We start from the raw sequence: 225,660 nt of genomic DNA, 5'->3' as shown, positions 1-225,660 counted from the left end.
GTTTTCGGAATTGCTCACCAACCCCAACCGCTTTAACTGGCTGCTGTTTGCAATTTGGGCGGGGCTAATTTTGCTGCCCAGCCTTTATTTTGAGCTGCAAGTAAACCGCTTTATCGCGCATGAACTGCAAGTAAACCGCTTTATCGCGCAATCGCTCGCCGCGATAAGGCAGCCTGAAAAATGGTCTGCGGGCAAAAAGCTGCTTTGGTTGCTGCACGGGCTTGTGCCCTTGGGCATGGCGGCGTTCTCTTTTTATAGCGCGTTTACTCTCCACGACCATTCGGTAATATGGCTAAAAGTGGGCTTTTTTACCTTGCTGCTGGGGATTTTTATCTATCGCTATTTGCTGCTGCACTTGGGGTTTGAGGCAGCCTGAAACGTTTAGGGAGAAATAGGATGACGATTGCGCGTTTGCAACAAATGTATTTGTACTATTCGTATGCAGTATTGGCGGTTTTGCTGTTTACGCTGTTGAAGCAAAATGGCTTTGCTTTATATTGTTTGCTTCCTTTCCCCTTGCTTTGCAATCATGCGATTTTTGACTTGGTGGATTGTTTAAAAAACCAGAAGCCTTTTTACGACAAATTGCTACGTGCTAACGAGCCTGCCGCGCCGTTTTATCTGTTTGCGGCAATCAGCTGCCTGCTGTTTTCAGAATCCAATGATAACGGCTTTAACTGGCTGCTGTTCACGATTGGATTGACATTGATAACGCTGCCCAATCTTTACTTTGCGCGGCAATTTAACCGCCTTGTCGCACAGTTGCCCAATGCCACAGGGCAGCCTGAAAACTGGTCGGCGGGCAGAAAATTGTTTTGGTTGATAACAGGTCTTGTGCCTTTGAGCATTTCTATCCTTGCCTTTTATACGGCGTTTACACGAGATAACCAAATGGCGCAGGGCATCAATATTGGCTTATTGACATTATTGACAAGCATTTTGATGTACCGCCATTTGCTGCTGCATTGGGGATTAGGGCAGCCTGAAAACACCCAAACCAACTGAAATGGTTATGCCCACCCATCACAACAGCCTTTTCAGGCTGCCTTATTCATTACACCATCCCAACCGTTTAACCCATTTTCAGGCTGCCTAATATTCAATACTCCAAAGGCAGCCTGAAAACCACACACAAAGGACACCCCATGAAAATCATCTTCGCAGGCACACCCGATTTTGCCGCCGCCGCGCTTAACGCCATCGCCGCCGCAGGCTTTGACATCCCGCTCGTTTTAACTCAACCCGATCGCCCGAAAGGACGCGGTATGCAGTTGCAAGCGTCGCCCGTTAAACAAGCCGCGCAGGCACTCGGCTTGCGCGTTGAGCAGCCTGAAAAACTGCGCGGCAACGCCGAAGCTCTTGCCCTGCTGCGCGAAATGGATGCCGACATTATGGTGGTTGCCGCTTACGGCTTGATTTTGCCGCAGGAAGTGTTGGACGCGCCCAAACACGGCTGCCTGAACATCCACGCTTCACTGCTGCCCCGTTGGCGCGGCGCGGCTCCGATTCAACGCGCGATTGAAGCGGGCGACGCGGAAACAGGCGTATGCATCATGCAAATGGACGCAGGGCTGGACACAGGCGCGGTGGTCAGCGAACACCGTTGCCCGATTTTGCCCAGCGACACCGCCAACGAAGTGCACGACAAACTGATGCAGCTTGGCGCAGCAGCCATCGTGGCGGATTTGCAGCAATTGCAGCTTTCAGGCTGCCTAAACGCCACACCGCAGCCTGAAAACGGCATCACCTACGCGCAAAAATTGAGCAAAGACGAAGCGCAAATCAACTGGCAGGAAGACGCGGCAACCGTGTCGCGCAAAATCCGCGCGTTTAACCCCGTGCCCGCCGCGTGGACGCAATGGCAAGGCAAGCCGATGAAAATCTGGGTGGCGGAAGCGATGGCAGGCAGCGGCGCAGCAGGCACGGTGTTGAGCGCAGACGCGGCGGGCATCATCATCGCTTGTGGCGCAGGCGCATTGCGGATTACCGAATTGCAGCCCGCAGGCAGCAAACGCATGACGGCGGCGGCGTTTTTGGCGGGGCGCGAGTTGGCGGCGGGCAAGGCGTTTGAATAAGCATCGCCAATCAGCACAAAGCCTCACTTAACTCGCCCTGCTGCCGCTATATTCCCTTTTTCACGCAGCCTGAAACCCATCCCCCAAAGGAACCCCATGTCGCTCTCCCAAGTCCAAACCCTCGCCGCGCAAACGCTCGCCGCCGTTGCCTCGGGCAAAAACCTATCCGACGAGCTTGCCTACATCATCGCGCAAACGCCCGAGCTCACCGCGCAAGACAAAGGCATGCTGCAAGACATCGCCTACGGCTGCCAACGCCATTTAGGCAGCCTGAAATTCATGCTCGGCAAAATGCTCAACAAACCCATCGACAACGAAGCGCTGCAAAGCTACCTGCTCGTTGCGCTTTATCAGCTGAACCACACGCAAAACGCGCCGCACGCCGTGGTCAACGAAGCCGTGAACCACATCGCGCAAATCGGGCATGGGCAATACCGCTCGTTTGCCAACGCCATCCTACGCCGCTTTTTGCGCGAAAAAGAAGGGCTGAACAAAGCCTGTCGCTATGACGATGTTGCTAAACACAATCTGCCCATTTGGCTACAAAAAACTCTGCAAAATCAACACCCCAAACATTGGCACAACATCGCCACCGCTTTCCTAGCCCATCCGCCGCTCACATTGCGCGTAAACCGTCGCCACGCCAATGCCGAGCAATATCTCGCCCTGCTGCACGAAGCGGGACTAAACGGCAAAATTTTGGATGATTACGCCATCCGCCTTGCCCAAGCCGTGCCCGTTGCCCAATTGCCGCGCTTTGCCGAAGGCTGGGCATCGGTGCAAGATTTTGGCGCACAGCAAGCCGCCTATCTGCTTAATCCGCAAAACGGCGAGCGCATTTTGGACGCTTGCGCCGCCCCAGGTGGCAAAACAGGGCATATTTTGGAACTGGCCGATTGCGATGTAACCGCGCTAGACATCGCCCCCCAACGCCTGCAACGCGTGCAAGACAATCTCGCCCGCTTGCATTTTCAGGCTGCCCTACATTGCGCCGATGCCCAAAATTTAAGCGATTGGTATAATGGCGAACCGTTTGACGCAATCTTGGCAGACATCCCCTGCACCGCATCAGGCACCATCAAGCGCAATCCCGACATCAAATGGCTGCGCCGCCCCGGCGATGCCTACAAAACCGCCCGCCAGCAAGAACCCCTGCTGGACGCGCTGTGGAGCACCCTCAAATCAGGCGGGCGCATGCTCTTGGCAACCTGCTCCGTGTTTGAAGAAGAAAACCAACAACAATGCCACCGCTTCCTCAACCGCCACGCCGATGCCCGTTTGCACACTGAACAAACTCTCATCCCAAGCGAAAAACAAGATGGCTTTTATTACGCACTTATTGAAAAACATTAACCGCGTTTTCAGGCTGCCTCAACCTGCAAACAACGGCAGCCTGAAAGCTGCAAGCTTCAACGAAGTTAAAACGAACCTAGCAAGTTTCGGCGAAGCCCAAACCCCATCCGCACCCGCCCCAAGGCAGCCTGAAAACCGCGCCACCCCGTTTTCAGGCTGCCTTGGCGCGCTCATGCTTACCGCCGCCCTGCTCACCGCCCCCGCCGCCCGCGCCGAAACCGTCGCCCCCACCCGCCTTGAAGCCAAAATCCAAAGCAACGGACAGCTCGCCATCAGCACCCGCTTCAAAACCGAGCTGCCCGAGCAACTGCAAAACGCCCTGCAACAAGGCGTGCCGCTGGATTTCTCCCTGTCCTACCGCCTGGAACGCCCCACCCTCGCCTCCTACCGCTTCAAAATCAACCAGCTCATCAACACCGCCAACAGCGTAAACTACCGCCTCAGCTTCCACCCGCTCACCAACCGCTACCGCGTTGCTGTGGGCACATTCTCCACCGAATACAACAGCCTAGCCACCGCACTCAAAGCTATCGGCGCGATTGCCAACTGGCCGGTGCTCAACGAAGGCGCGCTGTCCGACACCCCCGTTAGCGAAGTCAAAGCCCAAATCCGGCTCAACCTTACCACCACCAAGCTGCCCAAACCCTTCCAAATCAACGCCATCAACTCGCGCGATTGGGATTTGGATTCAGGCTGGCACGATTTGACCATTAAGCAATAGGCAGCCTGAAAACCATAAACGGAGCGGCGACGGCTCGTTGCCCAATGCCCAATAATCCCCATTCACTATTTTCAGGCTGCCTCTACCCATCCCCCCGCCCCCAAAGGCAGCCTGAAAACAAGCAAAACGAATTTCAGCGAAGCTAACACCACTTCCATCCCCACCATGCAAAAATTCCTCATCCTCTGCGGCATCCTCTCCTTCATCGCCCTCTACGCCCTCACCCAATCCACCGACAGCAACAGCCCCTACGCCCCCTATTTCTGGACCATCGCCGGCTTCACCGGCGCGCTCGCCGTCGCCATGCTCCTCGTAACCCTGCGCTACATCTGGCACATCGCCCGCGACAAACGCAACCACGTTTTCGGCTCGCAAATCGCCCGCCGCCTATCGGGCATGTTTGCCATCGTCGCCGCCCTGCCCGCGCTGTTCCTGCTCGGCGTCGCCGCCCAATTCATCGCCCACAGCATCAACTCATGGTTCGGCAATGACACCAAAGAAGCACTGGAACGCAGCCTGAAACTCAGCCAAACCGCGTTAGACAACGCCGCCGGCAACAGCGTTCAAGCCGCCCAACGCATCCGCGCCAACCTCGCCACCGCGCTCGTTCAAAACAAAGCCCCCAACGAAGCCTTCCAAACCCAATTAGCCCGCGAGTTCAGCCACCTCGCCATCTGGCAGCTAAACGGCCACAAACTCATCGCCGAGCGTAATCCGCAAAAACTCCCCGCTCCCGATTTTGACCCCGCCATCCTCAAATCCCTGCAACAGCAGCAAATCATCCGCAGCATTGAAAACGTAAATGGCACGTTATATGCTAGCGGCTGGATAATGCTGCCAAAATACGTCAGTCAGCAATACATCTTCTTTTTCAGGCAGCCGATTCCCGAAAGCGTCGCTAAAGATGCCGAGCTCATCGAATCCGCCCGCGCCAAATACGCCGAACTCGTCTTCGCCCAAAAAGGCCTGCAAACCTTCTTTCTCGCCACCCTGCTCATCGCCGCCTTGCTCGCCATCCTCTTATCGCTTGCCGCCGCCCTTTATTTCGCCCACCGCTTTGTAGAACCCATCCTCGCTCTGGCGGACGGCGCGCGCTCCGTTGCCCACAACGATTTCAGCCGCCGCATCCCCGTAAACAGCCAAGACGAGCTGGGCAAGCTCGCCGGCATGTTCAACTACATGACCCAACAGCTTGCCAACGCCCAATACGCCAACGAACGCCACCGCAAAGAACAAGAAGCCGCCCGCCATTATTTAGAACGCGTGTTAAGCAGCCTGAGCGCAGGCGTGATTACCCTCGGCTACTCCGGCAGCCTGAAAACCTACAACGCCAGCGCCGAAAACATGCTGGACATCAACCTCGCCCAACTCATCGGCGAACCAAGCAGCGCATGGCAAGATTTAAGCCCCCAGCACCACGCCGCCGCTAACCTAATCAACGCCCTGATTGCCAGCGAACACAGCCCCGACCCCGTTGAGCTTTCCTACACCGCCCAAGACAGCAGCCGCATCCTGCTGGGCAAAGCCATCCGCCTGCCCGCCGAAAACGGCAAAGGTCTCGTGCTCGTGTTCGACAACATCACCGAACTCGTCCGCGCCCAAAAAGAAGCCGCATGGGGCGAAGTCGCCAAACGCCTTGCCCACGAAATCCGCAACCCCCTCACCCCCATCCAGCTCTCCGCCGAACGGTTGGCATGGAAATTGCAAGACAAACTGGATACAAAAGACGCGCAGATTCTCACCAAATCCACCGATACCATCATCAAACAAGTCGCCGCGCTCAAAGAAATGGTAGAAGCCTTTCGCAACTACGCCCGCGCTCCAAGGCTAAAACTCACCGAAACCAATCTCAACGCCCTGGTTTCCGAAGTTTTAGTGCTCTACGAAAGCATCCCCTGCCAATTCATCGCCGATTTCAGCCCCAAACCCGCGTGGATAAAAGCCGACACCACCGCCATGCGCCAAGTGTTGCACAACCTGTTCAAAAACGCCGCCGAAGCAGCCGAAAGCGACCCGCAGCCTGAAACGCACATACAAATACTGGTGCACGAGACCACCATCAGTCTCACCGTAACCAACAACGGCAAAAGTTTCACCCCGCAGATGCTGCAAAACGCCTTTGAACCCTATGTTACCGACAAACCCGCAGGCACGGGGCTGGGCTTGCCCGTAGTCAAGAAAATCATAGAAGAACACGGCGGGCACATCAGCATCGCCAACCAAATACCGTCGGGTGCCAACATCAGCATCACACTACCTAAGATAACAACAACAGAAGCAGAAAACTCATGAGAAGTACAGACATCTTGATCGTCGATGACGAAATTGGAATTCGCGAAGTATTGCAGGAAACTCTTGAAGATGAAGGCTACACCGTTTCGTTGGCTGCCAACGCCGGCGAAGCGCGTGCCATGCGAAACAAAAACCGCCCCGCCCTTGTGCTGCTGGATATTTGGATGCCCGATAGCGACGGTATTACCCTGCTCAAAGAATGGGCGAAAAACGGACAGCTCACCATGCCCGTGATTATGATGAGCGGACACGGCAGCATCGATACCGCCGTAGAAGCCACCAAAATCGGCGCGCTGGATTTCTTAGAAAAGCCCATCCCCTTGCAAAAACTTTTGCAAACCGTTGAACGCGCGCTCAAACAAAGCGAAACCGCAGACAACAAAAGCGCCGTTATCGAAGGCTTGGGTAACAGCGCCGTAATTCAAAACTTCAATCAGCAAATCAAACAAGCGCAAACGCATAACAACGCCGTGCTGCTCATTGGCGAAACAGGCTCGCCCTTTGAAATCATCGCCCGCTTTTTCCACAAAGAAAACACCCCATGGGTGCAACCCACACGCCCCGAGCAAATCATCGACATCCCCAGCGAATTGCTCAACAAAGCTACCAACGGCGTGCTTTATTTGGGCGATATTTCGCAATCCAGCAAAAACATCCGCCAAGGCATCGCCTTTCTCACCAGCAAAGCCGACAAACACAACACCCGCATCGTGTTTACCAGCTCGCGCCCGCTTAACGAGCTTTTGGATAATTCCCAAAGCGACACCCGCCTGATGAGCGTTTTGTCCAGCGCCATCATCAACATTCCTGCTTTGCGGCAGCATTCCGAAGATATCCCTTTTATCGTCAACAAACTACTCAACGAAATTGCTCCCAACCGCCCCGTCAAATTTGCCGCAAGCGCGATGAACCGCCTGCGCCAATATGATTGGCCGGGTAATTTTGAACAATTGAAAAACGTGGTAAACAGCTTGGTGTTGAACTGCGAACAAAACGAAATCAGCGATGTTGCTGTTTCCCGCCTGCTCAATCAATTCAACACCGAAGAGATTTTTGCCGACATTCGCAGCGCATTCAATTTCAACCTTCCCCTGCGCGAACTGCGCGAAGAGTTGGAACGGCGCTATTTTGAATTTCACATCCGCCAAGAAAACCACAACATGAGCCGCGTCGCGCAAAAAGTGGGCTTAGAACGCACCCACTTATACCGCAAGCTCAAACAGCTTGGCATCACATTCTCCCGCCGCACGGCGAATAATGGCGAAAAAGAAAGCAGCAACGACTAAGCCGCATAATCATAAACCCGCATCATTGGATTGGATGCGGGTTTTGCTTTTTCAGGCTGCCTCTGTTTTCAGGCTGCCTCAATATAAAAGGCAGCCTGAAAAGCTGCCTTCTATTGTTTACTTCAACTCGTTATACAAATCGCGTATCCATTTATTGGCACGCGCATCGTTCAACGGTTTACCCGTTTGGTCCAGCAGCACAACACGCTGCCCATTCGGCTCTTGCACCAAGCCCACCAGCAACTGCACGGGCTGATTAGATGCGGCAACAGGCTGTTTGTCTTTCTTACCTTTGAACCAGCGGCTTAACAAACCGGCTTTGCGATTATCTGCCGCCGCTTGCGCCAGCTCTTCGCTTTGCGTTGGCGCAGGACGCACGATAAACATGCCCCGCTCGCTCACAAACTGCTGCACCGTCAAACCCACGCGGTCAAGCGCCGCCGCAATACGGTTTACATTGCGCTCTGCCGCGCCATATACAATCACGCTATCTTGTTCCAACTTGGCAAATTCCGTGCCTTGCGCTTGGTCTGCGCGAACCGCCGTTTGTTGTGTGGCAACCGCTTCATCCACGCCTAAATACTGCATGAAGCGCGACAAAAACGCTGCTTCCAAATTAGGGTCGTTGGCGCGGGGCTGCCAAATGGTGCTTTCTTCTTTTTTGCTGTCAAAGACTTCTTCCAAGCCTTTGTGGGTAAAGAAAATATCCAAATCGCCCGTGTGGCTGTTGCGCTCCATGCGAATCAAGAATTTATCCCGTTCGCTGGTGGTATACACGCCGCCCATGCCCACTTTGTCAAACAATTTACGCAAGCCTTGATTCGGCAATTTGGCACGGTTTTCTGCCCATTCGGTTTCCATCAAGCCCGCTTGTGGCTCTTCGGAATAAATGGTGAAGCCTGCTTCTTGCCAGAATGCGCGCAGCAAAGGCCACATTTCGGCTGCCGATTTGTTTTTCACCACCAACCAGCGTTGGTTACCTTGGCGTTCAATATATGCGTCTTTCACTTGATTCAAGACTTTTTTTCTGCCTTGCGATTTGGTTTCTTTCATCGCATCGGGGCTGGCGGTTGTGCCTCTGGGCAAGCTGTATAAATCGCCGTTGCGCGGGTCGTTCAAATCGGGAGGGACTTCCAAACTCACGATTTTATTGTTTGCCGATTGGTAATCCAGCTTCGGATTTTCTTTTTTGCTGCCTGAACAGGCAGCGAGACTGATAGCGGTTAAGGCTAAGACAAGGGGTTTGATGTGGTTCATGTACACCTTCCAAAAAAATCAAATCAAGTTGGTTGCTTTTAAAGCAGCACGAACTTTCTCTTGCGCGGCAGGGCTTAATGGCAAGATAGGCAAGCGCACGTGTTCCGCGCACACACCCAGTTGCGATGCTGCCCATTTGGGCGAAGCGGGGCTAGGCTCACAGAACATCACGTCATACAAAGGCACAAGTCGTTTATTAAGCTCGCGGGCTTGGGCAATATTGCCATCCAATGCGCTATGGCACATTTGCGAGAACAATTTAGGCGCAACGTTGCCTGCCACGTTAATCACGCCTTTGCCGCCGCACAGCATATTCGCCATGCCTGTGGGGTCGTCGCCCGAATAAACGGCAAAACCTTCGGGTACGTTGTTAATCAAAGAAACCACGCGCCCAATGTTGCCGCTGGCTTCTTTTACGCCCACGATGTTGGGGATTTGAGCCAAGCGGATAATGGTGTCGTTGCACATATCCACCACGGTGCGTCCTGGCACGTTATAAACAATCATGGGAATGGCAGCGGCTTCGGCAATGGTTTTGAAGTGTTGATACATGCCTTCTTGCGAAGGTTTGTTGTAGTAAGGGACAACAGACAGCGTGTAGTCTGCGCCCAGTTTTTCGGCTGCTTGGGCAAGCACAATTGCTTCGCGGGTGTTGTTTGCGCCTGCGCCTGCAACCACAGGAATGCGCTTGTTGGCGGTTTTGATTACGGTTTCAACCACTTTCAAATGCTCATCAACGGAAAGGGTGGCGGATTCGCCTGTTGTGCCCACGGCAACGATGGCATCGGTGCCATTGGCGATGTGCCATTCAACCAATGCTTGCAGTTGTTCGTAGTTCACGCTGCCATCGGCGTGCATGGGGGTAATGAGTGCAACAATGCTTCCTGTTAGCATAATATTCACCTTTTATTCGTGAAAAATTGAAAAACGTTGCAACGTGTGCAACGGCGCATAATTTTAGCCTATTTCCAAGCCTGCGCAAAATTAAAACACATATTCAGGCAGCCTGAAAGCTGTTTTTGTAAATAAACGTAAATATTCAGCAGGCAAAAATGGAGGGTTAATAACAATCGGCAATCATTTTCAAATTAGTTATTTGATGTTGCTATGAATTTTGCGGGATAAAAATGCTTATCATCTTAAATCCATAGGCAGGGCATTGTTGATAATTGTTTGTATTTTAATATGAAATTTGATTTTTACTGAAACATTGCTACAATGCGCTCCGCGTTGAGACGTGATGTCTCTCTCGTTTTTTAACATTCACATTACAAGGAAAATAAATATGCAAGGCGATAAAGAAGTTTTGGCTTATATGAACGAGTTGCTGGCCGGCGAACTGGCTGCCCGCGACCAATATTTTATTCATTCCCGCATGTATGCCGAATGGGGCTACACCAAATTGTTTGAGCGTTTGAACCATGAAATGGAAGAGGAAACGCAACACGCGGAAGATTTCATCCGCCGCATTTTGATGCTGGGCGGCACGCCTAAAATGATTCCCGAGGGCTTGAACATCGGCACAACGGTGAAAGAATGCTTGGAAGCGGATTTGGCAACGGAAATGCATGTTCGCGCGGCGTTGAAACAAGGCGTGAAATTGTGCGAAGAAAAACAAGATTATGTTACGCGCGAATTGATGGTGGGTCAGCTGAAAGACACGGAAGAAGACCACGCGCATTGGTTGGAACAACAGCTTCGCTTGATTACGATGATGGGCGAGCAAAATTACTTGCAAAGCCAAGTGTAAGGATTGGGCGATGCAAGGAGACCGTCAAGTTATCCAACAGCTGAACAAGAATTTGGGCTTGCTGCTGGTTACCATTAACCAATATTTTCTGCACGCGCGCATTTTAAAAAATTGGGGTTTAGAGGAATTGGGCTGCAATTTCTATAAACGCTCGATTAAAGAGATGAAATCGGCGGATGCGATTATCGAGCGCGTGTTGCTGCTCGAAGGCTTGCCCAATTTGCAAGAGCTGGGCAAATTGCTGATTGGGGAATCGCCTGCGGAAATTATTGATTGCGATTTGAAAAAAGAATATGAAAAACATGATGCGCTGATGGCGGCGATTGCGGTTTGCGAGGCGCATCAGGATTATGTTTCGCGTGATTTGTTGGAAGAACAGAAGTTTGAAAACGAGGAACGCATTGATTGGTTGGAAACTCAGCAGGAGTTGATTGCCAGCATGGGCATTGAAAACTATCTGCAACTCGGGGCGCAAGAGGACGATTAAAACAAACCACTACCAAAACTCTGGTAAGTCGAGTACACAAGAAAAACCACCTGCTTAGTTTAGCGGGTGGTTTTTATTTTTCAGGCTGCCTATTGCGGCTGTGTGAGGCAGCCTGAAAATGGGTAAAGCGTATTTCAATGAAGCAAACGTGTTTGCTGGTTTTTTGCTTTTCAGGCTGCCTTTGCGGTTGTGCAATAGGCAGCCTGAAAATGTATTTAATAGGCATGGGTGGCTTGCGGTTATTTGCCAACGTGTTGCCGTTCTATCCGCTGCGCTATTTGGCAACGAGTCATCGCCCCTCTATTAGCTTTCAGGCTGCCTTTTAGTGTGCTTAATTGAGGCAGCCTGAAACGGCTTAATAGGCTTTATTGTTTTAGCCCTGCTAAACCGCGCTTTACTCGTTTTCAGGCTGCCTAAAATTGTGTCATCACACGGGCAAGCTGGATAACCGCCCACGCGCTCACCAGCAAGCCTGCCATCAGCCGCAGCCCTTTCTTTTGCAACAGCGCGCGCAGTTGGCTGGCGAACAGCCCTGCGGCGATGAGATTAGGCAGCGTGCCCAGCCCAAATGCGAGTAAATACAAGCCGCCCCACAGCGCGGAGCTACTGCCCAACGCGTAAAGCGAGGCGTTGTACACCAAGCCGCAGGGCAGCCAGCCCCACAGCATCCCCGCGCCGAAGCAGGCGGGCAGGCTTTGGATGGGCAGCAGTTTGTTTAATAGCGGGTTGAGCCGTTGCCAGATGGGTCGCCCGATGTGTTCTATTTTGGCTGCCCATGCCAGGATGTTGGCGAGATACAGCCCTGTGAACAGCAGGAGCAGATTGGCGAGGGCGGCGAGGATAAGTTGCAGGGTGTGGGTGTGGGCGAGCGTGCTGCCGAGCTGCGAAAGCGCGCCCATCAACGTGCCGATTAGGGTGTAGCTGGTGAGCCTGCCGAGGTTGAGCAGGATGATGAGCCAATGGCGTTTAATGTGCGGCGGCAGTTGCAAGGCGAAGGCGGTGGACAAGCCGCCGCACATGGCGATGCAATGCGTGCCGCCGAAAAAGCCGAGTAGAAACAGGGTGAACAGGGTTACAGAGGGCATGGGATGGCGTGTGCGTGAAAAGGGTGGGATTTTACTGGTTTTGTGGTTTTCAGGCTGCCTTTCGGATGCAAAAAAGGCGGTTGGATGGATTGCCAACCGCCTTGGGTGTAGGCAATAGGCAGCCTGAAAAAGTGTAAACAACGCGATGTTTTCCAACACCGTTTATTAGGCTGGAAATTAGGTTCGTAGGGTGTGAGAACTGGTTCACGCAACGCTTGGCAGGGCTTAAACGGTGCGTGGCAGAGCCACATACCCTACTTGCTATACCAAGTAAGGCAACCTGAAAACGGTTGATGAAGCCCATCCCGTTTTCAGGCTGCCGATTAAATGCGCGGAATAAGGTCAAGCCGCTTCGCGGTGGTAATGCCGCAGGGCATGTTCTTTGCGCCGCCCGTGGCTGAACGCGGACACGCGCTTCAAGTAGCCAATCACGCGCGTGCCGTAGTCAATATCGGGCGAGCCGCACGCGCTGCACGCGCTGAGCGTGCGCTTGTCTATGTGTTCGCATTGGTTGCAAATGGTGATTTTCACATTGGTGCAGAAATAATTGCAGCCTGTTTTGGCGGCGATGTCTAGCAAGGCACGAAAGCCTGATTGCGGCAGGGCTTCGTCTAAATTCAAATGCAATGCCGAGCCGCCGTCTAGCCAGTCTATCAACTCGCGCCCATGCAGCAGGAATTTATCCAGCGCGTTGGTTTTATCGTCTTCCACCACATAGAAATAAGAGTTATAGCAATCGCGCGGCACAAAATAGCCGTCTGCCTTATCCCATTTGGCGTTTTTCACGCCCAAGTTTTCGGCGGGCACAAATTCGGTGTTGAATTTCACGCCGTATTTGGCGTTGGCGGCTTTGTTGGCTTCAAAGATAATTTTGAGCCGCGATTGCACAAAATCTACATATTCGGGCGTATAGGCAGCCTGAATGCCTTGGCTTTCGGCGGCTTCCACCATGCCGTTGATGCCGATGGTTAAAAATTGCTTATCCAGCGAGATAAAGCCCGCATCGTAAACAGGCAACAAGCCCGCCGCTTGGTATTCTTCCATCAGCTTGCGGTAGGCATATTGATAGCGGTGGATTTTGTCCACTTCAACCGCCAAATCGCGCCCATCTTGCACCAAGCGATTCATGTTGATGGTAATCACGTTAATTGACCCCGTTGCCACGCCACCCGCGCCCAGCGAATAGGAAAAGGTGCGGTCTTCAATTTGGTTGCGCAGTCGGCAGCAAGATGCCAGCGAATCGGGGTTGTCGGATTGGTACACAAAAAATGAATTGCCCTGGCTTAATTCATGCGCAAGCATATTGGCAAACTCATCATCCTTGCATTTGCCCTGCTCGGTGAGCATCGCCGCCGTTACCACGGGGAAGGTGAGCACCGCTTTGTTGCGCTCTTGGTTGAACCAATTTAGGAAAAATTTTTGCAAGCGCGACACGCTCGCCCACACGGGTTTGGTGAAATCGGGGAACACAAAATCGCCAAACATCGCGTCAAAATAATAGCGGTCATACAGCGAAATATTCCAAAACACGCTTTGGTAGCCCCGCGCGGCGGCGGGCTGATTGATGCTGTACACCACTTGCTGCAAGGCGTTTTCAATCTCGCTGCGGTGGGTGGTCAAATAATCCGCGCCAAAATCCTTGCGTGCGAAATAATCAAAATAAGTCAAAAATTCCACCGTTGCCACCGCGCCGGCAAACTGGGCGCTGATGGCAAACACAAAGTTGATAAACGAGCCGCAAAACGAGGCCAAATGCTGCGGCGCGCGCGATTCGCCGCCCAATTTGGTGAGACCATCGCGCAAAAACGGATACATGGTTACCGACACGCAATAGGGTTTCAGGCTGGTTTCATCGTGCACATAAATTTCATGCGCTTCAATTTGGCGCACATATTCGCGCGCCAAATCGTCGCCAAATAATTCGCCAATTTTGCGCGACACTTGGGCGCGGTTAATTTGCACGAAAACGTCTTTAAGCAACTCGCTTTCCAGCGTGGCGATGTTTTTATGGGTAACGTTGGCGTTGGCATCCATGGTTGAGCCGTCTGCCGCGTTGTGCGCCGCCATATAGTGTTGGATAAAGCTGAGTTTGGATTGGATTTGTTCGGGATGCAGCCGAAGCATGATGTTCTCCAATGTGTGAGTGGTTGAAAAAACACCGCAGCACGTTTCAGGCAGCCTGAAAAGAACTGCAGCAGGGAAAACTGTTTTTGTTGTGATGGTATGGCGGGCTTGTTTACCCGATTGAGGCAGCCTGAAAACGTTATTGTTGGCAGTTTGTTGTGCTGCGCGTTTGCCGTGCGCCCGTTTTCAGGCTGCCTCATGCCACATTTCGCGCCGTTGCAATCATCCCGCTAAGGCAGCCTGAAAACACCACCCAGCGCAGCAACATCTATTGCCGCCGCCAAAACGAAGACGTTAAATCCGCCCCCGTTTCCAAATCCACAAAACGCTGATTGGTATTCGGATTATCCAGCCCACCGCGCTCGGGCAGCCACCGCCCCGTTTTCAAAAACGACAGCTCAGGCAACAGCATCGGCGGCACTTCCCCCCATTCTAAGCCCGTGTATAAACACGTTTTCAAGCCAAATTCATCACGCGCCACCCGCAGCAGTGCCAACAAGTTTTCAGGCTGCCATTCGCCGCCCAAAAACAATACGCAAGTGAGCAAACCCGCATACCGCCGCAACCGCTCGCGCAAATAATCCACCGACAAATCCGCACCCAACCCCGCCTTCCAAGAATCCGCGCTGTGGCAGCCCACGCAGCGCAAAGGGCAGCCTGAAAACAAAAACGCCAGCGACACCTCATTGGGCACTTCCTGCCACACAATTTCTTCGCGCGTAAAACGCAGCGGCGGCGTTTTCGACGCGTTTTCATAGTGAAGCCAAATTGTATTCATAAAAATAACCAATAGAGCAAGGTAAAAAATTGCCCTAAAAGCCAATCGGTTTAGGGTGAAAACGGAACGAAGTTTATGCCTAATCGCGGTTACAAAAATTGACGCACATCAAATTTAAACATTCGTAAATTACGAATGTTTGCTAAGTTGCGGAAAATATGGAAAACAAATTTGCGTCGCGCATTTTCATTTTCAGACTGCCAAATGGCGGATGGCGGGTTCATTCTATTGTAGAGCAAGCAAGCACAATATATTGTTTATCAAGCGATTTATTTACAAACAATGCAAACGGGTTTTCAGGCTGCCTGCCCTGCGAAGTAGAGCCGCACAGCGAAAACGCTTTATAATGCCGTCTCTTTTGATGCAACCTGAAACGCCGCAACCTAAAACACCATCCCACGCTGCCCAAACCACAAGGATAACCCATGAACAGCCATCTCAATCAACTTCACCCCTATCCATTCGCCCGCCTGCGCGAAGCCATGCAAGGCATTGCGCCACCCGATGGCATCAGCGAAATCCCGCTTTATATCGGCGAGCCCAAACATCCCACGCCGCCCGTGCTCACCGATGCGCTGATTGCCGCGCTGCCCGAGCTGTCCAAATATCCCGCCGCGCTGGGCTTGCCCGAGCTGCGCCAAGCCTGCGCCAATTGGCTGCATCGCCGTTACGATGGCTTAACGTTGAACCCCGACACGCAAATTTTGCCGATATTGGGCAGCCGCGAGGCGTTGTTTTCCTTTGTGCAAGCCGCGCTTGACCCTGTTGCCAGCGAAAAGCCCGTTGTGGTGTCGCCCAATCCGTTTTACCAAATCTACGAAGGCGCGACGATTTTGGGCAACGGCGAAATTGTGTACGCCAACACCGTCGCGCCGCGTTTTTTGCCCGATTGGGGCAGCGTGCCCGCCGAAAAATGGGCGCGTTGCAAAATCGTATTCGTGTGCTCGCCCGATAACCCCACAGGCAGCGTACTAACGCGCGATGATTGGGCGCAATTATTTGAATTGCAAGATAAATACGGCTTTATCATTGCTTCCGATGAATGCTATGCCGAAATCTATTTTGACGGACACAAACCCATCGGCTGCCTGCAAGCCGCCGCCGAGTTGGGGCGCACGTTTGACAACATCATCATGTTTACCAGCCTATCCAAACGCTCCAACGCGCCCGGTTTGCGCTCGGGCTTTGTGGCAGGCGATGAAAAATTGCTCAAACCGTTTTTGCTCTATCGCACCTACCACGGCAGCGCGATGAGTTTGCCCGTGCAACGCGCCAGCATCGCCGCTTGGAACGATGAAGCCCATGTTGAAGCCAACCGCCGCGCCTATCAGCAAAAATTTGACCGCGTGGTGCCAATTTTGCGGCAAAAATTCAACGTAACCATGCCGCAAGCCTCGTTCTACATTTGGCTGCCCATCCCAGATGGCGACGATTTGCGCTTCACGCAGGAACTCTACCGCGCAACGGGTGTGCAAGTATTACCCGGCAGATTTTTCGCTCGCGACACGGAACACGGCAACCCCGGCAAGGGCTATGTTCGCATTGCCTTGGTGGACGAAATAGAAAAATGCGTGGAAGCAGCGCAGCGGATGGTGGCTTGTTATCAGGCGTAAAAGCGTTTTCAGGCTGCCTATCACGAATGAGACAGCCTGAAAATATAGTTATTAAACCTATTTAAATAAGCCGAGTAATTTATGAAAAAACAATCCATTTTATCTTTTGTTAAACTATTAACTGTGCTGAGCACTCTCATGCCGCTATCAGCTATGGCTCAATTTGATATTGAATCAGCTGATGCACTAGTACAAGAGACTGAGCGCATCAAAGAGCAATATCCAGGTGATCGTAATATTAGAAAAGTTTGCGAACTAAGTTTGTTAGCAACATTACGCACCATGAATGTTACAGAACAACACCCACATTTTCAGGATTTATACCAACCTGAAAGCTGTGTTCAATACGTAATACAATCGAGAATTACGGCGTTAATTATTTCAATCAATGAACGCACTCCTCAACAAAATCTTTCTGTTAATCCCGCTAAAATTAAGCTGGTTCTACCTGACGTAAAAGATTTTCCATTTTTACAAAGCGTAAAGCAGCATGGAAACAAAGTAGATTTTGTATTTAATGATGTTATTCCCGAATTAAATGGGCGTAAGCTAGAAATGTCTTTTACAGTAGAAAAAAGATATGATGAATTACATTTGGAATTCAAGAGTACACAACAAACAACCTTATCAAATGAATTTCTACCCGTAACGCTTCGTAGATTTTAAACATAATATAATTCAGATTTCCAAGTATATGCTATTAAATTATAAATAACATTGGATGTAATAACACTTTTTTCTAACTAAGGCAGCCTGAAAACCGCCCTACCCCATTTTCAGGCTGCCTATTCACCAAAGATCACACATCATGCAAGAAAATAAATACACCACCGAACAAATCCTGTGGATAAAACACCATAGCCCCACCCACATCACCTTCGCCACCACCCGCCCCGAAAGCTACCGCTTCGCCGCAGGGCAGTTCGCCCGCCTCGGCTTCACCCAAGGCGCAGGCTTCATTTGGCGCGCCTATTCCATCACATCCGCCGAATACGCCGATACGCTGGAATTTTTTGCCATTTTAATTCCCGATGGCGAAATGTCTGCCAAGCTCGCCGCCATGCAAGCGGGCGACAGCATCCTGTTAGACAAAACCGCGCAAGGCTTTTTCCTGCCCGAGCGTTTTCCCGATGGCGACGATTTAATCATGCTGTGCACAGGCTCGGGCATTGCGCCGTTTCTTTCCATTATTCAGCAGCCTGAAATCTGGCAACGCTTTGACACGCTCGCCCTTGCCCACAGCGTATCGCACAACAACGATTTGATTTTTAACGACCACATCGCCCAGCTTGCCGAGCATCCGCTGGTGGGCGAGTATCACCACAAACTGCGTTTTGTGCCCATCACCACGCGCGAAACCGACCGCGAACGGCTGCATTTCAGGCTGCCTGAAAGCCTGCGCAACGGCAGTTTAAGCCAAGCATTCCAACTCACGTTCAGCAAAGAACGCAGCCGCTTCATGCTCTGCGGCAACCCCGCCATGGTGCAAGACACATTCAAAGCCCTGCTAGACCAAGGCTTCGCCATGCACCGCAACAAAATCCCCGGGCAAATCATGATGGAAAACGGTTTTTAGAACCCCCGCCCGCCAGCGGCACGGCTGCCTAAAATTGACACGCATCAACCAATCCGAGCCCACCCATCGCCCATAAATAGCGTATAATGCGCCCCGTCATTTTCTTTCAGGCTGCCGCCTGAATCATTTTGTAAACACGATAAACCATGATAAGGAAGGTTTAGTATGAGTTTAGTTGAGCTGAAAGTGCCCGATATTGGCGGACACGAAAATGTGGACATCATCGCCGTGGAAATCAAAGCAGGCGACACCGTTGCCCTGGAACAAACTTTGATTACTTTGGAAACAGACAAAGCCACCATGGATGTGCCCGCCGAAACCGCAGGCGTAGTGAAAGAAGTTAAAGTTAAAGTGGGCGACAAAATTTCAGAAGGCGGCGTGATTGCTGTGGTGGAAGCCGCAGGCGCAGCCGAAGCGCCCAAAGCTGCTGCCCCCGCTGCCGAAGCACCCAAAGCCGCAGCACCTGCGCCCCAAGCCGCACAATTTGCAGGCTCTGCTGATGCCGAATACGATGTAGTGGTATTGGGTGGCGGTCCTGGCGGCTACTCTGCTGCCTTTGCCGCAGCCGATGAAGGCTTGAAAGTTGCCCTGATTGAGCAATACAGCACATTAGGCGGCGTATGCTTGAACGTGGGTTGCATTCCATCCAAAGCACTGTTGCACAACGCAGCCGTAATCGACGAAGTGAAACACCTTGCTGCCAACGGCATCAAATTCAACGAGCCTGAAATTGACATCAACGGCTTGCGTAGCTACAAAGAAAAAGTGATTGCCAAATTAACAGGCGGCTTGGCGGGCATGGCAAAAGCGCGCAAAGTGGACATCATTCGCGGTAATGGTCAATTTGTGGGCGCGAACCATATTGAAGTGGCTTTAACCGAATCAGCTCAATACGAACAAGCCACGCAAACAGGCGAGAAAAAAACCGTTGCCTTCAAAAATGCGATTATCGCCGTGGGCAGCCGTGTGGTGAAACTGCCGTTTATCCCCGAAGACCCACGCATTGTGGATTCAACTGGCGCTTTGGAATTGCGCCAAGTGCCTGAACGCATGCTGATTATCGGCGGCGGCATCATCGGCTTGGAAATGGGTACTGTTTACAGCACGCTGGGCGCGCGTTTAGACGTGGTAGAAATGATGGACGGCTTGATGCAAGGCGCGGATCGCGACTTGGAAAAAGTATGGGAAAAAATGAACGCCCATCGCTTTGACAACATCATGACTGGCACCAAAACCGTTGCCGTTGAAGCCAAAGAAGATGGCATCTACGTTACCTTTGAAGGCGAAAAAGCGCCCAAAGAGCCACAACGCTACGACTTGGTGTTGGTTGCCGCAGGTCGCGCACCCAACGGCAAACTTTGCTCCGCCGAAAAAGCAGGCGTGGCAGTAACCGAACGCGGCTTTATTGAAGTGGACAAACAACAACGCACCAACATGCCACACATCTACGCCATCGGCGACGTGGTGGGACAACCCATGTTGGCGCACAAAGCGGTTCACGAAGCACACGTTGCCGCCGAAAACTGCGCAGGGCACAAAGCCTACTTTGACGCGCGCGTGATTCCGGGCGTGGCGTACACCGACCCCGAAGTGGCTTGGGTGGGCGTTACCGAAGAAATCGCCAAACGCGACGGCATCAAAATCACCAAATCGGTGTTCCCTTGGGCGGCTTCGGGTCGCGCCATTGCCAACGGCCGCGACGAAGGCTTCACCAAACTGATTTTTGATGCGGAAACCGGCCTGATTATCGGCGGCGGCATTGTAGGCACGCACGCGGGCGATATGATTGGCGAAATCTGCCTGGCGATTGAAATGGGCTGCGATGCGGTGGATATTGGCAGCACCATCCACCCGCACCCAACCTTGGGTGAATCCATCGGCATGGCGGCCGAAGTGGCAAACGGTACTTGCACCGACTTGCCACCGCAAAAAAAGAAAAAATAAGCGTTTGAGTTGTTAAATGCGTAATGAGGCAGCCTGAAAACCGCAAACAGCGTTTTCAGGCTGCCTTTTTGTGCCGATTTTGCTGATGAATTGAACAAAAAGGAAACGCCATGCCGTGTGAGCTGTATTGCTTAGTAAGCTAAGCATGAAGCGGGCGCGAGATGCCTGATGTAGTGTTTCGCTTTAACCTCGCCTTGTGTGAAGCCACGTTGGAAATTAACGCGCATCCGATGCCCATAGAACATGATTTGCTGAACCTTTAGGCAGCCTGAAAACCCATTTTTCAGACTGCCTTATCCGTTCCTCCCGCAAAAGGCAGCCTGAAACGCCTTTATCAATCCCGCAAAACAACGTACCATTCCGCTTTTTTCATTCCCCCGCCATCATGCCTATCAACCAACACACCCTATGGCAAGCCATCTGCCAAGAAGTCGCCCAAGCCGCGCAATCCGAGCCCATGCTCGCCAGCTTTTTGCACCTCACCGTATTGCGCCACGACAGCTTCGCCCGCGTGCTCGCCTTCCATCTATCCAGCAAACTATCCAGCAGCACCATGGATGCGCGCGCCCTATACGAAACCTTTATGCGCGTGTTAGAAAGCAGCCCCGACATCGTAGAAGCCGCCGTTGCCGACGTTACCGCGTGCTACGACCGCGACCCCGCCTGCGACCAATATTGCCTGCCCCTGCTCTATTTCAAAGGCTACCACGCCATCCAATCGCACCGCATCAACCATTGGCTGTGGAACAACAACCGCCAAACCCTTGCCTATTTTCTGCAAAACCGCGCCAGCGAAGTATTTGGCGTGGACATCCACCCCGCTGCCGTGTTCGGGCATGGCATCATGTTTGACCACGGCACGGGCATCGTTATCGGCGAAACCGCCGTGTTGGGCAACGACATTTCCCTGCTGCACGGCGTAACGCTGGGCGGTTCGGGCAAACAAAGCGGCGACCGCCATCCCAAAGTGGGCGACGGCGTGATGATAGGCGCAAACGCATCCATACTCGGCAACATCCGTATCGGGCATTGCGCCAAAATCGGCGCGGGCAGCGTGGTCATCCGCGATGTGGACGCGCAAACTACCGTGGTCGGCGTGCCTGCCAAAACCGTGGGCGCATCGCACAATGTACCCGCCGAAGACATGGAACAATCGTTTAATACCGACGACTATACCTTCATCATATAGACATCATATAGGCAGCCTGAAAACGCCTTGGTGCGTTTGTTGTCACGCAAAGGCAGCCTGAAACCTGCCGTTTTCGCTTTTCAGGCTGCCCAAATGCTATAATCGCCGCCCTTTCAAGCCATACGAGAAAAACACAAACCATGTGGTTCAAACAACTCAATTTCTACCCCATCAATCTTGAAACCCTGCCCGATTTAGACACGCTCACCGCCAAACTCAGCGAAGCCGAATTCGCCCCGATTACAGGGCTGGATTGGTTTAGCGAAGGCTTTGCCGCGCCGCACGGTTTCAGCCCCGAGCTGGTATTCCCTGCCGATTTCACATGGTCTATCGCGCTGAAAAAAGCCGAAAAAGTGCTGCCCGCCAGCGTGATTCGCGAAATTTTGGACGACAAAGTCGCCGAAATCCAAAACGCCGAAGCCCGCAGCGTGGGGCGTAAAGAAAAACAGGAACTCAAAGAGCAAATCACCGACGACCTGCTCCCCCGCGCGTTCACCCGCAGCAGCCGCATCCAAGCCGTTTGCGACACCAAACACGGCTATTTGCTGATTAACAACGCCAATGCCAACAAAGCCGAAAACCTGCTCGCCAAGCTGCGCGAAGCACTCGGCGGCTTGGAAGCGCGCCTGCCGCAAACCCAACAATCCCCCGGCAGCCTGATGACCGAATGGCTGCTGCAAGGCGCGTGCCAAGGCGGCTTTGAGCTGGACGACAATTGCGAAATCAAAGGCAGCGGCGATGTCGCCCCCGTGATTAAAATCGCCAAGCAAGATTTAACCGCGCCCGAAGTGGTGCAGCATTTAAAAGACGGCAAAACCGTAACCCAGCTGGGCTTGGTGTGGCGCGAGCAAATCGCCTTTGTGCTGGATGCCAACTTTGCCCTTAAACGCATTCAATATTTGGATGTGTTGCAAGAAGAAGCCGAACAACACGGCGACGATGCCGCCAGCCTTGCTTTCGCCAGCCAAATCCTGATGGCAGAAAGCATTGGCAACATGATTAGCGAGCTGGCGGGCTATTTGGGCGGCTGGCAAAAACAAGGATAATTTTCAGGCTGCCTCATCCATTCCAAATGGCAAAGGCAGCCTGAAAACATTACAATCACGCTTGCTCAATCTTAACGGGATTTCACCGTGAAAACATGAAACAACAGGGCAAGCCAATCCGCATTCAATTTGATAACTGTATGTCTTAACCGCAAAGGATAAAAAATGTCCATCAAATCAGACAAATGGATACGCCGCATGGCAGAACAGCACGGCATGATAGACCCGTTTGAGCCGCGCCAAATCAAAGAAGCCGACGGCAAAAAAATCATCTCCTACGGCACGTCCAGCTACGGCTACGACATCCGCTGCGCCAACGAATTCAAAATCTTCACCAACATCAACAGCACCATCGTCGACCCGAAAAACTTTGACCCCAAGAATTTCGTAACCGTGGAAGACGACTGCTGCATCATCCCGCCCAACTCATTCGCCCTCGCGCGCACGGTGGAATATTTCCGCATCCCGCGCAATGTGCTCACCGTGTGCCTCGGCAAATCCACCTACGCCCGCTGCGGCATCATCGTGAACGTAACCCCATTCGAGCCGGAATGGGAAGGCTACGTTACGCTGGAATTTTCCAACACCACCCCGCTGCCCGCCAAAATCTACGCCGGCGAAGGCGTGGCACAGGTGCTGTTTTTTGAAAGCGACGAAATGTGCGAAACCTCGTACAAAGACCGCAACGGCAAATACATGGGGCAAACGGGCGTTACCTTGCCCAAGGCGTGATGCGCTTGCGTTGAGGCAGGCTGAAAACCATTTTTCGCTTCGTTCATCCGTTTTCAGGCTGCCTCAGCTTCGCCACCCCATCCACCTGTTAAAGGCAGCCTGAAACCATGCCACAGCCCAAAGACGCTTACACCGCCCTTATCCAAGCCCTGCGCATTTTCCCCAACGTGGGCGCGAAAACTGCGCAACGCATGGCGCACACCCTGTTGCAACAAAACCGCGACGGCGCAGCCGAACTGCTTGCCGCCTTAGAACGCGCCTTGCAACAAGTTGCCAACTGCCGCCAATGCAACACCTTTTGCGAGGGCGATGAATGCCCCATCTGCGCCGATGAAAAACGCGACCCCACGCGCCTAATGATTGTGCACATGCCCGCCGATGTTGCCGCGATGGAAGCCGCCCATTGCCACGACGGCTTGTATTTTGTGCTGATGGGCAGCGTGAACCCCACGCAAAATATGGATTTAAGCCATGTTGCGCTGGAAAAACTGATAGAACGCTTGGCAAACAGCCCCGTGCAAGAAATCATCATCGCCACCTCGTTCACCGCCGAAGGCGATGCCACCGCTTATGTGCTCACCGAGTTGCTCAAAGAACAACCCTATAAAATCAGCCGCTTGGCACGCGGTATGCCGCTGGGCAGCGAGCTGGAATATGTGGACGCAGGCACGCTCGCCCAAGCCGTGTACGAACGGCAACTGCTGCAAGAAAAAAAGGACACCCCATGCTAGCTTGGCTGCTCGCCCTCATCATCCCGTTTGTGCTGCCGCTGCTGGATACCCCCGTTGTCCACGCCCCAAGCAGCCGCCCCACCCTTTTTCAGGCTGCCTCCGCCTCCACGCCCGTTGTGCTGGAACAAGCACAAACGCAGCCTGAAACGCCGCAATGGATACTGCGCGACAAAGCCGTCCTGCGCGCCGCCCAGCAAGCGCTCACCCAACTGCCCGAGCTGCAAGGCACGCCCATCCAAATCTACGAACAAATCAACTTTTTTGACGGCACGCGCCCCCGCATAGAAATTGACCTGCAAGACCCCAAGCAGCCTGAAAACGTCTTGTACTACACCTATGAAAACGGCAAATGGACGCCCACCCCCGTCGGCACCGACCCCGAGCCCAATAAAAACCCCGCCGGCCATCTCGTACCCCTCGCCCAAACAGACTTCGCCCAAGCCGCCGACATCGCCCAAGCGTGGCAGCAAAAAGCCCAAAGCGTGAACGCCGTAGAAACCCAAGCCTACCACGTCGCCCTCGTCTGGCTGCCCAAACAGCAAAAGCTCATGTGGCACACCGCCCAAATCGATGCCGACGGTGCACGCTATTATCTAAGTTTCCATGCAGACGGCAGCGTGTGGGAATTTAAAAAATTCTAGCCCAGCCTTTTTTATTACCCCAAAGGCAGCCTGAAAACGAGCGAAGCCTGTTTTAGCGAAGCCAAAACAGGTAAACAAGTTCCGGCAAAGCCAAAACAAGTAAACAAGTTTCAGCGAAGCCAAAACCATTCCCCCTAATCGCCAGCCCCCCGTTTTCAGGCTGCCTCACCATCCACACCATCCATTACACCATGACCACCGCCTCCCCCCGCCAGCAACACCTTGCCCACCTGCAAAAGCAGCTCGGCTACACCTTCAAAAACCCCGCCCTGTTGCAACAAGCCCTCACCCACCGCAGCTACCACGCGCAAAACAACGAACGCTTGGAATTCATCGGCGACAGCATCCTAGACTACGCCATCGCCAAAATGCTCTACCACGCCTTCCCCAAGCTCCCCGAAGGCCGTCTCTCGCCCCTGCGCGCCCAGCTCGTCAAAGAAGCCACCCTCGCCGAAATCGCCCGCGAACTGCACATTGGCAACGCCCTATACCTCGGCACGGGCGAACTCAAAAGCGGCGGCAACGACCGCCCCTCCATCCTCGCCGATGCCGTAGAAGCCCTGCTCGCCGCCATCAGCTTTGATGCCGACTTCGCCACCGCCGAAGCCGCCGTGCAACGCCTGTTCGCCCACCGCATCCAACAACTCAACACCCACACCCAAGCCAAAGACCCCAAAACCCAACTGCAAGAAATGCTGCAAGCCAAACACCTCCCCCTGCCCAAATACCGCATAGAAAAACAAACAGGCGAAGGCAACACCGCCCTATTTGACGTATCCTGCGATCTCGGGCAACTCGGCAAAATCACCTACGCCCAAGCCCACAGCCGCCGCGCCGCCGAGCAAGATTGCGCCCAACAAGCCATCCAATGGCTCAACCAACAATCCCACTTTCGTAAGCCCAAAAAATGACCACACCCCTCCTACTCGGCGCAATCATCGGCGGCGCATTCGGCGGCAGCTTCTTCCTATTTTGCCTGTGGCTCAACGCCAAAGATGCCCAACGCCGCTACCCCGAACTGCGCATCCCCGTTCCCGCCAACGCCCAAAACGACCCCCTCTTTCACATCTGGTGCGATGCCGGCCACTATCAACAACAGCCCGACGGCAGCTACCAAAGCACGCGGCGCGGCATCCTCGCCAACACAGGCGAAATCCACTTTGAACACAACGAAATGCTGGTGTACGAAGTCATCGACATCGGCTTTGCCCGCCGCCGTTTCGCCCTCAACGCCCCCGTTGTGCTTGCACGCGCCATCCGCCAACGCAAAGTGCGCCAGCTCAACAAATTGCTTAAACATTGGCAAATTGCGCCGCTGGATGATACGTTTTGATGACAGATGTTAAATGGCAGCCACCCCGTATGCATATCAACACGAATACGGGGTTTTTGTTTTCAGGCTGCCTAAACATCACGCATAAAGGCAGCCTGAAAACATTGCAGAATCTGTTTTCAGGCTGCCTTATCTTTCTCCACAACCAAGGCAGCCTGAAAAACTCCACACCATCATCCCCCATTTTCAGGCTGCCTCCCTTCACTCAATCCACCCTGCTCCAAACAAATGTTTCCAAATCTTCACAAAATGCATGATTTAGCACAAAATTTGCTTACATCACTTAACAGAATCAAGGGAAATGGGATATAGTGCCATTTACAAGCCCAGCTCCGTTTTATTCGCCATAAAACATCCTACAACCCATCATGCCGTCGCGCATTTTTTGGCAGTTTGTGCAGCACCATCAGCCAAAAATAGACTTCCTGCGAAACAGGGAACATCATGTTTTCACAGAAAGCCCATCTCAACGGCATTCTTAAAGGAAGAAACTGTTATGCAGAAAAAAACGCTTACCACGCTGCTCATGCTCGCCCTGCTTACCGCGTGCAACAACGATGTCGCCGAGCGGCGCAAACCTGGCTATGGCGAAGCGTCCGCGCCCATTAGCCAAGAAGTCAAAATCACCGTCAATTCCGTGGATAAGCCCGATAGCTTGGAGTTCCAAAAGCTGATGAATGCAGGCGTGCTCGCCGCAGGCAAAGACTATCCCACCGTCAAACTCAAAATAGAACAAGCCCCCAACCAAGACGCGCAAATCCAACAAATTGGGCAATCGGCTGCCGATGCCAAAGCCATCGTGCTCAATATTGCCAACAACCAAGCCGTTATCCCGTTGATGAAAGACCTATGCGCCAAAAAAATCCCCGTGGTGTTTTTTGGTGCATCGCCCGACAAACGCGCCCTTGCCGATTGCCCGCTGGATTACGACTTGCGCGGCGATGATATGACCGCAGGCGTGGTGCAAGGCTTGCTGGTTGCCCAAGCGTTTAAAGACAACCCCGCCATGGATAAAAACGGCGATGGCACCATTCAATACGCCTTTATGAAAGCCACGCAAGGCACAGAATTTACTCGCGACCGCTCCGACTGGGCGGTTGCCACCATGTCTAGCTACCCCGAGTTAGCCCGCCCCGTGAGCGAAGTTATGGTTTCCTACGCCAACTTTGACCCCGCGCTGGGCTTGAAAAACTTAGAAGCATGGCTGGCAAATCCCAACTTTTCCAAAGTGGAAGTCATCTTAACCAACAACGACGACACCGCCATCGCCATCGCCAACGAACTCAAAAAACGTGGCATCAACATCCCTGTTTACGGCTCGGACGGCGGCGAAGTGGGTTTACGCGCCGTGAAATCAGGCTTGCTGGCAGGCACAGCACGCGGCGACTACCAACAATGGGCGCATGATGCCGTGCGCGTTGCCGCCAATTTGGGCTTAGGCAAACCGCCGCTGGAAGGCTTGCCTACATCGTATCGTATGGAAGAGCGCACCATTTATCCGCCGTTTGTGGGGATTAGCGCGAAAAACGTCGATGAATTCTTAAAATAAGGATAAAGCCATGAGTAATCCAAACAACGCCGCGCCCAGCACAGCAGCCAAAAAAGAAGCCAAAAAAGGCTTGCGCCGTTATACCTCTTTGATTGCCATGATTGTTTTGTTCTTGGTGTTCACTGTGGCGACATTGGCGTTTAGTGCTTGGGTAACGGTACAACAAACGCAAACAGGTAAAGAACTGGTGGTGGTTACCCGCCAAGGTCGGTTGGTGGCGCAATTTGCCCGCGCCGCGTTTAACTTTAAAACCTATGTGGACGACTACGAAAAAGAAAAAGGCTTGCAGCCTGTTGCTGCGCCCGCAGCCAGCGAGCCTGCTGTGGCGGTTGGCGAGCCTGCCGAAACCGTAGGCAAACCCCAAGCCGAAGCCAATACCGATTTTCAGGCTGCCTCAGCCCCTGCGGTGATTGAGCAACCCACCGTTACCACTTATGTGGACATCAACCAGTTGCCGCAAGAAGCCATCCAAGCGATTAAAGACTTGAAAACTTCGCGCGACCAGTTTGATGAGACACTAGAAGCGTTTGAAAAGGGCAAAACCATTCATTTGACTTATGAAGACGTAAATGTGCGCCCGCTTTCCACCAATGTGGAAAAGAAAACCTTGGCGGAAACCATTCGCGTGTGGACGCCATATAAAGGCTTGATTGATACCTTCCTTGCCGAAGTGGACAAAGGCAAGGTGCGTTATGAGTCAATTGACTTTTTGGTGCGCTACACCCGTTTGTATAACGCCACCATGGCATCCACCGAGTTGGACTTCGCGCAAGCCTACCGCGACGTGGCGGAGCTGCGCGGTAAACAATGGCAATATATGCAGTTGGCAGGGATTGTGATGGCGTTCTTGCTCTTCTTGGGCATTGTGTTTGGTGCGTTGCGTTCGCTGTTAGAACACGACAAAGAATTGGACATCGCCCACCAAGAGATGAGCGAAATCATGGCATCTGTAAACGAAGGCTTATTCTTAGTGGATAAAGACCTTAACATTGGTGGTCAATATTCTCGCCGCTTGGAAGAAATCATTGACCAAAAAGATGTGGGCAACCGTAACTTACTGGAAGTGCTCAGTAAAATCGTGCCGCAAGAAGATTTGGACATCACCCAAACCTTTATTGACCAGCTATACAGCGATTGGGTGGTGGAAGATTTGATTGAAGACTTGAACCCGCTCAACCGAATCAGCTATCAAGTGGAAGACACGGGCGCGCAACGCTTTGTGGATTTCAAATTCTTCCGCGTGTGGGTGGATGGGCAAATTGAACGCATTTTGGTCAGCGCCACCGACACCACCGAATCCGTGATGCTGCAAGCGAGCTTGGATGCGCAAAAAGAACAAGAAGGGCGCGAGCTAGAAATGTTGAACATCATTTTGAACACCAATCCAACCGTGCTCAACAGCTTCATTCAAGGCAGCATGGAGCGGTTGAACGAAATCAACCAAGTGCTCAAAACGCCCGAAACCAAACGCGAAGAGTTGCGCAGCAAGGCGCAATACATCGCCCGCTTGGTGCACTCTATCAAAGGCGAGGCTTCATCTTTGAAACTGACCCGCATGGTGGATATTTGTGAAAACTTTGAAGACGCGCTCAATATCATGAAATCTTCGCCCAACTTAACAGGGCAAGACTTCTTGGGCTTGGTGGTGATGCTAGAAGATTTGTATCGCTTGTTTGACGTGCTCAACACCTATAATGGGCGCATCGGCGGCACAGCCAACGTGCAAATGAGCAGTATGCAGCCTGAAAACACCCCCGAGCAAGAATCGCGTCATCAAGCCGCCGTGCAAACGGATTACCTCAAACAATTCGTTGCCGACATCGCCAAACGCACGCATAAACAAGCGCAGCTTATCGTAAGCGGCTTTGAAAGCAATCCGTTGAGCGATGCGCAATGGGCGAAACTCAAAGACATCGCCATCCAGCTTTTGCGCAATGCCGTGGTGCATGGCATTGAAACGCCCGAAATTCGCCGCCAACGCAACAAACCCGAAATGGGCACATTAAAGCTCACCCTCTCGCAACAAGCCGATGGCAAATTGCTGTTGGTTGCCGAGGATGATGGCAACGGCATCAACTTTGAAGCCATCCGCAACAAAGCCGTTGCGCTGGGCATCGCCAACGCCGAGCAAGCCGCCCAATTTGACCAACGCCAACTGATTAACCTGATGTTTAGCAACGGCTTCTCCACCGCCAGCGAAGAAACAGAAGACGCAGGACGCGGCGTTGGCATGGATATTATTAAAGACACCATCCAAAAAATGGGCGGACGTATAGGCGTATCCACCGCAGCCGAAGGCTACACCCGATTCAGCCTCTATTTCCCCAAAGTATCCTAAATACAAGGAAAAAGTATGTATAAACTGATGATTGTGGACGATTCCGTCATTATCCGAAACCGCATTGAACGCAGCCTAAGCAGCCTGCAACTGGAAATTGTTGCCACCGCATCCAATGGCGATGAAGCCGTGCGCCTGTTTAAAGAACACCAGCCCGACCTCATCACCATGGATTTAACCATGCCCCAAATGGACGGCTTGGAATGCATCAAACGCATCCGCGACATGAGCAAAGAAACCAGCATTTTGGTTATCTCCGCGCTATCCGACCGCCAAACAGGCTTAAAAGCCCTGCAATACGGCGCACGCGGCTTTATCTGCAAACCGTTTACCGATGAGCAACTGGTGCTGGCACTTAGCAAACTCATTGCCAACAAACAACGCGGATAACTTTGATTAACCATCACACAGCTCTTTGATGCGTTCAAAGAGCTGTTTCTTGTGTATTTTGCATTTAGAGACAGCCTGAAAACCCTTTTCCTATTTTCAGGCTGCCTTTTCAGGTAGCATCAAAGGCAGCCTGAAATATAGTCGTTCCAATTTGAAAATATACAAGGCGGCGAGCCGCAGATAGTACAAGTAGTACAGCAAGGCGAGCCAACGCCGTAGATTTTTAAATTGGGACGACTATACCAACGCAGTAGAGTGTGCAGCTTGGCTGTGCACGCAGTTTGAGGCAGCCGGAAATACCCATTCCCCCGTTTTCAGGCTGCCTCCCCCGCCCTTCTTTCGCCACAAGAAAAACTACCTTAACCCCACGCCGCTGGTTTCCTCGCCCGCCATCCCCTATCATGCAACCTTCATTTACCCCCCAACCAAAAGGAAAAACCATGTCCGTCCAAGCCCTGCAACAAGCCGCCGAAAGCCGCCGTTCTATTTATGTGTCAAACAAAGAGCTGCCCATCAGCCAGCAAGAAGTCGCCCAAATCGTTGAACACGCCATCAAGCACACCCCATCCGCGTTCAATTCACAATCCACCCGCATCGTCGTGCTCTTTGGCGCGGAACACGAAAAAGTATGGGACATCACCGCCGGCGAACTGCGCAAAATCGTTCCCGCCGACAAATTCGAACCCACCGCCAACAAGCTCAATATGTTCAAAGCCGCCGCGGGCACCGTGCTCTTCTTTGAAGACCAAACCGTTGTGCAAGGCTTGCAAGCGCAATTCCCCGCCTATGCCGCCAACTTCCCCATCTGGTCGGAACACACCAACGGCATGCACCAATACGCCATTTGGACGACTTTGGCAGCCGCCCGAATCGGCGCAAACCTGCAACACTACAACCCGATAATCGATGCCGAAATTGCCAAAACATGGAACATCCCCGCCGCGTGGACGCTGCGCGCCCAGCTCGTATTCGGCGGCATCGCAGCCCCTGCGGGCGAAAAAGAATTCCAGCCCGTTGAAGAGCGCCTAAAAGTATTCGGCTTATAATTCAAACCGCTACCATAAAACCAAGGCAGCCTGAAAATGCCCATCCCGTTTTCAGGCTGCCTTTTTGTGCTTGGGCTTATCCGTTGGCAATCTTTGCTTCACAACGGCAGTCTGAAAAGCCGTCAGGCAAATTGGGCGGCAAACCATCGCCGTGCCGTGAACCGCCGTTGCCCGCCCGCATTTTCAGGCTGCCTTTTATGCTAAAATCGCGCGTTTTCCATTTTCCCCAAAAATCATTTATTTAAGGACCAACCCATGAGCTTAAAATGCGGCATCGTCGGCCTGCCCAACGTCGGCAAATCCACCTTATTCAACGCCTTAACCCAATCGGGCATTGAAGCGGCCAACTATCCTTTCTGCACCATCGAGCCCAACGTCGGCATCGTGGAAGTACCCGACCCGCGCATGGACGCGCTGGCGAAAATCGTCAATCCGCAGCGGATGCAGCCGGCGATTGTGGAATTTGTGGACATCGCGGGCTTGGTGGCGGGCGCGAGCAAGGGCGAAGGCTTGGGCAACCAGTTTCTCGCCAATATCCGCGAAACCGACGCGATTGTGAACGTGGTGCGCTGTTTTGACGACGACAACATCGTGCACGTGGCGGGCAAGGTAGACCCGATTGCCGACATTGAAACCATCGGCACCGAGCTTGCGCTGGCGGATTTGGCGAGCGTGGAAAAAGCGATGCTGCGCGAGGGCAAAAAAGCCAAATCGGGCGACAAAGACGCGCAAAAACTGGTTGCCCTGTGCGAAAAACTGCTGCCGCATTTAAACGAAGGCAAGCCCGTGCGCTCGCTGGGCTTGGACGCGGAAAGCCTAGCCCTGCTTAAACCCTTGTTTTTATTAACCGCCAAGCCCGCGATGTATGTGGGCAACGTGGCGGAAGACGGCTTTGAAAACAACCCGCATCTTGACCGGCTGCGCGAACTCGCCGCCAAGGAAAACGCGCCCGTGGTTGCCGTGTGCGCCGCGCTGGAAAGCGAAATCGCCGAGTTGGCAGACGATGAAAAAGCCGAGTTTCTCGCCGAAATGGGCTTGGCAGAGCCGGGCTTAAACCGCTTGATTCGCGCGGGCTACGATTTGCTCGGCTTGCAAACTTACTTTACCGCTGGCGTAAAAGAAGTGCGCGCGTGGACAATCCACAAAGGCGACACCGCGCCGCAAGCCGCTGGCGTTATCCACACCGATTTTGAACGCGGCTTCATCCGCGCCCAAGTGATTGCGTATGACGACTTTATCGCGCTGGGCGGCGAAGCCAAAGCCAAAGAAGCGGGCAAAATGCGCGCCGAGGGCAAGGAATACATTGTGCAAGATGGCGATGTGATTCATTTCTTGTTTAATGTGTGATGGCTAAGGCAGCCTGAAAACGGCCAATCCCCGTTTCAGGCTGCCTTATTCGTTGCGCGGCGTTATCCAAGTGCAACCATCAAGCCAATGCTTAACCTGCATCAAACACCGTCAACACAGTTTCACAACCCTGAACCATATCAATTGTTGCGCAATGGGTTTATGTTAGTATTCAGCCCATTAAAAAAGCGGGCGCAATCCGCATTCCTCAATCACTTTCGCAAAGGACAATCATGCACGCTTCTATTCAAACCGCCAGCCCGCCGCGCGGCGGCAACAATCTTGCGCTGTCGGTGGTGGGTGCGCTGTTTTTCATGCTGGGCTTCATCACCTGCTTAAACGACATCCTTATCCCGCATCTGAAAGCAATTTTCAACCTGAACTACACCCAAGCCATGCTGGTGCAGTTTTGCTTCTTTACCGCCTATGCCGTGATGTCCGTCCCCATGAGCAAACTGGTGGAAAAAATGGGCTACAAAGCGGGCATCATCGGCGGTTTTTTAATTGCCGCCTTGGGCTGCATTCTGTTTTACCCCGCGGCGGCAAGCGCGTCTTATCCCATTTTCTTGGGCGCGCTGTTTATTTTGGCTTCGGGGATTGTGCTGCTGCAAGTGGCGGGCAACCCCTATGTAACGCTGCTTGCGCCCAAAGGCAAAGAATCGGTGATGCTCACGCTAATCCAAGCGTTTAACTCGTTGGCAACCACCGTTGCGCCGCCCATTGGCGCTGCCTTGATTTTTGTGGATGCCACCGCTAGCCAAGCCGAGCGCATTTCGTCCGTGCAAATGCCCTATCTGGGCTTGGCGGGATTTATGATTTTGCTCTCGGTGTTGATTGGCTTGATTAAATTGCCCGATGCGCGCCAAATCGCCGCCGAACAAACCGAATCCAGCCACGACGGCAAAAGCAGCGTGTGGCAATACAAACACATGGTGTTAGGCACAATTGGGATTTTCTGCTATGTGGGCGCGGAAGTTGCCATCGGCTCGCTGATGGTGAACGCGCTGGAACACACCGCAGGGTTAAGCCACGACAAAGCCGCAGGCTATTTGTCGGTTTACTGGGGCGGCGCAATGGTGGGGCGTTTTATCGGCGCAGGCTTGATGAACAAAATCGCGCCCAATAAATATTTGGCGTTCAACGCTTCTATGGCGGTGGGCTTGTTGCTACTGGCGATTGCGGCGGGCGGCGGCGCAGTAACCCAATGGGCGCTGCTGCTGATTGGATTTTTCAATTCCATTATGTTCCCAACTATTTTCTCGCTGGGCACCAAAGGCTTGGGCAAGTTTACGGGCGCGGCTTCGGGCATCATTTCCACCGCCATTGTGGGCGGCGCGCTGGTTCCCGTGTTGCAAGGCTTCGTAATTGACCATGTGGGCTTGATGATTTCGTATGTTATCCCTGCCGTTTGCTATGTTTACATCGTCTTTTTCGCCACCCGCGGCTATAAGGCGGACGAAAAACCGGCGTGATTCATCCAACTGCGTTTCTTATTGCGAGAAGCGCAGTTTTGTGTTTTCAGGCTGCCTGTGTGTAGCCGATATTGAGGCAGCCTGAAACGCCGCCCAAGCAACTGCCCAAAAATTAAGCAATTTAATTTTCCCCTTATTTTTTAACCCCCTACCCAACTTATCCCCAAGCTATAAACACATTTAGCCAGCATGCAAGTGGGTTATTCACACGGAAGAACACCATGCCCAAAATCACCGCGTTTGGCGAAATCTTATGGGACAACCTGCCCACCGGCAAAGTGCTCGGCGGCGCGCCCGTCAATCTGCTCACCCACCTTGCCGCGCTGGGCGCGGATTGCAGCGTCATCAGCCGCTGCGGCAACGATGCCGACGGCGCAGCCCTGCGCGAAGCCATCCGGTGCAAACACGTTGCCATCGATTTCATCCAAACCGACCCCCAACTCGCCACCAGCCAAGTGCTGGTGCAACTGAACGACGAAGGCTGTGCCCACTACGACATTGTTTACCCCTGCGCGTGGGACAAAATCCAAGCCAACGAAGCCGCCAAATCCCGCGTAGCGCAATCGGACGTGTTCATTTTCGGCAGCCTGTCCGTGCGCGATGCGGTATCACGCCAAGCCCTCGCCGAGCTGCTGCCGCACGCATCCTTCAAAATTTTTGACGTGAACCTGCGCCCGCCGCACTACCGGCTTGCCGACCTGCGCGACATGATGCGGCAAGCCGATTTCATCAAGCTCAACGACGACGAACTGCATGAAATCGCCACCGCGCTGGGCTCGCCCTACCGCAGCATAGAGCAAAACATCCGCTTCATCGCCGAGCATACACACACGCGCCAAATCTGCGTTACGCTGGGCAAGCACGGCGCATTGTATTTTTGCGACGGCGAACTGTTCGCCCACTACGGCTACCGCGTAACCGTTGCCGACACCGTGGGCGCGGGCGACAGCTTTTTGGCGGGCTTCATTCACCAATATTTGCAGCGCAAACCGCCGCAGGAAATCCTAGCCTTCGCTTGCGCGCTCGGTTCGCTGGTGGCTTCGCGGCACGGCGCAACGCCCGAGGTTTCGTTGGCCGAGATTGAAGCGATGATGAACCCGCAATAAACAAAAGGCAGCCTGAAAACGGGTGTTTCCCATTTTCAGGCTGCCTTTCCTATTATTCAAGCCACTTGCGTTTGATGCTCATCGCCTTGGCGCGTGCGGATGGCACCGATGCGGTACACCGTTTCCCCCTGCTCGCGCAACAGCTGCTCCGCCCGCTCCGCGTTTTCGGGCGACACAATCAGCACCATGCCGATGCCGCAGTTAAACGTGCGGTACATTTCATCGGCGGCGACATTGCCCGCCTGTTGCAGCCATTGGAACAACTTGGGCAGTTGCCATGCTTGCGCGTCGATTTGCGCCACGCAGTTTTCAGGCAGCACGCGCGGCACGTTTTCGGTGATGCCGCCGCCCGTGATGTGCGCCATGCCTTTAACCGGCAATTGTTCCAGCAGTGCCAGCACAGGCTTCACATACAGCCGCGTGGGCGCGATGACGGCTTGGCGCAGCGTGGTGTCGCCGTCAAAGGGCGCGTCCAAATCGGGGCGGGCGCGTTCGATGATTTTGCGGATGAGCGAATAGCCGTTGGAATGCGCGCCGTTGCTCGCCAAGCCGAGCACGATGTCGCCCGCGGCGATGCTGCGCCCGTTAATCACGCGCTCTTTTTCCACCACGCCCACGGCAAAGCCCGCCAAATCGTATTCGCCCTCGGGATACATGCCGGGCATTTCCGCCGTTTCGCCGCCGATGAGGGCGCAGCCTGATTGCTCGCAGCCGACCGCAATGCCTTTGATGACATCGGTGGCGCGGGCGACGTCTAGCTTGCCGCAGGCGAAATAGTCTAGGAAAAACAAGGGTTCTGCGCCTTGCACTAAGATGTCGTTCACGCTCATGGCAACCAAATCAATGCCCACGGTGTCGTGTTTGTCCCATTCAAACGCGAGTTTGAGTTTGGTGCCCACGCCGTCTGTGCCGCTCACCAGCACGGGGTTGCGGTATTTTTTGCCGATTTCCACCAACGCGCCGAAGCCGCCCAAGCCGCCCAACACTTCGGGGCGCATGGTGCGTTTGGCAAAGGGTTTGATGTTTTCTACAAGTTGGTCGCCTGCGTCAATATCTACGCCTGCATCGCGGTAGCTTAGGGAGGTTTGGGTCATGGTGGGGCTTTCGTGAGAAGGGTTGGGAAAAGGGTTTCAGGCTGCCTGAAACGGCTGCCGAAGCGGAATTTTACGCAAGTTTACAGGGGTTGTATATGCGGGGGGCGGATGAGGCAGCCTGAAAATAGCGTAATTCAAAATAGGAAGTAAGGTGTTATGGAATGGCTATGGTTTATCGCAAAAAATAGTGCATTGGGTGGGGCTTCGCGGATTGCCACGATGTCGGCGAGCCGCCGACGCTCCATTGCTATGATGGTGAATTTTGCTGTTTCAGGCTGCCTTTGGTGAGCACAAGCAAGCGGGATTGAGTGAAGTCCGCGCATCACCAAAGGCAACCTGAAAATGCGTTTACCCCTCCGCTGTAAACAAACTCCGCCCCATCAACCAACCCTCTCATCCCTCTTTCAAAAACATCCCCAACGCGCTGTTGCGGTGTTCGTTGTGGGCGCAGGCAGCCTGAAAACCGGCTTCGTCGCCCCAATACACAAATTGCTGTTTGGCGCGGGTGATGGCGGTGTAGAGCAAGGCGCGGCTGTATGGGGCTTGCGCGGGGGCGGCAAACCACACTTGCTCGTATTCCGAGCCTTGGCTTTTGTGGGTGGTGATGGCGTAGGCGGTTTCGTGTTCGGGCAGGCGGCTGAGCGGGATGCTGCGGTAGCCGCTGCCGTTTGCGCTTTCGCTGGGGAAGCAGGCGCGCAGGTCGTTGCCGTCGTTTTCAGGCTGCATGATGATGCCGATGTCGCCGTTGTAGAGCTGTTGGCTGGGGGCGTTGCGGGTAATCATGATGATTTGCCCCGCATACCACGGCGATTGGGGGCGGGTGTGCCCGTGTTGTTGCAGCAGGGTGCGGTAAAGGTTGTTGATGTGCTCGGCATCGTGGCGCAGCGCGGTGAGCACAATTAGGCGGCTTTGTTCGGCGAAGGCGGCGGCGAGATTGCCTGCGCGGATGGCTTGCCAATAGGCGGTATGGTGTTGATAAAGCTGGGCAACGAGCGCGGCGAGGTTGCGCGGCTGGGCGAAAAGTTCGTTGGGATGCTCGGCGATGGCGTGCCACGCGCTTGCGCTGCCTTGTTGCACGGCGCGGGCGAGGTTGCCGATGCCGCTTTGGGCGTGGAAACGGTGGCTGATGGTGAGCCGCGCGTGTTGTTCGGCAAGCGTGGGAAAGTGTTCCACATCGGGCAGCAGTTGGCGCAGCGCGGTGGTGGTTTCAGGCTGCATCTGGTGATTGTGGCTCAGCGCATCCAGCACCGCGCCCGCGCCAACAGATGGCAGTTGGTCGGCATCGCCCAGCAAAATCACGCGGCAATGGCTGGGCAGCGCGGCGAGCAGTTGATACAGCAGGTGGTTGTCCATCATCGAGGCTTCGTCAATCAACACGCAATCCAGCGGCAGCGGGTTGTGGGCGTGGTATTCAGGCTGCATTTGCGGCGGCTTTAAGCCCAGCAGGCGGTGCACGGTTTGCCCTGTGAGGCTGGCGAGGTAGCGTTGCGCCTCGGCATCCAAATCGGGGATGGCGGCGCTGGCGCGGTGCAGCGATTCGGTTAGGCGGGCAGCGGCTTTGCCCGTGGGCGCGACAAGGGCGGTGCGCGGCGCAGGCTGGCGGTGCAGCAGGGCGAGCAGCTTGGCAACGGTGGTGGTTTTGCCTGTACCCGGCCCGCCGCTAATCAGCACGAAATTTTTCAGCAGGGCAAGCGCGGCGGCGGCACGTTGGTCGCGGCTGGTGTCGTCGGCAAACCAGTTGGCAAGCAATTCGGCTAGGGGTTTTTCAGGCTGCCTTGGCGTGTGCGCGGAGAGGCGTTGGATTTCGGCGGCGAGCTGTTTTTCCAGATGCCAGTATTTGGCGATGAACAGCCGCCTGCCGTGCAACACAACGGGGCTGCTGGCATCACTGCCCACCAGCGGCGCGGCTTGGGCGAGCGCGTCGGCTTCCGCTTGGCTGATGTAGATAAACGTGTTGCCATGCAACAGCGCGGCAAACAGGCGCTCCACAAACGGCGCAACGGTTTCGGCGGCGGCAGGCGCGATGTGCGCGAACAGGCGGTTCACGGATTGGGCGGCGGGGATGGAATCAGTGTCGGGGATGTCGGTGATGTTCATAATTTTAGATAAGATAGGCAGCCTGAAAACGAAAGGGCGAAGTGCCGTTTTCAGGCTGCCTGATGCGCGGTGCTTGCCCTGCCAAGGCAGCCTGAAATGAAATTCAGCGTAGCGAAAACAAAAAACACCGCCATTTTAGCGGTGTTTTCGGAAAGGCTTATTTTTTCAACGAATCGCGGATTTCGCGCAGCAGCAACACTTCTTCGCTCGGCTCGGCGGGCGCTTCTTCAACCGCCTCGGGCGCTTTTTTCAGCGTGTTGATGGCTTTCACCACCACAAAAATCGCCGTTGCCACAATCAAAAAGCTGATGATGGTGTTGATAAACGAACCCACATTCATGGTCACCGCGCCATCGGCTTTGGCGGCGGCAAGCGTGGCGTATTCCATGCCTGCGGTTTTGCCGTGTTTGAGCGTGAGGAACAGGTTGGAAAAATCGATGCCGCCCAACACAATCCCAATCGGCGGCATAATCACGTCGTCCACCAGCGATTTCACAATCCCGGAAAACGCGGTGCCGACCACCATACCGACTGCCAAGTCGATAACGTTGCCGCGCATGATAAAGTCTTTGAATTCTTGTTTAATTGACATTTGAAATTTCCTCTCAGCAAGGTTGTAAAGCGCGGCATGATACTGATTTTCTTGAAAATGGGAATTTTTAAAATACTATTGCCGTGTATTTTTTTATTGCATTTGACTATTTAAAGGCAGCCTGAAAACGGATTTCCCGTTTCAGGCTGCCTTTAAAAGCGGCTGATTACTTAGCCAGTTTGCTGATGGCAAATCCCACCGCAAAGCCCACCAGCGCGGGCAACAACCAGCCCAAGCCAGAGCCATACAGCGGCAGATTTGCGTTGAAAAACGCATCCAAATTGCTCACAAAATCCGATTTCATCTCCATAAAACTTTCAAATGTTTTCCAGCCGTCAAACAGCGCCATCACGCCTGTTGCCAGCATGGTGGTGATGTAAACCACGCGCTTGCCACCAAAGAGCGGATGCAAAAACGCCAGAATAATAATCGCCATGGTGAGCGGATAAAGCAGCATCAACGCAGGAATGGATAATTTGATGATCTCTTTTAGCCCGAAGTTGGCAAAGCCAAACGACACCAGCGTAAAAATCACCACCCATTTGTGATACGAAAGCTGCGGCATCAGGCGGTTAAAGTATTCGCCGCAAGCGGTAATCAAGCCCACCGATGTGGACAAACACGCCAGCAACACAATCACCGCCAGCAAAACCTTGCCGCCCAAGCCAAAGTAAAACTCTGCGCTTTTAGACAACACGCTCGCGCCGTTTTCTTGCATGCCCAAGCCAGCCACGCTGGTTGCGCCCATGTAGGCGATGAAAATGTACACCAGCGCCAAGCAGCCCGCTGCCACCAAGCCTGCGCGCGTGGTCAGGCTTAAAACGTGCTTGGTATCGGTAACGCCCATGCTGCGAATCGCGTCAATCACAATGATGGCGAACACCAGCGAAGCCAGCGCATCCATGGTGCCGTAGCCCTCGATGATGCCTTTGGTGAACGCGCCCGCCTGATAGGCTTCGGCAGGCGTTTGCAACGCGCCCATCGGTTTCGCCGCGGCGGTCAGCACCAACACCGCAATCGCCAGCAGCAAAGCCGGGGTTAAGATTTTGCCAATCCGATCCACCAGTTTGCCGGGGGAAATCGAAAGCCAATACGACAAACCAAAAAACACCGCCGCAAAAACCGCCAAGCTGATTTGTTTGGCGCTTTCAGACACATCGCCCAAAAAGGGCACCACGCCGATTTCAAACGACACCGTTGCGGTGCGCGGGGTGGCAAAAAGCGGACCAATCGACAAATACAGCAACACCGAAAACGCCACGCCATACCACGGCGCAACACGCGAAGCCAAATCCTGCACATCGCGCGAGCCAGAATAGCCAATCGCAATCACGCCCAGCAGGGGCAAGCCCACGCCGGTAATCAAAAAACCGCTCAGCGCAGGAAACACCGCGCTGCCCGATTGCTGCCCCATCAGGGCAGGGAAAATCAAATTGCCCGCACCAAAAAACAGCGCGAACAGCATCAAACCAGTGGCAACAAATGCCGATTTTTGTGTATTACTCATTTTTATTCATTCTAAAAACAGGGTTATCAAAACAAGAAAAAAGAAAGGCCGCATCACACAGCCTTAACGCAATATAACAGGGTTTTAACAAAAGGCAAACATTTTCGTTTGGCGAAAACGGGTTTTCACCCTTTTCAGGCTGCCTCAGCGGCATGAAAACAACAAAGGCAGCCCGCATGCAAAGCGGCGCGCCAACGCTTAAACCGTTTTCAGGCTGCCGCAGCGCCTGTGCTTTGCACATCCCGCAACCCCGCATAACGCGCCCCGCCCTACCACGACCACGCTGCGGCAGCCTGAAAACAAGCCAAGCGAATTTCAGCAAAGCCCAAACCCAAACAACCGCCCGCCCCGCCCAAAAACAACAAACGCAGCCTGAAACTTGCCCGCACACCGCCCAAATCACTATAATCCACCCCCTAAAAATCCCCTGCCACCATCCCATGCACCACACCCTATTCCTCCCCGACGAAGCCGCCACCCTAGCCTTTGGCGAGCGTACCGCCAACCTGTTTCGCGCCCCCGTTGTCATCCACCTGCAAGGCAACCTTGGCGCAGGCAAAACCACCTTCACGCGCGGATTGCTGCGCGGCTTGGGGCACACAGGCGCAGTCAAAAGCCCCACCTACGCCATCGTAGAAAGCTACGCCCTGCCGCAAACCACCGTCCATCATTTTGACCTATACCGCTTCACCAGCCCCGAAGAATGGCTGGACGCAGGGCTGGACGACCTGATTCCCAACAGCATCGTGCTGATTGAATGGGCCAGGCAAGGCGGCGAATACGCCCCCGCCCCCGACTACATCATCCAACTGGAACCCCGCGACAACGGTCGGCAATGCACCCTGCAAGCCTGCACCCCCGCCGCCCAAAAGGAACTTGACCAATGGCAAAAATAAGCCGCCGCGCCCTGCTCGCCCTCCTCGCCAACACCTACATCGTCCGCAACGCATGGGCGGCGGCCGCCAACAGCTTCCTATCAGGCAAAATCACCCCGAGCGGCAAAAACACCCGCATCACCCTAGAAAGCGCGCAACGGCTCAAATACACCTATTTCCTGCTGGACAAGCCCAACCGCCTCGTTATCGATATGGCAGACATCGCCAACAACAACGCCCTAGCCGCCCTGCCCAAATCCATCAAAACCAACGACCCCTACATCAGCAGCGCACGCATCGGGCAAAAAAACGCCACCACCACGCGCATCGTCTTCGACCTCAAACAAACCACCGTCCCCAAATTCATCGCTCTTCCCCCCTCAGGCAGCCTGAAACACCGATTGCAAATCGATTTGGGCAACGAAGCCATAGCCGCCCCGCCCAGCCCCGGCAAAACCCCAACGCCCAAAGCCCCCGCACCACACACGCCCGCCAACGAAGCCCCCACATCCGCCATCGGCGACGACCCGCTGATGGACTTGCTCAACAGCAGACAGCAGCAAGCCCAAAGCGCGCAACCACCCGCCACGCCGCCGCAAACCGTTCAACCGACCGCCCCCGAAGCCCAACCAAGCGGCAACGCCAAAACCAACCGCAAACCCGTTATCGTGCTGGATGCCGGACACGGCGGCAAAGACCCTGGCACAACAGGCACCACAGGCATCCACGAAAAATCCGTAGTACTCGCCACCGCGCTGGAAACCAAACGCCAGCTTCAAGCCAAAGGCTACACTGTGCACATGACCCGCAGCGGCGACAACTTTATCAAGCTCGCCGAACGCCGCGCCGTTGCCCAGCGCACCAAAGCCGATTTATTCATCTCCATCCACGCCAACGCATCCGCATCTCCCGCCAGCCAAGGCGTAGATGTGTATGTGTGGGGCAAGGCAAACAGCGAACAAGCCCGCCAAATCGCCCTTGCCGAAAACGCCGCCGACAAAATCGACGGGCTGCCCGATGTAGGCAACAAAAACGTCAACGCCATCATCAGCGACATGATGCAAGCCCAAACCAGCACCGACAGCGCAAAATTCGGCAAACTGCTGCTCGCCCAATTTAGCAAGTTCACCAAGCTGCGCAAAGGCAGCGTGGAAACCGCCGATTTTGTGGTGCTGCGCTCGATTAACGTGCCGTCCGTGTTGATTGAACTGGGTTTCCTATCCAACGCCGACGAAGAAAAACAACTCAGCAACAGCAACCAGCGCCGCCGCTTCGCCATCGCCATCGCCGATGCCGTGCAGCAATATTGGAAAACCGCCGCGCGATAATGTAAGCAAAAAGATATACCGCCGCGCGGTGAGGTGAGGCAGCCTGAAAATGCAGAAAACACGTTTTCAGGCTGCCTTAAAGCAGATTTTCATCAACCAACCGTCCCAGAAAGAGTCCTCAAAAATGCTACATTTAGCAGATGCCGAAAAAGCAGAAATGCGCGAAGCCATCAAGCAAGTGGATGCCATATTCGCGCTTGAAGGATTTGAAAAAACAGAACAAAGCAGAAAGATAGATGAAGCGGTATTAGCAGGCAGGGTTTCTAATCACCAAGTAATAGATGAAATGATTGCCTATGTGAAAGAACACAAAACAACGGATGGCTTTATTGAGAGCCGAGAGTGGCAATAAAAGGCAGCCTGAAAACGCAAAAGCGCGTGGCATCGTTTGAACCGCCCGCCCCAATGCCTTATCGCCCTTTTCAGGCTGCCTCAATTTAATTTTCCCGCCATCATTCAACCCCTTCATTCCATACCCCCCTTATCCCGCCCAAAGGACATCCCATGCCCAAACTCCCTCTAGCCTTAACCCTGTTCGCCCTTTCCCTCGCCGCCTGCGGCTTCAAAGGCGACCTTTATCTGCCCAAAGAAAACGACAAAAACAAATTCGGCGCCATCCAAACAGGCATAGACTTCCGCCGCGACGCATCCGAGCCCGCCGCGCCCGCTGCCGACCCTAACGACTTTATCCGCACCCCAACTCAACCAGAAAGCACGCAACATGAACAACACTAATTACCCCCAACTCGCCACCCAATACGGCACCCCGCTTTACGTTTACCACCAAGCCGCGCTCACTGTCGCCTTTGCCGCCTACCAAACCGCGTTTTCAGGCTGCCAACCGCTGGTGTGCTACGCCGTTAAAGCCAACGGCAATTTAAGCGTAATCCGCCATTTCGCCCAGCTAGGCAGCGGCTTTGACACCGTGTCCGCAGGCGAAATTGCCCGCGTGTTAGCCGCAGGCGGCGATGCCAGCAAAATCATCTTTTCAGGCGTAGGCAAAACCGAAGCCGAAATGGAATACGCGCTGGGCGCGGGCATCAAATGCTTCAACGTGGAAAGCCTGCCCGAGCTAGAACGGCTTAACGATGTGGCGGGGAGACTGGGCAAAATCGCGCCCATTTCCTTCCGCATCAACCCCGATGTGGACGCAAAAACCCACCCCTACATCTCCACAGGGCTTAAAGCCAATAAATTTGGCATAGCCATGCGCGATGCCGAGCAAGCCTATCAACGCGCCGCCAGCCTGCCGCATATCCAAATTATCGGCGTGGATTGCCACATCGGCTCGCAGCTCACCGACCTCTCGCCGCTGATTGCCGCCTGCGAGCGGCTGATTGCGCTGATTGACCGTCTTGCCGCGCAAGGCATCGCGCTGCAACATTTAGACTTGGGCGGCGGCGTCGGCATTGTATATAAAGACGAGCAAACGCCCGATTTGCGCGCCTACGCCCAAGCCGTTGAGCCGTTGCTTCAAGCGCGAGGCTTATCGCTGGTGTTAGAACCTGGGCGCAGCTTGGTGGGCAATGCAGGCGTGCTACTCACACGCGTGGAATATGTGAAACACGGCGAAGAGAAAAATTTTGTGGTGGTGGACGCAGCGATGAACGATTTGATGCGCCCCGCGCTGTATCAGGCGTATCACGCGGTGGAAAACGTGTCCCGCCCCGATGCGCCACCCATCACTGCCGATATTGTCGGGCCGATTTGCGAAACGGGCGATTTCATCGGCAAGGAGCGGCAAATCGGCGCGGCGCAAGGCGATATTTTGGCGGTTCGCAGCGCGGGCGCATACGCTTCCAGCATGGCGAGCAATTACAACACGCGCTGCCGCGCCGCCGAAGTGCTGCTGGACGAACAGGGCAACAGCCGCCTGATTCGCCGCCGCGAAACGCTGGACGATTTGCTGGCAACAGAACGGGAATATTTGTAACCGCCCAAGGCAGCCTGAAAATGATATTTCAGGCTGCCTAAAATTTTGGGGAAACGGCTAGCAATGGTTGGCAATTACCGTTGAACAATCAAGCAGCCATCTCGCCAACGATGCAGCCTGAAACAGGGGGAACAGCGTTTCAGGCTGCCTTGATGATTGCCGCCGATGGTAACATGACACGGGGGTGCAGGGGCTTGCCCCTGCTCGCGGTAGGCGGCGAAACGCCTGCCCGGGCAAAAATAAGGCAATCGGCAGCCTGAAACGCGCTTTTTTATTTTTACTGAGGAGAACGAAGCATGGAAATCATCGTAGACAAAAGCATGGCGGCGCTGGGCATCACCGATGTCGTTATCGGCATCGCGCGCCATCTCAACCCCAATGCGCCGCTAGGAGAAGCCTTTGAGCAAAAGTTGTGCGAAAAAGAACAATGGGCATTGCAAGCCGATGCGGACGACATCGCACGCAACCCCGTTGTGGCGGGATACACGGAGATGCTGGGCAAGGTGGGCAGAAGCGCGAAGAAAAACCCGCCCACCATTTTGGCGTTGCTGAAAAACATCCAGCGGCGCGGCAATATTCCGCGCGTGAACAGCATTGTGGATATTTACAATTTGGCGGCGTTGCAGTCGCTGCTGGCGATTGGGGCGCATGATTTTCGCAAGGTTGCCTTTTCGCTGACCTTTGCCGTGTGCGGCAAGGAAGATACTTTTCTGCCGATTTCTTCTACCGCAAAACACGTTGCCGAAAGCGATTTTGTCTATCGCGACACGCAAGGCATTATGGCGTGGCTGGACGTGCGCGATTCCGAACACTACAAACTGGACGAACACACGCAAGATGTGTTGTTTGTGATTCAGGGCAATGCACAAACCAGCGTGGCAATGCGGCTGGACGCGCTTGCGTGTATTGAAGCGGATTTAAAAGCGTGTATGCCGCTGGCGACGTTTGAAACGCAGGTGGTTCATGTGGCGGGATAAGTTAAGCGGTTTTAAGGCAGCCTGAAAGCGGATTTATGAGGTTGTAGTTTTTTAGGTTTTGTAAAGATTTCAGGCTGCCTGAAACCGCGTGCGCAGCCAAGCTGCACACCCTACGGCTGGTTTTCAGGCTGCCTAAACCTTCGCCACCAATGCGCGAACCAAAATCAACCAACCAAAATCCACTATAATCCCACCCCATTCAAGGCAGCCTGAAACGGCAATCTCCGCTTTCAGGCTGCCTTAACCTTTATCGCAACAACAAGGAATAGCAATGTCTGCAACACAACATGGAATGGACGTGCCGCATATTGTCGCGCTGTTGGGCGCGGCGGTGGTGGCGGTGCCGCTGTTTAAACGGCTGGGGCTGGGCTCGGTGCTGGGCTATTTGGCGGCGGGGCTGGCGATTGGCAAATTTGGGCTGGGGCTGTTTTCGGACGGGCAAACGATTTTGCACGTTGCGGAGCTGGGGGTGGTGATTTTTCTGTTTGTGATTGGCTTGGAGATGAAGCCGTCGCATTTGTGGTATTTGCGGCGGCAGATTTTTGGGCTGGGTAGTTTGCAGGTGGTGATTGCGGCGGCGTTGCTCACGGCGGTGGGCATGGCGTTTGGCTTTTCGTGGCAGGTGTCGTTTGTGGGCGCGGCGGGCTTTGTGCTGACTTCTACGGCGATTGTGATGTCGGTGCTGGGCGAGCGCAACGAGCTGGGCACATCGTCTGGGCAGAAAATCGTGTCTATTTTGCTGTTTGAAGATTTGCTGATTGTGCCGCTCTTGGCGATTGTGGCGTTTTTGTCGCCCGTGCGCATTGAAAGCAGCACGCCGCTATGGCTGGACATTGGCAAGGCGTTGGGCAGCGTGGCGATTATTGTGGCGGCGGGACGTTGGCTGTTGAATCCGCTGTTTAGTGTGTTGGTGCGCAGCAAGGCGCGGGAAGTGATGACGGCGGCAGCGTTGCTGGTGGTATTGGGCGCGGGCGTGTTGATGGAAAAAGGCGGGCTGTCTATGGCGATGGGCGCGTTTTTGGCGGGCGTGATGCTGTCGGAATCGCATTTTCGCCACCAGCTTGAAGCCGATGTGGAGCCGTTTCGCGGGCTGCTGCTGGGGCTGTTTTTCCTTGCCGTGGGTATGTCGCTGGATTTGACGGTGGTGGCGCAAAATTGGACGTTGATTGCTTCGGGCGTGGTGGCGTTGATGGCGGGCAAAGCGGTGTGTATTTACGCGGTGGCGCGGTTGGCAAAAAGCAGCCACGATGAAGCGTTGGAACGCGCGTTGTTGATGGCGCAGGGCGGCGAATTTGCCTTTGTGTTGTTTGCCGATGCCCGCGCGCAAGGTGTGATTAGCGATGCCAACAACGCCAATATGACCGCGATTGTGGTGCTGTCTATGGTGCTCACGCCGCTGCTGTTGATTGTGCACAGCAAGTTGCCGAAAAAAGCCACCGCCGTGCGCCAAGCCGATGCCATTGATGAGCAACGCGCCGTGTTGCAAATTGGCTTTGGGCGATTTGGGCAGATTGTGTATTACGTTTTGGACGCGGCGGGCTTTGCCGTTACGCTGATTGATAAAGACGAAAACCTGATTGCAGGCATGGAAAAATACGGCGTGAAAACCTATTTTGGCGACGGCTCGCGCCCCGAATTGCTGCGCACGGCGGGCATTGAAAAAGCCACGGTGCTGGTGGTGGCGATTGATAACAAAGCCGAAGCGGTGCAGATTGTGCGCTTTGCCCGCGAAGCCAATCCGCAGATTAAAATCGTTGCCCGCGCGTACGATCGCATGCAAACATTTGAATTGCACCGCGCGGGCGCAGACGAAATTATCCGCGAAACGTTTGACTCGGGCGTGCGCGCGGGCAAGCGGGCGTTGGAATTTCTCGGCTTGCCGCGCGACAAGGCAGAATGCGCGGGCAATATTTTCTACCGCATGGATAGAAGCGGTATGCGCAAAATGGCGGTGCTGTACGACCCCGAGCAGGCAGGCGCGTTCTCCAACAAGGCGATGATGGACGAAGCCAGACGGCAAGATGCGCGGGTGAAAGAGGTGGTGCAGGCGATGTTGAATGGGGAGAAGGATTGGGACGAGCGGGTGTAGCAGGTGGGTTTTAGCTACGCTGAACTGCGTTTCAGGCTGCCTATATGGGCGGGATAAAAGGCAGCCTGAAAATGGGAAACATGATTTCAGGCTGCCTTGGCTTTATCAGCACAACCAAAGGCAGCCTGAAAACGGGATGAGGCGTTTTCAGGCTGCCTATTTATGTAATATCCGCCAACCAAGCGCAAAACAGCCGCAGCGGTGCAGATAATCTGCGTTGCTGCGGCTGTTTGGCTTGGCTTTATTTCTGCTCCGGCGGGAAAAACAAAGCCGTGCCTTCAAACGCGAGCCGCACGGTGTCACCGCTGCAAACGGGCGGCGCGTGCACGGTGTCGAGCGTGAAGCAGACACCGTTGATGTTGAGGGCAACGGCGGTATAGCGGCCTTTGAACTCGATGCTTTCCACTTTCGCGCCGAACACGGGCTGCGTGCTGTGCGGCGGCACGTTGGCTGTTTCCGTCAAAACAAACTGTTCGGGGCGGACGAGCAGTTTGCCTTCAATGGGATGTTCGGACGGCGTTTGCGGCGCGGCGGCCAGCGGAAATGTACCGAGGGCGCATTGCGCCTGCGTGCCATCGCTGCTGCGCTGTGCGTCCAGCACAATGCTGTCGCCGATAAACTGCGCGGCAGCGAGGCTGCTGGGCGACCAATAGAGGCGGCGCGGGGTGTCGGTTTGCAGGATGCGGCCGTCTGAAAGCACGGCGATGCGGTCGGCGTGGCTGAGGGCTTCGTCGCGGTCGTGGGTAACGAAGATGGCGGACGTGCCGCTTTGGCGCAGGGCGTGCAGCATTTCGCGGCGGATTTTCTGCCGCAGGTGTTCGTCGAGCGCGCTGAACGGTTCGTCAAACAGAATCAGCTCGGGTTCAGGCGCGAGGGCGCGGGCGAGGGCGACGCGCTGCTGCTGACCGCCCGAAAGCTGGTGGGGGAAGCGGTTGGCGAGTTCGCCGATGCCGGTGAGCGACATCACGGCTTCGATGCGCTGCCTGTCCTGCGGGCTGCTGCCTTTGCCGTTGCCCAAGCCGTAGGCGATGTTGCGGTAAACCGAAAGGTGCGGGAACAGCACGCCCTCTTGCACCACATAGCCGATGCGCCGCTGTTGTGTCGGCAGGGAAAAGCGGCTGTTGAAAATGCAGCGGTCTTTGAGCCAAATTTCGCCGCTGTCGGGCTGCTCGAAGCCGGCGATGGCGCGCAACAGGGTGGTTTTGCCGCAGCCTGAAGGGCCGAGCAGAAACAGCATTTCGCCCTGCCGCAGTTCCAGATTGATGTCGCGCAGCGCGGCGGTGGTGCCGAAGGTTTTGTTCAGGTTTCGGATGTGCAGAACGGGATTCATGTTATTGGAAGGCATATTTTTTCAGTAGAAACACGGGGATGCCCGAAAACAGGATGAGCATGGCGGCGTAGGGTGCGGCGGCGGCGTATTGCGCGTCGCTGGTGTACGACCACACGGCGGTGGACAGGGTTTTGATGTCGTTGGGCGTGAGCAGCAGGGTGGCGGTGAGTTCCTTCATCAGGTTGAGAAACACCAGCGCAAACGCGGCGGTAATGCCCGGCAGCATGGCGGGGACAACCAGCGTGCGGAAAATATAAATGTTGCCGCGCCCCAAGCTCTGCCCGACTTTTTCCATGTTTTCGGGAAGCAGCTCAATCGGGCTGCGCAAAGCCGTCTGCGCCACCGGCAGGTAGAGGATGAAATAGGCGGCGATGATGACGGCAAAGGTTTGGTAGAGCGGATAGGCGTAGTTGATGGTGAAATAAATCAGCGACAGCGCGATAACCAACCCGGGCACGGCGTGCAGCAGAAAAGGCAGGCGGTCGAGCCACAGGGTGAACCTGCTGCGGTAGCGTACCGCGCACCACACCAGCGGCAGGGCGGCGGCCACGGTTAGCAGCGCGCCGAGCGAAGACATCATCAGCGAGTTGCCGAAGGCTTCCGCGAAGTCGGACAGGCTGTCGAGGCTGTTTTTGGAATTGCCCTCAACCAGCCAATAAGCCAGCGTGCCGACCGGAACGCCGATGCTGACCGCAAACAACGCCGTTAAAAACAACACCGCGGCGGCCTGCTGCCAGCCTGTGAGCGTTTTCACGGGATAGGGGCGAATCACGCCTTTGCCGCTGTGAAACAGCTTGGCTTTGCCGCGAAACAGCATTTCGCCGCCCACCACGATAAAGCAGATAAGCATCAATACGGCCGAAAGCAACGCGGCGGTATTGTTGTCGAAAGACATATCGTATTCTTGGAAAATGGCGGTGGTGAAGGTTTGGTAGTTCAAAATTGCCACCGCGCCAAACTCCACCAGCATGTGCAGTGCAATCAGCAGAATGCTGCTGCCGATGGCGGGTTTGAGCTGGGGGAAAACGGCAAACCAAAATGTCTGCACAGGGCTTTTGCCCAGCGACAGGCTGACTTCCTGCAAGGAGCGGTCGAGCCGTTTGAGCGCGGCGGCAACGGGCAGATAGGCGAGCGGCGCGTAGCTGAGGCTCAAAATGGCAATCGTGCCGAACAGCCCTTCCATGCGAAAAGTCAGGCTAATCCAAGTAAAACAGCTCACAAAAGCGGGAATGCACAGCGGCAGGGCAACGGTCGTCTGAAAAAACGGTTTGCCCCAAAAACGGCAGCGTTCCAGCAGAAACGCACAAACCGTGCCGACGGTAACTGCCACGGCGGTTACGCCCACCATCAGGTAAAGCGTATTGAGCAGCAGCTCCGCCATGCGCGGCCGCCATAGCAATTCGATGCTGCGTTCCAGCCCGACTTCGTAACTGCGGAATATCAGATACAGGAAAGGCAGCAGCAGCGGCAGGCTGATGAAAACTGCGGCCAGCATCAGCCACAGAGGGGGGCGGGGGTGTTTCAAATCTGGCTTTCTTTCAAAACGGGTTTCAAGGGCGGATAACGGCTGCCGCAAAAAATGCCCTTTTGCGGCAAAGGGCATTTCGGCTTACCGGCGGCAGGCTTATTTCAAACCGGCGGCTTCGATGAGTTTTTTTGCCAAGGCTTCGTCTTCGGCGGTGGTAGCCGATACGACGGGGGCTTCCAGTTTGGCGTAAGGCTCCAAATCAAAGCCTGATTTCACGCCTGCGTGCAGCGGATATTCGGCGCGGGCGGCCGCCAAGACTTCCTGTCCTTTTTTGCCTGCCATAAAGGCGATGAATTTTTGCGCTTCGGCTTGGTTTTTAGAAGATTTCAACACCGCCGCGCCCGAATAGGAAACCAATGCGCCGGGGTCTTGGTGGCGGATAAAGTGCAGGCGAGAATTGAGGTTGGCCGCGCCTTTTTCTTTCGCCAGCGAGTACCAGTAGTAGTTGTTAATCAACGCGGCAGGCACTTCGCCGCGTTCTACCGCCTGCAATGCCACGCTGTTTTTGGCATACAGTTTGCCATAGGCTTTCAAGCCTTTCAGCCAGTCAAGCGCGGCTTTCTGCCCTTTCATTTTCACAATGGCGACCACCTGTTCCAAAAACGCGCCCGAAGTCGGCACATAGCCGATTTTGTCTTTCCAAGCGGGGGTGGCGAAATCCAATACCGATTTGGGGAAGTCTTTTTCGCTTAATTTGGTGCGGTCGTAAACCACCACGCGCGCACGACCGCTCAACGCAATCCAGTCTTTTTTAGCGGCGGTCGGCACGCCTTTTTGCGCGGTTTGCGCAATCACATTGGCAGGAATCTGCGCTAGCAAACCCGCTTTGGACAAATCGGCAAACGCGGCGGTCTGCTCGGTATAGAAAACATCGGCAGGGCTTTTCGCTCCTTCTTCTTTAAGCTGCCCCGCCAACTGCGCGCCTTTGCCGCTGTTGAGCGTTACTTTGATACCCGTGTCTTGGGTGAAGGCGGCAACGAGCGCTTTGGTGGCTTCGGGATGCTGGCCGTTGTAAACGGTGATGTCGGCGAAAGCGGGGGCAGAGCAGAGCAATGCGGCTGCGAGGGAAGCCAGTTTTAATTTGGTTTTCATGTTTTTTCCTTTGTTGGGTTTTGTAGGGAAATGTTAATCGGTGCAACAATTACGGGCTGAATTGTAAAACAATTGCACAAAAAATACAAATTATTATTATTTCTGCTAAGTTTGCAAGTGAATGTTAAGGCATCGGTTTGGAATGTTGCCGTTTGTTAAATATTTGTTTTTATGCGGAGTGCTCGGATGCAAAGCAAACTCGCACGCTTCGCAGGCTATCTAATCCGCCGTCAAGCAGAGCGAAGCCGCATGGCTCAGGATAATCTGCGCCAGCCGCCCAATCATCATACAGCGGAAAAATGACTGCTGAGGCAGCCTGAAAACGCACTTGCCGATAACCGCAGGCTCATGCACGGCTGATATAATGGCGGCGATACGCCCTACTCCGATTATTTTCAAACCGTTATTTTCAAACCGTTCAGTTAAAGGTTATGCCATGAAATTATTGATTGTTGCCGCGGTTGCCGCGCTCAGCCTTGCCGCATGCGGCGGCACACATACAGAACGAACTTGGGACAAATCGCAAGAACTTCGCGGCGCGGATTGGGGCAAAACCCAAGCCGATTTAAACGCTGCGGGCAAAGACAAAGTGCAAGCCAATTGGCAGCAAATGCGCGATAATTTGCGCAACGGCAATGCGGGGAAACCCAACGCAGCCATTAAATAAAATATAAAATCAATAGGTTACAAAATGCTTTTATTTATCGACAACTACGACAGCTTCACCTACAACATCGTTCAATATCTCGGCGAGCTGGGGCAAGACGTATCCGTGCGCTGCAACGATGCCGTCAGCTTAGACGAAATCGCCGCGCTGAACCCGCGCTATCTGGTGATTGGCCCGGGGCCTTGCACGCCCAAAGAAGCGGGGATTTCGGTGGCGGCGATGCGGCATTTCGCGGGCAAAATCCCCATTTTGGGCGTGTGCTTGGGGCATCAAACCATCGGCGAAGCGTTTGGCGGCAAGGTGGTTCGCGCCAACACCTTGATGCACGGCAAAACTTCGCCCGTGTTTCACGAAAATTCGGGCGTGTTCAAAGGCTTGCCCAACCCTGTGGTTTGCACGCGCTATCACAGCCTGGTGATTGACCGCGCCAGCCTGCCCGAGCATCTGCACATCACGGCGTGGACGGAAGACGGCACCATTATGGGCATCCGCCACCGCGATTACGCCATCGAAGGCGTGCAGTTCCACCCCGAGGGCTTGCTCACCGAACACGGGCATGAAATGTTGAAAAATTTTTTGGACGAATTTGCAGCGTAACGGGCGCGACAAAAAAGGACGTATGGATTACGTTCTTTTTGTTTTCTGGCGCGGTGTTTTATGTGCGAATTGGTTTCAACGGCATTTGCGTCATGCCAAACCTATTTTCAGGCTGCCTCAGACTATCAATACTGCTGCGCCGCTTGCCGAGGCAGCCTGAAAATCCATCATCGGCTTCCGCGCCTTTATCCGCTGCTTACGCTTCGTTTTCCAACCAGATAATGCTCGCCATGCGCCCTGTTGCGCCGTCGCGGCGATAGGAAAAAAAGGTTTCGCGTTCCAACACGGTGCAATGCTCGCCACCAAAAATCTGCGTTACGCCCTCGCGTTGCAAAATCAGCCGCGCCAAGCCGTAAATATCGGCTAAATATTTGCCGCCGCCAATCGGTGCAAACATCCGCTCTGCCGCGTGATTGCCCGTGCAAAACGCGTCAAACACATCCTGCCCCACTTCAAACGATTCCGCGCCAATCGCAGGGGCAAAATACGCCATGATTTCCATCGTAGGCACGCCCATTGCGGCAACGGTGTTTTGCAACACGCCATCTGCCAAACCGCGCCAGCCTGCGTGCGCCGCCGCCACCACCGTGCCTGCGCGGTCGCAAAACAACACAGGCAAGCAATCTGCCGTCATCACGGCGCAAGCGACTTTGCCGCTTGCGTCCACCGAGGCATCGGCGTTCAACGGCGCGGCAATGCTGTCGGCAGCCTGAACCACAATAGTGCTGTGCATTTGCTGCAAATAGGCAATGGGAACAGGCACTTGCGTTTGCACATACGCGCGGTTTTCGGCGACGTGTTCAGGCTTATCGCCCACGTGCGTGCCCACGTTCAGGCTGTGATACGCGCCGCTGCTGATACCGCCGTTGCGCGTGGTCATCAGCGTTTTCACATGGCGCGGCGCCGTCCAGTTGGCGGTAAAAAAGCTGCCTGAAATGGGGCTGGGCAGATGGATGGCGGAAGAAAGGGAGTTGTGCATAAGATTCCTTTTGGGGCGAATAGGCAGCCTGAAAATCATTTTGGGCGTGCGTTTGGGCTGCGTTTGTTTTCAGGCTGCCTTGTGATCGTCGTATGCATGGCAACATTAAACCGCTAACCAATCCATTGATGCTGGATCAGCCATGATTCTACTTCCGCCAAAAATGGTGGATTGATTTCTTTATCGCCACGCAAAGGCAGCCTGAAAATCGCATTTGCCGTTTTCAGGCTGCCTTTTGCCTGCGGTTTAATGCCTGAAATGCCGCACGCCGGTTACCACCATGGCGATGCCGTGCTCATCGGCGGCGGCGAACACTTCTTCATCGCGCACAGAGCCTGCGGGGTGAATAATCGCCTTGATGCCCTGCTCGGCGATGACATCCACGCCGTCGCGGAAGGGGAAGAAGGCGTCCGATGCCGCGCACGCGCCATGCAAATCCAAGCCTGCATCTTGCGCTTTGCGGGCGGCGATGCGGGTGCTGTCCACGCGGCTCATTTGCCCTGCGCCGATGCCGTAGGTTTGCCCGCCTTTGCCGAACACGATGGCGTTGGATTTCACAAATTTCGCCACGTTCCAAACAAACAGCAAATCCGCCCATTCCTGCTCGCTGGGCTGCCGTTGGGAGACGACTTTCAAATCTTCGCGGGCGATGCGGTGGATGTCGGGCGTTTGCACCAGCAAGCCGCCGCCCACGCGCTTCAATTCAAAGCGGTTTGCACCTGCGAGCAGCGGGATTTGCAGCACACGCACGTTTTTCTTAGCAGCCAAAACTTCCAGCGCGTCCGCCGTGAACGCGGGCGACATAATCACTTCCATAAATTGATTGTCGGTGATTTGTTTGGCGGTTGCGCCGTCCACTTCGCGGTTGAAGGCGATGATGCCGCCGAACGCGCTGGTGGTGTCGGTGGCGTAGGCAAGGCGGTAGGCGGCAAGCGGATTATCGGCAACGGCAACGCCACAGGGATTGGCGTGTTTCACAATCACGCAAGCGGGCGCGTCAAACGATTTCACGGCTTCCCATGCGGCATCGGCATCGGCGATGTTGTTGTACGACAGCTCTTTGCCTTGCAGCTGGGTGTAGTTGGAGAGGCAGCCTGAAAACGGGTAAACGTCACGGTAAAACGCGGCTTGCTGGTGCGGGTTTTCGCCGTAGCGCATTTCCTGCACTTTGATCCAGCTTTGGTTGAACTGGGCGGGGAAGGTGCCGATTTCGGGTTCGCCCGATAATTTTTCGTCCGACACGCTGGTTAAATAATTGGAAATCATGCCGTCATACTGCGCGGTGTGGCTGAACGCTTTGCGCGCGAGATTGAAGCGGGTTTTGTCGGATAGGCAACCTGAAAGTTTTAATTCGTTGATGACGCTGTCAAAATCGGCGTTGTCGGTAACGATGGCGACGTGCTTCCAGTTTTTCGCCGCCGAGCGCACCATCGTGGGCCCGCCGATGTCTATGTTTTCAATCGCGTCTTCCAGCGTGCAACCGGGCTTGGCGATGGTGGCGGCAAAGGGGTAAAGGTTCACGCACACAAGGTCAATATTGCCGATGCCGTGTTCCGCCATTTGCGCGGTGTGGTCGCTTAAATCGCGCCGCCCGAGTATGCCGCCGTGGATTTTGGGGTGCAGGGTTTTGACGCGCCCATCTAGCATTTCGGGGAAGCCTGTGTAGTCGGCGACTTCAACCACAGGGATGCCCACATCGGCGAGCAGCTTCGCCGTGCCGCCGGTGGACAGGATTTCCACGCCCATTTCGTGCAGGGCTTGGGCAAAGGGGACAATGCCTGTTTTGTCGGACAGGCTGATAAGGGCGCGTTGGATGCGGGGCATGGTTTTTTCCTTTAAAAAGGGTTGGGGGAAAGGGGGATTCAGGCTGCCTTTGGGGTTAATGGCGGTGGTTGAGCGATTGGATGTGTTGCGCTAATCGCTCGGGCGTAGCCTCCCATTCGGATTGGGATAGGATTTTGCAGATACGCTGAATTTGCTCGGGCACGATAATAGTTTTTGTAAACTGTTGAACATAGGGGATAAATTGCTTGGTTAAGCAAACATTGGCGGGCAGCTCGGTGCGTAGTTGGCAATCACGATGCGTGAACACAACAATGGAGTGAAATCGGTTTTCAGGCTGCCTAATCAGTTGCTCTAAGGCTTTGATGTGGGCGTAGTTTTGGTGCAAGGGGTTTGTGAACGGATATTTTTCGTAACGGGATTTGGTATGCCACCATGTTTTTTGCTGCTTTCCGCCAAAAATCCAGCCTTCATAATATTTGGCTTCTATCACAAACACGCCAAACGGCGATACGATGATGTTATCAATTTGCGTGGTTGCGCCATTGTGCGGGATGATGAGATTGTGAAAATAGTGATACTGGCTGCGGTCTAGTTTGCCCAATGCTTCCACTTTGATAATTTGCTCGCCTACCGCTCCTTTTTTGATGTTGATATTTGCGATTTCAGGCTGCCTTTTATTGGCTGGCGACGATTTGGATTTTCGGTGTTTAGTCGTATGTTTAGGCGCGTTTTCGCTGCTGATGGCTTGGATAATGGCAAACAGCAAAACAATGAACACAAGGGCGTAAGCAAATAATTCCATTTTCAGGCTGCCTTATCGCTGCCGATACGCTTGCAGGCGCAGCTTTTCGCCTGTTTCGGTTTTCACGCCTGTTTCCAAAACCGAGCAGGCGGCGAGCAGGGCAATCAGCGTTAGAATAATGATTTTATTCATGTTTACACAATATTAAAGGCAGCCTGAAAATCTGCGCGGGGCGTTTTCAGGCTGCCTTGGGTTTAGTCAATCAACTGGTGCTGCAACAGCTTTTTGCGTAGCGTGTTGCGGTTTAAGCCGAGCATGTCGGCGGCTTTGGATTGGTTGCCGCCGCATTCGCGCAGCACATATGCCAGCAGCGGTTTTTCCACTTGCACCAATACCATATCGTATACGCCGCAAGGGGTTTCGCCGTTTAGGTCGCGGAAGTATTGGGCGAGGTTCTGGTGGATGCAGTCGGCAATATCGGGAGCGGTGGGCATGATGTGAATTCGGGTTAAGATTTTGGGGCGTATTGTAAACGATTTTGCGCGCGGTTTGGGTTTCAGGCTGCCGTTGCGCGCGACAAAGCGCGGGGTGAGGCAGCCTGAAACGCGGTTTACTCTTGGCTGCCGCCAGCGCTAGGGTGGGTTAAATCGTCCAACGCTTCTTGCGCCAAGCGCGACACGGCTTCGTTGCCGGTTTGCGCGGCGGCTTTGCGGTACCACTGGGCGGCTTTGATGGCGCTGGGCGCGACACCTTCGCCGTCGTGGTACATCGTGCCGAGAATGTATTGCGCCTCGGGATAGCCTTGCTCGGCAAGCGGCTGCACTTTGGCAAACGCGGCTTCGGCACGCCCTTCTTGCAAATCGGCGCTGATTTGGCTCATGGTTTGACCGTATTGGGCGTTGTTGGCGGGCGCGGCGTTATCATCATCAGCAGGCGCGGCATAGGCGAATGCGGCGGATAGCGCTAGGGCGAGGAATAGGGATTTTTTCATGGCGGTTTACTGTCTTTGAATCGGGGGTGGTTTTCAGGCTGCCTTTGAAGGAGATTGATGCGCCGCATCGGAGGCAGCCTGAAAGCGAGTTTGCGAGCTTCTGCGAAGCTAAAATCCTTTATCGGACAACAAAACAGTCGGGCATCGCACCCAACTGTTTTTGTTTCAGGCTGCCTATTGCATCGGGCAACGGATTACTTCCAATAACGCCACCAAGGCATATCGTCGGGCTTCCATTCTTGTTGCAAATAGGGGCTTTGCGGGAAGTTTTGCTGCAACACGCGTTTGGTGTCGTTGGCGGATTGCTCGTTGCCCATTTTGCCGTAGGTGTACGCCATGATGGCCAGTGCCTCTTCCACAAAGCGCGTGTTTTGGAACTGCTTGATGACTTCCTGCGCGCGGTTGTTGGCGGCTAGGTATGCGCCGCGTTTGGCGTAGTATTTGGCGATGGCGATTTGATGCCCGCCCAAAGCGTCCACCAGCTGTGCCATGCGTTTGCGCGCGTCTTCGGCGTATTTGCTGTCGGGATAGCGGGTAACCAATTCGTTGAACACGCGATAGGCGCGGCGGTTGGCTTGCGGGTCGCGGTCCGACCAATCTTGCGAGGCGAGTTTGCGTAAAAACGATTGGTCTTCGTCAAACAGCACCAAACCGCGCAGATACAAGGCGTAGTCCATGTCAATGCTGGCGGGGTAGTTATGCTCAAAGCGCGACAGCAAGGCTAGGGCTTTGGCGGGCTCTTCGTTTTTGTAATGCGCGTAGGCGGCATCCAACAGCGATTGCTCGGTGTATCGCCCGGGGGCTTGGCGCGCGCGCAGGATTTCGTAGAGCTTGTTGGCGCGGTCGTAATTTTTAGCGTTGAGCTCGCTGCGGGCTTCATTGTAAAGCTGGTCGTTGGACCAATTTTGCGCGGCAATCGTATCGCTATCAATTTTGACCTTTTTGGCTTTGTCTTTAAACGCGCAGCCCGTTAAGGCAACGGCTAGGGCAATGAATAGCAAAGATTTTTTCATTAGATTATTCATCCTCGTTAATAAAAAGTTTCTGAACCCGCAGTTTTAGGAACCCGTTGTCTAAAATTGCTACGCGGGATGTCCGCCGATGCAGACGGGTTCAGAGCAAAACGCAAGCTGTGTAGCGATTTCAAACAGCTTTTCAGGCTGCCTCATCTTCGGCGCGGTCTGTATTATCGTTGTCGGCATCCTCGCGCGTACGCGGTCTAATCATGCGGCACACCAACAATCCGCCCTCATACAGCAAAATCATCGGAATGGCTAACATAATTTGCGACAACACATCGGGCGGCGTGAGCACGGCGGCGATGATAAACGACGCCACAATCAAATACGGGCGCGCCGCTTGCAGTTGCGCGAAAGTAATCACGCCCATGCGATAAAGCAAAACCACCACCACAGGGATTTCAAACGTCATGCCGAAGGCAACAAACATCCCCAGCACAAACGACAGGTATTTATCAATATCGGTTGCCATGGAAACGCCCGTGGGCGTCATGCCTGCGAAAAATTTGAACACCACGGGGAACACCAGAAAATAGCAAAACGCCATGCCTGCGGCAAACAGCATCAGGCTGGACAAAATCAGCGGCACAATCAGCCGTTTCTCGTGTTGGTACAGCGCAGGGGCAACGAACGCCCAAATTTGATACAGCGTATTGGGCAGCGAAACCAGAAAAGCCGCCATCAGCGCCACTTTAATCGGCACAAAAAAAGGTGCAATCACATCGGTGGCAATCATGCTGGTGGTGGCGGGCAGCACCGCCATCAAAGGCTTGGCAACAAACGCATACAACGGCTGCGCAAACGGCACAATCGCAAAGAAACACAGCGCAATGCCCAATAATGCCCACACCAAGCGGCGGCGCAATTCCAGCAAATGTTCCACCAACGGCTGCGCCTGCCCGCCGACTGGCTCGGTAACTTGGCTCATCGGCGGCTCCTTAATTTGGGTGTGGCGCGGTGGCGCGGACGCATATCGCGTTTGCGCGCCATAGCTTGTTTACGCAAAGATTTAGCGTTAAGCGCGGCAATGGGCTGTGGCTGCGGCGTGTAGTCAAACGCGGGCTGCGCGGTTTCGCTGATGCCGAAATCGGCAGGGGTTTTCTGTTCGGGCAGTCGCTCCCATGCGGGGCGCGTGTCTTGCTGCGTTTGCTGGGCAAGCTCTTGCGTGTGCTGGGCGATGGTTTGCGTTTCTTGCTCAACCTGTTTGCCGAAATCGTGCAATTCTTGTTTCAAATCGGCAACGGTGCTGGTGAAATCTTGCTTCACTTTGCTTAATTCGGCGTATTCGCCGTTGGCTGCCAATTCTTGTTTAACACCTGCTGCCAAGCGTTGAATTTTGCCTACCCATTCGCCTGCCTTGCGCGCCACTTTGGGCAGGCGCTCCGGCCCCAATACCACTAGGGCGACCACGCCTGACAACAGCATTTCGGTGAAGCTAAAATCAAACATGATTAGGCTTGTTTATCGGTTTTTTGTTCGATGACTTCTTCTTTTTTGGCGGCGGCTTCGCTGCTGCCTTTTTCCAAGCCTTCTTTAAAGTCGTGCACCGCGCCGCCGAGGTCTTTGCCGACGTTGCGCAGTTTTTTGGTGCCGAATACGAGTACGACAATCGCCAATACGATAAGCCAATGCCAGATTGAGGTTAATCCCATGATTGAGTTCCTTGTGAAAGTTTGGGGTTGGTGAAAAGGGTTAGGCAGCCTGAAAAGCGGCTGCGCGGGTATTTGGTTTTCAGGCTGCCTGATGAGGCTCGCGCTTGATGAGCTTGGTCCAGTTGTAATAGCCATAGAGCGAGTTGCAGAGGTATGCGCCGTACATCAGATACATGGCGGGGGTTTCTGCCCACAATACGATGGAGAGAATGTTGAGCGCTATCCACAGCAGCCATTGTTCGCGGTAGCGCAAAATCATCATGGCTTGGGCAACGAAGGTAATCACGGTGGTTGCGCCGTCTAGCCCTGTTGAGCTGCCACCTGCGGCGCGTAGGGCTTGGATAAAGCCGAATGTGCCAATGCCGATAATGGCGAGCATGATTGCCCAGCCTTGGGGGGTGAGCGCTTTGGCGACGACGGTTTCGCCGTCCGTATCGTGGGTGGTGTGACTTTTCCACATGAAATAGCCGATAAATTGCGAGGGCAGATAGATATACAGCACGGAATTCATTTCGCCGATAAAGTTGGCGCGCCATGCGACGTAGAAATAAGTGTAGGCGAAAATCAAGCCGAAAAAGTAGTTGCTGATTTTGCCTTTGCTGACCAGCACCACACAAATGATACCTGCGATGCCTGAAATCATCCCGAGTATGCTGGTGGGGTCTTGCACATAGGCATACACTTGGGCGGCGATAAAGGCGAGCAGCCAGATGACTTCAAAGGGCTTCCAGCCGCTCAGTTCTTCTTTGATGAACTGGATGTATTTCTCTTGCGTTGCCATTTTGCTGCTCCTTTGTAGAGGGATGGAAATGGGTTTTTCAGGCTGCTTGTTGTTATTGTGGATTGCCGAGGATATGGATGTGTAGATGGAAGACTTCTTGCCCGCCGCCTTTGCCTGTGTTGATTTGGGTTTTGAAGCCGTGGCTTAACCCTGCTTGCTGGGCGATTTGGGGCACGCGCAGCATCATTTTGCCCAGCAGTTCTTGGTGTTGGGGCTGGGCGTGGGCGAGGGAATCAAAATGGGTTTTGGGGATGAGCAGCAGATGCACGGGGGCGGCGGGGTGGATATCTTTGAAGCAGAGCATGTCGTCGTCTTCATACACGATGCCGCTGGGGATTTGTTTGGCGGCGATTTTGCAGAATAGGCAATCGGTCATGGTTTGGTCCTTTATGGCTTTTCAGGCTGCCTGAAAAGGTGGCATTTTAATAGAGTTTAGTCTTTTGGGCGAGATGCTTTTTCGGCTAGCCCTGATAATCCTTGGCGGCGGGCGAGTTCGGCGAGCACGTTGTCAATGCTGAGGTTGTGGTGGGCGAGCAGGATGATGCTGTGAAACCAGAGGTCGGCGATTTCGTACACGATGTGTTGAGCTTCGCCGTCTTTGCTTGCCATCAGCACTTCGCCTGCTTCTTCTATGACTTTTTTGAGGATTTTGTCTTGCCCTTGGTGCAGCAGTTGGGCGGTATAGGATGTTTCAGGGCTGGCGGTTTTGCGCTCGTTGATGGTGGCTTGCAATTGGGCTAGGGTGGATTGGGGCATGGTGGTTTCCTTTGGGTTGGGGATGATGGGGCAGCCTGAAAAGGGTGTTTTTGGCTACGCTGAAAGGCGTTTCAGGCTGCCTATGGGTTTTTGTCGTAGATTTGCTGTTCGTCTTTGATAACGGGGTCTTGGATTTGCCAGTCGTTGTTTTGCCATTGGCGATAGAAGCAGCTTTCGCGCCCTGTGTGGCAGGCGATGCCGCCGTTTTGCTGGATTTGCAGCAGGATGGCGTCGCCGTCGCAATCGGTGCGGATTTCTAACACGCGCTGGGTGTGCCCTGATGTTTCGCCTTTTTGCCATTGTTGTTGGCGACTGCGGCTGTAATAGTGGGCATAGCCTGTTTGGATGGTTTGTTGCAGGGCTTCGGGGTTCATGTAGGCAACCATGAGCACGCGCCCTGTTTGGGCATCTTGGGCGATGGCGACGATTAGGTTGTGCTCGTCCCATTTTAGGTTTTGGATGGCGGTGGGGATGGGTTGTGGCATGGTGTTTCTCGTTTTCAGGCTGCCTTAAACGGCGGCGTTGGCTGGTTTATTGTTTACGCGCTGATTTCGCACGCGCCGATGTGTTGAACATTGCTGGCGGGGCTGGATGCGGCGCTGGGCGGCGTGGCGCGGGCGGTGCTGTAACAAGAGAAGGCGGATAGGGAATTTTTGGGCGATCCTTCTATGATTTTGTCGCTGTACACCATGTAGGCAAAGGCTTTGCGCTTGGGGTCGTAGTAGCGGACGATTTGTAGGCTTTTGAAGGCGAAGCTGGCGTTGCGTTTGAACACTTGGCGCGGTTTGCTGACCACGCTTTCGCTGTATGCAATGCTGGGCGCGGCTTGGATGCAGGACACGCTGGCATCGGATGCGTCTTCTTCTAGATTGACGGTTTCTTTGATGCCGCCTTTTTTGGCGTAGGATAAAAAGCAGGAAACGCCGCGCACGTCGGGGTCGTCGAAGGCTTCTATTTCTATGCGGTCGTTTTTGCCGAGCAGGTTGAACACGGTGGAGGCTTCGCCGATTTTGTCGGTGTTTTTGCCGCAGGCGGTGAGCAGGGCTAGGGTGGTAAGCAGGATGATTTTGCGCATGGGGTTTCCTTGATGGTTGAGTTTGGGATTTTGGTTTTGTTGAACTTTGTTTCAGGCTGCCTTGAAAGTACACATATTGAGGCAGCCTGAAAATGTTTACTGCGGGGTTAGAACAGGTCGCTGATGAGCAACACGGGCATCATCACCATGCCGCTGGTGATGTCGGCGGCGAGGGCAAGCGGGGTGAACAGGACGTTGCAGGTGAGCTTGCGGCGGCTGATGCTGACTTTTTGTTGTTCAAACACGAGCTCGGCGGGGATGGGCTGGGGCAGGGTTTGGCTGGTGCTGGTGCTGTTGCTGGGCGGGGTATGGTACACGGTGCCTGTGGTGGCGATGCATTTGCGGTAGTGGTTGGGCTGGGCTTGGGGTTGGAATTTGAGTTGGGCTAGGGTGGTTTGTTCGCTTGGCTCTGTTGGGTTGCTTTGGGCGATGTAGTCTAGGCAGAAGTTGCTGATAAAGTGGTTTTGGTCGGTAATCAGGATGCGTAGATTGGGCTGGGGGATACCGCTGTATGGTTGGGTGATGTGGTAGGGCTGGGGCAGCGGGGCGCGTAGGGTGGCGGCGAGGTCTTGCGACACACTGGGGTGGATGGCATACCAATAATGCTCGCCTTGCAGGATAAGGCTGCCTGAAAGCTGGGGGTTGGCGTGGCGGGGGATTTGGCTGATGGCGTGGATGGTGTCGCTTTGGGTGCGGGTGATTTGGCGTTGGGTTTGGATAGCGCGGTCGGCATCGTATATGCCGCCATTCCACAGCACAGAGGTGCAGGCGGTTTGGGCGAGCAGAAACGGGATAAGGAATGGGCGGGGCATGGGGAGATGGGCTGTTTACGGGTTTACAAAATTATGGGTTTACAAATAGGCGTTTCAGGCTGCCTATTGGTTTGCGCTATCAGAGGCAGCCTGAAAACGAGTTTAGCATTGCCAACAGCGCGGATTGATTAGATAAAGCGGGCGATGCGTTTTCAGGCTGCCTTATGTTTCGCGCCATCAGAGGCAGCCTGAAAACAAGTTTACCCGTTTAAAGCGAAAACCAAACCTACAACCGCACCTCAATCCCCGCCTGCCGCATCGCCAGCTTGGCTTCGCGGATGCTTACCTCGCCAAAGTGAAAAATACTCGCCGCCAGCACCGCATCCGCCCTGCCCTGCAACACCCCCTCTACCAAATGCTGCACCTTGCCCACGCCGCCCGATGCAATCACAGGAACTGCCACCGCATCGGAAACCGCGCGCGTGAGCGGCAGATTAAAGCCGATTTTCGTGCCATCCCTATCCATGCTGGTGAGCAAAATCTCGCCCGCGCCGCGCCGCTGCATTTCGCGCGCCCAATCCAGCGCGTCCAAGCCCGTGTCGTTGCGCCCGCCGTGGGTGAACACGTGCCATCGGCTGTTGTCTTCGTTTACCGCCTTGGCATCAATCGCCACCACAATCGCCTGCGAACCAAAAAACGCCGCCGCTTCGCTCACCAAATCGGGGTTAGCAACCGCCGCCGTGTTGATGCTCACCTTGTCCGCGCCCGCGTTGAGCAAGCGACGAATATCCGCCACGCTGCGCACGCCGCCGCCCACCGTGAGCGGGATAAACACGCGGCCGGCAACGTCTTCAATCACATGCAAAATGGTATCGCGGTTGTCGCTGCTGGCGGTGATGTCAAGGAACGTGAGTTCGTCCGCGCCCTCGTCGTTGTAGCGCTGCGCCACGTCCACAGGGCCGCCCGCATCGCGCAGGCCTACAAAGTTCACGCCTTTTACCACGCGCCCGTTGTCCACGTCCAAACACGGGATGATTCGTTTTGCTAGTGCCATTTTTGTTTCCCTAAAATCGTTTCAGCTTTGCCGCGTTGCGTTTTCAGGCTGCCCAACCAACCCCAAGGCAGCCTGAAAACGGTTTTACGCGCTGGGGCAAAACCAACCGCCCTCAACGCAAATAATTTCGCGGATTCACCGCCTTGCCATTTTCACGCACTTCAAAATGCAGCAAGCCCTCGTTAGACTGAAAACTGCTGCTCATCGTTGCAATCTGCTGCCCCGCCGCCACCCGCGCATTATTGCTTACTAGAACGCCCGCATTGTTGCTATACGCCGTAATCAGAGCCGCATTATGGCGGATTAAAATCAAATTCGGATAACCGCGCACTTCCGTGCCAATATAAACCACCTGCCCCGCAGCCGCTGCCAACACAGGCGCGCCCGCCTCGCCCGCAATATCGACCCCGCGATTGCCGCCGCCAAACTCGCGCACAATCCGCCCGTTGGCAGGCATCTGCAACGCAATCGGCGGCACAGCAGGCGCAGGCGCGTAAACGCCCGAGCGGGCAGACGAAGCCCCGCGCCCCACGCGCAACTTCTGCCCCACCGCCACCCGGTCGCCGCGCAGATTGTTCCAGCTTTTCAACTGGTTCACGCTCACGCCAAAGCGCAAGCCGATGCGATACAGATTATCGCCCGCTTTCACGCAATAAAAACCCTTGGCAGGGCTGCACCGCGTGCCCTGCGATGTGCCGCTGCCCGAACACGCCGCCAAGCACAACGCCGCGCCCCAGCAAATCCATAAACGAATAGCGATTTTCATAAAACAACCCACAAGGCAGCCTGAAACCGCCGATTATAACAGCATCGCGCCCAGCCCCGCACTTAACCGCATTTTACAAGCGCAAAACTTGTATAATCGCGCCCAGCCCCTATTTTCCGCCCATCGCAACCCTTCCCGAAAGACCGCCATGCAATATCTCGGAATCGCCCTGCTTATCCTGATTTTCGCTGAAATCTTCTCCATCATCTTCATCACCAAACTCATCGGCGGGCTCGCCACCCTCGGCTTGATGATACTCGCCTTTATGCTCGGCTCATTTTTAATGAAACGCAGCGCAGGGCTGTCGCAACTGCTCCTCGCAGGCGGCATCTTGCGCACAGGCGGGCGCATCTCGCTCTACCAAATGCTCTACCCCATCCGCATCCCCATCGCCGCCTTTTTGTTGATGCTACCGGGCTTTTTCTCCGACCTTATCGCCCTACTCCTGCTGCTCCCCTTTGGCAGCGCGCCCAACTCAAACAGCCAACAGCAAAGCCCATTTAGCAACTACGACCCGTTCACCCAATCCCCGTTTACACGCGGCAGCGGCGGCAATCAAGGCAACGATGGCGACATTATAGAAGGCGATTTTGTGGTGCGAGATGGCAAACCCCAAAGGCAGCCTGAAAAACACCGGCCCGATTTAATTGAGCATAAAAAATAATTTTCAGGCTGCCTCCTGCTTACCTGTTTACAAGGCACAAAGGCAGCCTTGCCCCTTTGTCCAAATCTTTGATTTGGAAATAAGTGAGCATCTAAATCTTTGATTTAGCCATGCGAACTTATGCAAAGCCAAAGGGGTAGTCCGCAGCGCAACGCGCAAGGTAGAAAACCACTCCCCATTCACACACAAGGAAATAACCCCATGACCGAAACCGAATTTATCGCCCACAGCGAAGCCCTGTTCACCCACATCGAAGACAGCTTGGACGACTACGATTTTGACTGCACCCGCGCAGGCAACGTGCTCACCATAGAAGCCGACGACGGCACGCAAATCATCGTCAACCGCCACACACCCAACCAAGAGCTGTGGATAGCGGCCAAAAGCGGCGGCTACCACTTCTCCGAGCGCAACGGGCAATGGCTCGCCACCCGCGATGGGCGCGAATTTTTTGCCGTGTTAAACGAAGCATTAAGCGCGGCGGTGGGGGAAACGGTGGCGATTGAAGCGGTGTGAAACCGCATAATGCAGAGGCAGCCTGAAAACCACTTTACCCGTTTTCAGCCTGCCTTATCCCTTGCCAAATCCCCAATATCCGCTATAATGCGCGACTTCATTGGCGGGTCTCCTCGCATGGTGATTTTGAGCAACGGGTCAGGGGCGGAAGCCAGCAGCCCACTTGGAAAAACCAGTGCCGAGGGTCAGGCTCGCCACCCCATACACACAATCCTGTTTCCCCGCGAAACAGGATTTTTTTAGAACCTGTGTTCACTATTTGCATAGGCAGATTTGATGACATAAAAGATACCTATGAATGAAAATAGTGAATACAGGTTCTTAGTAGGCAGCCTGAAAATGCCCCCACTCCACCTCGCCATCGTTGGGCACACCAACACAGGCAAAACCTCCCTGCTGCGCACCCTGCTGCGCGACAGCCAGTTTGGCGACGTGCAAAACGCCGCCGCCACCACGCGCCATGTGGAAACCGCCAGCATCAACATCCAAGACCAGCCCCAAATCCAACTCTACGACACCCCCGGCTTGGAAGACGCAGGCGGCGTATTAGACTGGCTGGAAGCCCACACCACCGCCCAGCAAGACGGCATCGACCGCATCAACCAATTTCTCGCCAGCCCCGCCGTCCAAAGCGACTACGCCCAAGAAGCCAAAGTGCTGCGCCAGCTTATCAACAGCGACACCGCGTTATACGTGATTGACGCGCGCGAACCCGTCCTCCCCAAATACAAAGACGAACTCACCATCCTATCGTGGTGCGCCAAACCCATCATGCCCGTGTTCAATTTCACACTCGGCAGCGACCTTGCCGCATGGCAAGCCACCCTCGCCCGCCGCAATCTGCACGTTATCAGCAGCTTCGACACCGTCGCCTTCGATTTCAACGGCGAAATCCAGCTTTGGCACAACCTCGCCACCATGCTCCCCAACCGCCAAATCATCGACCAACTCATCGCCCATCGCCAACAAGAATGGCAACAGCTCAACCAAACCGCCCACCAAATCATCGCCGAAAGCCTGATTAACATCGCCGCCTACGCCCACAGCAAACCCGACAGCGAAGCCCTAGAAACCGCCCAAGCCACCATGCAAAACACCGTTCGCCAACACGAACACCACACCCAACAACGCCTTAGCCAACTCTACCGCTTCTATCAAAGCGATTGGGCCAGCCCCACCCCCTCCGCCATCCAAGCATTCAGCCAAGACCTTTTTGACACCGAACAGCTCAAAGCCTACGGCATCCGCACCGGCAAAGGTGCAGCCGCAGGCGCGCTCATCGGGCTGGGGCTAGACGCGCTCACCCTCGGCACATCGCTGGGGCTGGGCAGCGCGGTGGGCGGCATCATCGGCGGCATCGCCACCAACTGGCAAAGCCTGTACAACAAAATCAACGGCACCGACACCCTGCACATCGACAACCCCACGCTCACGCTGATTGCCGCCCGCGCCCTCGCCCTGCTCGCCCTGCTGCAAACCCGCGGACACGCCAGCCAAAGCCCCATCGCCCTGCAACACCCCAGCAGCCCACCGTGGCAGCCTGAAAACCTGCCCGACCTGCTCAAAAAAGCCCGCGCCCACCCGCGCTGGTCCAGCCTAAACGGCGAGTTCAACAGCAAAAGCAAAATCCCCGCCGTTGAAAGCCTAGCCCAACAGCTCAGCCGAATCAGCAGCCCAATCAGCCAAAGGCAGCCTGAAAATGAGCAAAGCGAATTTCAGCGAAGCTAAAACGAATGCAACGAACATGGAGCGGCGGCTCACCGCCCTATTCCACCTTTTCAGGCTGCCCATGGTTTCGCCAACCGCGATGAATACATATTGATTAAAAGCAGCCTGAAAACCCTTCCCCCCCAACCATCGTCTTATTTTTGCCAGCGCAGGCGTTTCGCCGCCTACCACGAGCAGGGTAGGGGCTGTTTATATTGGGTTTGCGAAGCGGATTTTGTGTCAGAAAGCAGGCTATGCAAGGCGCATACCGCAGCAAGGTTGAACACCTTGCGAGGATAGGCAACGCAGCAGAGCCTGTTTTCTGGCACAAAAGCCACCGCAATACCCAATATAAATAGCCCCGCTACCCCTGCACCCCACGCGCAAACCATTTTCAGGCTGCCCTACCCCATTCCCAACCACCCCGTAACAAACACCGCCATGTCCCACCTTATCCCCAACCTCCAAGCCGTCCAAGCCCAAATCGCCCAAGCCGAAGCCCAAGCCCGCCGCCCTGCTGGCAGCGTGCAGCTTGTCGCCGTCAGCAAAACCTTCCCCGCCGACGCCATCCGCACACTCTACCAACACGGGCAACGCCATTTCGGCGAAAACTACATCCAAGAATGGCACGACAAAACCACCCAGCTTGCCGACTGCCCCCACATCATCTGGCACATCATCGGCAACGTCCAATCCAACAAAAGCCGACTTGTCGCCGAACACGCCCACTGGCTGCACACGCTCGACAGCGAAAAACTCGCCCGCCGTCTCAGCAGCCAACGTCCCGCGCACCTGCCCGACTTGCAAGTGCTGCTGGAAATCAACATCTCAGGCGACCCCGCCAAACACGGCATCGCCCCCGAAACCCTGCTCCCCCTCGCCCGCCGTCCCCCCCTGCCCCGCCTGAACCTGCGCGGGCTGATGTGCGTCGCCAGCCACACCGACCACCCCGGCCAACTGCGCCAACAATTCAGCCAAATGCGCAGCCTGCTTGCCCAACTGCAAACCCTCGCCCCGCAAGCCGACACCCTGTCCATGGGCATGAGCGGCGACATGACCCTCGCCATAGAATGCGGCGCAACCATGGTGCGCATCGGCAGCGCGATTTTCGGCAAGCGCGATTACCCTAACGCAGCCTGAAAACCCAAACCCATGCACACTATGCACACCCCACTTGGCAAACTCACCGCCCACCCCATCCCGCAAGATACCCAATCCATTCTGTTAGCAGGCGAATACCACTGGCAACCCTTCCACATCTATACCACGCAACCCGGCAACCCCAGCCAACTGGATTACCCGTTTTACATCCAAATTCTCAACAACCTCCCCCGCTTTATCGCCCAAGCCGAACAACAATTACGCACCAGCCTAAGGCAGCCTGAAAACGGGTTTCAGCAAAATCAGACCCCAATCCTCGCCTGCCCCACCGCCCAATTCACACAAAACACGCACCACTGGGCACTCCACTTTGCCGAATGCACACTCCCCATCGGCGAGCCCTACGGCATCCTGTTCACCTTTGAACAGCAAAAAATTATCGGCTGGGAAGACTTATCCCAATCCGACGAAATCTACGATTAAACAGCCCATGCCTGCAAAAGGCAGCCTGCGTAGCGAAACGAAGTTGCGAAGCTAAAAATAAAAAAAGCCGTCATTCCCGCGCAGGAGGGAATGACGGATGTAACCATTTTTTGTTTCGTTTTAGGTTTTGCAAAGGTTTCAGGCTGCCTCAACCGCCTAAACCATAGCACCAAAAATTCTAAACTTATCCCGCCCATTCCATTACAATCGCCCCTTTTCAACACCACACAAGGAAAAACCATGTTTAAACAGACACTTCTCGGCTTCTCCGTTGCTTTCGTACTCGCCGCTTGCGGCAAAGGCAGCGACGCGCCCGCTGCATCCGCCGTTGCCCCGCAACCTGCCGCTTCTGCCGCAGGCGCATCAGGCGGCAACCTGCTGGACAAACTCAACAAAAAAGAAACCATTCTCGTGGGCACAATGGGCACCTACGCGCCGTTCACCTACCACGAAAAAGACGGCAAATTAACCGGTTACGACGTGGAAGTAACCCGCGCCGTCGCCGAAAAACTGGGCGTGCAGGTGGAATTCAAAGAAACGCCGTGGGATGCCATGATGGCAGGGTTAAAAGCAGGTCGCTTTGACATCGTCGCCAACCAAGTCGCGCTCACTTCGCCCGAGCGCCAAGCCATGTTTGACAAAGCCACGCCATACAGTTGGAGCGGCAAAATGCTGGTTGCCCGCGCCGACCACGCCGATGTTGCCAAGCTAGAAGATATCAAAGGCAAAAAAACCGCCGTGATGCTCGCCTCCAACTACGACGAAGTCGCCAAAAAAATGGGCGCAGACCTCGTCCACACCGACACCATGGCACAAGGCTTGCTCATCGTGCAGCAAAAACGCGCCGAGTTCACGCTCAACGACGAACTCTCGCTGCTGGACTACCTGAAAAAAGACCCCAACTCAGGCTTAAAATCCGTATGGCGCACCCCCGCTACCGAAAAACTGGGCGCAGGCTTGGTGATTAACAAAGGCAACGACGAAGCCCTCGCCAAAATCAACGGCGCGATGGAAGAGCTGAAAAAAGACGGCACGCTGAAAAAACTGGGCGAGCAATTCTTCGGCGAAGATGTCAGCGTGCATTGATTGCGCCGCCGGCCAAACCTAAACCGCCATGCAAAAGGCAGCCTGAAAACGTGTTGATGCGTTTTCAGGCTGCCTTTTTATTTAGCGTGCGCCGTGTTTATTCGCACTTCAACGCGCTCACCCGCGCGGGGAAATCGCGCTCGGCGACTTTGCACATTTCTACGCGCTGCAACGGGGTGGCGGCGGGCAAGGCTTGCACCAAAAATTTCACCACTTCGCGCGCAGGGGCGGCGGCGGCTTGGTTGGCTTTGGCAAAACAGGCATCGGCGCGTTTGAAATAATGCTGGCACTCGGCGGGCAGTTGGTCGTAGGTGAGCGGTTTGGCATGGCTGATGCCGTGGTAATGTGCTTGGGACAATGCGCTTGCGCTCAATAGCAGGGCGAAAAGCAGGGGTTTGTGGGTTTGCATTTGCATGATGTTGTTCTCGCGGGTAATGAAAGGCGCGGATTATACGCTGATGTGTGCATTATCGGCAGCCTGAAAGACGATTGGGCAATAAGGCGTTGTTGACGTTTGTTCCATTTTGCAGTTTCAAGCTGCCTTTGGGATTGGGCAAACGTTTCCAACCGCGTGCGCAGACAAACTGCACACTCTACACGCATTTTTCAGGCTGCCTCTGTTTATCCGCAAAGGCAGCCTGAAACACATTCCCCGCTCACATCAACGCCAACGCATTCAAACACTTCTCGCGCAGCCCGTTTTGCGGGGTGAGCGTAAGGCCGGGCAGCTCCAGCGTGTAGGGCGCGCCGGTTCTATCGGCTTGCAACACGCGGTGGGCAAGCAGGCTGGCAAGCTTGTCGGCGGGCGTGCCGCTGGGGTAATCCCGATACGAAATAATCTGGCTGTGCACGGCGGGCGGCGGCTCGTCAAATACTTTGTCCATCAATTCGCCGCGTTTGGCGTAGGTTTTCCATGCGATGTGTTGCAGCGATGCGCCGTCGGTATGCGGCTTCAAAAAGGCGATGTCTTCGCCGTGCATCCCTGCGCGTTGCGGCGTTTGCTCGGGGTCGGGCACATCGTGCGTGCCAAAGTCGCTGTGCGGCAGGGGCGCGGGATAGACTACGGCTTCGGTGTGCCATTCGGCGCGGCATTCGGCGTGAAACATCCCAAACGGGGCGGATGTTGCCAAGCGCAGCAACAGCGGGCGGGGGAAATAGCCGCGCCGTTGCACGGGGATGCGCCAGCGCATCGGTTCGCTTTTCAGGCTGCCTGAAAGCTGGCAACGCTGCCACGCGCTGTGGTCGGCTTCGCTGTCTTCGTCCACCTCTTCGCGCGATTCGCTGCGCCACCAAAACACGCGGGCGCGTTTGCCCGACTGCTCGGTGCTGATTTCGGCTTCGGCGGTGTCGCCTGCGAACACTTCGCCTTCATAGCGAATGGTTAGATGCAAGCCCAGCAGCTGGCGGCGCGTCATCAGCGCGGCAATGCCGATAAACGCCAGCACCCAAAAGCAAATCGCATACGCCACGTTCACTTGATAATTGACCGCGCCCACCCAAATCGCCACGCTCAACGCCAGCATGCTGACGCATAACTTGGTGGGGCGCAGCGAAACGTGTCGCCCTGCGATGCGGCGCTCCTCTGCCAGCAGCAGCGTTTCTTTGGGTTGGCGATTAAACAGCGACATTTTCGGCAATTTCCATTAAGGCGTGGCTGCTGTTTTGCTGTTGCAGCGACTGCAAACGATGGTTGCCCACGGGCACCCACACCGCTTTTACATCTTCGGGCAACACAAAATCGCGCCCCTCCAAAAACGCCCACGCTTTTGCCGCGTTGGCAATCGCCAAACCCGCGCGTGGGCTTAATCCCACAGCAAACAGCCCCGCGCGGCGCGTTGCCGCCACCAAGCGGAAAATATAATCCGCCGCCGCTTCCGATAGCGTGATGGCTTGCACCTGCTCTTGCCATTGCAACAAGGTTTCGGGCGAGCCCACCGCTTGCAGCTTGTGCAGCAGTTTGCGTCTATCACCATGAAAATACAGTTGTTTTTCTGCCTCTGGCACGGGATAACCCATGCTCAGGCGCATCATAAAGCGGTCTAACTGGCTTTCGGGCAAGGGGAACGTGCCCAGTTGCTCGGATGGGTTTTGCGTTGCCACCACCAAAAACGGGCGCGGCAGGCGATAAGTGCGCCCATCCACCGACACTTGCCGCTCCTCCATCGCTTCCAGCAGCGCAGATTGCACTTTGGGCGAGGCGCGGTTGATTTCATCTGCCAGCACAAATTGGTTGAACACGGGGCCGGGGTGGAATTTGAAGCTGCCCTCGTTGGGCTGGAACACGTTGATGCCGAGCAAATCGGCAGGCAGCATATCGTTGGTGAACTGCACGCGCTGGTATTTCAGCCCCAGCACGGCGGCAAGGCTGGTGGCGAGCGTGGTTTTGCCCACGCCCGGCACGTCTTCCAGCAAAATATGTCCGCCGGCGAGAATGCAGGCGAGCAGCTGTTTGAGCACGGTTTGTTTGCCGAGAATCACGGCGTTGAGTTGTTTGAACACGGGGTCAAAGGTGGGGTTGGGCATGGTGTTCCTTGTGGATGAGGGGTGGATGAAAAAATGGGGTTTGGGGGCTGGATGGCGTTTTCAGGCTGCCTTTGGCGTGTTGTGCAGACGTTGAGGCAGCCTAAAAACCCATTTAAGCCGCTTGCTTTGCCACAATGGCGTTTTCAGGCTGCCTTTGGCGTATCACTTGGCGGTTGAGGCAGCCTGAAAAGCCTGCGCAGCAGCCATTTAAACAAAGCAAACAGCGGAAACGACAACACAAAACACAGCAACACCTGCCCCAAGCCACTCAACGTTTTAAACGACAGCGGCACCACTCGGTTATCCGCCGTAATGCGGTATCGCTGGGACGATTCAAACCATTCGTTGTTCACATACAGCTCAAACGTGTCAGGCGCAAGCGGCTGCAAGCGGAAGTATTCGCCGTATTCATCGTTTGCCACATAAGCCTCGCGCACCAGCGTTTCATTGCTTTGCCAGCGATTAAGCGCAACAGGCAGCACCTCGCCCGCCGTGTTGCGCACCAAAACGGAAAAGCGCGGATGAATTTCGCTGCCCTGCGTGTATGGCTCGGCGGGCAAATGGCGGAAAACCAACACCAGCGCGAGCATCAGCGCATACCATGTGATGATGTGGGCGGCGGCGTTGAGCAGTTTGAGCAGGGCGGTGGTAAGCAAGGTGCGTGGGGGCATTTTCAGGCTGCTTTAACGGGGGCGACGGCGGTTTCGCTGGTGTTTGCGGCGTGTAAAGCAGCGTGGGCGCGGTTGATTTGCTGGATGATGCGTAGCAGGAGCAAGGCGCAGGTAATCTGGCAAACGCTGCTGAATATGATGGCTGTATTTGCCACAATGCTGGTGTTAAGTGCATTAAGCAATTCTGGCGCGATGATAGTGATAAAGCTAGTAATAGAAGCTCCTTGCGCGCCATGTATCGCATAGAACAAGGCGATTTTCCCACCTATCCGACCGATTAAAAATGTTACCCACCAGCAGGGCAATAAGGCGGGTGCACAGTTGTGTTGAGCGCGTTTCAGGCTGCCTTGATAAAGCTGGTTCATGGCGATATAGGGCGCAACCAAATTTAAAAATGGCACAAAAAATCCACCCAATGCCCATGCGGGCGAAAAGAGCAAATTGGGGATGTGGAATGATTGCGCATTAGAATGGGCGCGAACAATCCAGCAGCCAATGAAAATGGCAGCAAGCAGGTACACGCCCTTATCAACATAATCCAATATGATTGAGGATGTTACGATTGCCATGAAATCTACATTGAGTTCGGTTAGCTGTTGATTGTTTTCTAGCGCGGCTTTAACGGGCTGCAAAACAGAAATAAATGTAAATAACGCAAATGAAGCAAATACAATGATGCTGGCTTGAACCAGCACAAACAGCCACACCACGCCTGCAATCCATTTGTTTAACCCCGCTGCCGATTGGTAGGTATAAGTTCGTTTCATTGGTTTTCCTTTTTGGGTAGTGTTCTAAAAAGTATGCTGCGCCACCATTCCCTCTCCCGCTGGCGAGGGAAGGAATAGATTGCAGAAGTTTTAATCCTCGCTGTCTGCCCATTAACAACAATCAAGCCAGCATACTTTTAGGACACTACCTTTTTTCAGGCTGCCTAATTGCTCTACCCAAGGCAGCCTGAAAATCATTCAATCAATCTTGATATATTCCACCGCCAAAATCTCAATCTGCTCGCGCCCCTCGGGCGTGTTCAGCCACACGCTGTCGCCCTCGCGCGCTTTAATCAGGGCGCGGGCAAGCGGCGATTTCCACGAGATTTTGTTGTGTGCAGCATCAATTTCATCCTCGCCCACAATGCGGACGGTTTGTTCCGCGCCGTTGCCGCGTTCCAGCGTAACCGTGGCGGCGAAGAATACTTGGTCGGTGGGCTCGCGCGTTTCGGGGTTCACCACCACCGCGTCTTGCAGGCGCTTGGTTAAAAAGCGGATGCGGCGGTCTATTTCGCGCATGCGGCGTTTGCCGTAAAGGTAGTCGCCGTTTTCGCTGCGGTCGCCATTGCTGGCTGCCCAGTTCACAATTTGCACGATTTCGGGGCGTTCTTTGTTGACCAACTGATAAAGCTCGTTTTGCAGGGCGGCGTGTCCTGCGGGGGTCATGTAGTTTTTGATTTCGGACATGATGATGCAAGGCGCAAAAGAAAGGGCGTATTTTAGCCCAAAACGGTTTCAGGCTGCCTTGGGGAGGGCAATCGGCAGCCTGAAAAGGCGATGGTGTGGTTCAAAGGTTGCAGAATGGGGAACTGTTAATAGCCCGTCGGTGGCTTGCCGGCATTTTGGCTCATCAGCGGCGGGTTTAATGCGCTATTGGGCGGCGAGCCGTTGCCGTTCTATTTTGGGTTTCAGGCTGCCCTCCTGTTTGCACGGTTAGGCAGCCTGAAACGCCGTTCGGCGCAGCTGAAACCTATTCCCCATCCGCCAGCAGTTCAATCCGCCGTGCAAAGCGTTCGCGCAGCACGGCTTGATGCGTGGCGCACAGCACGGCGGTGTGCGGCAATTCTTGTTGCAGCAGCGCAAACAAAGCCTCGGCGGAAGCATCGTCCAGCGCGGCGGTGGGTTCGTCCATCGCCAAAATCTGCGGGCGGTGCAGCAAGGCGCGGGCGATGCCGATGTGCTGTTGCTCGCCGCCCGACAGGCGCGCCTGCCAATCGGCAACCGCATCCAATTCGTCGTTCAGCCGCGCCAAGCCGACTTTTGCCAACGCGGCGCGGATGGCATCTTCGGGCAAGGGCGTTGCGCTGGGGTAGCTCAACAGGTTTTTCAGGCTGCCTAATGCCAAATAGGGCTTTTGCGGCAAAAACAGCACGCTGCCCGAAAGCCGTACGCTGCCGCTATCGGGCGCGGTTAAGCCTGCCAACACGCGCAGCAAGCTGGTTTTGCCCGCGCCGCTTTTGCCATCCAGCAGCACATATTCGCCCGCGCCAATCTGCGCGTTAATCGGGCGATTTTGCCGCACAACCATTTGCTCAAACTGCACCGATGCGGCTGCGTCATCTTGGGGTTGGGGCAACTCGGTTTCAGGCAGCGTGGGCACATCATCCAAGGCAGCCTGAAAATCCGCCAGCCGCGACACCACCGCCGCCCATTCCATAATCCGCTTATAGTAATCCATAAACCAGCCAAAGCCGTCTTGCACGTTGCCAAAGGCGGAACGCGCCTGCATCAGCCCGCCAAAGGTGAGCGTGTGCGCCAGATACAGCGGCAGCGCGGCGGCGATGGGGATAAATTGCGTAACGCGCAGATAGGTGGCGGAAAAGGTTTCCAGCCGCAGCTCGCGCCCGATGAGCGCATGCCAGTTTTCGCGCACGGCGGCAAAGCGGCGGCGCAGGCGCAGATGCTCGGTGTTTTCGCCGCGATAAAAGGCGATTTGCTCGGCATGGTCGCGCACGCGCAGCAGGTTGGCACGGTAGTCGGCTTCGCGGTGCTGGCGGTCGATGTTGAGCGGATGCAGCTTGCGCCCAATCAGGTGCGTGGCGAGCGTGCACACCAGCGTGTAGCCCAGCGCCACCCACACCAGATAGCCGTGCAGCACCCATGTTTTGCCACCGATGTCTATTTTCAGGCTGCCTGAAAGCTGCCACAACACAATCACAAACGCGCCGAGCTTGGCGGCGTTCATAATGAAATATTTAAATAAATCAATGCTTTTATCGGCAAGCAAAAAGCAATCTTCGGCGATGCGCTGGTCGGGGTTATCAGGCTCGCCCTGCGGCTGGATTTGCAAGCGATAAGCGCGATGGCGCGCCAGCCACATTTGCGTGAATTGCTCGGTGAGCTGCTCGCGCCAGCGGAACACGAGGATTTTGCGCAGCCAGTTGCCCAGCACCACAAAGCCCACCGTGAACGCGATGTAGCCCAGATATTGCCACAGCAGCGTGTAGAGCAGCGGGCGGTTGAATTGTTCCAGCGCGTCGTAGAAATCTTTGTTCCATGCGGTGATGTAAACGCTCACGCGCACAATCGCCAGCGCAAAACCGATGACAGCAGCCAGCAGCAACCACGCTTTCAGGCTGCCTTTGCCGCCCCAAAACGGGCGGGCGAGTTGGTAGAAATGTTTTAGGGTATTCATGGTGTTTGACGTGAGTAAATAGTTTATTTTATGATAGACAATCGCATTTAGCGATGTTTGAATAGCTCAAATGCTTGTTTAAAAAGGCAGCCTGAAACAGCAATCGCCTTTTCAGGCTGCCTTACTGTGTGCCATTTTGTTTACAAAGAAAGATTGATTGATGGCGAAAAAACATCCCTCTATCAGACCGCACGAGGGCAAGGAGTTGGAATTGATGCTGTCTGGTGAAAAACCATTAGCACTCTATTTTTCCTTTTATCCTATTCCTGAGGAATTTGAACCTTATCTCGCCAGCGGGCAATTATTTCGCACCGATATATGTTCTATTTTTAATTATCAAGGTAAGCCTTATGATTACCAAATCGTCTCGCATTCACCTGATGACCCCAATATTCAAAAATTGGTTACACTCAAACAATTGAATGGTTTTGATGACGATGTAGAACGCACAATCGGTAAATTGCTGGGCTATAAGGCGGAGGATGTGGAATACTATATTCAGCATCATCGTGCCAGCGTGGAAAAATATCCGATGGCGCGGATTGACCCAATTCCCAATGCCAAAGCAATTTTGCAAGAATTGGGCTTTTAATCATTAGGTAGCCTGAAACCGCTTTTTCAGGCTGCCCAAACCAAAACCTAAATAGGCAGCCTGAAATGGATGTTTTCAGGCTGCCTCTGTGTTTTATTTAAACTTCCAATCTACTTTGAGCGAGATATTGCGCGGTTCGCCCAGATAGTTGTTGATGCCGTTGTAACGCACTTTGTTGTTTTCAAAATAGCGTTTGTTAAACAGGTTGTCGGCAATCAGGCTAAATTGCAAGTTTTCGCTGGGCGTGTATTTCACGTTGGCGTGCCAAAGCGCGTAGCCGCCTTGTTTCACATAGCCTAGGCTGCTGGTTTTGCTTTGCGCGCTTACACCGCCGCCAACTGTCCATTTGCGGCCGCCCCAAGGCAAATCATAGCTGGTATGCAGCCTGAAAATGTGTTTGGGCGTGTGGCGGCTGTAATTTGCGCCTTGCAAATAAGGCGATACGCTGTTGCGCCCGTTTTCGCCGCGCATATATTTGCTGTTGTTGAGCGTGTAGCCTGCAAAGATTTTCCAGTTTTCGGTGAGGTTGCCTGAAATCTCCAAATCCAAGCCGCGGCTGCGAACGTGCCCTACGTTTTCGTTGTACCACTTGTTGCGCGTGGGGAAATAAACTTGCACCGAGCGGTTTTTCTGGTCAATTTGGAACAAGGCAACAGAGGTGTTGAGCTTGCGGTTAAACCATTCGCCTTTCCAGCCGATTTCGTAGTTGTTGCCCACCACGGGTTTTAGATAACGCTCGTTGATGTCTTTGGCGCTGTTGGGTTTGAAAATGCTGGTGTAGCTGGCATACACGCTTTGGCTGGGCGTGATGTCGTAGGTGATACCGAAGTAAGGCACAAAGCGATTTTTGCGACGGATGCTGTGTTCATCGGGGTCGGAGTCGGGGCGGTTGTTCCACCAATCGTAATCCACTACGCCGTTGGCTTTCCATTGGGTGTAGCGCGTGCCCACGATAACGTGCAGGTTGTCTAACACATTCACGCGTGTGCCCAGCATTAAGCTGTTGGATGTGATGCGGTTGTGGTAGAACGTGCGGTCGTTGTAGTTTGCCCAGTTTGGCTCGGCTTGCTCGCCGCCTGTAAACGTGCGCGGGTCGTAGGCGCGGCTGTTGCGGATGCGTCGCCATGTGGTGTCGTTGTTTTCACGCGAATAGGTGTAGCCCAAGAACACATCATGCTTGCTCCCAAACAGGTCGTATTTGCCGTTTAGGTTAAGCTGAACGGTGGCTTGATGCCCGTTGTTTTGATAGTTTTGGAAATTTTGCGTGTTCAGTTTGCCGCCTGCCGGCAAGCCTTTGTATGTGGTGCTAGCATCATAGATTGCGCCAAGACGGCTGTTGGATTTGCTGTAAATATAGTTAAACTTGGCGGTCGCCACCCAATCGTCGTTGAAATAATGTTCTAACTCGGCAAAGGCGTTGGTTTTACGGAATTTGGCGTGTGTCCAATCGTAGCCCAGATAGGTGTCGGTGTTGAAACCTGCATCGCCGCCGCTCACGCTCATGGGCACGCCAAAGTAATCAGGCGTTTCGGTGTAGCGTTGGTGGAGCAAGCCTGCGGTTACTTTGGTGTTTTCGCCGATGTGTCCTTCTAACACGCCGTAGAACAAGCCCAAATCGCCTTTATCGTCGTCTTTAAAGCCGCGACTACGCTCGCCCACAATCACGCTGCGCCCGCGCAGTGTTTTAGACGCATTCAGGCTGCCTGAAACGTCTAGCGTGGCGCGGGCTTTGCCAAAGCGGTTCACCAGCAAATCGCCTTGAATTTGCGTTTGCGCGGTGGGTTTTTTGCGCACGGCGTTTACTGTGCCGCCCGGTTCGCCGTTCACTTGGGTTAAACCTGTTGCCCCGCGCACCACTTCAACGTGGTCATAAATCGCCATGTCATACAGGCTTTGCGCATCGCGGTAAGGGTTGCCCGAAGAGCCTGCCACGGTGGTGGCGATGCCATCTTCTTCAATTTGGTCAACATAAAAACCGCGCGATTGGAAACGATAACGCCCTGATTCGCGTAGCACGTTTACGCCTGTGGTGGTTTTCATCGCGTCTTTCAGGCTGCTGATACCGCGGTCGTTGAGCTGGGTTTTGGTAATCACGCTCACCGATTGGGGCGTTTCCTTGGGCGACAACGCCAAGCCCGTGGTGGTTTTCATCGCGGAAGTGGTGTAGGTGTCTTTGTTTTCGATGCGCGTGCTGCGGTTAACGCCGGAAACGATGATATTTTGCAGGGTTTGCGTTTGCACGCCGCTTTCGGCAGCCGCCGCGGCGGCGTTTTCATCTGCGGCTTGCGCGGCTAGGCTAAACAAAGCAGCAGACACGCTGGCGGCAAGCCATGTTTTGCGGATGGTCATGGGAATTCTTTCAAAAACAGGGTTAAAAAACAGGGAAATCAAACAAAAGCGCGGCTTTGTAATTCAACTTAATTAACGAATGATAACTATTCGTAAAATATTTTTGCTTTGCGTATTTTCAGGCTGCCTGAAATTTACGTTCCGTTACAAATGGTGTAACATTCGCGCTCATTTCGCATTTTTATCGCACGACAACGGCACAACCGTTGCCCGATTTGATAAAGCCGCCGTTTCCAAACGAGACTGCCCCTTTGTCAGGTAGGTGAAAATCAACCCGTTCTCTAATCTTTTGAAAGCAAAGGAAACCTCATGAAAGTTTATTACGACAAAGATGCTGATTTATCCCTTATCAAAGGCAAAACCGTTGCCATTATTGGCTATGGCTCGCAAGGCCATGCGCACGCTGCCAACTTGAAAGACAGCGGCGTAAACGTGGTGGTGGGCTTGCGCCAAGGCGCATCTTGGAACAAAGCGGTGGCGGCAGGTTTTGACGTGCGCACCGTTGCCGAAGCCACCAAAGCGGCGGATGTAGTGATGATTTTGCTGCCCGATGAAAACCAACCGCTGGTTTACAAAAACGAAATCGCGCCCAACTTGAAAGATGGCGCAGCCTTGGCATTTGCCCACGGCTTCAATATTCACTACAACCAAATCGTTGCGCCCAAAGGCGTGGACGTAATCATGATTGCGCCCAAAGGCCCGGGGCATACCGTTCGCAGCGAGTTTTTGAAAGGCGGCGGCGTGCCTTCTTTGATTGCGGTGCACCAAGATGCAACGGGCAAGGCGCGCGATGTGGCGTTGTCTTACGCGGCGGCAAACGGCGGCACCAAAGGCGGCGTGATTGAAACCGATTTCCGCCAAGAAACCGAAACCGATTTGTTTGGCGAGCAAGCCGTGTTGTGCGGCGGCTTGGTTGAGCTGATTAAAACAGGCTTTGAAACGCTTACCGAAGCGGGCTACGCGCCTGAAATGGCTTATTTTGAATGCTTGCACGAGATGAAGCTGATTGTGGATTTGATTTACGAAGGCGGCATCGCCAACATGAATTACTCCATTTCCAACAACGCGGAATTTGGCGAATACGTTACAGGCGGCGAAGTCATCAACCAACAATCGCGCGAGGCGATGCGCAATGCTTTGAAACGCATTCAATCGGGCGAATACGCCAAAATGTTTATCACCGAAGGCGCAACCAACTACGCCAGCATGACCGCGCGTCGTCGCCAAAACGCGGCGCATCCTGTGGAGCAAATTGGTGCGCAATTGCGCGGCATGATGCCTTGGATTAGCAAAAACAAATTGGTTGACCAAGATAAAAACTAATCTGCGCTAAATCATCAGGCAGCCTGAAAAGACAAAACCGTTTGGTGTTCTGCCAAACGGTTTTTTATTAGATAGGGTGGGTTTCAGGCTGCCCAATCTATCAGCTACGTTTGATGCTACTGCCTCTCCCCTACGTTCAGCCGAACGGAGCATCCTTTTTCGGGAAAAAGCGTGCACTTGTTCGACGACGCGCAAAGCGCGGCTAGTTCGCACGCGCTGAAAAAAGAATGCGGCCTTCGGGAAGTTTGACGCAGCCAAACCTGCACGTCGGGGTCGCCTTTCTTTTGCTTACTTTTCTTTGGCGAAGCAAAGAAAAGTAAGTGCCCCGTCGGCACGAGACGCATGGTTAAAGCTGCGTTCAAAGCTAACCACAATGCACTAATCTTGTTTTAACTTCGCAACTCCGCTGCGCTCCGCAGGCTGCCTCCGGGTTTCCCATTTTCAGGCTGCCTATCCTATTTCGTTATCCATATTCCGCGCATTTCACCCCATGCTAGACATCATCATCCCCTGCTACAACGCTGCCCACACCCTGCCCCGCGCCGTGCAAAGCTGCCTCAATCAACCCGAAGCCGAGCGCATTTGGCTGATAGACGATGCCTCCACCGACCACACTTGGCAAACCATCTTGCAACTGAAACAGCAGTTTCCCAACAAAATCCAAGCGTTTAGGCTGCCTGAAAACGGCGGCGCGGCGATGGCGCGCAATTGGGGTGCATTGCAAAGCTCTGCGCCGCTGATTGCCTTTTTGGATGCAGACGATGAATACCAACACGGCGCGTTAGCCGCTGCCTGCGTTGCCTTTGAAAAGTTTGATTTTTTGGGATTGGTGCGCCTGCGCCTGCACGCGGTGGGGCTGCCTGAAAAATATCGCCAGCAGCCTGATTTTGCGCGGGCATGGCACAGCGTGCAAATGACGGTGGGCGGCAATACGGTGTTTCGCCGCGTGTTTTTCTTGGCTTGCGGCGGCTTTCCGCACGATGATTTGTTCCGCCGTTTTGGCGGCGAAGACGGCGCGCTGGGCTTGGCAACGGTGGGCAGCAGCGTGGTGGGCACGCTGTTTGACGAGCGCGAGCCTGCGGTGCTGCATTATTGGCGCGATGATATTCACGCCGCGCATTTGCTGGATGCGATTTTGTTTCAACACAACCCGCGCCATGTGGCGGCGCAAGATATGCAGCGCGCCAACCAAGTAACGCAGCATATCCAGCAGCAATTAGGCAGCTTGAAAACCATTTTGGCTGCACCGCAAACGGGCGTGATGCCGTTACTGGTGAATCGGCAATAGGCAGCCTGAAACGGTTGCCCGCCTATTGATTTAATCAACATCGCTCCGCGCGGGGGCGGTATTTTTGTTTTCAGGCTGCCTCTATGAAACCCTCGTTGATTTTTACCCTCGTTATCCTGCTGCTGGTTTTTGTTGCCCTGCCGATTGCTTTGCTGCGCAGGCGCAACAAAAATCCTTTTTTGGCAAAACACCCCAAGCTGCCCTATCTGCGCCGCCCGCTGATGACGGCAACGGAAATGGACGTGTATAGCACGCTGCTGGAAGCCCTGCCCGATTACATGGTGTTTTGCCAAGTGCAGGCCTCGCGCGTGTTGGAAGTGCCCAAAAGCCGCGAAACGTATTATTGGTTTAATTTTGTGAGCCGTTTGAGCTACGACTTTGTGATTTGCCGCGCCGACAGCACGCCGATTGCGGTGATTGAGGTGGACGACCGCACGCACGAATTGCCCGAGCGGCAAGAGGCGGACAACCGCAAAAACAAGGCGACGCAAGCGGCGGGCGTAGCGGTAGTGCGCTGGCTGGTGGGCGAAACGCCGAGCCATGAAGAGATTGCGAAGCTGATTCGGCGGATTGACAGGAAAAGCGATTAGCGGGCGCGGCGCAGGCGGTTGACGGGAGACAACACTACGCCAAACTGCGTTTCAGGCTGCCTGATGCGGAACACATTCGGCAGCCTGAAACGCAGTTGCGCGCAGCCCGAACGGCTTACGCCATCAAACCGAGGTGTTCCAACAGGATAAACGTGCCGATGCCGATGAGCACGATGCCGCCGAACAGCTCGGCGCGTTTGCCGATAACGCTGTCTAACACGCCGCCCAGCTTGATGCCGATGACCGCCATCAGCGTGGTTGCCGAGCCGATGGCCAGCGCGGTGAGCCAGATGTTCACCTCCAAAAAGGCAAGGCTCACGCCCACAATCATCGAATCGATGCTGGTGGCGACGGCGGTGATGAGCAGCAGCCATTTGGAAGGCATGGCGGCTTGTTTGTCGGCTGCGCTGCCGTCCGCTTCGGCTTCGTCTGCGGGCGACAGGCTTTCGCGTATCATTTTGCCGCCCAACACCAGCAGCAAGCCGAATGCAATCCAGTGGTCAAAGGCTTCGATAAACGGGGCGGCGATGATGCCTGCGCCGTAGCCGATAAGGGGGGTGAGCGTTTCGACGATGCCGAAGGTGAGTGCGATTTGGGCTACTTGCGCGGTGCGGAGTTTGCCGCTGCTGGCACCGCGCGCAATGGCGGCGGCGAATGCGTCGGCAGACATGCTGAATGCGAGCAGAGCGGTGGCGAGTGGGTTCATGTTAAACGGTATGATTGTTTTGGCAAAAGGCGCGGATTATACCGTTTTTTGTAATGGGCAGCCTGAAAACGCTTGCGCCCTGCCCGCGTATATTGGAGCGGCAAGCCGTTGCCGCGCCATTCAGGTTTTCAGGCTGCCGATTGAAGTTTGTTAAATATCGCCCATTGTTTATTAAGCCTTGTAAACTGGGAGTGATTCGCGTATCGTTTGGGGTATTTTTCAGGCTGCTTGCGGGCGGCGCCTATTGAGGCAGCCTGAAAACCGCGGGCGCAAGTTGCATCCGGCCGCCCTATTCTATTATCAGCGCCTGTATTCATAAGCCGTGCGGACAGATTTTGCGGCGCAACAGCTGCCGCGTGAAAAGCAGATACGGGTTTTAATTTTCAGGCTGCCTGTGGGGCGTGTGCACCATTAACCTGCCCTTGCCGCGCCATTTCAACTTCAACTTCTAAGGAAACCATCATGAGAATAGCCATCCCCAAAGAATCCCTAAAAGGCGAAACCCGCGTTGCGGCAACGCCTAACACGGTTGCCCAGTTGCAAAAATTGGGCTTTGAAGTGGCGGTAGAACGCGGCGCAGGTGTGGCGGCGGGCTTAACCGATGCGGCGTTTGAAGAAGCGGGCGCGGTGTTGGTGAACGCGAAAGACGCTTGGTCTGCGCCGTTGATTTATAAAGTGAACGCGCCCAGCGATAAAGAAATCAATCGTTTACACGAAGGGCAAACGCTGGTGAGCTTTCTTTACCCGCGCCAAAACGAAGAGCTGGTGCAAAAACTGAACGACAAAAAAATCAACGTGCTGGCGATGGACATGGTGCCGCGCATTTCGCGCGCGCAGGCTTTGGACGCGCTCTCTTCCATGGCGAACATTTCGGGCTACCGCGCGGTGATTGAAGCGGCGAATGCCTTTGGCCGCTTTTTCACAGGGCAAATCACCGCCGCAGGCAAAGTGCCGCCCGCGCAGGTGCTGATTATTGGCGCAGGCGTGGCAGGCTTGGCGGCGATTGGCACGGCAAACTCGCTTGGCGCGGTGGTGCGCGCGTTTGACACCCGCTTGGAAGTGGCGGAGCAAATCGAATCCATGGGCGGCAAATTCCTTAAATTGGACTTTCCGCAAGAAAGCGGTGGCTCGGGCGATGGCTATGCCAAAGTGATGAGCGAAGAATTTATCGCCGCCGAAATGAAGCTGTTTGCTGAGCAAGCGCGCGAAGTGGACATCATCATCACCACCGCCGCCATCCCCGGCAAGCCCGCGCCTAAGCTGATTACCGCCGATATGGTTGCCAGCATGAAAGCAGGCTCGGTGATTGTGGATTTGGCGGCGGCAACGGGCGGCAACTGCGAATTAACCAAACCCGGCGAATTGTTCGTTACCGACAACGGTGTGAAAATCATCGGCTACACCGATATGGCAAACCGCTTGGCAGGGCAATCATCCCAGCTTTATGCCACCAATTTAGTCAATCTCACCAAGCTGCTCTCGCCCAACAAAGACGGCGAAATTGCGCTGAATTTTGAAGATGTGATCATCCGTAATATGACGGTTACGCGCGATGGCGAAATCACCTTCCCACCGCCAGCCATTCAAGTTTCCGCCGCGCCGCAACAAGATAAGCAGCCTGAAAAAGCGGTTGCCAAGCCCGAGCCTGCGCCTGTGCCCGCATGGAAGCGCGTTGCGCCTGCGGTGATTGCGGCGGCGTTGATTTTGTGGGTGGGCGCGGTGGCTCCCGAAGCCTTCTTGCAGCATTTCATCGTGTTCGTGCTCTCTTGCGTGATTGGCTATTATGTGGTTTGGAATGTGAGCCATTCGCTGCACACGCCCCTGATGGCGGTTACCAATGCCATTTCGGGGATTATTGTGGTGGGCGCGCTGTTGCAAATTGGCGCAGGCGGCGTGGTGTCGTTCTTGGCGTTTATTGCCGTGCTACTGGCGAGCATCAATATTTTCGGCGGCTTTTTTGTTACGCGCAGAATGTTGAATATGTTTAGAAAAGGGTAAAGCGGCGTTTTCAGGCTGTCTCATGCAATCGCAAATGCTCATCTGCTATTTGCCAACATTTAGAAGCAGCCTGAAAACCCAAACCCATTTATTCCATCCATTAAATCTAAATCTAAAATCTCGGAGACCAAACAATGTCCACAGGATTAGTAACCGCAGCTTATATTGTCGCTGCCATCTTATTTATCTTCTCGCTGGCTGGCTTGTCCAAGCAGGAAACCGCCAAGCAGGGCTGTTATTCAGGCATCGCGGGCATGGCGATTGCGCTGTTTGCCACCATTTTTGCCGACAACGTATCAGGCTTGGGCTGGATTATCATCGCCATGCTCATCGGTGCGGCGCTGGGCATCTACAAAGCCAAAAAAGTGGAAATGACCGAAATGCCCGAGCTCATCGCCTTGCTGCACAGCTTTGTGGGCTTGGCGGCGGTGTTGGTGGGCTTCAACAGCTTTATTGACGCAGGCAGCGTTGCCGAAGAAATGCACACCATTCACTTGGTGGAAGTGTTCCTCGGCATTTTCATCGGCGCGGTAACGTTTACTGGCTCGCTGGTCGCCTTTGGCAAATTAAACGGCAAAATCAGCAGCAAGCCTTTGAAACTGCCACACAAACACAAGCTCAACCTAGCCGCGCTGTTGGTGTCGTTTGTGTTGATGTTGGTGTTTGTGGGCGCGAACGGCAGCTGGTTCGCCCTGATTGTGATGACCGCGATTGCGCTGGCGTTTGGCTGGCATTTGGTGGCTTCCATCGGCGGCGCGGATATGCCCGTGGTGGTGTCCATGCTGAACTCATATTCAGGCTGGGCGGCTGCGGCAGCGGGTTTTATGTTGTCTAACGATTTGCTGATTGTTACCGGCGCGCTGGTGGGTTCCAGCGGCGCGATTTTGTCCTACATCATGTGCCAAGCGATGAACCGCTCGTTTATTTCTGTGATTGCAGGCGGCTTCGGTACCGACGGTGCGGCGGCAGCATCGGGCAGCGAAGAAGTGGGCGAGTACCGCGAAGTTTCGCCCGCGCAAGTGGCTGAAATGCTCAAAGGCGCTGGCAGCGTGATCATCACCCCTGGCTATGGCATGGCGGTGGCGCAGGCGCAATATCCTGTTGCTGAGATTACCGATTTGCTGCGTAAACAAGGCGTAACCGTGCGCTTTGGCATTCACCCCGTGGCTGGGCGTTTGCCTGGGCACATGAATGTGTTGCTCGCCGAAGCGAAAGTGCCCTACGACATCGTGTTGGAAATGGACGAAATCAACGATGATTTCCCCGAAACCGATGTGGTGCTGGTCATCGGCGCGAACGACACGGTGAACCCTGCCGCGCAAACCGACCCCAACTCGCCCATCGCAGGCATGCCTGTGCTGGAAGTGTGGAAAGCGAAAGAAGTGGTGGTGTTCAAGCGCTCCATGAACACGGGCTATGCGGGCGTGCAAAATCCGCTGTTCTTTAACGAAAACACCGTGATGTGCTTTGGTGATGCCAAAGGCACGGTGGATGAGATTTTGGCAGAGTTGAAAAAATAACGCTGCGCCATCAGCTGCAAAAGGCAGCCTGAAAACGAGTGAAATGCGTTTTCAGGCTGCCTTTTTTAGTTGGGCGATTTTATTGCTTGGCATGACGATATGGGTTTGCGCATTAAGGCAGCCTGAAACCTTGGCAACGTTGCAGCAAACGGCGCGGCGAAGGTTTGCCACCAAGCGGCGGATGAAATCAGGCTGCGTTTTCTATCGGGCAAACTGCGCCATTTTGTGTTTCAGGCTGCCGAAACGCGGGGGCAATGTTTGGGCAGCCTGAACGGGTTTTGCGCGTGGGGTGCAGGGGCTTGCCTCTGCTCGTGGCAGGCGGCGAAACGCCTGCGCGGGCAAAAGGTCAGCTCCGCTTAAAGGCACAGCCTGAAAACGAGCAAAGCGCGTTTCTGCAAAGTAAAAACAGCCGCCAAACACGTTTTCAGGCTGCCTTTGGGCTTGGATGGCGTGGGGTGCGATTGGCTGTTGTTGCCATGATTGAGGCAGCCTGAAATCTTTGCCGAACCTGCAAGCCACGGAGCAGCGGCGGCTTGCCGACAGTTTGCCGAATAAACAGCACCGCCCTATTCCGTACAACCATTTGGCGAGCCGCCGCTCCGTTTTAGATTTCAGGCTGCCTTTTTTTGCTTTAAAATCGCGCATCTATCTTCCATTCCCGTTTTCAGGCTGCCTCAACCGCCATCCAAAAGGAATCCCAGCAAATGCTCACCGCCCAAAATCTCAATTTCCATTATGACAGCCGCCAAGTGCTGTACAACATCAACGTAGAACTGCCCGCGGGCAGCATCACCGGCTTAATCGGGCCCAACGGCGCGGGCAAATCCACGCTGATGCGCTGCATGGCGGGGCTGGAATGCCCCAGCAGCGGCGAAGTGTTGCTCGGCGGCAAGCCTATCTTGGCAAACCCGCGCGCGAGCTTCGCCCAGCTCGGCTATCTGCCCGACATTTTCGGCTTGCCCGAAGGCTTATCCGTTATCCAATGCCTAACCTACGCGGCAAAATCGCGCGGCGTATCCGATGGCGATTTGGCGCAAGCGGTGGGCAGCACGGTGCAGCTTTTGGGGCTGGCGGATAAGCTGTATAGCCGCGTGAGCAATTTGTCGCGCGGGCAAAAGCAGCGCGTGGGCATTGGGCAAGTCATCATCCATCGCCCCAAATTTTTGCTGCTGGACGAGCCGGCCAGCGGGCTTGACCCCGAAGCGCGGCACGAGCTGTCGCTTTTGTTGTTGCAACTGCAACGCGATGGGATGACGATTTTGGTGTCCAGCCATATTTTGTCGGAGCTGGACGAATATTGCAGCCACATGCTCGTGATTAAGCAGGGGCGGATTCAGGCGTTCCAAGCCCTGCACGGCGAAGGGCAGCCTGAAACGCAAACGGTGCGCCTGCGTTTTGCTAACCGCACGGCGGCGGAGCTGGCGGCGGCGGTACGTGCGTTGGCGGCGGTGCAATCGGCAGAAGCCATCGGCGATGCCTTGCACGTTGTCTTGCCTGCGGGCAATTTGGCGTGCGCGGCTTTACTGCGCGATTTGGTGCAGCGCGAATTGCCTGTGTGTGCGCTGGAACGGGTGCGCACATCGTTGTTGGAAAGCTATCAAAACACGTTGAATATTCAAAGGGATAAACTATGAACACGCCAAACATCAAAACGCCCAAAATTTGGGTGAACGCCGAATTTCAACGCCTGCTGTGGCTCAATTTAAGCTGGGGCATGATAGCGGGCGTGGCGATTATTTACGCGCTGTTTGCCTTTGCCAAATACGAATACCGCGCTTGGCACGACCATTTGGCAAGCATTGGCGGCATAGGCTTAATGCTTTCTGCCGTCGCAGGCTTTGTGTTGGTGGAACGCAGTCTGAAAAACGATATTGCCGCCAACGCCTTTGACCAGCTGCGGATGTCGGCATTATCGCCCTGGCAAATGACGTATTCGCGCATCATCGCCGCGCCCACCGTGGCTTGGGCGGGGTTTGTTATCGGCTGGCTGATGGTGGGCTACGGCGTATTTTTAGACAACCATCGCAGCACAACGGCTACTGACGCGGTGTGTTTGCTGCTGATGATGCCGTTTTGCGCGTGGGCATTTGCCTGCGTGGTGCTTGCCAATGCGTTGCAGTTTGGGCGTGGCAATCGGCAATATTCGGGCGCGGTGATTCAGCTGATTTTGGCGTTTGTGGTGTGGAGTGTGTTTATGTCGGACAGCGTTGATGCGATGCGCGCTGTTTTTCCGTATGACCTTGAACGCCAGCAATACACCAACCCATATTATTCTATTGACGATGTGAGCACGCCGTTTGCGCTGCTGATTTCATCCGTTATCACGGCTTTGCTTGCTAGCCTAGCGGTGCGCGCGATTATGGCGTGGAAGCTGCATTTGCAATCGCCGCGCTTTACCCTGTTGCTGCTGGCGGTTGCCTCGTCCGTTGTGTATTTTTGGGCGGCGGATAAAAATGTGCTGCTGTTTTTGCTGGCACAGCACTATGCGCTGCTGGGCTTTGTGTCGCTGGTAACGCAAGATAATCGCCATTTTGGCAAATGGAAAAGCTGGCGCGAAATGCCCGTGTGGCTGGTGGCGTTGCCGCTGGCGGTTGTGGCTTCCGCGCTGCTGGGCGGCGGGGCGTTGCTGGCGCCGTTTATGCAGATTTTGCTGTTTGCCGCGATTGCCTTGCTGTGCAGCAATATTTTGTCGCTGCGCTATAACGCGATTACGCTGGCGTTGTCAGTGTTTTTGCTGCTGCGCGGGCTGTGGGCTATGCTGTCGTAAGTGTAGGCAGAGGCAACCTGAAAACGGGTTGTTAAAACGTTTTCAGGCTGCCTCTCGCGTTTATCAAAAGGCAGCCTGAAAACAAAATGGAGCATCGGCGGCTCGCCGACATCTTTCCAACCAGTAAAACCTTACTCAACACCGCCCTTTGGCAACAAGCCATCGCCACTTTAATTTTTAGGTTTCAGGCTGCCACTCATCCCCAACTCAACCCAAAGGAATCCCCATGCCCTCCCCCGTTATCCAAACCGCCCTCGCCCACCGCTCCATCCGCAAATTCAAACCGCAAGCCATCGCCGCCGACACCCTGCGCAGCGTGCTATCAGCGGGGCAAGCCGCGTCGTCGTCCAGCTTTATGCAAATCGTCAGCATCATCCGCGTGAGCGACCCTGCCATCCGCGCGCAAATCCGCCCCATCTGCGCCGCAGGCGGCAAAGGCGGGCAAAGCTATGTGGAAACCGCGCCCGAGTTCATCGTGTTCTGCGCCGACACCACGCGCTATGCCCACTTCGCCCCCGATGCCCAGCTGGATTGGACCGAAGTCTTGCTGATTGGCGCGGTGGACGTAGGCATCTTCGCGCAAAACGTGCTGCTCGCCGCCGAAAGCATCGGGCTGGGCGGCGTATTTATCGGCAGCATCCGCAACGATTTAGCCCGCGTGGGCGCACTGTTAGGCTGCCCGCAAGGCGTGGTGCCGATTGTGGGGCTGTGCTTGGGTTATCCCGACCAAGAGCCGATGAAACGCGAACGCTTGCCGCTGGATGTGATTTTGTCGGAAAACCGTTTTCAAGCTGCCTCTGCTGCCGATTTGCAAGCCTACAACGACAACGTGCAAGCCTATTACCGCACGCGCGACGGCGTAGCGCAAATGGACTGGGCGCAACAAATCCGCAACCAATTTTGCCACGAGGTGCGCCCCGATTTGCTGCGCTATTTGCAAGCGCAGGGCTTTGCCAAACGATAGACAGCCTGAAAAACAATATGGGCGGCAACGCTCCATCGTTTGCAGGTTTTGTCAAAGTTTCAGGCTGCCTCATAGCAACAGCATCAGCCCAAACAAAGGCAGCCTGAAAACGTCTCAAACATCGTTTTCAGGCTGCCTTTATCACTTCATCACTTCAATCAACCGCGTGGTTTACGCTGGCATCTCACCGCAGGCTCCACCGCCACAGGGGTCAATTCGCCTTGCGCCCCCACCTCAAACACGTTCACGCCGCAACTGCGCCCTTTGCTGCCCACTATCTCATAATCATGCCCCGCCTGTGGCACAAACGAAGCCATATTGGATGAACACGATCCTTCGTGCTGGATAATCGTGTGCGTCTCGGTGTGCAGCGTGTTGGTTAAGCCGATGTAAAACGTTTGCGCGTTCACAGGCTTGCCCGCAGGAATCGCAAATTCGCGGAAAAACGCACGCGATGCCAGCCCGTTCATCTTGCCCACATTTTTGCTGATTTCCGTTTCAGGAATGCCTATGCTTTGGCTGCTGGATGCGCCCACCAGCGAGCCAAACGCATCGCCCAGCGAGCCGCCCACGCCGATTTTGGTGCCTTTGCGGTTGCTGTCGCAATCAATATTGGTGTAGGCATAGCTGGGCTTGCCGTTTTGCCCATACAGGCGAATCCGCGCTTGGCTTTGGCTGTCGTATCCCGCAGACGATTTTTGATGCACAGGCGCATTGCTGGTGCAAGCCGCCAGCAAAACAAGGCTGGATAAATAAAGTAGCTTCATAAAATTTCCTTTGTTTACAAGGTTCAACATCATTTCAGGCTGCCTCATGTACACACAGAGGCAGCCTGAAAACTTATTGCACAGTATGCGCTACCACGCTCCCATCCGCCCGATACAACACAGGCGCGTGATTATTTTCCACCACATCACGCGTAACCACCACCTTCGCCACATCTTTCAAATCAGGTAGCGCATACATCGTCTCCAACAACACGCGCTCCACAATAGAACGCAAGCCGCGCGCCCCCGTTTTGCGTTTCATCGCCAGCGCCGCGATTGCCGCCAGCGCATCGGGTTCAAATTGCAAATCCGCGTTTTCCATCGCAAACAAGGCTTGGAACTGCTTCACCAGCGCGTTTTTCGGCTCGGTCAAAATCCGCACCAACGCCGCCTCGTCCAATTCCGCCAAGCTCGCCAACACAGGCAAACGCCCAATCAATTCGGGAATCAAGCCGAATTTAATCAAATCCTCGGGCTCAACTTGGGCAAACAGCTCGCTGATATTCGCGTTGTCATCCTTGCTGTGCACCTGCGCGCCAAAGCCAATGCCGCCCTGCTCCGTGCGCTGGCGAATCACCTTATCCAAGCCCGCAAACGCCCCGCCGCAAATAAACAAAATGTTAGACGTGTCCACGCTGATAAATTGCTGATTCGGATTGCGTCGCCCCCCTTGCGGCGGCACGCTGGCAATCGTCCCCTCCACCAATTTCAGCAACGCCTGCTGCACGCCCTCGCCCGACACGTCGCGCGTAATCGACGGGCTGTCGGACTTGCGCGAAATCTTGTCAATCTCGTCAATATACACAATGCCGCGCTGCGCCTTGTCCACATCAAAATCGCAGTTGCCCAGCAGCTTGGTGATAATCTGCTCCACATCCTCGCCCACATAGCCCGCCTCCGTGAGCGTGGTCGCATCCGCCATCGCAAACGGCACATTCAATTTGCGCGCCAACGATTGCGCCAACAGCGTTTTGCCCGAGCCCGTCGGACCAATCAGCAACACATTAGATTTAGACAACTCCACATTCGCCAGCTCCGCCTTGCCGTTTTCAGGCTGCCGCAGCCGCTTGTAATGGTTGTACACCGCCACGGCAAGGGCTTTTTTCGCCGCATCCTGCCCGATGACATGCTCGTTCAACTGCGCCACCAACTCGGCAGGCGTGGGCAGCGGTGCGTTATCCGCCGCTTCTTTTTGGATGGTTTTCTCGCCCGAAGCAGGCGCATCCGCCAACATTGCCGCGCATTCGCTCACGCATTCGTTGCAAATAAAAGCGTTGTCCTCGCCCTCAATCAAATGTTGCACTTCGTCTTTGTGTTTGCCGCAAAAGGCGCATTTTGGGGTTTGTTCAGTCATAAGTTCGGTTAGATTGTGTTAAAAAATAGCCGCGCAGTATAACAGCCCAGCCTAGAAAAAACCATTTTATAGTCGCTCCACACAGCCTTATAGCGCGTTGGCTCTTGCGCTTTGCGAAATGGTTTGTTGCCAAATCGCAGATTTGGACAAAGCCAGTTTTGCTGTACTACTTGTCTTGTATGATTTGCGGCTTGCCGCCTTGTCTAAGGCTGTGTGGAACAGCTATATAACTCCGCTTTGCTACACAGGCTGCCTTAATCCGCTTCCGCTGATTACATTGAGGCAGCCTGAAAAACAAAATCCTGCCGCATCGCTGCAACAGGATTTTTCTATTCAACAAGCATTAAGCCATTGCTTTAACTTTTGCTGACAAACGGCTTTTGTGACGAGCCGCTTTGTTTTTATGGAACACACCTTTATCAGCGATGCGATCCAAAACTTTGGTGCTTTCACGGTAAACGGCTTGTGCCGCCGCTTTATCGCCCGCTTCAACCGCTTTCAACACTTTTTTAACCGCAGTGCGAAAAGCAGTACGCAAACTTGCGTTGTGTGCACGATTTTTCAAAGATTGACGAGCACGTTTGCGTGCTTGTGCGCTATTAGCCATGTAGTTACTCCTAAAATAAAATCAAAGGCAGATTGGTAAAACGCGCCATTTTAAACAGCAAGCCATGCAAATGCAAGCATTTTCACGCTCAGCAAAGCAAGGCGGCAGCCTGAAAATCCGCCCAAGCCACCCCGTGCAATCCGCGCCACTTGCGAACAAGCATTCTAATAATTTTCAACACAATGCAAAATACTGTTAAAATAACGCACTACAATTTTAAAACACGTTTGCAAACGCAAAAACCATGTCTTACCAACAAGCCAGCATTCCCGTTCCCGAAAGCCTTGCCGAGCTCTTGTCCGATGCCCTAATGGAACACGGCGCGCTGTCCGCCGCCATTGAAGATGCCCTTGCCGGCACAGAAAACGAACAGCCCATTTTTGGCGAACCCGATATGCCGCAGCAGCAAGTGTGGCAGCAAAGCCTGATTATCGCCTTGTTTGACGAACACGCCGATGTTGCCCGAATCATCGCCAACACCGCCGCCAGCATCCCCATCCAACCGCCCGAATACAGCTTGGAAACACTGGAAGAGCAAGACTGGGTGCGCCTTACCCAATCGCAGTTTGACCCGATTAAAATTTCCGACCGCCTGTGGATTACCCCCACATGGCACGATGCCCCCGATGCCCGTGCCATCAACCTGCGCCTAGACCCCGGTTTGGCGTTTGGAACGGGCAGCCACCCCACCACCCACCTTTGCCTGCAATGGCTGGACAATAATTTGCGCGGCGGCGAATCGGTTTTGGATTACGGCTGCGGCTCAGGCATTTTAAGTATTGCCGCATTGAAGCTGGGCGCAGGCAGCGCAACAGGCGTGGATATTGACCCGCAAGCGATTAAAGCCAGCAACGACAATGCCGCGCAAAACGAAGTTCAGGCTGCCTTTTATCTGCCCGACGGCTTGCCGCAAGGGCAGTTTGATGTGGTGGTTGCCAATATTTTGGCCAACCCGTTGCGCATGCTCGGCGATATGCTCGCCAGCCGCACCCGAACAGGCGGCAGAATTGTGTTATCCGGCATCTTAGAAGAACAGATTGACGAGATGAGCGCGATTTACGCGCAATGGTTTGACCTCGCCCCGGCTATTGTGAACAACGGCTGGGCGTGCATCACCGGCACCAAACGCTAAATTCCCCTTTCAGAGTACATTTATGAGCGAAGTTAAAGTTAAATGCCCCAAATGCAACCATATTTCGGTGTTGGATAGTGTTGATTTGAACAAAACGCAAGGGCGTGCCGTGTGTTCGTCTTGCAACCATATTTTTCAGCTAGTGAAAAAAAGCAAAAAAGCGCAGCAACCGAATGGCAAGCTAGATGCCAAACCCACAGAAAAAGCTGCGCCACAAGCGCAAGCCAATACAACCAAACCCACCGCACCCAAAAAAGAAACAGAAAAAAAAGCGGCATTGCAAGGCGAAGTGTTAGCCAAAGAAAAATCGACAGCCGATAAACTGCGCGAGCAAACCGCCAAATCGTTGGATGCTTTTTTCAACGACCATGATAAAAAGGAAACCACCGCGCCCAAAATCGCCAAAACAGTTCACGAAATCAGCAAGCAACAACGCCATGAACAACGTCCACTGGAATACCGCGTGCCACGTGCCGATGGCATGGCACATACCTTTGCCGAAGTAGGCAACGGCACCGCTTTTTCCTTGCTTGACCGCGACAGCATCAGCAGCCAACTACCGCAAATCGCCATGAAACCCGCCGCCAAAAACAGCAAAACCACCGCCGTAAGCGAAATGCGCACCGACGGGCAACAAAACAATATCACCATCCACACCGACAGCCTTGTGTTTACCCTGCTGGGCGACGGGCAAGGCGGCACCGGCATAGCACCCGTTGCCGCGCCCAACACGCTTGCGCTCGGCAATCACGCGCCCACCATTCCGCCCACAAAAAACGATGTTACGCTTTCCCCCAGCAGCGAATTTAACTGGATGGCTGCGTCCATTGTCGCGCTGATGGTGTTGATTATGCAGCTGTTTTACTGGGTGCTGGATATTCGCTAGCCCTTTCACTATTCAAAGCAGCCTGAAAATCAACTTTCAGGCTGCTTATTTGCTTTTTTACTTTGTCTCATCCTATTTTCAGGCTGCCTTATGACTGCGCGCAAACGTTATCTGATTCTTACCATCCTGTTTTCATTGCTCTTTATCGCATTATTGCTAACCGGCAGCTATCTGGTTCACATCGGCAGCAAGCAATTTGGCGTGGCGGCGTTTTTGTTTGCCTTTGGTGCAGTGATGGGGCAATTTACCAGCCTTGCGCTGTATATCCGCCAAATCTCGCGCGAGCAGCTGGCCAAGCAAAATGCCAACAATAAGGCAGCCTGAAAACGATGGCACGGCGGTAATTCGCCAATATCTTGCCAACCAGCAAAGCCCTGTTGAACACATCTGGGTTTCAGGCTGAAATCTTTGCAAAAACCCAACGGCAGACTAAGATTTAAAATGGAACGGTGGCGGCTCGCCACCAAATGGCTGATTAAACAGAGTATTACTGTTTTGCCAAGATGTCGGCGAGTCGCAGACGCTCCATCGGTTGTGGGTTTTGCAAAGGTTTCAGGCTGCCTATTGCATTGCGTTAAGGCAGCCTGAAAACGAGTACACCCCCCGCCATTCAACCGTTTTCAGGCTGCCTCATGCCGCCCAACAAGGAAAACCATGCTCTCCCAAATCGTTCTCGCCAGCAACAACGCAGGCAAACTGCGCGAATTCGCCGCCCTGTTTGCCGCGCACCGCATCCAAATCCTGCCACAATCCGCGTTCAACACGCCCGAATGCGCCGAGCCTTACGGCACCTTCGTTGAAAACGCGCTTGCCAAAGCCCGCCACGCCAGCCAACACAGCGGCTTGCCCGCCCTTGCCGACGACAGCGGCATCTGCATCAACGCGCTGGGCGGCGCACCGGGCGTGCATTCCGCGCGCTATGCTGGCGAGCCCAAATCCGATGCCGCCAACAACGCCAAAGCATCCGCCGAGCTCGCGCCCCATGCTGACAAATCCTGCTACTACGTTTGCGTGCTGGTGCTCGTGCGCCATCCCAACGACCCGCAGCCCATCATCGCCGAGGGCATTTGGCGCGGGCAATGGCAGCCTGAAAGCGCGGGCGAACACGGCTTCGGCTACGACCCGCATTTTTATCTGCCCGAACACGGCTGCACCGCCGCGCAACTTGCGCCCGCAATCAAAAACCAAATCAGCCACCGCGCCCAAGCGTTGCAAATCTTGTTAGACAAGATTCGGGCAGCCTGAAAAACCATAGCGCAACGCCGAACAACAGGGCGGGCTTTGGCGCACACGGTTAGCAAACGACCGCGTAGCCCAAAGCCCGCCCTGTTTCTATTTTTCAGGCTGCCGCCCGTTCTTAACAAAACTTGTTGCTTTGTAAATTTTTTGTTAATATTTTCCCAGCCGCTTAAAAGCAAAACCATTCATGGCGGCGTTTTTCATAATTTTTCAAATACATACACAGAGGGCACGCTTATGAACCCCATGTACATCACATTCGGCTTATATTTATTTGCCGTGCTTGGAATCGGCTTGGTTGCCTATTTTTCCACCAAAAATTTTGATGACTACATCCTCGGCGGGCGCAGCTTGGGCGCGTTTGTCACCGCCATGTCGGCGGGCGCGAGCGATATGTCGGGCTGGCTGCTGATGGGCTTGCCGGGGGCGATTTACCTTTCGGGCTTTTCCGAAGCATGGATTGCCATCGGTTTAACCGTTGGCGCATATTTCAACTGGCTTTGGGTGGCGGGGCGGCTGCGCGTGCACACCGAATACAACAATAACGCGCTCACGCTGCCCGATTATTTTTACCACCGCTTCGGCGGCAAAAGCGTGGCGATTAAATTAAGCTCCGCATTTATCATCTTGTTTTTCTTTACAGTTTACTGCGCTTCGGGCGTGGTGGCGGGGGCGCGCTTGTTTCAAAGCCTGTTCCCCAATATGACTTATATGCAAGCGATGTGGCTAGGCGCGGGCGCAACCATTGCCTACACCTTTATCGGCGGCTTTCTCGCCGTAAGCTGGACGGACACGGTGCAAGCCACGCTGATGATTTTTGCGCTGATTTTAACCCCCGTGATGGTGTATTTAGCCGTGGGCGGCGCAGACCAAGTTTCCGCTGCGATTCAGGCTGCCACCGCCAGCAGCGGCACGCAATACAGCAGCCTGTTCACCGGCACAACCGTGCTGGGCATCATTTCCACCGCCGCTTGGGGCTTGGGCTACTTCGGGCAGCCGCACATTCTGGCGCGCTTTATGGCGGCGGAAAACGTGAAATCGCTGGTAAATGCGCGCCGCATCGGCATGACGTGGATGATTTTGTGCCTGCTGGGCGCGGTGATGGTGGGCTATTTCGGCATCGCCTACTTCGGCGCGCATCCCGAGCAGGTCGCCAGCATGCAGGGCAACCCCGAGCGCGTGTTCATCGCGCTGACCACGCTGCTGTTCAACCCGTGGATTGCGGGCGTGATTTTGTCGGCGATTTTGGCGGCGGTGATGTCCACGCTGTCGGCGCAGTTGCTGCTGTGTTCCAGCGCGATTACCGAGGATTTCTACAAAGGCTTTTTTCGCCCCAACGCCACGCAATCTGAACTGGTGTGGATTGGGCGCGGCATGGTGCTGGCGGTGGCAGGCATTTCCATCATCATCGCCGCCAACCCCGAAAACCGCGTGTTGGGCTTGGTTGCCTACGCTTGGGCGGGCTTTGGCGCGGCGTTTGGGCCGTTGGTAATTTTGTCGCTCACATGGCGACGTTTAACGCAAACGGGCGCACTCGCCAGCATGATTACCGGCGCGGTGGTGGTGGTGCTGTGGGCGGAAGCGGTCAATCCGCTGCTCAAACGCGCCGAGCTGCCCACGATGTATGAAATCGTGCCGGGCTTTATCCTTGCCACGCTCGTTGCATGGCTGGTTTCGCTGAACGACAAAACGCCCGAAGAAAATGTGTTGGCGCGGTTTGACCAAGCGCGCGATGCGTATAACCAAGCCAAATAGTGCAGAGGCAGCCTGAAACGTGTTGATGCGGTTTTCAGGCTGCCTTATTTGTTTAGGCTGGGGCGGGCGGATGGACTTGGGGCTTTGGGCTAGGCGTTCTATCGGTTTTGTTTGCATAAACGATAACCCCGATAGGCAGCCTGAAAAAGGGCGTAGGGTGTGCAACTTTGTTGCGCACGCTGTTTGCAAACAACCCAACCACGCGTAAACAAAACGGCAACGGCGCGTCGCCAAAAGCCATCCAGCCGCCAAATTCATTTTCAAGCTGCCTCAACCACCTGATGCAGCCTGAAAACAGATAAACAATTTACCCCCACAACGCTTGCCCTCCACCCCATTTTCAGGCTGCCTCAATTACTGCCACCCCCATGACCCAAAACGTCCTACTCCTACACGGCTTGCACATGACCGCCCTTGTGATGAAACCACTGGGCAACCGCCTCGCCGCCCACGGCTTCACGCCCCACTATTTCAGCTACCCCACCACCAAAGGCAGCCTGAAAAGCCACGCTATCGCCCTTGCCCACCACATCCAGCGCGAAAACATCCTGCCCACCCACTTCGTTGCCCACAGCCTCGGCGGCTTGCTGCTGCGCCAGCTTGCCGCCCTCCACCCCGAGCTGCTGCAAGCGCGCGCCGTAACTCTCGGCTCGCCGCATCAAGGCAGCCAAACCGCCCAGCGCGTCAAACAAATCATGCCGCGCATGCTCGGCGATTCATGGCAAAACGCGTTAGACGGCAGCCTGCCCAACCAGCCGCTGCCCATCGAATGCGGCAGCATCGCCGGCACGCTCTCCGCAGGATTGGGGCGGCTGGTAACCCAATTCTCCGAACCCAACGACGGCACAGTCGCCCTCGCCGAAACCGCCCTGCCCGACAGCCAGCAGCTGGTGGTGCCGTGCAGCCATTCGGGCCTGCTGTTTGACGAAACCGTCGCCCGGCAAGTCGCCCATTTCTTGCAACACGGGCGGTTCTTGCCAACGGCAGCCTGAAAAGCCAAAAGCCAAACCGCTCCGCCCGCCTTGCCGCCGCACCCTTTCAGGCTGCCCAACAGCCCACTGCGCGCCCAAGGCAGCCTGAAACGCAGTTTTCGGCATAGCCTAAACCATTATTCCACCCGATAAGGACACTCCCCCATGTTCCAATTCGCCCACCCCACCCAATCCCCCTTGCGCCAAGCCATCACCCAAGCCTATCGCCGCGATGAAACCGAAGCCGTAACCGATATGCTGCAACGCGCCCAAATGACCGAAGCCGAACGCGCCGCCGCCAGCGAGCTTGCCCGCAAACTCGTTACCCAAGTGCGCGCCAATCGCACCAAAGCCAACGGCGTGGATGCCCTGATGCACGAATTTTCCCTATCCAGCGCAGAAGGCATCGCCCTAATGTGCCTTGCCGAAGCCCTGCTGCGCGTGCCCGATGCCGCCACCCGCAATGAGCTGATTCAAGACAAACTATCAGGCGGCAACTGGCAATCCCATCTGGGCAACAGCCCATCGCTGTTTGTCAACGCATCCGCATGGGGCTTGCTGCTCACAGGCAAGCTCACCGCCCACAGCAGCGACACCCTAGCAGGCAGCCTGAAAAGCGTATTAGCCAAAGGCGGCGCACCGCTGATTCGCAAAAGCATGGACTACGGCATGCGCCTGATGGGCAAACAATTTGTCAGCGGGCAAACCATAGAAGAAGCCCTTGCCAACGGCAAAGAGCGCGAAAAAATGGGCTACCGCTATTCCTTTGATATGCTGGGCGAAGCCGCCATGACCGCCGCCGATGCCGAGCGTTATTTTCAAGACTATGTGAACGCCATCCACGCCATCGGCAAAGATGCCCAAGGCGCAGGCGTGTATGAAGGCAACGGCATCTCCGTCAAACTTTCCGCCATCCACCCCCGTTATGTTCGCGCCCAACACAGCCGCGTGATGAGCGAACTGTTGCCCAAGCTCAAACAATTATTCGTACTCGCCAAACAATACAACATCGGGCTCAACATTGATGCCGAAGAAGCCAACCGCCTAGAACTCTCGCTAGATCTCGTTGCCGCGCTGGTTGCCGACCCCGATTTAGCAGGCTACAACGGCATCGGCTTGGTGGTGCAAGCCTACCAAAAACGCTGCCCCTTTGTGATTGATTATCTGATTGACCTTGCCCGCCAACACAAGCAACGCCTGATGGTGCGCCTCGTCAAAGGCGCGTATTGGGACAGCGAAATCAAATGGGCGCAAGTGGAAGGGCTAAACGGCTACCCCGTTTACACCCGCAAAGTCCACACCGACATCTCCTATCTCGCCTGCGCCCGCAAGCTGTTGAGCGCGCAAGATGCCATCTTCCCCCAATTTGCCACCCACAACGCCTACACCCTCGCCGCCATCTACCAAATGGGGCAAGGCAAAGACTTTGAACACCAATGCCTATACGGCATGGGCGAAACGCTGTACGACCAAGTGGTCGGCGAACAAAACCTAGGCAGACGCTGCCGTATGTATGCCCCCGTTGGCACACACGAAACCCTGCTCGCCTATTTGGTGCGCCGCCTGCTGGAAAACGGCGCGAACACATCGTTCGTCAGCCAAATTGTTGATGAACACATCAGCCTAGACGAACTCATCCGCAGCCCATTTGAAACCATTGAGCAAGACGGCATCCAAGCCAATAGCCACCTGCCGCAGCCTGAAAACCTATACGGCGAAGCCCGCAAAAACTCGCGCGGCATAGATTTCGCCAACGAAATAGAGTTGCAACAGCTAGAAGGCAGCCTGAAAACCGCCTGCGCGCAAAGCTACACCGCCACATCGCTGATTAACGGCAAGCCCGTAGCCGATGGCGAAGCGCAAGCCGTGCGCAACCCCGCCGACCACAGCGACACCGTCGGCAGCGTAACCTTTGCCAACGCGCAAACTGCCACCGCCGCCATTGATGCCGCCCTTGCCGCGCAAACCCAATGGGCAGCCACCCCCGCCGCCGAACGCGCAGGCAGCCTGAAACGCTTTGCCGACCTGCTGGAACAACACACCCCCGCCCTGATGATGCTCGCCGTGCGCGAAGCAGGCAAAACGCTTGCCAACGCCCTTGCCGAAGTGCGCGAAGCCGTGGATTTCTGCCGCTACTACGCCCACGAAGCCGAACACACCCTTGCCAACCACGCCAGCGGCAGAGGCGTGATGATTGCCATCAGCCCGTGGAACTTCCCGCTCGCCATCTTCACCGGCGAAACCATCGCCGCGCTGGCAGCAGGCAACACCGTAGTCGCCAAGCCCGCCGAACAAACCAGCCTGATTGCCCACTATGCCGTGCAACTGATGCACCAAGCAGGCATCCCCGCCCAAGCCTTGCAGCTCGTGCTCGGCGCAGGCGATGTTGGCACCGCCCTCACCCAAGACCCGCGCATCGCAGGCGTGATTTTCACAGGCTCAACCGAAGTCGCCCAACTGATTAACCGCACCCTCGCCCAGCGCGAAGACTACCCCGTGCTGATTGCCGAAACAGGCGGGCAAAACGCCATGATTGTGGATTCCACCGCCCTGCCCGAGCAAGTGGTCGCTGATGTCATCAACTCCGCCTTTGACAGCGCAGGGCAACGCTGCTCCGCGCTGCGCATCCTTTGTTTGCAAGACGACATCGCCGACAAAACCCTCGCCATGATTAAAGGCGCGATGGACGAATTAAACGTAGGCAACCCCGTGTTACTGGAAACCGACATCGGGCCCGTTATCGATAGCGAAGCCCAAGCCAACCTCGTTGCCCACATTGAAAAAATGAAAAGCGTGGCGCGGTCGTACCACGAAGTCAAAATGCAGCCTGAAAACGCCGAACGCGGCACATTTGTCGCCCCCATTTTGTTTGAACTCAACGATTTGAGCGAACTCAAACGCGAAGTGTTCGGGCCCGTGCTCCACGTTATCCGCTACCGCAGCAACGAATTGCCCCAGTTGGTTGAACAAATCAACCGCACAGGCTACGCCCTCACCCACGGCATCCACAGCCGCATTGACAACCGCATCGCGCAAATCCGCAGCCGCATAGAAGCAGGCAATGTGTATGTGAACCGCAATATCGTCGGCGCAGTAGTCGGCGTGCAGCCATTTGGCGGGCACGGCTTATCGGGCACAGGTCCCAAAGCAGGCGGCGCATTCTATTTGCAACGCCTAAGCAGCCTGAAAAACTGGATTGCCCCCACCACCGAGCAAGGCTTCGCCCACGAAACCGCGCTCTACACCATCCAAGAGCTGCTGCCGCACATCCCGCTCACGCAGCCTGAAAAACGCCAAATTGCCGAAACACTCGGCACTGCCCGCGTGTTCAGCCTTGCCGACAGCAGCCTAGATTTGCCCAGCTGCACCGGCGAAACCAACCGCATCACATGGCAAGCCCCCGCCGCCGTGTGGCTCTACGGCGGCACGCTCGCCCAAGCCCTTGCCGCGCTTGCCGAAATCAGCGCGATGGGCAGCGTGGTAGTCGTCAACCCCGAGCATCCGCTTGCCGCCTACGCCAGCCAATTCATCGCCTACCTGCGCGTGGATGGCACGCCAGAGCAATCCGCCGATATAGATGCCGTGGTCGCCCTAGAAGCCCTGCCCAGCGCGCTCAAACAAACCCTAGCCGCGCGGCAAGGCGCCATCGTCCGCCTAATTGATGCCCGCGAAACACTCAACACCTTGCAGCTTTATCACGAAGTCTCATGCAGCGTGAACACCACCGCCGCAGGCGGCAACGCTAGTTTGATGGCGATGGGGGATAAATAGCGCGAGGTGGGCTTAACGCCGATTGCTGCGCGTATATGATTTTCAGGCTGCCTCTGTTTATCCAACAAAGGCAGCCTGAAAACTAACCCTAAGTAGGTCGGGCATTTATGCCCGATGTTTTTAGTTGTGGTGTATCTATAAAGATAAACAGGTTTGTGTTTGTCAGGCATAAATGCCCGACCTACAAACTTGCCACCCCCACCAAAGGCAGCCTGAAAACCAAAAATGGAGCGTCGGCGGCTCGCCGACATTTGCTGTTTGCTTCCCCGCATAGTTGATGACACCCGCACCCGTAGGGTGTGCAGCCCCGCTGCGCACGCCGTTTGCACACCTTGCCACATCCACCAAAGGCGGCCTGGAAAAGAGTTACTGCTTTGTGGTCGGCTTGGAGCGTAGTTTTAACCATGCGTCTCGTGCCGACGGGGCACTTCCTTTTCTTTGCTTCGCCAAAGAAAAGGAAGCAAAAGAAAGGCGACCCCGACGTGCAGGTCTGCTTCGCAGACTCCCCTCTCTCCGCATCCTTTTTTCGGCGCGTGCGAACTAACCGCGCTTTGCGCGTCGTCGGACAAGCGCACACTTGTTTCCGAAAAAAGAATGCTGCGTTCGGCTGGACGTAGGGGAAAGGGTGGCAGTAGTAAACGGATGTGATGGATTAGGCAGCCTGAAACCCAAATCTATCCAACAAAAAAACCGTTTGGCAAAACACCAAACGGTTTTCTTTTTTCAGGCTGCCCAATCCGCCCCACAAAGGCAGCCTGAAACCCCGCCCCATCTGTTAAAATCCCCCATCCACATCCATCCGCCCCGTTCAAAAAATGCACGAAATCAAATGCCCCCACTGCCACACCGCCTTCACCATCAACGAAGCCAGCTACGCCGACATCCTCAACCAAGTCCGCACCCAAGAATTCCAAGCCGAAGTGCATGAACGCCTCGCCCAAGCCCAAGCGCAAGCCAAAAGCGAATTTGCCGCCCAGCAAGCCCAAGACAAACACCAATACAGCCAAGCCCTCGCCCAAAAAGAAGCCCAAATCGCCGAGCTTGCCCACCAACTCGCCAACCACGAAAAAGACAACCAACTCGCCCTCGCCAACCTATCAGGCAGCCTGAAAAGCGAATTAGCCGAAAAATCCCGCCAAATCACCGAACTGCAAGCCCAAAACCAAGCCCTCGCCCAACGCATGAGCTTAGAACGTGAACTTGCCATCCGCGAAGCCCTCGCCGCCAAAGAACGCGAACTCACCGAGCTTGCCACCCAACTGCAACTGCGCGACAGCCAAAACCAACTCGCCCAAAACGCCCTGCGCGAACGCTACGAAATCCAGCTCAAACAAAAAACCGAAGAAGTCGCCTTCTACAAAGACTTCAAAGCCCGCCAATCCACCAAAATGGTCGGCGAAAGCCTGGAAGCCCATTGCGAAACCGAGTTCAACCGCATCCGCGCCACCGCCTTCCCCCAAGCCCAGTTCGGCAAAGACAACGATGCCGCCGGCGGCAGCAAAGGTGACTACATCTTCCGCGAGCAAGACGGCGCAGGCAACGAAATCGTCTCCATCATGTTTGAAATGAAAAACGAAAACGACGAAACCGCCACCAAAAAGAAAAACGAACACTTTTTCAAAGAGCTGGACAAAGACCGCCGCGAAAAAAACTGCGAATACGCCATCCTCGTCTCGCTGCTGGAAAGCGACAGCGAACTCTACAACGGCGGCATCGTCGATGTGTCGCACGCCTACCCCAAAATGTACGTCGTGCGCCCCCAGTTTTTCATCCCCATCATCTCCCTGTTGCGCAACGCAGGGCTCAACGCCCTCAAATACAAACAAGAAGCCGCCGCCATGCGCGAGCAACACATCGACATCACCAACTTTGAAAACGAGCTCGACGACTTTCGCGAAAAATTCGGGCGCAACTACCGCCTCGCCAGCGAGAAGTTTCAGGCTGCCATCAAACACATCGACGACACCATCCGCCATCTGGAAAAAACCAAAGCCGACCTACTCGGCGCAGAAAACAACCTGCGCCTAGCCAACAACAAAGCCGAAGAGCTAACCGTCAAAAAACTCACGCGCAAAAACCCCACCATGAAAGCCAAGTTTGATGCGCTGAAAAATAATCAACCCGATAACAGCGAGCAGGATTAAGCCCAAGCCAAAGGCAGCCTGAAAACCGTCCGCCCCCCATTTTCAGGCTGTCCACCCCAATAGAAAACCCTCAAAGCAGCCTGAAATATCTTTTCCTTTTTCAGGCTGCCTAACCCCTTTCCCAACCATCCCAACAAGGAGCCACCATGTCCCAACAATACGTCTATTCCATGCTGCGCGTGAGCAAAGTTGTGCCGCCGCAGAAAACCATCATCAAAGACATTTCCCTGTCCTTCTTCCCCGGTGCGAAAATCGGTTTGCTCGGCTTAAACGGCGCGGGCAAGTCCACCGTTTTGCGGATTATGGCGGGCGTGGACAAGGAATTTGAAGGTGAAGCCGTGCCGATGGGCGGCATCAAAATCGGCTATCTGCCGCAAGAACCGGAGCTTGATCCCGAAAAAACCGTGCGCGAAGAAGTGGAAAGCGGCTTGGGCGAAGTCGCCGCCGCGCAAAAACGCTTGGAAGAAGTCTATGCCGAATACGCCAATCCCGATGCCGATTTTGACGCGCTGGCGGAAGAACAGGGCCGCTTGGAAGCGATTATCGCGGCGGGTTCATCCACGGGCGGCGGTGCGGAACACGAATTGGAAATCGCCGCCGACGCGCTGCGCCTGCCCGATTGGGACGCGAAAATCGGCAATTTGTCCGGCGGTGAAAAACGCCGCGTTGCCTTGTGCAAACTCTTGTTGAGCAAGCCGGATATGCTGTTGCTGGACGAGCCGACCAACCACTTGGACGCAGAAAGTGTTGAATGGTTAGAACAATTTTTGGTGCGCTTCCCCGGCACAGTCGTCGCCGTAACCCACGACCGCTATTTCTTGGACAACGCCGCCGAGTGGATTTTGGAACTTGACCGCGGCCATGGTATTCCGTGGAAAGGCAATTACTCGTCTTGGCTGGAGCAGAAAGAAAAACGCTTGGAAAACGAAGCCAAATCCGAAGCCGCCCGCGTGAAAGCGATGAAGCAGGAATTGGAATGGGTGCGCCAAAATGCCAAAGGCCGCCAAGCCAAGTCCAAAGCGCGTTTGGCGCGCTTCGAAGAAATGAGCAACTACGAATACCAAAAACGCAATGAAACGCAGGAAATCTTCATTCCCGTCGCCGAGCGTTTGGGTAACGAAGTAATTGAATTTGTGAACGTTTCCAAATCGTTCGGCGACCGTGTGCTGATTGACGATTTGAGTTTCAAAATCCCCGCAGGCGCGATTGTCGGCGTGATTGGCGCAAACGGCGCGGGTAAATCCACGCTGTTCAAACTGATTTCGGGCAAAGAACAGCCCGATTCGGGTGAAGTGAAAATCGGCCAAACCGTGAAAATGTCGCTCATCGACCAAAGCCGCGACGGCCTGCAAAACGACAAAACCGTGTTCGACAACATCGCCGAAGGCCGCGACATCTTGCAGGTGGGGCAGTTTGAAATCCCCGCCCGCCAGTATTTGGGACGCTTCAACTTTAAAGGCAGCGACCAAAGCAAAATCGCCGGCAACCTGTCGGGCGGCGAGCGCGGCCGTCTGCACTTGGCGAAAACTTTGTTAAGTGGCGGTAATGTGCTACTGCTGGACGAACCGTCCAACGACTTGGACGTAGAAACCCTGCGCGCGCTGGAAGACGCGCTGCTCGAATTTGCCGGCAGCGTGATGGTGATTTCACACGACCGCTGGTTCCTCGACCGCATCGCCACGCATATCTTGGCTTGTGAAGGCGATTCGAAATGGGTGTTCTTCGATGGCAACTATCAGGAATACGAAGCCGATAAAAAACGCCGCTTGGGCGAAGAGGGTGCGAAACCGAAACGCATCAGATACAAACCGGTAACGCGCTAAACTCCAAAAAGGCCGTCTGAAAGCTGTGTGCCGTTCAGACGGCCTTTTGCTTGTAGCTTGTAGGTCGGGCATTCATGCCCGACTGGTAGGCACCGGTAAATTGGAAAACGTCGGGCATGAATGCCCGACCTACGAGCCGACAGTTGTCGGGTGTGCAGCTTTGCCACACACGTAGTTCAAGGCAGCCTGAAACGAAGTTCAGCGCAGCTAACAGCCAAACAGCGGTTTCAGGCTGCCACCACGGGGAAAGGAAACACAATGGACTTAGAAAAATTTGCCCGCGTTTTCGGATTGGAATATTTACCCCAGCCGCGCGAACTGCTGCCGCTGCCATACTTCCCCAACGGCATCGGCTACGGCGCACACCGCGTGCTGCACAGCGAACTGCCGGCTATGGGCAGCCTGCCCGAAAACATGGGCGCGCTGGGCGGGTTTTACCGCCATATCCGCATCGGCAGATTGGACGAAAGCAGCGGTTTTTTGCCGTTGTTGGACGGATTGGTGGAATGGTTGGACTACGAAGAGCTGGCAGACGCACCGGAGGGCTGGTCTATCGTTGCGGACAGCAAAACCCACGAGCTTGTGCCAAACCTGCAATGGCAGCCAAGCTGGGTGATTTTTGCGCGGCTGGTTGATGATTCGGTGCTGTTCGCCGACACCGCCCAGCCCGAATGCCCTGTATTCTGGCTGCCGACAGGCTACGGCACGGTGGAAAACCGCACGAGCGTTGCGCCGAGTTTGGCGGCTTTTATGGATACGCTGGCGGCGTTGCGCGAATTGGAAACCGCATACGAGGGCAGCGGGCGGGAAATTTTCCGCGATGGCGGGTTTACCGAAGAATGGTCGCAAGACGCGCGGGCGGTGGTGGAAAAATATCTGCCCGACCACGCGGCGGGGTTTTGCGGAGCGTTGGCGGTATGCGGCGCGAGATGAGTAGGTCGGTCATTTATGCCCGATGGGCAGACACCCGAACATTTAAAAAAATGTCGGGCATCAATACCCAACCCACCGCAAACCGCAGCAAGCCGCAGGGCGTGTAGCTCCGCCACGCACGCAGTTTAAGGCAGCCTGAAAACCATGCAATGCACGTTTTCAGGCTGCCTTCAAATAATATCGGCAAGCCACGCCTGCCAATCCGTTTTCAGGCTGCCCTCCCCCCATTGGCAGCCTGAAACCTTTGCAAAACCTGTAACCGATGGAGCGTTGGCGGCTCGCCGACATATTTTCAATTAGCAAAACTGCTTTAAATCAACTATTTGGCAACGAGCCGTCGCCGCTCCATTTTAAATTTCAGGCTGCCACTGGGGTTTTGCAAAGGTCTCAGCCTGAAAACCTGCAACACGCCAACCATCCGATTGCCGCGCCACAATCCATACGCCCCGCTCACTAACCACCCGCTATGGCTTGCCGAACCAAGCCCGCCATCAAATACACATACGCCGCGATGTTTATCCAGCCTGCATACCAGCCCAATCGCGCCAAAGCCAGCCCGCGCGCGGGCGTTTCGCGCAATTCCAGCAAGGCAATGCCGCCAAAAGTTGCTGCGCACACGCCGCCCACGCCGATAAAGCAAATAAACGGCGGATAAATCCACGATAACACCGCAGCCAACGCGCTGATGACTGCGGCTTCGTTCCAAGATAGTTGGTTCATCGTTCTCTCCTGTTATGCTCAAAAATATTTTCAGGCTGCCTCTGTCTCGCCGCAAAGGCAGTCTGAAAACCTACTCCGCGTTCATCACCGCATCACATTCGCCCAATCCTGCTCAAAATACGCCACCAATTTTTGGTTATTCAGATAATTCGGTTCAACCTCGCGCCGCGCCATGTCGGCGGGGAAGCGGAACATTTGCGCCATTTCCGCCGCGTTCAAAAAACGGGTAGGCACGTCCACGCGGATGGGCAGCCTGAAATCGGCTTCTGCGCCCGCCAACACATAACCCCATTCGCCGAAGCTGGGCACATACACATGATACGGCGCGGTTTTCAACCCTGCCGCTTCCAGCGTCGCCACCACCGACCAATACGCATGGGGCGCAAAATAAGGCGAGGTGGATTGCACCACCATCTTGCCGCCCGCTGCCAAATGCCGCGCCACCAGACGGTACATCGGCACGGAATACAGCTTGCCCAGCGCAAAATTGGAGGGGTCGGGCAGGTCAATGATGATGACATCAAACTGCGCGGCGGTGTGTTGCAGCCATTGCGCGGCATCGTCGTTGATGATGCGCAGCTTGGGATGGTTGAGCGCGTTTTGGTTTAGGGCAACCAGTTTGGCAGACGTTTGAAAAGTGCGCGTCATATCGGGGTCTAAATCCACTAGCGTAACTTGTTGAACTTGCGGATATTTCAACACTTCTCGCGCCGCCAAACCATCGCCGCCGCCCAAAATCAACACGCGCTTGTGCTGCGCGGCGGCTTGCATAACGGGGATAACAAGGGCTTCGTGGTAACGGGCTTCGTCGCGCAAGGAGAATTGCAAATTGCCGTTAATATACAAGCGGGTATCGTCTTTCCATTGCGTTACCACCAGCCGCTGGTAGGGCGAATGGCTTTCAAACACCACGGGGTCGCCAAAATAGCGCTGTTCGGCTTGGAACACCCAGCGGTTGGCAAAAATAAAGGCAACCAGCAGCAACAGCAGCACGGCGTAGCTGCGCCATTTCAGGCTGCGATAGCGCGGCAGATGCAGCCTGAAAACGCGGGCGGTGAGCAGGGCAACGGCGGCGTTGAGCAAGCCGAACAGCAGCGCGGAGCGTGCCATGCCGAGCTTGGGCGCAAGGATAAGCGGAAACAACAGCGACACGGCAAGCGCGCCCATGTAGTCAAAGGTGAGCACGCGGGCAACGGTGTCTTTGAATGCGAGCCGTTGCTCGTTGAGCACACGCATCACCAGCGGGATTTCCATGCCGACCACCGTGCCGATAACGGCAACCAGCGCATACAGCAGCGTGCGAAACGGCGCGGCGGCGATGCCGAACGCGGTAAACAGAAACAGCGCGGAAACGCCGCCAATCAGCCCCACCAGCAGCTCGATTTCTATAAAGCGGTGCAACACGTCTTTATCGGCGATGTAGCGCGTGAGGTGCGCGCCGATGCCCATGGAAAACAGATACAGCCCGATGATGAGCGAGTATTGGAAAATGCTGTCGCCCAGCAGATAGCTTGCCAGCGCGGCGGTGATGAGTTCATACGCCAAGCCGCAACTGGCAACGATAAACACGGAGATGATAAGGGTGCGGTGGGGTTTCATGGGGCAGCCTGAAAATGGTGTGAGGGCGATTTTCAGGCTGCCTTTAAATAGGCAACAAAGGCAGCCTGAAACGCAATGGAGTGGCGACGGCGCATCGCCAAATGGCGTATGACAACGTGTATGAATGCGCAATATGGATAATCTGCCGCGTCGCTGATGGCAGTGTGTAGGGTGTGTGCCGCAGGCACGCACGCGGGCTTAGGTTGAGATTTTGCAAACCGCGTGCGTGGCAAAGCCACACACCCTACTTGTGTCGTTGTTATTTTGCCTCGCTATAATTTCGGTGAACTGGGTTTTCAGGCTGCCTTTGAATGGGCAACAAAGGCAGCCTGAAAACTATTCGGGCAAGCCGTGCGCGTGCACGCCGCGTTCGTCCAGCAGCAAATAGCCGCCTTTGCCGTCGTGCCAATCTTGCAGCACATAGCGGGTGATTTCACGCCCGCGGAATGTGTGGCGGTGGCAGGCGGGGCGGTGGGTGTGCCCGTGGATGATGATTTGCGCGTGCGGATGGCGCCCCAAGGCAGCCTGAACGCCATGTTCGGTTACATCGGCGATGGCGTAGTTTTCAGGCTGCCTTTTGCGCTCGCGGCTGGCGGCGCGTAGCTTGGCGGCAATGTTTTTGCGCGTGCGAAACGGCAGCGACAGCAGGATTTTTTGCACAATTTTGTTGCGCATGATTTTGCGGTAGCGCAGATAGCCCACATCGTCGGTGCACATTTCATCGCCGTGGGTGAGCAAAATGGTTTTGCCAAAATATTCAACCATTTGGTTTTCGGGCAACAGCGTCATGTGGCATTGGGCGGCGTAGCGTTTGCCCAGCAGAAAATCGCGGTTGCCGGCGATAAAGTACACGGGCGCATCGGCGGCGAAGGCGGCAAGCTGTTGCGCCACTTGGGCGGCAGTGGCGCTGTCGTCGTCATCGCCCGTCCACGCGTCAAACAAATCGCCCAAGATGTAGAGCGCGGCGGCTTTGCCCTGCCAATCGCGCAGAAATCGGGCAAACAGGGCGTTGAGGCCGGGCGTGTGGTCGGAGAGGTGCAAATCGGCAATGAACAAGATGGGCATGGGGGCGGGCATAGAGACAGACATAGTTTTGGGCTGCCTTTGGGTGGGGATTAAGAGGCAGCCTGAAACAGCGCGGCATAAGCATCTGCCTCAAAGCCAACGGTAATCTTGCCGCCGCACACCAATACGGGGCGTTTGATGACGCTCGGTTGCGCCATCATCAGCGCAATCGCGCCCGCTTCGCTATTGGCTTGGGCTTGCTGCTCGGGCGTGAGCTTGCGCCATGTGGTGCCGTGTTTGTTGAGCAGCGTGTCCAGCGGGATTTGTTTGAGGCAGTCTGAAAGCCATTCGCGCGTGGGGGCTTGGGTTTTGAAGTTGATGAATTCGTGCGCGATGTGGTGTTCGTCTAGCCATGCGCGGGCTTTTTTCACGGTGGCGCAGTTGGGGATGCCGTAGAGCTGGAGTGAAGCCATGTTTACATTTCCTTGCAAATAAAGCCACATTGTACGAAATCATGCCATTTTTGTCTTGTCGCAGGCGGGTTTTGCCGTTATCCTTGCTGCTTTCGCAAACTTTTGTAAACACGGAGTGAATTATGAAAAAATTGTGGGTTTTGAGCAGCGTTTTGTTATTGGCGGCTTGCGGCGGCGGCGACAAATTGTCTAAATCTACTGTGCAAAAAGCGGTGAATGCGTCGGTTAAATTTCATTCGGTGTGCGTGCCGTTTCAGCTGACGGTGGACACGCGCAAAGCGGGCGATAATCCCACACTGGGCTCGCCCGAAGTGAAGCTGGTGAAACGCCAAGACAATGGCAAACGCGCCAATTTAACCGCGATTGACCAAATGGAAGTGCTCACCGATGCGGGCTTGTATCGCCGCGATAAGGAGCAACGCGAGGGTGAGGGCGACAACGCGGTGCGCTACATGGTTTACAGCCTCACCCAAAAAGGCGAAGACACCTTCCAAGCCTTGCCCAACCAAGAAGCCCTGATGTGCATCGGCAACGAAAAAGTAGAAAAAATCAATTACTTCACCGCGCCCACCCCCAGCAACGGCGTAACCATCACCCAAGTGTCTTACGAGGCAAAAATCAACGCCGAACGCTGGGCGAAAAAATTGCTAAAAGACAGCCCGTATTACAACGGCTTAAACCAAACGCAAACCAAGCACGCCACTTTGGTAAAAACCAACGATGGCTGGCGCGATATTATGGATTTACGTAATCAATAATTAAATCAGACCATTAAGGCAGCCTGAAAACGCCAACACGGTTTCAGGCTGCATCTTTTGTTTTCTCCATCGGGCAGCCTGAAACACCGGGCAACCGCAAACGCCGTTTCAGGCTGCCTCATCATCACCCCCAAGGAACACCATGCTTGACTACACCTCCGTCCCCATCCCGCTGCGCATCATCGGCATCCAACAACGCACCACGCTAGACAAAGCACACGAAACGCTGGGCGAAATGTGGCAGCAATGGGAAGGCAACCACAAAGCCAACCGCCTACCATCGTTCACCATGACCATTTACTGCGTGTACCAATATTTTGCCGACGCGCCCGACGACGTGCTCATCACCATCGGGCGCATCACCGCCACCGATTTCCCGCTGCCCAGCTTCGCAGGCGAAACCCACATCCCCGCACAAGACTACGTTCGCTTTATCGTGCCCGAGCAAAACGCGCAAAGCGTGTACCAAACATGGGGCAAAATTGAAGACAACAGCAGCCTGAAACGTACCTTCACCACCGATTTTGAAACCTATATGCTGGATGGCTTGCCACGCATTTATGTAGGCGTTGAGCCGCCTGAGGCAGCCTGAAAATGAAGCTGGCTAAATTTTTGCGCCAAGCCGCCTCCGTGTTGCGCCGCCTAGACGCATGGCTGCCGCCCGAAGCCATCGCCCCCGATTGGCAAGCCAGCATTGCCTACCGCTGGACAAAAGCAGGCAACGCAGGCGTGCTGCAAGGCTTGCCGCGCCCGCACACCTTCCCGCTCGCCCGCCTTGCCGCCGTAAACAGCCAAATGGCGCGGCTGGTGCGCAACACTGAGCAGTTTTTAGCAGGCCGCCCCGCCAACAACGTTTTGCTCACAGGCGCGCGCGGCACAGGTAAATCCTCGCTGGTCAAAGCCCTGCTGCACGAATACGCCGAGCGCGGCTTGCGCCTGATTGAAGTGGACAAAAACGACTTGGCAACGCTGCCCGCGCTGCTGGTTTTGCTGGAAACGCGACCTGAAAAATTCATCGTGTTCTGCGACGATTTGTCGTTTGAAGAGGGCGAAGACGGCTACAAAGCCCTGAAAACAGCGCTGGATGGCAGCCTATCGCGCCGCGCCGATAACGTGTTGGTGTATGCCACTTCCAACCGCCGCCACCTGATGCCCGAATACATGGACGACAACGCCAATACCACCACAGGACGCGGCGGCGAAATTCACGCCAAAGAAGCGGTGGAAGAAAAAGTGTCGCTGTCCGACCGCTTTGGCTTGTGGCTGAGCTTTTATCCGTTTGACCAAAATGAATACTTGGCGGCGGTGGAAAACTGGCTGGCGGATTTCAGGCTGCCTTTGGACGAAACCACCCGCCATGCCGCGCTCAACTGGGCGCAGATGCGCGGCAGCCGCTCGGGGCGCACGGCGTATCAGTTTGCCTGCGATTGGGCGGGGCGCTTGCCTGATGAGCGCAAGGTGTTTGAATGACGGGGCGGTTGGGCAATGGAGAGGCAGCCTGAAAACGTGTTATGCGGTTTCAGGCTGCCTTTTTGGTGTTTTGCGTGCTGGTAAACGAATGAATATGGGGCAGCCTGAAAATGGGTTTGCGCTTTGCGCTCGGCTTCGGATGTAGCCCCAACCATGCGTCTCGTGCCAACAGGCGCTTCCTTTTCTTTGCTGCGCCAAAGCATGAGAGCCTGCAAAATGGAACGTCGGCAGCTCGCCGACAGCTTGCTAACCAGAAAGCCTTATTGAATAGGCCATTGGAACGAGCTGTCGCGTTGCCGTTTTGGATTTCAGGCTGCCTTTTGTTTGCCATACATAGAATAGAATATGCCGCCTTGCCGTGCGCTCGGTTGAAAATATTTGCCCTTCGAGGCAGCCTGAAATCAGGCCGCAAACGGTTGATGCGGCGACGGGGTGCAGGGGCTTGCTCCTGCTCGTGGCAGGCGGCGAAACGCCTGCTCGGGCAAATGATTAGGATGTTTAAAGGCAGCCTGTGGAGCGCAGCGGAGTTGCGAAGCCAAAACCCAATCTATCCGACAAAAAACCATTTGGCGGAACACCAAATGGTTTTGCTTTTCAGGCTGCCTATAAACCAAACGGCAAGGGTTGGGGCAAACGGTGTGTGAACGAGGCTGGCCCTGCGGCGGCGCATGGATGATTGGGCAGCCTGAAACCGTTTGCAAGCGATGGCTCAAACCAGCCGCAGCCGTTGCAATTCACCTTCAATCTCGCGGCGCGTCCAGCCGTTGGCGGCGGCGAGCATCATCAGGGCGGTGGCGGTTTCCAGATTGCAGCGCCCGCCGTTGATGGCGCCTGCTTGGCGCAGGGCGTTGCCTTGGGCGTAAACGGCGGCGGCGTTGCCGTGTGGCACTTGGCTGATGTTGAGCAAATGTTTGCCTGCTTGGGTGTAGCGTTGGATGGCGGTAAGCAGGGCGGGATGGGCGGGGGCGTTGCCGTGTCCGTAGCTGAGGAGGATGACGGCATCGCTGTGGGCGGGGTTGAGCTGGGCGGCGGCGTTATCCAGCATATTGCTGGGGGTGAGGAGGATGGGGACGACGCGGGTGTGGGGGTTGAATTGGCGTTTTAGGCTGCTGCAATAGGGGGCGGGGGCATTTTCAGGCTGCCCTTTTTCTATTTGCCATGTGCCAAAGTGGGGGTTGGCAAAGCCGTTGTCGTGTTCGGTGGTGGTTTTGCTGCTGCCGATGGGTGGGATGAGTTTGCCGTTGAAGGCGAGCAGCACGCCGCGCACGTTGGGGTTTTGGCAGGCGGCAAGGGCGGTGCGCAGGTTGGCGGGGGCGTCGCTGTTGTCTGCGCCAAATGGCTTTTGCGCGCCGGTCAGGATGACGGGCTTGCCTTGCAGGTTGAGCGCGAGGGCGAGCAGGTTGGCGGTGTAGGCGAGGGTGTCGGTGCCGTGCAGGATGAGGGCGGCATCGTGTTGCGGCAGGGCGGCTTGCAGCAACGTGAGCCAGTTTGCCCAGTGCTGGGGAGTGAGGGCGGAGCTGTCGATTAGGGGGTCGCAGATGTGCCATGTGGGGTTAATTTCACACAAACTCGCTGCGCTTGTTTTCGGGCTGCCTGTGTGGGGTTGTAGGGCGGTGGTAACGATGTCGCGGCTGGGTTGCAAGCCTTGCGGGGTTTGCGTCATGCCGATGGTGCCGCCTGTGTAGAGGATGTAGAGGGATTTCATGGGGTGTGGATTGGGGGATGGATGAGGCAGCCTGAAAATGCGTTTTTTGGTTTTCAGGCTGCCTTTGGGGTTGGGAGAATGGGTGGCTTGGGCGATGGCTGCGTGGCTTGCCTTGCACTTTGGGGTTGTGCTTGGCGATAAATAAGCTGATTTTATTTTCAGGCTGCCTTGGGTATATGAGGCAGCCTGAAACCTTGGCAAAGATTGTAAGTGATGGGGCATTAAAGGCTCGCCGACATCCTGGTAAGCCAGCCATACTCTGTTTAATCAGCCAGCCATCGCTACTCCATTGTAGATTTCAGGCTGCCTCTGATGGCTATTGGAGGCAGCCTGAAACCGTCTGCGCATGGTTTACACGGCTGTGGTTCTTACACCTTGCCTGCGAATTTGCGCTTGCGGCTGCGTCGCCATTCCCATGCGTAGCCGCCGATGATGGGCAGCGCAACCAGCACGGCTTTAAATGTCCATGTGGCGTACCACGGTTTGTTGAGCACTATCATGCTGGTGGCATCGGCGGCAGCGGTGTGGCGCAGGGCGAACCAGTCTAGCCACGGACACCAGCAGGCAACGAACAAGCCGAGCAACACGGGGTAGAACAAAAAGGCTTTTTCGTGCGTCCACAGCCAAAAAAAGGCGGCGAGCCAAAGCAGCGTGAAGCCCGTAATCATCAGCGTGTATTTGAGCGAGGCGGCGGTTGCCCAGCCTGCGATAAAGTAAGTGATGGCGAGAAAGGCGATGCCGACTAGGATAAGGAGGATTTCTTCGGGGCGTTTGAACATGGGGATTCCTTTTTGGGTGGGGATGGGAGGGGTTAGGCAGCCTGAAAAGCTAAAAGGGGACGGGGTGGTTGGTGGACAACGAATTGCCCACCCTACGGGTTAAACGCGGGAATGGGTGTTAGGTAGCCTGAAATGGTTTTGCGCGTGGGGTGCAGGGGCTTGCCCCTGCTCGTGGTAGGCGGCGAAACGCCTGCGCTGGCAAAAAATAAGCAAGGGTGGGGCAATGCAATTAACCGCCGCCCTACTCTGCCTTGTTTTCAGGCTGCCCCAAATCCCGCGCCAGCGTTTCCAGCTTCGCCAAATGCTCGGGGAACTCGCGTGCCAACTCGCGTTCGCTGCGCGTGGCAGACATGGCAAAGCGCACATCGCCATCTCGGTCAAACAGCAGCCAAGCGCGTTTTTCGCGCACATAAAACATAAAAATCGTGCCCAACACCAGCAGCACCGAGCCGATGTAAACAAGGCTTGCGCCCGGCGATTTGGTCATCTGCAAGCCCGACATATTCACCTGCTTAAACGTGTCCATTTGCAGCAGCACGGGCGATTGAAATTTGGTCAGCGCAGTGTAGCCATCCATGCTGTTCAAAATAAACCGATTGCGCGCCTCGCCCGCAGCCATAGTCGGCAGCCTGAAATCGTTTAACGCCTGCGTGAGCGCCACATCCATGCTGCTATACAAAATCTGATACATGATTTCGCCTGTTTTTTGCTGCGCTTCGGCGGGCACATTTTGCTGAATATGCTCGTTAATCGCGATGTAGCCGCCCTCGGCAAACTGGCGCAGCAGGTTTTCCACCGCCAGCTTAAAATCGCTGCGCATATTTTCGTTCACATTCGCAACCGCCGTTTGCACAATCTGCGCGCGCTTTTCAGGCTGCATCAGCGTGGCGCGCAACGCCATAAAGCTATCCAGCTTGTTTTGCCCATCGGCGGGCAGCATCAGCCAGCGATACGGCGCGTTGATGTCGCTGCGCTCGCCTGTGGCAAAAAACTTCACGCCCTCGCGCTCCAAGGGCAGCATATAGTTCACATATTCATGCGCTTGCCCCGCCGCATCGCGCAGTTTAAACATAATCGTCGGGCCCACATTTTGAAACTGCTTAGGCTGTGCCACGCTGCGCACATCGTGCTGGGCAGTTTCGCCCGCCGCCGTGTTTTCCACGTTAAACACGCGCAGTTCGCCCAGCTCAAACTGATATTTTTCCGTGCCCATATCCAGCGGGAAGCTGCGCTGCGACACCGCATCCAGCGACACGGGCGGGTTTGCCCCGCGCAAATCCCAGCTTTGGAAGCGCACATCCGAGCCGCCATCGCCATAGGTGGATTGATAAATCGTGATGCCGTTGATGGTGAGCGGATGGTTCACGCGAATGGTCTGCGCCACGCGCTTGCCGCTTGCCTTATCGGTTACCACAATATCGCTGGCAAAATCTTTGGGCATGCCCGTGTTGTAAAAATCAATGTGAAACTTTTTCAATTCCAGCGTAAACGGCAACTCTTGCAGCAGCAAGCCCTTGTCGGCATTGATAAACGCCGCTTCTATTGTTTGCCCTTCCATCACTTCGGCATTGGCGCGAAACGATAAATTGCTCGCCGACAAGCGCGATGCAGCCTGAAAATCACGCGCGTATTGGCTGCTGGTATCGGGCACAATCTTGCCCGTGAGCATGCCGATTTTTAGCAGCAAATTGCTGTCCACCAAGCCGCCCAAGCAAATCACAATAATCGCCGCGTGGGCAAAAATATAGCCCCATTTGTTCATCGCGCCTTTTTTTGCCGACAGCAACACGCTGCCATCCTCGCGCGGCGTGATGCGCGTTTGAAAGCCGTTTACCTGCCAATATTTCGCCGCGATTTCCGTTTTTAGGCTGCCTATATCGCGAGGCAACAGCGCGGTGTGTTTCATGTGCGCGAGCGATTTGACGGTGGTGTTGGTGCGAAACGAGCGCATTTCGCGCAAAAACGGCGGCACATTGCGCCATAAGCATAAGCTCGTGCTCAACACCAAAAACAGCATAATCAGCGTGAACCACGCCGAAGCATACACGTCAAACAGCCCCAAAAATTCAAAGATTTCCGTCCAAAACGCGCCAAATTTGACCACATAATTTTGCTTGGGCTGATTTTGCTGCAACACCGTGCCGACAACAGAAGCAATCGCCAACACCGAAAGCAGCGCCACCGCAAAGCGCATGGAGCTGAAAAAAGCAAACCACGGGCGGCGGATAAAAGGGATTTTGGGCGGAGACGATAAAGACATGGCAAGAATGTTTAAAAAAGGTTAAGACGGCTCAGGCAGCGATTATAGGCAGCCTGAAAAAGCAATGCAAAATACATTTCAGGCTGCCTAACGCTGTTTACCATTAGGCAGCCTGAAAAGCATAAAACGATTATTTCAAGCCTTGGATATAAGTGCTCACCGCGCGGATGTCGTCTTCGCTCATGCGCGAAGCGATGTCTTCCATGATGCTGTTGGGCGATTTGCGCTCGCCTTTGGCATACAGATGCAGTTGGTCGGCGATATAGCCCTCATGCTGCCCGCCTACGCGCGGAAAACCTGAAAACGTTGTGCCGCCCGCAGGATAGCCCGCACCCGCAGGCCCGTGGCACGACATGCACGCCGGGATGCTCTTGCCGGGCAGGCCCGAACGGAAAATGGTTTTGCCTAACTCGGGGTTGGCTTTAGGGTTGGCTTCGCCCGCTTTGGCCTGCTGCGTGGCGAAATAAGCGGCGATGTTGTGCATATCGGCTTCGCTCATGTTTTGCACGATGGGCGCCATCACCGCGGAATTGCCGGTTTTGCGCTCGCCTTTTTTGATGTCCAGCATTTGTTTGAAAATGTAATCCGAATGCTGCCCCGCGATTTTGGGATACATGGCGATGGTGCTGTTGCCATCCACCATGTGGCAGCCTGAACAAACCATAGCCGCCTGCTTGCCTTTGCCCAAATCAGGCGCTGCCGAAGCCAAGCCGCAAGCAGCAAAAATTGCCAACAGAGTTAAACGTTTCATGAAAAGTGCTCCTGAATTTTTTATATTGTGTAGCGGTTCAAAACCGAGAATCTTTCAAACGTGGTATTCTATACCAAATTCACAAATCTTTACAGCCATGAACAATCTATTCCAAAACGCCCAATTTTTCACCACCGTAAACCACTTAAAAGACCTGCCCGACACGCCCGCCGAAATCGCCTTCGTGGGGCGCAGCAATGCGGGCAAATCCAGCGCAATCAATACGTTATGCAGCCATGTGCGCTTGGCGTATGTGTCCAAAACCCCGGGGCGCACGCAGCACATCAATTTTTTTGAGCTGGCAAACGGCAACTTTATGGTGGATTTGCCCGGCTACGGCTACGCGCAAGTGCCCGAAGCCGTCCGCGCACATTGGGTGAAGCTGCTGGGCGATTATTTGCAAACGCGCAAACAGTTAATCGGCTTGGTGTTGATTATGGACGTGCGCCATCCGATGAAGCCGCTGGACATCCAAATGCTGGACTTTTTCGCGCTCACGGGCCGCCCCGTGCACATCCTGCTTTCCAAAGCCGACAAATTATCCAAAAACGAGCAAATCAAAACCCTTGCCGCCGTGCAAAAAGCCTTGAAGCCGTTTGCCGAACGGCAAAGCGTTTCGGTGCAACTATTTTCCAGCTTGAAAAAACAAGGCACGGACGAAGTCAACGAAGTGGTGGCAGGCTGGTTTGAGACTTTTCAGGCTGCCGATGCCGGGCGCGAAGAACACGATGCCACGGGCGCATAGCCTTGCCTTTGCCCGCCCGTTTTGCCAACCGAACCGCGCGCGCCGGCTTTCAGGCAGCCTGAAAATGCTTTAAAATCCGCCCCGTCATTCAACCGCAGCCTGAACCGTTTTCAGGCTGCCTTTTATTGGAAATCGGAAACTTATGAACCCCTTATTGCAAGACCTCCAAGCCCGCGGGCTGATTGCCCAAACCACCGACATCAACGAACTCTCCAAGCTGTTGGACAACGAAAAAATCGCGCTCTATTGCGGTTTCGACCCCACCGCCGACAGCCTGCACATCGGGCATCTGCTGCCCGTGCTGGTGCTGCACCGCTTCCAAAACGCGGGGCACACGCCTGTGGCGTTGGTGGGCGGCGCAACCGGCATGATTGGCGACCCCAGCTTCAAAGCCGTAGAACGCAGCCTGAACACGCCCGAAACCGTGGCAAGCTGGGTGGAAAGCATCAAAAACCAGCTCACGCCGTTTTTGAAATTTGACGGCGCAAACCCTGCCATCATGGAAAACAACGCCAACTGGTTCGGCAGCATGAATTGCTTGGATTTCCTGCGCGACATCGGCAAACATTTTTCCGTGAACGCCATGCTGGCAAAAGAATCGGTAAAACAACGCATTGAACGCGAAGACCAAGGCATCTCGTTCACCGAATTCTCCTACGCGCTGTTGCAAGGCTATGATTTTGCCCAGCTCAACACGCGCCACAACGTGCAATTGGAAATCGGCGGTTCCGACCAATGGGGCAACATCACATGGGGCACGGAAACCACCCGCCGCCTCAACCACAAAACCGTGCACGGCATGACGCTGCCGCTGGTTACCAAAGCCGACGGCACCAAATTCGGCAAAACCGAAGGCGGCGCGGTGTGGCTCAACGCCGCCAAAACCTCGCCCTACCAGTTCTACCAATTCTGGCTCAAAGTCGCCGATGCCGACGTGTATAAATTCTTGAAATACTTCACCTTCCTGAGCATTGAGCAAATCGACGCGATTGAAGCGGCAGACAAAGCCAGCAGCGCCAAACCCGAAGCACAACGCATCCTCGCCGAAGAAATGACCCGCCTGATTCACGGCGAAGCCGCGCTGGAAGCCGCGCAACGCATCACGCACAGCCTGTTTTCGGGCGACGAAAGCAGCCTCACCGAGCAGGATTACGCGCAACTGGCGCTGGACGGCCTGCCCGCGCTGCACGTTTCCCATTTGGGCAGCCTGAATGTGGTGGAAGCCTTGGTGCAAGCGGGTTTGGCAAAATCCAACAAGGAAGCGCGCGGCTTTGTGCAAAGCAACGCGGTGCTGATTAACGGCAGCGCGGCAGAAGCGAACAACCCCGGCCACGCCGCCGAAAAACCCGACGATTTGTATCTACTCACCGACGCGCACAAACGCTTTGGCAAATACACCATTATCAAACGCGGCAAGCGCAACCATGCCTTGCTGGTGTGGGCGTAATCCATCGTTGGTTTTCCGCCGCCGCTTTGATGTTTAGGCAGCCTGAAAACCGTTTTCCGTTTTCAGGCTGCCTTAGTCTGTTGAATGAATGTTCCCGCTTTCACCACCATGAACAAAATCCGCCTCCAACCCCACATCATCCTTATCGCCCTCAACGTCGCCATTTTCCTGCTGCAAGAATCGGGCTTCGATTGGCGGACAGAAGGCGCGCTATGGCAGCCTGAAAACCCGAATTACCATATCTGGCAATGGTTTACCCACATGTTTTTACACGAAAGCCTGATGCACTTAGGCTTTAATATGTTTGCGCTGGGCTCGTTTATGCCGCATCTGTTGCGCGTGTGGACAGCCAAGCGCGTGTGGGCGTTGTATTTTGCATCGGGCTTGGCGGGCGCGGCGGCGTATTTGCCGTTTATGGGCAGCAACGGTTCTATGCTGGGCGCGTCGGGCGCGGTGTTTGGCGTGCTGGCGGCGTTTTCGGCGGTGTATCCCAAAGCCCCGCTGTCGCTGATGTTTATCCCCGTGCCCGTGCAGGCGCGCTATCTGGTGGGCGGCATGGTGTTATACGAAGTGTTCGCCCAAGTGTCGGGCGTTTCGCTGTTTGGCGACAACATCGCCCACATGGTGCACGGCGGCGGCGCGTTGATGGGCTGGGCGTTTGCTTGGCAATGGCAGCGGCAGTTGCAACGCTGAAAGACCAAGCCGAAAGACCAATAGGCAGCCTGAAAACGGATGAAGCGGGTTTCAGGCTGCCTTTGCCCGCCCTGCCCGCCTACTGTTAAACCCTGTAAAGCAGCCTGAAAACACGCTATAATCGCCCCCGTTTTTCAGCCCATCAAAAGAGACAAAACCATGAATCTGCTCATCATCGACCACCCCCTCGTCCGCCACAAACTCACCCTTATGCGCGAAGCCGATTGCAGCACCGGCAAATTCCGCACGCTCACCAAAGAGCTCGCCCGCCTGATGACCTACGAAGCTACGCGCGATTTTGAAACCGAACAACACGAAATCGACGGCTGGTGCGGCAAAATCCAAGGCGAGCGCATCAAAGGCAAAACCGTAACCGTCGTACCCATTTTGCGCGCAGGCTTGGGCATGCTGGACGGCGTGTTAGACCTGATTCCGGGCGCAAAAGTCAGCGTAGTCGGCTTGCAGCGCGACGAAGAAACGCTGCAACCTGTGCCCTACTTTGAAAAGCTGGTAGACAAAATGGACGAACGCCCCGCGCTCATCATCGACCCCATGCTCGCCACGGGCGGCTCCATGGTCGCCACGATTGACTTGCTCAAACAAAAAGGCTGCCGCAACATCAAAGCCCTTGTGCTGGTTGCCGCGCCCGAAGGCGTGAAAGCCGTGAACGCCGCGCATCCCGATGTGAAAATCTACACCGCCGCGCTAGACAGCCATCTTAACGAAAACGGCTACATCATCCCTGGTTTGGGCGATGCGGGCGACAAAATCTTCGGCACGAAGCATTAGCCCGCCCATTTATCCCGTGCCAAGGCAGCCTGAAAACAGCAAACCCCGTTTCAGGCTGCCTCAACCGCTTTCAACATCAATCGTTTACAAAGGAACATTATGTCATTTCAAGCCAACCTCGCCCAAATGCCCAGCATCGATCACCTAAGCGGTCTAAACGTATGCGATGCCGCAGGCAACGTGGTGCATCACATCCCCGCTGCCGAAGGCAAATTAGGCAGCCTGAAAGTGTATAACGCGCTGGCCGCCGAGTTTAACGGCGAACTGAACCGCTACGCCGCCGAGCAAGGCTTGATTTGGTTCGACGAACACGTTTTGGACGCGCAAAAACACGCGGGCAAACATCCCAACATTGACTTGCTGTTTAAAGTGCAAGACGAAAACCTCACCTACACGCTGCAACCCCTCGCCAAATAATCCGCCCATCCACTCCACCCTAAGGCAGCCTGAAAGCACATCAACGGGCTTTCAGGCTGCCTCATCATCTGGCAACCCCATCGTTGCCCAAGCGAAAGCCCCACCATGAATCTCCTTTTTATCGCCGACCCACTCGCCAGCTTCAAAACCTACAAAGACACCACCTACGCCATGATGCGCGAAGCCGCCCGGCGCGGGCACACCCTATTCCACGCCCTCACCGCGCAATTGAGCGTGCAAAACGGCAGCGTGCTCGCCCAAGTCAGCCAAATTCAATTTCTAGGCGCAAAGGACGACCACGACCACGCATGGTTTCAGGCTGCCCCCGCCCAAAGCACGGCTTTAACCGAGTTCAACGCCATCATCATGCGCAGCGACCCACCCTTCAATATGCAATACCTTTATTCCACCCAGCTGCTCACCCTTGCCGAACAACAAGGCGCGCGCGTGTTCAACAGCGGGCAAGCCATGCGCGACTACAACGAAAAACTCGCCATCTTGAACTACCCCCAATTCATCTCGCCCACCATCGTAACCACCCGCGCCAGCGACGTGCGCCAGTTCCTTGCCGAGCATGGCGACATCATCGTCAAACCGCTGGACGGCATGGGCGGCATGGGCATTTTCAGACTGCGTGAAAACGACCCCAACATCGGCAGCATCCTAGAAACCCTAATGCAGCTAGACAGCCGCACCATTATGGCGCAACGTTACCTGCCCGCCATCGTGCACGGCGACAAACGCATCCTTATCATCGACGGCGAAGTTGTCCCCTACGCCCTCGCCCGCATCCCACAAAATGGCGAAACACGCGGCAACCTCGCCGCAGGCGGGCGCGGCGTGGCGCAAGACCTATCCGAGCGCGACCGCGAAATCGCCCAAAGCCTCGCCCCCCAGCTCAAAGCCCGCGGCATCCTACTAGCAGGGCTAGACGTAATCGGCGACTGCCTCACCGAAATCAACGTAACCAGCCCCACAGGCTTCCAAGAAATCATGAAACAAAAAGATTTTGACGTCGCCGCCCAGTTTGTGGATGCGGTGGAGCGCAATGGGCAAGCGGTGTAAACGTTTCCATTATTTTCAGGCTGCCTAATCAGCTAAGGCAGCCTGAAAACCAAATCAAGAGAAAAACCATGCAACAATATTTAGACCTCATGCGCCACGTTCTACAAAACGGCGTAACCAAATCCGACCGCACAGGCACAGGCACGCGCTCCGTATTCGGCTACCAAATGCGCTTTAACCTTGCCGATGGCTTCCCCGCGCTCACCACCAAAAAACTGCACCTCAAATCCATCATCCACGAGCTATTGTGGTTCTTATCGGGCGACACCAATATCCGCTACCTCAAAGAAAACGGTGTGCGCATTTGGGACGAATGGGCAGACGAAAACGGCGACCTCGGGCGCGTGTATGGCGCGCAATGGCGCAGCTGGCGCGGCGCAAACGGCGAAACCATCGACCAAATCCGCAATCTCGTGCAGCAAATCCAAACCAACCCCGACAGCCGCCGTCTCATCGTATCCGCATGGAACCCCGCCGAAGTGGACAGCATGGCGCTGCCGCCCTGCCACGCGCTGTTCCAGTTTTACGTTGCCAACGGCAAGCTCTCCTGCCAGCTCTACCAGCGCAGCGCCGACATTTTCCTCGGCGTGCCGTTCAACATCGCCAGCTACGCCCTACTCACCATGATGCTCGCCCAAGTCTGCGGCTTGCAAGCGGGCGAATTCATCCACACGCTCGGCGACGCGCATTTATACAACAACCATCTTGAACAAGCCCGCTTGCAGCTCACACGCGAACCGCGCCCGCTACCCAAAATGCACATCAACCCCGATGTGCGCGACATTTTTGCCTTCCGATTCAACGATTTTGAATTGACGGATTACGACCCGCACCCGCATATCAAAGCGCAAGTGTCGGTTTGATTGCCCCGCCGCGATTGAATAATAAAGGCAGCCTGAAAATCGATTTTCCGTTTTCAGGCTGCCTGCGCCGCGCAGCGAAGCCGCAAACCAATCCTTCCAACACCCCCAAAGGACACCCCATGACAACCCCACAAAAAACTTGGTCGGGACGCTTCAACGAACCCGTATCCGAACTGGTCAAACAATACACCGGCTCCATCGGTTTTGACCAACGGCTCGCCCGATGGGACATCCAAGGCTCGCTCGCCCACGCCCAAATGCTGCACGAAGCGGGCGTGCTTTCCGCCGAAGACCTAGCCGCCATCCAGCGCGGCATGGCGGAAATCGCCGCCGAAATCCAAGCAGGCAGCCTGAAATGGTCGCTCGATTTGGAAGACGTGCACATGAACATCGAACGCCGCCTCACCGACAAAATCGGCGACGCAGGCAAACGCCTGCACACAGGGCGCAGCCGCAACGACCAAGTCGCCACCGACATCCGCCTGTGGCTGCGCGACGAAATCACCGTTATCCGCAGCCTGATTAAAGACTTGCAAACCGCGCTGGTGAATTTAGCCGCCGAACACGCCGCCACCGTGATGCCGGGGTTCACCCACCTGCAAGTCGCCCAGCCCGTCAGCTTCGGACACCATCTGCTCGCCTATGTGGAAATGCTGGGGCGCGACGACGAGCGCATGGCAGACTGCCGCCGCCGCGTGAACTGCATGCCCTTGGGCGCCGCCGCGCTGGCGGGCACCACCTTTCCCATCCGCCGCGAAACCACCGCCAAACTGCTTGATTTTGAACAAATTTGCCAAAACTCGCTGGATGCCGTGTCCGACCGCGATTTCGCCATAGAGTTCACCGCTGCCGCTTCGCTGGTGATGGTGCATTTGAGCCGCCTATCCGAAGAGCTGATTTTGTGGATGTCGCCGCGCTTTGGTTTTATAGATATTGCCGACCGCTTTTGCACGGGTTCTAGCATCATGCCGCAGAAAAAAAATCCCGATGTGCCTGAGCTCGTGCGCGGCAAATCGGGGCGCGTGATTGGGCATTTGATGGGCTTGCTGATGCTGATGAAATCGCAGCCCTTGGCGTATAACAAAGACAACCAAGAAGACAAAGAGCCGCTGTTTGACACGGTAAACACGCTGGTGGACACGCTGCGGATTTACGCCGACATGATGCGCGGCATCACCGTGAAGCCCGAAAATATGCGCGCCGCCGTGCTGCAAGGCTTCGCCACCGCCACCGATTTGGCGGATTATCTGGTGAAAAAAGGCGTGCCGTTCCGCGACAGCCACGAAGTCGTTGCCCAAGCCGTGCGCCATGCCGACGCGCAAAAATGCGATCTTGCCGACTTGCCGCTGGCGGTGTTGCAAGGGTTTAGCCCATTGATTGAAAACGATGTTTACCAAATTCTCACCCCCGAAGGTAGCCTGAACGCGCGCAACCACATCGGTGGCACCGCGCCCGAACAGGTGAAGGCGCAAGTGGCGCGCTGGCGGGCGTTGCTGGCGCAATAGGCACAGATGGCGGCAGCCTGAAAACGGTTGATGGCGTGTCCATTCCCGTTTTCAGGCTGCCGCTATGTTTTCGCCCATGCCTGCTTATGGTGTTCAGGCTGCAACCTTTGCCAAACCTACGCCCAATGGAGCGGCGGCCCGCCGATGTTGCCAACCGGTAAAACCCTGTTGAATACGTCATTTCAGGTTTCAGGCTGCCTAAGGGAATACGCCCTAGGCAGCCTGAAAACGTTTGACGGCGCACCCATTGCGTTTTCAGGCTGCCGCAAACCTATCCCGCCTACCCCAGCCGCAACATCTCAATCTGCTCCAAGCTGCGCCCCAAAAACCGCTCGCCGATTGTTTGAAAGCGCAGCGGAATATCCGACACATAAAAGCGGTAATCGGGCGCGGCGGTTTGTGTGTTGAGCAGCTGCGCGGCGGCGAGTGCCTGCGCGGCGGCTTCGGCGGTGGTGGTGGAGCTGTCCACCAGCTCAATGTGCGGCGCTTCCTGCTTGATAAGCGGCTTTAACAGCGGAAAATGCGTGCAGCCCAAAATCAGCGTGTCAATTTTGTCTGCCAGCAACGGGCGCAGGTATTCGCGCACGGTGAGCCGTGTTACTTCGTGTTCCAGCCAGCCCTCTTCCACCAGCGGCACCAGCAAGGGCGCGGCTTGCGACAGAATGCGCGTGTCGGCGTTGCGCGCGCTGATGGCGCGGGCATAGGCATTGCTGTTTACCGTGGTGCTGGTGGCAATCACGCCTATGTTGCCGTTGCGCGTGGTCGCCAGCGCGGCTTGTGCGCCCGCTTCAATCACGCTCAACACGGGCATATTGCCCGCCATCTGCTGCACGCGCTGATACGCCACCGCCGCAATCGTGTTACACGCAATCACCAAGGCTTTCACTTGGTTTTGCAGCAAAAAATCAACGATTTGTGCGGTAAAAGTTTCAATGGTGGCGCGCGATTTCACGCCATAGGGCACGCGCGCCGTGTCGCCAAAATAAACGATATTCTCGTTGGGCAGGCGTTCCATCAGGGCGCGGACAACGGTTAAACCGCCCACGCCCGAATCAAACACGCCAATGGGGTTAGTATTCATGGTTGCACTCAAAACAAGATTTCAGGCTGCCTCAACAGGCAAGGCAAAGGCAGCCTGAAAAACAAAAACGCGCATTTTACCCGCAAAGCCGTTTTCAGGCAGCTTGAAAGCTAGGGCGTATTGACATTCAAAACGCCCACAAACCCGTGCAAAAACCAAACCGATAGCGTATCATTCAGCCATTTTTGCCGCCCGCCGCCCGTTATCAAAGCTAACACATTGATTAACAAGCGATAGAGCAAACACGCTATCCCCATTTTGCGAGACGAAACCATGAAACCCATCTATCTAGATTTTGAACAACCCATCGCCGAGCTGAACAACAAAATTGAAGAATTGCGCCTAGTGCAAGGCGATTCCGCCGTGGATATTTCCGATGAAATCAAACGTTTGCAGAAAAAAGCCGCCGATTTAACCAAATCCATCTTCGCCAAGCTCACCCCCGCGCAAATCTCGCAAATCTCGCGCCATCCGCAACGCCCCTACACCCAAGACTACATCAACGCGCTGTGCACCGATTTTCAAGAGCTGCACGGCGACCGCCATTATGCCGACGACCACGCCATCATCGGCGGCGTTGCCCGTTTTAACGGACACAGCGTGGTGGTGATTGGGCATCAAAAAGGGCGCGACACCAAAGAAAAACTGTACCGCAATTTTGGCATGCCCCGCCCCGAAGGCTACCGCAAAGCCCTGCGCCTGATGCACCTTGCCGAAAAATTCCGCATGCCCGTGCTCACCTTTGTGGACACCCCCGGCGCCTACCCCGGCATCGGCGCGGAAGAGCGCAACCAATCCGAAGCCATCGGCAAAAATCTCTACGAATTAACCAAATTGCACACCCCCGTTATCTGCACCATTATCGGCGAAGGCGGCTCAGGCGGCGCGTTGGCAATTGCCGTGGGCGATTACATCAATATGCTGCAATATTCCACCTATTCCGTGATTTCGCCCGAAGGCTGCGCGTCTATTTTGTGGAAAACTGCCGAAAAAGCCCCCGAAGCCGCCGCCGCGCTGGGCATCACTGCCGACCGCCTGCACAAACTCGGCTTAGTGGACAACGTGATTAAAGAACCATTGGGCGGCGCACACCGCGATTACGCCGAGCTGATGAAAACCGTGAAAACCACGCTGGAACAACAAATTACCCAAGCACAAGGCATGCGATTGGACGATTTACTCTCGCGCCGTTTTGACCGCATCATGAACTATGGGCAATTTATTGACAAAAACAAGTAAACCGCCCAAGGCAGCCTGAAACCCAGCCGCTCCCAAAACCAAACCGTGTGCAAACCCGTGTTCGCAAGATGATTGTTAATGCGGGTTTTCGGCTTGATGGGTTTTCAGGCTGCCTCACCATTGCCCGCCATCAAAGGCAGCCTGAAACCATCCCCCGACACTCCGCCATGAATATCTTAAACCTCACCACCCAGCCCATCACCCTCATCACCCCCGATGCCAGCCACCCCATCGCCCTCACCCTAAACCAAATCCAACAACAGCTCGCCCACTACCCGCCCAGCGAATACGCATGGGAAACCGCCATCCAAACCGTTGAAGACGCGCTCTACCCCCTGCGCGACCTGCGGCAAAACACGCAACCGCTCGCCGTGCAAGGCGCGGCACCGCTGCTTGCCCTGCCACACCAAGCCCATCCGCGCGGCGCAATCATCACGCGCGACACGCTAGAACACGCCTTTGCCGTTGCCGCCGGCTACCGCCCGCAAAGCAGCCTGCCGCTGCTGCCGCAAACCACCGACTTTTGCGCCGTATTGCTGCTGTTGCGCGAATGGGCGCACCACTTGGATGACGAAACGCTGATTTTGCTGAACGAATAACCATCAGGCAGCCTGAAAAAGCAGCGACCACTCATCAACAAAATTTAGTCCGGTAACATCCGTTTTCAGGCTGCCCCAAACACTTAATGCAACTTGGAAACAAACCAAGCTGAAACAAAAACGATGAATCCCGCCACCAATTTTTACCACAATGCACCCTTGCTGCTGGCGCAGCCGAGTGGAACGCGATTTTTCGGGAAAAAAGGACAAAACTGTTTGAGCAGCGAAGCGGCGAGTTTTTTGTCCGCCCGAAAAATCATGTGAAACGAGGGAAGTTTGCGAAGTAAACCTGCAACCGCAGTCGCCTTTCTTTTGCTCACTTTTCTTTGGCGAAGCAAAGAAAAGTAAGTGCCCCGTCGGCACGAGACGCATGGTTAAAATTACACGGCTATTTAATCAAACAGCCCCATCCTTAATTTTCAGGCTGCCCCCGCCCCCATGAAAAAATCCTGCCCCCAGGCCCCCCTTATCCGCCGCCTCCTCTACTTCGGGCTGCGCCTCGCCGCCCTACTGGTCGGCATGGGCTAGTTCTCCGAAGCCCGCTACAGCCCCGCCAAAGAAGCCAAAGCAGGGCTAGACCGCCTCAACTACTGGCGCACCCAAGCAGGCTTGCAACCCCTCGCCCCCAACCCCCAACTGCAAAAAGCCGCCCAAAACCACGCCCAATACCTCAGCCGCCACCCCGAAGGCCACGACGAAACCCAACGCAGCCACCCCAGCTACACAGGCGCAGACCCCCAAACCCGCGCCGCCGCCGCAGGATACAGCGCAGGCGTCGCCGAAAACCTCACCATCAGCAACTTCGCCCGCTCAGGCAGAACCAGCACCGACAGCCTCATGACCGCCCTCTACCACCGCCTCGCCCTGCTCACCCCCACCCACAACGAAGCAGGCGCAGCATGGGTGCGCGGCAAATACACCGCCTTCGTCGTAGAACAAGGCAGTAGCCACGAGCGCGAACTCTGTGCCCAAGCCGACCAACTCGCCCAAAACCGCAGCCGCTACCTGCTCACCCTACCCTGCAACGGCGAACGCACCAGCATCCCACTCGACGAACTCCCCCCCGAACACCTTGCCCCCGTCAAATTCCCCATCGGCAACAACATCGACCCCAGCTACGACGGCAAAGAAAACCCCAACCCCATGCCCACCCGCAACCCCGTTGGCAACCCCGTCAGCATCGCCTTTTACGGCAACCAAGCCCCCATCACCCTACACCGCTTCACCCTACGCAGCAGCCACGGCGAAATCGCCAACCCCACCATCCTCACCGCCGCCAACGACCCCAACCACCAACTGCAAACCAACGAATTTGCCCTCTTCGCCCCCAAGCCCCTAGACTACAACACCGAATACACCGCCCAATTCGTTTACAGCCAAAACGGCAAACAACATACCGAAACATGGACATTCCGCACCCGCAAAAAACGGCACTGGTTTGAATAACCGCGCCCCAAAACAAAGGCAGCCTGAAAATCCTTTAACTACACCCCCCCACCACCATGACCCCAGAATCTCTAATCGAAGCCGCCCTGCTCACCCAAACCGAGCCACTTAGCGAAAAAGCCATGCGCGAGCTATGCACCCCGCCCCTCTCCCCCGACAAACTCATCGACGTATTAGGCAGCCTGAAAGCCCGCTGGCAAAACCGCGCCCTAGAACTCGTGTACAGCGCAGAAGGCTGGCGCTTCCAAATCACCCCCGCCGCCTACCCCCAACTTGCCAACCTCAACGACACCCGCACCCCCCGCTACTCCCGCGCCGTCATGGAAACCCTCGCCATCATCGCCTACCAACAGCCCGTAACCCGCGGCGACATAGAAAACATTCGCGGCGTCAGCGTATCGCAAAACGTGATGCAAACCCTGCAAGAGCGCGGCTGGATAGAAGTCATCGGGCAACGCGACAGCATCGGCAAACCCTCGCTGTGGGCGACCACCGACCAATTTCTCAGCGACCTGCAACTTGCCAACCTCGCCGAGCTGCCCCCGCTCACCGAGCTGGGCGAGCTTATCCTGCCCGAAATCCCCGAGCTGTTTGGCCCAAGCGAAGAAGCAAACAGCGCAGCCGAACCCGTATAGCCCCACCCATTTTCAGGCTGCCTTATCATGTAAACAAAGGCAGCCTGAAAAACAAAACCGCTTGGTATTCTGCCAAACGGTTTTGCCCGATAGCTTAATTTTAGCTTCACAACTCCGCTACCCGGCGCAGGCTGCCTAACACTTCACAAATATTTAATGCTGCTGCCCCTCCCCCTACGCCCAGCCGAACGGAGCATTCTTTTTTCGGAAACAAGCGTGCGCTTGTTCGACGACGCGCAAAGCGCGGCTAGTTCGCACGTGCCGAAAAAAGGATGCGGAGTGAGGGAAGTTTGGCGTAGCCAAACCTGCACGTCGGGGTCGCCTTTCTTTTGCTTACTTTTCTTTGGCGAAGCAAAGAAAAGGAAGTGCCCCGCTGGCACGAAGCGCATGGTTAAAACTACACCCAAAGCCAACCACCAAGCAGCAACCCTTTTTCAGGCTGCCTTATTCATGTAAATAAAAGCAGCCTGAAACGCATCCAAACACGTTTTCAGGCTGCCTCAATGGTTGGAAAACATCCCCATCATTTAAACAGCAACATCAACAGCAACACCAGCGCAATCACCCCCAGCCAAAAATTCTGCCGCTTTTGGCTGTGAATCAAATGCAGCGTTGCCTGCCGCATTTCGTCCTGTTTCTTCTCGTCCACCAACGTCGCGATTTTGCGCGGCAGGCTGGGCAAAATCTCCGCCCAATCGGGTGCTTCATCCTTCAAATTTTTCAGCAACGCGCGCACGCCAATTTGGCTGTCCATCCATTTCACCAAAAACGGTTTCGCCGTTTTCCATAAGTCTAAATCGGGGTCTAGCTGCCGCCCCAAGCCCTCAATGTTTAACAGCGTTTTTTGCAGCAACACCAGCTGCGGCTGAATTTCCACATTAAAACGGCGGCTGGTTTCAAACAACCGCATCAACACCAAGCCAAACGAAATCTGCGACAACGGCTTGTTAAAAATCGGCTCGCACACCGTGCGCACCGCCGCTTCCAAATCTTCCGCCCGCGTATCAGGCGGCACCCAGCCGCTTTCAATGTGCGCCGTTGCCACTCGATGATAATCGCGGTTAAAAAACGCCAAAAAGTTAATCGCCAGATAACGCTTGTCATACTCCGTCAGGCTGCCCACGATGCCGAAATCCAGCGCGATATACCGCCCGTCTGCCGCCACCAAAATATTACCGGGGTGCATATCGGCGTGGAAAAAGCCGTTGTTGAACACCTGCGTGAAAAAAATCTCCACGCCGTAACGCGCCAGCTGTTTCAAATCGATGCCCTGCGCTTTCAGGCTGCCGATATCCGAAATCGGCGTGCCGTCCATCCATTCAATCGTCAGTACCTCGCGGCTGCAATAATCAAAAAACACCTGCGGCACAATCAACTTATCGCTGTCGGCAAACTGCCGCCCCAGCTGGCTGGCGTTCGCCGCCTCGCGCATCAAATCCAGTTCATCGTGCAAATATTTGTCAAACTCCGCCACCACCTCGCGCGGCTTCAAGCGCTTGCCATCGGCAAACACGCGCTCAATCCACGTCGCCGCAAAGCGCATCAACGCCAAGTCCTGTTCAATCACGCCCAGCAAATTGGGGCGCAACACCTTCACCGCCACCGCTTCGCCGCTAAACAGCCGCGCCCGATGCACCTGCGCAATGGACGCGCTTGCCACAGGCTCGTCGCCAAATTCTGCATACAATTCATCAATTTGCCGCCCCAGCGATGCTTCAATTTGCTGGCGCGACAACGCTGCAGCAAACGGCGGCACTTTATCCTGCAACCTTGCCAATTCCGCCGCGTAATCAGGCGGCAGCAAATCGGGGCGGGTGGAAAGCACCTGCCCCAGCTTCACAAAAATAGGCCCTAGGCTTTCCAACGCCAAGCGCAGCCGCACAGGCAACGGCTCGGCAGCAAACTGCTGCGATTTGGGCAACCGCAACGCCAATTTTTGCAACCAGCGCAAGCGAATATGCGGCGTAACCATATCGGCCAAACCATAGCGATACAGCGTTTTCAGGATAACGGCGGGGCGGGAAAACCATTTCATAGCGGGCAATCGTGAGTGAACAAGAAAACGCGATTATAAAGGTTTTGCGGCGGTAGGATGGTTTTCAGGCTGCCTATTCGTGTTATCAATAGGCAGCCTGAAATGAAACATCGGCGTATAACGCTTTTCAGGCTGCCTATCCATCCCCGAATAGGCAGCCTGAAAATCCTTCAAACTATTGGCTCAACACATCCACGCCTTTGGGCGGGGTAAACGTAAATGCGCCGCGCGACAGGTTCGGTTTCAGGTTCACGCCGCCAAAGCTGATGCTGGTTTGGTTGCCGAAGCTGTCTTTCAACTCCATCGCCGCCAGCGTGTCGCCTTTAAAGCCGATGCGGATAAATTGATAGCCCGCGTTGTTTTTCTTCGGCGTGGCGAGCACATAATCCACGCCGTTTTTGCTGCCGTCTTCTTTGAGCGAATAGCTGGCATCCAGCGCGGTTTTGTTAGACAAAATGGCGGCGGGGCTGTCGCCAATGGCTTGGTTTTGATCGGACTTGGTAACTTGTTTTAATTCAACGTCATACAGCCAAATGGTTTTGCCATCGCCCACAATCGTTTGCTGATAGGGCTTGGTGTATTCCCAGCGGAACAGCCCCGGCCGCAGGATTTTGAAGCTGCCCGAGCTGGTTTGCGTTTTCTTTTTGCTGCGCACGGTTTGCGTGAACGAGCCGCTGATGCCGTCGGCATCGTCGTTAAACTTTTTCAGCGCATCAATCGCGCCCGCTTGGGCTTGAGCGGCAAACGCGGTAAGCAAGGCAGCGGCGAATAGGGTTTTCCAAGTTTTCATCATTTAGTCCTTATAGTAGTTGCGTTACAATACAAAAACCTGCATTCACTATTTGCAGGTTCTAACAAGCAGCGCGGATATTAGATACTTTCAGGCAGCCTGAAAAGCCTTTCACGCTGTGTAAAGCGCATGATACGCGATAACCCATTCAATCTAAACAACAAAATTCATTTTGGTTTACCCAATTTTAAATCATGGCTCATTTTTATACGCAACTGGAACACGCTCTGCGCGAAACCGACCCCACGCGCAAATGCGAACAAACGCTGGCGTTGTATCAACAATATCAAGCAGGCAGCCTGAAAATCGTAAACGACCGCCCTGCGCTGGACATTCAAATCGCAGGTCGCCCCGCGCGCCCCGAGCTGGTGCCCGCCACGGCGGTGGACAAGCGCAAAACCAGCACCGCCGAAGGCTACGCGGCGATGTTGCACGCGATTGCCCACATTGAATTTAACGCGATTAACTTGGCGCTGGATGCGGCGTATCGCTTTCGCACGCTGCCTGCGCCGTTTGCCGAAAACTGGCTGCAAGTGGCCAAAGAAGAATGCGAGCATTTTGCCCTGATGCGCGCACGGCTGAACGCGCATGGCTACGACTACGGCGACTTCACCGCGCACGCGCATTTGTGGGACATGGCATACAAAACGGCTTATGACCCTTTGCTGCGGATGGCACTCGTGCCGCGCGTGCTGGAAGCGCGAGGGCTGGATGTTACCCCTGCCATTCGCGCCAAGGTGGCGCAGCGCGGCGATGAAGAAACCTGCGCGGTGCTGGACATCATTTACCGCGACGAAGTGGGGCATGTGCGCTTTGGCAACCATTGGTATCAGCACCTTTGCCGCGAGCGCAATCTTGACCCGCAAGAGCTGTTCCGCCGCCTACTGCGCCGCTACGATATGTTTATTTTTCGAGGTCATGTGAACTTGGAAGCGCGGGAGCAGGCGGGGTTTAGTGCGTTTGAACTGGCGATGTTGGAGCATTTTGAAGCGAGTTTGAAGGTGTAGCACGGCATCCGTTTTTGTCATCCAACAGAGCTTTCAGGCTGCCTTTGCCCAATGTAACAAAGGCAGCCTGAAAATCCAACTAACCTTGTTTGCGTGCTGACGCAAAATCCACCCCAAAAGCAGCCTGAAAATGCCCCAACCCTTCTACATCGCCGCTGGCGCCATTATCGGCGCACTGATTCGCTGGCAACTTGCCGCATGGTTTAACCCCAGCTGGGCAGCCTTGCCGCTGGGCACGCTGCTCGCCAACCTGATTGGCTGCTTCGCCATCGGCGCGGCGCTCGCGCTCAATCTGCCCGCCAACATCAAACTGTTTCTGATTACAGGCTTGCTCGGCAGCCTCACCACATTTTCCACGTTTGCCGCTGAATTGGTACAGTTAAGCCAACGCCAGCAATGGCAAAACGTGTTTACCGCGCTATTGCTGCATTTGGGTGGCGGCGTGGGCGCGGTGGTATTGGGCGCGTGGTTGGTGGGCAAGATGGCGCGATGATGGCAACAAAGGTAGCCTGAAAACAGATTTTCGCTTCATCCAAGTTTATCAGTAGATCGGGTATTGATTGATGCCCAACAAACACGAACTTATTTATCTGAATACGCCACAACGAAATGTCGGGCATAAATGCCCGACCTACTTCGGCTTTGCAAAGATTTCAGGCAGCCTGAAAACGGAAAAACACGTTTTCAGGCTGCCTTTTATCACTGGGCAAACTCAATCGCTCATCACATCGCCCCATAATTCGCCCCACCGCCACCTTCGGGGCAAGTCCATTCAATATTTTGCGTGGGGTCTTTGATGTCGCAGGTTTTGCAATGCACGCAGTTTGCCGCGTTGATTTGCAACCGCGCCGCGCCGTTTTCTTGCACGATTTCATACACGCCAGCGGGGCAATAGCGCGTTTCGGGCGAAGCGTATTCCGCCGCGTTCACATCCAGCATCAAGCGCGGATGGCGCAGGCGCAGATGCACAGGCTGGTTTTCTTCATGCGCCACATTCGCCAGCTGCACACTGCTGAGTCGGTCAAACGTGAGCTTGCCGTCGGGCTTCGGATAATCAATCGGCTGGCAGGCGGCGGCTTTTTTCAGGCTGCCGTGGTCGGTGCCGTGGTGTTTGAGCGTCCACGGCGTGCGCCCTTTGAGCAGGTAAAATTCCAAGCCCGAATAAATCATGGCGGGGATTAAGCCCCATTTAAACGCGGGGCGGATGTTGCGCGCTTGATGCAATTCTTGATACAGCCAACTGTTTTTAAACAAAGTTTCGTAGGCATCGGCTTGTTTACCGCTTTCAGGCTGCTCATCGCCCAAATCGTCTAGCAAGGGGAAGATGGCTTCTGCCGCCAGCATTGCCGATTTCATCGCCGCGTGCGAACCCTTAATGCGCGGCACATTCAAAAAGCCCGCGCAATCGCCAATCAACGCGCCGCCTGGAAACGCCAAATGCGGCAAGCTCTGCAAACCGCCTTCCACCAACGCTCGCGCGCCATAAGCCACGCGCCGCCCGCCTTCCAGCATTTTGCGGATGGCTGGATGCAGCTTCCAGCGTTGCAATTCTTCAAAGGGCGAGAGATAGGGATTGGCGTAATTCAGCCCAATCACCATGCCCAGCGCAATTTGGTTGTTGTCCAGATGGTAAACAAACGCGCCGCCATAAGTGCGCTGATCCAGCGGATAACCCACCGTGTGCTGCACGCGCCCCGCGTGGCATTGCTCGGGCGACACTTCCCATATCTCTTTGATGCCCAAGCCATAAGTTTGCGGCTGGCAATCGCGGTTTAGCGCAAATTGCGCCATCACTTGCTGCGTGAGCGAGCCGCGCGCGCCCTCGGCAAACAGCGTTTGCTGCGCGTGCAATTCCATGCCCGCTTGGAAATTTGCCGTGGGCGCGCCGTCTTTGCCCACGCCCATATCGCCCGTTGCCACGCCTTTGATGCTGCCGTCGGCGTGGAACAGCAATTCGGTTGCGGCAAAGCCCGCGTAAATTTCCACGCCCAAGCCTTCCGCCTGCTCCGCCAGCCAGCGGCAAAGCTGCCCCAAGCTGATGATGTAGTTGCCCTTGTTGTCAAAATTGGGGGTAACAGGCAGCCTGAAAGCGCGTTCGGTGGTTAAAAACAACACTTCGTCTTCGGTAACGGCTCGCGTGAGCGGCGCATTCAGCTCGCGCCAGTTGGGCAGCAATTCATTGAGCGCAATCGGGTCAAACACCGCGCCCGACACAATATGCGCCCCCACTTCGCTGCCCTTTTCCAGCACGCACACGCTGATGTCGCGCCCCGCCTGCGCCGCCAGCTGCTTCAATTTAATCGCGGCAGACAAGCCCGCCACGCCCGCGCCCACAATTACCACATCGTATTGCATCGCATCGCGTTCAGTTTGGTTCATGGTTGGATTCCTTGTTTTTATATTGGTTGGTTTTAGCTTCGCAACTGCGCTTCGCTACGCAGGCTGCCTTTTTGCGCGCAAGGCAAACGCCCGCCCATGCGGTGATTTTGCGATAACGGCAGCCTGAAAATATTTGGGGCTGCCCGAACATTGAGGCAGCCTGAAAACATAACACGGATAAGATGGGCGCGATTTTAACATTTTTTATCCGCCGCAGCCTTTATGCCCGCCGCAAATGCTGCCAAAATATACCTTTTTTAACACCCCGCGCCGTTAAGCCATCATGAACAAAACCGCCCTGCTGCTCTGCGCCAGCCTACTCGCCGCCTGCGCCGCTCCCACATCACACAAAATCAGCCACCACAAATCCCGCAAAGCCACCCGCACCGCCCAAACCAGCCGCCCCGTTACCCCCGAAATCAGCGAAGTAGATACCCTCGGGCTGCTGCTGCAAGCCGAACAAAACACAACAGGCAAAACCCGCAGCGTGTTATACGAAGCCCGCCGCGCCACCTTAGACCACGGCACCGTTGTGCGCGGCAGCTGCTGGGACTACCTTGACCACATCTTCACCAAAGCGGGCGTGCCGCGCATCCTGCGTCAAACCGCCTACCAAAGCAAAAAATCCGGCCCCTACGCCGCGCCCAACCAAATCCGCGCAGGCGATTGGCTGTATTACATCAACTACGACTACCACAACATAGAACACAGCGGTCTGTTTATCGGCTGGACGGACTACGCCAAAAAACAAGCGCTGGTGTTGAGCTATGCCGGCAGCGGGCGCAACGAAGCCGCGCGGTATAAAATTTACGATTTGTCGGGCGTTTACCAGATAACACGCGCGCAATAGCAAACACCGCTTGGCACAGCAAAGGCAGCCTGAAAACGGGTTTAACCGCTTTCAGGCTGCCTTTTTTGTTGCGCCCGGTCTGACTTTGGCGGCATGGCATGGTGGCATCGCGTTGCCCAATCGCGCAGCACATGATTGGAAAGCCGCCGACACCTTATCCGCCATTAGCCGCCAAGAAGCCCCGCAACGTTTTCAGGCTGCCTTTGCGCCGCGCATCAATTCGCTCAACGCCCAGCGCGGCTTCACGTCAAACGCGCCCGCGGCTTGGGCAGCCTGAATGCCGTGTTGCAAGCGCATCGCGCCAGCAAAGGCAATCATCGCGCCGTTGTCGGTGCAAAAGGCGAGCGGTGGAAAATAGGTTTGCACGGCTTCGGGCGCGGCTTTGGGCGTAGTTTGGATTTTCAGGCTGCCTAAGGTTTCACGCAGTTTCCAGTTGGCGCCCACGCCACCTGCCACCACCAAGCGACGAAAACCTGTTTGCAACAAGGCTTGCTGCGCTTTGGCAACCAACACATCCACCACCGCATCTTGGAAGGAGCGGCAGATGTCGCTGCGCGTGGCTTCGGGCAGCGGTGCATCATCGGGCAAGCCCAGTTCGGCGCGGGTTTTTTCCACGGCGGTCAAAATGGCGGTTTTCAAGCCCGAAAAACTCATTTGCAAATCTTTGGAATGCAGCATGGGGCGGGGGAAATGGAATTTTTCAGGCTGCCCCAGTTTGGCAAGCTGCGATAATTCTGCGCCTGCGGGGTAGCGCAGCCCCAACAGTTTGCCTGTTTTGTCAAAGGCTTCGCCCACGGCATCGTCCACCGTTTCGCCCAAGAGTTCGTAGTCGCCAAAGCCGCGCACCGCCATAAATTGCGTATGCCCGCCCGACACCAGCAGGGCGACAAACGGAAACGCGGGCTTATCCTCCGCCAGCAGCGGCGAGAGCAGATGCCCTTCCAAATGATGCACGGGCAGCACGGGCTTGCCCAGCGCGAGTGCCAAGCCGTTGGCATACGCCGCGCCCGCCAGCAACGCGCCGCCCAAGCCCGGCCCTTGCGTGTAGGCGATGGCATCGATGTCAGCGTAATCGGCGTGGGCTTCGCCTAGCGCGGCTTGGGTGAGCGGCACTAGGCGGCGGATGTGGTCGCGGCTGGCAAGCTCGGGCACAACGCCGCCGTATTCGGCGTGCATCGCCATTTGCGTGTGCAGTTGGTTGGCGATGAGACCGCGATCGGTGTCGTATAGGGCGATGCCTGTTTCGTCGCAGGAGGATTCGATTCCGAGGATAAGCATGGTGGGGTCTTTCGTGTAGCGTGTTTCAGGCTGCCTTGGGAGATGTGGCAGCCTGAAAATGAAACAAGGTTGGTTGGCTGATGGCGGGGCAACGATTTCAGGCTGCCGTTGGCGGGCGTTTGGGCAGCCTGAAAATGGAAGGGCGCGGCGGCTTCGATGGCGGCGGTTATCGTGGCAATTGTTTAGGTTGCGATGCATGGCGTTGTTTTTCCATGTGCTGCCGTTCAAGGTGTTGGCGCAAATCAAACGGCTTGGGTTCGTTTATCCATGCAAAAACGTGATACCACATCACCGCCGCGCCAAACAGGCTGACCGCATAAAAAAGCACGCTGTGATTGTGTTCGTTGAGCCACAGCAGGACAAAGCCGTAAACCGCCGCAAAGCCCAAGCAGGCAAACAGGCGGGACCAGCTAAAATCATCAATCAAGATGGCAACAGCAAAAAAAGCCGCGAAAAGATTAAACCTGAGAATAATCGTGTCCATTTTGTCGCTCCTTGTTTGCCAAAGGCAGCCTGAAACCCATGGGGCGCGGCAAGCATGTTTACCCTTTCAGGCTGCCTATCCGCCGCATCCGTCTGAACATCATCCCGCCCAAAAGCAGCCTGAAACGCCGCCCTACTGATTCTTCCGAATCCACCCCAGCCATTTCTCAAACAATTCAGGCTGCACCGCCGCCACCGCCGAGCGTTTAAACGCGTGCAAGCCGCTCCAAAAATCATCGCCTTCCAGCGTGGCCAGCAAGCCGCCCGCCTCCTGCAAAATCAACGCGCCCGCCGCGTAATCCCACAAATTCTGCCCGCCGTGCACATACACATCCAGCCGCCCCGCCGCAAGGTAGCACCAATCCAGCGTGCTGCTGCCCAAGCAGCGCAGCGTGCCAAACGGCGCAAAATGGTTGATGCTGTTCGCCAGCCTTGCCGAACGCAAACGCTTCACGTCCACGCCCGCCAAGGCTTCGTGCAGTTTTTTTGGCACACAGCGCAGCGGCAAGCGCGTATCGTTTAAAAACGCCCCGCCGCCGCGTTCTGCCGAAAACATCTCGCCGCTAACCGGATTGAAAATCGCGCCCAGCTGCGCCCGCCCCTGCGCCACATAAGCCACCGACACGGCAAAATGCGGCAGCCCGTTCACAAAATTATTTGTGCCGTCAATCGGATCAATCACCCACAAGCCCGATTGCGCGTGCGATGCCCACAACGCCCGTTGCTCGGCGGCGCTCATTTCTTCGCCCAACACAGGCGCGGCGATAATCTGCGGCAGCCTGAAAACCAATTTTGCCTGCGCCGCCAAATCCGCCTGCGACAACACGCTGCCGTCTTCCTTGCGCGCGCTTTGCACACGCAAAAAATACGGCATGATTTCGTTTGCCGCCACCTCGCGGATTAAGTCGTGCAACAAGTTCATCGATTTCATAGCGGCTTTTGGTAAAATGACGGGAACGCAATTTTAACATATCCTTACGTTTTCCACGCCATGCCACGCTTCTATCTCCCCGCCCCCCTAGCCCCGCACACCACGTTTAGCCTGCCCGATAACATCGTGCGCCACATCCACGTTTTGCGGCTTAACACAGGCGACAACATCACGCTATTCAACGGCACGGGCAGCGATTTTGACGCCACCTTGCAAGAAATCGGCAAACGCCACGCCGAGTGCCACATCACCGCCCAAAGGCAGCCTGAAAACGAAAGCGCCCTAAATATCACGCTGGTGCAAGCCGTTTCCAGCGGCGAGCGCATGGATTTCACCCTGCAAAAAAGCGTGGAGCTGGGCGTGCGCGCCATCCAGCCCATAATCAGCGAACGCTGCGTGGTGCGGCTCAGCGGCGAGCGAGCCGACAAGCGCGTGCAACGCTGGCAAGACATCGTCATCGCCGCCTGCGAACAAAGCGGGCGCAGCATTGTGCCCACCGTGCAGCCCATCGTGTCGTTTAGCGACTACCTGCGCCAAATGCCACCAGAATTGCACCTGATGATGAGCCTGCGCCGCGCCACCACCCTGCGCGACATCACCCCCGCGCCGCAAACGCTGCGCCTGATGATTGGCCCCGAAGGCGGCTGGACACCCGCCGAAGAACAAGCCGCGCTGGCAGCAGGCGTGCAAACCATCACGCTGGGCAAACGCGTATTGCGCACCGAAACGGCGGCGATGGCGGCGATGGCGGCGATGCAAGTGTTGTGGGGGGATTTTTGATTTTTTGGGGTGTTGGGGAGGGGGATGGGATTTCAGGCTGCCTTATCATGCAAACGATAGGCAGCCTGAAAACCAAGCGCGTAGTAGGTCGGGCATTTATGCCCGACGTTTCTAAATTTTTTGGCGTATGTGAGATAAATAGATCAATGTTTGTCGGGCGTAAATGCCCGACCTACTGATAAACAACAGTTTTTACAATCATTTCTGAATATCAAACAAAATTCCCGCCTGCGCAGGAATGACAGTATTTTTTGTTTTTTTCAGGCTGCCTGATTGCGTAAACAAAAGGCAGCCTGAAAATACAATCGGCAAGCAATGTGAACCTTGCGAACCAATGAAACGACAACAGCTTGTTGCCAAAATCGTGTGTTGAATACGCCAAACTTCATTTCAGGCTGCCTTAACCATGCTGGCACGCGGGCGCGAATGTTTGGGCAGCCTGAAATCATCGCCCGCGCCCCTACGGCTTGCTGGCAAGCCGTGCACTGGCTTGGGTGATGAGGCAGCCTGAAAACCAAAATACCGTTTCAGGCTGCCTCTCTCAATCCCGCCCCAAAGGCAGCCTGAAAACAAAAAATGAAGCAGCGATGGCTTGTCGCCAAATGACTGATTAAACAGAGCATTACGAGTTTACCAAAATGTCGGCGAGCCGCCGACGCTCCATTGGTTGCAAGTTTTGCAAAGATTTCAGTTTCAAATCCCACTATTTCTTGCCAACTACCCCACACCATCCACAAAAGGCAGCCTGAAAACAAAAAAAGCAGCCTGAAAACAGTTCTACCCATTTTCAGGCTGCCTTTAAGCGGTTTCAATCAATCCAGCTTCTTAAAGTGGCGACGGCGTTCCAGCTCGCTCAAATAACGCTTACGCAAGCGGATGGATTGCGGCGTAATTTCCACTAACTCATCATCGTCAATAAACTCCACTGCGCCTTCCAGCGTCAATTTAATCGGCGGCGTTAAGCGCACGGCTTCGTCCGTGCCGCTGGCGCGCACATTGGTCAGCTTTTTGCCTTTGAGCGGGTTCACCACCAAATCATTATCGCGGCTGTGGATGCCGATAATCATACCCTCGTAAATCTTATCGTTGGGCGACACAAACATCCGCCCGCGGTCTTCCAGATTCCACAGCGCATAAGCCACCGCCTCGCCCTGCTCTTGCGACACCAGCACACCGTTGTGGCGGCCGGGCATATCGGGCTTCACAGGCGCGTAGTCGTCAAACACATGGCTCATCAAGCCCGTGCCGCGCGTTAGCGTCATAAATTCGCCTTGGAAGCCAATCAAACCGCGCGCGGGGATATGGTATTCCAAGCGCGTGCGCCCGTTGCCATCGCTTTCCATGTTGGTCAATTCGCCACGGCGGCGGCCCAGCTCTTCCATCACCGCGCCTTGGTTTTCATCGGGCACGTCCACGGTTAAATTCTCATACGGCTCGCATTTTTGCCCGTCAATATCGCGGAACACCACGCGCGGTTTGCCCACCGCCAATTCAAAGCCCTCGCGGCGCATATTTTCCAGCAAAATGGTTAAATGCAACTCGCCGCGCCCCGACACGCGGAACACGTCGGCATCGGCGGTGTCTTCCACGCGCAGGGCAACGTTGGTGAGCAATTCGCGGGTTAAGCGGTCGCGGATTTGGCGCGAAGTAACAAATTTGCCCTCCGTGCCCGCCAGCGGGCTGGTGTTCACCATAAAGTCCATAGTCAAAGTTGGCTCGTCCACGCTCAACATCGGCACGCCCACGGGATTTTCTTTGTCGCAAATGGTTACGCCGATGCCGATGTCTTCAATGCCCGAAATAATCACGATGTCGCCCGCTTCGGCTTCCTCTTGCGGCACGCGCTCCAAGCCTTTGAAGCCGAGCAGTTGGTTGATGCGCCCTGTGGCGATTTGTTTATCGTGGTTCATCACGGCAACTTGCATCCCGGGGCGGATTTTGCCGTTCAAAATGCGCCCGATGCCAAGGCGACCTGTGTAGTTGTCGTAGTCCAGCTGCGAAATTTGCAGTTGTAGGGGCGCGTCGGCATCGCCGCTGGGCTCGGGCGTATGTTTCAAAATGGTTTCAAACAACACGCGCATATCGGTTTCGCTGCCGTCTTCTTCTAAACGGGCAAAGCCGCTTAGCCCCGAAGCATAGACAATCGGGAAATCCAACTGTTCATCGCTTGCGCCCAAGCTGTCAAACAATTCAAAGGTTTGGTCAATCACCCAACTGGCGCGGGCGGAAGGTTTGTCAATTTTGTTGATGACAACAATGGGGCGCAAGCCAAGCGCAAGGGCTTTTTTGGTAACGAAGCGGGTTTGCGGCATCGGGCCTTCTTGCGCGTCCACCAGCAGCACCACGCAGTCCACCATGCCGAGCACGCGCTCCACTTCGCCGCCAAAATCGGCGTGCCCCGGAGTATCGACGATGTTAATGTGGTAGCCGTTGTATTCGATGGCGGTGTTTTTGGCGAGAATGGTGATACCGCGCTCTTTTTCCAGGTCGTTGCTGTCCATCACGCGCTCTTCTACCTGCTGGTTGGCGCGGAAAGTGCCCGATTGGCGCAAAAGCTGGTCTACCAGCGTGGTTTTGCCGTGGTCGACGTGGGCGATGATGGCGATATTGCGAATGTTTTTCATGGCGATGGTTTTGCCTTTTTGATTGGTTTGTACTGGTTTACAAAAACAAAAGCCGCTGGGGCGCGGTGTTTGCGTAAACGAGGGGGGTGAAATAAGAAAACCGCGCATTGTAGCACGATTGTGGTTTTCAGGCTGCCTTTGCGTGCGCTCGGATGGCTGAGGCAGCCTGAAAAAAGGGAAGCGGGGTTTCAGGCTGCCGAAATATGGAACGGCTCGCCGCCATGCGTTTTCAGGCTGCCTTCACTATAAACATAAACGCATGGTAAACCTAAATACATGGCGCGAACGGTAAGGCAGCCTGAAAATGCGTTCCCCTGCTTTCAGGCTGCCTTTTATTATTTGCCTTCTTCCGCCTCTTCGGGCTTTTCATAATCCATCAGCGACAAACCGTCCAGCGAACCATCTTCGCCCGCCGTGCCGTTTTTCTTGCTGTTGAGCTTAATTTGCAGGCGCAGGTCGTTTTCCGAATCAGCGTTGCGCAGCGCGTCTTCGTAGGAAATCATGTCGGCTTCGTATAGGTCAAACAAGGCTTGGTCAAAGGTTTGCATGCCGATGTCGCGCGATTTTGCCATGATGTCTTTGATGCCGTGCACCTCGCCGTGCAAAATCAGCTCCGAAATCAAGGGCGAATTGAGCAAAATTTCCACCGCCGCGCTGCGCCCTTTGCCCGTTTTGCGCGGAATCAGGCGTTGCGAAATAAAGCCTTTCAAGTTGAGCGACAAATCGGTCAAAAGCTGGGTGCGGCGCTCTTCGGGGAAAAAGTTGATGATGCGGTCAAGCGCTTGGTTGGAATTATTGGCGTGCAGCGTTGCCATGCACAAATGCCCCGTTTCGGCAAACGCCAGCGCGTAGTCCATCGTTTCGCGGTCACGGATTTCACCAATCAAAATCACATCGGGGGCTTGGCGCAAGGTGTTTTTCAGCGCGGCAAACCAGTTTTGCGTGTCCACGCCCACTTCGCGCTGCGAAATAATGCAGTTTTTGTGCGGGTGCACATATTCAATCGGGTCTTCAATGGTGATGATGTGTCCGTTGCTGTTTTCGTTGCGGTAGTCAATCATCGCCGCGAGCGAGGTGGATTTGCCCGAGCCTGTGCCGCCCACAAAAATCACCAAGCCGCGTTTTTCCATCACCACGTCTTTTAACACGGGCGGCAGTTTCAAATCGTCAAATTTGGGAATATCGCTGGTAATCACACGGCAAACCAACGTTGCCGCGCCGCGTTGAATCATGGCGTTAATCCGAAAGCGCGACACGCCCGCCAAGCTGATGGCGAAGTTGCATTCGTTGGTTTCGGCAAATTCGATGGCTTGTTTTTCGTCCATAATGGAGCGGGCGATTTGCGCGGTGTGCTCGGCGGATAGCGGTTTGTCGCTTAATTTGGTTACTTTGCCGTCCAGCTTCATGGCGGGCGGATAGCCTGCGGTGATGAATAAATCCGAACCTTTGTTTTTCACCATGTGGGTCAACAGGTTATGGATAAATTTTTTCATTTCTTCGTTTACGGGGGCGATGGTGGTTGTCATGGTTTCTCGCGTTATGTCGGGTTAAAAAATGTGAATTTTAGCGATTTTAGAACCTGTGTTCACTATTTTCATCGGTAGATTTGATGACATAAAAGCGTGGATACAAGGCAAAAAGCGCAGCAAGGTTGAACACCTTGCGAGCATTTTTAACGCAGTAGCCGCGTTTTTAGGGCATGAAAGATGCCTATGAAAAGAGTGAATACAGGTTCTTAGTAGCATTTGTCGTGCCAAAGTACCGCGCTTTTATTTGTGTTTGTAACAAAGTTTCGCGCTTTAAAATTCTAATAAAATAACTTTTTTCAAACTATTGTGTGTTAAGTTTCGTTGATTTAAGATAATGGTTGAATAATAAAAATAAAGCGAAATACGGCTTCACAAGTTTTTTGGCTTTATTTGAGTAAGGAAACCATGCTATGCAACAAGCGGTTGTGTTAGACAAAATCGATTTAAAAATCCTGCAAGTGCTACAAGAAAACGGGCGGTTGAGCAATGTGGAATTGTCAGAGCGGGTTGCGCTGTCGCCATCGCCTTGTTTGCGCCGTTTAAAACAGCTTGAAGACAACGGCATCATCCGCCGCTATGCCGCGCTTTTGTCGCCCATGTCGCTGGGTTTGGGCTTGCAAGTGATGATTCGCGTAACCACCGACAAATCGGCGCAGGCGCGCGGTGAATTTGAGGGCGCAGTGCGGACGTGGACGGAAGTGTTAAGCTGCTTTGCGCTCACGGGCGAATCGGATTATCTGCTGCACGCCTTTTTCACCAACATGGATGCATTTTCGCATTTTGTGCTGGATGTGTTGCTTTCGCACAATTGCGTGTTGGATGCCAAATCAAGCTTTGTTTTAAAAGAGATTAAAAGCACCACCGCGCTGCCGCTGGGGCATTTGGCATAATGGCGGCACGGGCGTTTTCAGGCTGCCTTAAAGGCGGGCAAACTGTGTATAATTGCGCCATTGCATTGTTTGACAGCCTGAAATCATGTTAATCGCGCTCAACAAACCCTATGGCTATATCTGCCAATTTTCGCCACACGAAAAACACCCCAATTTGAAAGAATTGGTAAACGTGCCCCGTGTTTACCCCGCCGGGCGGCTGGATACCGACAGCGAGGGCTTGCTGCTGCTCACCGACAACGGACAACAACAAGCGCGGATTGCCAGCCCGAAATTCAAACTTATCAAAACCTACTGGGCGCAGCTAGAAGGCACGCCCGATCCCGAGCAAATCGCGCAATTAGAACAGCCCATGAACTTGGGCGATTTCATTGCCAGCCCGCCCAAACCCGCCTGCTCACCCCCACCGAAATCGCCCGCATCTGGCAGCGCGACCCGCCCGTGCGCTATCGCAAAACCGTGCCCGATTTCTGGCTACAAATCCGCATCACCGAAGGCAAAAACAGGCAAGTCAGGCGGATGACCGCCAAAGCACACTACCCCTGCTTGCGACTGGTGCGAACAGGCATCGGGCGCATCAATTTATTTGATTTAGACTTGCCACTCGGACAGTGGCAACCCTTAACCACTCTACCCTAACGGAAACCATCATGAAACTACACCAAACCGTAGCCGCAGAAGTACAAAAAGCCTTTGACGCAGCCCAACTTTCAGGCTGCCCCATCGCCCTGCAACCCGCCAAAGATGCCAAATTTGGCGATTTCCAAATCAACGGCGTAATGGGCGCAGCCAAATCGTTGAAACAAAACCCACGCGAACTGGCGCAAAAAGTAGCCGATTTGCTTACCACCAATCCCCTGTTTACCGCCGCCGAAGTCGCCGGCCCGGGCTTTATCAACCTGCGCCTGAACCCCGAATTTATCGCCGCGCAACTGAGCGCCGCCGACAGCCGCCTAGGCGTTGCCCCCGTGGCAAAAAGCAAAACCGTGGTAATTGACTACTCATCGCCCAATCTTGCCAAAGAAATGCACGTGGGGCATTTGCGTTCCAGCATCATTGGCGACAGCTTGGCGCGCGTGCTGGGCTTTTTGGGACACAAAGTCATCCGCCAAAACCATGTAGGCGACTGGGGCACGCAGTTTGGCATGCTGGTTGCCTATTTGGCGGAGCAGCAGCAAGACGATGCCAATTTCCGTCTGGCGGATTTGGAACAGTTTTACCGCAACGCCAAAGTGCGCTTTGACGAAGACGAAAATTTCGCCAACACCGCGCGCGAATATGTGGTGAAACTGCAAAGCGGCGATGAAACCGTGTTGTCTTGGTGGCGCAAATTCGTGGACATTTCGCTGCAACACGCCGAAACCGTGTACGAAAAACTGGGCTTGCTGTTGGAGCGCGGCGATGTGGCGGGCGAATCGTCTTACAACGACGATTTGCAAAACGTGGTGGACGAGCTGCTGCAACACGGCTTGGCGGTGGACGACAACGGCACCAAAGTGATGTTCTTGGACGAATTGAAAAACCAAGACGGCGACCCGCAGCCCTTTATCATTCAAAAACAAGACGGCGGCTTCCTATACGCCACCACCGATTTGGCCTGCGTGCGCCATCGTGTGCGCAATTTGCACGCCGACCGCATTCTTTATGTGGTGGACACGCGCCAATCGCTGCATTTCCAACAGCTTTTTGCCGCCACGCGCAAAGCAGGCTGGCTGCCTGAAAACGTGGAAGCCGAATTTATCGGCTTTGGCACGATGATGGGCAAAGACGGCAAACCGTTCAAAACCCGCTCGGGCGACACTGTGAAACTGGTGGAATTGCTGGACGAAGCCACCGAACGCGCCACCGCTTTGGTGAAAGAGAAAAACCCCGAACTGCCTGCCGACACCGCCGCGCAAATCGGTCGCGCCGTGGGCATCGGCGCGGTGAAATACGCCGATTTGAGCAAAAACCGCAACAGCGATTACATCTTCGATTGGGAAAACATGCTTTCGTTTGAAGGCAACACCGCGCCTTATCTGCAATACGCCTACACGCGCGTGCAAAGCGTGCTGCGCCGCGCGGGGGCTTGGAACGAAACCGCCCCCTTGCAAATCAAAGAGCCGCTGGAACAACAGCTTGCCGTTGAATTGCTGAAATTTGAAGATGTGCTCAACAGCGTGGCAGAAACCTCGTTCCCGCATTATTTGGCGAATTATTTGTATCAACTCGCCGCCTTGTTTAGCCGCTTCTACGAAGCCTGTCCGATTTTGAAAGCCGAAGGCGCAACACGCGACACCCGCTTGCAACTGGCGAAATTAACAGGCGAAACGCTGAAAACAGGGCTGGGCCTGCTGGGCATTGCCGTGTTGGATGTGATGTAACCCCAATGGTTTTGGCTTGGCTGAAACTTTTGGCTTTCAGGCTGCCTCAGATGGCAGCCGCGTAAAATAGGCTTTAACTCGCGCCGTTTGCAAGGTGCGCGGGTTAAAGCCTACTCTGTGTTATATAGTCGATTAAAATTGCAATGATACGGCATTGCCAACGCCCTTATGTGCTTTTACACGGCACTCGTTGTCGCCTTGTCTCATTTTTATTTTAATCAACTATCTGTTCCAACCATTAGGCAGCCTGAAACCTTTGCGAGACTGGCAACAGATGGAGCGTCCGACATTTTGCCAATCAGTAAAGTCTTGTTGAATAGACCGTTTAGCGATGAGCACTCGCCGTTCCATTTTTAGATTTCAGGCTGCCTCTGGGCTTTTGCAAAAGCCTCAGCCTAAAAATGAACAAAGCAAGTTTCGGCAAACTCCAACCCCCTTTGGAAAAACCACCATGAAAAACATCGTAATCCTGATTTCCGGGCGCGGCAGCAATATGCAGGCGATTGTGAACGCGAACATCCCCAACGCCCGCATCGCCGCCGTGTTATCCAACAACCCCGAAGCCGCAGGCTTGGCATGGGCGGCGGAACGCGGCATCGCCACCGCCGCGCTGAACCATAAAGATTTCGCCAGCCGCGCCGATTTTGACCGTGCCATGATGCAACTGATTGACCCGTATGCCCCCGATTTGGTTGTGTTGGCGGGCTTTATGCGAATTTTAACCCCCGAGTTTTGCGCCCATTACGCCAACCGCTGCATCAACATCCACCCCTCGCTGCTGCCCGCGTTCACAGGGCTGCACACGCACCAGCGCGCCTTAGACGAAGGCTGCCGCGTTTCAGGCTGCACCATCCATTTTGTAACCGAAGTATTGGACAACGGCGCGATTATCGCGCAAGGCGTGGTGCCCATTCTGGACGGCGACACGGCAGACAGCATCGCCGCGCGGGTGCTGCAAGTGGAACACCAACTCTTGCCGCAAGCGGTGGCAGATTTCGTTTCAGGCAGCCTGAAAATCGTCGGCAAGCGAGTGGAGCGCAGCGCGCCCCGCGCCGATGTCGCCGCGCAACTGTTGGCATAAGGAGCAAACATGAAACGCCTCGCCCTACTCGCCCTACTCGCCGCCCCCGTATTGCACGCCGAAATTCCACAATCCGCCCACGCCCAATACAAAGCCAGCCTCGGCATCCCCGCCACGCTGTCGTTTGAACGCGAGGGCGAGCAGTATCGCATCGTCGCCAAAATCAACGTGCCGTTGTATAAAATGCGCTTTGAAAGCGGCGGCACGATAGACGGCGAGCAGCTCAAACCCAGCTACTACCGCGACATCCGCAACGGCAAGGAATACGCTTCCGCCCAGTTTTCAAGCAGCCGCGTGCGACTGGGCAAAAAAGACAGCAAGCACACCGAAACCGCCCAAGGCACAGTGATGGATTTGTTTTCGCTCACATGGCAACTGGCGTTTAGCAACGGCAAACTGCCCATGCCACTGGTGATTACCAACGGCAAAAAACTCTATCCCATCAACCGTCTAACGCCCAGCAGCAGCAAAAGCATGACCATAGGCAGCCTGAAAACGCGCACCCAAGCCTACACTCTGCGCCATGACAACGACCAAATATTCCTCGCCCTTGCCAGCGACTTGGGCAACGTGCCCGCGCTGATTCGCTACAACGTGGGCGGCAAAAAATACAGCCTCACGCTCAAAGCCGTGGAAATGGACGGGCAGCCCGCGCCAGCGCAATAGGCAGCCTGAAACAACAAATTCACCATTATTCAACACGTTACAAACCACAAAGGAACACCATGCAAAGCCTCTACCTCCCCATCAAATATGCCCACCTGATTTTTGTTACCACCACCATTGTCTTGTTTAACCTGCGCTTTTGGCTGCGCACCATGCAGCCTGAAAAACCGCTGCCCGTTATCCTGCGCGTGCTGCCGCACATCAACGACTCCATGCTGTTGTTTACCGGCATGCTGATGATGCAGATTGTGCCGTGGCAGCCGTTTGGCGCAAGCAAATGGCTGGGCGTGAAACTGCTGCTGGTGCTCACCTATATTTTTGTGGGCGCGTTTTGCCTGCGCGCCACGCCCCGCAGCGGCAAATGGTTCGGGCTCTATGGCGCGGGGATGTTGATTGTGCTGACGATTATTTATTTGGCGCATTGGAAGCCGTTGTGAAGCCGTTGCAACCGGCGGCAGCCTGAAAATGGAAAAACGGCAGATAGAACGAAATAGAAGCTGAAAACTTTACAAGGCTATCGGTAAAAAATCACCGTATCGTTTGCACAACGCGGTGATTTCTAACATCTAGATGCCATGCCACAAACGCAAAAAAACCGCTGGCGAACCAGCGGTTTTTTGTAAGCGCACCCGACTGGGATCGAACCAGCGACCTTCGGCTTCGGAAACCGACACTCTTCCAACTGAGCTACGGGTACAAGAAAGTGCGCAAGGATACCCGAAAATCCGCCTTTGCGCAAAAAAATCTCTGCTATTTTGACTTGGAAACCCAGCCGCAAATTCAGTATAATCACGCAAAATCATGTTAAGTTAAATTAACACCCACTTTGAACACAAACCCCTAATGGCGAGAAATATCCCATGAATTCAAAAAACAAAACCCAAGGCTCAGCCTTGTTTACACTGGTTAGCGGCATCGTAATTGTGGTTGCTGTTGTTGTATTGTTAATCAAATTGGCAAGCAGCGGCTCTTACGCCGATGTGGATGCCACCACCAAAGAGGCAACAGAAACGCGCATTATGCCTGCCGGGCAGCTGGTGGTGGGTGCGCCCAAAGACATTGCCCCTGCGCCTGCTGCCACTCCTGCGGCAAGCAGTGATGCTTCTGCGCCTGCTTCCGATGCAGCCGGTGCCTCTGCGCCTGCGGCATCAGGTGGTGGGGGCGATGCCCAAGCGGCTCGCGGCGCGGAAATTTTTAATCAAACCTGCAAAGCCTGCCACGGCGCAACTTCGCCTATCCCCGGCGCGCCCAAAGTAACCAAAAACGAAGACTGGGCACCGCGCATCAAACAAGGCGAAGAGACTTTGGTGCAACACGCCATCAATGGCTTTAATGCCATGCCGCCCAAAGGGGGCAACACCGCGTTGAGCGATGACGACATCAAAGCAACGGTGCATTACATGGTGAAACAATCGGGCGGCTGACCGCACGCGCAACCATAACCGCATGGGCATACGTTTCATGCGGTTTTTCGTTTTCAGGCTGCCTAAGAACCCCTATTCACAAGCATCATAGTCATTTTTTATCCCTTTTGGCACGACTACGGCGTTGAGCTTCTGCGCCAATAGTCTCGCCATTGGCTTGAAACTCGCCTTGTATCCGCACCAAAATGAATAAAAAATTCGGCTATGCTGCTTATGAACATGGGTTCTAATTCCGCTATAATCGCGCCTCACACACAAACAAGGAAACAACCATGCCCAAAATAACCGTTTTGCCCCATGCCGAGCTTTGCCCGGAGGGAAAAATCATTGAAACCGCGCCCTCTGGCGAAACCATTTGCGATGTGCTGTTGGATAACGGCATTGAGATTGACCATGCTTGCGAAAAATCTTGCGCCTGCACCACTTGCCATGTGATTGTGCGGCAGGGGTTTGACAGCCTGCCCGAGCCGAGCGAGATTGAGGAAGACTTGCTTGACCAAGCATGGGGCTTGGAGGCGGAATCGCGGTTGAGTTGCCAAGCGAAGGTGTGCAATGAGGATTTGGTGGTGGAAATCCCGAAATACACGATTAACCATGCGCGTGAGGAGCATTGACTACAAAAAGGCAGCCTGAAATGGGCTGCTTTAATGTTTTCAGGCTGCCTAAAATGTTCCAATGAGCATCTTAGGCAGCCTGAAAAGCTGTGTATCGCGGTTTACCAATTAGTGCGCGTGTTTGGCTTCGCCTGCGCCGTGGTCATGCGCGGGCATTGCGCCTACTTGCATGGGTTTCACGGTTACGGTGATTTTTTGCGGTTTGGCGTTTTTGAATTTGAGATTTAGGTCAAATTTATCGCCTTCTTGCAGCGGTTTTTTCAAACCGAAGAACATGATGTGGTAGCTGCCGCGTTTGAGTTCTTGGGTTTGACCGGCTGGCAAGGGGATGCCGCCTTTGACTTCGCGCATACGCATCACGCCGTTGTCGTTCACATGGGTGTGCAGTTCGATTTTGTCGGCAAATTGTTTGCTGGCGGTTGCGCCGATAAGTTTGTCGTCTTTTTTCTCGGTGTTGGTTAGGCTAACGAATGCGCCACCTTGGGTCATGCCTTGAACGGTGGGGTATGCGTAGGCTTCGCCTGCTTCAATGCCGTGGGCGAATGCGGTTGAACACAATAATGCTGTGGCAAGAGTTAATACGGTTTTTTTCATGGTTTTGAATCCTTTGAAAACGGTTTTCAGGCTGCCGATTATGAGACAAGGGCAGGCGTTTGGCGAATTTGCCAAAGCGGGAGCGATTATAGTCTGATTACACTATAACGGCAATTTAAATTCCTAAATTCAGTTGCTTACTTGGGGTTACAGGTTTTCAGGCTGCCCTATTCCGCTTCGTGCTGATACGCGCGTTGCACGGGGCGCACGGCATCGGCGCGAGCTTCGTCAATTTTGATGGGGATTTGCTGGGGCTGGTGGGCGTATTGTCGGGCGATTGCGCCTGTGTCCACGCTTTGCGCGGCAGCAAGCAGGGCAAGGCAATGGGCGCGCTGCGGATAATCGGCTTCGGCTTTGCCCAGCCTGCCCTGCCGGTCGCATTGGCACACGTTTAAGGCAGCCTGAAAACGCTCGCCGCGGCGGAAGGCATCCGTTTTTTTCAGCAGATGGATGATTTTGTCCGCGCTTTTGATGCTGCCGATGTTGTGGAGTTGGATGTGATATGCGCACACCAATTCCGCCAGCTCGGCGCATTGCTTGGGCACACGCCAGCGTTGGTTGATTTGGCGGATGGGGGCGATGCCGCGCATATCGTGTCCGATGTGTTTGGGCAGGATGTCGGCGGGGGTGAGGGCTTTGCCGACATCGTGCAGCAGCGCGGCGTAGCGTTCGGGCAGGGTTAAGCCGAGCGCGGCGGCGCGTTGCAACACCAGCAGCGTGTGTTCGCCCGTGTCGATTTCGGGATGGTAGTCGGCGCGTTGCGGCACGCCAAACAGCGTGTTCACTTCGGGCAGCAGAATGGCGAGCGCGCCGCAATCGCGCAAGATTTCTATCATGCGGCGCGGTTGGTTTTCCATCAAGCCTTTGGCTAATTCTTGCCACACACGCTCGGCAACTAGCGCGTCTGCTTCGCCCGCCGCCACCATGTCGCGCATCAGCTGCATGGTTTCGGGCGCAACGGCAAAACCGTATCGCGCGGCAAAACGGGCGGTGCGCAAGATGCGCACGGGGTCTTCGGCAAAGGCGGGCGAAACGTGGCGCAGGATTTTGTGTTGCAAATCGTGTTGCCCGCCAAACGGGTCGATGAGGCAGCCTGAAACGTCTTGCGCCATCGCGTTGATGGTTAAATCGCGGCGCAGCAGGTCTTGTTCCAGCGTGATGCTTTTGTCGGCATAAAAGGCGAAGCCTGCGTAGCCCTTGGCGGTTTTGCGCTCAGTGCGGGCAAGGGCGTATTCTTCGCGGGTTACGGGATGCAAAAACACGGGGAAATCTTTGCCCACGGGCTGATAGCCTTGCCGCAGCAGTTCATCGGCATCCGCGCCCACCACCACCCAATCGCGGTCTTTAACGGGCAAACCAAGCAGTTGATCGCGCACCGCGCCGCCAACCAAATAAATTTGCATCAAATTACTCCCAAAAAAGTTTCAGGCTGCATGATAAGGCAGCCTGAAAATCAGCATAAGCATTTGCCAACGCTTGTTCGGTTTTTGTTTACATGATTTTCAGGCTGCCTTTTGTTGCATCCCAAGGCAGCCTGAAAACGCAGATTAAGGCTTGCGGTATTTCGTTAAATACGCCACGGTTAAAATCCCAAACCATATCGGCATATACAACAAGCCTTGCAGCGTATCGTCATCGCGCGAAAACAGATACAGCGCGAACACCAAAAACGCCAGGCAAACCCACGCCATCACCACGCCGCCCGGCATTTTGTAAATGGAAGCCTTGTGCAGTTCGGGGCGCATTTTGCGGTATTTGATGTAAGAGAGCAGAATCATAATCCACACAAAAATAAAGCCGATGCTGGAAATGGTGGTAACCACCGTGAAAATTTCCATGATGCTGCCCTCTTGGTACAGCAAAATCGGGCCCAAACACAAAAACGCGCAGGAGAACAGCAACGCAGGCGCAGGCACGCCGTTGATGTTCAATTTGCCAAAAATGCGCGGCGCAACGTTGTTTCTGGACAAGCCAAACAGCATCCGCCCTGTGGAGAACATCCCGCCGTTGGCAGAGGACAACGCAGAAGCCAGCACCACCAAGTTAATCAGGCTGGCGGCAATCGGGATACCAATCATGGTAAACATGTTCACAAACGGGCTTACTTTGGGGTTAACCACATCCCACGGCGTAACCGTCATAATCACCGCCAAAGCCAGCACATAAAACACAATCACGCGGATGGGAATGCGGTTAATCGCCGCAGGCAGATTGGTGTAAGGGTCTTTGGTTTCCGCCGCCGCCGTGCCCACCAGTTCAATCCCCAAAAACGCGAAAAACGCAATTTGAAACGCCGAGAAAAAGCCGCTGATACCGTTGGGGAAAAATCCGCCGGGGCGCGCCCACAAATGGCTCAACGAAGCCTTCTCGCCCGAAACGGGATCAACAAAGCCGATTAAAATCAAATACGCGCCGGTTAAAACCAAACCGATGATGGCGATGATTTTGGTTAAGGCAAACCAAAACTCCATTTCGCCAAACAGTTTCACGGTCAGCATGTTCATGCTCGCCATCACGATGACGCAAAACAGCCCCGGCAGCCAAAGCGGGATGTCGGGCCACCAAAACTGCATATAACCCGTGATGCCGACAATATCGGCAATGCCGATTACCACCCAGCAAAACCAATACGTCCAGCCCACGAAAAAACCTGCGCCGGAACCCAAAATATCGTGGGTGAAATCGGTGAACGACTTGTATTCCAAGTTAGACAACAGCAATTCGCCCATCGCGCGCATGATGAAAAACATGAAAAAGCCAATCAGGATATAAGTCAGCAGCACCGACGGTCCCGCCAAGTGAATGGTTTTGCCCGAGCCCATGAATAAGCCCGTACCAATGGCGCCGCCAATGGCAATCAGCTGCAAATGGCGGTTTTGCAGATTGCGTTGTAAGCCATCGTTTTGTTTGTTGTGGTGTTGCGTTTGCATGATGGTTGCTCTTTATTAGTGTGTGTTGCAAACCGTTCCGGCCTTTTCAGGCTGCCGAACTTTGCTTACAACGGGTTGAAACAAAAAACACAGCCGTTACGCCGTGCCATAAACGATATAATTAACCGCAATATAACCGATGCCAAAGCAAGTAAGCAAGCGTTTGGCATAAAAAAATTAACATAGATTAACAAAAGGCAGCCTGAAAACGGATAAGCCGTTTCAGGCTGCCCATGCCGACAGCGCGCCGCTACGCCAACCCTTGCTGCAACACGCGCATGTTCGCCGCAATTACGCGCTTGGATTTCGCAATCAAATCAAACCGCTCAGGCTCGTCAATCCAAATTTTAATCAAGCCCACCAAGCTGCTTTCCAAATAAATCGCCGCCAGTTCGATATCCGTGTTTTCAGGCAGCCTGCCCTGCTCGCGGCTCAATTGCAGCGCGTAAGCAATCTGCTTTTGGAACAGGCGGTGATAGCGGCACGCCAGTTCGGTAATCGTTTCATTGCCGGCAGTTTGCTCGCATTTTGAAAACATCACATTGCAAAATTTGTGTTTGGATTCTCTGGTTGCCAAGGTTTCAAACATGGTGGTTAGATTGTGTTGCAGATGCGTCCATACGTCTTGGTTGTCGCGCAGGGTTTGGTCGTTAAACGCGGCAAAAAAATCCGCATATTGCTGTTCAAACAGCGTTTCAAACAAATCTTCCTTGTTTTTGAAATGCCAATACAACGCGCCGCGCGTAACGCCCGCCTCTTGGGCAATCGCCTGCAACGAAGCGCGGGTTACGCCGTCGCGCCAAAAAACTTCTAATGCCGCATCCAGCAAATGCTGGTGTGTTTTTTGCGCTTCGGTTTTGGTTTTTCGCATTCGGTTGCTCCCTATGGCTTGTTTTTAAAAATTTTAATCAACATTCATCAATATATGTATAATACCGCGTTTTATCCATCCTTAAAAGGCAGCCTGAAAACCATTGCGTTTTTTCAGGCAGCCTGAAAATGTTTCAATCATCAGTCAAACAGGAAAACAAAGTTATGACCATACAACCTTGGCGTATCGCCGTGTTAGCAGCGGCTACATCGTTGGCTCTTGCGGCGTGTGGCGGCAAAGACGGCGCAAGCGCGCAGCAGCAAGGCGCAGGCGCAAAACAGCAAATGCCCGCCCCCACCGTGAGCGTGCTGACGGTTCATCCAGAAAACGTATTGCTGGAAACGGATTTGCCCGGCCGCTTGGAAGCCGTGCGTTCTGCGCCGATTATTCCGCAAGTTTCGGGCATCGTGAAACGCCGCCTGTTCCAAGAGGGCGACGCGGTTCGCGCGGGGCAGCCTTTGTATCAACTGGATGATGCCAGCTACGTTGCCAACCTAGAAAGCGCGCGCGCCAGCCTTGCCAACGCACAAGCCGCGCTCGCCAAAGCCAACGCCGATGTGTCGCGCTATCAACCTTTGGTGGCTGCCGATGCCATCAGCAAACAAGAATGGGATGCCGCCCTTGCCGCGCAACGCTCCGCCCAAGCGCAAGTAAAATCCGCCAACGCCGCGATTAAAGCCGCGCAAGTGAACGTGAACCACGCGCACATCACCGCACCAATTTCAGGCGTAATCGGGCAATCGCTGGTAACCGAGGGCGCGTTGGTAAACGCCAACAGCACACAAATGGCGTTGATTACCGAAAACGACAATCTATATGTCAATATCAAACAATCTGCCAGCGATATGCTGAAACTGCGCAAACAGCTTGCCTCGGGCGACCGCGTGGCAAACGAAAGCGTGGAAGCTAGCGTGATACTGGAAGACGGCAGCGAATATCCGCACAAAGCGCGTTTGCTGTTTGCCGATTCAACGGTGGACGAAAGCACAGGGCAATTCACCATCCGCGCCATCGTGCCCAACCCCGAACACATTTTGATGAACGGCTTATACGTTCGCGTGAAATTGCCGCTGGCGGGCGTAACCAACGCTTTTGTCGTGCCGCAACAAGCCGTTACGCGCGGTCAAACGGATACTGTGATGGTGGTAAACGCGCAAGGCGGTATGGAGCCGCGCGTGGTAAAAATCACAGGGCAAAAAGGCACCAACTGGGTGATTAGCGAAGGCTTGAAAGCAGGCGACAAAGTGATTGTGGACGGCACCATGATTGCAGGGCAAATGATTGCGCGAACCGGCGCAAACAAGGTGCAAACCAAAGAATGGCAGCCTGAAAACGCATCTGCGCCGCAAGCAGCCGCATCGGGCGCAAATTCTGCCACCCCAACGCCTGCCGCCGCATCGGCAGAAAAAGCCGCCGCATCCGAAATTCAGGCAGCCTCTGCCGCCAAATAAGGAATAAAACATGGCTAAGTTTTTTATTGACAGACCGATTTTCGCGTGGGTGATTGCGATTTTCATCATGATTGCGGGGGTCATCGGCATTCGCAATCTGCCCATTTCGCAATATCCGTCCGTTGCCGCGCCCAATATCACGCTCACCGCCACCTACCCCGGCGCATCGGCAAAAGTGATGGAAGACAGCGTATTGGCGGTGATTGAGCGCAATATGTACGGCGTGGAAGGCTTGGATTACATGACCACTTCCGCCGATTCCAGCGGCAGGGGCAGCGTAACGCTCACGTTCACGCCCGAAACCAACGAAGACTTGGCGCAGATGAACGTGCAAAACAAGCTCTCGGAAGTAACCGCCTTGCTGCCTTCCACCGTGCAACAAAACGGGATTACCGTATCCAAAGCACGCTCCAACTTCCTGATGGTGGTGTTCCTGCAATCGGAAACCAAATCGTCCGAAGAGCTGCTGGACTATGCGCAACGCAACGTTGTACCCGAGCTGCAACGCATTGAAGGCGTGGGCAATGTGCGCTTGTTTGGTGCACAACGCGCCATGCGCGTGTGGGTGGACCCTGCCAAGCTGAAAAATTACAACATTTCCTTCGCCGATGTAACCGCCGCCATTTCCGCGCAAAACGCGCAGTTATCGGTGGGCGCATTGGGCGATTTGCCCAGCAGCCAAGGGCAGCAAATCACCGCCACCATCAGCGCGGAAGGGCAAATGAAAACCGCCGAAGAATTTGGCAATATTTTGCTGCGCAGCGACACCAACGGTGCCAACGTTTATTTGAAAGACGTGGCAGAAATTGGCTTAGGTAGCCAATCTTATAATACGTCTTCTTATTTGAACGGCAAAAAAACCGCAGGTATGGCGGTTTCGCTGTCTAACACAGGTAACGCCTTGGCAGCCGCAACGGCAATTAAAGCCAAAATGAACGAGCTGCAAAACTTCTTCCCGCAAGGCGTAACATGGTCAGCACCCTACGACACCTCCACTTTCGTATCTTTGTCTATTGAAAAAGTGATTCACACACTGGTGGAAGCGATTGTGCTGGTGTTTATCGTGATGTTTATCTTCCTGCAAAACTTCCGATACACGCTGATTCCCACCATTGTTGTGCCGATTTCCCTGCTGGGCGCGTTTGCCGCGATTTCATATCTGGGCATGTCAATCAACGTGATGACCATGTTTGCCATGGTGTTGGTGATCGGTATTGTGGTGGACGATGCGATTGTGGTGGTGGAAAACGTGGAACGGATTATGGCGGAAGAAGGGTTAAGCCCAAAACAAGCCACCAAAAAAGCGATGACGCAAATTTCAGGCGCGGTGGTCGGCATTACCGCCGTGTTGGTTTCGGTATTTGTGCCGCTGTCGCTATTAAGCGGCGCAGCGGGCAATATTTACCGCCAATTCTCGCTCACGATGGTATTTGCGATTGGTTTCTCCGCCTTCTTGGCGTTAACGCTGACTCCCGCCTTGTGCGCCACCATGCTCAAACCGATTCCCAAAGGGCATAACCACACCAAAAAAGGCTTTTTTGGTTGGTTTAACCGCGTGTTTAACGCAGGCACGCGCACTTATTCGGGCTGGATTGGCAAAACCTTGCGCAAAGCAGGTGTGATGTTTGTGATTTACTTGGCGTTGGGCGCGGGCGCATTCGTGTTGATTAGCCGTTTGCCCAGCTCGTTCATCCCCAGCGAAGACCAAGGCTTCATCATGACCACCGTGCAGCTGCCTTCCGGCGCAACCGCCGAGCGCACGGAAAAAACTTTGTCAACGCTGAACCAAGTGGCGCATTCTATGCCCGAAGTCCAAGATGTGATTACCGTGTCTGGATTTAGCTTTACAGGCAGCGGTCAAAACATGGGTATGGGCTTTATCATGCTCAAAGACTGGAGCGAGCGCACCCAAGCGGGCAGCGATGCCACTTCTGTGGCAGGCAAAATCACCGGCGCGATGATGAGCGGTGCCATCCAAGACGGTTTCGCGCTGGCGTTGAACCCGCCGCCAATTATGGAATTGGGTAACGACTCGGGTTTCAGCTTCTATTTGCAAGCGCGTGGCACATACAACCACGAAGAATTGGTTGCCCGCCGCGATGAGTTAATCCAAAAAATGCGCCAAAACCCTGCCATGTTTGACCCATCAAACGTGCGTGCCAGCGGCTTGGACGATGCGCCGCAATTAAAAATTGAAATCGACCGCATGAAAGCGGCATCCAACGGCGTAAGTTTCGCCAGCATCCGCAGCGTGCTGGGCACGGCGTTGAGTTCCACTTATGTCAACGACTTCCCCAACGACGGGCGTTTGCAGCGGGTGATTGTGCAAGCCACCGCCCAATCGCGGATGCAGCCTGAAGACATCTTGGCTTTAACCGTGCCCGCGGGCAACGGCACGCTGATTCCGCTTTCCTCTTTTGCCACCGCAAAATGGGAAAAAGGCATGGAGCAAAGCGAACGCTTTAACGGCTATCCTGCCATGCAAATCACAGGCGCGCCCGCTGCCGGCAAATCAACCGGCGAAGCGATGGCGGAAGTGAAAAAAATGGTGGACAACTTGGAAGGCAATTACAGCTTGGAATGGGCAGGTCAATCCCGCGAGGAAGCCAAAGGCACATCGCAGCAAAACATGATTTATTTGCTGGCTCTGATTGCCGTATTCTTGGTATTGGCAGCGTTGTATGAAAGCTGGGCTATTCCGTTTTCAGTGGGTATGGTTGCACCGCTGGGGATGTTGGGCGTGGCTGTGGGCGCGTTAATCCGTAGTTACAGCAACGACGTGTATTTCACCGTGGGCATGGTTACGGTAATGGGTTTGAGCGCGAAAAACGCCATTCTGATTATTGAGTTTGCCCAAGACTTGCACAACGCGGGCAAATCCATTGCCGAATCGGCATTACGCGCCGCCAAATTGCGTTTCCGCCCCATTTTGATGACTTCGTTTGCGTTTATCTTGGGCATTGTGCCGATGTATATCGCCACGGGCGCATCATCAGCCAGCCAACGCGCGATTGGCACGGCAGTGTTCTGGGGTATGCTGGTGGGCACATTCCTATCGGTGTTCCTTGTGCCGATGTTCTATATCATCGTGAACCTTGTTGTCCGCTTCTTTACAGGCGGCAAGCAACCGCCCGTTCAAGGAGAGTTGGATCTGTTTGACGATGAAGAAGACATGGATGCCCAAGCGTTTAGCAAGCATTAACGGTTTTCAGGCTGCCTCAAAATGCAATACCATAGGCAGCCTGAAAATCATCTATGGAAGGAAAATTATGAAACCTGTTTTAAATCATTCATTGACTGCGGTTGCCCTAAGCATTGCCCTATCGGCGTGCAACCTTGCGCCCAAATACGAAAAACCCAATGTTGAACTGCCGTCCGACACCTTCAAATACGATGCGCAGCGCAACGGCGAACAAGCCTTTCAGGCTGCCTCACTGGGCTGGCAAGACTATTTTGCCGACCCGCGCCTGCACGCGCTGATTGAAATCGCCCTGAAAAACAACACCGATTTGCGCACCGCCAATTTGAACGTGGAGCAAGTCCGCGCCCAATACGCGATTACCCGCTCATCGCAGTTCCCGAGCCTCGGGGCAAACGGTGGCGCAAGCCGCAGCCGCGGCGACGTGGAAAGCTACAACGCAGGCTTGGGCATTTCCGCGTTTGAGCTGGATTTGTGGGGGCGCGTGCGCAACAGCAGCCAAGCCGCGCTGCAACAATATTTCAGCACCGCCGCCAGCCGTGATGCCACGCATCTGAGCCTGATTGCCAGCGTTGCCAAAGCGTATTTCAACGAGCAATACGCCACCGCCGCAATGGCGTTATCCGAAAAAACTTTGGCGAGCTACCAAAAAACCTACGATTTGGCGAAAGTGCGCCACAAAGCAGGCGTGATTTCCGCGCTGGATTTGCGTTCGCAAGAAGCGATGATTGAAAACGCCAAAGCCAGCTACGCCGCCGCCGTGCGCGCCCGCGAGCAAGCGCGCAACGCTTTGGAATTGCTGATTAGCCAAAAAATCCCCGACGATTTGCCCGCGCCTTTGGCGTTGAGCAAGCAGTTTAAAATCCGAAACTTGCCCGCAGGCTTGCCATCCGACTTGCTGCTCAACCGCCCCGACATCATCGCGGCAGAGCACACGCTTAAAGCCGCCAATGCCAATATCGGCGTGGCACGCGCCGCGTTCTTCCCAACCATCAGCCTCACCAGCACTTTGGGCTTTGGCAGCAGCCAGTTGAGCAATTTATTTAACTCGTCCAATAAAACATGGTCTTACGGCGGCAATCTGTCGCTGCCCATTTTTGACTGGGGGCAACGCCGCAACCAGTTGAAAGTGAGCAAAATTGAGCAGGAAAAAGCCGTAGTCGCCTACGAAGCCACCGTTGAAGGCGCGTTCCGCGACGTGGCCGATGCGCTGGTTGCCCGCGCCGCCATGAACACGCAATACGATTCCAACCTGGCGCAACAAAAAGCCTACAACGAACGCCTGCGCTTAACCACCCTGCGCTACAAACACGGCGTTTCCAGCGCATTGGATTTGCTGGACGCGCAACGCAGCAGCTATTCGGCAGACACTTCCGTGTTGTCCACCCAGCTGAGCCTGCTGGAAAACTTGGCGGATTTGTATAAAGCCTTGGGCGGCGGCTTGAAACGCTATTCCAGCGACGACGCCGCCACACAGCAGGAAATCAAGGCGGCAAAAACCGCCGTGCAAACAAGCAAACAGGCAACCGCCCAATAACCTTGCGAACCAAAAGGCAGCCTGAAAACGGGTTTGATGTTTTCAGGCTGCCTATTTTGTGTGGCGACATGGCTGTTGCGTTGTCTTGTTGTGCTGCAGGTTGAATAGCTGAAACCGATGTTTGGCGTTGCTTATATTCATTACTACGGCAGCCTGAAAAGCGATTGAACGCAGCCATCCATTCGTTAAACAAACATCAGCCCGCTCCATAAGTAAGGCAGCCTGAAACACAGCCCAACACAACTCATCTTCCATACATAGGCAGCCTGAAACATCAACCCCCTTTTCAGGCTGCCCCACCCTACTCCCTTGGCAATAGCCGAGTTCGCAGCGCGGTTGGCCGGTTCCGCGGATGATTGATTGGGCGTTGGAGCAGGCGCACCTGTTCGGGCTGGCCGGGCACGGCATAAGTGCTGACAACGCCAATAACGTGCGCCAACGCAAAGCAGCCTGCACCCTAATGACAAGCAGCAGCATCACAACAAGGATAATGCCAAGGGGGTTGGTCAGGCGGGCGGGCATATTGGGCATGGTGCTCATGAAATATTGCAGGCTGCCCGATAATACACGAATCTATCGCTTTCGGGCAGCCTGCATGGGATGTTATTTGTTATTTATAGTACAACCGCACATAGTCAATCTGCGTGGTCTGCATCGGGAACGGCTCTTGGATCGACGGAGGATCCAGATTGTCTTCCCATTCCACATAATCGTTCAAAACGAAATGCCATTTGTCGTTGCGGAGCACTTGTTCGACCAAATCAGGGTCGATTTGCAGTTTGGTGTAGTCCTCGTCGGGCATGGTAGAAACGTATGTACCGTCCGGCGTGAAACTGCGATAGTCGGTCACATCGACCGTGCTGGAATCGTTCACGCGGTAATGGTGCACGGGAATCAGCTTGCCGTCCATGTAATAACGGATTTTGGTGCCATCATATTCGATGGCCCAAACATGCCAATCGTGCGTCAGCCAAGTGGAACGGTTGCGGATACGGTTTTCCAAGCGATGCACGAATACGCGCGTGCGCCATTCTTTGCCCGCCGTGCTATAATAGCAGCTGATGCTGGATGCAGGGAAGGCATAATCCGGCATGGCGGAGAACCATTCCAGAATCAGCAGCGAACCATAAGGCGCACTACCGCCGCCAGGGGTTTTGCAGGTGCGGATGCTATCTTCGTTTGTATGTTTGTTCAGCCAAAGCGCAGTGCGCATGCCGCGCAGCCCGTTCCAATTCATTTTGGCGCGGACTTCGGCACGGAACGGGCGGCTTGCATCCACCATGCCGATGGTTTCCAGCCGGCCGCTGGAATATTGGGTGACTTTTCCCGCCGGACACACGCCAGAGGTGGCGTTGCTGTCGTTCAAGGGGTCGCCTTCTTTATCGACGCAGTGGCGGCGCGTGGTCAGTTGGGCATAATCGCCGGCCACGAAAGAGATGTTGTCCGGCAGGTAGGACAGATAACTGTGCAAATGATTGCGGATTTCTTTGCTTTCCCAATCGGCAGGCACGCGCCCTTCCTTGAATTCATAGCATTTCTCGCTTCGCCATTGACCGGATTCATCGGTCGGATGTTCGCAGCCGTTTTCGGAAGGTGCGGGCGTGGGAGCCGGTGTAGGTGCTGGCGCTGGAGACGGCGTCGGTGAAGGGGTGGGTACGGGACTTGGCGCCGGTGTCGGATTAGGCGTCGGCACTGGAGCAGGCGCAGGACTTGGGGCAGGTGCAGGCGTTTGTGCGGAAGTGTATTCTCGTCCTCCGAGTTTCGCATAGTTATTGTTATTGGAAGATGAGCCGGAGGTTGAGTTGGCCGTGGCCAAGCCTTTTGCTGTGCCCAGACCTGATTTTTCGTCTTTATTGCAGCCTGCGGTAAGTGCTGCCAAGCACATCACCACCAATAATTTTCTCGCATACATTCGTTTGAACTTTCTGGCAAAAATTGATTTATCGGCTGAATGAAAACTCAATATCTACACATTCTCATTCAACACAAATGCAAGCATGGCCATACGCGCAAATACGCCGTTTTGTGCTTGTTCAAAGTAATAAGCATGCGGCGTGCCATCTACGTCGGGTGCAATTTTGTCCACGCGCGGCAGGGGGTGCAGCACACGCAGATTGGGTTTGGCATTGGCCAAAGTGGCGGCATGCAGGTTGAATTTGCCTTGGATTTTGGCGAATTCCACGCCATCGAAGCGTTCGCGCTGCACGCGGGTCATATACAGGATATCTGCCCATTCCGCCGCACTTTCCAAATTGGGCAGTATCTGCCATTTTGCGCCGGCTTCGTCCAATTCTTCGGTAATGTATTCGGGCATGGCCAGGCTGGGCGGCGACATAAATGCAAATTCGCAGCCGAAGCGTTTTAAGGCTTGCGCCAGCGAAAACCACTATGCCTAAACTCATTCTCGCCCCCATGCAAGGGCTAACTGATGCCCCCATGCGCGACCTGCTCACCCGCATCGGCGGCTACGACGAATGTGTCAGCGAATTTGTCCGCATCACCCACACCGTCCATTCCCGCGTCACATGGCTGCGCCACGTCCCCGAAATCGCCCGGCAAAACCGCACCCCGTCGGGCATCCCCTGCACCACCCAACTGCTCGGCAGCGATGCCGACATGATGGCAAAAAACGCGCTGGAAGCCGTGCGCCTCGGCGTGCAAACCATAGACCTCAACTTCGGCTGCCCCGCCCCCACCGTCAACAAACACCAAGGCGGCGCCATCCTGCTGCGCGAGCCCGAGCGCATCCGCCAAATCGTGCACGAGCTGCGTTTCAGGCTGCCCGAACACATCAACCTCACCGCTAAAATGCGTTTGGGTTTTGAAAACACCGATTTGGCCGTCGCTAACGCCCAAGCCATCGCCGCAGGCGGCGCCAGCCAAATCACCATCCACGCCCGCACCAAAGTGCAAGGCTACGAACCGCCCGCCCATTGGCATTGGCTCAAAACCATCCGCGAGCGCGTCGCCATCCCCGTCATCGCCAACGGCGACGTGTTCACGCTGGACGACTACCTCGCCATCCGCCAAACCAGCGGCTGCGACGACGTGATGATTGGGCGCGGCGCGGTGATGCGCCCCGATTTGGCGCGCCAAATCAAGCAACACCTGCGCGGCGAGCCCGTTCAGGCTGCCGCATTCAACGCGGAAATCATGGATTGGATACGCCTGTTTTTTGATTTGTGCCTCGCGCACGAGCCGCAAGGCAAATACGCCGTCGCGCGGCTCAAACAATGGCTCGGCATGATGAAAAAAGCCTACCCCGAAGCGGCGCAACTGTTTGCCACCGTGCGCACCTTGCGCGAAGCGAGCGAAATCCAATGCGTGTTGCAGGATTTTCAGGCTGCCTGAACCGCCGCCTATGGCAGCCTGAAACAAAAAACCCAGCGTTCATCCGCTGGGTTTCGTTTACATCAAGCCAAGCCCATCAAAGCTGGCTCATCTTCATCCGGATAAACTGCCGGTTGCCCGAGTTTTCAGGCAATTTATCCAACGCCAGTTTATACGCCTCGCCCGCTTCTTTGGCTTTACCTTGCGCCGCGAACACATCACCTTTGGTTTCGTTAATCAACGGCTGATACGGCTCGCTCACAGGCATGGCAAGCGTTTTAAGCGCGTCGTCGTATTTTTTCTGCTGAATGTAAACATTCGCCAAATTCTGCATCGCGGCAGCCTGAAAAACGGGCGTTTTGTCGTTTGCCAGCACCCATTGATACGCCTTCGCCGCATCATCCAGCTTGCCCGCTTGGAACAACGCCGCCGCCGTTTGCAAGCTGGCTTGCGTGGTTGCCGTATCTTTGGGGAACTGCTGTTGCAACGCCGCCAATTTCGCCGCATCGCCTTTCACCTGCGCCGCCAGTTGCGCCGCTTGCGCGCTGCCTTGATGCACGCGCCCTTGATACGCCACATAGCCCACATAGCCCAACGCGCCCGCCACCAGCACCACCGCCACCCATTTGCCGCCGCTGTGCCAAATATGCTTCGCCGTGTTGATGTTTTCTTGTTCGTCGTGATAACCCGCCATTATTGCGTACTCCATTCGTTTAATTGTTGAACTAGCTCATCGGCGGCAACGGTTGTTTGCCCGCGCCCGCCGCGTAAGTCTTTAATTGTAACCGTATTTTGCGTCACTTCGTTTTCCGCAATAATCACGGCAAACGCCGCGCCCGATTGGTCGGCGCGTTTAAACTGGTTTTTCAGCTTGGTGCTGCCTGAAAACTGCGCCACGTTAAACCCCGCGCCACGCAAGGTTTGCGCATGTTTCATCGCGGCCAACGTTGCGCCCTCGCCCTGCTGCATCACAAACACATCGGGCACGAAATCGGCTTTCAGGCTGCCGTAATCGCGCACCAGCAGCAGCAGCCGCTCGATGCCCATCGCAAAGCCGATAGACGGCGTGGCGCGTCCGCCCAGCTCTTCCATCAAGCCGTCGTAACGCCCGCCGCCGCACACGGTGGCCTGCGCGCCCAGCTTGTCGGTGGTCCATTCAAACACGGTGTGGTTGTAGTAATCCAAGCCGCGCACCAAGCGTGGGTTTTCTATGTATTTGATTTGCAAGCCATCCAGCAGCGATTTGAACGTATTGTAGTGCTGCAAAGATGCTTCGCCCAAATAATCCAGCAGGCGCGGCGCGGCGTTGCAGATGTCTTGCAAGGCGGGATTTTTGCTGTCTAACACGCGCAAGGGGTTGGTGTGCAAACGGCGTTTGCTGTCTTCATCCAACTCCGCTTCGTGTTGCGACAAATAGGCAACCAAAGCGGCGCGGTGGGCGGCGCGCTCTTCGCGGTTGCCCAAACTGTTGATTTCCAGCGTCAATTGCCCGCTGATGCCCAATTCGCGCCACAAATCGGCGCACATGGCGATGATTTCCGCGTCAATATCGGGGTCGGCAAAGCCCAAGGCTTCGATGCCCACTTGGTGAAACTGGCGGTAACGCCCTTTTTGCGGACGCTCGGCGCGGAACATCGCTCCCATGTACCATAATTTTTGCGGCGCGGCGTAGGTTAAATCGTGTTCCACCACCGCGCGCAGGCAGCTTGCCGTGCCTTCGGGGCGCAGGCTGAGGCTGGTTTCGCCCGCGTTGTCGTTAAACGTGTACATTTCCTTGCCCACCACATCGGTTTCTTCGCCGATGGAGCGCACAAATAGATTTGTGTGTTCCACAATGGGCGTGCGGATTTGCTTGTAGCCGAACCGTTGCGTCCATTTTTGCACTTGGTTTTCAAAGGCTTGCCAGAAATCGGCAGTGAGCTTGAAGTCTTTTTGTTCAACGGGCAGAAGGTCGTTCATGCCTTTAACGGATTGGATTTTTTGGGACATAACTTTGCTTTCTTAGAAAATTTCGGTTTTCAGGCTGCCTGAAAAAATTAAAGTGTTCGTAAATACACGATGAGGCAGATTACAGCCACAGCCAGCATTGCCAGCAGCCAAAAATGTCTTTTGGAAAAAGACGAGCGTATCGCCACATCGGGCAGGAAATTCACTTGTTTTTTGGCTTGGTAGCGCAAAAAATGGGGCAGCAGCGCGGCGGCGGTCAAATAGACTAGCAAAATGGTTGCGCTGCGGTGATCATCAGATGCCAATACCGAGCTGATGATGTGCAAACACCCTATAAACCCCGCAGCTGTGCCGATTACAAACGCCCAAATGCGTACAACCTGCTGCCAATTAACTGGCAGTTTTTCATATTGGTACTGCGTGTTGAAAAGACCGCTTTCCGAATAAAAAATGCGCGCGCTGTATAAAGGGATAATGGGCAAAAAGGCGAGAATAATCCAATAGGTGGTAACGAACGAGCCGTCTGGTTGGTAATCGCATTCGCCGTAAAATGTTGTGCCGAAGCCGTTGATTGATGACATGTTGTTTTTCAGGCTGCCTGAATGTGTAAAATGGCGGCGATTATACCCGATTTCCCCGAAAACACGCATGAAACCCACCAATCCGCTGCCGCTTTTGGGCGGCATCAAACCCAGCTACCTCAACCTACCACACGACAAGCAATACATCGGCAAGCCGCTGCTGTGCTATTTGCGCGCCCGCTTTCCGTTTATCGCCGAGAATATTTGGCGCGCGCGGCTCAACAGCGGCATGGTGGTGAACCAGCGCGGCGAGCCGTTGCACGAAAATGTGTTGTACCAAGCGGGCGAAACCCTTTTTTACTACCGCGAAATCAGCCGCGATGCCGAGCCGCGCATCCCGTTTGACGAAAAAATTTTGTGGTTGGACAACGATTTAATCGTGGTGGACAAGCCGCATTTTTTGCCCGTTACCCCCAGCGGGCGATTTTTGCGCGAAACGCTGCTCACGCGCCTACGGCTGCATCCCGATTTGCAGCATCTGAACACGGCAGACATCACGCCGTTGCATCGTTTGGACAAAGACACCGCAGGCGTGATGCTGTTTTCGCATAATCCCGCCACCCGCGCGGCGTATCACACGCTGTTCCCCAGCCATGCCATCCAAAAAACCTACCACGCACTCGCACCCACGCGCTTGGATTTGCCCTATCCACTCACCGTGCGCACGCGCCTTGTGCCTAGCGAGCCGTTTTTCTTGATGCGCGAGGCGACGGGCGAAGCGAATACGGAAACGCGCGTTCGCCTGCTGGAACCGCGCGGCGAAGTGAGCCTATACGAATTGCAGCCGGTTACCGGCAAAAAACACCAGCTGCGGGTGCAGATGATGGGGCTGGGCATGCCGTTGCTGAACGACGCGCTGTATCCCGTGGTGCAGCCTGAAAACGGCGACGATTACAGCAAGCCGTTAAAACTGCTGGCAAAGCGGTTGGCGTTTATTGACCCGCTAACGGGCGCGGCACGGGCGTTTGAAAGCGGACAGGATTTGTGATTGGCAAACGGGATTAAGGCAGCCTGAAAGGTGTCGGCGACGGCGTTTTCAGGCTGCCTTTGTTTTTAGCAGCGCACGGCTTGCGGGCAAGCCGTAGGAGCGCGGGGTCGGCTTTTCAAGCTGCCAAACATCGCGCCCGCGTTCAGCGAAAGCCCGAAGGCAGCCTGAAATCCATGGTTGAAAACCTTTGGAGCGGTCTGCGTTGCGAAGCTGAAAGGCGGGGCAACGGCAGAGGCAGCCTGAAAACAAGAAACGCCGTCATGCCCGCGTGGGCGAAAATTTTGTTTGATATTCAGGAATAACCGTAAAAACAAAATGTTGCCGTAGGTCAGGCATCAATGCCCGACCTGTTTGCGTTTTGCCCAGATTTCAGGCTGCCTTAATGCGTTTGGGCAGCCTGAAACGGCAAACCTGTATTTGTATGGATGACGGCGCACACGGCTTTTATTCGTCTGCATCCCCGTCATCCCACGCGTGTTTCACGGCATGGTTGGCGGTGTCAAAATCAAAGCCGCGATAGACCAGAAAGCGCAGTTGCTTTTGTTTTTCGGCGTAATCGGCGGGCGGCGCGGGGTATTTTTTGCGCAGCACTTGGTTGGCATGCGCTTGCTCGGCGCGGGCATCGGGCAGGTGTTCGCGGATAAGCACTTCGTCGATGCCTTGCGCGGCAAGGGCTTGTTTGAGCCGTTGCGTGCCGTGTTTTTGGCTTTTGCTGTGGATGTAGGCTTCGGTGTAGCGTTCGTCGGATTGCCAGTTGCGCCGGGCAAATTCGGCGAGCACGGCTTCCAGTTCGTCGGGGTCTTCAGCATAGGGGGCGAGTTTGCGGTAGAGCTGTTGGCGGCTGACTTCGCGGCGGGAGAGGATGTCTAGGGCGCGGGCGCGTAGGGATTTGGTGGGTCGCATGGTGGTGGGGGTGATGGGGTTGAGGCAGCCTGAAAAAACAATATACGGGGGCGTGGCTTTGCGGCATGGCGTGGAATGTTGCCAAACGGGGCGTGGGCGAGCGCATACACGCAACGGGTATCGTTGTCATTTTGGCTTGTTGTAAAACGGTATTCGGAAATCTGTTTTCAGGCTGCCTGATCGGGTGTGTAAACAAGATTAGGCAGCCTGAAATCTAAAATGGCGCGGCAATGGCTCGTCGCCAAATGGCGTATTCAATGGCGTTTTGCCGGTTGGCAGGAAAATGTCGGCGAGCCGCCGACGCGCCATTGGTTACAGTTTTTGCAAAGGTTTCAGGCTGCCTTATGCGGGCGGATTACTCTTCTTCGGACTTTTGCGGGCGCAAATGGGTGTAAATATCGGGCAGGGCGTTAATCGTCCAATCGGGCTTGGTGGCGGGGTCTTGGCTTAATTGCGCCATGTCGCCGTAGCCAAAGGTTACGCCCACGGCGATGCTGCCTGCGGCTTTGGCGGAGATGATGTCGTTTTTGGAATCGCCCACCATGATGATGTTTGCCACGTTCACGCCGAGCACTTGGGCAACGTGGCGCAGCGGCTCGGGGCTGGGTTTTTTTTCGGGCAGGGTGTCGCCGCCGATGATGATGCTGAAATAGCCGTCCAGCTTCAAGGCTTTGAGCAGTTTCACGGCGAGGATTTCGTTTTTGTTGGTGATGACGGCAAGCGGGATGCGCAGCGATTGCAGCAGCGCCAAGCCCGCTTCGGTTTCGGGGTAGGCGCGGGTGCGGTCGGCGATGTGGTCGGCGTAGTATCGGACAAAGGCGGTGTAGCCTTGTTGCCATTGCGCTTCGGGGGCGGTGCCTTGCGGGTTGTCGGTGAGGGCGCGGTGTACCAGCACGCCGATGCCGTCGCCCACATAGCTTTGCACGGTGGCAGCGGGCAGGGTTGCCATGCCCAGCGTTTGGCGCATGGCGTTGGCGGCGGCGGCAAGGTCGGGGATGGAATCGCAGAGTGTGCCGTCTAGGTCAAAGGCGACGGCTTGGATTTGAGTAGTCATAAATTTTTCCTTTTTGTAAACAGGCTATTGAGGCAGCCTGAAAATGATTTTGGGCGGGTTGGCAAGGTGATGATGCAACGGCAAAACCCGTTTTCAGGCTGCCTCTGTTGGCTTCACCACCGCCGAAACTTTAATTTCCACCAACCATCCCTCCTTTGCCAGCTTCGCTTCCACGCAAGCGCGCGCAGGCGGGTTTGCCGCATCCACCCAAGCGTCCCATGCCGCGTTCATCCCCGCATAATCCGCCATGTTCGCCAGAAAAATCGTCGCTTCCACAATATGCGTCTTGTCCGAGCCGCATTGCGCCAGCCACGCATCAATCTGGCGCAACACATCCGCCGTTTGCGCCGTGATGTCGCCGTCTGTTTCAGGCACCATGCCCGATAAAAACACAAAACCATTGGCAACCACCGCTTCCGACAAGCGCGCGCCGCAGCCAAACCGTTCAACAGCCATCGCAAACCCTTTCGTTTACATCGTTTAACAAGCCGCCATTCTACCACGCAGCCTGAAAACCGCAGGCTTCAACAGCGTTAAAACAGCGCGCAGCAGCAAAGCGAAAACGCCCCCGCATCATGCTATCATTGCGCCCGTTGTTTCCCCACCCCAACCCGTTTTCAGGCTGCCTACCATGACCGCTCCCACCCCGCTCAACCCACTCACCATCCCCGTTCACGGCATCCACCTTATCGAAGCCAGCGCAGGCACAGGCAAAACATGGAACATCGCCGCCCTGTTCACCCGCCTCGTGCTGCTGGAAAAACAAAACGTAGAAAAAATCCTCGTGGTAACGTTTACCAAGGCCGCCACCGCCGAACTCAAAACCCGCCTGCGCGCCCGCCTGGACCAAGCCCTCACCGCGCTTAAACGCACGCCCAACGCCCAAACGCAGCCTGAAACCCTGCGCCAAAACAGCCTAGACGACAAAAACCGCCCCGACGACTTCCTCTTCCACCTGCTCACCCAAGCCCTAGCCAGCGAAAGCCAAGAACGCTTGCAACTGCGCCTAACCGCCGCCATCAGCAATTTTGACAACGCTGCCATCTACACCATCCACGGCTTCTGCCAACGCATCCTGCAAGACTTCGCCTTCTACTGCCAAACCCCCTTCAACATCCAGCTCAACGAAGACCCCAACGACAACCCCAACCTCATCGCCATCCAAGACTACTGGCGCACCCAAATTGCCCCCAACCCCGTCCAAGCCCAGCTTGTCTATCAGCACAACCAAACCCCCGAAAAACAACTGCAAGCCCTATCCCCCTACCTAGCCCGCCCCTATTTGCAATTAAGGCAGCCTGAAAACGAGTGTAACGAGTTTCGGCGAAGCCAAAACGCCCACATCGCCCAAACCCAGCAAGCCTTTCAACAAGCATGGCAACACGTTTGCGCCCAGCTTCCCCAAATCCAAGCCGCCTTCTGGCAACTGCATCCCCATCTCAACAAACAAAGCTACAACGCCGCCCGCTGCGAAGACCGCTTCGCCCGGCTCCACCAATTTTCAGGCTGCCCCAGCCCCGCAACCATCTGGCAACTGCTCACCGAAAGCAGCCACACCCAAGCCATCTTCACCGCCGAATTTCTGCAAAGCAAAGCCAACCAAGACAAAAAATCCAAGCAAAAAATCCAACTGCCCGCCGAGCCGCTTGCTCTAATCGACACCACCCTCGGCGCACTCGCCACCGCCGCCCAAGCCCATATCCAAGCCGAAAGCCAAGCCCTAATCCAACTCTCCCACAACATCATCCACTACCTGCGCGCGCAAAACGAAGCCGACAAAAAAACCAGCCCCAACCGCCAATTCGACGACCTGCTGCTGGATGTCTACCACGCCCTCAGCCCCGAAAAACCCCACGCCCAAGCCCTAGCCCGCGCCCTATCCGCCAACTGGCAAACCGCCCTCATCGACGAATTTCAAGACACCGACCCCCTGCAATACGCCATCTTCCAAGCCGCCTTTATGCAACCCCAAAGGCAGCCTGAAAACGAGTGCAACCAAAATAAAACCGCCTTCTACATGGTCGGCGACCCCAAACAAGCCATCTACAGCTTCCGCGGCGCAGACATCTACGCCTACCTAGCTGCCGCCGACACCACCCCCCCCCCCAACCGCCACACCCTCAGCCAAAACCACCGCAGCCACGCCGCCCTCGTCCACACCGTCAACGCCCTGTTTTCCCGCCCCAACCCCTTCGCCCTGCCCCAAATCCCCTACACCCCCGCCCGCGCCGCCCGCAGCCAGCACACTGCCCGCCGGCACCGCCCCCCTGCGCCTCACATGGCTCAACCAAGACCCCACCGCCGACAACAGCGACCCCTTAGCCCAACGCGCCGCCCAATGGTGCGCCCAAGAAATCGCCGTTACTTTACACGCCCACGCTCAAGGCAAAACCCCCATCAGCGCAGGGCAAATCGCCATCCTCGTGCGCACCCGCAAAGAAGGCACGCTGATGCAACGCCAGCTCAAAACGCACCACATCCAAAGCGTGCTCCTGAGCCGCGACAGCATCTACGCCGAAGAAGAAACCCAAGCCGTCTACGCCCTCATCAGCTTCATCCTCAACCCCCAGCGCACCCAACACCTCATCTACCTGCTTTCAGGCTGCCTCTACAACCACACTGCCGCCCAAATCCAACAGCTCAACCAAAACGAAGCCCAGCTCACCCAATGGACCGATGCCGCCAACCAAGCCGCCCAAACATGGCAACAACACGGCGTTTACACCGCCCTGCAACAATTTCTCCGCCAATCCCAAGCCGAAACCACCCTGCTGTCCCAACGCAACGACCGCACCCTCACCAACCTCCACCAAATCCTAGAAATCCTAGCCACCCAAGACGAAAAAGGACAGCCCCCCAGCGCGCTGCAACAATGGCTCGGACAACAAATCCAAGCCAGCCAAAACCACGCCAACCCCCAAGACCACGCCCTGTTGCGCCTAGAAAGCGACGAAAACCTCGTCAAAATCGTAACCATGCACGCCGCCAAAGGGCTGCAATACCCCGTCGTATACTGCCCGTTCGTCTGGAAAGCCCGCAACCAACAGCCCCCCGAATGGCAAATCATCCACCAAAACCACCAAGCCCAGCTCATCCACAAAACCCAGCTCACCGACAGCGACCAACAACAAGCCCAAACCGAACAACGCTCCGAAGATCTACGCCTGCTCTACGTCGCCCTCACCCGCGCCGAAGAACAGCTTAACGTTTACATCGCCAGCTACCAACACACCGCAGACAGCCCGCTTGCCTACCTCATCCAACATCAGCAGCCTGAAAAAGACAAAAACACCAACAAGGACGAATACGCCCACATCCAAGCCCAAGCCTACCGCCAAAGCTGGCAAAACTTCATCGCGCAACACCCCGAGCACATCCAATGGCACGACACCCTAACCCTGCCCACCTACACAGGCAGCCTGAAAACCGAAAACACCAACCAAGCCCAACCCCATAACACCCAACCCACCTACCAAGCCACCGCCATCCCCCCCCGCAGCTACCGCAGCCCCCAGCACACCAGCTTCACCGCCCTCAGCCGCCACAGCACCGCCCTCCCCAGCGAACAAACCCGCTAGACCCTGGCGAACAAACCGCCCAAGCCCAAAATTCACAAGGCAGTCTGAAACCAGACGCCCCCCCCACCATCGCCCAATTCCCCCAAGGCACAGCCGCAGGCATCTGCCTGCACAGCCTATTGGAACGCTACCCCTTCGCCCAACCCGGGCGGCAAAACCTCCCCCTCATCCAAACCACCCTAGACCAACACAACATCAACAGCCAACAATGGCAAGACACCATCGCCCAGCTGATTGAAGACACCCGCCACACCCCCCTCTTGCCCCGCACCAGCCTCAGCACCCTGCCCCCGCAAAATATCCTCACCGAATTCGGCTTCCTGCTGCACACCCGCAACTTCACCCTAGGCAGCCTGAAAACATGGTTTGCCCAACACAGCAAGCTCCCCCCCGAAATCATCGCCGCCGCGCAAAACCTCAGCTTCCGCGACGTGCAAGGCTACATCAACGGCTACATAGACCTGCTCGCCCAAACCGAAACAGGCGATACCCTCATCATCGACTACAAATCCAACTGGCTGGGCAACAGCCCCAGCGACTACACCCAAGCCGCGCTCAACCAAGCCGTTGCCCAACATCACTACGCCCTACAAGCCCTGCTCTACGCCATCGCCACCGCCCGCTATCTCACCAGCCGCAACGCCCAGCCCGCCACCCTCCACATCCGCTATCTCTTCCTGCGCGGTCTGGACGGCATCACCAGCAACGGCGTATGGCAATGGGACATCCCCACCAGCAGCCTGAAACAATGGTTGTAAGCAAGAGGGTTGCGAACAAGCAGGGCAACGACCGCCAGCCCGACCACCGTTTTCAGGCTGCCGTTTAACCCGCCCCAAAAGGCAGCCTGAAACCCTTGCGAACCCAATGCCGACACGGAGCAGCGACGGCTCGCCAACATTTTGCCGACGCGCAACGCACGCTTTAAACAGAAACGCACCATTCCAATTTCAGGCTGCCTTTAATGCAGCCTGAAAACACCCAGCAGAGGGCAGACAACTCGCTTGCCCGCCAAAATACCCACCCCCACGGCAAACAAATTAACCGCCCCAAGTTTGAACGCGGGCGCAATAACAGGCAGCCTGAAAACCATCCCGCGTCCCCTACGGCTTGCCCGCAAGCCGTGCGCCGGCTAAAAATACCAAGGCAATTGCAGGTCGGGCATTTATGCCCAACCGACCGGGTTTTGTAAAAGTTTCAACCGACAAAAGGCAGCCTGAAAACGAATGCACACGTTTTCAGGCTGCCTTTTTCGCAGACAAACATTTGAATGCACTAGATTTGAATGCGCCCGCCAACCGATTTCGTTGGATGGGCGAACAACGCTTGGGCTTCATTGAAGCTACGGGTTTTCAGGCTGCCTCTTCACACCGGCGCCAACAGCATCAGCCGCTTACCAACCAATATGCCTCAATCCAATGCTCTGCAATTCAACCCTCTTTGGCGACGAGCCACCGCCGCTCCATGCCCCGCTTACCGCTCTAACATTTTCAGGCTGCCGCAACAGTTTCCAAACACAAATGCAGCCTGAAAACGCATCCAACACGTTTTCAGGCTGCCTCCTATCCCCATCCCAAGCACAACAAGCAACAAAGCATTGCCAACACACCAACAATCACGCCTCGCTACAAAGCGAGCATGTTTCAACACACAGCCTCCTGAAAGCGGCTGTCTGAAATGCGCTACGTCAGCCTGTGCAGCGGCGTGGTTTCAACACACAGCCGCCCGTAGGCGGCTGGAAAAGTCATGCTTGCGAAACGTCCCGTAACGCAAGTTTCAACACACAACCGCCCGAAGGCGGCTGCCCCGCGCGCTACCACGCCTCAATCCGACGCTCTGCAATTCAACCCTCTTTTGGCAACGCGCCCCCGCCGCTCCATACCCCGCCCATCGCACCAACATTTTCAGGCTGCCGCACAGATTGCCCGAAACCGCAAAGGCAGCCTGAAAAACGAATGCACACGTTTTTCAGGCTGCCTTTACATCACCCCACCCAATAAGCATCGCCAGCCCGCCAACCAAAGCCAATATTCCGCGCCATTCAAACACGCCTTTTGGCAATGGGCAATGAGCCGCCGCCGTTCCATGCCTTGCCAACCGCAGCACCGTTTTCAGGCTGCCTATTTTTTCTTGTCCTTGGCTTTTGCAGGCGGCTTGCTGTTGGGTTTCGCAGCGGATTTGTCGCCGGCTTGGGGTTTGGCTTTTTCAGGCTGCTTATTGCTCGGCTTGGCTTTTTCAGGCTGCCTTACCGGCTGGGCGGCGAGTTTCGCAGTGGATTTGACAGCAGGTTTGGCAACGGGCTTAACGGCGGGTTTAACAGGCTTGGCTTTGGGCAATGCGATGCGCGGTTCGTGTTTGGCTTCGTTGCGGCTTTCGGGTTTTTCGGGCGCGGGGGCAACCGCAGGGGCGGCGGGCCGGGCGACGGGTTTGGGCTTGGGCGCGGCTTGGGCTGGAGCGGGCGCGCTGTTGTCGTTTTCAGGCTGCGTGTCGGGCTGGGCGATAAACCATTGCCATTGCTGCTTCAAGGCGCTGCTGATGGCTTTTTGTTTTTCTTCGGCGGTGGTGCTGCCCGATGTGATTTGTTGGAAATTAAGGCTCACGCTGGGGTTGTCCATTTTGCCGCTGACGCGGATGGGCAGGGCTTGGCTTTCGGCGTTGCCTTTGAAGCGGATGTCTTCGGTGATTTCGTTGCTGGCAAGGTTGAGCTTGCCGCTGCTGGTCATGGTGGCGGCGGGCCAGGTAAACGCGGCTTGGGCGCTGTGGCTGCTGATGCCGTTTTGGATGTTGGCTTCCAGCACAAAATGGCTGAACGGCATGGCGGTGGCTTCGGCTTCGGGCGTGCTGTTGCCGATGCCGGCGAGCAGGTTGCGGATGCGGTTGAAGCTGATGCCCGACCATTCGCCGTCGTTAATATCCAGTTTCACGCTGCCGTTGAGGCTGGCGAGCATTTCGTCGGGGCTGCTGCCTTGCGCGGTGAGGGCGAATTCGGCGGTGCCTTTGCCGCTAATGCGGCTTTGTTTGAACAGGTCTTGCAGCATGGGGTGGATTTGCACGCCTTCGGCTTTTTGGTGGAGCTGGTAGGCGATGGGGGTGCGGTTTTGGATGATGAGGCTGCCGTCGGTGCGCCCGCTGTATAGGTCGGCGGTGAGCGGGGCGAGGATGATGGATTCGGCGCTGGCGTTGATGCCGGCGTGGATATTGTCGATTTGGGCGCGGGGGGTTTCCAGCGTGCCGATGTCGGCGTCGATTTGGTAGGTGAGCGGGGCGGCGGGGAAGATTTGGCTGATGTCGCTGGTGGTGGGGTTGCTTTTGATGAGCGCGGCGTAGTTTTTGGTGTTGAGCTTGGCGATTTTCAGGCTGCCGCTGATGTGGTTTTCGTTGCGCGCCAGCGCGATGTTGGCGGGTTGCTTGTCAAACAGCCCTTGCAGTTGGATTTGCCAGTTGGCGAGGTGGGCAAATTTCAGGCTGCCTTCCATTTCGCTGGCGAAGCGGGGCGTGCCTTGGGGGGTGGTTTGGGTGCTGATGAATTTGAGCTTGTTGAGCTGCAAGCCGCCGGCGCTGCGCCAGACAAGTTCGGATTTGGCGTTGATGTCGAGGCTGTCTTGCCCGCGGCTGCGGGTGTTGAGGTCTAGGTTGATTTCGTCGCTGTGCAGTTCGTTGTCTTGCCATTGGGCTTGAGCGGCGGCGAGTGTGCCTGTGGGCTGGTTGGGGTGGCTGGGGGCGGTGAAGACAGCGTTGATGCCTGTGAGTTTGGTGTCGCCAAAGCGGCTGGCGAGTTTGGTGATGCTGATATTGAAGGTGCTGTTGTGGCGATGGCTGGCGATTTCTAGCTTGCTGTTTTCGGCGATGAAGTCTTGCTCTTGCCATGCAGCGTTGGTTTTCAGGCTGCCTGAAAAGGTGTAGCCGTTTTCTTTGCCGTTGAATTTGACGGCGAGCTTGGGAAACTGCTGGCTGTTGGGGCTGCTGATGGTGTCGCCTGTGGCGGTGAGTTGCAGGTTTTCCCAATAGGGCGAATGGGCGTGGGCTTCTAGCTGGTAGCCGATGGTGCTGGCGTTTTGGCGCGATAGGGCAAGGTTGATTTGGCTGAATGCAAATTCGCCTTGCTCGGCATCGCGCACGATTAGGCTGCCACGGTTGATTTGCACGCGGTTGAACACGGCGGGGCGTTGGTTGCGGGTTTGCCATAAATCGGCAATGTTCCAACGCCCTTGGTTGTTGCGCACCAACAGCGCGTTGACATCGTTGAGCACCAGTTTTTCAATGGTCGGCTCGCTAATCAGGCTGCTCCAACCGATGCCGATTTTGACTTCTTGCGCGCGCAGGGCGGGGGCTTTGCCATCGGCTTCGCTGAGCACTACGTTGTGCAAAATGATGGTGGGGCGCGGGAACAGGCTGCGCTCAATGTGCGCGTCAAATTGCACGGTGCGCCTTGTGCCTGCTAGGGCTTCGCGGGCGCGTTGCTGCAAGGCTTCGTGTTCGGATACGCGATACAACGCCGCCGAGCCGCCCAAATACACGCCCGCCACAATCAGGCACGCAACCAAAGCCATGCGGCTGATGCGCCAGTGTGCGGGGGAAAGGTGGAATTTGGGCAATGAAGACATGGGCTGCGCGTGCGGGAAACGAGAAAGATTGGCATTTTAGCAAATTTTGCCGGCGGGCGTGGGCGTAAGCTGTGTTGTGGTGGCGGCAGCCTGAAAAGCAAAGCTAAAAACCACAGCAAGCATGCCCGCTCTGCGCCGTTTGCCATTAAAATCCCGCCCGCAAACATACGCCCCAGAAAGCCCCCCCATGCAGCCTGAAACCCCCATCGCCGCCTACCGCGCCGCCCGCGCCGCCGCCGACCAATCCTTCCGGCAAAACCGCCGCCCCTATCTCTATTTCCGCCGCCACACCGCCGCCGCCGATGCCCTGCTGGTTGCCCTGTGGCAACAGCATTTTTCAGGCTGCCCACACCTTTGCCTGCTCGCCACCGGCGGCTACGGGCGCAGCGAACTCTACCCCCATTCCGATTTAGACATCGCCATACTTTCCCCCGCCGAACTCACCGAGCGCGAGCAAGACAGCCTCGCCCGATTCATCCAAACCCTGTGGGACGGCAAACTCGCCCCCGCACCGCAATCAGGCAGCCTGAAACAAATCCTCCAAGCCGCGCAAGACGACTTAACCGCCAGCACCGCCCTGCTGGAAGCCCGCCCCCTATGCGGCAACACCGCCCTCGCCCGACAAGCCATCCGCACCGCCCGGCAACAGCGCGAAATCGTCCCGTTCATTGAAAGCAAACTGCTGGAAATGCAGCAACGCCACGCCAAGCAGCCCAGCCAAACGCTGGAACCGCACATCAAAAACGGCATCGGCGGCCTGCGCGATTTGCACGTTATCAACTGGCTCGCCCGCGTGCAAAACCTCAATCTTGCCGCCCCCGCAGCCGCCCGGTCCGCCATCATTACACCCGCCGAAGCCAAGCTGCTGCGCCACAGCCACCGCACCCTCGCCCAACTGCGCATCGCCATGCACCTTGCCGCCCAACGCGAAGAAGACCGCCTCACCTTTGACCTGCAACACACCCTCGCCCAACAAAACCCGTTTTCAGGCTGCCCCACCCCCGTAAACACATCCCCCCAAGGCAGCCTGAAAACCGCAGGCTTCAACGAAGCCAAAACCGCCATAGAACACCTGATGCACCCCTACTACCGCACCACCAAAACCATCCAACAGCTCAGCGGCATCCTCATCCCCATGCTGCGCGAACGCATCTACTCCCCCCTGCCCAGCATCGCCCGCCCCATTAACGAACACTACACCCAAATCAACCACACCCTCGCCGCCAACAACCTCTCCCTGTTCACCGAACAGCCCGAACACATCCTCATCCTCCCCCACATCCTGCAAACCCACCGCGACATCAACCAAATCGCCCCCAAAACCCTACGCGCATGGTGGGCGGCCGCGCAAAAGCTAGACCACCGCTTCAACCAACACCCCGCCCACCGCGCCCAATTCCTCCAATTTTTCCAAACCAACGAAGGGCTCACCCACACCCTGCGCCTGCTCAACCTCTACGGCATCCTCGCCCGCTACCTGCCCCAATGGCACAACATCGTCGGGCTATTGCAACACGACCTCTACCACATCTACCCCGTAGACGACCACATCCTCACCACCCTCGCCCACCTACGCCGCCTCGCCCAAGAAGAACACAGCCACGAAAACCCCGCCCTCTCCACCCTCATGCAACACCACCCCAAGCAACCCATCCTCTACCTTGCCGCCCTGTTCCACGACATCGCCAAAGGACGCGGCGGCGACCATGCCCAACTCGGCGCACAAGATGCCGCCCAATTCGCCCAAGCCCACCAACTTTCCCCCTACGACAGCGACCTGCTCATATGGCTCGTGCGCGAACACCTGCTCATGTCGCAAACCGCGCAAAAAGAAGACATCAGCGACCCCGCCGTCATCCAAAAATTCGCCCGGCGCGTGCAAAGCCAAGAAAAACTAGACTCGCTCTACCTGCTCACCGTCTGCGACATCCGTGCCACCAATCCCAAAATCTGGAACACATGGAAAGCCCAACTGCTAGACCAGCTCTACCACAGCACCCGCGCCCAGCTTTCAGGCAGCCTGAAAACCACCAGCATCCACGACCGCTACCAACACGCCAGCCAAATCCTCGCAGAGCAAAACCACAGCCCCCAAACCATCCGCCGCCTATTCAACACCCTCGGCGCAGCCTACTTCGCCCGCCACAACAGCCCAACCATCGCCCGCCAACTCCCCCAAATCGCCGCCCAGCCCCACCAACCCCACGCCAGCATCACCCCCGAGCCCAACGGCAACTGGCGCATCCTCGTCTATATGCCCAATAAGACCGCCTGTTCACCCGCCTATGCCGCCTATTCGGGCAACACCAGTTTGACATCGTCGCCCGCGCCTTCATCACCGCCACGATTTCATTTAGATAACTTCATCATACCCCCGCCCCACCACAGCGGCGAAGAACTGCACCAACCGCACCACCCTGCAACACCCAATTTGCCCACGCAACATCCCCACCAACGCCCCACACAAACCCAACCAGCCGCCGCGCCTGCTCCCCCTTGCCCCCAGCGTCAGCATCCAGCCCGAAGAACCCCCGCTACACCATCCAAATCATCGCCGCCAACCGCCCCCACCTGCTCGCCGACCTCACCGAAGTCTTCGCCCAGCACAACATCCGCCTGTTCTACGCCAAAATCGCCACCCTCGCCGACCGCGCCGAAGACAGCTTTCTCGTAGAAAACAGCGAACTCGCCAACCCCAGCAAAGAATTCGCCCTCAAACGCGACTTGCTCGCCGCAATGGAATAAGCCATGCTCCCGCCTATAGGCAGCCTGAAACCTGAATCCGAAATAAAACGGCAACAGCCCGCCGCGCCATTTCAAATTTCAGGCTGCCGCACGATTCTTGCCCAAGTTTCAGGCTGCCCCACCTTTTGGCAGCCCACTCTATTTTTGATATGATGCCGCCTGTTTTTTCTTAACCCGAAAGCCACAAAATGAAACAAACCGCCCTTGCCGCCTTCTGCGCCGCCCTAGTCCTCACCGCCTGCTCGCAAAGCGACCCCGCCCAACCTGCCGCCTCCGCAGCGTCTGCCGCCTCTGCCGTTGCCAACAGCAGCTGCGAAATGCCTGCGCTAGACAGCCAAGTGAAACAAATCGTGCAAGACACCATCGGCAACAACGCCAAACGCCTTGCCAACGCCAACGACTACATCGATGCCGACAAACTCATCGCCCTAGCCGCGCAATTAAACGTAACCGCCAGCAACGCCCAAGCAGGGCAAATGCCCGAAACCTGCCAAGCGCAAGTCGCCATCGCTATCCCCGAAAACCTCATCAAGCAAGCCCAAACCAACGCCCCCCTGCTGCAAAGCGAAGCCCCACAAGACATCATCAGCCGACACCTCACCGGCGGCAACGGCACATTCAGCAACCACACCCTCAGCTTCCCGCTGAACTATGCCGTCAAAAACAACCAATTCGCCCCCACCGATAACAACCTCACAGGCGCAGCCAATCTGCTTGCCGACGCCCTCGCCGCCTACGGCGTAAAAGACACGCTCAACGTGAACGGCAAAAACGTGAGCCGCGCCGAAGCCCTCAAACTGCTCAAACAAAAAGACCAGCCCAAAGCCGAAGAAGCCTCCATTCCCGCGCCGCAAGCCGTTCCCCCGATTGACAACATCCCCGAGCCGCCCAAGCCCGAAGATTTGCGCAAAGCCGTGCCCGCGCCCAAAACCGACGCGCCGGACAACAGCGCAACGGCTTCCGCCCCGGTTAAACCGCAGCCTGAAAAACTCACGCCGCCCGTAGAAAAACCAAACAGCGTAAACAGCAAAGAGCTGGATGCCGCGCGCGAAGCCAACAGCAAAGCCGACCAATCCATCAAATCCGCATGGCGCAAAATTGACCCCCAAGTGCAACAAGACCTTGTGGACGAACAGCGCGAATGGGAAAGCAAAAAACGCGCCAACTGCCGCAACGCCGCCGCCAAAGGCAAAAGCGCAACCGAAAGCCAATACCTGCAACTGCAATGCGACACCCGCATGACGCGCGAGCGCGTGCAATATTTAAAAGGGTACAGCATCGAATAACGCCGCACGCAACCGCAGCCTGAAACTTTCAGGCTGCCTTCTTGTGTACAGCCCTTTTTGTTTATCAAGCCGCCGCGCAAACCCTTATCTCCACAGCCACGCAGCCTGAAAATCAAACGCAATAGCGATGCGGCACCCCCAACCGCATTTTCAGGCTGCCTCAAAAGAGACCGCTCATGACCGACATCCTAGCCAAAATCCTCGCCACCAAAGCCGAAGAAATCGCCGCGCAAAAAGCCGAAATCTCGTTAGAAAACATGAAAGTGCAAGCGCGCACCGCCGAACCACCACGCGACTTTATCGCCGCCATCCGCGCCAAACACGCCGCCCGTCAGCCCGCCATCATCGCCGAAATCAAAAAAGCCAGCCCATCCAAAGGCTTAATCCGCCCCGATTTCCACCCCGACGAACATGCCAAAGACTACGAAGCCGCAGGCGTTGCCTGCCTATCCGTGCTCACCGATGAGCCCTATTTTCAAGGCTCGCCCGTTTACCTGCGCCAAGCCCGCGCTGCCGTGTCCCTGCCCGTGCTGCGCAAAGACTTCATCATCGACGAATACCAAATCTACCAAGCCCGCGCATGGGGCGCAGATGCCGTGCTGCTCATCGCCGCCGCGCTGGACGAAACCGCGCTGTTGCATCTGGAAGGCGTGGCGCATAGCCTGAACATGGCGGTACTGGTGGAGCTGCACGACGAAAGCGAAGTGCAAAAATGCGCCCGCATGACCACCCCCCTGCGCGGCGTAAACAACCGCAATTTGCACACCTTTGAAGTGGACTTGCAGCAAACCATCGCCCTGTTACCGCAGCTGGGCGACAGCATCGTGGTAACCGAAAGCGGCATCACCAGCAAAGACGACGTGCAACGGATGCAGCAGCACGGCGTAAACACGTTTCTCATCGGCGAAACCTTTATGCGCGCCAATGACATCGTTGCCGAAGTACGGAAACTGTTTTGATGAAACGCCCGCCCGTTAAGCTCAAACCCGAACACGCCCTGCCGCTGATATTGCTTGCCGTGGTGCTGTCGCTCACGTTTATTTTCAGCTTGCGCAGCAAATTGCGCCAACCGCCCGCGCCTGCTGTCGCTTCCGCGCCGCGCACGGCTTCTGATGCCGCCGCCAAAGATTATTCTTGGGTGCAAAACACCGCGCAAGACGACATTCTCAACGCCCGCCGCGCCGCCAAAGAGCAAGTGGGCGCATCCGACATCGCCGCATGGGCAAACACGCCGCCGCCCGCCGACACCCCCGCCGCGCCGCCCGAAGCCCTGCCCGAAAACCTGCCGCCCCTGCCCGACACCTGCGAACGCTACTACCAACGCGTAGACCAATGCTTTGCCCAGCAAGGCGAAGATGCCGAAGCCCTGCGCGCCTCTAACCAAGATTTGCGCGTGGAACTGGCACGCAGTCGCCCCACCGAAAACGAATGCGCGGCACTCAACCGCAGCTTTGACACCCTCGCGCCCACATTGGGCTGCCGTTAATTGAATCGTTTTCAGGCTGCCTTATGCCCAAGGCAGCCTGAAAACCATAAATCAAACCGCCTATTAGGCAGCCTGAAAGCCCCCACCATGAAACTCGCCTTCTTCATCCTCAAACTACTCGGCAAGCTCCCCCATTCCGCCCTGCGCGCCCTCGCCCGCCTGCTCGGCTGGCTATGCTACTGGCTGGTTGCCCCGCGCCGCAAAGTCGGGCAAACCAACCTTGCCCTATGCTTCCCCGAAAAAAGCCAAGCCGAGCGCGACCGAATCCTGCGCCAACACTTCTACCACATGGCGCTTTTGGTGCTGGAATACGGCAAATACTGGTACGCCCCCGCCGCCGAACTGCGCCAAATGGTGCATTACCAAGACAAATACATCCTCGATGAAGCCCTTGCCGCAGGCGAAAAAGTCATCCTGCTCTATCCCCATTTCACCGCCTTTGAAGCCGCTGTTTACGCGCTCAACCAAGACGTGCCGCTGATTAGCGTGTATTCCCACCAAAAAAACGCCGCGCTGGACGCGCAAATCCTGCATGGGCGACATCGTTACAACAACGTCTTTCTCGTGGGGCGCACCGAAGGCTTGCGCAGCATCATCAAACATATCCGCAGCGAAGCCGCCCCGTTTCTCTATCTGCCCGACCAAGACTTCGGCGCAAAAGACTCGCTATTTATAGACTTCTTCGGCGTTCAAGCCGCCACCATCGCAGGGCTGCCCCGCATCGCCCAAATGACCCACGCCAAAATCATCCCCGCCATCCCCACGCGCCAAGCCGATGGCACAGTATTGCTGCGCTTTTACCCCGCATGGGAAAACTACCCCAGCGCCGACCTTGCCGCCGATGTACGCCGCATGAACGCCTTTATTGAAGAGCGCGTGCGCGAACACATTCCGCAGTATTACTGGCTGCACAAACGCTTCAAAACGCGCCCCGCTGGCGAGCCATCGTTTTACGCCAAATAGGCAGCCTGCGTAGCGCAGCGGAGTTGCGAAGCTAAAACCAATGAAACGGCATTTCACGTTTTCAGGCTGCCTCAGCCATTTTGAAAACCAGTGCACGGCTTGCCGGCAAGCCGTAGAAACGCACATCGGCATTCAAGCGTTCCAACATCGCGCCCGCGCCGCACGCTCCGCACCACACAGCCCGCCCAAATAACCAAATCGTCTAACAAACATAAACACAAAATCTTTTTCAGGTTGCCCAAACCCTCCTACAATCCGCCCGTCTTTTTCACCCAAACATAAGGAACACAACATGGCACGTTTAACCGTACACACCGTAGAATCCGCCCCCGAAGCCGCCAAAGCCCGCGTAGAAGCCGCGCAAAAAGCCAACGGCTTCATCCCCAACCTCATCGGCGCACTCGCCAACTCCCCCCAAGCCCTCACCTTCTACCAAGAAGTCGGCAAACTCAACAACGAAAACTCACTCACAGGCGGCGAGCGCGAAGTCATCCAAATCATCGCCGCCCGCACCAACCAATGCGGCTTCTGCGTGGCAGGGCACACCAAGCTGGCAACGCTGAAAAAACTGCTGTCCGAACAAGCCATCAAAGCCTCGCGCGATGTGAACCCCGCCGAGTTCGACGATGCCAAACTCAAAGCCCTTGCCGATTTCACCATCGCCGTGATGGCAAACAAAGGCGCGGTTTCCGATGCCGAACTTGCCGCGTTTGTGGCAGCGGGCTACCGCAAAGAACAAGCCGTGGATGTAGTGATGGGCGTGGCGCTGGCAACCTTGTGCAACTACACCAACAATTTGGCGCAAACCGACATCAACCCTGAATTGCAAGCCTACGCCTAACGGCAAGCGGCGCAAACCAAAGGCAGCCTGAAAATGGGTTTATTCATTTTCAGGCTGCCTTTAAATGTAAATATGGTTACGGAGGATTTTGCCGCAGGCGGTTTGTCGCTTAGGTTTGCCGCATATCGCAAGCAAAGGCAAGATTTTACCCCGCGCAAGAAACGGTTTCAGGCTGCCTTTAAGCATTAAGGCAGCCTGAAATCTAAAATAGCGCGGCAAAGGTGCATGGCCAAATGGCGTATTCAATAGGGCTTTAAGAAGCGGCATGATGTCGGCGCGCCGCCAACACGCCATCGCGGTCGCAGGTTTCACAAAAGTTTCGTTTCAGGCTGCCGACCCGCGCCCGCATTAAGGCAGCCTGAAACGCAATTCAGCGCAGCTGAAACCACCTCGCCTAAACATCCGCGCAAACAACAAAATCCCTTGTTGCGGGCAGCAAGGGATTTTTTCGCGCGGGCGATGCAAACGCCGTAGCGGGTTATACGTCAAATTCCAGATTATCAATCAAGCGCGTGTTGCCCAGCTTGGCGGCGGCAAGCGCCACCAGTTGTTTGTTGTCCGCTTGGGCGGTTTTCAGGCTGCCTCTTTGGCGGATTTCAACATAATCCACCGCCCAGCCGTGCGCGTGCAGTTCGTCGCGGGCGGCTTGGGCGAGCGCGGCGAAATCGCGGTTGCCCGCTTGCGCGCTTTGGGCGATGTTTTGCAAGGTGCGGTAAAGGCGCGGGGCTTCGGCGCGTTCGGCTTCGCTTAAATATTGGTTGCGGCTGGACAATGCCAAGCCGTCGGCAGCGCGCCCCGTGTTCACGGCAACAATGCGCACGGGAATGTTCAAATCGGCGACCATGCCTTGGATGATGGCGACTTGCTGGTAGTCTTTTTTGCCGAAGCAGGCGACATCGGGCTGCACGATGTTGAACAGCTTGCTGACCACGGTTGCCACGCCGCGAAAATGGATGGGGCGGGACACGCCGCACAACTCGTGTTTGAGCGCAGGCGGTTCAACGAAATATTGCTGCTCGCCTGTGGGATAGAGTTCGGCTTCATCGGGGGCGAAAACGGCGGCAACGCCTGCGGCGCGGAGTTTGTCGGCATCTTGCACCAGCGTGCGCGGGTATTGCTCAAAATCTTCGCCTTGCCCGAATTGGATGCGGTTCACAAAGATGCTGACCACAACGTGTTCGGCTTCTTGCTTGGCGCGCTCCACAAGGGCGAGATGCCCGTCGTGCAGGTTGCCCATGGTAGGCACAAAGGCGATGTTGGCAACGGTTTTGCGCCATTGGCGCAGCTCGGCGATGGTGTGGAAGATGTGCATGGTGGTGTCCTTACGGGTGGGTTTTGGGAAAAGGGTTTTGGCTACGCTGAACGGCGTTTCAGGCTGCCTTGATGGAGGGCATAGGCAGCCTGAAACCTTTGTAAAACCTAAGTAGTAGGTCGGGTATTGATGCCCGACCTGCTGATAAACAACAGTATTCCCGCCTGCGCAGGAATGACGGCGTTTCTTGTTTTAGCTTCGCAATTCCGCTGCGCTACGCGGGCTGCCTATTCGGCGTTCAAATCATCCAATTCGGATTGCAAAATCACGCCGTAATCAGCATCCAAAACATACCGCCCCGCTTCCAAATCCTGCACATAGTTTTGCAAAAATTCGCGCAGGGAGTTGGCGATTTTTTCGCGTGCCGCGTCGTCGTGCCACATTTGGATGATTTGCCCTGCCGTGCCGCTTGGCGCTGGGTCTAGGTCTATCATTTTGCCGTTGCCGCCGCCGTCGGCTGAAAGCGGAATCCATTTGGGATTCCACCAAAAATCGGCTTTGATGCCTGCGTCTTCGGGTTCGCAGCCGTAGTCCGTGCCGTCGTCTTCTTGGAATGAGCCGTCGTCGTACAAATCTTTCCAAACCGCGTATTCGTCGATGATGCGGTCAATGCTCAACCATTCGTCGCTGGCAAACACACCGTCTATATCGGGTTCGCCGTTGGCAACGCGGTAGAGTTCTTTAAACTCTTCGGGCAGCGCGTAGCCGAGCGTTTGTTCCAGCTTGGCGAAATCAGCTTCGCTGGCACCGGCGTTCAGCTCAAAGTTCATGCCCAGCTCTTCGGCGGCTGCGGGGTATTTTTGCGCGAGGGCTTTGAGTTGGGCTTGCATGCGGGTAACAAGGTCTTTCATGGCGGTTTCCTTTGCGGGTGGGTGGATGAAATGGATTTCAGGCTGCCTTGAAGCGCATCGGGCAGCGAAGCCTTGCAAAAATGGGCGGCTGATGGCTTTTCAGGCTGCTTCGAGCCAAGGCAGCCTGAAAACGGGGTGAGATTATTCGCCCGACACTTTCTCAATCCCCTGCTGGGTTTTGATGCTTGCCGCCAGCGATTCAATGTAGTTTTGAATCAGGCTCTCGCCCATTTCTTGCGCCAGCGTTTGTTTGGCGTTGGCAAGGGCTTGGGGATTGCCAGCGGTTTGGATGGATTGCACTTCCACCAACTGCGGCGCGGCGGGCATATCCAACACGGCGTAAGCAGGTTTGCCGTTTTTCGGGATGGCTTGCATAAAGGCAAAATAGGCATCGTCGCTCAGATTGGCGCGCACTTGCAGCGGCACAACCTGCTCCACGGTCGACCACGCCACCGCGGGGTTGTTGCCCGCCGCCAGCTCTTTTTGCAGGTTTTTGGCGTGTTCCAGCGCCAAGCGGCGGCTTTCGGCGAGCTTGAAGCGTTCCGCTACGCGCGGTTTGGCTTGCTCAAAGGTTTCGGTGCTCTCGGTGCGGGTTTCGGTGGGGCGCACAAACCATGTTTCGCCGTCCACATTGATGGCGGCAGAGTTGAGTTTTTTACTGAACACGTCGCCCGCCAGCAAGGCTTCCGCCACGGCGGCGGGTATTTTCAGGCTGCCTGCGTTGGCGCGGGTTGTCCACTCGTTTTGCGTTTGCACGGTTAAACCGAATTGTTGCGCGGCAGGCTGCAATTTATCGCGCGCGCTGAACACGGCTTCGCTCAATGCTTCGCGTTGCTTGTTGTATTCTTGCTGCGCTTTTTTGGCTTGCAGGCTGCTGCGGATGCTGTCTTTTTGCGCCGCCAGCGACACATCGGCAATGTCGGTTACGCGCAAGACGTGGTAGCCAAAATCGCTTTCCACCACGCCGCTCACTTCGCCTTTGTTTAATGCAAATGCAGCGTCTTCTAAGGCTTTGCTGCCAATTTTGCCGTCTTGGGCAATCTCGCCCAAGTCGCCGCCGTTGGCTGCGCTGCCCACATCTTGCGAGGCGCGTTTGGCGATTTCGGCAAATTGCTCGGGATGGGCTTTGGCTTCGGCGGCGATTTTTTCGGCTTCGGCGCGGGCTTTTTCGCGCGTGGCGGCATCGGCGGATTTGGGCGCTTCAATCAAGATGTGCGACACGCGGCGTTTGGGTTTCAGACTGCCTTTGCTGGCGTTGTAGGCTGCTTCGATTTCGGCATCGCTCACGCTTTGCTTGCCGGCGATGTCTTTGGGCGAAAGCACGATGTATTCGAATTTTGCGCCTTGCGGCAGCAGGTAGTCTTTTTTGTTGGCCTCATAGTATTTTTTCAGCGCGGCATCGTCTGCTTTCACTTTGTCGGCAAAGGCTTGCGGGTTCAACACATAGGCGCGGGTGGAACGGGGGGCGAGCACAGCATTGATGACTTGCTGCGCTTGGAAATCAGACACGGCGTTGCTGTTTAAGGTTTGCAACAGCGCTGCCACGCTCAGGTTTTCGCGCTGCGCCTGCATAAACGATTCTTCGCTTTGGCGGGTGTTGGTCAGGTAGGCTTGGAACAGTTTGGGGTCAAATTTGCCGCTGGTGTCGTGGAACTGGGGGTTGTCCACCACGATTTGTTTGATTTGCTCGTCGCTGACCACGATGCCGAGCTGTTTGGCGCCTTCCAGCAAATAGGCGCGTTGCAACAGGGTTTGGAACACGGCTTCGCGGCTGGCCGGCTCGCCTGCGGCTTCGGTGTTTTGCACGGCTTGGTCGAGCGCGTAGCGGGTGATGATTTGGTCGCCCACTTTGACGATGTAGTTGTCGCGGGAAATGCCTTGCAGGGAAACAAAGCCGTAGCCCATGAAAGAAACGGCAATCAGCGAGAGCAGGATGGTAACGGGGGTGCGGAATTTATTGACTGAATGGAACATGGTGTTTGGGGGTTGCGTTGTGGTTGAAAGAAAAGGATGGGTAAACTGGTTTTCAGGCTGCCTGTGTTGCTTGGGCGCGCGGGAAAGGGTGGGAATTTTACCGTTTTGCGGGCGGCTTGTGTGGGGGATTTTTGCGGGCAACGGCAGCCTGAAAACGGGTTAGTTTTGCATTTTCAAGCTGCCTTGGGCGGCTTGTTTTGTGCCGCGCGTTTGCGCCGTGCTTCTTTGGGGTCGGCTTGCAGCGGGCGGTAGATTTCCACGCGGTCGCCTTCGCGCAGGATGTGGCTGTCTTTAACGGCTTTGCCGAAAATGCCCAGCGGGGCGGTGTGCGGTTGGGCTTCGGGGAAGTCGTTTAACACGGGGGCGGCGAGCGCGGCTTGGCGGGCGGTGCTGTTGGCAGGCAGCCTGAAACGGTAGAGCCGTTGTTGCTCGGCGGTGCCGTAGGCGACTTCGATGGTGATTTCGTTATCGTTTGCCATAGCGTTGGTTCGCTTCTTTTACAAATGCGTCCACCAGCTTGCCGGATACGCTGTTGAACACGGGGGCGATGAGGCGGCTGAGGATGCCGGTGAGTTCGTAGTTGAGGGTGAAGGTGATTTGGCAGATGTCGTCGCCTAGGTCGTCAAACTGCCATGTGCCGTGCAGGGATTTGAACGGGCCTTCCAGCAGGGTCATACGGATTTCGTGGTTGGGGATGTTGTGGTTGTGGGTGGCGAAGGATTGGGTGATGCCCATGTAGTCCATGTGTAGGCGGGCTTTGAGCTCGGTGTCGCTGCGGTAAAGCACTTCGCTGCGCCCGTACCACGGCAGGAATCGGGGGTAGTCTTCAACTTTGTCTACCAGCTGATACATTTGCGCGGCGCTGTGGGGGACGAGGACGGTTTTGTGGATGCGGATTTCGGACATGGCGGGATAAAGGAATTGCGGTTGTGTTTTCAGGCTGCCTCAGACGGCTAAGGCAGCCTGAAAAAGGGTTGGGGGTGTCGGGCGGTTGCCGTTGCCGTTTGGCTTGCATTTCGGTTTTCAGGCTGCCTCATTCAAGTCGGCTTCTTTCGGTTTTGGTTTGCGATGCCCATCAGCAACGCCAAAATAAACATAATAGACAGCGTTGCCGTGCCGCCATAGCTCACCAAGGGCAGCGGCACGCCCACCACAGGCAGGATGCCGCTCACCATGCCCATGTTCACAAAGGCGTAGCAGAAAAACGTCATCGTGAGCGCGCCGGCCAGCGTGCGGTTGTAAAGCGTTTTCGCCTGCCCCGCAATCACCAAGCCGCGCCCGAGTATCACCAGATACACAATCAGCAGCAAAACATTGCCGATTAAACCGAATTCTTCGCCATACACGGCAAAGATAAAGTCGGTGGTGGATTCGGGGATGTAGTCCAAATGCGTTTGCGTGCCGTTGAGCCAGCCCTTGCCCCACACGCCGCCCGAGCCGATGGCAATCATGGATTGCAGAATGTGGTAGCCCGCGCCCAGCGGGTCTTTGGATGGGTCCAGCAGGGTGAGCACGCGCTGTTTTTGGTAGTCGTGCATACCGTAATTCCACATCACGGGCAGCGCGGCGGCAAAGGCGATGATGGAGGCAAGCAGGGCTTTCCACGGCAGCCCCGCAAAGAAAATCACAAACAAGCCCGAAGCCATAATCAGCGTGGCGGTGCCCAAATCGGGCTGCTTCAAAATCAGGGCGACGGGCACGGCAATAATCGCCAGCGCGGCAAGATAATGGAACCACGAAAGGTTGTTTTCATAGCGCTGGAAAAACCACGCCACCGTCATCGGCAGCCCGATTTTCATGATTTCGGAAGGCTGCAAGCGCACAAAGCCGAGATTCAGCCAGCGCGTTGAGCCGTTTACCGTAACGCCAAAAAAATGCACGCCCAGCAGCAGCACCACGCCCAGCACATAAATCGGCAAGGCAAAATTGCTTAAAATGTTGGGGCGAATCCGCGCAAAAATCAGCAGCAAACCCATGCCCAAAATGGTGTGCAGGGTTTTGTTTTCCAGCCGCCCGATGTCTTGCCCATCGGCGGAGTAAAGCAAAAACATACTCATCAAATACACAGCCAGCATGGCGTAAAACAGCCATGGGTCTAGCGGATTCCAAAATAAGCGTTTGGCTTTGATGAGCAGGTTATCGTTGTGTTCTTGCATGGTTACGGTCTCTTGGCGGGCGCAGCGGTAGGCGCAGACGCTGGGGCAGAAGCAGGATTTGAGGCAGCCTGAAAATCGGGATGCGCGCGCGCCGCTTTTTCCTGCGCCGCCGCTTCAAAGGCAGCCTGAACATTGTTTTTCCGTTGCGCCGTCGGCACGGAAAGTTGCAGCAACGGATTGCTCGTGCGGCGCGCACCCGTGATGTCTTTGCTCACTTTATCCTGCTTCAATTGCAACAGATAATAATCAATCAGATGGCGTGCCACGGGCGCGGCGTTCACGCCCCAGCCTGCGTTTTCCAAAATCACGGCAACGGCGATTTGCGGCTTGTCCACAGGCGCAAAGGCGATAAACCAAGCGTGGTCGCGGTGTTGCACGCGCAGCGCGGCGGCGTTATAGCTTTTGCCCTGCGCGATTTGCACCACTTGCGCCGTGCCCGTTTTGCCGCCCATGGTGTAGCGTAAGCCCGCGCCGATTTTGGCCGCCGTGCCGCCGCCTTGCAACACCAGTTGCATCCCACGTTTCACATAATTGAAATTGCTTTGTTTATACGGCAACACGCGCTCGGGCTTAGGGTCAATCACGGTGATTTGTTGATTTTCATGGTCCAGCAGCTCTTTCACCAAATGCGGGCGGTACACTGTGCCGTTGTTTGCCAGCGTGGCGGTGGCGTGCGCCATTTGCAGCGGCGTGAACGTGTTATAGCCCTGCCCGATGCTCACCGGCACCATCTCGGCGGGATTCCAACGCTTCTGCTTTTCCGAGCCTTTCGCCCAGCGTTTTGCCTTCCAAGCAGGGCTGGGCAAAATGCCGCGATACTCGCCCGGCAAATCAATGCCCGTGCGCTCGCCAAAGCCAAACGAAGCCAGATACGGAAAGGCTTTTTCTATCCCCAATTCATAGCCTAGGCGATAGAAAAAAGTATCAGACGACACTTGAATCGCCCGCAGCAGCGTAACCGAGCCATGCCCACCTCGCGCCGCATCGCGAAATTGGTGCTTTGTCCCTGGGATGCTCCATGCACCAGGGGCAGGAACGTATGTGCCCTGCCCTATTTTGCCGCTTTCCAGCAGTGTCATCGCCATAAACGGCTTAAAGGTTGAACCCGGGGGATACATCCCTTGCGTTACGCGGTTGATTAACGGGCGCTGCCAATCTTCGTTCAGCGATTTCCAAGTGTCGCTGTCGATGCCGTCGATAAACACATTGGGGTCAAAATTGGGCTTGGACACAAACGCCAACACGCCGCCTGTTTGCGGGTCTATCGCCACCAACGCGCCACGGCGGTTGCCCATCAAGCGGTCGGCTTCTTTTTGCAAACGAATATCCATCGCCAAACGCAGCGTTTGCCCCGTTTGCGAGGGGTCGGAACGAATCACGCGCACAATATTGCCCGCCGCGTCTTTTTCCACTTCTTGATAACCCGGTGCACCGTGTAGCTGCTCTTCGTAATACGCCTCCAAGCCTGATTTGCCGATGTGGGTGGTGCCGCGATAGGCGGTTTCGCGCTTGTTTTCCACCAGCTTTTCCATGTCTTTATCGCTGATGCGCCCGATATAGCCCAAAAAATGCGCGGTCAATGCGCCAAACGGATATTCGCGGAAGGTGCGCGCGTTGATTTCCACGCCTTTAAAGCGATACAACTGCGCGGCAAGCGTGGAGGCTTCATCGGGGGTGAGTTTTAATTTTAAAGGGACTTTTTCGTAAGAGCGGTAATCGGCGCGGAATTTTTTGAAGCGGCGCAAATCATCCTCGGTTAAATTCACATAGGCTTTGAGCGATTCAATTAAATCGTCTTCTTTGCCTTCCACTTGGTTGGGGATGATTTCCAGCGAGTAAGCAGGATAGTTTTGCGCCAACACCACGCCGTTTACATCGGTGATTTCGCCACGAATGGGCGGTGTGGGAATCAGCGTGATGCGGTTGGTGGTGGCTTGGGCAACGTATTCGTTGTGCTTATACACTTGCAAAAACACAAACCGCGCCGCCAGGATGCCGAAAAAGATAAGAACAAAAACGAACGCCGCCACCAAACGCCAAATAAAATCGCGCTGGCGGTTGTGGGCGGGTTGCGGAAAGCTGCCTGAAAATTGACGAGGTGTTTTCATCGGCGAGAGTTCAGAAAATTCAAGAGAGAGACCATGATTTTATTCAACAACGGCCACAGCAAAGCGCCGACAACGGGCGAGAGAAAGACTGTCCAACCATAAAAATGATGCGTGTACCGCCAGCGCACTACCGTCAAAATCATTTCGCTGCACAGCAAGGCGGCAAAAATCACCACCGCCTGCACGCCGTAGTGGTACAACACAATCTGACGGCGGTTTTGGATAACGATATATGCGGCGATAACGTAGGCAAGCGCGTGCCCGCCCAGCGAAGCGTTGGTGCCGATATCCATCAACAAGCCGAGGATAAAAGCGGTGCCGATATCCACGTTTTGCGGACGGTTGATAATCCAATACATCAGCATCAACGCTGTAAATTCAGGCAGCCAATGAAACAGGCTGCCTGAAAGCGGGATGAAATCAATCAAAATAGCCAGCAAAAAGCTAATGTAAATCAAACGCTTTTGGATTTTGCTATACAGGGTTTCGGATTCGGTCATGGTTTTGCAGAAGATGAACCTGCCGCCGCAGAGGCAGCCTGAATAAGGGTGGAATCGGTTTGCGGCAACACCAAAACATATTTGCTCACCCGCAGCGCAGCCACGGGTTTAAGCTCCGCGCGGTAAAAAGGCGTGCCCGCATTACGGCTGGTGAGCAAGACTTTGGCGACGGGAATACCTGCGGGATACACGCTATCCAAGCCCGAAGTCACCAAAACATCATTCGGCTGCAAATCGGCATCGGTGGGGAAATAGCGCAGCTCAATATTGCCGCCGCCACCATAAAGCAAGGTGCGAACGCCTGTTCTCGCCACCATAACGGGGATGGTGTTGGTGGTGTCGGTGAGCAAATGCACTTCGGCGGTCAGCGGATGCACTTGGGTTACTTGCCCCATCAAACCCGCATCATCCACCACCGCATCGCCGGCGCGGATGTGGTCGTTTGTGCCTTTGTTGATGATGACTTTGCTGCCTATCGGCTCTTTGCCATTGGAAATGATTTCGGCGGCGGTGGTGATGGTTAAACCGTGGTTTTTCAATGCCAGCAACGACTGCAATTCTTCCAAGCGCTTGGTTTGCATATCCACTTGGCTGGCGTGCAAGCGCAGCTTGGCGTTTTCTTGCGTTAAGCGTTGGTTTTCGCTGAGCAGATAGGTTTGCGATTGCAACAAGGCGTTGCTGTATTCATACCATTCAACAGGCTTGTTGGCTAACCATTGCAAGGGATAAAGCGAGGTGGCAACGTATTGCTTGGCGGTTTTCACGGCGGAAAAATGGTTATCCAGCACCAATAAAGCGACGGATGCCAACGACAAGCAAATCAGTTTATTAACCGGGCGGATGCCACGTTGCGTAAAAGAAAGCGATTCAGACATTGGAACAGTTTTCAGGCAGCCTGAAAATCATTATGGGTTATTTACAAACACAGAATTCATTCTGCCAATCATTTCAAGTGCCTTGCCCGAGCCGCGTGCCACGCAAGTGAGTGCGTCTTCCGCAATCAACACGGGTAAGCCTGTTTCTTCGGCGAGCAAGCGGTCTAAACCTTTGAGCAATGCGCCGCCGCCTGTGAGCACCAAACCGCGTTCGGCGATGTCCGCGCCCAATTCGGGCGGGGTTTGCTCCAACGCGCTGCGAACGGCTTGCACAATTTGGCTTAATGGGTCGGCGAGAGCTTCCAGTACTTCGTTGGAGGTGATGGTGAACGAGCGCGGGATGCCCTCTGCCAAATTGCGCCCTTTTACGTCCATTTCGCTCACTTCGGTGCTGGGGAAAGCGGAGCCGATGCGTTTTTTGATTTCTTCGGCAGAGGCTTCGCCGATTAACATGCCGTAGTTGCGGCGAACGTATTGGATAATCGCTTCGTCAAACGTGTCGCCGCCCACGCGGATGGAATGCGAATACACCACGCCGTTCAGCGAAATCACACCCACTTCGGTGGTGCCGCCGCCAATATCCACCACCATAGAGCCTGTGGGTTCTTCAATGGGCAAGCCTGCGCCAATCGCGGCTGCCATCGGTTCTTCAATCAAATAAACGGCGGATGCGCCCGCTTCTTGCGCCGAATCGCGGATGGCTTTGCGCTCCACCTGCGTTGCGCCGCAAGGCACGCAAATCACAATGCGCGGCGCGGCTGCCCATTTGCTGCTGTTTACTTTGCGGATAAAAGCTTTGAGCATTTTGCCTGTAATCACAAAATCGGCAATCACGCCGTCTTTCATCGGGCGGATAGCTTGGATAGAACCTGGGGTGCGCCCCAGCATTTTTTTGGCTTCTGTGCCCACCGCCAGCGTTTCATTGCGCCCCGCGTTGTCCACCTGCACCGCTACGACAGAAGGTTCATCCAACACAATGCCTTTGCCTTTGATGTAAATCAGCGTATTGGCAGTACCCAAGTCAATCGCAATATCGTTAGAAAAATAACGCGTGAAGAAGTGCAGCATAAGAAGTCCTGAAAAATGATAAGAAACAATAATTAAAGCAGGGCATCCGCGGCAGGCAGCCTGAAATCGCCATGCTTTGCAATAGGTTTTCGGTTATAATCTCGCGCTTTGGCGGATAAAATAAACGCGCAATCATACCTTAATTTCACGAATTACCAAACTAAATTTAAGGATTTTAACCATGTCTTTAACGCTTAACGACGTTGAAAAAATCGCAAAACTTTCGCGCTTAACTTTAAGCGATGATGAAAAAAACAGCACGCTGGAAAAATTGAATGCCGTGTTTGAATTGGTAGAAAAAATGCAGGCGGTAAACACCGATGGCGTTGAGCCAATGGCGCATCCGCACGAAGTCGCCTTGCGCTTACGCGATGATGCGGTTACCGAAAGCGACCACGCGGCAGAATACTTGGCGGTTGCGCCCGAGGTGCGCCATCGGATGTATATTGTGCCGCATGTGATTGAGGAGTGAGATTTTTACAGAATTACCTAAATAGCAGTCTTGGGTAGTTTTATGCTGCATTGGTTTATTAATTCAAAACAGTTTTCAGGCTGCCTTTAAGCCATAGGCAGCCTGAAAACCCAACCCGCACAGCCCTGCCATGAACACCCCAAACCAACCAACAACATTGCGCCCCCTATGGAAAACGTGGTTAGTGTTTACCGTCATCGTTGCGATTCCCACATTATTCATAAAAATAACCGACAAAAGCCTATCCATCCCCGTTACCCTGCAAGCTAATTTTCAAACGTAATGGCGCATATGGCGACCTTTTGATACGCAAAGAAGCTGGTTTGAAATGGCATACTAGCGCAGTCAAAATGCGGAAAGGGAAAAAGAGTTACTAGGCGAATACGCCGTTTCCCAAGAAAGCGAAGAACACAACGCTATCGTTTTTACCGACACAGGAGAACCCATACTCATCCAATTGCAAGTAAACGGCAAAGGCTGCGTTTTTGAGCAACCGCCTGTCTCATCGCTCTCCGAAAAAACGGTCTCGCGCGATTTAATTGCTGATGATGGCAAGCCAAACACAACTTATTGGTTTGAGCTACCACAATGCTATCTTGCCGAGCATGCGGGCTGGAACGATTGGCAGTTAAAAGTGGTTTCCGTTGGCGACAAGCTAAAAGGCACAGAAACGGTGTTATGGATGCACTCGCCGTATGGCAACTTTAAAACCATACCCACGGGCATTTATGGCAAGCTAAACACCCTTTCTTCGCTGCTCTCTCTCGTTGTGTTACCGTTTTGGGCTTTAATATACGTTTGTTATACTGGTTATCACGCCAATTAAATTAACACGCAAAAAATAGTTTTCAGGCTGCCTCAGTCATTTTTTTTATTTCAAAACCAGAAAGAAAATCATGCCAACCACCTACACCCTAACCCAAGCCAGCAACCTGCTGCAAAGCAAAAAAATCTCCGCTGTTGAGCTAGCAACCGAATACCTTAACGCCATCAACGCGCGCAACCTATCCATCAACGGCTACATCACGCTAGACCCCGAAAAAACCCTAGCTGAAGCGCGCGCCGCCGACGAACGCATCGCGCAAGGCAACGCCCACGCGCTCACAGGCGTGCCGATTGCCTACAAAGACATCTTCTGCCAAACAGGCTGGCGCACCGCTTGCGCGTCCAAAATGCTGGACAACTTTGTTGCGCCCTACACCGCCACCGTGGTGCAAAATTTGTTGGACGCGGGCATGGTAACGCTGGGACGCACCAACATGGACGAATTTGCCATGGGTTCAAGCAACGAAACTTCGTTCTACGGTGCGGTTCACAATCCTTTTAATCCACAACACGTTGCGGGCGGTTCATCGGGTGGCTCAGCTGCCGTGGTTGCCGCGCGACTTGCTCCTGCTGCGCTGGGCTCGGACACAGGCGGCTCAATCCGCCAACCCGCATCGCATTGCGGCATCACAGGCTTGAAGCCCACCTACGGCATCGTTTCGCGCTTTGGCATGATTGCCTATGCATCCAGCTTTGACCAAGCTGGCCCCATGGCGCAAACCGCCGAAGATTGCGCTCTGTTGCTCAACCAAATGGCGAGCTTTGACGAGCGCGACAGCACCAGCCTAGAACGCGCCCGCGAAGACTATACCAGCCAATTAAATCAACCGCTTAAAGGCATGAAAATTGGCTTACCTAAAGAATACTTCACTCAAAACAACAGCGCAGACGTTCAGGCTGCCTTAGAAAACGCCAAAGCCCTGCTGCAAGCGCAAGGCGCTGAATTGATAGAAGTTTCGCTGCCGCAAACCGAGTTATCCATCCCTGCTTACTATGTGCTCGCATCTGCCGAAGCCAGCACCAATCTTTCACGCTATGACGGCGTGCGCTATGGGCATCGCGCCAAAGAGTTCGCCAATTTGGACGAAATGTACAGCAACACGCGCGCCGAAGGCTTTGGCAGCGAAGTCAAACGCCGCATCATGATTGGCACTTATGTGTTAAGCCACGGCTACTACGATGCCTATTATCTCAAAGCGCAAAAACTGCGCCGCTTGGTTGCCAACGATTTTCAGGCTGCCTTTAAACAATGCGACATAATTTTAGCTCCCGCCGCGCCAACTGCTGCACCCAAGCTCGGCGAGCTGAATCAAGACCCTGTGCAAGCCTATCTTTCTGATATTTATACGATTGCCGTTAATCTGGCGGGTCTGCCCGCATTGAGCCTGCCCGCAGGATTCAGCGCAGACGGCTTGCCCATCGGCGTGCAACTGATTGGCAATTATTTTGCTGAAGCCAAGATTTTAGGGGCGGCGCATCAAATGCAGTTGCATAGTGATTGGCATAGCAAAACGCCTGCGTGATGGTTTTCAGGCTGCCTTATCTTGTCCGATAGGCAGCCTGAAAGCGAGTTTGCGGGCTTGTGCGAAGTTAAATCTCATTCACATGCTTGTTCTACTTTCCATTCAACCTTTTCAGGCTGCCTTATCCTTCTCCGATAGGCAGCCTGAAAATTGTTTACGCCATTGCTCCATCCATTGAGCAAATAGTGTCGTCTCTGCTTTTTCAGGCTACCAATGCTGGGGTTTAAGCTAAGTTCTAATTGCCAACGGCAGCCTGAAAGCGAGCTTACAAGTTCACGCAAAACTAAAACCTATTCGCACACACGCTGCTCGCCCTATTTCCATTCAATCCCCATTCAACCTTTTCAGGCTGCCTTACCCTTCTCCGATAGGCAGCCTGAAAACTGTTTACGCCATTGCGCAATTCATTTAACGAATGTTGCCATCTCTACTTTTTTAGGCTGCCGATGCTGGGGTTTAAGCTAATTCCTAATCACCAATGGCAGCCTGCGCAGCGCAGCGAAAAACCGTCCACACCCCCCGCCCCCTTCCCAACCCACCGCCACCCGCTCAAATAATTGTAAACAAATTGTAAAGCTGCCATAATCGCCCCTCATTTCACTCACCCCACCAAAGGAAAAGTCATGGCCACACAAACCGCCAACGCGCTGCGTTTTCTTTCCATGGACACCGTTCAAGCCGCCAATTCCGGACACCCCGGTGCGCCCATGGGCATGGCAGACATGGCAGACGTGCTCTGGCGCGAATTTCTGCGCCACAACCCCAAAAATCCGAAATTCGCCAACCGCGACCGCTTTGTGCTGTCCAACGGACACGCCTCCGCGCTGCTGTATAGCCTGCTACATTTGAGCGGCTACAACCTTTCCACCGACGATTTGAAAAACTTTCGCCAACTGCACAGCAAAACCCCCGGCCATCCCGAATACGGCTACACCGACGGCGTGGAAACCACCACCGGCCCGCTGGGGCAAGGCATCGCCAACGCGGTGGGCATGGCTTTGGCGGAAAAATTGCTCGCTGCCGAATTCAACCGCGACGGCTTCCCGATTGTGAACCACCACACCTATGTGTTCCTTGGCGACGGCTGCCTGATGGAAGGCATTTCGCACGAAGCCGCCTCGCTGGCGGGCACGCTGGGCTTGGGCAAACTGATTGTTTTGTATGACGACAACAATATTTCCATCGACGGCAAAGTGGACGGCTGGTTCACCGAAAACATCCCGCAACGCTTTGAAAGCTACGGCTGGCACGTTGTGCCCAATGTGGACGGGCATAACCCCGATGCCATCCGCGCCGCCATCGCCGCCGCGCAAGCCGAAACGGGCAAACCCTCCATCATCTGCTGCAAAACGCTGATTGGCAAAGGCGCGGCAACCAAAGAGGGCAGCCACAAAACCCACGGCGCACCGTTGGGCGCGGAAGAAATCGCCGCCACGCGCCAACATTTGGGCTGGCCGCACGCGCCGTTTAACATCCCCGCCGAGGTATACGCCGCTTGGGATGCCACACAAAAAGGCGAAAAACTGGAAGCCGAGTGGAACACGCTGTTCGCCGACTACCAAACGCAATACCCTGAATTGGCGGCGGAATTTGCGCGCCGCATGGCAGGCAGGCTGCCTGAAAACTTTGACCGCGCCATTGATGCCGCCCTCAGCGAAATCGCGCAAAAAGCCGAAAAAATCGCCACGCGCAAAGCCAGCCAAAACAGCATTGAAGTGCTGGCGAAAGTGTTGCCCGAACTGGTGGGCGGCTCGGCGGATTTAACCCCGTCCAACCTCACCGATTGGTCAGGCAGCGTTTCGGTAACGAAAAACGGCGGTGGCAACTATATCCACTACGGCGTGCGCGAATTCGGCATGGCGGCGATGATGAACGGCATGGCGCTGCACGGCGGTGTGAAACCGTTTGGCGCAACGTTTCTGATGTTCAGCGAATATGCACGCAACGCTTTGCGCATGGCGGCGTTGATGAAAATCAACCCTGTGTTTGTGTTCACGCATGACAGCATCGGCTTAGGCGAGGACGGCCCGACGCACCAACCCGTTGAGCAAACCGCTACGCTGCGCCTGATTCCGAACATGGACGTTTGGCGGCCTTGCGACACCGCCGAAAGCCTGATTGCGTGGGCGGAAGCAGTGAAAGCGTCCGACCACCCCAGCTGCCTGATTTTCAGCCGCCAAAACCTGCCCTATATCCCGCGCAGCACAGACACCCTCGACAAAATTTGTCGCGGCGGCTATGTGATACAAGAGGCGGCGGGCAAAGCGCAGGCGGTGATTATCGCCACCGGCTCGGAAGTGGAATTGGCGTTGAACGCACAAAAAGCGTTAGCAGAACAAGGCATTGCGGTTAGCGTGGTTTCTATGCCGTGCACCAATGTGTTTGACCGCCAGCCTGCGGCGTATCGCGCGGCGGTGCTGCCTGCCGATTTGCCCAAAGTGGCGGTGGAAGCGGGCGTGTCGGACGGCTGGTATAAATATGTGGGGCTGAACGGCAAGGTGGTGGGCTTGGACAGATTCGGCGAATCTGCGCCGGCAGACGAGCTGTTTAAGCTGTTCGGCTTTACCGTGGACAATGTGGTGGCGGCGGTGAAAGCGGTGCTGTAAGCCGTGGTTGAATGTTGAATAGGCAGCCTGAAACGGATTTTCAGGCTGCCTTTTATCTTTTGAACGATTGGAAGTGCGATGAACCAAACCAAAGCGCTTGCTTTTTTGTGCCGACATCAGCCGTTGTCTGATAGCGTGCGCTATTGGGTTAGGCAGGCGGCGATGGCGTTTGCCGACCCTTCGCCGGTGGCGGGCTTGATGATTTCGCTGCGTTCGGCGGATGAGGATATTCGTGAATGCGCGGCAGATGCTTTGGCGTTTTGCCGACGGTAGCGGCAGCCTGAAATGGGGTTTCAGGCTGCTTTTTTGTTGGCGTGGCGATGCGTTATGGGCAGCCTGAAAATGGCGGATGCTGTGCACGGGGTGCAGGGGCTTGCCCCTGCTCGTGGTAGGCGGCGAAACGCCTGTGCGGGCAGAACGGGCAATGGCAGCCTGAAACGAGAAAGGGGTTTCAGGCTGCCTCCAAATCGATGATTTCCATGCCGAGCTGAGGCATAAGGCGGTAGAGATGCGCGTAGCTAGGGCGGCGGAACAGTTCATCCGGCGGGCGGATGCTGTGGATGCAGACGTTGGGGAACCGGCTGACGTTGAACGCGGCGGTGCTGGCCAGATGATAGATGTGGACGGGGGTGTGCGGCTGTTGGCGGATGTGTTGCAGCAGCCAGTCTTCAAAGATGAGCGGGGTGCGGATGTAGTTGAGATTGGGGATGGGGTGGTGTTCGCGCGGGTGGGGGAAATAGTGGGTGATGGGGAAGCGCTCGGCGATGCGTTGCATCAGGGCGGTGTTGCGCGGGGCTTCGAGGTAGAGCGGCTGCCCGAGCAGGATGTGAATGGGGGCGGTTGGGGCGGGGCTGGGCTGGATTTCAGGCTGCCTTGCCACAGTTGCAGGGGACGGGTGGGGGCGGCGATGTTGGGTAGGTTGGGGTACAGCGTGTGGTGCAGGCGGCTGAGGCGACGCAGGCTTTGGGTGGTGCATCTGATGCCGCGCAGGGCGTTGAGCAGGCGGCGCTTGGGGCTGTCGTTTTGGTAGAGGAGGCTTTGCGGGTAGAGATTGCCTGTGCCGTCGTCGAAGGTTTCAAGGCGGTCGAATGTCAGGCGGCTGGCGGGGTATTGCACGTTGGCGTTGTCGATACTGGCGGCGTAAAGCGTGTGGTAACGGCTGTCTAGCCCGTCAAGCAGGCGCGGTAGGGCGAAAGCGCGTTGCCACGGGCGGCGGGGGACGATGTGGTAGCGGCTGCGGCGGCATTGGGCGGCGGTTTGTTGGTAATAATGCTGGAATTTGGCGTTGTCGGCTTCGGGGTAGCACACCATCAGCAGGTCGGCAGGTTGGGCGGTTTGGCGGATGAGCGCTTGGGCGATGAGGGCTTGCAGGGGGGTGAGGCAGATGAAGAGGTTGGGCATGGTGTGAGGTGGGATGAATGGGCGGAGGAGATGGGGCAGCCTGAAGTGGGGTTTGTGGCTTGGGCTGTGTGAATTAGTGCGTTTCAGGCTGCCTTTTGGATTGGGCAGCGGTTTGGCTGTGCTGATTGGCGATGCTTTGGCATTTGTCGGCAAGCCGCCGACGCTCCATTTTTGGTTTTCAGGCTGCCTTTGGGGTGTGCGCTATGCGTTATCGGGCTGGATAAACCGCCATTCGCCTGCGGCTAAATCTTGGGTGTCCCAGTCGCCAAACTGCTGGCGGTGGAGCTGGGCAACGCGGTTGCCAGCGGCGGCTATCATGCGTTTGACTTGGTGGTATTTGCCTTCGGTGATGGTCATCAGCAGGGTGGTGGGGGTTTGCAAGATGGCTTCTTGCGCGGCAACGGTTTCGTTGTCGTCGTGCAGCAATACGCCGTTTTTCAGGCTGCTGCATAGGGTGTCGCTGGCCGGGTGTTTGAGCGTGATGCGGTAGATTTTGGCGACTTTGTGTTTGGGGCTGGTCATGCGGTGGTTGAATTGCCCGTCGTTGGTGATGAGCAGCACGCCTGTGGTGCCGGCATCCAGCCGCCCGATGGCTTGGATGTCGGCGGCACGGATTTGGTCGGGCAGCAGGGTGAACACGCTGGGGTAGTCGCGCGGTTTGTGGGAGACTTCGTAGTCGGCGGGTTTGTTGAGCAGGATGTAGAAATGCGGCAGCGGGATGATGAGCGCGTCTTCGCCTTCTATGGTTAGGCTGCGGACGTTTTCAGGCTGCACTTCGGCTTTGTCGCTGGCGATGGTGGCGCCGTTGATTTGCACGAGTTGGTGTTTGACGAGCCATTGGCAGCCTTTGCGGGTGTCTATGCCTTGGGCTTGCAGATATTTGATGATATTCATAAATGGTTTCCGATTGGGTTTTCAGGCTGCCTTTATTTGCCGGAGCAGCCTGAAAACATTGGTTTACACCGGCGGCTGCCCACTGTTGGCGCGTTGGATGATTTGGACGCGGCGTATGCGTTGGGGTTCGGCGGCAAGGGCGCGGACGAGGGTTTCCAGTTGGTCGGTGTCGCAGCGCAGGTGGTTCAACGGAAACGTCATCTCCTGCGTGCCGACAGACAAATCCAGCCATGTGCCGTATCTTGTCCGCCCTATACGGATATTGCCCAAATAGCCGACATCGCGCCATACCGCATTTTTTCCGTTGCGGCTGCGGATACCGTCCGCACTGATAATGATTTGCGGACGGCGGTCAAGCAGCATGGACAGACGGAATATCAGCGGGCAGGCAAGCAGTGCGTCTACAAGGAACAGTTGCAGATATTCCCGCCATTTGCCCGCCTGCCCTGTGCCGGCATCAAAACGGAGAAGGGTGTGGTTGGCGTAATACAGCAAAGCCGCCAGTATTGCCAACTGCAATAAAGCCGTAACACCGCACCGGTAATACAGTTTGAGTTCTGTTTCCATGGCTGCTCCGATGTTTTCAGGCTGCCTTTGCTGGGCGGTGGGCAGCCTGAAAGACAGATTTGTCTATGCAAAGGCAGCCCGTTGTTGGCGCGTTGGATGATTCGGATACGACGGACGGGCTGCAATACCGTATAAATTCGGCTTCCGCCACCATCCCCCGTCAAAGCAAGGCAGTCTGAAAACCCATAACACCGGTTTTCAGGCTGCCTTTTCCGCTTAGAAAATCTGGAACACAAAAAACACCAGTGTATGCAGGATAAACAGCGGAATCAAAATGCCAAACGACCAAGTCATGTAGCCAAAGAAGCTGGGCATTTTGACTTTGCGCTGCTCGGCGATGGCTTTCACCATAAAGTTGGGCGCGTTGCCGATGTAGCTGAGTGCGCCCATAAACACCGAGCCCATGGAAATCGCCAGCAGCGTGTGAAACAGCTCACCGCGCATCAGCTCGTGTGGGTCGCCGCCTGCCATGTTAAAGAATACGAGGTAGGTGGGGGCGTTGTCCAAGAAGCCCGATAGCATGCCGCTCATCCAAAAATACATGGCGTTGATGGGCTTGCCTGCGGCATCGTGCACCAGCGAAATCACGCCTGAAAATGCGCCTTTTTCGCCCGCTTGCAGCATGGCGAGCACGGGGGAGATGGTAATGAAAATGCCTGCAAACAGTTTGGCGACTTCAGCGATGGGGTCAAAATTGAACTCGTTGCCCGCACGCACTTGCTTGGGCGTTACCCACAGCGAAATCAGGGCAAGCACAATCAGGATGGCATCGCGCGCCATGTTTTGCGGTTCTAGGTGCGCGCCAAGGATTTCAAAGCCGTGTGATTCGGGCTTCCATAGCCCTGATAACAACACCGCGCCAATCACGCCTGCTAACAGCAAGAAGTTGATTTTGCCGTAGATTTTGATGCCGTCCACCGCGGGGAAGGCAGCCTGAAAATGGCTGTCGGGGGTGGGGTCTTTGGGCAGGATTTCATCGGCTCGGGCAAAGTAGCGGCTGTCTAGGATGTAGAACACGGTGAGCAGCACGATGGTGCTAATCAACACGGGCGGGAACATGTGTACGACTGTCCAGCCGAAGTCCACGCCTTTTAAAAAGCCAAGAAAGAGCGGTGGGTCGCCCAGCGGGGTTAAGCCGCCGCCGATGTTGGCAACGAGAAAGATAAAGAAGATGACAACGTGCACATTATGCTTGCGGTTGTCGTTGGCTTTGAGCAGCGGGCGTATCATCAGCATGGCTGCGCCTGTGGTGCCCATGATGGAGGCAAGGGCGGTGCCGATGGCGAGCAGAAGGGTGTTGAGCTTGGCGGAGCCGTGCAAATTGCCCCACACGAGGATGCCGCCCGAGATGGTGTATAAGGCGAGCAGCAGCAGGATAAAGGGGATGTATTCGCCGATAAGGGCGTGGGCAATCAGGTGCAGGCTTTGGCTGCCGCCGAAGGTGAGCGTGAACGGGATAAGGAACAATAGCGTCCAGCCGAGGGTGATTTTGCCGAAGTGGTGATGCCAGATGTTGGCGAAAAACAAGGGCCCAAGGGCGATGGAAAGCAGGATAAGGGCGAAGGGGATGCCCCATGCGAGGCTAAGCTCGGCGGCGTTAAATTCGGCGGCTTGGGCGAGGGCGGGCGCAATCAGCGCAAGCAGGGGCGAGATGATTTGGATGGGTTTCATGGTTTTCCTGTATGGAGTGCTGCGGTACGCGCGGCTTGTTTGCTCGTGAAGCGGGGCGTGTGGCGGATTTTCGCGTGATTCGGTTGTGCCGATTCATGAAAAATCTAACGCGGCAAACGGGGGTGGAGCAAGGGTTTACCGCGTGGGGGAAACGCAGAAAGGAGTAAAACGAATAAGGCAGCCTGAAAAGCCGCCTTTGTTGAGACAGCTGGATTGTAAAAAATTATTTACGAAAAGTCATCTTTTTGTGGGGATTTTTTGGATTGGGTTAAGAAATGTTGCGGCGGGCGGGGGAACGGCGGCGCGATGCGGCAGCCTGAAAGTTGCGGCAGCCTGAAAACAGCGGGCGGCGTTTTCTCTTATAATTCGCGCTTTTGCTTTTCAGGCTGCCGTTATGTTTAAAGTTACCACGCTGGATGCGGAATTTGAATTATTGCCCGACGAGTCGCTGCTGGCGGGCTTGGAGCGCACGAACCATGCGGTGGAATACCAATGCCGCAGCGGCTATTGCGGCTCGTGCAGGGTGAAGCTGCTGGCGGGGCGGGTGTCGTATCGGGAGATGCCGATGGCGTTTATTGCCGAGGGGGAGGTTTTGGCGTGTTGTTGCGTGTTGGAATCGGATGTGGCGGTGGCGTGTTGTTTGCGGGCGGATGAGGCGGATGGTAAGGGTGGAGAATAGGCAGCCGAAACGAAATTTTGTAAAGCTCGAATGGTGTTGATTGTGCTTCGTCTGGCATTTCTGATGGGTTTGCCTTTGCGCCTTATCGCGGCGCAGGCGACTTACTTTCTTTGCCTGAAACCCAAATCTATCCTACAAAAAACCGTTTGGCGCACACCAAACGGTTTTGTTTTTCAGGCTGCCTGTGCGCGTATCAATCGCGTATCAATTAAGCGGGCAAGGATAGGGCTCACCCTTGAAACTTGGCGGGCAGCGCAACCGATTTGAGCCACGGGCATTGCTGCAACGCGCTGATGTCGTGCAGCTTGCGGGCGTAGGCAATATCCAGCGTTTCCAATTGCAGTAACTCGGTTAAGCCGTTCAGCGTTTCTATGGCGGGCCGGATAAGGGTGAGCTGTTGCAGGTTTTTCAGGCTGCCTAACGCGCTGAGGTCTTTGTCTTTAAACGAAAACAGATACAGCCGTTGCAGCGATGCGGCTTGGCTTAGGTTGTGCGCGTTGCCTTTGCCTGCACAGCTGAGTTCGCGCAGTTGGGGAATTGGGCGAGGTCGATTTTGGGCTGGGATTGGTGCGGCAGGGTGAGATGGGTGAGGTGGCGCAGGGCGTAGAGCGCGGCAAGGTTGCTGTATTGGCGGGCGCGGTATTCGCTGAACGACAGGCGTTGCAGCGCGGGGCAATGGGCGAGCGCGGCGAAATTTAGGTTTTCGGCGCTTTGGTTTTCAGGCTGCCGCTGCTCAAACGGCAGAAAGGCGGTGGTGATGCGCAGGGCAACGGGGGTGGTGTCGCGGGCTTGGTAATAGGCGGCGGCTTGCGTACCGTGGGCAAGATACTCGGGGGCGACGCAGATTTCCCGCGTGCCGTCGGGTTGCTGGTGCAGGTGGATGTGGGCAAGGTTGAGTTTGGGCATGGTTAGCTTTCGGTGGATTGGGTTGGGCGTGGTTTTCAGGCTGCCTTTGGGGTTGGGTGCGACATCCGAGGCAGCCTGAAAAACGGCGGGCAACCTTGTTCACACGATTGCCCGCCTTGTTCCACTACGCCTCGCTGCCGCCCACCGTGAGCCCCGCGTCAATCCGCAGCGTGGGCTGCCCCACGCCCACGGGCACGCTTTGCCCGTCCTTGCCGCACACGCCGATGCCTGTGTCTAGGCGGCTGTCGTTGCCTATCATGGAAACGTGTTTGAGCACTTCGGGCCCGTTGCCGATGATGGTTGCGCCTTTCACGGGGTATTGTAATTTGCCGTTTTCTACCCACCATGCTTCGCTGGCGGAGAAGACGAATTTGCCGCTGGTGATGTCCACTTGCCCGCCGCCAAAGTTCACCGCGTAAATGCCTTTTTGGATACTGGCGATGATTTCCTCGGCTTCGTGCGTGCCGTTTTCCATAAAGGTGTTGGTCATGCGCGGCATGGGGGCGGATGAATAGCTTTCGCGCCGTCCGTTGCCCGTGGGGCTTGCGCCCATTAGCCGCGCGTTGGTTTCGTCTTGCATATAGCCGGTGAGGATGCCGTCTTCAATCAACACGGTGCGGCGCGTTTCGTTGCCCTCGTCGTCGATATTCAGGCTGCCTCGTCGCTCGGCGATGTTGCCTTGGTCGATTACGGTTACGCCTTTGGCGGCGACGCGCTGCCCGATGAGCCCTGAAAACGCGCTGGTTTGCTTGCGGTTGAAATCGCCTTCCAAACCGTGCCCCACGGCTTCGTGCAGCAAAATGCCCGGCCAGCCGCTGCCGAGCACGACGGTCATCGCGCCGGCGGGGGCGGGGCGGGATTCCAGATTGGTGAGCGCTTGTTGCACGGCGTGGTTCACATATTCTTGGATTTTCGCGTCGTCAAAATACGCCAAATCAAAGCGTCCGCCGCCGCCTGCGCTGCCTTGTTCGCGCCGTTCGCCTTGTTTGGCAATCACGGTGAGACTTAATCGCACCAGTGGGCGGATGTCGGCGGCGTGTTTGCCGTCTAGCCGCGCGATGTAGATCATGTCGTGTTCGCAGGTTAGCCCCGCCATCACTTGCACGATGCGCGGGTCGGCGGCGCGGGCAAGCGTTTCTACTTTTTGCAGCAGGGCAACTTTTTGCGGCGAGTCCAGCGTGGCAATCGGGTTGAGCGCGCCGTATGCGTTGGGGCAGCCTGAAACCTGCGCTGGCACGCGCACGGGCGCGGTGTTGCCCGCTTCGCCAATCACGCGCACGGCTTGGGCGGCGCGGCGGATGGCATCGGCGCTCAGGCTGTCGGCGTAAGCAAAGGCGGTTTTTTCGCCCGACACGGCGCGCACGCCTACGCCTTGGTCTATCTGGTAGCTGCCTGATTTCACAATGCCTTCATCCAAATGCCAGCTTTCAAACGCGGTGCGCTGGCAATAAATATCCGCGTAATCAACATGACGCACGCCGATAAGGGCGAGCGATTGAGCAAGATTTTCAGCGGAAAGATGGTTGGCATGGAGCAGATTTTGCGCGACGGTTTGAGAGATGGGGTGCATGGTTTTCAGGCTGCCTAAATTCAATAAAGATGCGGATTATACTGGAAATTGAAGGGCGGGTTTCAGGCTGCCCTGTGGTGGCGGATGAGGCAGCCTGAAATGGGGTTTTTCTGTTTTCAGGCTGCCTATGATTTTATCTTTAAAGGCAGCCTGAAAACCTAAAATGAAGCGGCAGCGGCTGTCGCCCAAATGGCAGATTGGGCAAAGGCAGCCTGAAACGGCAAAACGGGATAATGGCGTTTCAGGCTGCCTCAATTATTTGCGTAGTTTGGAACAGAACATGGCGTATCGCCGCCATACCCACTCTTTACCGTTGCTGGGGGGCAAGCGTTTTCAGGCTGCCTTTGGGCGTCGTAAAGGCAGCCTGAAAACACAAACCCGCTTGATGTTAAGCCAAACGATTTTTTGCTGGATAGATTGATTTTCAGGCTGCCTAATCCATCGCAAATGTTTGATGCTGCTGCCCTCCCCTACGTCCAGCCGAACGGAACATTCTTTTTTCGGAAACAAGCGTGCGCTTGTCCGACGACCCGCAAAACGCGGCTAGTTCGCACGCGCCGAAAAAAAGATGCGGAGTGAGGGAAGTTTGGCGTAGCCAAACCTGCACGTCGGGGTCGCCTTTCTTTTGCTTTGAACCTGTATTCATTATCCGCGTGAATAGATTTTGCGGCATAAAAGCATGGATACAAGGAGCAAAGCGCAGCAAGGTTGGACACCTTGCGAGCATTTGCAACGCAGTAGCCATGTTTTTAGGACGCGAAAGCTATCGCGTGGATGATGAATACAGGTTCACACTTTGGCGAAGCAAAGAAAAGTAAGTGCCCCGTCGGCACGAGACGCATGGTTAAAACTAATCGTATGCTAACCACAAAGCAGCAACCCATTTTCAAGCTACCTTTAAGCAACGCTCAACAATAAAGACAGCCTAAACTCTCCATCACAAAATCATCAACAAGCAGCCTGAAAACCATATTCCTATTAGCTCACCCCATTTCAGGCTGCCCCCACTCCCAAAAACTCCCCAAACCCAACCCCACCTTATGCTATCATCCGTTAAACTTTCTTAACACTCATCCCCCAAAGGAAACCATCATGCAAAACTACCAAGCCCCCAACGAACAAGGCTTTTTTGGCGAACACGGCGGCGTGTACGTTGCCGAAACGCTGATTCCCGCGCTGCAAGAACTCGCCCAAGCCTATGCCGCCGCCAAGCAAGACCCGCAATTTTGGGCAGAATTTGAACGCGACTTAAAACACTACGTCGGCCGCCCCAGCCCCGTTTACCACGCCGAACGCCTGTCCAAGCATCTCGGCGGCGCGCAAATCTGGCTCAAACGCGAAGACCTCAACCACACAGGCGCGCACAAAATCAACAACACCATCGGGCAAGCCCTGCTCGCCCGCCGCATGGGCAAAAAACGCGTCATCGCCGAAACAGGCGCAGGGCAACACGGCGTGGCCAGCGCCACCGTAGCCGCCCGCTTCGGCATGGAATGCCATGTTTACATGGGCGCAGACGACATCATCCGCCAAGCCCCCAACGTGTTCCGCATGAAGCTGCTAGGCGCCAACGTCGTCAGCGTAGAAAGCGGCAGCCGCACGCTTAAAGACGCAATGAACGAAGCCATGCGCGAATGGGTTGCCCGCGTGGACGACACCTTCTACATCATCGGCACCGCCGCCGGTCCCGCGCCCTATCCCGAAATGGTGCGCGATTTTCAATGCGTCATCGGGCGCGAAGCCCAAGCGCAAATGCAAGAAGCCATCGGGCGGCAGCCTGATGTTGCCGTTGCCTGCGTGGGCGGCGGCTCCAACGCCATCGGGCTGTTCCACCCCTATATCGCCGAAACGCAAACCCGCCTAGTTGGCGTAGAAGCAGGCGGCTTGGGCATCCACACCGCCAGCCACGCCGCGCCCATCTCATCCCACGCCCCCATCGGCGTGCTGCACGGCTTTCGCAGTTATTTGATGCAAGACGACAACGGGCAAATCCTCGGCACGCACTCCGTATCCGCAGGCTTGGACTACCCTGGTATCGGCCCCGAACACAGCCATCTGCACGACATCAAGCGCGTGGAATACACCGTTGCCAACGACGAAGCCGCCTTGCAAGCCTTTGATTTACTATGCTTATACGAAGGCATCATCCCTGCACTGGAAAGCAGCCACGCGCTGGCATGGGCAGTAGAAAACGCGCCAAAAATGGGCAAAGACCAAGTGATTTTGGTGAACCTATCAGGGCGCGGAGATAAAGACATCAACACCGTAGCGAAGTTGAAAGGGATTGAGATTTAATTTTGCAAACAAGCAGGCAGCCTGAAACCGTTATTGGTTTTCAGGCTGCCTCAACATAGAAAAAAACACAATGAAAACATGGCACACCACCTACCGCGATAACCACCTACGCTTAAAGCGCGTGCACATCGGCTGCACCATTTTTTACGCGCTGTTTATGCCGCCTACACTGCTTGTGCTGCTTATGTCCATCCCCATCAATAGCTTTTTAACCCTATTGCTGATGATTATTCTATGCACTTTCCCCATTGGACTGCACGCGCTGTTAGCCTATGGCGCGGCGCAGAAATACGAATGGTCGCGCAAGGCTTCCGAAATTGTGTTCGCCATGATGCTGCTGGGCTTTCCCATCGGCACATGGCTGGCGATTTACTTTTTTCTGCCTAGAACGCAATGGCAAGCTCCTGATGAAACAGAGGCAGCCTGAGACCTTTGCAAAATCCCAATGGCAGCCTGAAACTAAAATAGAGTAGCGGCGACTCACCGCCAAATGGCTTATTAAACACATGATATTACTGGTTTACTAAAATGTCGGAGAACCGCCGATGCTCCATCGGTTGTGGGTTTTGCAAAAGGTTGCAATCTTAATAAAAATAGGAATATGAAAAAATGAATTTTTTTCAACCATCATGGATATATCTAGAAAATTTGTACGGAAAAGATGTTCTTGAGAATGTATGCATAGAAGAAATTTATTTCGGTAAATGGAAGTCTCCTATTGAGAAAGGTTATTTAATCTATGTTATCGCGACTTTAAAACACCCCCCAAAAAATAAATTAAAAAATTGGAATAATGCCATAGGTGCCAATATTGTTTTAACATTTTTTGGTTATTTTGGTTTTGGTTACTTTAATTTTAGCATGAGAAAATTATTAAAAATAAAAAACAAAAACGCAAAAATACTTATAAAAGAAACCGAAATGAATAATAACATCATGAAAATAAAAATAAAATTAAATAACAATGAGATAGGGTTTTATGCGCATCAAATGTCAGTTGGAGTATCCAGAATCGTTATTGAATAAGTATTCATTGCTGTAACTTGTACTATCTGTGGCTCGCCATCTTGTCTAAGCCTGAATTAAAACGACCGTAGAATTTCGATTACGCACCTTCAACACATCTTTCTTATCATCATAAGTCAGTCAATCGGGCAAAGTTACTTCAATTGCAATATTGGGGCTATTTTTGTCTGTCTCGTCTTGGTAAATAATATCTACTTTATCTAAAAGAGCTAAAAAGTTCGGGCATAAATGCCCGACCTACTTGCTATATATTTCCATCCATCATTTGCTGTGCCATTATTGACCAGTAAAAATCCTTATTACTCAATGCGTAAAAATCGCATGCTTTCATTTGGTTAATATATTTTTTCACAATTTCAATAATCGTATTCTCATCTTCGTTAGCATAAAACGCAATATTTTTGCAGTATTCATCATATATATTCAAACAGCTTAAAAAAGCATTTATATTTGAATTTATGAAACGATAATTGGATGTCTCATGAATAAATATGCCCTCTGCTTTCACAATGATTGGGTATGTATCATAACCAATTATGATTTCATTATGGACTATATTAGGATAAACAAGCTCTATATTCATTATTGTTCTAGGTTTAATTGAACGCATTAGCTGGATTTCTCCGTCAGAAAAACCCTCACCTTTCAGCTTATTCACTATCATCATGATAATTCTCTAATCTTATTTCTTACTGCTTTTATTTTGCATTCTTTACGCCTCATCCCCAATTAGGCAGCCTGAAACCCATCACACAGCAGCAAAACTAAAACCACCCCACCCCATAAAACAAGCACCCCACCGCCGCCAACGCCAGCAGCACACCCGCGATGTTCAACGCGCTCAGTTTTTCTTTAAACACGCCCGCGCCCACCAGCGTGCCCAGCGCAATCACGCCCATATTCATGCCCGCAAACACCAGCGTGGGGTTGCCGCTGAATGCGCGGTGGGCTTTCAAATAAAACAAAATGTTCACAAAATTCAGGCTGCCTAACACAATGCCGCCGATGATGCTGGCGCGCGTCCAGCGGGCTTTTTGCACAACCAAATACGCCGCCATCAACACGCCCGCCAGCGCAAACATCACCAGCAAATTGCTGCCCGTGCCCGCCGTTTTGGAAAGCTGTTTGAACAAAATGTCAATCACGCCGTAGCCCAGCCACACGCCGAGCAAATAAACAGCTTGCGTTTTTAGGCTGCCTGCGCCCGCCGTTTTCTGCGGCTTAATCAACAAACACGCCAGCGCAGCAAACGCCAGCAGCAAGCCCACCGCCCGATGCGGCGTGAGCGTTTCGCCAAACAGCGCAAACGCCGCCAGCACAGGCAAAAACAGCGACAGCCGCTGCGCCGCATCCGATTTCACAATCCCCGCGTGTTGCACCGCCTTGCCCATAATCACAAACACGCTGGGCAGCAACACGCCCAACAAGCCAAACAGCCATGCGTGCGGCAGCAGGGTTTGTTGCCAGTTGGTGAAGTTGGGTTCTAGCAACGCGGCGGTAAGCAGCGTTGCCACCGCATAGTTCACGCCGATGGCTTGCGCCAAGCCGATTTGTTTTTGCCGCGCGATTTTGAGCAACACGGATACGGAAACGCTGGCTAATATGCTGATTAACAAGTAAATCATGGTAGTTTTTGGGAAAAATGAAAACGCGCATTCTAGTGGAATTTGGGGGGATTGCGTAGCTGGATGGAGTGGAAAGTCTAAAATACGGTGATTGAGACAGCCTGAAAAAACAAAACCGATTGGTGTCCTATCATGCGGTTTTTTGCTGAATAGATTGGTTTTAGCTTCGCAACTCCGCTACGCTCCGCAGACTGCCTAATCCATCACAAATGTTTAATGCTACTGCCACCTCCCCTACGTTCAGCCGAACGCAGCATTCTTTTTTCGGGAAAAAGCGTGCGCTTGTTCGATGGCGCCCAAAGCGCGGCTAGTTCGCACGCGCCGAAAAAAGGATGCGGAGTGAGGGAAGTCTGCGAAGCAGACCTGCACGTCGGGGTCACCTTTCTTTTACTTACTTTTCTTTGGCGAAGCAAAGAAAAGTAAGTGCCCCGTCGGCATGAGACGCATGGTTAAAGCTACGCCAAAAGCCAACCATAAAGCACCAACCCATTTTCAGGCTGCCTTTGTATTCCAGCCCAAGGTAGCCTGAAAATCTTTGCTAAACACATAATACAGCCACAATTTATCGCCCAATGGCACAGTTAATAACATTGCGCGTGTTGTCAAACAAAATGTCGGCGAGCCGCCGACGCTCCATAGGCTGCCGATGGGTTTAACAACAACCGCGTTTTCAGGCTGCCTTTCGCAGCGCAAATACTTGCCACAAAAACCTAAACCCATTTTCAGGCTGCCTTTGCATCATCAACAAAGGCAGCCTGAAAACCATAAACGCGCTAAAATAGCGCATTCTGATTCAACACTATCAAGAGTATCCAAAATGAAAAAATCCCCCGAGCTTCTCCTCCCCGCCGGCGGCCTCGAACGCATGCAGACCGCCTTCGATTTCGGCGCAGATGCCGTGTATGCCGGCAGCCCGCGCTATTCCCTGCGCGCCCGCAACAACGAATTTGCCAAATTAGACGTTTTGCAACAAGGCATCAGCGAAGCCCACGCGCGCGGCAAAAAATTCTACCTCACCGTGAACACCCTGCCGCACAACAGCAAACTCAAAACCTTCCACGCCGACATGCAGCCCCTCATCGCCATGAAGCCCGACGCACTCATCATGGCAGACCCCGGCCTGATTATGGAAGTGCGCGACAAATACCCCGACATGCCCGTGCACCTGTCCGTGCAGGCCAACACCACCAACTATTGGGGCGTGAAATTCTGGCAAAACATCGGCGTGGAACGCATCATCCTGTCGCGCGAATTGAGTATGGACGAAATCGCCGAAATCCGCCAAGAATGCCCCGATATCGAACTGGAAGTGTTCGTGCACGGCGCATTGTGCATCGCCTATTCCGGCCGCTGCCTGCTTTCGGGCTACTTCAACCACCGCGACCCCAACCAAGGCACCTGCACCAACTCCTGCCGCTGGGACTACAAAGTCCACGACACCGAAGAAGACGAAATGGGCGATGTGAAATCATTGAGCGGCTTCAATTTTCAGGCTGCCCAAGAAGAAGCCAACGCCGCCTTTGAAGGCATCAACGGGCAGCAACGCCACCCCGCCGCCAACAAAGTCTTCCTGATTGAAGAGAGCAACCGCCCCGGCGAACTCATGCCGATTATGGAAGACGAACACGGCACATACATTATGAATTCCAAAGACTTGCGCGCGATTGAGCAAGTGGCGAAGCTGGCGGAAATCGGCGTGGACAGCCTGAAAGTGGAAGGGCGCACCAAATCGGTTTACTACGTTGCCCGCGTGGCGCAGGCGTATCGCAAGGCGATTGACGATGCGGTGGCTGGCAAGCCGTTTGATTACAGCCTGCTGGCGGAATTGGAAGGGCTGGCCAACCGCGGCTACACCAGCGGCTTTTTGGAACGCCACCAAACGCAGGAATACCAAAACTACCTCTACGGCCACTCCATCGCCAAGCAGAGCCAGTTTGTCGGCCAAATCCGCGATGTAGATGCCGATGGCTGGGCAACCATAGACGTGAAAAACCGCTTTGCGCTGGGCGACACGCTGGAAATCATCCATCCACGCGGCAATCAACTCATCGTGTTAGACCAAATGAAACGCAAAAACGAGTTTGTGGACGTGGCGGCGGGCAACGGCATTCAGGTGCAGATTCCCAATATGCAGGGGCGAGAGAAAGCGTTGGTGGCAAGGGTGATTCAGAGTGATGGCAGCGTATCCGTGGCAACGAGTGGCTGCGGCGGATAAGCATAGCGCAGCAAAAGGCAGCCTGAAAATGGATAAATACCGTTTCAGGCTGCCTTTTAGCACGCCAATATTTTGCCAGAGCAGGCGTTTCGCCGCCTACCACGAGCAGGGGCAAGCCCCTGCACCCCACGCGCATAACTATTTCAGGCTGCCCACCATCGCGCCCGCGCCTGTAATGCGTGCCAACCCATTGCATCCATACAAGATGGTGCCCTAAAAAGAATGCTGGCTTGACTATTTATTGATAGCAAGCAGTACTGGTTAAAAACTACGCAATCTGTTCCCTCTCCCGCTGGCGGGGGAGGGTTAGGGTGGGGGGTGGCTGTTTAACCTACCACCCTCATCCTAGCCTTCCCCCGCCAGCGGAGGAAGGAACAGCAGTGCAGCATACTTTTTAGGACGCTACCCCATACAAATGTCGGCGAGCCGCCGACGCTCCATCACGACCCTTTTCAGGCTGCCTTTACCCCACCCAAAGCAGCCTGAAAACCACCCCACAGCCCTTTGCCCCACTCCCACCCCTAGTATAAAATCCGCCCTTTCGCTAACCAGCCCCAAACCTATTTTCAGGCTGCCTTATCCCACATTCTCATTCACAAACCCACACCATGCCTTTCCCCAAAATCCCATCCCGCCAAGACCCGCGCTGGGCGGTGCTCGGCTTGCAACTCACCTTTCTCGCGTTCGGCATCCTGTTTTGGGGCTTCAACCGCAGCCCGTGGCAAATCGCCGCCATCGTTGCCACCTCCGTGCTCACCGATTTAACCCTGCACACCATCCTGCGCCGCTCCACGCCGCTGTTTCCGCTGAGCGCGGCGATTACAGGCACCAGCCTTTCCATGCTCACCAATTTCGCGCATGGCATTTGGTTTGCGCTGCTGCCGCCGTTTTTCGCCATCGCGTCCAAATATTTGTTTACAGTAAACGGCAAGCATATTTACAACCCTTCGCTGTTTGGCATTGTTGCCGCGCTGTTTTTTGGTGGCGGCATGGTAACGCCATCGCCCGCCTATCAATGGGGTGGCTCGGGTGTGGTTGCCTTTTTTGTTGCCACCGCCGCCATCATGCTGGTGCGCGTGAACATCCATCGCGCATGGCTGATTGGCTCGTTTTTGCTGTTCTACGCCGCCCAAGTGGGCTTGCGCGCCTATATTCTGCGCCACCACATCCCCGCCGAAACGCTGTTTATGGGCGCGTTCACTTCGCCTGCGTTTTATCTGTTCGTGTTCTTTATGCTACCCGACCCGCCCACGTCGCCCAGCAGCAAAAAAGGGCAAATTGGCATGGCGGCGATGATTGTGTTGGTGGATTTAGCCCTGCACAAATTCCAACAATTCTCCACCCTATTCTACGCAGGCTTTGCCTATTTCACCCTGCGCGGCATTTACCTTTTCTGGCAAACGCGCCAGCAAATCAACTGGCGCAACGCCATCCAAACCCATTTTCAGGCTGCCTTAGCCATCGCCATCATCGGCGCGGCGGGCATTGGCGCGTATAAAGCCAGCCATTCCTTTGCAGACAGCCAAGACATCGGCTTTAAGCTCGTGCAAATCCCCGCCAGCCAAAGCGGCTTAACAGGCGCGCAAGGTGATATTTTGGAGCGCACCGACCCGCAAATGCGCCACGTTGCCAAATGGCTGCTTTCGGTGGGCGACGCAGGCGCGGTGGCGGATGTAAACCAAGACGGTTTGCCCGATATTTTTCTCACCCAGCCGCTTAAAGCCGGAGCCGACCGCGCCCAGTTATACATCAACAAAGGCAATTTCCAATTTGAAAAATTCCCCCTGCCGCAGCTGGATGCCAACCGCAGGCAGCCTGAAACCCACGGGCTGATTGCTTCTGCCACATGGCTGGATTTTGACAACGACGGCGACCAAGACTTGCTGCTGGGCGTAGGCTTTGGCAAAGGCATTCTGCTGCGCAACGAGTTGGCGCAAACAGGCAAACTCGACTTCACTTCCATCGCCGAGCAAGCGGGCATCGCCCCCTATCAAATCAGCACCGCTGCCAACGTGCTGGACTACAACCAAGACGGGCTGGACGACATCATCATCGGCAATGTGATGCAACGCTATCTGCCCGACTACGACACCCCCCAGCCCTACAACATTTTCAGGCTGCCTAAACCGCAATACGCAGGCGATAGACGGATGTTTAACGTGATGCACCGCTCGTGGCACAACGCCGACAACGCCGATGAAAACTGGCTCTATCAAAACATGGGCAACGGCACATTCCAGCTCGTCCCCGCCGCCCAAAGCGGCTTGCAAGGCAAGCATTGGACAATGGCGATTGGCGCGGGCGACCTAAACGCTGACGGCTACCCCGACCTATACATCGCCAACGACTTTGGCCCAGACGAGCTTTACATCAACCGCCAAGGCAAAGGCTTCCAAGCCATTCGCGGCGCATTTGTCGGCAGCATCGGGCGCGACACCTACAAAGGCATGAACGCCACCATCGGCGATGTAACAGGCGATGGCAAGCCCGATATTCACGTTTCCAATGTGCACGAAAAACTGCAAGCCGAAGGCAGCCTGCTGTGGGTAAACCAAAGCCAAGCAGGGCAAGCCGATGCCGCCATGTTCCAAGACCAAGCCGCCAAACGCAACGCGCTCAACGAACAACGCTTTGGCTGGGGCGCAACCTACGCCGACTTCAACCGCGACGGCAAGCTAGACATGGCGCAAGCCAACGGCATGGCAGACGATGCCTACGACAAAAAAGAAGCCCGCTGCCCCGATTATTGGTATTGGAACGCCCAAATCGCCCTCACCAACCCCGATGTGCACGGCTACGCCGACCGCTGGGCAGACGTGCGCGGACGCTGCGTGTTTGGCAACGAAGCCAATAGGCTCTATCTCAACCAAGGCGACTACTTTATTGATGTCGCCAAACAAGCAGGCGCAGACTACACAGGCACATCGCGCGGCATGATACACGCCGATTTTGACAACGACGGCGACCCCGACCTGCTGGTAACCCACATGACCGCGCGCCCCACCCTCTATCGCAACGACAGCCAACCCGCCGCATGGCTGGGGCTGGATTTGGTGGGCAACGGCAAAACCTGCGCCCGCAACGCCTACCACAGCAAAGTTGTCGCCTATCCCGAAAACCAGCCGCCCATCGCCCGCGAAGTCTATGCCAACAACGGGCTTGCCGCGCAAAGCGACCGCCGCATCCTATTTGGATTAGGCAGCCTGAAAGACAAAAAAATCCGCATCCAAATCCAATGGTGCGGACACGGCAAAGCGCAAGAGATGGAACTGGAAACGGGGCGTTATCATCGGGTGGAGCAACCATAGGTTTACCGCCGTGGGTTTATCGCCGTAGGTTTACCGCCGTAGGTTTGCCCCATTGTAAAGCGTGTGGCTTTGCCACGCACCGTTTAGCGAACGCCGCCAAACTCCTTTTCAGGCTGCCTATCGCGCAACTACGTCTGTCCCTCGAATCACGCACCATGCTAACGGCAGCCTGAAACACAGTTCAGCCTAACCAACACCCTTTTCAGGCTGCCTCAACCACCATTCAATTGAGAAACCAACCATGCCCACCCTTGCCCTGCGCCACCGCATCTACCAAGAATGCGCCGCTTTTTTAACCGCCTACCGCAATAATGACCTGCCCAAATTAGCACGCCACTACGGCTTGTCCACCAACGTCGTGCGCGAATGGGACGAACAGCTTGATTTTGTTGGCAACAAAGCCACGCTGCACCTATTTGCCGAAACCAAAATCAACAGCAATTTAAACGGCGACCCCTATTTAACGATTGACGAAGTGGACGGCGATTATTTGATTGAATGCGTGGTGCTGGATGAGCAAAACTACCCGTTTTATCTGCTTGCCGAATACAATCGCCAAACCGATGGCAGCTATCAATTTGAATTTCGTTCGTTTGATATTTAAGGCAGCCTGAAAACGCTGTTTACCCCCAAGATTTGACTTTTCAGGCTGCCTCATTCCATCACACACTACACCCACCATGAACACCCAAGAACCCCGCCCCCACCTCCGCTTCTGCCTCGCCACACTCACCCTTGCCCCCATCCTGTTCACCGCGCTGCACGACCTGATTGCCCTGCTGCTCAACCATCCCCGCGCCATTCTCTACACCACCCAACACCAACAACGCCAATGGCTCGCATGGGACAGCCAACTGCTGTTTGCCGCCCTGATTATCTATCTGCTCAACGCCATCATCGCCTTTATTCTCGCCCGCGCCGCCCAGCAAAAAATGATGCGCCGCCAAATCCACTACGCCCTTTATCTCGCAGGCAGCGGCACACTTCTAGCATGGCTGTTTGGCGCCGCACTTGCCGCCGCCACAGGGCTAGGCGCACGCGCCGCCAACGGCTCATGGCTGCTCATCTACGCCGCCACCATCCTAATCATCGCGCTGACCACCCTGCCCAAACAGCTCACCCGCGCCCCCGTGCAAACCATCACCTTCCATAAAAACATCCGCCGCAAGCCCAAATAATTTTCAGGCTGCCTTGTATATTTCAAGTGCCACAAGGGGCATTCATATCTGACAATATCTAATCTATCGCGTTTGGTTGATACTACTGCCCATTCCCCTACGTCCAGCCGAACGGAGCGTCCTTTTTTCGGGAAAAAGCGTGCGCTTGTTCGACGACGCGCGTAGCGCGGCTAGTTCGCACGCGCCGAAAAAAGGATGCGCAGTGAGGGAAGTCTGCGAAGCAGACCTGCACGTCGGGGGCGCCTTTCTTTGCTTACTTTCTTTGGCGAAGCAAAGAAAGTAAGTCGCCCGCGCCGCGATAAGGCGCAAAGGTAAACGCATCAGAAACATCAAACGAAGCACGGCTAATGCCATTGGAACTTCGCTGAACTTTATTTCAGGCTGCCTAACCCCAAAAGCAGCCTGAAAACATCACCCCACCCCCAACCATGCCCACCACACTCCCCACTCT

The 225,660-nt window shown here is 55.1% G+C and carries 230 protein-coding genes, 1 tRNA gene, 1 other RNA gene and 4 pseudogenes (1 of these 236 only partly in view); 130 read left to right on the top strand and 106 right to left on the bottom strand.

Annotated features, from left to right (window positions below):
• The 7 genes from JDW22_RS01170 to JDW22_RS01140 all read left to right on the top strand — a co-directional run.
• Positions 1-376 carry the 3' portion of a hypothetical protein gene (locus tag JDW22_RS01170; RefSeq protein ID WP_200521089.1) on the top strand. Its footprint begins 47 nt before the window's first position, so the window shows 376 of its 423 coding nt (coding positions 48-423); the start codon falls outside the window, past its left edge; its stop codon occupies positions 374-376.
• 20 nt (positions 377-396) lie between these two features.
• Positions 397-1,005 carry a hypothetical protein gene (locus tag JDW22_RS01165; protein WP_200521087.1) on the top strand — a complete coding sequence of 203 codons (609 nt, stop codon included), beginning with the start codon at positions 397-399 and terminating at the stop codon, positions 1,003-1,005.
• A 140-nt stretch (positions 1,006-1,145) separates the two neighbouring features.
• Positions 1,146-2,075 carry a methionyl-tRNA formyltransferase gene (gene fmt / locus JDW22_RS01160; protein ID WP_200521085.1) on the top strand — a complete coding sequence of 310 codons (930 nt, stop codon included), beginning with the start codon at positions 1,146-1,148 and terminating at the stop codon, positions 2,073-2,075.
• A 96-nt stretch (positions 2,076-2,171) separates the two neighbouring features.
• Entirely contained in the window at positions 2,172-3,428 is a 1,257-nt protein-coding gene (gene rsmB, locus JDW22_RS01155) for a 16S rRNA (cytosine(967)-C(5))-methyltransferase RsmB (protein WP_200521083.1), read from the top strand.
• 172 nt (positions 3,429-3,600) lie between these two features.
• Positions 3,601-4,149: a DUF4390 domain-containing protein gene (locus JDW22_RS01150; RefSeq protein ID WP_200521928.1), complete on the top strand. Its 549-nt coding sequence runs from the start codon at positions 3,601-3,603 to the stop codon at positions 4,147-4,149.
• 165 nt (positions 4,150-4,314) lie between these two features.
• Positions 4,315-6,441, top strand: coding sequence for a sensor histidine kinase (locus JDW22_RS01145; protein ID WP_200521082.1), 2,127 nt, complete (start codon positions 4,315-4,317; stop codon positions 6,439-6,441).
• A complete protein-coding gene (locus JDW22_RS01140) occupies positions 6,438-7,727 on the top strand; it encodes a sigma-54-dependent transcriptional regulator (protein ID WP_200521080.1) in 1,290 nt (429 codons plus the stop codon). Before JDW22_RS01145 ends, JDW22_RS01140 begins: the two co-directional genes overlap by 4 nt.
• 117 nt (positions 7,728-7,844) lie before the next feature.
• Here JDW22_RS01140 and bamC read toward each other — a convergent pair whose 3' ends face one another.
• On the bottom strand, positions 7,845-8,984 hold the full coding sequence (gene bamC / locus JDW22_RS01135) for an outer membrane protein assembly factor BamC (RefSeq protein WP_200521078.1): 1,140 nt from the start codon (positions 8,982-8,984) through the stop codon (positions 7,845-7,847).
• An 18-nt stretch (positions 8,985-9,002) separates the two neighbouring features.
• Positions 9,003-9,878: a 4-hydroxy-tetrahydrodipicolinate synthase gene (gene dapA / locus JDW22_RS01130; RefSeq protein ID WP_200521076.1), complete on the bottom strand. Its 876-nt coding sequence runs from the start codon at positions 9,876-9,878 to the stop codon at positions 9,003-9,005.
• Positions 9,879-10,269: 391 nt separating this feature from the next.
• Here dapA and bfr (JDW22_RS01125) point away from each other — a divergent pair, with 391 nt between their 5' ends.
• Together bfr (JDW22_RS01125) and bfr (JDW22_RS01120) are read left to right on the top strand one after the other, a co-directional pair.
• Positions 10,270-10,734: a bacterioferritin gene (gene bfr, locus JDW22_RS01125; RefSeq protein WP_200521074.1), complete on the top strand. Its 465-nt coding sequence runs from the start codon at positions 10,270-10,272 to the stop codon at positions 10,732-10,734.
• Between the two features lie 10 nt (positions 10,735-10,744).
• Entirely contained in the window at positions 10,745-11,221 is a 477-nt protein-coding gene (gene bfr, locus JDW22_RS01120) for a bacterioferritin (RefSeq protein WP_003796166.1), read from the top strand.
• Between the two features lie 73 nt (positions 11,222-11,294).
• On the opposite strand, the gene JDW22_RS01115 is transcribed toward bfr (JDW22_RS01120), so the two are convergent.
• From JDW22_RS01115 to nrdG, 4 genes are all read right to left on the bottom strand, one after another.
• Positions 11,295-11,447, bottom strand: a complete 153-nt coding sequence (locus JDW22_RS01115; RefSeq protein WP_003796168.1) for a hypothetical protein — start codon at positions 11,445-11,447, stop codon at positions 11,295-11,297.
• A gap of 187 nt (positions 11,448-11,634) precedes the next feature.
• A complete protein-coding gene (locus tag JDW22_RS01110) occupies positions 11,635-12,306 on the bottom strand; it encodes a sulfite exporter TauE/SafE family protein (protein ID WP_200521927.1) in 672 nt (223 codons plus the stop codon).
• 342 nt (positions 12,307-12,648) lie between these two features.
• The gene (gene nrdD, locus JDW22_RS01105; RefSeq protein ID WP_200521065.1) at positions 12,649-14,430 is read right to left on the bottom strand and encodes an anaerobic ribonucleoside-triphosphate reductase; all 1,782 of its coding nucleotides are present in this window, start codon (positions 14,428-14,430) and stop codon (positions 12,649-12,651) included.
• Positions 14,431-14,698: 268 nt separating this feature from the next.
• Entirely contained in the window at positions 14,699-15,208 is a 510-nt protein-coding gene (gene nrdG / locus JDW22_RS01100; protein WP_200521064.1) for an anaerobic ribonucleoside-triphosphate reductase activating protein, read from the bottom strand.
• Positions 15,209-15,633: 425 nt separating this feature from the next.
• Here nrdG and dapC point away from each other — a divergent pair, with 425 nt between their 5' ends.
• The 19 genes from dapC (at position 15,634) to JDW22_RS01005 (ending at position 35,261) form a co-directional block, all read left to right on the top strand.
• Positions 15,634-16,821: a succinyldiaminopimelate transaminase gene (gene dapC / locus JDW22_RS01095; RefSeq protein WP_200521062.1), complete on the top strand. Its 1,188-nt coding sequence runs from the start codon at positions 15,634-15,636 to the stop codon at positions 16,819-16,821.
• An 81-nt stretch (positions 16,822-16,902) separates the two neighbouring features.
• Entirely contained in the window at positions 16,903-17,487 is a 585-nt protein-coding gene (locus tag JDW22_RS01090) for a hypothetical protein (RefSeq protein ID WP_200521054.1), read from the top strand.
• A gap of 142 nt (positions 17,488-17,629) precedes the next feature.
• Positions 17,630-18,397 carry a ferredoxin--NADP reductase gene (locus JDW22_RS01085; protein ID WP_200521052.1) on the top strand — a complete coding sequence of 256 codons (768 nt, stop codon included), beginning with the start codon at positions 17,630-17,632 and terminating at the stop codon, positions 18,395-18,397.
• Between the two features lie 165 nt (positions 18,398-18,562).
• Positions 18,563-20,341 (top strand): dihydrolipoyl dehydrogenase, encoded by a 1,779-nt coding sequence (gene lpdA, locus JDW22_RS01080; protein ID WP_200521050.1) that lies wholly within the window; start codon positions 18,563-18,565, stop codon positions 20,339-20,341.
• A gap of 385 nt (positions 20,342-20,726) precedes the next feature.
• Positions 20,727-21,530, top strand: coding sequence for a serine O-acetyltransferase (gene cysE, locus JDW22_RS01075; protein ID WP_200521048.1), 804 nt, complete (start codon positions 20,727-20,729; stop codon positions 21,528-21,530).
• A 140-nt stretch (positions 21,531-21,670) separates the two neighbouring features.
• The gene (locus JDW22_RS01070) at positions 21,671-22,576 is read left to right on the top strand and encodes a recombination-associated protein RdgC (RefSeq protein WP_200521047.1); all 906 of its coding nucleotides are present in this window, start codon (positions 21,671-21,673) and stop codon (positions 22,574-22,576) included.
• 165 nt (positions 22,577-22,741) lie between these two features.
• Entirely contained in the window at positions 22,742-23,308 is a 567-nt protein-coding gene (dcd, locus tag JDW22_RS01065; protein ID WP_200521045.1) for a dCTP deaminase, read from the top strand.
• A 107-nt stretch (positions 23,309-23,415) separates the two neighbouring features.
• Positions 23,416-24,039 (top strand): recombination mediator RecR, encoded by a 624-nt coding sequence (recR, locus tag JDW22_RS01060; protein WP_200521043.1) that lies wholly within the window; start codon positions 23,416-23,418, stop codon positions 24,037-24,039.
• Entirely contained in the window at positions 24,033-24,680 is a 648-nt protein-coding gene (locus JDW22_RS01055) for a hypothetical protein (RefSeq protein WP_200521030.1), read from the top strand. The genes recR and JDW22_RS01055 overlap by 7 nt, the downstream gene beginning before the upstream one ends.
• A gap of 191 nt (positions 24,681-24,871) precedes the next feature.
• Complete coding sequence (rnc, locus tag JDW22_RS01050) at positions 24,872-25,591, top strand: ribonuclease III (protein WP_200521028.1); 720 nt, start codon at positions 24,872-24,874, stop codon at positions 25,589-25,591.
• Entirely contained in the window at positions 25,588-26,013 is a 426-nt protein-coding gene (locus JDW22_RS01045) for a hypothetical protein (protein WP_200521027.1), read from the top strand. Before rnc ends, JDW22_RS01045 begins: the two co-directional genes overlap by 4 nt.
• A 29-nt stretch (positions 26,014-26,042) precedes the next feature.
• Entirely contained in the window at positions 26,043-26,270 is a 228-nt protein-coding gene (locus JDW22_RS01040; RefSeq protein ID WP_200521025.1) for a hypothetical protein, read from the top strand.
• 239 nt (positions 26,271-26,509) lie between these two features.
• Positions 26,510-27,562: a substrate-binding domain-containing protein gene (locus JDW22_RS01035; protein WP_003796209.1), complete on the top strand. Its 1,053-nt coding sequence runs from the start codon at positions 26,510-26,512 to the stop codon at positions 27,560-27,562.
• Between the two features lie 10 nt (positions 27,563-27,572).
• Positions 27,573-29,900 carry an ATP-binding protein gene (locus tag JDW22_RS01030; protein ID WP_200521023.1) on the top strand — a complete coding sequence of 776 codons (2,328 nt, stop codon included), beginning with the start codon at positions 27,573-27,575 and terminating at the stop codon, positions 29,898-29,900.
• A 15-nt stretch (positions 29,901-29,915) separates the two neighbouring features.
• On the top strand, positions 29,916-30,290 hold the full coding sequence (locus tag JDW22_RS01025; RefSeq protein WP_200521014.1) for a response regulator: 375 nt from the start codon (positions 29,916-29,918) through the stop codon (positions 30,288-30,290).
• Between the two features lie 440 nt (positions 30,291-30,730).
• On the top strand, positions 30,731-31,336 hold the full coding sequence (locus tag JDW22_RS01020; RefSeq protein ID WP_200521012.1) for a nitroreductase family protein: 606 nt from the start codon (positions 30,731-30,733) through the stop codon (positions 31,334-31,336).
• A gap of 255 nt (positions 31,337-31,591) precedes the next feature.
• Positions 31,592-32,683 carry a redox-regulated ATPase YchF gene (gene ychF / locus JDW22_RS01015; protein WP_200521011.1) on the top strand — a complete coding sequence of 364 codons (1,092 nt, stop codon included), beginning with the start codon at positions 31,592-31,594 and terminating at the stop codon, positions 32,681-32,683.
• A 233-nt stretch (positions 32,684-32,916) separates the two neighbouring features.
• The gene (locus JDW22_RS01010; RefSeq protein WP_235964655.1) at positions 32,917-34,155 is read left to right on the top strand and encodes a sugar MFS transporter; all 1,239 of its coding nucleotides are present in this window, start codon (positions 32,917-32,919) and stop codon (positions 34,153-34,155) included.
• Positions 34,156-34,376: 221 nt separating this feature from the next.
• Complete coding sequence (locus JDW22_RS01005) at positions 34,377-35,261, top strand: carbohydrate kinase family protein (RefSeq protein ID WP_200521009.1); 885 nt, start codon at positions 34,377-34,379, stop codon at positions 35,259-35,261.
• A gap of 56 nt (positions 35,262-35,317) precedes the next feature.
• On the opposite strand, the gene purM is transcribed toward JDW22_RS01005, so the two are convergent.
• The 4 genes from purM to brnQ all read right to left on the bottom strand — a co-directional run bounded on the left by purM (position 35,318) and on the right by brnQ (position 40,551).
• Positions 35,318-36,355 (bottom strand): phosphoribosylformylglycinamidine cyclo-ligase, encoded by a 1,038-nt coding sequence (gene purM / locus JDW22_RS01000; protein ID WP_200521007.1) that lies wholly within the window; start codon positions 36,353-36,355, stop codon positions 35,318-35,320.
• 393 nt (positions 36,356-36,748) lie between these two features.
• The gene (gene recD, locus JDW22_RS00995) at positions 36,749-38,452 is read right to left on the bottom strand and encodes an exodeoxyribonuclease V subunit alpha (protein WP_200521005.1); all 1,704 of its coding nucleotides are present in this window, start codon (positions 38,450-38,452) and stop codon (positions 36,749-36,751) included.
• A 157-nt stretch (positions 38,453-38,609) separates the two neighbouring features.
• Positions 38,610-39,044 carry a large conductance mechanosensitive channel protein MscL gene (gene mscL, locus JDW22_RS00990; RefSeq protein WP_003796234.1) on the bottom strand — a complete coding sequence of 145 codons (435 nt, stop codon included), beginning with the start codon at positions 39,042-39,044 and terminating at the stop codon, positions 38,610-38,612.
• Between the two features lie 166 nt (positions 39,045-39,210).
• The gene (gene brnQ, locus JDW22_RS00985) at positions 39,211-40,551 is read right to left on the bottom strand and encodes a branched-chain amino acid transport system II carrier protein (protein ID WP_200521003.1); all 1,341 of its coding nucleotides are present in this window, start codon (positions 40,549-40,551) and stop codon (positions 39,211-39,213) included.
• Positions 40,552-40,991: 440 nt separating this feature from the next.
• Between brnQ and tsaE the strand changes: the two genes are divergently transcribed.
• The 5 genes from tsaE (at position 40,992) to lysA (ending at position 44,687) form a co-directional block, all read left to right on the top strand.
• Positions 40,992-41,447, top strand: coding sequence for a tRNA (adenosine(37)-N6)-threonylcarbamoyltransferase complex ATPase subunit type 1 TsaE (tsaE, locus tag JDW22_RS00980; RefSeq protein WP_200521925.1), 456 nt, complete (start codon positions 40,992-40,994; stop codon positions 41,445-41,447).
• Positions 41,435-42,754: an N-acetylmuramoyl-L-alanine amidase gene (locus tag JDW22_RS00975; protein WP_200521001.1), complete on the top strand. Its 1,320-nt coding sequence runs from the start codon at positions 41,435-41,437 to the stop codon at positions 42,752-42,754. Before tsaE ends, JDW22_RS00975 begins: the two co-directional genes overlap by 13 nt.
• A gap of 49 nt (positions 42,755-42,803) precedes the next feature.
• Entirely contained in the window at positions 42,804-43,106 is a 303-nt protein-coding gene (locus JDW22_RS00970) for an antitoxin VbhA family protein (protein ID WP_200520999.1), read from the top strand.
• 152 nt (positions 43,107-43,258) lie between these two features.
• Positions 43,259-43,489 carry an LPS translocon maturation chaperone LptM gene (lptM, locus tag JDW22_RS00965; RefSeq protein WP_200520998.1) on the top strand — a complete coding sequence of 77 codons (231 nt, stop codon included), beginning with the start codon at positions 43,259-43,261 and terminating at the stop codon, positions 43,487-43,489.
• Positions 43,476-44,687 (top strand): diaminopimelate decarboxylase, encoded by a 1,212-nt coding sequence (lysA, locus tag JDW22_RS00960; RefSeq protein WP_200520996.1) that lies wholly within the window; start codon positions 43,476-43,478, stop codon positions 44,685-44,687. Before lptM ends, lysA begins: the two co-directional genes overlap by 14 nt.
• A 57-nt stretch (positions 44,688-44,744) precedes the next feature.
• Here the strand turns inward: lysA and JDW22_RS13825 are convergent, their stop codons facing one another.
• Positions 44,745-44,867 carry a hypothetical protein gene (locus tag JDW22_RS13825; RefSeq protein WP_268884203.1) on the bottom strand — a complete coding sequence of 41 codons (123 nt, stop codon included), beginning with the start codon at positions 44,865-44,867 and terminating at the stop codon, positions 44,745-44,747.
• Positions 44,868-44,983: 116 nt separating this feature from the next.
• Here JDW22_RS13825 and JDW22_RS00955 point away from each other — a divergent pair, with 116 nt between their 5' ends.
• Positions 44,984-45,664 (top strand): B3/B4 domain-containing protein, encoded by a 681-nt coding sequence (locus JDW22_RS00955; RefSeq protein ID WP_200520994.1) that lies wholly within the window; start codon positions 44,984-44,986, stop codon positions 45,662-45,664.
• 1 nt (position 45,665) lies between these two features.
• Here the strand turns inward: JDW22_RS00955 and JDW22_RS00950 are convergent, their stop codons facing one another.
• Positions 45,666-45,863 (bottom strand): hypothetical protein, encoded by a 198-nt coding sequence (locus JDW22_RS00950; protein WP_200520992.1) that lies wholly within the window; start codon positions 45,861-45,863, stop codon positions 45,666-45,668.
• Positions 45,864-45,935: 72 nt separating this feature from the next.
• On the opposite strand from JDW22_RS00950, the gene JDW22_RS00945 reads away from it, so the two are divergent.
• A complete protein-coding gene (locus JDW22_RS00945) occupies positions 45,936-47,753 on the top strand; it encodes a monovalent cation:proton antiporter-2 (CPA2) family protein (protein ID WP_235964653.1) in 1,818 nt (605 codons plus the stop codon).
• Between the two features lie 241 nt (positions 47,754-47,994).
• Here the strand turns inward: JDW22_RS00945 and JDW22_RS00940 are convergent, their stop codons facing one another.
• From JDW22_RS00940 to JDW22_RS00930, 3 genes are all read right to left on the bottom strand, one after another.
• Positions 47,995-49,083, bottom strand: a complete 1,089-nt coding sequence (locus JDW22_RS00940; protein ID WP_315368719.1) for an ABC transporter ATP-binding protein — start codon at positions 49,081-49,083, stop codon at positions 47,995-47,997.
• Between the two features lies 1 nt (position 49,084).
• Complete coding sequence (locus tag JDW22_RS00935; RefSeq protein WP_456237524.1) at positions 49,085-50,578, bottom strand: ABC transporter permease; 1,494 nt, start codon at positions 50,576-50,578, stop codon at positions 49,085-49,087.
• Between the two features lie 129 nt (positions 50,579-50,707).
• Entirely contained in the window at positions 50,708-51,703 is a 996-nt protein-coding gene (locus JDW22_RS00930; protein ID WP_200520987.1) for an iron ABC transporter substrate-binding protein, read from the bottom strand.
• A 436-nt stretch (positions 51,704-52,139) separates the two neighbouring features.
• Between JDW22_RS00930 and JDW22_RS00925 the strand changes: the two genes are divergently transcribed.
• Together JDW22_RS00925 and JDW22_RS00920 are read left to right on the top strand one after the other, a co-directional pair.
• On the top strand, positions 52,140-52,370 hold the full coding sequence (locus JDW22_RS00925) for a hypothetical protein (RefSeq protein WP_200520986.1): 231 nt from the start codon (positions 52,140-52,142) through the stop codon (positions 52,368-52,370).
• Positions 52,371-52,394: 24 nt separating this feature from the next.
• Positions 52,395-52,967: an aminodeoxychorismate/anthranilate synthase component II gene (locus JDW22_RS00920; protein WP_200520985.1), complete on the top strand. Its 573-nt coding sequence runs from the start codon at positions 52,395-52,397 to the stop codon at positions 52,965-52,967.
• Positions 52,968-53,163: 196 nt separating this feature from the next.
• On the opposite strand, the gene pgeF is transcribed toward JDW22_RS00920, so the two are convergent.
• The 5 genes from pgeF to JDW22_RS00895 form a co-directional block, all read right to left on the bottom strand.
• Positions 53,164-53,946, bottom strand: a complete 783-nt coding sequence (gene pgeF, locus JDW22_RS00915; RefSeq protein ID WP_200520984.1) for a peptidoglycan editing factor PgeF — start codon at positions 53,944-53,946, stop codon at positions 53,164-53,166.
• Between the two features lie 246 nt (positions 53,947-54,192).
• Complete coding sequence (gene purH / locus JDW22_RS00910; protein ID WP_200520983.1) at positions 54,193-55,770, bottom strand: bifunctional phosphoribosylaminoimidazolecarboxamide formyltransferase/IMP cyclohydrolase; 1,578 nt, start codon at positions 55,768-55,770, stop codon at positions 54,193-54,195.
• A gap of 55 nt (positions 55,771-55,825) precedes the next feature.
• Complete coding sequence (locus JDW22_RS00905; RefSeq protein ID WP_200520982.1) at positions 55,826-56,533, bottom strand: nuclease-related domain-containing protein; 708 nt, start codon at positions 56,531-56,533, stop codon at positions 55,826-55,828.
• Positions 56,534-56,727: 194 nt separating this feature from the next.
• Positions 56,728-56,967, bottom strand: a complete 240-nt coding sequence (locus tag JDW22_RS00900; RefSeq protein WP_003796283.1) for a Fis family transcriptional regulator — start codon at positions 56,965-56,967, stop codon at positions 56,728-56,730.
• 116 nt (positions 56,968-57,083) lie between these two features.
• Positions 57,084-57,464, bottom strand: coding sequence for an SEL1-like repeat protein (locus JDW22_RS00895; RefSeq protein WP_003796285.1), 381 nt, complete (start codon positions 57,462-57,464; stop codon positions 57,084-57,086).
• A gap of 57 nt (positions 57,465-57,521) precedes the next feature.
• Here JDW22_RS00895 and JDW22_RS00890 point away from each other — a divergent pair, with 57 nt between their 5' ends.
• A complete protein-coding gene (locus JDW22_RS00890; RefSeq protein WP_155803138.1) occupies positions 57,522-57,671 on the top strand; it encodes a hypothetical protein in 150 nt (49 codons plus the stop codon).
• Here the strand turns inward: JDW22_RS00890 and JDW22_RS00885 are convergent.
• The 12 genes from JDW22_RS00885 to JDW22_RS00830 all read right to left on the bottom strand — a co-directional run bounded on the left by JDW22_RS00885 (position 57,659) and on the right by JDW22_RS00830 (position 65,202).
• Positions 57,659-58,477: an outer membrane protein assembly factor BamD gene (locus JDW22_RS00885; protein WP_040558637.1), complete on the bottom strand. Its 819-nt coding sequence runs from the start codon at positions 58,475-58,477 to the stop codon at positions 57,659-57,661. The two genes, JDW22_RS00890 and JDW22_RS00885, sit on opposite strands and share 13 nt — an antisense overlap.
• A gap of 142 nt (positions 58,478-58,619) precedes the next feature.
• Positions 58,620-59,411 carry a twin-arginine translocase subunit TatC gene (tatC, locus tag JDW22_RS00880; RefSeq protein WP_003796290.1) on the bottom strand — a complete coding sequence of 264 codons (792 nt, stop codon included), beginning with the start codon at positions 59,409-59,411 and terminating at the stop codon, positions 58,620-58,622.
• The gene (gene tatB, locus JDW22_RS00875) at positions 59,408-59,932 is read right to left on the bottom strand and encodes a Sec-independent protein translocase protein TatB (RefSeq protein ID WP_003796293.1); all 525 of its coding nucleotides are present in this window, start codon (positions 59,930-59,932) and stop codon (positions 59,408-59,410) included. The genes tatC and tatB overlap by 4 nt, the downstream gene beginning before the upstream one ends.
• Before the next feature lie 2 nt (positions 59,933-59,934).
• Positions 59,935-60,135 carry a Sec-independent protein translocase subunit TatA gene (gene tatA / locus JDW22_RS00870; protein WP_003796294.1) on the bottom strand — a complete coding sequence of 67 codons (201 nt, stop codon included), beginning with the start codon at positions 60,133-60,135 and terminating at the stop codon, positions 59,935-59,937.
• A 79-nt stretch (positions 60,136-60,214) separates the two neighbouring features.
• Positions 60,215-60,916: a nicotinamide riboside transporter PnuC gene (gene pnuC, locus JDW22_RS00865; protein WP_003796296.1), complete on the bottom strand. Its 702-nt coding sequence runs from the start codon at positions 60,914-60,916 to the stop codon at positions 60,215-60,217.
• Positions 60,917-60,968: 52 nt separating this feature from the next.
• Complete coding sequence (locus tag JDW22_RS00860; RefSeq protein ID WP_003796299.1) at positions 60,969-61,292, bottom strand: histidine triad nucleotide-binding protein; 324 nt, start codon at positions 61,290-61,292, stop codon at positions 60,969-60,971.
• A gap of 56 nt (positions 61,293-61,348) precedes the next feature.
• Positions 61,349-61,672 (bottom strand): phosphoribosyl-ATP diphosphatase, encoded by a 324-nt coding sequence (locus tag JDW22_RS00855; protein ID WP_200520981.1) that lies wholly within the window; start codon positions 61,670-61,672, stop codon positions 61,349-61,351.
• Positions 61,673-61,752: 80 nt separating this feature from the next.
• Entirely contained in the window at positions 61,753-62,157 is a 405-nt protein-coding gene (gene hisI / locus JDW22_RS00850) for a phosphoribosyl-AMP cyclohydrolase (RefSeq protein ID WP_200520980.1), read from the bottom strand.
• Positions 62,158-62,210: 53 nt separating this feature from the next.
• Positions 62,211-62,747, bottom strand: coding sequence for a CreA family protein (locus JDW22_RS00845; protein ID WP_200520979.1), 537 nt, complete (start codon positions 62,745-62,747; stop codon positions 62,211-62,213).
• 107 nt (positions 62,748-62,854) lie between these two features.
• Positions 62,855-63,559, bottom strand: coding sequence for a hypothetical protein (locus JDW22_RS00840; RefSeq protein WP_200520978.1), 705 nt, complete (start codon positions 63,557-63,559; stop codon positions 62,855-62,857).
• A gap of 226 nt (positions 63,560-63,785) precedes the next feature.
• Positions 63,786-64,553, bottom strand: coding sequence for an imidazole glycerol phosphate synthase subunit HisF (hisF, locus tag JDW22_RS00835; protein ID WP_200520977.1), 768 nt, complete (start codon positions 64,551-64,553; stop codon positions 63,786-63,788).
• A 112-nt stretch (positions 64,554-64,665) separates the two neighbouring features.
• Entirely contained in the window at positions 64,666-65,202 is a 537-nt protein-coding gene (locus tag JDW22_RS00830) for a peptidoglycan DD-metalloendopeptidase family protein (RefSeq protein WP_289005758.1), read from the bottom strand.
• A 13-nt stretch (positions 65,203-65,215) separates the two neighbouring features.
• On the opposite strand from JDW22_RS00830, the gene JDW22_RS00825 reads away from it, so the two are divergent.
• From JDW22_RS00825 to JDW22_RS00795, 7 genes are all read left to right on the top strand, one after another.
• The gene (locus JDW22_RS00825) at positions 65,216-65,983 is read left to right on the top strand and encodes an FxsA family protein (RefSeq protein ID WP_235964652.1); all 768 of its coding nucleotides are present in this window, start codon (positions 65,216-65,218) and stop codon (positions 65,981-65,983) included.
• 201 nt (positions 65,984-66,184) lie between these two features.
• Positions 66,185-66,499, top strand: coding sequence for an iron donor protein CyaY (gene cyaY, locus JDW22_RS00820; protein WP_200520974.1), 315 nt, complete (start codon positions 66,185-66,187; stop codon positions 66,497-66,499).
• 102 nt (positions 66,500-66,601) lie between these two features.
• Positions 66,602-66,698, top strand: an RNA gene (ffs, locus tag JDW22_RS00815) — signal recognition particle sRNA small type.
• 134 nt (positions 66,699-66,832) lie between these two features.
• A complete protein-coding gene (locus tag JDW22_RS00810) occupies positions 66,833-68,227 on the top strand; it encodes a GTPase/DUF3482 domain-containing protein (protein ID WP_235964800.1) in 1,395 nt (464 codons plus the stop codon).
• A 420-nt stretch (positions 68,228-68,647) separates the two neighbouring features.
• Complete coding sequence (locus JDW22_RS00805; protein ID WP_200520972.1) at positions 68,648-69,346, top strand: YggS family pyridoxal phosphate-dependent enzyme; 699 nt, start codon at positions 68,648-68,650, stop codon at positions 69,344-69,346.
• A 21-nt stretch (positions 69,347-69,367) separates the two neighbouring features.
• Entirely contained in the window at positions 69,368-69,790 is a 423-nt protein-coding gene (locus JDW22_RS00800; protein ID WP_200520971.1) for a hypothetical protein, read from the top strand.
• Positions 69,791-70,030: 240 nt separating this feature from the next.
• Positions 70,031-70,876, top strand: coding sequence for a transporter substrate-binding domain-containing protein (locus tag JDW22_RS00795; RefSeq protein WP_200520970.1), 846 nt, complete (start codon positions 70,031-70,033; stop codon positions 70,874-70,876).
• Between the two features lie 97 nt (positions 70,877-70,973).
• On the opposite strand, the gene JDW22_RS00790 is transcribed toward JDW22_RS00795, so the two are convergent.
• The 7 genes from JDW22_RS00790 to JDW22_RS00760 all read right to left on the bottom strand — a co-directional run bounded on the left by JDW22_RS00790 (position 70,974) and on the right by JDW22_RS00760 (position 77,472).
• The gene (locus JDW22_RS00790; protein WP_235964650.1) at positions 70,974-71,291 is read right to left on the bottom strand and encodes a hypothetical protein; all 318 of its coding nucleotides are present in this window, start codon (positions 71,289-71,291) and stop codon (positions 70,974-70,976) included.
• A 241-nt stretch (positions 71,292-71,532) separates the two neighbouring features.
• On the bottom strand, positions 71,533-72,504 hold the full coding sequence (locus JDW22_RS00785; protein WP_200520969.1) for a DUF58 domain-containing protein: 972 nt from the start codon (positions 72,502-72,504) through the stop codon (positions 71,533-71,535).
• Positions 72,491-73,399, bottom strand: a complete 909-nt coding sequence (locus tag JDW22_RS00780) for an AAA family ATPase (protein ID WP_200520968.1) — start codon at positions 73,397-73,399, stop codon at positions 72,491-72,493. Before JDW22_RS00780 ends, JDW22_RS00785 begins: the two co-directional genes overlap by 14 nt.
• A 143-nt stretch (positions 73,400-73,542) precedes the next feature.
• Complete coding sequence (locus JDW22_RS00775; protein ID WP_200520967.1) at positions 73,543-74,070, bottom strand: hypothetical protein; 528 nt, start codon at positions 74,068-74,070, stop codon at positions 73,543-73,545.
• A gap of 2 nt (positions 74,071-74,072) precedes the next feature.
• Entirely contained in the window at positions 74,073-74,837 is a 765-nt protein-coding gene (locus tag JDW22_RS00770) for a DUF4328 domain-containing protein (protein WP_200520966.1), read from the bottom strand.
• Between the two features lie 198 nt (positions 74,838-75,035).
• The gene (gene greB, locus JDW22_RS00765) at positions 75,036-75,524 is read right to left on the bottom strand and encodes a transcription elongation factor GreB (protein WP_003796348.1); all 489 of its coding nucleotides are present in this window, start codon (positions 75,522-75,524) and stop codon (positions 75,036-75,038) included.
• Positions 75,525-75,807: 283 nt separating this feature from the next.
• On the bottom strand, positions 75,808-77,472 hold the full coding sequence (locus JDW22_RS00760; RefSeq protein ID WP_200520965.1) for an ABC transporter ATP-binding protein/permease: 1,665 nt from the start codon (positions 77,470-77,472) through the stop codon (positions 75,808-75,810).
• Positions 77,473-77,629: 157 nt separating this feature from the next.
• Here JDW22_RS00760 and JDW22_RS00755 point away from each other — a divergent pair, with 157 nt between their 5' ends.
• Complete coding sequence (locus JDW22_RS00755) at positions 77,630-78,064, top strand: hypothetical protein (RefSeq protein ID WP_155803141.1); 435 nt, start codon at positions 77,630-77,632, stop codon at positions 78,062-78,064.
• A gap of 93 nt (positions 78,065-78,157) precedes the next feature.
• Here the strand turns inward: JDW22_RS00755 and JDW22_RS00750 are convergent, their stop codons facing one another.
• Positions 78,158-80,413: a TonB-dependent siderophore receptor gene (locus JDW22_RS00750; RefSeq protein ID WP_200520964.1), complete on the bottom strand. Its 2,256-nt coding sequence runs from the start codon at positions 80,411-80,413 to the stop codon at positions 78,158-78,160.
• A 309-nt stretch (positions 80,414-80,722) separates the two neighbouring features.
• Between JDW22_RS00750 and ilvC the strand changes: the two genes are divergently transcribed.
• The 3 genes from ilvC (at position 80,723) to JDW22_RS00735 (ending at position 83,614) form a co-directional block, all read left to right on the top strand.
• On the top strand, positions 80,723-81,736 hold the full coding sequence (ilvC, locus tag JDW22_RS00745; RefSeq protein ID WP_003796367.1) for a ketol-acid reductoisomerase: 1,014 nt from the start codon (positions 80,723-80,725) through the stop codon (positions 81,734-81,736).
• Positions 81,737-82,226: 490 nt separating this feature from the next.
• On the top strand, positions 82,227-83,024 hold the full coding sequence (locus JDW22_RS00740; RefSeq protein WP_200520963.1) for a glycosyltransferase family 2 protein: 798 nt from the start codon (positions 82,227-82,229) through the stop codon (positions 83,022-83,024).
• 83 nt (positions 83,025-83,107) lie between these two features.
• The gene (locus JDW22_RS00735) at positions 83,108-83,614 is read left to right on the top strand and encodes a DUF2726 domain-containing protein (RefSeq protein WP_200520962.1); all 507 of its coding nucleotides are present in this window, start codon (positions 83,108-83,110) and stop codon (positions 83,612-83,614) included.
• Positions 83,615-83,729: 115 nt separating this feature from the next.
• Here the strand turns inward: JDW22_RS00735 and JDW22_RS00730 are convergent, their stop codons facing one another.
• Positions 83,730-84,320: a manganese efflux pump MntP gene (locus JDW22_RS00730; RefSeq protein ID WP_200520961.1), complete on the bottom strand. Its 591-nt coding sequence runs from the start codon at positions 84,318-84,320 to the stop codon at positions 83,730-83,732.
• A gap of 462 nt (positions 84,321-84,782) precedes the next feature.
• On the opposite strand from JDW22_RS00730, the gene JDW22_RS00725 reads away from it, so the two are divergent.
• Positions 84,783-86,318 (top strand): Re/Si-specific NAD(P)(+) transhydrogenase subunit alpha, encoded by a 1,536-nt coding sequence (locus JDW22_RS00725; RefSeq protein WP_200520960.1) that lies wholly within the window; start codon positions 84,783-84,785, stop codon positions 86,316-86,318.
• A gap of 134 nt (positions 86,319-86,452) precedes the next feature.
• Positions 86,453-87,838, top strand: a complete 1,386-nt coding sequence (gene pntB / locus JDW22_RS00720) for a Re/Si-specific NAD(P)(+) transhydrogenase subunit beta (protein WP_200520959.1) — start codon at positions 86,453-86,455, stop codon at positions 87,836-87,838.
• A 201-nt stretch (positions 87,839-88,039) separates the two neighbouring features.
• Here the strand turns inward: pntB and JDW22_RS00715 are convergent, their stop codons facing one another.
• Positions 88,040-88,483 (bottom strand): hypothetical protein, encoded by a 444-nt coding sequence (locus JDW22_RS00715; RefSeq protein WP_200520958.1) that lies wholly within the window; start codon positions 88,481-88,483, stop codon positions 88,040-88,042.
• Between the two features lie 59 nt (positions 88,484-88,542).
• On the opposite strand from JDW22_RS00715, the gene JDW22_RS00710 reads away from it, so the two are divergent.
• From JDW22_RS00710 to nfsA, 3 genes are all read left to right on the top strand, one after another.
• Complete coding sequence (locus JDW22_RS00710; RefSeq protein ID WP_200520957.1) at positions 88,543-89,472, top strand: ABC transporter ATP-binding protein; 930 nt, start codon at positions 88,543-88,545, stop codon at positions 89,470-89,472.
• Positions 89,469-90,605 (top strand): hypothetical protein, encoded by a 1,137-nt coding sequence (locus tag JDW22_RS00705; protein ID WP_200520956.1) that lies wholly within the window; start codon positions 89,469-89,471, stop codon positions 90,603-90,605. Before JDW22_RS00710 ends, JDW22_RS00705 begins: the two co-directional genes overlap by 4 nt.
• A 226-nt stretch (positions 90,606-90,831) precedes the next feature.
• Positions 90,832-91,569, top strand: coding sequence for an oxygen-insensitive NADPH nitroreductase (nfsA, locus tag JDW22_RS00700; protein ID WP_200520955.1), 738 nt, complete (start codon positions 90,832-90,834; stop codon positions 91,567-91,569).
• Positions 91,570-91,727: 158 nt separating this feature from the next.
• Here nfsA and JDW22_RS00695 read toward each other — a convergent pair whose 3' ends face one another.
• Positions 91,728-92,336 carry a hypothetical protein gene (locus tag JDW22_RS00695; RefSeq protein WP_235964648.1) on the bottom strand — a complete coding sequence of 203 codons (609 nt, stop codon included), beginning with the start codon at positions 92,334-92,336 and terminating at the stop codon, positions 91,728-91,730.
• A 73-nt stretch (positions 92,337-92,409) separates the two neighbouring features.
• Positions 92,410-93,690 carry an ATP-dependent Clp protease ATP-binding subunit ClpX gene (gene clpX / locus JDW22_RS00690; protein ID WP_200520954.1) on the bottom strand — a complete coding sequence of 427 codons (1,281 nt, stop codon included), beginning with the start codon at positions 93,688-93,690 and terminating at the stop codon, positions 92,410-92,412.
• Positions 93,691-93,808: 118 nt separating this feature from the next.
• Here clpX and JDW22_RS00685 point away from each other — a divergent pair, with 118 nt between their 5' ends.
• A complete protein-coding gene (locus JDW22_RS00685; RefSeq protein ID WP_200520953.1) occupies positions 93,809-94,060 on the top strand; it encodes a hypothetical protein in 252 nt (83 codons plus the stop codon).
• Here JDW22_RS00685 and rpsT read toward each other — a convergent pair.
• Positions 94,034-94,297 carry a 30S ribosomal protein S20 gene (gene rpsT / locus JDW22_RS00680; protein WP_003796408.1) on the bottom strand — a complete coding sequence of 88 codons (264 nt, stop codon included), beginning with the start codon at positions 94,295-94,297 and terminating at the stop codon, positions 94,034-94,036. The genes JDW22_RS00685 and rpsT overlap by 27 nt on opposite strands.
• Before the next feature lie 244 nt (positions 94,298-94,541).
• Between rpsT and prmA the strand changes: the two genes are divergently transcribed.
• The 7 genes from prmA (at position 94,542) to putA (ending at position 104,051) form a co-directional block, all read left to right on the top strand.
• Positions 94,542-95,429 (top strand): 50S ribosomal protein L11 methyltransferase, encoded by an 888-nt coding sequence (prmA, locus tag JDW22_RS00675; protein WP_200520952.1) that lies wholly within the window; start codon positions 94,542-94,544, stop codon positions 95,427-95,429.
• Between the two features lie 22 nt (positions 95,430-95,451).
• Entirely contained in the window at positions 95,452-96,315 is an 864-nt protein-coding gene (locus tag JDW22_RS00670) for a hypothetical protein (protein WP_003796415.1), read from the top strand.
• 90 nt (positions 96,316-96,405) lie between these two features.
• On the top strand, positions 96,406-96,639 hold the full coding sequence (locus JDW22_RS00665; protein WP_003796416.1) for an NGO_0222 family membrane protein: 234 nt from the start codon (positions 96,406-96,408) through the stop codon (positions 96,637-96,639).
• 330 nt (positions 96,640-96,969) lie between these two features.
• A complete protein-coding gene (rdgB, locus tag JDW22_RS00660; protein WP_200520951.1) occupies positions 96,970-97,560 on the top strand; it encodes an RdgB/HAM1 family non-canonical purine NTP pyrophosphatase in 591 nt (196 codons plus the stop codon).
• 231 nt (positions 97,561-97,791) lie between these two features.
• On the top strand, positions 97,792-99,309 hold the full coding sequence (gene putP, locus JDW22_RS00655) for a sodium/proline symporter PutP (protein ID WP_200520950.1): 1,518 nt from the start codon (positions 97,792-97,794) through the stop codon (positions 99,307-99,309).
• Between the two features lie 368 nt (positions 99,310-99,677).
• Positions 99,678-100,301 carry a lipase family protein gene (locus tag JDW22_RS00650; RefSeq protein ID WP_200520949.1) on the top strand — a complete coding sequence of 208 codons (624 nt, stop codon included), beginning with the start codon at positions 99,678-99,680 and terminating at the stop codon, positions 100,299-100,301.
• Positions 100,302-100,445: 144 nt separating this feature from the next.
• Positions 100,446-104,051 (top strand): bifunctional proline dehydrogenase/L-glutamate gamma-semialdehyde dehydrogenase PutA, encoded by a 3,606-nt coding sequence (gene putA, locus JDW22_RS00645; RefSeq protein WP_200520948.1) that lies wholly within the window; start codon positions 100,446-100,448, stop codon positions 104,049-104,051.
• Here the strand turns inward: putA and JDW22_RS00640 are convergent.
• The gene (locus tag JDW22_RS00640; RefSeq protein WP_207748796.1) at positions 103,976-104,302 is read right to left on the bottom strand and encodes a hypothetical protein; all 327 of its coding nucleotides are present in this window, start codon (positions 104,300-104,302) and stop codon (positions 103,976-103,978) included. The genes putA and JDW22_RS00640 overlap by 76 nt on opposite strands.
• Before the next feature lie 564 nt (positions 104,303-104,866).
• Here JDW22_RS00640 and JDW22_RS00635 point away from each other — a divergent pair.
• From JDW22_RS00635 to JDW22_RS00625, 3 genes are all read left to right on the top strand, one after another.
• On the top strand, positions 104,867-106,195 hold the full coding sequence (locus JDW22_RS00635) for a DUF2130 domain-containing protein (RefSeq protein WP_200520946.1): 1,329 nt from the start codon (positions 104,867-104,869) through the stop codon (positions 106,193-106,195).
• Positions 106,196-106,341: 146 nt separating this feature from the next.
• Complete coding sequence (gene ettA / locus JDW22_RS00630) at positions 106,342-108,018, top strand: energy-dependent translational throttle protein EttA (protein ID WP_200520945.1); 1,677 nt, start codon at positions 106,342-106,344, stop codon at positions 108,016-108,018.
• 258 nt (positions 108,019-108,276) lie between these two features.
• Positions 108,277-108,951, top strand: coding sequence for a hypothetical protein (locus JDW22_RS00625; protein ID WP_200520944.1), 675 nt, complete (start codon positions 108,277-108,279; stop codon positions 108,949-108,951).
• Positions 108,952-109,121: 170 nt separating this feature from the next.
• On the opposite strand, the gene JDW22_RS13820 is transcribed toward JDW22_RS00625, so the two are convergent.
• The 3 genes from JDW22_RS13820 to JDW22_RS00610 all read right to left on the bottom strand — a co-directional run bounded on the left by JDW22_RS13820 (position 109,122) and on the right by JDW22_RS00610 (position 111,270).
• Positions 109,122-109,247, bottom strand: coding sequence for a hypothetical protein (locus JDW22_RS13820; RefSeq protein ID WP_268884202.1), 126 nt, complete (start codon positions 109,245-109,247; stop codon positions 109,122-109,124).
• Positions 109,248-109,404: 157 nt separating this feature from the next.
• Complete coding sequence (locus JDW22_RS00615; protein ID WP_200520943.1) at positions 109,405-109,671, bottom strand: hypothetical protein; 267 nt, start codon at positions 109,669-109,671, stop codon at positions 109,405-109,407.
• Positions 109,672-109,755: 84 nt separating this feature from the next.
• The gene (locus JDW22_RS00610) at positions 109,756-111,270 is read right to left on the bottom strand and encodes a polyamine aminopropyltransferase (protein WP_200520942.1); all 1,515 of its coding nucleotides are present in this window, start codon (positions 111,268-111,270) and stop codon (positions 109,756-109,758) included.
• Between JDW22_RS00610 and JDW22_RS13815 the strand changes: the two genes are divergently transcribed.
• Complete coding sequence (locus JDW22_RS13815) at positions 111,254-111,382, top strand: hypothetical protein (RefSeq protein ID WP_268884201.1); 129 nt, start codon at positions 111,254-111,256, stop codon at positions 111,380-111,382. The two genes, JDW22_RS00610 and JDW22_RS13815, sit on opposite strands and share 17 nt — an antisense overlap.
• A gap of 224 nt (positions 111,383-111,606) precedes the next feature.
• Here the strand turns inward: JDW22_RS13815 and JDW22_RS00605 are convergent, their stop codons facing one another.
• Both JDW22_RS00605 and JDW22_RS00600 read right to left on the bottom strand, forming a co-directional pair.
• A complete protein-coding gene (locus tag JDW22_RS00605; RefSeq protein WP_235964647.1) occupies positions 111,607-112,359 on the bottom strand; it encodes a UDP-2,3-diacylglucosamine diphosphatase in 753 nt (250 codons plus the stop codon).
• A 26-nt stretch (positions 112,360-112,385) separates the two neighbouring features.
• Positions 112,386-112,748 (bottom strand): arsenate reductase, encoded by a 363-nt coding sequence (locus tag JDW22_RS00600; RefSeq protein WP_235964646.1) that lies wholly within the window; start codon positions 112,746-112,748, stop codon positions 112,386-112,388.
• Between the two features lie 122 nt (positions 112,749-112,870).
• Here JDW22_RS00600 and JDW22_RS00595 point away from each other — a divergent pair, with 122 nt between their 5' ends.
• A complete protein-coding gene (locus JDW22_RS00595; RefSeq protein ID WP_200520940.1) occupies positions 112,871-113,506 on the top strand; it encodes a hypothetical protein in 636 nt (211 codons plus the stop codon).
• A 5-nt stretch (positions 113,507-113,511) separates the two neighbouring features.
• Here JDW22_RS00595 and JDW22_RS13810 read toward each other — a convergent pair whose 3' ends face one another.
• Positions 113,512-113,640, bottom strand: a complete 129-nt coding sequence (locus JDW22_RS13810) for a hypothetical protein (RefSeq protein ID WP_268884200.1) — start codon at positions 113,638-113,640, stop codon at positions 113,512-113,514.
• Between the two features lie 8 nt (positions 113,641-113,648).
• On the opposite strand from JDW22_RS13810, the gene JDW22_RS00590 reads away from it, so the two are divergent.
• Both JDW22_RS00590 and JDW22_RS00585 read left to right on the top strand, forming a co-directional pair.
• On the top strand, positions 113,649-114,098 hold the full coding sequence (locus JDW22_RS00590) for a GyrI-like domain-containing protein (RefSeq protein WP_200520939.1): 450 nt from the start codon (positions 113,649-113,651) through the stop codon (positions 114,096-114,098).
• 2 nt (positions 114,099-114,100) lie between these two features.
• Complete coding sequence (locus tag JDW22_RS00585; protein WP_200520938.1) at positions 114,101-114,976, top strand: ATP-binding protein; 876 nt, start codon at positions 114,101-114,103, stop codon at positions 114,974-114,976.
• Between the two features lie 709 nt (positions 114,977-115,685).
• Here JDW22_RS00585 and JDW22_RS00580 read toward each other — a convergent pair.
• The 4 genes from JDW22_RS00580 to JDW22_RS00565 form a co-directional block, all read right to left on the bottom strand.
• A complete protein-coding gene (locus tag JDW22_RS00580; protein WP_200521920.1) occupies positions 115,686-116,681 on the bottom strand; it encodes an asparaginase in 996 nt (331 codons plus the stop codon).
• 368 nt (positions 116,682-117,049) lie between these two features.
• Entirely contained in the window at positions 117,050-117,460 is a 411-nt protein-coding gene (locus JDW22_RS00575) for a hypothetical protein (protein WP_200520937.1), read from the bottom strand.
• Positions 117,461-117,701: 241 nt separating this feature from the next.
• A complete protein-coding gene (locus JDW22_RS00570; protein WP_200520936.1) occupies positions 117,702-119,720 on the bottom strand; it encodes a cytochrome c biogenesis protein ResB in 2,019 nt (672 codons plus the stop codon).
• 130 nt (positions 119,721-119,850) lie between these two features.
• The gene (locus JDW22_RS00565) at positions 119,851-120,471 is read right to left on the bottom strand and encodes a c-type cytochrome (RefSeq protein ID WP_200520935.1); all 621 of its coding nucleotides are present in this window, start codon (positions 120,469-120,471) and stop codon (positions 119,851-119,853) included.
• A 97-nt stretch (positions 120,472-120,568) separates the two neighbouring features.
• On the opposite strand from JDW22_RS00565, the gene yihA reads away from it, so the two are divergent.
• The 8 genes from yihA (at position 120,569) to argH (ending at position 127,995) form a co-directional block, all read left to right on the top strand.
• Positions 120,569-121,216 carry a ribosome biogenesis GTP-binding protein YihA/YsxC gene (gene yihA, locus JDW22_RS00560; protein WP_040558667.1) on the top strand — a complete coding sequence of 216 codons (648 nt, stop codon included), beginning with the start codon at positions 120,569-120,571 and terminating at the stop codon, positions 121,214-121,216.
• Between the two features lie 142 nt (positions 121,217-121,358).
• The gene (gene tyrS, locus JDW22_RS00555; protein WP_200520934.1) at positions 121,359-122,663 is read left to right on the top strand and encodes a tyrosine--tRNA ligase; all 1,305 of its coding nucleotides are present in this window, start codon (positions 121,359-121,361) and stop codon (positions 122,661-122,663) included.
• A gap of 84 nt (positions 122,664-122,747) precedes the next feature.
• Positions 122,748-123,356, top strand: a complete 609-nt coding sequence (locus JDW22_RS00550; protein WP_200520933.1) for a rhomboid family intramembrane serine protease — start codon at positions 122,748-122,750, stop codon at positions 123,354-123,356.
• 159 nt (positions 123,357-123,515) lie between these two features.
• Positions 123,516-124,145 carry a uracil phosphoribosyltransferase gene (gene upp / locus JDW22_RS00545; RefSeq protein WP_200520932.1) on the top strand — a complete coding sequence of 210 codons (630 nt, stop codon included), beginning with the start codon at positions 123,516-123,518 and terminating at the stop codon, positions 124,143-124,145.
• Positions 124,146-124,244: 99 nt separating this feature from the next.
• Positions 124,245-124,562: a DUF2322 family protein gene (locus JDW22_RS00540; protein ID WP_200520931.1), complete on the top strand. Its 318-nt coding sequence runs from the start codon at positions 124,245-124,247 to the stop codon at positions 124,560-124,562.
• Between the two features lie 105 nt (positions 124,563-124,667).
• Positions 124,668-125,627: a glutathione synthase gene (gshB, locus tag JDW22_RS00535; RefSeq protein ID WP_200520930.1), complete on the top strand. Its 960-nt coding sequence runs from the start codon at positions 124,668-124,670 to the stop codon at positions 125,625-125,627.
• A 68-nt stretch (positions 125,628-125,695) separates the two neighbouring features.
• Positions 125,696-126,490 carry a thymidylate synthase gene (locus JDW22_RS00530; RefSeq protein ID WP_200520929.1) on the top strand — a complete coding sequence of 265 codons (795 nt, stop codon included), beginning with the start codon at positions 125,696-125,698 and terminating at the stop codon, positions 126,488-126,490.
• Between the two features lie 119 nt (positions 126,491-126,609).
• Positions 126,610-127,995 (top strand): argininosuccinate lyase, encoded by a 1,386-nt coding sequence (gene argH, locus JDW22_RS00525; RefSeq protein WP_200521919.1) that lies wholly within the window; start codon positions 126,610-126,612, stop codon positions 127,993-127,995.
• A 280-nt stretch (positions 127,996-128,275) separates the two neighbouring features.
• Here argH and murI read toward each other — a convergent pair whose 3' ends face one another.
• Entirely contained in the window at positions 128,276-129,076 is an 801-nt protein-coding gene (gene murI / locus JDW22_RS00520) for a glutamate racemase (RefSeq protein ID WP_200520928.1), read from the bottom strand.
• Between the two features lie 273 nt (positions 129,077-129,349).
• Here murI and JDW22_RS00515 point away from each other — a divergent pair, with 273 nt between their 5' ends.
• Complete coding sequence (locus JDW22_RS00515) at positions 129,350-130,315, top strand: acetyl-CoA carboxylase carboxyltransferase subunit alpha (protein WP_200520927.1); 966 nt, start codon at positions 129,350-129,352, stop codon at positions 130,313-130,315.
• 47 nt (positions 130,316-130,362) lie between these two features.
• Positions 130,363-130,914, top strand: a complete 552-nt coding sequence (locus JDW22_RS00510) for a hypothetical protein (protein WP_200520926.1) — start codon at positions 130,363-130,365, stop codon at positions 130,912-130,914.
• 3 nt (positions 130,915-130,917) lie between these two features.
• On the opposite strand, the gene JDW22_RS00505 is transcribed toward JDW22_RS00510, so the two are convergent.
• Positions 130,918-131,286 (bottom strand): hypothetical protein, encoded by a 369-nt coding sequence (locus JDW22_RS00505; protein WP_200520925.1) that lies wholly within the window; start codon positions 131,284-131,286, stop codon positions 130,918-130,920.
• 213 nt (positions 131,287-131,499) lie between these two features.
• On the opposite strand from JDW22_RS00505, the pseudogene JDW22_RS00500 reads away from it, so the two are divergent.
• Together JDW22_RS00500 and scpB are read left to right on the top strand one after the other, a co-directional pair.
• A pseudogene (locus JDW22_RS00500) lies at positions 131,500-132,360 on the top strand (CAP domain-containing protein); the annotation flags it as partial.
• 56 nt (positions 132,361-132,416) lie between these two features.
• The gene (scpB, locus tag JDW22_RS00495) at positions 132,417-132,995 is read left to right on the top strand and encodes an SMC-Scp complex subunit ScpB (protein ID WP_200520924.1); all 579 of its coding nucleotides are present in this window, start codon (positions 132,417-132,419) and stop codon (positions 132,993-132,995) included.
• A 523-nt stretch (positions 132,996-133,518) separates the two neighbouring features.
• On the opposite strand, the gene ubiB is transcribed toward scpB, so the two are convergent.
• The 3 genes from ubiB to lolA are packed head-to-tail and all read right to left on the bottom strand — an operon-like array spanning position 133,519 to position 135,823.
• Entirely contained in the window at positions 133,519-135,030 is a 1,512-nt protein-coding gene (ubiB, locus tag JDW22_RS00490) for a ubiquinone biosynthesis regulatory protein kinase UbiB (protein WP_200520923.1), read from the bottom strand.
• A 33-nt stretch (positions 135,031-135,063) separates the two neighbouring features.
• Complete coding sequence (locus tag JDW22_RS00485; RefSeq protein WP_200520922.1) at positions 135,064-135,204, bottom strand: hypothetical protein; 141 nt, start codon at positions 135,202-135,204, stop codon at positions 135,064-135,066.
• Between the two features lies 1 nt (position 135,205).
• Positions 135,206-135,823: an outer membrane lipoprotein chaperone LolA gene (gene lolA / locus JDW22_RS00480; RefSeq protein WP_390882812.1), complete on the bottom strand. Its 618-nt coding sequence runs from the start codon at positions 135,821-135,823 to the stop codon at positions 135,206-135,208.
• A 191-nt stretch (positions 135,824-136,014) separates the two neighbouring features.
• Between lolA and JDW22_RS00475 the strand changes: the two genes are divergently transcribed.
• Positions 136,015-136,827, top strand: a complete 813-nt coding sequence (locus tag JDW22_RS00475) for a ferritin-like domain-containing protein (RefSeq protein WP_200520920.1) — start codon at positions 136,015-136,017, stop codon at positions 136,825-136,827.
• Between the two features lie 130 nt (positions 136,828-136,957).
• Positions 136,958-137,320: a fluoride efflux transporter CrcB gene (gene crcB, locus JDW22_RS00470; RefSeq protein ID WP_200520919.1), complete on the top strand. Its 363-nt coding sequence runs from the start codon at positions 136,958-136,960 to the stop codon at positions 137,318-137,320.
• Between the two features lie 230 nt (positions 137,321-137,550).
• Here crcB and JDW22_RS00465 read toward each other — a convergent pair whose 3' ends face one another.
• Both JDW22_RS00465 and JDW22_RS00460 read right to left on the bottom strand, forming a co-directional pair.
• Positions 137,551-139,206 carry an electron transfer flavoprotein-ubiquinone oxidoreductase gene (locus tag JDW22_RS00465; RefSeq protein WP_200520918.1) on the bottom strand — a complete coding sequence of 552 codons (1,656 nt, stop codon included), beginning with the start codon at positions 139,204-139,206 and terminating at the stop codon, positions 137,551-137,553.
• A 54-nt stretch (positions 139,207-139,260) separates the two neighbouring features.
• Positions 139,261-139,407 (bottom strand): hypothetical protein, encoded by a 147-nt coding sequence (locus JDW22_RS00460; protein WP_200520917.1) that lies wholly within the window; start codon positions 139,405-139,407, stop codon positions 139,261-139,263.
• A gap of 82 nt (positions 139,408-139,489) precedes the next feature.
• Between JDW22_RS00460 and JDW22_RS00455 the strand changes: the two genes are divergently transcribed.
• Together JDW22_RS00455 and JDW22_RS00450 are read left to right on the top strand one after the other, a co-directional pair.
• Positions 139,490-140,056 carry a hypothetical protein gene (locus tag JDW22_RS00455; RefSeq protein ID WP_200520916.1) on the top strand — a complete coding sequence of 189 codons (567 nt, stop codon included), beginning with the start codon at positions 139,490-139,492 and terminating at the stop codon, positions 140,054-140,056.
• 10 nt (positions 140,057-140,066) lie between these two features.
• Positions 140,067-140,333, top strand: coding sequence for a hypothetical protein (locus JDW22_RS00450; RefSeq protein ID WP_200520915.1), 267 nt, complete (start codon positions 140,067-140,069; stop codon positions 140,331-140,333).
• Here the strand turns inward: JDW22_RS00450 and tsaD are convergent.
• Both tsaD and JDW22_RS00440 read right to left on the bottom strand, forming a co-directional pair.
• A complete protein-coding gene (gene tsaD, locus JDW22_RS00445; protein ID WP_200521918.1) occupies positions 140,249-141,334 on the bottom strand; it encodes a tRNA (adenosine(37)-N6)-threonylcarbamoyltransferase complex transferase subunit TsaD in 1,086 nt (361 codons plus the stop codon). The genes JDW22_RS00450 and tsaD overlap by 85 nt on opposite strands.
• 166 nt (positions 141,335-141,500) lie before the next feature.
• Positions 141,501-141,818: a hypothetical protein gene (locus JDW22_RS00440; protein WP_200520914.1), complete on the bottom strand. Its 318-nt coding sequence runs from the start codon at positions 141,816-141,818 to the stop codon at positions 141,501-141,503.
• A gap of 1 nt (position 141,819) precedes the next feature.
• Here JDW22_RS00440 and JDW22_RS00435 point away from each other — a divergent pair, with 1 nt between their 5' ends.
• On the top strand, positions 141,820-141,957 hold the full coding sequence (locus JDW22_RS00435) for a hypothetical protein (protein ID WP_155803144.1): 138 nt from the start codon (positions 141,820-141,822) through the stop codon (positions 141,955-141,957).
• On the opposite strand, the gene JDW22_RS00430 is transcribed toward JDW22_RS00435, so the two are convergent.
• Positions 141,951-142,748 (bottom strand): inositol monophosphatase family protein, encoded by a 798-nt coding sequence (locus tag JDW22_RS00430; protein ID WP_200520913.1) that lies wholly within the window; start codon positions 142,746-142,748, stop codon positions 141,951-141,953. The two genes, JDW22_RS00435 and JDW22_RS00430, sit on opposite strands and share 7 nt — an antisense overlap.
• Before the next feature lie 60 nt (positions 142,749-142,808).
• Between JDW22_RS00430 and JDW22_RS00425 the strand changes: the two genes are divergently transcribed.
• The 3 genes from JDW22_RS00425 to JDW22_RS13495 all read left to right on the top strand — a co-directional run bounded on the left by JDW22_RS00425 (position 142,809) and on the right by JDW22_RS13495 (position 144,142).
• The gene (locus JDW22_RS00425) at positions 142,809-143,528 is read left to right on the top strand and encodes a 16S rRNA (uracil(1498)-N(3))-methyltransferase (RefSeq protein WP_200520912.1); all 720 of its coding nucleotides are present in this window, start codon (positions 142,809-142,811) and stop codon (positions 143,526-143,528) included.
• 324 nt (positions 143,529-143,852) lie between these two features.
• Entirely contained in the window at positions 143,853-144,026 is a 174-nt protein-coding gene (locus JDW22_RS00420; protein ID WP_200520911.1) for a hypothetical protein, read from the top strand.
• Positions 143,996-144,142, top strand: a complete 147-nt coding sequence (locus JDW22_RS13495; RefSeq protein WP_207748795.1) for a hypothetical protein — start codon at positions 143,996-143,998, stop codon at positions 144,140-144,142. The genes JDW22_RS00420 and JDW22_RS13495 overlap by 31 nt, the downstream gene beginning before the upstream one ends.
• A gap of 198 nt (positions 144,143-144,340) precedes the next feature.
• Here JDW22_RS13495 and typA read toward each other — a convergent pair whose 3' ends face one another.
• Both typA and JDW22_RS00410 read right to left on the bottom strand, forming a co-directional pair.
• The gene (gene typA, locus JDW22_RS00415) at positions 144,341-146,152 is read right to left on the bottom strand and encodes a translational GTPase TypA (protein ID WP_200520910.1); all 1,812 of its coding nucleotides are present in this window, start codon (positions 146,150-146,152) and stop codon (positions 144,341-144,343) included.
• Between the two features lie 335 nt (positions 146,153-146,487).
• Positions 146,488-147,678: a PilT/PilU family type 4a pilus ATPase gene (locus tag JDW22_RS00410; protein ID WP_003796552.1), complete on the bottom strand. Its 1,191-nt coding sequence runs from the start codon at positions 147,676-147,678 to the stop codon at positions 146,488-146,490.
• A gap of 413 nt (positions 147,679-148,091) precedes the next feature.
• Between JDW22_RS00410 and JDW22_RS00405 the strand changes: the two genes are divergently transcribed.
• The 6 genes and pseudogenes from JDW22_RS00405 to JDW22_RS00380 all read left to right on the top strand — a co-directional run bounded on the left by JDW22_RS00405 (position 148,092) and on the right by JDW22_RS00380 (position 153,118).
• Positions 148,092-148,571: an Lrp/AsnC family transcriptional regulator gene (locus tag JDW22_RS00405; RefSeq protein WP_003796556.1), complete on the top strand. Its 480-nt coding sequence runs from the start codon at positions 148,092-148,094 to the stop codon at positions 148,569-148,571.
• A gap of 85 nt (positions 148,572-148,656) precedes the next feature.
• Positions 148,657-149,210, top strand: a pseudogene (locus JDW22_RS00400) (pseudouridine synthase).
• Between the two features lie 11 nt (positions 149,211-149,221).
• Positions 149,222-150,934 (top strand): arginine--tRNA ligase, encoded by a 1,713-nt coding sequence (gene argS, locus JDW22_RS00395; protein WP_200520909.1) that lies wholly within the window; start codon positions 149,222-149,224, stop codon positions 150,932-150,934.
• Positions 150,935-151,385: 451 nt separating this feature from the next.
• A complete protein-coding gene (gene purN, locus JDW22_RS00390; protein ID WP_200520908.1) occupies positions 151,386-152,015 on the top strand; it encodes a phosphoribosylglycinamide formyltransferase in 630 nt (209 codons plus the stop codon).
• A gap of 9 nt (positions 152,016-152,024) precedes the next feature.
• Positions 152,025-152,681, top strand: a complete 657-nt coding sequence (locus JDW22_RS00385) for a DUF3108 domain-containing protein (protein ID WP_200520907.1) — start codon at positions 152,025-152,027, stop codon at positions 152,679-152,681.
• 59 nt (positions 152,682-152,740) lie between these two features.
• Positions 152,741-153,118, top strand: coding sequence for a SirB2 family protein (locus tag JDW22_RS00380; protein ID WP_200520906.1), 378 nt, complete (start codon positions 152,741-152,743; stop codon positions 153,116-153,118).
• 187 nt (positions 153,119-153,305) lie between these two features.
• Here the strand turns inward: JDW22_RS00380 and JDW22_RS00375 are convergent.
• Positions 153,306-153,378: transfer RNA gene (locus tag JDW22_RS00375), tRNA-Arg, on the bottom strand.
• Positions 153,379-153,541: 163 nt separating this feature from the next.
• Here JDW22_RS00375 and JDW22_RS00370 point away from each other — a divergent pair.
• Positions 153,542-154,105, top strand: coding sequence for a c-type cytochrome (locus JDW22_RS00370; RefSeq protein ID WP_200520905.1), 564 nt, complete (start codon positions 153,542-153,544; stop codon positions 154,103-154,105).
• Positions 154,106-154,377: 272 nt separating this feature from the next.
• Entirely contained in the window at positions 154,378-154,719 is a 342-nt protein-coding gene (fdx, locus tag JDW22_RS00365) for an ISC system 2Fe-2S type ferredoxin (RefSeq protein WP_200520904.1), read from the top strand.
• 108 nt (positions 154,720-154,827) lie between these two features.
• Here fdx and JDW22_RS00360 read toward each other — a convergent pair whose 3' ends face one another.
• The 4 genes from JDW22_RS00360 to mtrR form a co-directional block, all read right to left on the bottom strand.
• Entirely contained in the window at positions 154,828-155,313 is a 486-nt protein-coding gene (locus JDW22_RS00360) for a copper chaperone PCu(A)C (protein WP_200520903.1), read from the bottom strand.
• A 167-nt stretch (positions 155,314-155,480) separates the two neighbouring features.
• Positions 155,481-156,716, bottom strand: coding sequence for a multifunctional CCA addition/repair protein (locus JDW22_RS00355; RefSeq protein WP_200520902.1), 1,236 nt, complete (start codon positions 156,714-156,716; stop codon positions 155,481-155,483).
• A gap of 144 nt (positions 156,717-156,860) precedes the next feature.
• Positions 156,861-158,243: an amino acid permease gene (locus JDW22_RS00350; protein ID WP_200520901.1), complete on the bottom strand. Its 1,383-nt coding sequence runs from the start codon at positions 158,241-158,243 to the stop codon at positions 156,861-156,863.
• Positions 158,244-158,493: 250 nt separating this feature from the next.
• Positions 158,494-159,114: a multidrug efflux system transcriptional repressor MtrR gene (gene mtrR, locus JDW22_RS00345; protein ID WP_200520900.1), complete on the bottom strand. Its 621-nt coding sequence runs from the start codon at positions 159,112-159,114 to the stop codon at positions 158,494-158,496.
• Between the two features lie 164 nt (positions 159,115-159,278).
• Between mtrR and JDW22_RS00340 the strand changes: the two genes are divergently transcribed.
• The 3 genes from JDW22_RS00340 (at position 159,279) to JDW22_RS00330 (ending at position 165,301) form a co-directional block, all read left to right on the top strand.
• Complete coding sequence (locus JDW22_RS00340) at positions 159,279-160,565, top strand: efflux RND transporter periplasmic adaptor subunit (RefSeq protein WP_200520899.1); 1,287 nt, start codon at positions 159,279-159,281, stop codon at positions 160,563-160,565.
• Between the two features lie 10 nt (positions 160,566-160,575).
• Positions 160,576-163,767 carry an efflux RND transporter permease subunit gene (locus JDW22_RS00335; protein ID WP_200520898.1) on the top strand — a complete coding sequence of 1,064 codons (3,192 nt, stop codon included), beginning with the start codon at positions 160,576-160,578 and terminating at the stop codon, positions 163,765-163,767.
• 67 nt (positions 163,768-163,834) lie between these two features.
• Complete coding sequence (locus tag JDW22_RS00330) at positions 163,835-165,301, top strand: efflux transporter outer membrane subunit (protein ID WP_200521917.1); 1,467 nt, start codon at positions 163,835-163,837, stop codon at positions 165,299-165,301.
• A 610-nt stretch (positions 165,302-165,911) separates the two neighbouring features.
• Here JDW22_RS00330 and JDW22_RS00325 read toward each other — a convergent pair.
• Both JDW22_RS00325 and JDW22_RS00320 read right to left on the bottom strand, forming a co-directional pair.
• Entirely contained in the window at positions 165,912-167,264 is a 1,353-nt protein-coding gene (locus JDW22_RS00325) for a LamG domain-containing protein (protein WP_200520897.1), read from the bottom strand.
• Between the two features lie 3 nt (positions 167,265-167,267).
• Positions 167,268-167,681 (bottom strand): annotated as a pseudogene (locus JDW22_RS00320) (aspartate carbamoyltransferase); the annotation flags it as partial.
• 8 nt (positions 167,682-167,689) lie between these two features.
• Here JDW22_RS00320 and JDW22_RS00315 point away from each other — a divergent pair.
• Positions 167,690-168,652: a tRNA dihydrouridine synthase gene (locus JDW22_RS00315; protein WP_200520895.1), complete on the top strand. Its 963-nt coding sequence runs from the start codon at positions 167,690-167,692 to the stop codon at positions 168,650-168,652.
• A 76-nt stretch (positions 168,653-168,728) separates the two neighbouring features.
• Here JDW22_RS00315 and JDW22_RS00310 read toward each other — a convergent pair whose 3' ends face one another.
• From JDW22_RS00310 to JDW22_RS00300, 3 genes are read right to left on the bottom strand one after another with little or no spacing between them, the layout of a single operon-like run.
• Positions 168,729-169,340, bottom strand: coding sequence for a YfgM family protein (locus tag JDW22_RS00310; protein ID WP_200520894.1), 612 nt, complete (start codon positions 169,338-169,340; stop codon positions 168,729-168,731).
• On the bottom strand, positions 169,325-170,620 hold the full coding sequence (gene hisS, locus JDW22_RS00305) for a histidine--tRNA ligase (protein ID WP_200520893.1): 1,296 nt from the start codon (positions 170,618-170,620) through the stop codon (positions 169,325-169,327). Before hisS ends, JDW22_RS00310 begins: the two co-directional genes overlap by 16 nt.
• Positions 170,621-170,667: 47 nt before the next feature.
• On the bottom strand, positions 170,668-171,159 hold the full coding sequence (locus JDW22_RS00300; RefSeq protein ID WP_200520892.1) for a hypothetical protein: 492 nt from the start codon (positions 171,157-171,159) through the stop codon (positions 170,668-170,670).
• A 67-nt stretch (positions 171,160-171,226) separates the two neighbouring features.
• Between JDW22_RS00300 and JDW22_RS00295 the strand changes: the two genes are divergently transcribed.
• The gene (locus JDW22_RS00295; RefSeq protein WP_200520891.1) at positions 171,227-172,147 is read left to right on the top strand and encodes a pseudouridine synthase; all 921 of its coding nucleotides are present in this window, start codon (positions 171,227-171,229) and stop codon (positions 172,145-172,147) included.
• A gap of 65 nt (positions 172,148-172,212) precedes the next feature.
• On the opposite strand, the gene JDW22_RS00290 is transcribed toward JDW22_RS00295, so the two are convergent.
• From JDW22_RS00290 to JDW22_RS00275, 4 genes are all read right to left on the bottom strand, one after another.
• Entirely contained in the window at positions 172,213-172,461 is a 249-nt protein-coding gene (locus tag JDW22_RS00290; protein ID WP_200520890.1) for a hypothetical protein, read from the bottom strand.
• A gap of 130 nt (positions 172,462-172,591) precedes the next feature.
• Positions 172,592-173,050 carry a recombination regulator RecX gene (gene recX, locus JDW22_RS00285; RefSeq protein WP_200521916.1) on the bottom strand — a complete coding sequence of 153 codons (459 nt, stop codon included), beginning with the start codon at positions 173,048-173,050 and terminating at the stop codon, positions 172,592-172,594.
• 355 nt (positions 173,051-173,405) lie between these two features.
• Positions 173,406-174,104 (bottom strand): phosphoglycolate phosphatase, encoded by a 699-nt coding sequence (locus JDW22_RS00280; protein WP_200520889.1) that lies wholly within the window; start codon positions 174,102-174,104, stop codon positions 173,406-173,408.
• 93 nt (positions 174,105-174,197) lie between these two features.
• Positions 174,198-174,560, bottom strand: coding sequence for a RidA family protein (locus JDW22_RS00275; RefSeq protein WP_200520888.1), 363 nt, complete (start codon positions 174,558-174,560; stop codon positions 174,198-174,200).
• A 175-nt stretch (positions 174,561-174,735) separates the two neighbouring features.
• Here JDW22_RS00275 and JDW22_RS14115 point away from each other — a divergent pair.
• The 5 genes and pseudogenes from JDW22_RS14115 to JDW22_RS00235 all read left to right on the top strand — a co-directional run.
• Positions 174,736-176,136, top strand: a pseudogene (locus tag JDW22_RS14115) (UvrD-helicase domain-containing protein); the annotation flags it as partial.
• Between the two features lie 49 nt (positions 176,137-176,185).
• Positions 176,186-177,682, top strand: a complete 1,497-nt coding sequence (locus tag JDW22_RS00245; RefSeq protein ID WP_200521915.1) for a 3'-5' exonuclease — start codon at positions 176,186-176,188, stop codon at positions 177,680-177,682.
• Positions 177,683-177,726: 44 nt separating this feature from the next.
• Complete coding sequence (locus JDW22_RS00240) at positions 177,727-178,440, top strand: PD-(D/E)XK nuclease family protein (protein WP_268884211.1); 714 nt, start codon at positions 177,727-177,729, stop codon at positions 178,438-178,440.
• Between the two features lie 243 nt (positions 178,441-178,683).
• Entirely contained in the window at positions 178,684-178,815 is a 132-nt protein-coding gene (locus JDW22_RS13805; RefSeq protein WP_268884199.1) for a hypothetical protein, read from the top strand.
• A gap of 31 nt (positions 178,816-178,846) precedes the next feature.
• Positions 178,847-179,164 (top strand): hypothetical protein, encoded by a 318-nt coding sequence (locus JDW22_RS00235; RefSeq protein ID WP_200520886.1) that lies wholly within the window; start codon positions 178,847-178,849, stop codon positions 179,162-179,164.
• 635 nt (positions 179,165-179,799) lie between these two features.
• Here JDW22_RS00235 and JDW22_RS00230 read toward each other — a convergent pair.
• A complete protein-coding gene (locus JDW22_RS00230; protein ID WP_200520885.1) occupies positions 179,800-182,283 on the bottom strand; it encodes an AsmA family protein in 2,484 nt (827 codons plus the stop codon).
• A gap of 121 nt (positions 182,284-182,404) precedes the next feature.
• Between JDW22_RS00230 and glnD the strand changes: the two genes are divergently transcribed.
• From glnD to JDW22_RS00190, 8 genes are all read left to right on the top strand, one after another.
• Positions 182,405-184,957, top strand: a complete 2,553-nt coding sequence (gene glnD / locus JDW22_RS00225) for a [protein-PII] uridylyltransferase (protein WP_200520884.1) — start codon at positions 182,405-182,407, stop codon at positions 184,955-184,957.
• 74 nt (positions 184,958-185,031) lie between these two features.
• Positions 185,032-185,181, top strand: coding sequence for a hypothetical protein (locus JDW22_RS00220; RefSeq protein ID WP_200520883.1), 150 nt, complete (start codon positions 185,032-185,034; stop codon positions 185,179-185,181).
• Positions 185,182-185,216: 35 nt separating this feature from the next.
• Positions 185,217-186,314, top strand: coding sequence for a lysozyme inhibitor LprI family protein (locus JDW22_RS00215; protein ID WP_200520882.1), 1,098 nt, complete (start codon positions 185,217-185,219; stop codon positions 186,312-186,314).
• Positions 186,315-186,490: 176 nt separating this feature from the next.
• Positions 186,491-187,273 carry an indole-3-glycerol phosphate synthase TrpC gene (gene trpC, locus JDW22_RS00210; protein ID WP_200520881.1) on the top strand — a complete coding sequence of 261 codons (783 nt, stop codon included), beginning with the start codon at positions 186,491-186,493 and terminating at the stop codon, positions 187,271-187,273.
• Entirely contained in the window at positions 187,273-187,800 is a 528-nt protein-coding gene (locus tag JDW22_RS00205) for a hypothetical protein (RefSeq protein ID WP_200520880.1), read from the top strand. Before trpC ends, JDW22_RS00205 begins: the two co-directional genes overlap by 1 nt.
• A gap of 87 nt (positions 187,801-187,887) precedes the next feature.
• Positions 187,888-188,763, top strand: coding sequence for a lipid A biosynthesis lauroyl acyltransferase (locus JDW22_RS00200; protein ID WP_200521914.1), 876 nt, complete (start codon positions 187,888-187,890; stop codon positions 188,761-188,763).
• 40 nt (positions 188,764-188,803) lie between these two features.
• Entirely contained in the window at positions 188,804-188,956 is a 153-nt protein-coding gene (locus JDW22_RS00195; RefSeq protein ID WP_200520879.1) for a hypothetical protein, read from the top strand.
• Between the two features lie 99 nt (positions 188,957-189,055).
• On the top strand, positions 189,056-189,604 hold the full coding sequence (locus tag JDW22_RS00190) for a carboxymuconolactone decarboxylase family protein (RefSeq protein WP_003796645.1): 549 nt from the start codon (positions 189,056-189,058) through the stop codon (positions 189,602-189,604).
• Between the two features lie 60 nt (positions 189,605-189,664).
• On the opposite strand, the gene JDW22_RS00185 is transcribed toward JDW22_RS00190, so the two are convergent.
• The 12 genes from JDW22_RS00185 to JDW22_RS00130 all read right to left on the bottom strand — a co-directional run bounded on the left by JDW22_RS00185 (position 189,665) and on the right by JDW22_RS00130 (position 200,448).
• Entirely contained in the window at positions 189,665-189,916 is a 252-nt protein-coding gene (locus tag JDW22_RS00185) for a hypothetical protein (RefSeq protein ID WP_200520878.1), read from the bottom strand.
• Positions 189,917-190,082: 166 nt separating this feature from the next.
• A complete protein-coding gene (gene panC / locus JDW22_RS00180) occupies positions 190,083-190,916 on the bottom strand; it encodes a pantoate--beta-alanine ligase (protein WP_200520877.1) in 834 nt (277 codons plus the stop codon).
• A gap of 227 nt (positions 190,917-191,143) precedes the next feature.
• Positions 191,144-191,767, bottom strand: coding sequence for an SMI1/KNR4 family protein (locus tag JDW22_RS00175; protein WP_200520876.1), 624 nt, complete (start codon positions 191,765-191,767; stop codon positions 191,144-191,146).
• Positions 191,764-191,931 carry a hypothetical protein gene (locus tag JDW22_RS00170; protein WP_200520875.1) on the bottom strand — a complete coding sequence of 56 codons (168 nt, stop codon included), beginning with the start codon at positions 191,929-191,931 and terminating at the stop codon, positions 191,764-191,766. Before JDW22_RS00170 ends, JDW22_RS00175 begins: the two co-directional genes overlap by 4 nt.
• Complete coding sequence (locus tag JDW22_RS00165; RefSeq protein WP_235964641.1) at positions 191,909-193,882, bottom strand: SurA N-terminal domain-containing protein; 1,974 nt, start codon at positions 193,880-193,882, stop codon at positions 191,909-191,911. The genes JDW22_RS00170 and JDW22_RS00165 overlap by 23 nt, the downstream gene beginning before the upstream one ends.
• A gap of 32 nt (positions 193,883-193,914) precedes the next feature.
• Positions 193,915-194,220, bottom strand: a complete 306-nt coding sequence (locus tag JDW22_RS00160; RefSeq protein ID WP_003796658.1) for an RnfH family protein — start codon at positions 194,218-194,220, stop codon at positions 193,915-193,917.
• On the bottom strand, positions 194,207-194,647 hold the full coding sequence (locus JDW22_RS00155) for a type II toxin-antitoxin system RatA family toxin (protein WP_200520874.1): 441 nt from the start codon (positions 194,645-194,647) through the stop codon (positions 194,207-194,209). Before JDW22_RS00155 ends, JDW22_RS00160 begins: the two co-directional genes overlap by 14 nt.
• A gap of 131 nt (positions 194,648-194,778) precedes the next feature.
• A complete protein-coding gene (rodA, locus tag JDW22_RS00150; RefSeq protein WP_200520873.1) occupies positions 194,779-195,897 on the bottom strand; it encodes a rod shape-determining protein RodA in 1,119 nt (372 codons plus the stop codon).
• Positions 195,898-195,899: 2 nt separating this feature from the next.
• Complete coding sequence (gene mrdA, locus JDW22_RS00145) at positions 195,900-198,005, bottom strand: penicillin-binding protein 2 (RefSeq protein WP_200520872.1); 2,106 nt, start codon at positions 198,003-198,005, stop codon at positions 195,900-195,902.
• Entirely contained in the window at positions 198,002-198,505 is a 504-nt protein-coding gene (gene mreD, locus JDW22_RS00140) for a rod shape-determining protein MreD (protein ID WP_003796666.1), read from the bottom strand. Before mreD ends, mrdA begins: the two co-directional genes overlap by 4 nt.
• The gene (mreC, locus tag JDW22_RS00135; protein WP_200520871.1) at positions 198,502-199,380 is read right to left on the bottom strand and encodes a rod shape-determining protein MreC; all 879 of its coding nucleotides are present in this window, start codon (positions 199,378-199,380) and stop codon (positions 198,502-198,504) included. Before mreC ends, mreD begins: the two co-directional genes overlap by 4 nt.
• Positions 199,381-199,410: 30 nt before the next feature.
• Entirely contained in the window at positions 199,411-200,448 is a 1,038-nt protein-coding gene (locus JDW22_RS00130) for a rod shape-determining protein (RefSeq protein ID WP_003796669.1), read from the bottom strand.
• 181 nt (positions 200,449-200,629) lie between these two features.
• On the opposite strand from JDW22_RS00130, the gene gatC reads away from it, so the two are divergent.
• From gatC to gatA, 3 genes are all read left to right on the top strand, one after another.
• Positions 200,630-200,920 carry an Asp-tRNA(Asn)/Glu-tRNA(Gln) amidotransferase subunit GatC gene (gene gatC / locus JDW22_RS00125; RefSeq protein ID WP_200520870.1) on the top strand — a complete coding sequence of 97 codons (291 nt, stop codon included), beginning with the start codon at positions 200,630-200,632 and terminating at the stop codon, positions 200,918-200,920.
• 457 nt (positions 200,921-201,377) lie between these two features.
• The gene (locus JDW22_RS00120; protein ID WP_200520869.1) at positions 201,378-201,746 is read left to right on the top strand and encodes a hypothetical protein; all 369 of its coding nucleotides are present in this window, start codon (positions 201,378-201,380) and stop codon (positions 201,744-201,746) included.
• Between the two features lie 70 nt (positions 201,747-201,816).
• Positions 201,817-203,268 (top strand): Asp-tRNA(Asn)/Glu-tRNA(Gln) amidotransferase subunit GatA, encoded by a 1,452-nt coding sequence (gene gatA / locus JDW22_RS00115; protein ID WP_200520868.1) that lies wholly within the window; start codon positions 201,817-201,819, stop codon positions 203,266-203,268.
• A 74-nt stretch (positions 203,269-203,342) separates the two neighbouring features.
• On the opposite strand, the gene JDW22_RS00110 is transcribed toward gatA, so the two are convergent.
• Positions 203,343-203,549: a hypothetical protein gene (locus JDW22_RS00110; protein ID WP_200520867.1), complete on the bottom strand. Its 207-nt coding sequence runs from the start codon at positions 203,547-203,549 to the stop codon at positions 203,343-203,345.
• A 342-nt stretch (positions 203,550-203,891) separates the two neighbouring features.
• Between JDW22_RS00110 and tkt the strand changes: the two genes are divergently transcribed.
• Positions 203,892-205,874 (top strand): transketolase, encoded by a 1,983-nt coding sequence (gene tkt / locus JDW22_RS00105; RefSeq protein ID WP_200520866.1) that lies wholly within the window; start codon positions 203,892-203,894, stop codon positions 205,872-205,874.
• Between the two features lie 78 nt (positions 205,875-205,952).
• Entirely contained in the window at positions 205,953-206,147 is a 195-nt protein-coding gene (locus JDW22_RS00100) for a hypothetical protein (protein ID WP_200520865.1), read from the top strand.
• Between the two features lie 178 nt (positions 206,148-206,325).
• Here the strand turns inward: JDW22_RS00100 and JDW22_RS13800 are convergent, their stop codons facing one another.
• The 5 genes from JDW22_RS13800 to JDW22_RS00080 all read right to left on the bottom strand — a co-directional run bounded on the left by JDW22_RS13800 (position 206,326) and on the right by JDW22_RS00080 (position 210,407).
• On the bottom strand, positions 206,326-206,754 hold the full coding sequence (locus JDW22_RS13800; protein WP_329610680.1) for a glycosyltransferase family 52: 429 nt from the start codon (positions 206,752-206,754) through the stop codon (positions 206,326-206,328).
• Complete coding sequence (locus JDW22_RS13795) at positions 206,649-207,275, bottom strand: glycosyltransferase family 52 (RefSeq protein WP_268884198.1); 627 nt, start codon at positions 207,273-207,275, stop codon at positions 206,649-206,651. Before JDW22_RS13795 ends, JDW22_RS13800 begins: the two co-directional genes overlap by 106 nt.
• Positions 207,276-207,476: 201 nt before the next feature.
• On the bottom strand, positions 207,477-208,169 hold the full coding sequence (locus tag JDW22_RS00090) for a 16S rRNA pseudouridine(516) synthase (protein ID WP_200520864.1): 693 nt from the start codon (positions 208,167-208,169) through the stop codon (positions 207,477-207,479).
• Positions 208,170-208,232: 63 nt separating this feature from the next.
• The gene (locus JDW22_RS00085) at positions 208,233-208,736 is read right to left on the bottom strand and encodes a hypothetical protein (protein WP_003796690.1); all 504 of its coding nucleotides are present in this window, start codon (positions 208,734-208,736) and stop codon (positions 208,233-208,235) included.
• A 216-nt stretch (positions 208,737-208,952) separates the two neighbouring features.
• The gene (locus JDW22_RS00080) at positions 208,953-210,407 is read right to left on the bottom strand and encodes a sodium:proton antiporter (RefSeq protein WP_200520863.1); all 1,455 of its coding nucleotides are present in this window, start codon (positions 210,405-210,407) and stop codon (positions 208,953-208,955) included.
• Between the two features lie 394 nt (positions 210,408-210,801).
• Here JDW22_RS00080 and yfaE point away from each other — a divergent pair, with 394 nt between their 5' ends.
• Positions 210,802-211,086 carry a class I ribonucleotide reductase maintenance protein YfaE gene (gene yfaE, locus JDW22_RS00075; RefSeq protein WP_003796701.1) on the top strand — a complete coding sequence of 95 codons (285 nt, stop codon included), beginning with the start codon at positions 210,802-210,804 and terminating at the stop codon, positions 211,084-211,086.
• Positions 211,087-211,569: 483 nt separating this feature from the next.
• Here yfaE and JDW22_RS00070 read toward each other — a convergent pair whose 3' ends face one another.
• Both JDW22_RS00070 and tldD read right to left on the bottom strand, forming a co-directional pair.
• Positions 211,570-212,085, bottom strand: a complete 516-nt coding sequence (locus tag JDW22_RS00070) for a hypothetical protein (RefSeq protein ID WP_200520862.1) — start codon at positions 212,083-212,085, stop codon at positions 211,570-211,572.
• 31 nt (positions 212,086-212,116) lie between these two features.
• Entirely contained in the window at positions 212,117-213,562 is a 1,446-nt protein-coding gene (tldD, locus tag JDW22_RS00065; RefSeq protein ID WP_200520861.1) for a metalloprotease TldD, read from the bottom strand.
• 163 nt (positions 213,563-213,725) lie between these two features.
• Here tldD and JDW22_RS00060 point away from each other — a divergent pair, with 163 nt between their 5' ends.
• The 4 genes from JDW22_RS00060 (at position 213,726) to JDW22_RS00045 (ending at position 216,883) form a co-directional block, all read left to right on the top strand.
• Positions 213,726-213,983 (top strand): hypothetical protein, encoded by a 258-nt coding sequence (locus tag JDW22_RS00060; protein ID WP_200520860.1) that lies wholly within the window; start codon positions 213,726-213,728, stop codon positions 213,981-213,983.
• 671 nt (positions 213,984-214,654) lie between these two features.
• On the top strand, positions 214,655-215,857 hold the full coding sequence (gene trpB / locus JDW22_RS00055) for a tryptophan synthase subunit beta (protein WP_200520859.1): 1,203 nt from the start codon (positions 214,655-214,657) through the stop codon (positions 215,855-215,857).
• A gap of 70 nt (positions 215,858-215,927) precedes the next feature.
• The gene (locus tag JDW22_RS00050) at positions 215,928-216,284 is read left to right on the top strand and encodes a hypothetical protein (protein WP_200520858.1); all 357 of its coding nucleotides are present in this window, start codon (positions 215,928-215,930) and stop codon (positions 216,282-216,284) included.
• A 182-nt stretch (positions 216,285-216,466) separates the two neighbouring features.
• The gene (locus JDW22_RS00045) at positions 216,467-216,883 is read left to right on the top strand and encodes a hypothetical protein (RefSeq protein WP_200520857.1); all 417 of its coding nucleotides are present in this window, start codon (positions 216,467-216,469) and stop codon (positions 216,881-216,883) included.
• Between the two features lie 244 nt (positions 216,884-217,127).
• Here the strand turns inward: JDW22_RS00045 and JDW22_RS00040 are convergent, their stop codons facing one another.
• From JDW22_RS00040 to JDW22_RS00030, 3 genes are all read right to left on the bottom strand, one after another.
• Positions 217,128-217,550, bottom strand: coding sequence for an SUKH-4 family immunity protein (locus tag JDW22_RS00040; RefSeq protein ID WP_200520856.1), 423 nt, complete (start codon positions 217,548-217,550; stop codon positions 217,128-217,130).
• A gap of 97 nt (positions 217,551-217,647) precedes the next feature.
• Complete coding sequence (locus JDW22_RS00035) at positions 217,648-218,508, bottom strand: DMT family transporter (RefSeq protein ID WP_200520855.1); 861 nt, start codon at positions 218,506-218,508, stop codon at positions 217,648-217,650.
• Between the two features lie 492 nt (positions 218,509-219,000).
• Complete coding sequence (locus JDW22_RS00030; RefSeq protein WP_200520854.1) at positions 219,001-219,228, bottom strand: hypothetical protein; 228 nt, start codon at positions 219,226-219,228, stop codon at positions 219,001-219,003.
• Positions 219,229-219,325: 97 nt separating this feature from the next.
• On the opposite strand from JDW22_RS00030, the gene trhP reads away from it, so the two are divergent.
• The 5 genes from trhP (at position 219,326) to JDW22_RS00005 (ending at position 225,209) form a co-directional block, all read left to right on the top strand.
• Positions 219,326-220,723 carry a prephenate-dependent tRNA uridine(34) hydroxylase TrhP gene (gene trhP, locus JDW22_RS00025; RefSeq protein WP_200520853.1) on the top strand — a complete coding sequence of 466 codons (1,398 nt, stop codon included), beginning with the start codon at positions 219,326-219,328 and terminating at the stop codon, positions 220,721-220,723.
• Positions 220,724-220,751: 28 nt separating this feature from the next.
• Positions 220,752-220,940, top strand: a complete 189-nt coding sequence (locus JDW22_RS00020) for a hypothetical protein (protein ID WP_040558688.1) — start codon at positions 220,752-220,754, stop codon at positions 220,938-220,940.
• Between the two features lie 391 nt (positions 220,941-221,331).
• Complete coding sequence (locus JDW22_RS00015) at positions 221,332-224,031, top strand: FG-GAP-like repeat-containing protein (protein ID WP_200520852.1); 2,700 nt, start codon at positions 221,332-221,334, stop codon at positions 224,029-224,031.
• Positions 224,032-224,272: 241 nt separating this feature from the next.
• Positions 224,273-224,635, top strand: coding sequence for a ubiquitin family protein (locus JDW22_RS00010; RefSeq protein ID WP_200520851.1), 363 nt, complete (start codon positions 224,273-224,275; stop codon positions 224,633-224,635).
• 76 nt (positions 224,636-224,711) lie between these two features.
• Positions 224,712-225,209 carry a hypothetical protein gene (locus JDW22_RS00005; RefSeq protein ID WP_200520850.1) on the top strand — a complete coding sequence of 166 codons (498 nt, stop codon included), beginning with the start codon at positions 224,712-224,714 and terminating at the stop codon, positions 225,207-225,209.
• Positions 225,210-225,660: the final 451 nt, after the last annotated feature.

The sequence above is a fragment of the Kingella bonacorsii genome, from assembly GCF_016623605.1.
GTDB classification, from domain to species: Bacteria; Pseudomonadota; Gammaproteobacteria; order Burkholderiales; family Neisseriaceae; genus Kingella_B; species Kingella_B oralis.
The sequence above is the reverse complement of the archived record's forward strand: the minus strand, read 5'-3'. Positions and strand labels throughout refer to the sequence as shown.

Excerpts from the sequence above, each read along its gene's own strand:
- fdx (WP_200520904.1), top strand. The coding sequence starts at position 154,378 with ATGCCCAAAATAACCGTTTTGCCCCATGCCGAGCTTTGCCCGGAGGGA.
- JDW22_RS00790 (WP_235964650.1), bottom strand. The coding sequence starts at position 71,291 with ATGCAAATGCAAACCCACAAACCCCTGCTTTTCGCCCTGCTATTGAGC.
- JDW22_RS00780 (WP_200520968.1), bottom strand. The coding sequence starts at position 73,399 with ATGCCCAACCCCACCTTTGACCCCGTGTTCAAACAACTCAACGCCGTG.
- JDW22_RS01165 (WP_200521087.1), top strand. The coding sequence starts at position 397 with ATGACGATTGCGCGTTTGCAACAAATGTATTTGTACTATTCGTATGCA.
- crcB (WP_200520919.1), top strand. The coding sequence starts at position 136,958 with ATGCCCCAACCCTTCTACATCGCCGCTGGCGCCATTATCGGCGCACTG.
- JDW22_RS00350 (WP_200520901.1), bottom strand. The coding sequence starts at position 158,243 with ATGCAAACGCAACACCACAACAAACAAAACGATGGCTTACAACGCAAT.
- JDW22_RS01090 (WP_200521054.1), top strand. The coding sequence starts at position 16,903 with ATGAAAAAACAATCCATTTTATCTTTTGTTAAACTATTAACTGTGCTG.
- putP (WP_200520950.1), top strand. The coding sequence starts at position 97,792 with ATGAACCCCATGTACATCACATTCGGCTTATATTTATTTGCCGTGCTT.
- JDW22_RS00945 (WP_235964653.1), top strand. The coding sequence starts at position 45,936 with ATGTCTGCAACACAACATGGAATGGACGTGCCGCATATTGTCGCGCTG.
- glnD (WP_200520884.1), top strand. The coding sequence starts at position 182,405 with ATGCCCGCTCTGCGCCGTTTGCCATTAAAATCCCGCCCGCAAACATAC.
- JDW22_RS00890 (WP_155803138.1), top strand. The coding sequence starts at position 57,522 with ATGCGCCGCATCGGAGGCAGCCTGAAAGCGAGTTTGCGAGCTTCTGCG.
- JDW22_RS00475 (WP_200520920.1), top strand. The coding sequence starts at position 136,015 with ATGGCTCATTTTTATACGCAACTGGAACACGCTCTGCGCGAAACCGAC.
- recD (WP_200521005.1), bottom strand. The coding sequence starts at position 38,452 with ATGAACATCACCGACATCCCCGACACTGATTCCATCCCCGCCGCCCAA.
- JDW22_RS01040 (WP_200521025.1), top strand. The coding sequence starts at position 26,043 with ATGCATATCAACACGAATACGGGGTTTTTGTTTTCAGGCTGCCTAAAC.
- JDW22_RS00130 (WP_003796669.1), bottom strand. The coding sequence starts at position 200,448 with ATGCTGCACTTCTTCACGCGTTATTTTTCTAACGATATTGCGATTGAC.
- JDW22_RS00970 (WP_200520999.1), top strand. The coding sequence starts at position 42,804 with ATGCAGAAAACACGTTTTCAGGCTGCCTTAAAGCAGATTTTCATCAAC.
- JDW22_RS00335 (WP_200520898.1), top strand. The coding sequence starts at position 160,576 with ATGGCTAAGTTTTTTATTGACAGACCGATTTTCGCGTGGGTGATTGCG.
- mreD (WP_003796666.1), bottom strand. The coding sequence starts at position 198,505 with ATGACCGAATCCGAAACCCTGTATAGCAAAATCCAAAAGCGTTTGATT.
- JDW22_RS00775 (WP_200520967.1), bottom strand. The coding sequence starts at position 74,070 with ATGCCCCCACGCACCTTGCTTACCACCGCCCTGCTCAAACTGCTCAAC.
- JDW22_RS00705 (WP_200520956.1), top strand. The coding sequence starts at position 89,469 with ATGAACACGCCAAACATCAAAACGCCCAAAATTTGGGTGAACGCCGAA.
- JDW22_RS00005 (WP_200520850.1), top strand. The coding sequence starts at position 224,712 with ATGAACACCCAAGAACCCCGCCCCCACCTCCGCTTCTGCCTCGCCACA.
- hisI (WP_200520980.1), bottom strand. The coding sequence starts at position 62,157 with ATGCCACAACCCATCCCCACCGCCATCCAAAACCTAAAATGGGACGAG.
- JDW22_RS00515 (WP_200520927.1), top strand. The coding sequence starts at position 129,350 with ATGAAACCCATCTATCTAGATTTTGAACAACCCATCGCCGAGCTGAAC.
- tatA (WP_003796294.1), bottom strand. The coding sequence starts at position 60,135 with ATGGGATTAACCTCAATCTGGCATTGGCTTATCGTATTGGCGATTGTC.
- JDW22_RS00685 (WP_200520953.1), top strand. The coding sequence starts at position 93,809 with ATGGTTTGTTGCCAAATCGCAGATTTGGACAAAGCCAGTTTTGCTGTA.
- mreC (WP_200520871.1), bottom strand. The coding sequence starts at position 199,380 with ATGTCTGAATCGCTTTCTTTTACGCAACGTGGCATCCGCCCGGTTAAT.
- JDW22_RS01035 (WP_003796209.1), top strand. The coding sequence starts at position 26,510 with ATGCAGAAAAAAACGCTTACCACGCTGCTCATGCTCGCCCTGCTTACC.
- JDW22_RS01025 (WP_200521014.1), top strand. The coding sequence starts at position 29,916 with ATGTATAAACTGATGATTGTGGACGATTCCGTCATTATCCGAAACCGC.
- rpsT (WP_003796408.1), bottom strand. The coding sequence starts at position 94,297 with ATGGCTAATAGCGCACAAGCACGCAAACGTGCTCGTCAATCTTTGAAA.
- tsaE (WP_200521925.1), top strand. The coding sequence starts at position 40,992 with ATGCACCACACCCTATTCCTCCCCGACGAAGCCGCCACCCTAGCCTTT.
- JDW22_RS00295 (WP_200520891.1), top strand. The coding sequence starts at position 171,227 with ATGAAACCCACCAATCCGCTGCCGCTTTTGGGCGGCATCAAACCCAGC.
- JDW22_RS01110 (WP_200521927.1), bottom strand. The coding sequence starts at position 12,306 with ATGCCCTCTGTAACCCTGTTCACCCTGTTTCTACTCGGCTTTTTCGGC.
- JDW22_RS00735 (WP_200520962.1), top strand. The coding sequence starts at position 83,108 with ATGAAACCCTCGTTGATTTTTACCCTCGTTATCCTGCTGCTGGTTTTT.
- JDW22_RS00360 (WP_200520903.1), bottom strand. The coding sequence starts at position 155,313 with ATGAAAAAAACCGTATTAACTCTTGCCACAGCATTATTGTGTTCAACC.
- JDW22_RS00330 (WP_200521917.1), top strand. The coding sequence starts at position 163,835 with ATGAAACCTGTTTTAAATCATTCATTGACTGCGGTTGCCCTAAGCATT.
- hisF (WP_200520977.1), bottom strand. The coding sequence starts at position 64,553 with ATGGCACTAGCAAAACGAATCATCCCGTGTTTGGACGTGGACAACGGG.
- JDW22_RS00080 (WP_200520863.1), bottom strand. The coding sequence starts at position 210,407 with ATGAAACCCATCCAAATCATCTCGCCCCTGCTTGCGCTGATTGCGCCC.
- JDW22_RS00845 (WP_200520979.1), bottom strand. The coding sequence starts at position 62,747 with ATGCGCAAAATCATCCTGCTTACCACCCTAGCCCTGCTCACCGCCTGC.
- JDW22_RS00600 (WP_235964646.1), bottom strand. The coding sequence starts at position 112,748 with ATGGCTTCACTCCAGCTCTACGGCATCCCCAACTGCGCCACCGTGAAA.
- JDW22_RS00020 (WP_040558688.1), top strand. The coding sequence starts at position 220,752 with ATGGATAAATACCGTTTCAGGCTGCCTTTTAGCACGCCAATATTTTGC.
- pgeF (WP_200520984.1), bottom strand. The coding sequence starts at position 53,946 with ATGCACAACTCCCTTTCTTCCGCCATCCATCTGCCCAGCCCCATTTCA.
- JDW22_RS01030 (WP_200521023.1), top strand. The coding sequence starts at position 27,573 with ATGAGTAATCCAAACAACGCCGCGCCCAGCACAGCAGCCAAAAAAGAA.
- tatC (WP_003796290.1), bottom strand. The coding sequence starts at position 59,411 with ATGAGCCAAGTTACCGAGCCAGTCGGCGGGCAGGCGCAGCCGTTGGTG.
- ettA (WP_200520945.1), top strand. The coding sequence starts at position 106,342 with ATGTCCCAACAATACGTCTATTCCATGCTGCGCGTGAGCAAAGTTGTG.
- trhP (WP_200520853.1), top strand. The coding sequence starts at position 219,326 with ATGAAAAAATCCCCCGAGCTTCTCCTCCCCGCCGGCGGCCTCGAACGC.
- JDW22_RS01055 (WP_200521030.1), top strand. The coding sequence starts at position 24,033 with ATGCTAGCTTGGCTGCTCGCCCTCATCATCCCGTTTGTGCTGCCGCTG.
- JDW22_RS00770 (WP_200520966.1), bottom strand. The coding sequence starts at position 74,837 with ATGAAACGAACTTATACCTACCAATCGGCAGCGGGGTTAAACAAATGG.
- JDW22_RS01150 (WP_200521928.1), top strand. The coding sequence starts at position 3,601 with ATGCTTACCGCCGCCCTGCTCACCGCCCCCGCCGCCCGCGCCGAAACC.
- JDW22_RS00040 (WP_200520856.1), bottom strand. The coding sequence starts at position 217,550 with ATGATGATAGTGAATAAGCTGAAAGGTGAGGGTTTTTCTGACGGAGAA.
- JDW22_RS00900 (WP_003796283.1), bottom strand. The coding sequence starts at position 56,967 with ATGCCCACCGCTCCCGATATTGCCGACTGCATCCACCAGAACCTCGCC.
- JDW22_RS13795 (WP_268884198.1), bottom strand. The coding sequence starts at position 207,275 with ATGCCCAACCTCTTCATCTGCCTCACCCCCCTGCAAGCCCTCATCGCC.
- tsaD (WP_200521918.1), bottom strand. The coding sequence starts at position 141,334 with ATGCTTATCCTCGGAATCGAATCCTCCTGCGACGAAACAGGCATCGCC.
- brnQ (WP_200521003.1), bottom strand. The coding sequence starts at position 40,551 with ATGAGTAATACACAAAAATCGGCATTTGTTGCCACTGGTTTGATGCTG.
- JDW22_RS00760 (WP_200520965.1), bottom strand. The coding sequence starts at position 77,472 with ATGAATACCCTAAAACATTTCTACCAACTCGCCCGCCCGTTTTGGGGC.
- nrdG (WP_200521064.1), bottom strand. The coding sequence starts at position 15,208 with ATGAATACAATTTGGCTTCACTATGAAAACGCGTCGAAAACGCCGCCG.
- cysE (WP_200521048.1), top strand. The coding sequence starts at position 20,727 with ATGCCTATCAACCAACACACCCTATGGCAAGCCATCTGCCAAGAAGTC.
- JDW22_RS00860 (WP_003796299.1), bottom strand. The coding sequence starts at position 61,292 with ATGACCGATTGCCTATTCTGCAAAATCGCCGCCAAACAAATCCCCAGC.
- JDW22_RS00585 (WP_200520938.1), top strand. The coding sequence starts at position 114,101 with ATGAAGCTGGCTAAATTTTTGCGCCAAGCCGCCTCCGTGTTGCGCCGC.
- JDW22_RS00190 (WP_003796645.1), top strand. The coding sequence starts at position 189,056 with ATGGCACGTTTAACCGTACACACCGTAGAATCCGCCCCCGAAGCCGCC.
- argS (WP_200520909.1), top strand. The coding sequence starts at position 149,222 with ATGAAACTACACCAAACCGTAGCCGCAGAAGTACAAAAAGCCTTTGAC.
- JDW22_RS00275 (WP_200520888.1), bottom strand. The coding sequence starts at position 174,560 with ATGGCTGTTGAACGGTTTGGCTGCGGCGCGCGCTTGTCGGAAGCGGTG.
- JDW22_RS00895 (WP_003796285.1), bottom strand. The coding sequence starts at position 57,464 with ATGAAAAAATCCCTATTCCTCGCCCTAGCGCTATCCGCCGCATTCGCC.
- JDW22_RS00340 (WP_200520899.1), top strand. The coding sequence starts at position 159,279 with ATGACCATACAACCTTGGCGTATCGCCGTGTTAGCAGCGGCTACATCG.
- ychF (WP_200521011.1), top strand. The coding sequence starts at position 31,592 with ATGAGCTTAAAATGCGGCATCGTCGGCCTGCCCAACGTCGGCAAATCC.
- JDW22_RS00695 (WP_235964648.1), bottom strand. The coding sequence starts at position 92,336 with ATGAAGCTACTTTATTTATCCAGCCTTGTTTTGCTGGCGGCTTGCACC.
- JDW22_RS01010 (WP_235964655.1), top strand. The coding sequence starts at position 32,917 with ATGCACGCTTCTATTCAAACCGCCAGCCCGCCGCGCGGCGGCAACAAT.
- mtrR (WP_200520900.1), bottom strand. The coding sequence starts at position 159,114 with ATGCGAAAAACCAAAACCGAAGCGCAAAAAACACACCAGCATTTGCTG.
- fmt (WP_200521085.1), top strand. The coding sequence starts at position 1,146 with ATGAAAATCATCTTCGCAGGCACACCCGATTTTGCCGCCGCCGCGCTT.
- panC (WP_200520877.1), bottom strand. The coding sequence starts at position 190,916 with ATGCACATCTTCCACACCATCGCCGAGCTGCGCCAATGGCGCAAAACC.
- JDW22_RS00925 (WP_200520986.1), top strand. The coding sequence starts at position 52,140 with ATGAAATTATTGATTGTTGCCGCGGTTGCCGCGCTCAGCCTTGCCGCA.
- rodA (WP_200520873.1), bottom strand. The coding sequence starts at position 195,897 with ATGCAAGAACACAACGATAACCTGCTCATCAAAGCCAAACGCTTATTT.
- JDW22_RS00300 (WP_200520892.1), bottom strand. The coding sequence starts at position 171,159 with ATGTCATCAATCAACGGCTTCGGCACAACATTTTACGGCGAATGCGAT.
- JDW22_RS00215 (WP_200520882.1), top strand. The coding sequence starts at position 185,217 with ATGAAACAAACCGCCCTTGCCGCCTTCTGCGCCGCCCTAGTCCTCACC.
- dapC (WP_200521062.1), top strand. The coding sequence starts at position 15,634 with ATGAACAGCCATCTCAATCAACTTCACCCCTATCCATTCGCCCGCCTG.
- JDW22_RS00805 (WP_200520972.1), top strand. The coding sequence starts at position 68,648 with ATGTCCCACCTTATCCCCAACCTCCAAGCCGTCCAAGCCCAAATCGCC.
- JDW22_RS00795 (WP_200520970.1), top strand. The coding sequence starts at position 70,031 with ATGTTTAAACAGACACTTCTCGGCTTCTCCGTTGCTTTCGTACTCGCC.
- JDW22_RS00310 (WP_200520894.1), bottom strand. The coding sequence starts at position 169,340 with ATGGAGTACGCAATAATGGCGGGTTATCACGACGAACAAGAAAACATC.
- JDW22_RS00565 (WP_200520935.1), bottom strand. The coding sequence starts at position 120,471 with ATGAAACGTTTAACTCTGTTGGCAATTTTTGCTGCTTGCGGCTTGGCT.
- JDW22_RS00550 (WP_200520933.1), top strand. The coding sequence starts at position 122,748 with ATGAATGTTCCCGCTTTCACCACCATGAACAAAATCCGCCTCCAACCC.
- JDW22_RS00570 (WP_200520936.1), bottom strand. The coding sequence starts at position 119,720 with ATGTCTTTATCGTCTCCGCCCAAAATCCCTTTTATCCGCCGCCCGTGG.
- JDW22_RS00050 (WP_200520858.1), top strand. The coding sequence starts at position 215,928 with ATGAAAACATGGCACACCACCTACCGCGATAACCACCTACGCTTAAAG.
- bfr (WP_003796166.1), top strand. The coding sequence starts at position 10,745 with ATGCAAGGAGACCGTCAAGTTATCCAACAGCTGAACAAGAATTTGGGC.
- dapA (WP_200521076.1), bottom strand. The coding sequence starts at position 9,878 with ATGCTAACAGGAAGCATTGTTGCACTCATTACCCCCATGCACGCCGAT.
- gatC (WP_200520870.1), top strand. The coding sequence starts at position 200,630 with ATGTCTTTAACGCTTAACGACGTTGAAAAAATCGCAAAACTTTCGCGC.
- JDW22_RS01145 (WP_200521082.1), top strand. The coding sequence starts at position 4,315 with ATGCAAAAATTCCTCATCCTCTGCGGCATCCTCTCCTTCATCGCCCTC.
- JDW22_RS00800 (WP_200520971.1), top strand. The coding sequence starts at position 69,368 with ATGCACACCCCACTTGGCAAACTCACCGCCCACCCCATCCCGCAAGAT.
- JDW22_RS00575 (WP_200520937.1), bottom strand. The coding sequence starts at position 117,460 with ATGTTCAAACGCCCCGAAGAAATCCTCCTTATCCTAGTCGGCATCGCC.
- JDW22_RS00640 (WP_207748796.1), bottom strand. The coding sequence starts at position 104,302 with ATGTCGGCGAGCCGCCGACGCTCCATTTTTGGTTTTCAGGCTGCCTTT.
- typA (WP_200520910.1), bottom strand. The coding sequence starts at position 146,152 with ATGAAAAACATTCGCAATATCGCCATCATCGCCCACGTCGACCACGGC.
- JDW22_RS00855 (WP_200520981.1), bottom strand. The coding sequence starts at position 61,672 with ATGCCCCAATCCACCCTAGCCCAATTGCAAGCCACCATCAACGAGCGC.
- purN (WP_200520908.1), top strand. The coding sequence starts at position 151,386 with ATGAAAAACATCGTAATCCTGATTTCCGGGCGCGGCAGCAATATGCAG.
- JDW22_RS00200 (WP_200521914.1), top strand. The coding sequence starts at position 187,888 with ATGAAACTCGCCTTCTTCATCCTCAAACTACTCGGCAAGCTCCCCCAT.
- JDW22_RS00160 (WP_003796658.1), bottom strand. The coding sequence starts at position 194,220 with ATGGCAAACGATAACGAAATCACCATCGAAGTCGCCTACGGCACCGCC.
- JDW22_RS00045 (WP_200520857.1), top strand. The coding sequence starts at position 216,467 with ATGAATTTTTTTCAACCATCATGGATATATCTAGAAAATTTGTACGGA.
- JDW22_RS01045 (WP_200521027.1), top strand. The coding sequence starts at position 25,588 with ATGACCACACCCCTCCTACTCGGCGCAATCATCGGCGGCGCATTCGGC.
- JDW22_RS00710 (WP_200520957.1), top strand. The coding sequence starts at position 88,543 with ATGCTCACCGCCCAAAATCTCAATTTCCATTATGACAGCCGCCAAGTG.
- JDW22_RS00430 (WP_200520913.1), bottom strand. The coding sequence starts at position 142,748 with ATGAAATCGATGAACTTGTTGCACGACTTAATCCGCGAGGTGGCGGCA.
- lolA (WP_390882812.1), bottom strand. The coding sequence starts at position 135,823 with ATGATGAAAACTTGGAAAACCCTATTCGCCGCTGCCTTGCTTACCGCG.
- prmA (WP_200520952.1), top strand. The coding sequence starts at position 94,542 with ATGTCTTACCAACAAGCCAGCATTCCCGTTCCCGAAAGCCTTGCCGAG.
- JDW22_RS01005 (WP_200521009.1), top strand. The coding sequence starts at position 34,377 with ATGCCCAAAATCACCGCGTTTGGCGAAATCTTATGGGACAACCTGCCC.
- JDW22_RS00935 (WP_456237524.1), bottom strand. The coding sequence starts at position 50,578 with ATGCTGGCCGCAGTTTTCATCAGCCTGCCGCTGCTGCTGCCTTTCCTG.
- hisS (WP_200520893.1), bottom strand. The coding sequence starts at position 170,620 with ATGTCCCAAAAAATCCAATCCGTTAAAGGCATGAACGACCTTCTGCCC.
- JDW22_RS00460 (WP_200520917.1), bottom strand. The coding sequence starts at position 139,407 with ATGTTAAAATCGCGCCCATCTTATCCGTGTTATGTTTTCAGGCTGCCT.
- rnc (WP_200521028.1), top strand. The coding sequence starts at position 24,872 with ATGACCACCGCCTCCCCCCGCCAGCAACACCTTGCCCACCTGCAAAAG.
- JDW22_RS00665 (WP_003796416.1), top strand. The coding sequence starts at position 96,406 with ATGACTGCGCGCAAACGTTATCTGATTCTTACCATCCTGTTTTCATTG.
- JDW22_RS00840 (WP_200520978.1), bottom strand. The coding sequence starts at position 63,559 with ATGCCCCGCCCATTCCTTATCCCGTTTCTGCTCGCCCAAACCGCCTGC.
- yfaE (WP_003796701.1), top strand. The coding sequence starts at position 210,802 with ATGTTTAAAGTTACCACGCTGGATGCGGAATTTGAATTATTGCCCGAC.
- JDW22_RS00605 (WP_235964647.1), bottom strand. The coding sequence starts at position 112,359 with ATGTCTGTCTCTATGCCCGCCCCCATGCCCATCTTGTTCATTGCCGAT.
- JDW22_RS00750 (WP_200520964.1), bottom strand. The coding sequence starts at position 80,413 with ATGACCATCCGCAAAACATGGCTTGCCGCCAGCGTGTCTGCTGCTTTG.
- JDW22_RS00955 (WP_200520994.1), top strand. The coding sequence starts at position 44,984 with ATGGAAATCATCGTAGACAAAAGCATGGCGGCGCTGGGCATCACCGAT.
- JDW22_RS00975 (WP_200521001.1), top strand. The coding sequence starts at position 41,435 with ATGGCAAAAATAAGCCGCCGCGCCCTGCTCGCCCTCCTCGCCAACACC.
- JDW22_RS00085 (WP_003796690.1), bottom strand. The coding sequence starts at position 208,736 with ATGGAAACAGAACTCAAACTGTATTACCGGTGCGGTGTTACGGCTTTA.
- argH (WP_200521919.1), top strand. The coding sequence starts at position 126,610 with ATGACAACCCCACAAAAAACTTGGTCGGGACGCTTCAACGAACCCGTA.
- upp (WP_200520932.1), top strand. The coding sequence starts at position 123,516 with ATGAATCTGCTCATCATCGACCACCCCCTCGTCCGCCACAAACTCACC.
- recR (WP_200521043.1), top strand. The coding sequence starts at position 23,416 with ATGCCACAGCCCAAAGACGCTTACACCGCCCTTATCCAAGCCCTGCGC.
- yihA (WP_040558667.1), top strand. The coding sequence starts at position 120,569 with ATGAACAATCTATTCCAAAACGCCCAATTTTTCACCACCGTAAACCAC.
- clpX (WP_200520954.1), bottom strand. The coding sequence starts at position 93,690 with ATGACTGAACAAACCCCAAAATGCGCCTTTTGCGGCAAACACAAAGAC.
- tyrS (WP_200520934.1), top strand. The coding sequence starts at position 121,359 with ATGAACCCCTTATTGCAAGACCTCCAAGCCCGCGGGCTGATTGCCCAA.
- JDW22_RS00385 (WP_200520907.1), top strand. The coding sequence starts at position 152,025 with ATGAAACGCCTCGCCCTACTCGCCCTACTCGCCGCCCCCGTATTGCAC.
- recX (WP_200521916.1), bottom strand. The coding sequence starts at position 173,050 with ATGCGACCCACCAAATCCCTACGCGCCCGCGCCCTAGACATCCTCTCC.
- dcd (WP_200521045.1), top strand. The coding sequence starts at position 22,742 with ATGTCCATCAAATCAGACAAATGGATACGCCGCATGGCAGAACAGCAC.
- JDW22_RS00035 (WP_200520855.1), bottom strand. The coding sequence starts at position 218,508 with ATGATTTACTTGTTAATCAGCATATTAGCCAGCGTTTCCGTATCCGTG.
- JDW22_RS00725 (WP_200520960.1), top strand. The coding sequence starts at position 84,783 with ATGAGAATAGCCATCCCCAAAGAATCCCTAAAAGGCGAAACCCGCGTT.
- JDW22_RS00615 (WP_200520943.1), bottom strand. The coding sequence starts at position 109,671 with ATGAACCAACTATCTTGGAACGAAGCCGCAGTCATCAGCGCGTTGGCT.
- JDW22_RS00315 (WP_200520895.1), top strand. The coding sequence starts at position 167,690 with ATGCCTAAACTCATTCTCGCCCCCATGCAAGGGCTAACTGATGCCCCC.
- JDW22_RS01140 (WP_200521080.1), top strand. The coding sequence starts at position 6,438 with ATGAGAAGTACAGACATCTTGATCGTCGATGACGAAATTGGAATTCGC.
- bfr (WP_200521074.1), top strand. The coding sequence starts at position 10,270 with ATGCAAGGCGATAAAGAAGTTTTGGCTTATATGAACGAGTTGCTGGCC.
- JDW22_RS00175 (WP_200520876.1), bottom strand. The coding sequence starts at position 191,767 with ATGAAAGACCTTGTTACCCGCATGCAAGCCCAACTCAAAGCCCTCGCG.
- JDW22_RS00715 (WP_200520958.1), bottom strand. The coding sequence starts at position 88,483 with ATGCGCGATTTTAAAGCAAAAAAAGGCAGCCTGAAATCTAAAACGGAG.
- ilvC (WP_003796367.1), top strand. The coding sequence starts at position 80,723 with ATGAAAGTTTATTACGACAAAGATGCTGATTTATCCCTTATCAAAGGC.
- JDW22_RS00410 (WP_003796552.1), bottom strand. The coding sequence starts at position 147,678 with ATGACAACCACCATCGCCCCCGTAAACGAAGAAATGAAAAAATTTATC.
- JDW22_RS00635 (WP_200520946.1), top strand. The coding sequence starts at position 104,867 with ATGCACGAAATCAAATGCCCCCACTGCCACACCGCCTTCACCATCAAC.
- JDW22_RS00060 (WP_200520860.1), top strand. The coding sequence starts at position 213,726 with ATGAAGCGGCAGCGGCTGTCGCCCAAATGGCAGATTGGGCAAAGGCAG.
- JDW22_RS00885 (WP_040558637.1), bottom strand. The coding sequence starts at position 58,477 with ATGAAAAAATCTTTGCTATTCATTGCCCTAGCCGTTGCCTTAACGGGC.
- greB (WP_003796348.1), bottom strand. The coding sequence starts at position 75,524 with ATGTCCGAAATCAAAAACTACATGACCCCCGCAGGACACGCCGCCCTG.
- nrdD (WP_200521065.1), bottom strand. The coding sequence starts at position 14,430 with ATGCTTCGGCTGCATCCCGAACAAATCCAATCCAAACTCAGCTTTATC.
- mrdA (WP_200520872.1), bottom strand. The coding sequence starts at position 198,005 with ATGAAAACACCTCGTCAATTTTCAGGCAGCTTTCCGCAACCCGCCCAC.
- JDW22_RS00235 (WP_200520886.1), top strand. The coding sequence starts at position 178,847 with ATGCCCAACCGACCGGGTTTTGTAAAAGTTTCAACCGACAAAAGGCAG.
- JDW22_RS00590 (WP_200520939.1), top strand. The coding sequence starts at position 113,649 with ATGCTTGACTACACCTCCGTCCCCATCCCGCTGCGCATCATCGGCATC.
- cyaY (WP_200520974.1), top strand. The coding sequence starts at position 66,185 with ATGACCGAAACCGAATTTATCGCCCACAGCGAAGCCCTGTTCACCCAC.
- tatB (WP_003796293.1), bottom strand. The coding sequence starts at position 59,932 with ATGTTTGATTTTAGCTTCACCGAAATGCTGTTGTCAGGCGTGGTCGCC.
- gshB (WP_200520930.1), top strand. The coding sequence starts at position 124,668 with ATGAATCTCCTTTTTATCGCCGACCCACTCGCCAGCTTCAAAACCTAC.
- murI (WP_200520928.1), bottom strand. The coding sequence starts at position 129,076 with ATGAATACTAACCCCATTGGCGTGTTTGATTCGGGCGTGGGCGGTTTA.
- mscL (WP_003796234.1), bottom strand. The coding sequence starts at position 39,044 with ATGTCAATTAAACAAGAATTCAAAGACTTTATCATGCGCGGCAACGTT.
- gatA (WP_200520868.1), top strand. The coding sequence starts at position 201,817 with ATGCCAACCACCTACACCCTAACCCAAGCCAGCAACCTGCTGCAAAGC.
- JDW22_RS00610 (WP_200520942.1), bottom strand. The coding sequence starts at position 111,270 with ATGAAACCCCACCGCACCCTTATCATCTCCGTGTTTATCGTTGCCAGT.
- JDW22_RS00205 (WP_200520880.1), top strand. The coding sequence starts at position 187,273 with ATGAAACGCCCGCCCGTTAAGCTCAAACCCGAACACGCCCTGCCGCTG.
- JDW22_RS00930 (WP_200520987.1), bottom strand. The coding sequence starts at position 51,703 with ATGAAAACCAAATTAAAACTGGCTTCCCTCGCAGCCGCATTGCTCTGC.
- tkt (WP_200520866.1), top strand. The coding sequence starts at position 203,892 with ATGGCCACACAAACCGCCAACGCGCTGCGTTTTCTTTCCATGGACACC.
- rdgB (WP_200520951.1), top strand. The coding sequence starts at position 96,970 with ATGCTCTCCCAAATCGTTCTCGCCAGCAACAACGCAGGCAAACTGCGC.
- putA (WP_200520948.1), top strand. The coding sequence starts at position 100,446 with ATGTTCCAATTCGCCCACCCCACCCAATCCCCCTTGCGCCAAGCCATC.
- nfsA (WP_200520955.1), top strand. The coding sequence starts at position 90,832 with ATGCCCTCCCCCGTTATCCAAACCGCCCTCGCCCACCGCTCCATCCGC.
- purH (WP_200520983.1), bottom strand. The coding sequence starts at position 55,770 with ATGCCCCGCATCCAACGCGCCCTTATCAGCCTGTCCGACAAAACAGGC.
- bamC (WP_200521078.1), bottom strand. The coding sequence starts at position 8,984 with ATGAACCACATCAAACCCCTTGTCTTAGCCTTAACCGCTATCAGTCTC.
- lpdA (WP_200521050.1), top strand. The coding sequence starts at position 18,563 with ATGAGTTTAGTTGAGCTGAAAGTGCCCGATATTGGCGGACACGAAAAT.
- JDW22_RS00370 (WP_200520905.1), top strand. The coding sequence starts at position 153,542 with ATGAATTCAAAAAACAAAACCCAAGGCTCAGCCTTGTTTACACTGGTT.
- JDW22_RS00220 (WP_200520883.1), top strand. The coding sequence starts at position 185,032 with ATGCTCCCGCCTATAGGCAGCCTGAAACCTGAATCCGAAATAAAACGG.
- trpC (WP_200520881.1), top strand. The coding sequence starts at position 186,491 with ATGACCGACATCCTAGCCAAAATCCTCGCCACCAAAGCCGAAGAAATC.
- purM (WP_200521007.1), bottom strand. The coding sequence starts at position 36,355 with ATGACCCAAACCTCCCTAAGCTACCGCGATGCAGGCGTAGATATTGAC.
- JDW22_RS00280 (WP_200520889.1), bottom strand. The coding sequence starts at position 174,104 with ATGACTACTCAAATCCAAGCCGTCGCCTTTGACCTAGACGGCACACTC.
- JDW22_RS00425 (WP_200520912.1), top strand. The coding sequence starts at position 142,809 with ATGCCACGCTTCTATCTCCCCGCCCCCCTAGCCCCGCACACCACGTTT.
- lptM (WP_200520998.1), top strand. The coding sequence starts at position 43,259 with ATGCCCAAACTCCCTCTAGCCTTAACCCTGTTCGCCCTTTCCCTCGCC.
- JDW22_RS00010 (WP_200520851.1), top strand. The coding sequence starts at position 224,273 with ATGCCCACCCTTGCCCTGCGCCACCGCATCTACCAAGAATGCGCCGCT.
- JDW22_RS00030 (WP_200520854.1), bottom strand. The coding sequence starts at position 219,228 with ATGGGTTTAGGTTTTTGTGGCAAGTATTTGCGCTGCGAAAGGCAGCCT.
- JDW22_RS00950 (WP_200520992.1), bottom strand. The coding sequence starts at position 45,863 with ATGGGGTGGGATTATAGTGGATTTTGGTTGGTTGATTTTGGTTCGCGC.
- JDW22_RS01020 (WP_200521012.1), top strand. The coding sequence starts at position 30,731 with ATGTCCGTCCAAGCCCTGCAACAAGCCGCCGAAAGCCGCCGTTCTATT.
- JDW22_RS00740 (WP_200520963.1), top strand. The coding sequence starts at position 82,227 with ATGCTAGACATCATCATCCCCTGCTACAACGCTGCCCACACCCTGCCC.
- JDW22_RS00440 (WP_200520914.1), bottom strand. The coding sequence starts at position 141,818 with ATGGACACGATTATTCTCAGGTTTAATCTTTTCGCGGCTTTTTTTGCT.
- JDW22_RS00650 (WP_200520949.1), top strand. The coding sequence starts at position 99,678 with ATGACCCAAAACGTCCTACTCCTACACGGCTTGCACATGACCGCCCTT.
- JDW22_RS00465 (WP_200520918.1), bottom strand. The coding sequence starts at position 139,206 with ATGAACCAAACTGAACGCGATGCGATGCAATACGATGTGGTAATTGTG.
- scpB (WP_200520924.1), top strand. The coding sequence starts at position 132,417 with ATGACCCCAGAATCTCTAATCGAAGCCGCCCTGCTCACCCAAACCGAG.
- ubiB (WP_200520923.1), bottom strand. The coding sequence starts at position 135,030 with ATGAAATGGTTTTCCCGCCCCGCCGTTATCCTGAAAACGCTGTATCGC.
- JDW22_RS00730 (WP_200520961.1), bottom strand. The coding sequence starts at position 84,320 with ATGAACCCACTCGCCACCGCTCTGCTCGCATTCAGCATGTCTGCCGAC.
- JDW22_RS00670 (WP_003796415.1), top strand. The coding sequence starts at position 95,452 with ATGAGCGAAGTTAAAGTTAAATGCCCCAAATGCAACCATATTTCGGTG.
- JDW22_RS01070 (WP_200521047.1), top strand. The coding sequence starts at position 21,671 with ATGTGGTTCAAACAACTCAATTTCTACCCCATCAATCTTGAAACCCTG.
- rsmB (WP_200521083.1), top strand. The coding sequence starts at position 2,172 with ATGTCGCTCTCCCAAGTCCAAACCCTCGCCGCGCAAACGCTCGCCGCC.
- JDW22_RS00100 (WP_200520865.1), top strand. The coding sequence starts at position 205,953 with ATGAACCAAACCAAAGCGCTTGCTTTTTTGTGCCGACATCAGCCGTTG.
- JDW22_RS00625 (WP_200520944.1), top strand. The coding sequence starts at position 108,277 with ATGGACTTAGAAAAATTTGCCCGCGTTTTCGGATTGGAATATTTACCC.
- tldD (WP_200520861.1), bottom strand. The coding sequence starts at position 213,562 with ATGCACCCCATCTCTCAAACCGTCGCGCAAAATCTGCTCCATGCCAAC.
- pnuC (WP_003796296.1), bottom strand. The coding sequence starts at position 60,916 with ATGGCAACGCAAGAGAAATACATCCAGTTCATCAAAGAAGAACTGAGC.
- JDW22_RS00090 (WP_200520864.1), bottom strand. The coding sequence starts at position 208,169 with ATGAATATCATCAAATATCTGCAAGCCCAAGGCATAGACACCCGCAAA.
- JDW22_RS00940 (WP_315368719.1), bottom strand. The coding sequence starts at position 49,083 with ATGAATCCCGTTCTGCACATCCGAAACCTGAACAAAACCTTCGGCACC.
- JDW22_RS00595 (WP_200520940.1), top strand. The coding sequence starts at position 112,871 with ATGAAAAAATTGTGGGTTTTGAGCAGCGTTTTGTTATTGGCGGCTTGC.
- trpB (WP_200520859.1), top strand. The coding sequence starts at position 214,655 with ATGCAAAACTACCAAGCCCCCAACGAACAAGGCTTTTTTGGCGAACAC.
- JDW22_RS00015 (WP_200520852.1), top strand. The coding sequence starts at position 221,332 with ATGCCTTTCCCCAAAATCCCATCCCGCCAAGACCCGCGCTGGGCGGTG.
- JDW22_RS00530 (WP_200520929.1), top strand. The coding sequence starts at position 125,696 with ATGCAACAATATTTAGACCTCATGCGCCACGTTCTACAAAACGGCGTA.
- JDW22_RS00905 (WP_200520982.1), bottom strand. The coding sequence starts at position 56,533 with ATGGAATTATTTGCTTACGCCCTTGTGTTCATTGTTTTGCTGTTTGCC.
- JDW22_RS00540 (WP_200520931.1), top strand. The coding sequence starts at position 124,245 with ATGTCATTTCAAGCCAACCTCGCCCAAATGCCCAGCATCGATCACCTA.
- JDW22_RS01085 (WP_200521052.1), top strand. The coding sequence starts at position 17,630 with ATGCAAGAAAATAAATACACCACCGAACAAATCCTGTGGATAAAACAC.
- JDW22_RS00380 (WP_200520906.1), top strand. The coding sequence starts at position 152,741 with ATGCAAAGCCTCTACCTCCCCATCAAATATGCCCACCTGATTTTTGTT.
- pntB (WP_200520959.1), top strand. The coding sequence starts at position 86,453 with ATGTCCACAGGATTAGTAACCGCAGCTTATATTGTCGCTGCCATCTTA.
- JDW22_RS00455 (WP_200520916.1), top strand. The coding sequence starts at position 139,490 with ATGAACAAAACCGCCCTGCTGCTCTGCGCCAGCCTACTCGCCGCCTGC.
- JDW22_RS00580 (WP_200521920.1), bottom strand. The coding sequence starts at position 116,681 with ATGAAATCCCTCTACATCCTCTACACAGGCGGCACCATCGGCATGACG.
- JDW22_RS00195 (WP_200520879.1), top strand. The coding sequence starts at position 188,804 with ATGAAACGGCATTTCACGTTTTCAGGCTGCCTCAGCCATTTTGAAAAC.
- JDW22_RS00785 (WP_200520969.1), bottom strand. The coding sequence starts at position 72,504 with ATGTCGCTGTTTAATCGCCAACCCAAAGAAACGCTGCTGCTGGCAGAG.
- JDW22_RS00920 (WP_200520985.1), top strand. The coding sequence starts at position 52,395 with ATGCTTTTATTTATCGACAACTACGACAGCTTCACCTACAACATCGTT.
- JDW22_RS00505 (WP_200520925.1), bottom strand. The coding sequence starts at position 131,286 with ATGCGTCTCGTGCCGACGGGGCACTTACTTTTCTTTGCTTCGCCAAAG.
- JDW22_RS00155 (WP_200520874.1), bottom strand. The coding sequence starts at position 194,647 with ATGTCCGAAATCCGCATCCACAAAACCGTCCTCGTCCCCCACAGCGCC.
- JDW22_RS00405 (WP_003796556.1), top strand. The coding sequence starts at position 148,092 with ATGCAACAAGCGGTTGTGTTAGACAAAATCGATTTAAAAATCCTGCAA.
- lysA (WP_200520996.1), top strand. The coding sequence starts at position 43,476 with ATGAACAACACTAATTACCCCCAACTCGCCACCCAATACGGCACCCCG.
- JDW22_RS01115 (WP_003796168.1), bottom strand. The coding sequence starts at position 11,447 with ATGCCTATTAAATACATTTTCAGGCTGCCTATTGCACAACCGCAAAGG.
- JDW22_RS00355 (WP_200520902.1), bottom strand. The coding sequence starts at position 156,716 with ATGCAAATTTATTTGGTTGGCGGCGCGGTGCGCGATCAACTGCTTGGT.
- JDW22_RS00230 (WP_200520885.1), bottom strand. The coding sequence starts at position 182,283 with ATGTCTTCATTGCCCAAATTCCACCTTTCCCCCGCACACTGGCGCATC.